The following is a 227,034-nucleotide window of genomic DNA, read 5'->3' on the forward strand; positions in this document are numbered from 1 at the left end:
GCGACTAAAAAATCAGGATTTGAAGTTTGAAAATTAGATCTAAAGAACAGCTTCAGGAATACGTAAATAAAGGCAAAAAAATTAAGTATGTATTCTTTTGGGGTCATCAAGAACAAGGCGGTACTGTATCCAAATCTTGCTTTAGTCAGTGGTATGAATCCACTTTTAGTGAGAACGGCATTGAGTACATGACTGCTGAACACTATATGATGGCAGAGAAAGCTAAACTGTTCGGTGATAATGAGACCTATCAAAAGATAATCAAAGCCACTAACCCAGGGGAAGCAAAGTCTCTTGGGCGTGACGTTCAAGGTTTTGATGAATCAAAGTGGGGTGAGAATCGGTTTCAAATTGTTGTATCTGGCAATGTATTGAAGTTTTCCCAAAATCAGAAGTTGCGTGAATTCCTTCTTAATACAAGTAATAGAGTTCTGGTAGAGGCTAGCCCAGTAGATAAAATATGGGGTATCGGGCTGGCAGTGGACAATCAGAAAGCTGAAAACCCCAACTTGTGGAAAGGACAAAACCTTTTGGGTTTTGCACTAATGGAGGTTAGAGATATCCTCCGAGAGTCAGTCGCATAACAAAGCGTTTAAGACGGACTCTCAACGCTTTGCACTTTTAGTTCAAATTGGGTTCGGTGTTTAGGGTGTAATTATTAGGCTAGGTGGTCGCGTTGTTCGCCACTTAACGCGGCGTTAGTACGGGATTGTTATCAAAGGTCAAAATTTAGGTGTTTATCGGTTTTGTTTCCCAGCTTTACACCTGAACGGACGTGCCTTTCACGTTCTTTCCGGTGGCACTATATGCGGAGTTTCCGCTTTGACCTTAACGTTTACGGCCTCTAACTTTTTGGCTATTTCGTGGGCGCGGCTTCTCTTGTGTGGTTGGTTTTTGCCTTAAATTCGGTTCTTTGGTGTGGTTGTCAAAGTTCGGTGACCGAATCCTTTGCTAATTTGAAACTGGTCAAAATAGGTTAGTTTGGCGTGTTTTTCTTCTAGCCAACTTGCGTTTTGAGGCTAAGTTCTAGTTTCGCAGTTGTCCCTTTAGCTTCAGCGTTTTAATCCACAATTTTCGTGTTATATTTCAATATCTTAGTTCAAACCCAAAGGTTTAGGAACAGCGTACTAACAAACAATTTAAGAGTGATTCGGCACGCTTGGCATTTTTGGTATGCGTTGGTTTTAGTGGTTAAGGTGGTATGCGGAAGCATCGGTATTGCGCGCCTCACACCTTAATTGGGCGTTAGCTTTTACGAGGATTTAAATGAAACCTAAATTAGGTGTCTACATTAAGAAGCAAGCCGACGATGGTTGCATAATTGAAGAATATTACGATCCCAAGAAAGGCAGGTACAACAAGTACTACTACGGTAAAAAGCGTGCACCACAGGTGAAACTAACGGATAAAATTAGTCAGCAATTTGCGGCTTACACGTTAATTGAAAAAGATCTTCGTAGTGTAATATTTTGGCTGGAACAAATTTCATTGATGAAGCCTAATGTGCTTGATCGAACGACTGACCCGATGAAGATGAATCTAATTAAGGGGTTATTTGTTGCAGCCTTAACATTTTATGCAAAGTGTTTTACTTCGTGCGAGGGACGAAAAGTCAAATTAGAAAGTAAGCATGTACCCGATGACCTTTTAAAAGTTCACGAAGATATTATGAAACTAAGGCATAACTTTGCAGCCCATAGTGGAGCTGAGAACTTTGAAGAAGTACAGGTTAGCCTTGTTCTACATCCGAATAAATCGAAAGATATTAAGCCTCAGTTGTTTACAGAACTCGCACAACCAGACTTCATTGGTGACAGTGAGCTCCCATTTTTAGAATTAGCCCACCAACTTCAAAAGGTGGTCTGGAATAAACGAAAACAGGTAGGAGACGTTGTTATGCAAAGGGTCGTGAGAGCTGAAAGCAAAAGTTATTGGTACAAGAAAGCGAAACAAAGCTAACAAAGCATTTAAGAGTGATTCGCAACGCTTGGCGCTTTCGCTTCGCTCAAGTATAGCCAAGCGTCGCTCACACCTTAATGCGGCGTTAGGGCTTTATTGGAGGTAAGATTTGCGTGAGTTTAAAGTTTCATCAGTGTCCGAGTATGTCTCCCACATAGAGAAGTTGGCAGGCTACGGTAACTTTTGGTTTCGTGGTGTAGCTCGAACAAAACAAACCCCACAACCAGGAATTGTATGGCGAGACATTTATGATGACGAAGGGAGTCTAGAGCACAATTTTTTAGTCGGGTATAAAGCCTATTCGGATAATAGTAACCTCAACTCGTGGGAGATATTTGCTCTGATGCAGCATCATGGTTTACCAACGAGGTTGTTGGATTGGTCAGAGTCTGCATTGGTTGCACTCTTTTTCGCACTGACTTCCGAACCAAGTTTTAATGGTTATCGTAGTGTTTGGGTCTTAGACCCATTTGCTCTAAACCACAAGACTTTAGGACACCGTAAAATTTACTGCCCTTCAGTTATGGAAGACAGAAATATCAGTGAAATAAACCTAGATAGCTATTTGCCTCCAAATCTTAGCCCCGCGAACTCTGGTGCGACTCCAAAGCAGGCAATCGCTATTCAGTCGAGCCAGCATATTAAACGAGTATCCTCTCAGAAAGGTTGTTTTACGGTCCATGGAACAAGCCCTGAGCATATTGGCACCTACTTTTCAGAACCTGAAGACTTTCACATGATTAAAATTGATGCTCGAACTAAAGAAAAGCGGAAAGAAATGTTAAGCGTTTTGGAAACTATGGGTATAGATGAAGAGTTTATATTTCAAGACTTGGATTCCTTATGTGACAAAATCAAAAGAGTTTGGGCGTAAGCAAGAGCCCTAACAAAGCGTTTAAGGCAGATTCGCAACACTCGGCATTTTTGGTTTGAATCAGCTTTAGTGGTTACGGCACAATGGATTAGGTTCGGTGGTAGCGTTGCTCACTACTTAACGCGGCGTTATGTACTTAGGGGTAATATGGAAACTTTTTTAGCATCAATATTGGGCTCTGTTTCGACGTTGACCATCTTTGGCATCGTCGGGTTCTTGTGTAAAAACTGGTTGTTGGAGCGCCTAAAAGCTTCGATTAAGCATGAGTATGATCTTAAGCTAGCAGAAGTCGAACATCAGCGAGAAATGCGTTTAAAAGGTGAAGTTGTTGCCGAATTGCTAGCTCAGTGGCTAAGAGCTGAAAAAGAGTTAGATTATTACCAGCTTAACAAGTTGGCTTTCCAAGCTTTTGTGTGGCTTCCGGAGGACTTAGCGAAAGATTTATCCGAATCTCTAGCACACAAGCTTGGCTCTGATGATGTTCGCGCGTTAGTTAAAAAAGTACGTAGTCATTTGCAAGGTTCAGTGGATGGATTTGAGCAAAGCAAGGTAATAGTATTTCAAGACCCGAAAGCACGTACATAACAATCTGTTTAAGAGTGATTCGCAACGCTTGGCATTTTAGCTATGCGTTGTGATTTGTGTTTAAGGTGGTATGCGGGAGCTTAGGTATTGCGTTGCTCACACCTTAACAGGGCGTTATGTTCTAGGAGGAATTTCATGATTAGGGAAATCACAAAAGCCGATTTTGAGTCGTTTTGGCCAACATTTTTGGCGGTAATTCAGGCACAAGAAACTTATGCCTTTGACCCAAATATGACGCTAGAACAAGCCTTCGCTTTATGGTGTGAATCTCCCCTGAAAGCTTTTGTTTTCGTAGAAAATGACGTTGTACTGGGCTCTTACTACATCAAGCCAAATGCAATGGGGCCAAGTAGCCATATATGTAATTGTGGATACATGGTTTCTAGCGAAGCTAGAGGTAAGGGCATTGCACGCCTTATGTGTGAACATTCTCAGGAAACAGCTCTAAGACTTGGCTTTGATGCGATGCAATTTAACAGCGTGGTCTCTACCAATGAAGTTGCGGTGAAGCTTTGGGAGAAGCTAGGGTTTCAAATCATAGGTACAATTCCCAAGGCATATAAGCATGCTCATCTAGGGTTAGTTGATAGCCACGTCATGTACAAATGGCTACGAACATAACAAGCAATTTAAGAGGGATTCCCAACGCTTGGCATTTTTGTTTCTACTTCAATTTTAGTGATTACGGTACAATGCGTTAGGTTGGGTGGTAGCGTTGCTCACCCCTTAATTGGGCGTTAGTACGGGATTGGCATCAAAGGTCAAAATTTAGGTGTTTATCGGTTTCGTTTCCAAGCTTTATACCTGAACTGGCGTGCCTTTCACGTTCTTTCCGGTGGCACTATATGCGGAGTTTCCGCTTTGACTTCACCGTTTACGGCTTCTAACTTTTGGGCTATTTCGTGAGCGCGGCTTCTCATGTGTGGTTGGTTTTTGCCTTAAATTCGGTTCTTTGGTGTGGTTGTCAAAGCTCGGTGTCCGGATCCTTTGCTAACTTGAAACTGGTTAAAATAGGGTAGTTTGGCGTGCTTTTCTTCTAGCTAACTTGCGTTTTGAGGTTGAGTTCTAGTTTCGCAGTTGTCCCTTTAGCTTCAGCGTTTTCAGCCAACAGTTTCGTGCTATATTTCAATATCTTGGTGCAAACCAAAAGGTTTAGGAACAGCGTACTAACAAACAATTTAAGAGTGATTCGGCACGCGTGGCATTTTTGGTATGCGTTGGTTTTAGTGGTTAAGGTGGTATGCGGAAGCATTGGTATTGCGTGCCTCACACCTTAATTGGGCGTTAGGGAATAATAGATATAGGTAGTATGGATAATCAAGAAATCAGAAAAAAAGTAAAAGATTACTTTCTCAAGGCATGTAGTCGACTAAATAGGACTAGATACGCACAAGAAAGTGCATATGTTGATGCACTAATTGGTCGATTAGATGGTGTGCTAGATTTTGGCGATGGTAATGGCTTTATAGAATTTACATCCACCATTGTTGCAGACAGGGGAGCTGGTTGCGCCGAGAGTTTATACGGTGCAGATTTTTCAATTGTGTTTCAGAGTGAAAATGTAAGCGAACCAATCCACAAAGCTATTTTATCCCAAGCGAAAAATGGAACTGTGGAAGGGTTACCGAAGAATGAGGTAACCAGACTCGGTGATCAATGTAAAAAGATGGCGCGCTTTACGAATCACTATATCGTGCTAGAAGCACCTGATGAAGACGGTGCTATACCAACGATAAGGATTGGTACTCCATTCTCTAAATCGTGGGGGAAAAATAGAATAGGGCTTGATGACTATTTTCTTGATTTGGTTTTGTCTTGTAAGCATGGAGATAAACGAAAGGATTTTGTTGGAGCAGTGACTAACAGTAAATTAGCTGGGCTTACTGTTGATGTTAACGGTATTGAGTATACTCCAACACCTAAGCCTAGAAAGAAAAATAAGAGAAATCCGGGGAACTCTTTGGGGTAAAGCCCTAACAATCTGTTTAAGAGTGATTCGCAACGCTTGGCATTTTTGCTATGCGTTGCGTTTTGTGTTTAAGGTGGTATTCGGGAACTTTGGTATTGCGTTGCTCACACCTTAACAGGGCGTTATAAGAATAGGCACTATGAGTGAATTTGAAAAAATAATATATACAGCGGCAGCAACCATAATCGGTGGGCTTTTAATACATGCGATGTCTCAATTGGTTCAAAAACTGTTTATAGAACCTTGTCATCAATATAGGCAATTAAATTCAAGGGCTATCTCTTCGCTAAGTTTTCATTCAAATATGTTGAACGCGAAGCTAAGAGTTGATGACAATGAAGAGTACCGTCAACGATACTATGATGGACAAGATGAACTTCGTAAGCTAATGGCGGACATGAAGGCTCAATATATAACGATTTCCCCTTTATGGCTTGCAGTTGCCCTCAGACTAGTACCATCAAGGTCAACTCATAGAAAAGTAGTTAGGAATTTGCTGACGTTGTCGTTCTTTGGCTCTCTTTCTAGTCCTAGTGATGAGCGAACTCCTTACGAATTAGCAAAGGAAACTGTCAAGCTAATGGGCTCTGAGTTCTAATTCTTATAACAATAAATTTAAGAGTGATTCACAACGCTTGGCGCTCTCACTTCAGGTCAGTTTAGTGTTTATGGCACAATGCTTTAGCTAAGGTGTCAGAGTTGTTCACACCTTAAGTTGGCGTTATGCGATACGACTTACAAAAAGGAATTGAAGTGAAGTTTATAGAATTAGATGTTAAGAATGCTTTGATATTTCATGGCTATGATTCTGAGAACAAACCAATCGAAGAGCGTACCATGGAAGAATCATTTATGCGGAAACTGATTTGTATTGTTCGGATTCGTTCAGTTACTGAACAATATTTATTGGTCACTGGCCCTGATGGGCGGGAAATGTATTGGGAATATAAAGGGATACTTGATGAGGTTAAGGTAAAACTTCAAAGTGTCGATGTTTCAATCGCATAACAAACTGTTTAAGAGGGATTCGCAACGCGTGGCATTTTTACTATGCGTTGGCTTTAGTGCTTAAGGTGGTATGCGGCGACTTCGGTATTGCGTTGCTCACCCCTTAACAGGGCGTTATAAACAAGGAGAAATAAGTGATCCACCCTGACGAAGAAGAGCATTTAGCAGAAGCTTACTTTACATATGTAAACGATGTGATTGGACTATTTGCAATCGCTTTAGCCGCTACATCATTACAATTTGAACAACCAGCCCCATTTGCAAGATTGTTTTTGATAATAATTACATTACACATTGTGTCAAAGCAAAAAATGTTCAGGATATACGCAGCTCGTTACTTCTCTAGGCACAAAGGATTATGGGGCAGTCTTTACCTAATGTGGAAGCAAAAAATTTATGTATTTGCTTTCGTCAGCTTAGCATTAATTGCGTTAGGAGAAATAACAAAGCACGACATATACCGCTGGCTAAGTTTATAACAAAGCGTTTAAGAGCGATTCCGCAACGCGTGCCAGTTTCGCTTCGCTCACAGTATGGCACGCATTACGTCACGCCTTAACGCGGCGTTAGTACGGGTTTGACATCAAAGGTCATAAGTTTTGGTGTTTATCTGTAATTGTGCCCAGGTTTACACCTGAACATTCGTGCCTTTCACGTTCTTTCCGGTGGCACCTTGCTATATCAGGTTTTGCTGTAGTTGTCTACCAAACCGCTGAAGACCAAACTAGAAACCGTGAAAAGTACATAGAAGTTGAAGAAAGAGCTAAAAGCAATCCCAATGAAACGCAGGCTAGCTGGGATCTTGCTCGAATCAAACTTGAGTCATACATTGATCGAAATTTAACGCAGGTTCGATCAATTTATATTCTTACCCTAATTGTAATGTTAGCGGGTTTCTCTCTTATTGGTTTCGGTGTTTATACGGTATTAGTGGAACCCAATGATTTGTATGCAGGTGTAATATCATCCGTATCGGGTGTATTGGTTAATTTCTTAGGCGCAACATTTCTGGTTATCTATAAATCCACTATGGAACAAGCATCAAGTTATGTAGCTATGCTTGAGAGAATTAATGCAGTGGGTATGAGTGTGCAAGTGTTGGATAAGCTAGAGACTACAGATCAGTCGCTAAAAGATAAGTCTATAGCTGACTTATCGCAACAATTATTGAAACTTTATCAAAAGGCATAACAAACAATTTAAGAGGGATTCCCCACGCTTGGCATTTTTGGTTTGGGTCAAGTTCAGTGTTTACGGCGCTGAAATTGAGTACTGTGGTAGCGTGGCTCCCCCCTTAATTGGGCGTTATACCGTTTTTGGGGTTAGGAGGGCATTTGGGTATTTTTAATAATCGAGAGTTAGCTACAGCTACTCTTGTCATTGTTGTCTTCATTTGGGCTTCCATAAAAAGTAAGGAGGTTCTACCGGCTATAGAGTTAGTCCTAAAATCCTTTTGCCAAAAAGCCATACTGATAACAACTGGCACTCTGCTTTTATATATTTTAATTGTCGTATATTTACTTTATAGCATTGATGTTTGGAATGCAGGGCAACTTAAAAATACGATACTGTGGTTTGTGTTTATTGGCTTTGTTCAGCTTATGAATACGACTAAGATCACCGAACCCAAAGAGTACTTGAAAGCATCGTTAAATTCTCAGGTTAGGCTGATTGTACTAATTGAGTTCCTAGTAGCGTTTCATTCTTACGGCTTTATAACTGAATTATTTCTAGTAACGACAGCTACACTATTTGCATGTTGTAGTGCTTTTTCCAAAGGTAAACCCGAGTATAAGCAAGCACAAAAAATATCGGACTATATTTTAGCGATAATGGGAACTTTGATTTTCATCGACTCAATCTTAAATATATATAACGAGCCAGGGAAGTTCATCAGTGTTGATACATTCCGAGATTTCTTGGTTCCGATGTTGCTGTCGGTATCTTTACTACCATATGTGTATGTATTTTATTATCTTTTGGCTTACGAGAGAGCGTTTGTTATAACTCATATCTATACTGACTCTAAACAACTTCAACGGTACGCAAAAATACGCTCATTTGTTGCCTTCAAAGGGAAGCCTAGCCTTATCCATAAGTGGCTGATCTACTCTTGCATTCCAGAGTTTGAGTCAAAAAAAACGATCCGAACTTCAATAGATAAATTTAAAGAGAAGCAGCGTGAATCAACGGTATAACAAACTGTTTAAGAGTGATTCGCAACGCGTGGCATTTTCACTATGCGTTGCGTTTAATGTTTAAGGTGGTATGCGGAAGCTTCAGCATTGCGTTGCTCACCCCTTAACTGGGCGTTATAACACAGAATCAACTCCTTGCCTAAAACGGTTAGTTGAACTATTATTTGTACGTTATTTTGTACTAATTGGAGTTTAATATGAGTCGTATTCATTTCGATCAAGATATTCAGCCGTTATCTGAATTTCGTGCAGGTGTAGCTTCTTACATCAAACAAATCAATGAGACTCGCCGTCCATTGGTCATCACACAGCGTGGTAAAGGTGTTGCTGTTGTTCTCGATGTTGCAGAGTATGAAGCAATGCAAGAGAAGATCGAGTTACTGGAAGAGATGCGCACAGCTGAAGCTCAATTAGCTTCAGGCCTTGGTGTTTCAAATGATGATGCTCGTGCTCAAGTATTGGGGCGCATTAAGAAATGAAAGTAGTTTGGTCTCCATTAGCGCTTCAGAAGCTAGGCGATGCAGCGGAATTTATTTCTTTGGATAATCCACCTGCAGCAGAAAAGTGGGTAAACGAAGTTTTTGACAAAACTGAACTACTTGGAAGTATGCCTGAAATGGGGCGCTTTGTTCCTGAAATGCCCAATACTAACTATCGTGAAATCATTTTTGGTCACTATCGTATTATCTATAGCTTAAGCCATGAGATCCGCGTATTGACAGTTCGTAATTGTCGTCAAATGTTGTCGGAAGACGACGTGTAAAACTGTGTTATAACAAAGCGTTCAAGACGGATTCACAACGCTTGGCATTTTCGGTTTAATCCAGCTTAAGTGTTTACGGCACAATAGTTTAGGTAGGGTGGCAGGCGTTGTTCACCACTTAACGCAGCGTTATGTGAATAGGAGGTTCCAGTGAACAAGGTAGTCAAAGAACGCTTCGATGAATATCCGGAAAATGCTCGTGTTAGGCTAGAGGAGCTACGAAATCTAGTCTTTCAAATCGCATCTGATTTGGAGCTGGGTGAAGTCGATGAAACTCTAAAGTGGGGTGAACCTAGCTATAGTGTAAAAACAGGCAGCCCGCTAAGAATGGACTGGAAGCTAAAATCTCCTAACAACTATTATCTGTTCTTTAATTGCCAAACTAAGTTAGTCGATACATTTCGAGAATTGTATGGTGAAGAACTGGCGTTTCAGGGAAACAGAGCAATCGTTCTGTCCATATCGCAAGTGTTGCCAGAAACAGCAATCAAGTCCTGTTTAGAGTTGGCTTTAACCTATCAGCAGCGTAAAAATTTGCCTCTTTTGGGCGCGTGAAAAAATTCACATAACAAAGCGTTCAAGAGGGATTCCCAACGCTCGGCATTTTGGGTTTGATTCAGCTTGAGTGATTACGGCACAATGGTTTAGGTTGGGTGGCATCGCGTTGTTCACCCCTTAACGCGGCGTTATACAAATGGAGTCAATTTTGAAATTAGAGAATAGAAGTCAACTCATGGAATATTTGGGTGCAGAGCAAAGAAATACAGTATGGAGTTGGTGTGCGATAAATGAAGCTGAAAAGAAAGTATATCTAAGCGTCTGGACAGACTTCAAAATCAAAGTTAACGGCAGAATGGCATATATACTGCAAGAGCCAGATTGGGGTGTAAATGAAGCTGGCCACTTTTCGGCTGCACGAAATGATCATGATGAAAAATTTAAGAAAATATTCTTAGACGAGTATGAGCCATACGGCTATTTTGTGGAGGTCAAAGACAAAAATGCGGTCCCTAGAGAGATATTATATACGAAAACATCGTTTATATTTTCTCTAGAGTTGGAGTTGCTAGAATCCGGTGTGATAATTGGCTATCCAAAGCAGCGAATCGAAATAAAATAATATTTGTATAACAAAGCATTTAAGAGTGATTCGCAACGCTTGGCAGTTTCGCTTCGCTCAAGTATAGCCAAGCATCGCTCACACCTTAATGCGGCTTTATGTTTCACTTTGATTTACAAGAAATAAAAGGTTTTCTGGCGCTTATTTCTTTGGCCTATTTGGCAATTCGTTCGAGTTGTCTCAGCAATTCAATATTGTCTGCCCAAGTTCATGAACCCATCAAAATAATCACGCTTCAAAGTTCGTGGGTTGCTTCAATTCGAAGTCGCGTCTGAGCGTTGAAAATTGGGTTGGCTTAAAATCGCTTCGGTTATGTTTCCCAATTAGCATATCGGCAGCGGGGCTTTCGGCAATTCGAGTTTTGTTTTTCGCTGTTTTGAAAGGGATGCCGTCATTCGCTGAAAATCATCAAAGTTGCCTCAATCAAATTTCTGGGAATTACGCGATTTGTATTTATCGCTTTTGTCGGATTATTCCACAACGTCGTGTGACGCAAGTTAAACAATTCTTTATGCAATAGAGTTCTTTGCCATGTGAGAGAGTCAGTTGTGGTAAAACATAACAAAGTGTTTAAGAGGGATTCGTCAACGCGTGGCGCTTTCACTTCAAATCGATTTAAGTGATTAAGGTGGTCATATCCGCTATGGCGGCAGCGTTGCCTCACCCCTTAACACGGCGTTAGCCGTCATGAAGCTTGCTATACTCAAAGTGATAGAATAGTATCACTTTAGTATTCCTTTGGAGCAGCTCTCATGAAAGTAGAACTAGTTACATCACTCAAACGTCAAGCAACAAAGATCCTTGCTGATCTCCACGACACTAAAGAACCAGTGTTAATTACTGAACATGGTAAGCCATCGGCATATCTGGTTGATGTTGATGATTACGAGTTTATGCAAAATCGTTTGGCGATTCTGGAGGGGATTGCACGAGGTGAACGTGCATTAGCTGACGGTAAAGTGGTGAGTCACGATGAAGCCAAGGACAAAATGTCAAAATGGCTGAAATAATCTGGACTGAGCCAGCGCTATCCGACCTCAATGATATCGCTGAATACATCGCACTTGAAAATATCGTAGCTGCAAAACAATTGGTTCAAACGATCTTTTCTAAAGTCGAGCGCTTAGAGGCTTTCCCTGAATCGGGTCGCATTCCGCCTGAACTAGAACATCTAAGTTATCGTGAAGTTGTAGTTAATCCGTGCCGTGTTTTCTATAAACGAGACGGCGACAAAGTATTTATTCTGTTTGTTATGCGTGCTGAGAGAGACTTGCGTAAGTTCCTATTGAGCAAGCAATAACCTTTGGGAGTGAGCGGCTAACAAACTGTTTAAGAGTGATTCGCAACGCGTGGCATTTTTACTATGCGTTGCGTTTAGTGTTTAAGGTGGTATGCGGCAGTATCTGTATTGCGTTGCTCACCCCTTAACAGGGCGTTATGTGCAAGGAGGCAAAATGAGCAAAGTGTACTTATCCGATTGGGGCGATACACTAATGATCGATTTCTCAGATCAAACAGGGAAAATGTGTGATTGGGAAAATATCCAAGCTGTAAACGGTGCGCGTCAAACCTTAGAAGCACTGTCTAAACAACATCAAATCTATGTCGCTATTAATGCCGCTGACTCAACAGAAAGTGATATAAAATTGGCTTTCGAGCAAGTGGGTTTATCTCCTTTTATCTCAGGCTACTTTTGCAAAGCTAACCTTGGTATCGACAAAGGTGCTCCGGAATTCTTCAATCGAATTATCGACACTTTAAACGTAGAGCCTAAATCGGTGGTTATGGTCGGTGACTCATACGACAAAGATATTGACCCAGCAGTCACAGCCGGCATCCAAGCTATTTGGTTTAATCCTATGGGTAAGGTTGCTCAGGGAAGTCATGAAGTAAAAGAAATCAGGAAGTTGTCGGAACTTTGCACATAACAAAGCGTTTAAGGCAGATTCGCAACGCGTGGCATTTTTTGTTTTGGTTGAGTTTTGTGTTTACGTGCCATGGATTAGGTTAGGGTGGTAGTGTTGCTCACTACTTAACGCGGCGTTAGCTGCACAGAGAGATATGATGCAAATTGAAGAGTTAGCTGAAATTCTATACGAAGACCTAAATGGCCAAATAACATCTATCGAACAAGGTGAAGTTCTTAAAATTCAATTTGAATGTGACGATTGGGTTGAAAATGATTTTATCCGAAGGTTCGAGATAAACTGTATTGATGTTGAGGAATCGGAAATCAATGTATCTGAGTCAGGAAATTTAGACTTTTATAATGTGCATCCACTACTACTGAAATATAACGAACCTCAAGGTCAGCTTTACTATTCATCTGTAGCAGTAAACAAGTATGAAGTGTTGGGAAGGATTTATGAGGCTCACGAATCTGTTTTAAATGGCTGGAGGCCTTTAAGCGAATACCTACATACTTCCTACGCAGGTGAACGTATAGCATTTTGTGAAGGTTCTTACGGCTTGTTAGCGTTCGGGCCTAAATCGTTGCTTAATGCTTATGCAGAGTCAATAAAAGACCTTATTACAACCAATTACGTGTTTTCTTTCAATCCAAAGAGCTCCTTCAAAGTCTTGGTTCTTGAACATGGTTATGTCATTTGCAAGTCTGTAGAAGTGGTAGAAATGTACAGCTAACAAAGCGTTTAAGAGGGGCTCCCAACGCTTAGCGGTTTTGATTTCAAGTTTGGCTTAGGTGTTAATGGCACAATGCTCAAGTTGGGTGGCATAGCGTTGTCGCCCCTTAACGCGGCGTTATGTGACAGCGAGTTGTGAATCAATATTTGTTATTCAGTTCCGGAATTGGCGAGTTCTATCATATGTCAATTGCTAGCATCGGTCTGAAATTATTAGTTCCAAATCTATATAGGAGTTTCAGACATGTTTAAGAGTATGCATAGAGCGGAAGAACCACTAGTTATTTGTAATGTTTGGGATGTGCCTAGTGCGAAGGTCGCAGAGAAAGTAGGTTTTTTAGCTATCGGTACTTCTAGTGCTGCAATTGCGAGTAATCTTGGAAAAGATGATGGAGAGAACATTGAGTTCAATGATTTATTGTCAATTGTAAAAGCAATTGGTAGCTCAACTAATCTGCCTTTGACAGTTGATATTGAATCAGGTTTTGGAGATACACCAGAACTCATAGTGAAGAATATTATCGAATTGGTGAAAGTCGGTGTCGTTGGCATAAACATAGAAGATAGTATTGTAATAGAAGGTCAAAGACAGCTATGTGATGTTGCACTATTTGAGAAAACGCTAAAGCAAGTTAGGGGCTTACTCGCGGAAGCTGATATTGAAGTATTCATTAATGTCCGGAGCGATGCATTCTTGCTAAATGTTAGGGAACCTCTAGCTGAGAGTATTGAGAGAATTAATAGGTACCAACAATCTGGCGCTGATGGAATTTTTCTACCATGTATTAGAGAAGTTAATGATATTGAAATTGTTGTAGCAAGCACGTCGCTACCAATAAATGTAATGTGTATTCCTGAATTACCTAGTTTTCCAGAACTTAAAGCTCTGGGCGTCAAACGTATAAGCATGGGGAATTTCGTGCATGAGGCAATGCTTGCCTCACTGTCCTCTAGCTTGATGTCTATTAAACGAGAACAGTCGTTTCAAACTTTGTTTTTATAGTATCGTAGGTGTTATAGCTGTCACCTAACAATCTGTTTAAGAGTGATTCGAAACGCTTGGCATTTTTGCTATGCGTTGCGTTTAGTGTTTAAGGTGGTATGCGGTGGCTTAGGTATTGCGTTGCTCACACCTTAACAGGGCGTTATGTGCTCGGAGGAAATATGGAAATTCAGAAAGTCCAAAAAGCGGACTTGGACGCAGTAAAAAGGCTTGTTTCAGAGGTTTCGGCCAAGGATGTGCTTCCACTGCTTAATGCACAAGGAAAGAAAGAGTATAAGGACAGAGTTCTACCTGACCTAGCGACTACTTTCGATGATGAGAAGTTTTCAGCAATTAAGGCTGTATCGAGTGGGGAAATACTTGGTTTTGCTGCTTTGCGTGATGGGAACTATTTAACCCACTTGTTTATTGCTAATTCTCAACAGGGTTCAGGTTTAGGTCGTATGCTATTGAATCATTTGCTTAATCAGACAGACGCTTGTGAGGTTAGTCTACGCTCATCGGTGAATGCTGTTGGGTTCTACAATCGCCATGGTTTCGTCGCAACAGGCGAAGAAGCAGAGTTCAACGGAATTCGTTTCGTGCCAATGTCTTTAGTACGCACATAACAAACAATTTAAGCAGATTCGCAACGCTTGGCATTTTTGGTCCGAATCGGCTTAAGTGTATACGACACAATGGTTTAAGTGTGATGGCAGCGTTGCTCACTACTTAATTGGGCGTTAGGCAACTAAGGAAGGGATATCCATTTATGGCGAAAGCAGTTTACCCAGAAGAGCATATTGGGAAAGCTCTTTATGAGCTTGTGAATCATGAGCAACTTATTGAACAGGCTAAAATAGCGGAAGAAATATTATCAAATATTCCGGAAGTTTTTGTCCCGAGAATTCAATATAAGAGTAATGGTTATAAAAACACGTGTTGGTATGTCGCTTTTAAATCACACCCTGATGTGTGGGTAGCAAACTTTACCATTATCCCTAGTAGTCTGAATATCGAGTTACGCTACCCTCGTTTTTTTGATCTGACAGATAAGCACAAACAGCAATACCGTGTTGGATTTCAGAATAACCTCCCTATGTTTAAGTTCAAAAATATGGGGATGTCCAATACTTTAAAATTATTGAAGGAATATCTAGGCGCTATTCGTAGTGCAGTTTCGAAAGGTGAGCATATGACGCCAAGCCGTTCTTCCGCTGAATATACTATCTGCTCAGACCTCAGAAAGATTTTCCCAAAATACAAAATTAGGCACGGAGAAAGGCCAATTAAGCACACTAGCGGATCGTGGCTGGAGCTTGATATACAGATTCTAGAGTTGAAATTAGCAATAGAGGTTCAAGGACCGACGCATTTCCGTGAAACAGATATCTATGGTAACTATGAGGAAGTAAGGGAAAGAGATAACTTTAAGAAACAGTGGTGTGCTGACAACGGAATTTTGCTAATTCACCTTAACTGGGATGCGTACATGAGGACACTTCATCGTATGGCTGCGAACCAAAGGAGGAAGGCTCTTAAAGAACTAGTGTATGACGCTACTGCATCTCAGCAAAGTTGCTACGATATAGCACATGAAATGTTGAAAAAGTATGCCTAACAAAGCGTTTAAGGCGGATTCGCAACGCTTGGCAATTTTGGTTTGAATCAGCTTTAGTGTTTACGGCACAATGGTTTAGGTTAGGTGGTTTGCGTCGCTCACTACTTAACGCGGCGTTATGTTGCCCCGATAAATTGACAATCTAGAGTTCTAAAATGATAAGAAAGTACAATTCAAATGACTTAGATTCAGTCCTTAAAATCTGGCTTGAAGCATCTGTTAAAGCTCATGATTTTGTCTCGGCTGACTTTTGGGAGTCTCAAGTTGAGAGCATGCGTAATGTTTATATCCCAGCGTCAGAAGTTTTCGTATACGAAATCGAGTCGAAAATAGTCGGCTTTTATGCGTTGTATGAAAACAACTTGGCAGCTATATTCGTGTTTCCTGCATTTCAGGGGCAAGGTATCGGTAAGCAATTGTAAAGTCATGCTAAAGCACAAAGAGCGATATTGAGCCTTTCCGTATATAAGGAAAATCAGGCTAGTTATCAGTTCTATCTGTCTCAAGGCTTTACAGTCGTCAGTGAGCAATGTGACGAGCATACGGGACACCCAGAGTACACAATGAGTTCGGGCACATAACAAGGCGTTTAAGAGGGATTCTCAACGCTTGGCAGTTTTGGTTCAAAGTTCAGCTTTTATGTTTATGGCACAATGGTTTAAGTTGGGCGGCATCGCGTTGTTCACCCCTTAACGCGGCGTTAGGCGCCAACGAATAATCGAGGACTAATGATTGATTAAGCAACATGAAAGTATGATCCATCCAGATAGCAATACTAAGCTATGGAGATATATGGATTTTACAAAGTTATTGTACTTGTTGAAAAGCGAACTCTTGTATTTCCAAATGCAAACTCTTTTGAAGACCCTTACGAGGGAACTTGGCCACAAGCTAGCTTTGACATTTTAACCAAAGAAGGGCGCTTTCCTGAAGATACGGTGGGGCAACTAATTTCCGGGCTCCAAAACCTGAAGAAAGAAATGTTCATTAGCTGTTGGTATATGAGCGAACATGAATCAGCTGCTATGTGGGATTTATATTTAAGTAGTAAAGAAGGTGTCGCGATTCAAACTAATACCGATACACTTTGTAGTGAATTAAATAATTCAGATATTGACATTTATGTAAGCAAAGTTAGTTATTTAGACTACGATAAACAACCTGTACCTTGAGACTGTCCTGATTTCTGTGTAATTGTCTAAGCTTAAGCCTTAAAAAGGCTAAGGATAGACAACATGGATAAGAAAGCACTTGAAGCGTTTGCTCGTGAAGCTGCCAAATCCATCAAGACAGAGTCCGATCTTGATGACTTCCGCAAAATGTTAACCAAGGTGACCGTCGAAACCGCGCTCAATGCTGAGCTTGATGAGCACCTTGGCTACGAAAAGCACGCGACTAAACCCAGCTCAAACTCCCGTAATGGCTACTCATCTAAGTCGATTATCACTGATGATGGCGAGGTTCCTATTGATGTGCCGCGCGACCGAGATGCGAGCTTTGAACCCAAGTTGGTTCGTAAGCACCAGACTCGATTCCAGTCCATGGATGACAAGATCTTAAGCCTGTACGCTAAAGGAATGACAACCAGGGAAATCGTCGCCACGTTCAAAGAAATGTACGACGCCGATGTCTCGCCCACGTTGATATCTAAAGTCACGGACGCTGTTCTGGAGCAAGTTATCGAGTGGCAGTCTCGTCCTCTGGACGCCAAGTACCCTCAAATTAGCCGCTCTTGGACAGCCCATTGGGATAACCTCAATACCTTGTTTAATTACCCTGAGGACATCAGGAGAGCGATCTACACGACCAACGCCATCGAGTCTTTGAACAGTGTGATTAGAAAAGCCATCAAAAAACGTAAGCTGTTCCCAACGGATGAATCGGCAAGGAAAGTGATCTTCTTAGCGATCCAGGATGCTTCCAAGAAGTGGACGATGCCCATCAGAAACTGGCGACAAGCCCTGAACCGCTTTATGATTATGTTCGAAGGTAGACTTACAGATTATATGTAACCAAGACAGTTACACAGAATTATTTATAGGCTCATTCGCAACGCGTGGCATTTTCACTATGCGTTGGTTTAAGCGTTTAAGAGGGATTCTTAATGCTTGGTGGTTTTGGTCCAAAGTTTAGTTTTTTGTTTATGGAACAAGGATTTAAGTTGGGTTCTGTAGCGTTGTTACCCCTTAACGCAGCGTTATGTGCTAATGGATTAACATGCAGTTTCGATTCAAATCTGAAGATATTTTTTGTACCTGTTGTTGCGTATGACGTTGAGGGGAAACCTTGGTGGCGTTTCTGGTAAAACGTACATAACAACGCGTTTAAGATAGATCCCCAACGCCTGGCATTTTTGCGTTGGCTTTTGTGTTTACGGCACAATCGTTGAGGTTCAGTGACAGCGTTGCTCACCTCTTAATACGCGTTATATGTCCTTTTTTGAATAACTAATAAAATTATAATAAATGTAACTTTCGATGCATATGTTCATACTTTCGTTCACTAAACTTTCAGTGTCTGTATGAGTACAGGTCTGAGTTTACTAGGTTTAACAAACCAGAAGGAACACATAGATGAGAGTATTGATTATATTGCTGGCTACATTTTTATTTGTGTGTCTCCCCCTGTTGGCTGTATTCACTAGAGCTGATGGGGAAGCGCGACCTAAACTTCAACATGCCAACATATTCAAGAGAGAGTTATAGAACTTGGTATTTTCGTCAGATGTTGTAATCACAGCGCATTGGTCTGGGTTTGCTGGTATTGAATGAACGACGCCTGAATAGTTAGGGGAATTACATGAAAAAGCTTATCGTTGCTGTTGTTTTTATCATTTCGATTAAAGCATTGGCGGGCGTAAAGGCTCCAGAAATGAGTGATGAAAATGGATATGTTGAGCCTTTCAAAATGTTTGACAATGTGTACTACGTTGGCGATCGGTGGGTTTCGTCGTATGTTGTCGAGACATCATCTGGCTTGGTCATCATAGACTCGCTCGATTTTCCATACAGCAAGTGGATACCCATCAACCTCAAAAAAATGGGGTTAGAGGGAAAGCCAGTCACTCACATCTTAGTCACTCACGGGCATTCCGATCATGTAGGAGGCGCGGAGTATCTCCAGTCTCTATATGGCGCCAGTGTGATTATGACTAAAAAAGCACTTGAGTTGGCTATAGAGCAAGCTGATAAAAGTCGCGGCGAGCACAAGTTCCTGCCCCCTGAAGTACAATGGTTTGCCCAAGACCGATCCAGTATTGTGCTCGGAGATACTCAGTTTACCGTCTATATTACGCCAGGCCATACAGAGGGCGATTTGTCCATAGACTTCATGGTGAAAGATAATGGCCAATTGTATCGTGCGTTTGTCGTGGGGGGGCATGGAGTCAATTTTCAAGACCCTCACCTCATGAAGACGTTTTTTTGCGAGTATGGCCCGAATCAGGAAGTTGGCCGCTGAAGAGCCGTCAGTCGTAGTTAATCTGGCAAATCATCCGCACAAAAATAACTTGTTTGCCAATCGAGACAGGAAAACTACGACCAGCGCATTGAACCCGTTTATTGATGAAGACAGTTTTTTTCGGTTTATACAGCAGCAAGTCAAGCTCGCAACGGAAAAACTGAATGAGGCATCTGATATGATCGCTTCAGAAAATTAACAAGTCGACAAAACCAAACGCGGACTAAGGTATACCCGATATCTATCCGCTAAATCGTTGGAACCCAGTTTTTGAATATCATGAAACTTGGAAGCTGTATCGTAATACCGAAGAGCAGAGGGAACATAGATGGAGTTTACAATCACTCGAATAACCACACACATAGGTATCTTCAAGTTGGCTGGTGTCCTTTCTGGTCACAATGATGAGGTTACTATTCACTATTCTAGTGTTGAGTTTATGGGGACGGATGGTTGGGTTGCCATTAATAGTGAGTCAACCGCAGGTTTATCCATCTTGAAAGCCATCGAAGGGGATGTGATTCGACATTTAACCCATTAGCACCTGCACTTATCGATGCTGGATACTATTTTAGTGCGATGCGGCAGATTGCGTGCAGATCAAAAACGGCCCGTTAAAAGTAGTGGGCCGTGTCAGTGATAGCAAGCGAATCAATATTCAGGAGTTTCCAACAGTTTAATCGCACTATCCACGGCATTGTTAATACTTTGGCTACTTTCCAGCTTACCCGAACTTGCCGGTCCGAGAGCACAGGCGTATAAGGCCAATTGTTTATCGAAAGGCAAATCCAACTGCTCGTAAAGATTTTGTCGGATTTGTGCGTGCTGTTCTGGTTCTTGGCTTGTCAGGCGAATCAAAGTTTCGTAAATCAAAGTTTTCATGTTATTTCCTTTTTATTGTACTTAATGCATATCGATTGTATCTGTTTTAGATTGGCAGATCGCGAGCAACAATCACATAACAAAACCTTGATACTTGGCTTTCTATCCAAAGTGTCATGGCATGATGAGATTTGCTCTCTTGTCTGCGTATGTTGGGAAAATAACGTTGGATGAGTAAGGCGAGCGCTGGTGGAGGTTTTCCGTTATTGCTATAGAGCGTAAATTTGGAAGCGTTTTGAGAAGGCTAATGATGATAGTGCAGCGGAGGTGCATTCGTGAGCGAAATGTATTTATCATTGGTGACGTTGGACACTGAAGGAAGCGTTGCGCCACGCCTGTTAGTATGACACCGTGTGGGGATGAAGAACCGGAACTTGTGAACAATATGAAGATGAAATACGGGGCCGTGTTGCTGTCGTCATTGCTGACTACATCAGTATTGGCTACCTCAGGTGAGATCGACTGTGCCAAGGCGGCAACAAATTATGAGGTGAACCATTGTGCATCGATTGAGCTTGAACAGGCACAGGAAGAGTTACAACGTTATCTCAAAACCAGCTTGGACCTCAATCAAGATGACAGAGAGTTGTCTCAGGCTATCTTAAATGCGCAGCAGAGTTGGGAGCAATATTACGAGGCTCATTGCCAGGCAATCCTCACCAAATGGCGAGAGGGTACGATTCGAACAACCATGGTATTGACGTGTAAAACACAGCTGACCAAACTGCGTACCCATGAACTCTGGGCGAGTTTTCTGACTTATGTCGACAACACATCGCCAGAACTGCCTGAACCACAAATGTGATGCGGCCAACTTTTTAGACCTTGGAATATATAGAATGAAACAATCAATTGTTCATATCGCACTAGTTGTTCGGGACTATGATGAGGCGTTAGATTTTTACATCAACAAACTTAAGTTTGAGCTGATAGAAGATACGTATCAACCAGAGCAAGATAAGCGTTGGGTGGTGGTGTCACCGCCAGGCTCTCAAGGTGCGACGCTGTTGCTGGCTAAAGCATCCAAACCAGAGCAGCTTTCATATATCGGTAACCAGTCCGGCGGACGGGTATTTCTGTTTCTCAATACCGATGACTTCTGGCGCGATTATAATCGCATGGTGGCAGACGGTATCGAATTTGTTCGCGATCCTCAGCAGCAAGAGTACGGCATGGTCGCCGTGTTTCGCGATCTGTATGGCAACTTATGGGATTTGTTGCAGTTAAACGATAGTCATCCTATTTTGGCCAGAACACAATAAAATCAAGTCATCTACATTAAGTTGGCCTCCATGCGGAGGCCTTTCTTTTATTATTTCGGCGTCTTAAGGGAATATTAAGTTTTGTTCATTAGCATCAGGTTGAATAATTCAACGACAAGGAACGATCTAATGAAGCGAATCACTCTTGGCTTGGCTTTCTGTATTTTATTTGGCAGTTCATCGGTAGCGTTGGCTGACCCAACCTGTACAGCGCAGCCAGAGGTACAGTGGCTCTCCATCGAAGATGCTAAATTGAAAGTAGAAGAAATGGGGTACCGAATTAAAGAGTTTAAGAAGACCGGTACGGGTTGCTACGAGTTGTATGGTTACACTGCCAAAGACAAGCGGATAGAGATTTATTTCGACCCGACCAATATGAACAAAGTAAAGGTCGAGATGGATGACTGAGCCGTTTAAATGGGATTGGGTCGTGAAAGCGACCCATTGGACTTCTGCAATACTTTTTATGGCGAATTTCTTTGTTCTTGAAAAGGGTGGTCAGTGGCACGAATGGGCGGGTTATCTCATCTTGATCAGTGTGATCGTCCGTTTGATATGGGGGATGCTCACGGCATCGCCGGCGCGTTTAAGCCACTTTGCTCCCAATCCAGCAAAGGCTGTCCGTCATTTGATGGATGTATATCTGTTTCGTCAAGACAAACATAATGGACATAATCCCGCTGGCGCCATCATGGTCTGGGTATTGTGGAGCTTGCTGATCGCGACCGCTAGCTCGGGGTGGGGGATGGAAACGGACTATTTTTGGGGTTCTGACTGGTTAGAAGAGGTACATGAAACCTTAGCGAATCTGACGATGGTTGCTGTTGCCATTCATGTGGCTGCTGTCATTCTCATGACCAAGCTGACCAGAAAAGCGTACCTAAGGTCAATGTTACCTTGATGACAGGCAACATTGACTCCTCTACTGAGCCCAACTGAAATCAATGCTTGGACGGAGTATCGGCCAAACGGCTGACTCAGATGAAATAGCCAGCAATGATCAGCGTACTGACCAAAGTCGACCCGACGATAATGGCGATCAGGGCATCCACAGCCATATGTTGATCACCGCGAGAGCGGTAGAGCCATAAGCCAAGCCCCACAAAAAGCAGGATGTCCAATAAGCCATGTGTCACCCAGTGGTGACCTGTGATGACTGCCAGAACATGATGCACACTCTCGCTGCTTTCCTTAATCACCACAAGCAGCGCACTAAATACGCTGGTTAACGCGTAGGAAAGACCGAATGCAGCGGAAAACGCACCGACGTGATCGGCTTTCGATGTTTTTTCTTGATTTGCGTGTTCGTCAGACATGATTGCGATCCTTCTGTTAGGTGGCGAGTAAGGCGGCTTTGACACCCATGGTGATCACCGCGCCCGAGCCTTCCATCGCCAGCGTGAGGATGATGATGAGAGCCGATGTCCAAAGGGTTAACTTCCTTTTAGACGAGTGGCTGGACGTGTCACAAAGCGACATCATAGGCAGGAAGGTAGAGAGCAATAACAACATCAGAAACAGATGCTCTTTGGTTTCCATGACAAAGGAGTGCGCAAACGACCAGGGGCCTGCTTTGATCAGTGCTTTGTCACCGCCGTAGTGAACCACATACCAATATCCACCCGCGACATAGGCTAGCCACATGAATACCGCGACCAGTGAACTTGACGTTTTGATTCGCGATGAGCTTGCATCTGAAGAGTTCAATGTATCGACGAAAACCCACACCGCAGCAATCAGTGCGAGAATCCCGAACATCGGATGCAACATAAGTATGAGTTCTTTGGACATATCACGCTCCTTTGTGACTATCCGGTGTGGTAGCCATACACAACTTGATTACCAACTTAATACCCTTAAAATTTAGCAGGGTATTGGCGGTGTTCAACGATTTGAGCGTATATAAATCAGAATATCAGTTGGACTTATTTGACATGGTAGTCATTTTATTGATTTTAATCAGAAGCTTACCTTGATATTTTTCTGTATTTTGGCAGGGTATGACTAACGGGTCAGGGGCGGAGCAGGCAAGGTGATAGCAAACGCTTTACCTCGATGCGTTGCATCACCTTGAACGGTACCTGTACTACCTATTGCGGGTATTAAGCGGATTCTGCTGCGGTAGGGTCTATTACGGACTTGACTTCGTTGACCTGATTTACCGGGAACTCACCCATTTCTGCGTGTTTTCGAATCAGAGATTCATCTTCAGAAATGAAAATGCAGTAAATCTTATTGGGCGTGACGAAGGTTTCCAGCCACTGAATCTTCGGCCCTAACGTTTCGAGTACACTGCATGATTTTTGCGAAATACCTTTCAGTTCTTCGGCTGAGAGATCTCCCGCTCCTTCAACTTCTCTTTCAATCACGAATTTAGGCATAACGGCCTCCTTAGGTTCACGTAAAGTTTAGTTCAAAAGTCTTGGTTGACTGCTGTAAGGTTGGATTCACGGGTAGCGAAAATGAGACAGCGGCGATGAAGAATGAGGAACGCGGCACATTATGACGGCGTTTGATGATTGCGGCGGTTATGCTGTGTGCCGCTTTATAAATTGCTTTAGTTCAGACACGGACCGGATCACATGCAAGGACTTGTCGACTGACAATTTCTCGAGGTTGAACATAAATTCATGATTCCAGAATGCCGGGCAACGCTTCAGTGTTTTGTAACTTTGCCATGTGCCTTTCACGACAGAACTTCCCTCTGGCCAACCTTCGGGTTTGACGAATAGCCCTTTCAGTAGTCGCTTTGTGACCAGCCAGTAACTGGTTAGATAGGGCAGATCAATGTAAACCAGCGTATCTGCAGACTCCAGCCGTTGATGAAAGGATGCCAAGGGTCCGAAGCCATCAATGATCCAGTAGTCAGATGTGAGTATGGCGTCGTGGACTTGGTCGAACGTTTGTCGATCGATCTGCTCCCCATTTTTCTGATAGACGATGGAGTCCAACTGGTGCAATGGAATGCCGGTTGAGTGTGCGAGCGCTTTGCTCAACGTCGATTTTCCACTCCCTGGTTTTCCGAAAACTGCAATTCTCTTCATATTACCTCCTTTTGATCTCGTATACCCAGAGGCAGAAACAACAAACCCACCTCTTTAGGTGGGTTTGCGAACTTTACCGCGCGTCAGAACTCCCACCATTCCTACGGAATGATGATAATTCGAACGGTTGGCTGAGTAAGATTTGTTTTCATATATCCATCGTCGTTTGTTGGCGCTGGGTTGTCAAACCCTTAACATTCAGTGGTCTGAAGGAGTGTCTGGCTTGCGTTGACTGTATTGAACAAGCTTATCACTGATTGTGTACCAACTCGCTTTCGAGTCGACAAAAATATGATACTGAGGGGTGATCCCAGGATCGCCTTCAACGGTACCCAGAGTGATGCTGGTGATCTGGCCATTGTCCATGCCAGCTAAAGTGGCGCCACACACTCGACAGAAACACCACCCGCCACCATTGGCTGTTTCATAGCACTCTACCAGTTCACTCCCGCTTAACCAGGTAAAATTACTGGGTGTGACACTCGCGTATGTCGCGAAGGCTGAACCGTGTTGGCGTCGGCACATCGAACAATGGCAATGACTGGCATTGTGTAACGGGCCATTGATCTGATAACGCACCTGTTCACACAAACATTTGCCTGTGACTTTCATGTCGATACCCTCTGCTTATGGCGCCGCTGAAGCCACGAGGTTGTTACCGTTAGAACTCTGGGTGTTGGCAAAACTGCTTCGCTGAATCGCCGATTGTTAACCAACTTGGCTTTTCAGCTACAAACTCGTGGAACGAGTTCTCAAGCGCAATCTCATCATCAATGCAGTTGGCCACAATCGGGAATGAGTCACTTGTCGATAGTACTTCACCCAAAGCGGACCCGCACACTGAACAAAAACATCGATCGTACTGATAGGGCGGTTCGGCCTTGTAGGTTGTAATCTTGTCCAGACCCCGCGTGATGTGAAAGGATTCTGACTTTACAAACACCAAGGTGCTTGCACCAACTTTCCGACATCGTGTGCAATGGCATGTTCCCATCATCGTTGGGGTATCGCTCAGCTCAAATTGAACAGCGCCACAGCAGCAACTTCCTTTTATCATTTTAATTCTCCCAGCCTTGAAATCATATTAAGCGCGGATTGATCTGCGTCGTTGCTACAAATACTAGAACTAATTACTGTATAAATCAACAGTAAGTCATGACGAGGAAATGCGCTTGTCAGTCGAGAGGGATGCGGTAGAGTTCACTGACGGGCTGATGCACAAAGTAAGCCCAAATATGTTCAAACACCTGATGTTGACTTGGAAATGGAGCTAGTGCTTTCGCTTCTGCTAACGTACACCACCTGAACTCTGTGTGTTCATCATTGAGCTTAACGGCTTGGTTCGCTTCACATAACACGACAAAAACAGGAATAAGCTCGATTACATTGGCATCCGATTCATAGAACTGTTCGATGTATTGAGCGTTGTAAAGGGACGATACGTTTATCTGGGTTTCTTCCCGAAACTCGCGGACAATCGCTTGCCATCCGGTCTCGCCTTCTTCAATTGAGCCTGCGACGTGACACCAATAGTCACCTTTAACTCTTTTCATCAGTAGCAGCTTCGTGACACCATCCACTTCGGATAATGCTACGCCTGAGACAACGGAGGTCTTAATTGGGCTCATGGTCGGTACCTGTACGAATGGATTGTTTAATAATCTGGACAGTATTGTATATAAAGATAACCATATTCACTCAAACAAGTCTCTCTGCTCTCCCTTAGTACAAAAAACCAGTCATTTAAGAGATGGTTTTGAAGGGGTATGGCTAAGCAGATCCTGTTAAAAAGACAAAAGATCCAAGTACTGTATAACTACACCCTAACTACACCCATAGATTGGTGGGTTATTTTAAGTGGTTGTTTTAGGTGGATATATTGGGTTCTTTTAGGCTTTAGAAAGGCGACAGCCCGATGTTGGTAGCATCGGGCTGTCTAATTTTTAGATCTCTCGGTTGGTAAGGCCGATAATCTGATATATGCAAAAGGCTGGATTAAATCCGATAAATTCTCTGGTAAGGAGACTTAGATGCGGATGAAGTCCATGTGCTCAACTTTTGGCTTGAAAGCGTGACGTTGAACGTCTTGTGGCTTAACTTTCACTTCTGCGCCATCGATAAGCAGAACGATGCCTTCGTAGAACTCAGGCTTGTCCATTTGGTTCATGATGTCGTCGTGGTTCAGAGCGATAGATACTGGCGCAGCCTCACCACCGTAAACGATAGCAGGGAATTGACCAGCGTGACGTAGGCGGCGGCTCGCACCTTTACCTAGCTCAGTACGTACTACTGCTTCAAATTTCATAGTAATTACTCTCAAAAAAGTATTAAAAAACGTGTCATTGCTGCAATGCGACCTTGCTGCAATGGTTAGGCTCCAAAACATAACGAAACGTTACTGTCAGAACGAGCGCGGATACTACCATTGTATCCATTTCTGAGCAATAGATTTAGGGGCTATTCGACCGGGGTTCAGTGAATTAATCAGCGTTTGCTGCTTAATGCATCAAGTCACGCGGAGGTCACCTGAAGATAGCCTCTGATTATACCGTGTATTGTGTGAAATATCGCATCGTGAAGGCTAACAGGCATGCCAAAGTGATGGGTTGTATTGAAGCTGAATCGAATCTGAATGATATCCTCACGCGGGATTAAGCCTGCGATGAGTAAGCTGATTATACACTCACAGCAACTAAGGAGAGATGATGCAACCGATAAGTATAGTCGTCATCACTTTGAATGAAGAGAAACGTATTGGCCGCTTATTGGAGGATCTGAGCAAGCAGTCCTATCGTCAGTTTGAAGTGATTCTGGTGGACTCCAACAGCGATGACGCCACCTGCGATATGGCTCGAGCATATGGGCAGAGCTTGCCTTCATTGACCGTGCACCGCATGGACGATCGTGGTGTGAGCCTGGGGCGCAATACCGGCGCGGAATTAGCACGGCATGAGCGGTTGTTGTTTCTGGATGCAGATGTGCGTCTGCCGGTTAACTTTCTCGCCAATGCGCTCAGTGAGCTGGAATCGCGTAAGCTAGAGGTGGCGGGCGTCTACATGGGGGCGAATGGCCTGCCACTGATGCACAAAGTCGGCTATGGCCTGTTCAATGCCGGCCTGTTTATTACCCAATTTGCATTTCCGACAGCGGTGGGGGCGTGTATTTTTTCAACCCGCCGAGCGCATCAGGAAGTAGGAGGATTTGATGAACGCATTACGCTGTGTGAGGACTGTGATTACGCTCGCCGAGCGGGAAGAACCTGGCGTTTTCGCTTTATCAAAATGACGTTTGGGTTTGATCCTCGACGTCTTGACCAGGAAGGCCTTTTCCGGATGGGGTGGTTTTATCTGAAAGCCAATGTGCGTCGGTTATTTTTCGGAGAAATGCGTAACAATGAGATGGAGTATCGCTTTGGTCATTACCGAGAACAAAACTAACGCCGTAGGTGCAGATGTTTAGCGCTGTTGGGTTGTTCTTCGGTGCGTTTCTTGATGCGTTGATTGGACCGAACCTGTTTGTACCCGGTGAGCCGTTTTTGCTGGCCGCCGGGTATCAATGGTATCAAGGCACACCGCTTGCAGTGATTTGGGTATTGCTTGGCGGCTTCTTTGGTGATCAACTCAGCTATTGGATAGGGCGTATCTCTGGTCGGCGAGTTCAGTCTAAGCTGATCCGTTGGCAGCCTGGAGTGAGGCGGCCTATCGCACGTTGCCGAAAGCTGATGAGAGATAAAGGCCATGCGGTGCTGATGGTGGCCCGTTTGCTGGGGCCTGTCGCTTGGGTGGTGCCCTTTATCGCCGGCACACAGCAAATGCGCTGGCGGCGTTTTTCTTTATTTGCCACGGTTGGGTTGATACTCGGAGTGGGGCAATTTGTCTTGTGGGGATACGCATTAGCAGCCGGGTTACCTTTGTTGCCGTACTCCGATTCGGTGATTCGTTACCTACAGACGCACAGCGGTTGGTTTTCAGGAGCAGCCGGACTCAGCCTGGTAATAGGGTACGGCACTTATGTTTGGTGGCGTGCTCAACCTCAGGCTGAGACAAGACGATAAAACCAGAGCGCAGGCTCCGGTTTAATCAGTGGGCTTTTTTGATGGTCAGAACCGTTTTCAGGCCGCCCATGCTGCTGCGTTCGAGCTCCAGTTTGCCACGATAACTGTGAGCCATTTCGCTGACAATGTTCAGTCCAAGACCGGTGCCTGGTGTCTTCTCGTCCAGACGCACGCCACGTTCAATCGCTTTGTGCAGGTCGCATTCTGCAATCCCCGGACCATCGTCTTCAAGGCAGAGGCGAACATCGCCTTTGTCGGCTGAGGGCTCAGCATGCACCCGGACCAGAGAATTGGCCCATTTGTAGCTGTTTTCCAGTACGTTGCCGATCATTTCATCCAGATCGGCAGAATCTACAGCCACTTCGAGATCGGAGTCGAGTTCGTTGACCACGACGATACCTCGATGCGCGTACACCTTGTCGAATGCGAGCGAAATAAAGTCGACGCGCTCCGCCGGCTTGGTTTTAACCGACAGAATGTTCATCGAACCAGCCATCCGAGCCCGACCAAGATGGTAATCGATTTGGTTCTGAATCTGTTCGACGGGCGCCAGCAGGCGACTTTTTTCGTCACTTTGCATAATACCAATTTCATTACGCAGCACTGACAACGGCGTTTTCAGTGCATGGGATAAGTTACCGGCGTGATTACGGGCGCGAGCAAGCAAGTCCTGATAGTGAAACAGCAGCGCATTAAGATCCGAGACCAGAGGTGATACCTCGCGCGGATAGTTGTAGCTTAGTGCGTCTTTATTGCCATCTTTCAGTTCCGCGAGCTCCTTCTGCATCTTGGTTAATGGCCGCAATGACCAGCTGACCTGCACGCCGATCAAAATCAAAACCCCGGTAAACAGCATGCCGAGGATGATCCATAGCTGCCCGGTAATACGCTTCACTGCGCTACCGATAGGTGCTTCATCGACGCCAACCATCACCCGGATGGGTTCGGAAAACTCAGGTAAATACAGGGTTTGAGTGATGGTAATCAAAGGCTCTTCGCGTGCGCCTTTGATCACCAGAACCGGCCCCCGTTTTTCAGCGGTGATGTTTTTGTCCCACAGTGAGCGAGAGCGCAGCGTTTGTTTGTCACTCTGAATGGTCCAGTACAAGCCGCTGTATGGCTGGCTAAAACGAGGGTCAGACAAGCGTGCCGACAGATCAAGCCGGTTGTTGCGGTCGGTTTCAATATTGGCCGCGATTTCATCCATTGACAGATGGAGCTGAGATTTTGCGTCACTGACGAGGTAGTCTTTTACCAGTAGCGGAATACCGATACCGGCGGCCAGTATCATGGCCGACAGCCACAACGCCGCCGCGAGTAGCAGACGGCTTTTGAGACTGAGGCGTTTAATGTAACTGGCTTTATCCGGCATTGAGCTGATATCCCAGGCCTCTGACGGTCTTTATGATGTTCGGTGCTATTTTTTTGCGGATCCGCCCGATAAAAACTTCAATGGTATTAGAGTCACGGTCAAAATCTTGTTTGTAGATGTGCTCAACCAGCTCGGTGCGCGAGATGACTTTGTCTGGGTTGTGCATGAAGTAGGCGACCACTTTGTACTCGAGTGCGGTAAGACTGATGGCCTGTCCCTGCCACATGACTTTCGAAGTGCGGGTATCCAGGCTGAGGTCCCCCATTTGCATGATGGGGGAGGCGTTACCGGATGCCCGGCGTAATTGCGCTCGCAGGCGGGCCACCAACTCGACCATTTCAAACGGCTTGGTCAGATAATCATCGGCGCCGGCGTTCAGACCTTCCACCCGTTGCGACAGTGTGTCCCGGGCACTGAGAATGATCACCGGAGTGTTGATGTTTTCATCGCGAATGCCTTTCAGTACCGTCAGGCCATCCAGTTTAGGCAGGCCAAGATCGAGTACGATGCCATCCCAGTCCTCAGAGGTTGCCCGGTAGAGTGCATCAATCCCATCCTGGGACAGCTCCGGAACCCAGCCGTTTTGTTCAAGTAATTCAATAATCTGCTCGCCAAGACGTGGCTCATCTTCCACTACCAGTATTTTCATTGTTGTTCTTCTCTATTTTTTGATGACATCGTGCAGGTTGCGTCCTTTGATCTCAATCATTTCGAGCGTGGTGGCGTTGTATTCCACTTTAATAATGTTGTTATCATGCACCAGTTTGAGTTCATAAATCCATTGATCGTCGTCTTCTTCCAACTCAACCTTGATCAAGCGGCCATTGAGTTGCTGATCGACGGTTTTGTACAGAGCAGAAAACGGCTGGATCAGCCCTTGTTGTACCGCATCGAAGACTTCATCCTGATCTTCGTCGAACTCGATCCGAGCCCCTTCTTTATAGGCGTCTTGAACCAGGGCATGACCGTTTTGTGTGTCGTCCGCCGCTATTGCCAACTGCAGCGTGCTGCCGGCAAGCATGATAAGTAACAATGTTTTCAATCGTTTATTCAACATATTCGGACCTGTTGTTTGACTCTTTCCTCAGTATAAGTGAGCTGAGATGAATGGAAAGTGAATCACAGCACTCAGCGATTTTGCAGCTCATCTTCAAAAATCTTGTCTCTCAGTTTCCAGAAACGGCCAACTTTGCGCGCAATGACAAATTGCGGAGGACGAAAACGGTGTTGATGGGCCACCACTTTTGTTGGTGAGGCTTCATCAAACGGCCGGTGTTTGTCGGCCAGATGCGGGCGGACAAACTGATCTTTAAACGTTTGTTTCTGCTTTTTCGTGCTCAGCGACCAGAACTCGTGTACCTGAGCCTGATTGTCTCCGTGATAAGTGATGCGCAGTTGCGATTTGCCATTGGCGTCTTTATGAACTGACATGTCCATCTCCGCACACTCAAACACCAGTGCATCTTTGAGATTCAGTGCTTCTTTCAGTTTTTTGTCCGGGTCCACTAATGTCGCGTCACATTCGTGACAAATTCGGGCGGCAATGTCGTTGTCTGCGCCACACTGGCCGCAGTATTTGGCGCGGAAGCGATAATCACAATGTTCACGTTCTCCGGTTTCGTCATCAGTAAAAAAGCCTTGACATTTGCGGCCGAAGTGTTCAATCAGGAATCCGTTGCTGTCGAGCTTGCCCCAGAAATTGTTATTGAAGCCGCAGGCGGGGCACGGAATGGTGATGATTTCGCTGTCGGAATCTGGCTTCGGATTGCCCACTTCCGGTTGATACAAATCGTAGCTGTTGCCCGCGTAATCCAATACCAGGCACTCTTTTTTTCCCGGGGAAAGACGCAGGCCACGGCCGACGATCTGCTGATAAAGGCTGACCGACTCGGTTGGACGCAGGATGGCAATCAGGTCGACGTGCGGGGCATCAAAGCCGGTGGTCAAGACCGAGACGTTGACCAGATATTTAATTTCGCGCTGTTTAAATCGCTGGATGATATCGTCCCGCTCCGGGGTGGGCGTGTCGCCTATCACAATAGCCGCTTCACCGTCTGGTAATAGAGTGTAGATCTCCTGCGCATGTCGCACGGTGGCTGCGAAAATCATAATGCCCTGACGATCGGCAGCCATGTGAATGATCTGATCAACGATTTGTGGCGTGGCACGTTTTGACTGCTCGATCACCATATCCAGCTCCGATTCTTTATAACGTCCGGTACTGGCGGGTTTCAATTTCGAGAAATCGTAGCTCAGTACTGGCGCATCGATCATGCGGGCCGGGGTCAGGAAACCTTCGTCCAGCAAGTAGCGAATGGGAAGTTCAAAGACACAGTCGCGGAAGAAACGTGCTTCGTCGCTGCGTACCTGGCCTCGGGTGTGGTACTGATATATCCAGCCGATACCAAGGCGATAGGGGGTGGCGGTCAGACCGAGCACCTTGATGCCGGGGTTCAGTTCGCTTAAATGGGCGATCACCTTCTGATAGCTGCTGTTTTTGTCTTCTGGCACTCGGTGGCATTCATCGATCACTAGTAGCGAAAACTGGTTTTTGAATTCATCCAGGTTACGCACGACGGACTGTACGGAGGCGAAGACCACTTGTTGGTCGGTTTCCTTACGGCCAAGCCCGGCGGAAAAGACTGCCCCTTTAAGGCCGTAACCTTCGTATTTGGCGTGGTTTTGTTCAACCAGTTCCTTGACGTGTGCCAGCACCAGAACCCGGCCTTTGGCTAGGCGGGCTAATTCGGCAATGACCAGGCTTTTGCCGGCACCAGTCGGCAGTACAATGACCGCAGGTGTAGTGTGTTGACGGAAATAGTGGACAACGGCCTTGACGGAGTCGGCCTGATAGGGGCGTAAGGTATACATCTGAATTGTGAAATCGATCAACTAATCTGGCAATGAAGTAGGTTGGGTATATAATACCTGACCCTGACTAGATGAGGTATTCATGCGTTTAGATAAATTTCTGTGTGAGGCATTAGGTGCAACACGCAACGAAGCGACCAAAATCCTGAAAAGCGGCGAAGTGACAGTGAACGAGGTGGTGCAAAAGAGCGGTTCTGTCAAAGTTACTGAATCGTGCGTGGTCGAGTGGCAGGACAGAGAGTTGCGAGTCCATGGGCCGCGCTACATCATGTTGTTTAAACCGGATGGCTATGTCTGTTCGCATGAAGACGGATTCAACCACACAGCGTTTGTTCTGCTCGATGAAGTGAAGATGGATACCTTGCACTTTGCTGGCCGTCTGGATGTGGATACGACGGGGCTGGTGTTGATCACCGACGACGGGAAATGGTCTCACCGTATTACGTCCCCCAAGCATAAATGTGAAAAAACATACCGCGTGTGGCTCGCAGATCCGATTGGTGCTGATTACGCGGCGCAGTTTGTTGAGGGAATTCAACTACGTAATGAACGTGAGCTGACTTTGCCGGCACAGATGGAGATTGTGGACGCGGATGAAAAAGAAGTGCTGCTGACCATCACTGAAGGGAAATACCATCAGGTGAAACGCATGTTCGCGGCGCTGGGCAATAAAGTTGAGCACCTACATCGTGAACGTATTGGTGCCATTGAACTTGACGACACTCTCGAACCGGGTGAGTACCGCTATCTGACCGAGGAAGAAGTGGCGTCTGTGTGGAAATAGTATTCCATCTTGGAAATAGTTTATTTCCTATTTGGAACTAGTATTTCCCTTGCAATTCCCGGAACATACGATATCCAGATCACAAATATACCACTACTTATGGATTGAGTTGTTGGTATTGCTGTCCTTTCATCCGCCATGCCTTTCCTCTGTTTCTGGCGGATGAACGACAATCCGAGTCTAATTTACCGTTTAAATTCACAACTTCAGCAGAAGTGGTGAATTGAGTACACCTTTTTATCTGCTCTGGGTTGTCATCATTCACTGTATTCTGTTTGGTTGCGGTTGGGAAAACTGCAGCAAAATTGGCCACCGAGTGGGAGATTTATGTCAGAAAAAACCGCACAAACACAAAGTACACCGCACATCAGTTTTCTCTTGTTTGTTGTTTTGGGCGCTATCGGAGCGTTAACACCGCTAGCGATCGATATGTACTTACCGGCCATGCCGGAAATTGCTCGCGATCTCGGTGTGACAGCGGGTGAGGTGCAAATCACCTTAACCGCTTACACTGCAGGTTTTGCGATTGGTCAGTTGATCCACGGGCCACTGGCCGACAGTTATGGTCGCAAGCCGGTGTTGTTTCTCGGAGTGCTGTTCTTTGGTATTGCAGCGTTTGTCAGTGCAGCGACCAACGATATTGATGCGTTGACCTACGTGCGGACTGCACAGGGTTTTGCTGGCGCGGCGGCGGCCGTTATTATTCAGGCGGTGGTGCGTGACATGTTTGACCGCGAGGATTTTGCCCGCGCCATGTCGTTCGTCACTCTGGTGATCACAATTGCGCCGCTGGTGGCACCGATGATTGGTGGACATCTGGCGGTTTGGTTTGGCTGGCGTTCTATTTTCTGGGTACTGGTCGCGTTCGCGGTTGTTGTCATGGCGCTGGTACTGTGGATGATTCCGGAGACGTTACCGGTGGAGAAGCGCCAACCATTGCGTCTTGGCAGTACACTGCGCAACTATGCCCGTCTGCTGCGAAACCCGGTGGCAATGGGACTGATGCTCTCCGGTGGTTTCTCCTTTGCTGGCATGTTTGCGTTCCTCACTGCCGGATCGTTTGTCTATATTGATATCTATGGTGTGACACCGAACCAGTTTGGTTACCTGTTTGGCCTTAATATTGTGGCGATGATTGTCATGACCAGCATCAACGGCCGGTTGGTGAAACGAGTGGGGTCACACAACATGCTACGTTTTGGCTTGACGGTGCAGTTGATCGCCGGGATTGGGCTGTTTACCGGTTGGGTACTGGATCTCGGATTGTGGGGCACCGTGCCGTTCGTGGTGATGTTCATCGGGACACTGTCGACCATCGGCAGTAATTCAATGGGCCTGCTTCTGAGTGGTTATCCATACATGGCGGGCACGGCTTCCTCATTGGCGGGGACGTTACGTTTTGGCACTGGTTCACTGATTGGTGCCGTGGTGGCGGCGATGCCAAGTGGTTATGTTTGGCCAATGATCTTGATGATGAGCGTATGTTCAGTATTATCTGCGGGTTTCTACTGGACTTTGGGAAGAAAAGCATAGTGTCGAATTACTCAACAGAAATCCAAAACCTGGTCAACAGTGCGCTGGCTGACATGGCGGCAGAGCACAAAGCCGGCAAGCTGGCGGATGCGCCGGTCGCCAATAATCATTATCTGGTGCGCTGGGTGACGCGAGCGCTGAAAACCCAGCGTTTTCCGCGTTGTGTCGGTAATGACCTGACGCGTTGGCAAAAGGCCGGACGTTCAAAAGGGAACGAGGCTGGGCTTCTTTTCTTGTTTAAACGCATCTCGGCGTTCTACGCCCGCTGTTTTGCGCAGGGGGGAAAAAAGATCCTCGACAGCGATGTGGAGGCGTTTCTCGATCGGATGGAAACCGCCGGTTGGGAAGTGTCGACCTCAGAGCCGTTGATAAACAAAGGTAAAGTACAGATATTTACCGAAGGCCAGAATTCTTTGGCCCTGTGCGCGGATCAATGTGACAGCTGTTTTGATGGTGACACGCTGGTGAAACCGATGAGCTGGTTTGTGCGCGGTAATCACGCTGATTTTATCGAGCAGGCGACCGATGCGGGGTTCATGGTGCATAAAGTCACGGACTATAAATCCAACGTGAAGTATCACGGGGAATACCTGATTTACCCGGGGAACCAGGGCGAACAACTGGCGGAAATCCCGCTGTCGTTCCAAGCCGACACGTAATACAAGCGCCCGCTCACAGATGAGCGGGCTTTTTTATGTCACGCCTGGCGTGTTTTTCGCACAATGGCATTAACCATGCCTTTAAAAATAAACAGATGTGCGGGTAACATGGCGAACCAGTAGAGCAAACCGGGAAAGCCTTGTGGGTGCCACCAGGCCGTAATGTTCAGTTCGCGTGTCGTGCCGTGATCGATGATCGTGCACTCCAATCGGCCAAGTCCCGGACCTTTCATACCAAACAACAACGACAGGAAATGCTGCTCTTCACAACGGATGACTTTCCAGGAGTCGATGTAATCGCCAACCTTTAACCCAGGGCCTGGCGGAGAACGTCTGACTGGCGTACCGCCACCAAAGAAGATATCCAGCCATTCCCGTGTGCGCCATAGTGGATTGGCAAAAAAGTAACCTTCTTCGCGGCTGCCGATTTTCTGGATCACCTGCCACAGTTGCGCTGGGGTGGCGGTCGTGGTGATGGTGTCGCCTGCTTGTTTGGGGTAGTAGCCAAACCCGGGCTGCCAGCGTTGCAATGCGGCAGGGTCAAACCCCCACACGTTGCTGCGAACGAATTTACCTTCGGTGGCGAGAGTGTTCTCCACCATGGTTCGGTAATCGATCAGCGTTTGCGGGTACTTTTCACGGATGGCACGGCCATCCGTGACGTAATCGTGTTCAATACCCGCCAGCAGTGCTTTACCAATGTTCGATGGTACCGAAGTGATCATCGCCAGCCAGTAGGAAGCAACGTTTGGTGTCAGCAAGCGGGTTGACCACAGACGAAGTGGTTTGTGAATCGCCTGACAAATGATTCGAAACTGCTCGCGGTAGGTCAGGGTATCCGGGCCCCCCGCTTCATAAATGATGTTGCCCGTTGGCGCTTCTTTCGCCAGTTCGAGTAAATAATGATTGAGATTGCTCAGAGCGATAGGGTTGGCCTGAGAGTCCACCCATTTGGGGGCGATCATGAGTGGCAGGTTGTAGGCAAAGTCACGCATGATTTCAAACGCCGCAGAGCCTGGCCCGACGATCACGCCAGCCCGAAGTTCGGTTACTGGAATCTGGCTCTGGCGTAGGATCTCTCCGGTTTTCAGCCGGGCTTGAAGGTGCTGGGAGTGGCCGTGTTTCGGTTGTAATGCACTCAAATAAATCAGGTGTGTGACCTGACTGCCGCGCAGGGCGTCGCGCACGTGTTCGGCGAGTGACATTTCGTATTCTACAAAATCGTGCCCTTCAGCCATCCCGTGCACCAGAAAATAGACCAGATCAAACTGTGGCACGAGAGCTTGGGTGGCGCTGGCGTCTTCTAAGTCGAGAAATTGAAGGTGCAGATTCGGATGCGGTTGTGTTCTGCCCCGCAAATAGTCGATATGGCGCGCCGATGCCGTGACGTTGTAACCTTGCTCAAGCAGGTAGGGCAAAAGCTGAGAGCCGACGTATCCAGATGCTCCAAGTACCAATACGTTTTTCATCCGCCTCGTCCCTATTTTATGTGGTTAAAACAAACTCAATAATCGTATAATAGCCGCTCAACTTTTTCTCAGCTATCAATAGTTTGTACTGGAGTCATATGGTGGCGTTGCTTTCTCAGGTTTTGTCTCATACCCGTGGGGACTTTATTCGCCGTCTGATGGCGATCGCGCTGCCGATCACCTTGCAGAGTATTATGTTCTCAAGCCGAGGGCTGGTGGACGTACTGATGTTGGGTCAATTAGGAGAGTCTGAGATTGCGGCGGTGGGCGTGGCAGCCCGGGCAACTTTTGTCACCACGATCATGTTGGTGGGTGTGACCACGGGAGGGGCGCTGTTGACGGCGCAATACTGGGGCGCGTCTAACCGTCAGGGCGTGCGGGAGAGTACCGCCCTGACGTGGTTGGTGAGTATGTTGTTTGCATTGCTGACAGTGGTGCTTTTCGTGGCTTTTCCAAATCAGATCATGGCCTTAACGACTGACTCAATACAGGTCAACGCGCTGGGCAGTCAGTATCTGGTGATCACTTCGGTCAGTATGTGTTCGGTCGCCTGCGTCGCCAGTATGGCGGTGGGGTTGCGCGCCATGCATAAGCCCGGGATCAGTACTTTCTTTAGCGGCATCGGGATAGTGTCGAACGTATTTTTCAACTGGGTGCTGATATTCGGCAATCTTGGCGCGCCGGCCATGGGCATTCAGGGAGCGGCGATCGCGACCGTACTCAGTGGCGCAATCGAAGTCGCGACATTGTACGGATACCTCTATGCCAAACAACACTTGCTGGCTTTTTATGCTGAGGACATTAAAGCGATCCTCACCTGGGACAAGGTTGTGCGCTTTCTTAAACTGTCGATGCCGACAACCTTCAACTTTCTGGCGTGGGCGGGTGGGTTGTTTGCTTATCATGCCATCATGGGCCAGTCTGGTGTTCAGGGTTTGGCGGCGCTGTCTGTGATGACGCCAGTAGAGTCAATTTCTCTGAGTCTGTTGATTGGCATGTCGAATGCCGCAGCAGTATTAACCGGAAACCAAATTGGTGCGAAGCGCTATGAGGAAGTCTATTACCAAGTGCTGGGCCTGACGCTGTTGAGTGTCCTGGTTGGTCTGAGTGTGGCGTTGCTGCTGTATATTGCCCAAGGGGCGATTCTGGATGCGTTCAGTGCACTGACACCAGAGACGCGCGCATTGTCGGAGCAGTTTATCGTCATTTTATGTGTTGGCATCGTCTTACGCTCGGTGCCCATGACGGTCATTGTTGGGGTACTCAGAGCTGGGGGCGATGTGAAGTTTTGTCTCGGACAGGATCTGATTGCTCAATGGCTGATTGGTATTCCTTTGGCTGCGTTTGCGGCGATATCGCTGGGCTGGCCGCCGGAGACCATCTATATCCTGTTTCTCACCGAAGAAGTGGTGAAATGGGGCGGATCACTGTATCGCATGAAAAGCCGTAAGTGGATTCGCAATCTGATTGAGAATTAATCATAAATTTGTGACATTGAGCAAATAAATGCATATTCTGTGATCCAGTATCCAAAACGCTTCCTACCTGCGATGAATTAGTGTAGATTCTCAATCCAGTTTCCATATCCGTTGAGAGAATAATGTTACAGCTAACAGACCTGTGTAAAGGCTACGTCGATGGCGGGGAGTTTCACCCGGTATTACAAGGTGCGGATCTGTTACTGAAACAAGGTGATCAAGTGGCGTTGATGGGCGAAAGCGGCTCAGGAAAAAGTACGTTACTGAATCTGATCGCGGGCTTGGATACGGTCGATTCCGGTGCAATCAGTTTCCCGGATTTTGCTATGCATCAAGTCAAAGAAAGCCTGCGTACTGCTTACCGTCGTAATAATATTGGCCTTATTTTTCAACAGTTTAATTTGCTACCTACGCTGAACGTGGCCGACAATATTCGTTTCTGCCGTCAGTTAAAAGGTCTGCCTGATGATCAGGGGTTGTGGCGTCAAATTTTATCGGCACTGGATTTGATGCCGTTGCTCGGACGCTATCCGGAAGAAGTTTCCGGAGGGCAGCAGCAACGAGCGGCGATTGCCAGAGCGCTGTATATGGAACCCAAAATTCTGTTGGCCGATGAACCCACAGGTAGCCTGGATGAGCGTAACGCAGAAGCGGTGATGCGCTTACTGACGTCATTGACTCGCCAGTTGGAATGCACACTGCTGTTGGTGACGCACAGTGAAAAAGTGGCCGAACACATGGAAGGCTGTATTCGTCTCCAGGGAGGACAGTTGCATGTTGTGGCCCGTAGTTAAAGCGCTACTTGGTCATTACCGACGTTATCCGTTTCAAATCCTGCTGGTCTGGCTTGGTCTGACCTTAGGGGTATCTCTTCTGGTTGGTGTTACTTCTATTAATCATCATGCCCGTGAAGCTTACGAGCATGGTGAACGTCTTTTTGCCAATCCTCTTCCTTACCGAATCCGGCCTAAACACCTAACCAACAAAATTCCGCAAGGCTTTTATATTCAACTGCGGCGCGAAGGGTTCAATCAGTGTGTGCCATTTGAAAACACCAAAGTCACTTTGGCCAACGGCAATGATCTGACCCTGGTTGGGCTCGACCCAGTCGCGATGCTGCAATTTCAGTCGGGTGTGCAACTCAAAGATCTGGACGCGCTCAAATTAATGCGTCCCCCGTATCCGTTGATGGTCAGTGATGAACTCGCCAGCCATATGCGTTGGAAGAGTGGGGACATGATCCCGCTCCAAGACGGGAGTCGTTTGGGGCCAGTAGTGATCGATCATGATGATATCATCAATGGTACGCGGGTCGTGGCCGATATTTCTCTGCTGCGTATGTTGGAGAAAAGCTCAGGATTTTCGGTGATTGCATGTGGCAATATGCCGGATGAAAAATTACAGCAGCTAAAACAAGGGCTACCCAATGGCATGGTGTTGGCTCGTAACTCCCGCGCAGAGCTGGAGTCGCTGACCAAAGCGTTCCATTCCAACCTCAGTGCTATGGGAATGTTGTCGTTTGTAGTGGGGCTATTCATTTTCTACCAGGCTATGTCGCTGTCGTTCACTCAGCGCCAGCCTTTGGTCGGTATATTGCGCCAGACCGGTGTTTCCGGCTGGCAACTGGCGAAAGCGTTGCTGATTGAACTGTTTGCATTGGTGCTGATCAGCTGGCTGTGCGGAAACTTATTTGGTATGGTGCTGGCTAATCAGTTGATTCCATCGGTGTCGTCCAGTTTGGGCGATCTGTATGACGCGAATGTCGGCCTGGATGTGGAGTGGAGTTGGCAAGCGAGCGGTTATAGTCTGCTGATGGCGGTATTGGGTGCCTTACTGGCATGCGCGTGGCCTTTAGTTCGTCTGCTGCGCGCCCAACCGATTCGGTTAACGACTCGGTTGTCGCTGGTGCGTTTTGCTGGTGTGGAATTCACGGTTCAAGCGTTGATTGCCTGCGCTTTGTGCGTTGCTGCTGTCGCTGTGTATCAAGCGCCTCAGACCCAATCTTCCGGTTTTGCGATCATCATTTTCATGTTGCTCAGTGTGGCGCTGTTCACTCCGTTTTTGATCTGGCGAGCTTTTGTCAGTTTCTCTTATACGATGCGTTGGGTGAAAGTGCGCTGGTTCTTTGCCGATGCGGCGGCCAGCATGAGTTATCGCGGCGTGGCCACCATGGGGTTCATGTTGGCTATGGCCGCCAATATCGGTGTAGAAACTATGGTCGGCAGCTTTCGCGATACCACCGATCGCTGGCTGACTCAGCGACTCGCAGCCGACATCTACATTTACCCAAACTCCAACGGTGCACCGCGAATGAGCAACTGGCTCAGTAAGCAACCGGAAGTGCAGGATGTGTGGTGGCGCTGGGAGAAAGAAGTTCCTACCAGCAGCGGCCCACTTCAGGTTGTGAGCACAGGCGCGTCAGAAGGCGAACTGGCGTCCCTGACGGTAAAGCTGGGTATTCCGAATTACTGGTATCATCTGCATCGTTCAAAAGGAGTGATGGTCAGTGAATCCATGGCGCTGAAAATGAATATTCGTCCAGGAGATACGATTAACCTTTATGGTCCGCTTGGCAAAGGCTGGCAGGTTGTGGGGGTCTATTACGACTATGGTAACCCATACAATCAAGTGCTGATCTCCCATCGCAACTGGCTAGCTGCGTTTGCCGGTGGTGGAAATGTGGCGCTCGGGGTGGTGATCAAAGATGGTGTGCCGCACGCTGACTTAAAACGCCGTCTGGAGTCTGTCTTCCGGTTGAACCCAGAGCGGATATTCGATAATGGCAATATTCACAGTCAGGCGATGAAGGTGTTTGACCGGACTTTCGCCATCGCTGATACGCTCGGTAACATCACGTTGGTGATTGCTGTGTTCGGTATTTTCTTTGCCACCTTGGCAGGGGAAACATCTCGGCAGCGTCACGTGTCTTTGCTGCGCTGTCTGGGGATGTCGGGCAAAGAACTGATTCTGATGGGGTGTTTGCAGTTGTTTGTTTTTGGCGCCATCTCGATACTGATTGCCATGCCGCTTGGATTAGCACTGGCGAGTTTGGTGGTGGATATCATCATTAAGCAGTCTTTTGGCTGGACGCTGGAACTGCAGTTTATTCCAGAGGCGTATCTTCAGTCGATCAGTCTGGCGATGCTGGCGCTGATGGTGGCTGGCGCAGTGCCGGTTCTGAGAATGGTGCGTAACACACCGATGAAGTCGTTAAGGGATGCCCTGTAAATGACGAAACGAATCTTTGTGTCCAAAATTTTGGTACTGCTGGTGGTGATGGCGTTGGTAGGTTCGTGCGGTTATCTCGCGTATCGTCAGTGGGCGCCTGAATGGCAAAAGGCGATTCAGCAACAAGCCGAACAACCGAATCCGTTTTTGACCCAACCCAAGGATGTTTTTGATCCTGTACTGCCGGGTAATCCGGTTAAGCTGCCACAGGATTTCGCTTTTCATGAAGGCTATCAACATGAATGGTGGCACTATTTTGCCAATGTCGAAGATCGTAAAGGCAACCCGTATGGGATCCAGTGGACGGTCATTCGTGTCGCCAGTGATGACAGTGAACGTTCGGGCTGGCAAAGCCCGCAATTATACATTGTGCAGACTGTGATTACGGGGCAGGGGAAAATCTGGCGCGAGCAACGCTTCGCCCGTGGTGGCATCGGTCAGGCGGGAATGTTGAGTCAGCCTTTCAGATTATGGATCGACAATTGGTCTTGGCGCTCTCTTGGCACCACACCATTTCCTGGCAGTCTTGCCATTGATACCGATACATTTTCAATCAGTCTGGCCAACGTCGCCAAAGGGCCATTTGTATTGCCCGGTGAGAGAGGCTACCAGGTTAAACATGAGTTAATGCCTTTGGCGTCTTACGCGATCATGGCACCATTTGTACAAGTTAAAGGCACGTTGACTCTGGGCAATGGCTCACCATTCAACGTCAAAGGCACCGCTTGGCTGAGTAAAGAGTGGGGCAATAACCTGCTCAATACGGACCGATCCGGTTGGGATTGGTTTGTCGTTAATCTGGACGAGGAAAGCACCTTGTCGGTCAACCGTTTCCGACATCAGAATCAGGCACCTCAGCTTTCGGCCACTCTGATGCGAAATGATGGGAAAGTGGTGGTATTGGAGGAGAATCAGATCAAGATGCGTGCGTTGCAGCCTCTTGATTCCATAGATGGGAAGAGTTTGCCGCTGCAATGGCAGATTACCATACCCAGCCAGCACATTAATCTCACTACCAGTGCGCTGAATATCGGAGACTGGCAACCTTTTGCAGTGTCGTACTGGCAAGGGCCAATCAGAGCGATTGGCAGCCACAAAGCGAAGGGCTTCATGCAGCTTTCTGGTTATTGATTTATGCATCTTGGTGAAAAAAACGCTGGTTTGGCTTTGACGGCTGACCAGCGTTTTTTTAACCTTGTCTTAAGCGTTTAGCAATCAAATGCATATTATCTATACTGACCATATTACTATTACGGAAAATACGCTGTTAATTGAACTTTGTATCGGAAATTCCGAAGTTAAAGCTCCAAACAAGCGATTTTTCGATCATTCCGTCAGTCGATACACTCAGTATATTGTTTGTTAATCATTTATTAACATAATAAGAATAAGGGCTTTTTTCATGAGTGATGTAATTCGCGATTTTTTCAAAATGGAGTCTGCAGGAGGCATTCTGTTGGTTATCGCTGCAGCAATTGCGATGACTATTGCGAACTCACCTTTGAATGATGTTTATCAAGGGTTTTTGCACAGTTATGTGTTTGGTATGTCAGTTTCGCACTGGATTAATGATGGTCTGATGGCTGTCTTCTTCCTGCTGATTGGTCTGGAAGTAAAACGCGAGCTGTTAGAGGGCGCGTTGAAATCGAAAGAAACCGCTATCTTTCCGGCGATCGCGGCAGTGGGGGGAATGCTGGCACCGGCACTGATTTACGTTTTGTTTAATGCCAGTGATGCGGCAGCTATTCAGGGCTGGGCTATTCCGGCGGCGACAGACATTGCTTTCGCACTGGGTATCATGGCGCTGCTGGGTAAGCGTGTACCCGTGAGTCTGAAGGTGTTCCTGTTGGCGCTGGCGATCATTGATGACCTGGGTGTCGTGGTGATTATTGCCCTGTTTTACACCGGTGATCTGTCGACATTGGCGTTGGTTGTTGGCTTTATTATGACGGGTGCACTGTTTATGCTCAATGCAAAACACGTGACTAAATTGACCCCGTACATGATCGTGGGTGCTATTTTGTGGGTGGCGGTACTCAAGTCTGGAGTCCACGCGACACTCGCTGGGGTTGTGATCGGCTTTGCAATTCCGTTGAAGGGCAATGAAGGAGAACGTTCTCCGCTGAAACACATGGAGCATGCGCTGCACCCTTACGTTGCGTTTGGTATTCTGCCGCTGTTTGCCTTTGCCAACGCAGGTATCTCACTGGAAGGCGTTTCGATGGCCGGGCTGACGTCGATGCTGCCACTGGGCGTAGCATTGGGTCTGCTTATTGGTAAGCCACTGGGTATCTTCAGCTTCAGTTGGGCTGCCGTCAAAATGGGCGTGGCCAAATTGCCAGAAGGCATCAACATGAAACACATTTTTGCGGTGTCCGTGTTGTGTGGTATTGGTTTCACTATGTCGATCTTTATCTCATCGTTGGCATTTGGCGCTGCGAATGCCGATTACGACACATACGCCAGACTCGGGATCCTAATGGGCTCGACGACAGCAGCTGTGGTGGGTTATATCCTGTTGCACCTGTCATTACCTAAGAAAGCGTAAGCTAAAAAACGCCCCGATATCGGGGCGTTTTTTGTTATAGGCTTCGGGTTGAGAAGATGGTCCATTCCTTGATGACTTCTTCGTCCAATCCAACTACGGTGGCGGTCACCCGTCGGTTGGCTGCATGCGCCTGAGAAGTGTCTTGATTGACTTCAGGCCTTGTATCGCCATAGCCCACGACGGCTACCCGTTGTGGTTCAACCTGGTAGCCGATTAGTCGGCTACGTACTGCTTCTGCCCGTTGTTGGGACAATGCCTGGTTATGACTGGCGGAGCCGACTTTACTCGCATAGCCGCGTACCTCAATTGAGGCACCAGGGTATTTTTGCAGAAACTGCGCCATGTTGGCAATTTGTGCGTTGAAACTCGGCTCAATGACCGATGAATTATTAGCGAACAGGATGTGCAGCTGGCGAGACTCTTCCATCAGGATTTTTTCACCACAGCCGTCGTTGTCGATCAGGGCGCCAGGTGGGGTATCCGCGCACAAGTCACGCGCATTGATGACGCCATCGGCATCATCGTCGATGAGATCAGAGACCTGAAATGCGACTGGTGTGTCCATGTATGGATACTCTTCTTCTTCCGCCATGACCGCCTGACTTACAACGCTACTGGCTATCATGGCCATTACTAAGGTTTTTTTATCCATCTTAATACTCCACTTTTTCGGTCCATTCAGGTGGAATATCAACCAGCAGTGCGTCCAGTAGGGCACCGGTAGCATTCATTACCCGATACTTAGCGTATTGCTCTGAGTAGTGGGCGTCGAGGTAATCTTTGCGTGCCTCAAACAATTCGTTTTCGGTGTTGAGTAAATCAAGCAAGGTTCGCTGACCAATCCGGTATTGCTTTTCATAAGCAATCACGGTTTCTGACGCTGAATCCACATGATCGGCCAAAAACTCTTTTTGTTGCAGGGTCAAGTCCAACGCGCTCCAGGAGAGGCGCAGTCCTTCTTCAACCTGGCGGTAAGCGCTATCGCGTAAGTCTTTGGCTTTGTTGAGCTGTGAGGCCGCTTTTTCGGACAGTGCCTGATCCGAGCCGCCGTTATACAGGTTGTAGCGCATGCGTAGCATGGCCAGTGTTTCATCACTGCGTCCTTCATCCCCACCTGCATCATCACGCCAGGTTTGGCTGGCTTCTATCGACAGCGTTGGGTAGAAAGGGCCCTTGGACTGCTTGTATTGGTAACGGGCGGAGTCGATATCGGCTTTAGCGATCTGAATGACCGGGTGTTTTTCATACGCCACGTCCATCGCACGGGTCATGGTTGGCGGTAGCTTAAAAATGTCGGCTCGGGGATAGGTCAGGCCCAGGGGCTCCTGACCGACGATACGGCGAAACTGCGTGTGCGTGTCGTACAGGTTGTTTTGCGCAGCCAGCAGGTTACCGTGTGCTTTGGCTATCCGCGCTTCGACTTGGGAGACGTCAGCAGTGGAGCCGATGCCAGACTCAGCACGACGACTGATGTCTTTGTAAATCTCTTTATGAACGCGGAGGTTATTTTCTGACAATTTCAGCACTTCTTCGGCTTTGATGGCATCCAGATAAACCTGCGCGACCTTTAGTGCCATGTCTTGTGCATCAGCGATCAATTGTAATCGGGTGGATTCGGCGTCCGCCGCCGTCCGATCCATATCATTCAGTGTCGCAGAACCATCCCATAATAGCTGTGTGAGTGAGACCGTGGCTTCTTTTCGTGTCAGGTCGGTATCGTCCTGGCCAGTGGAATCAGCAGGGCGAATCCCTTCGTAACCAATCCCAGCATCCAAATCGATACTGGGCAAGTAGGCACCATTTGACGCGTCATGCTGTTTGAGCGCACTCTGATATTCGTTGAAAATACTTTTTATATCTGGATTAGTCGCGAGTGCTATGGCAACGGCCTGCTCTAGGGTTTGAGCCTGAGCGGAAAAGCAGTATCCCAATAGGCAACTCACAATCATCTGTTTTTTCCAGTTCACTGCGAATCTCCTGTTCACAAGTGGAAGGGCCTGACGATGCACCCTGCGCAACTTGGTTGGTGGCGGTTAACAGACAAAGCTTAGTAAAGAAACGAGGGTTAGGGGAAATAGATGGTTGAATTTATTGTTGATTCTGCTAATGCATAGGACTCAGTTTGTGCATTGGGCCTATCATACTTAAGTTTGAACTGACTTAGGTAATTTGTTGATTTTAAGTTGCTTTTTTTGATGCGATTTCGAGTGTGATCTTTATCAAATTTATATGATTTTTGAGAATCGATACTCTATGCTTAGTCTATGAAAATTAAGAACAAAACACTATGTTAATGAATTTATTAATAGAGAGGGTGTTAAAAGATATTGCAAGCTAGTTTCAATTTATGCTACTTTCCCGCGCAATCTCGGACGTTGTATAAAGCAGACGATTTCTGGGGGATACGCGTAGTGACATTCAGCTGATTGCGACACTACGTAGGGTAGGTATCGACAAAGCCTTTTGTCGATAGACGGGATACTTAATGTCGCGGGAGCGGCAGCGAATGGGAAACCCAACATTGAACTCACTTAACGTTTACTGCACTTTAATCAGCCTCATTCCTCGTAAATGCCCTGTTTTACAAAACAGTAGCATAACCGAACCTTGATCTACTGATTCTCACATTGTCATCGGTTTGATGGCCGCTATTCCGTATCCACTTTTCGTGAAATCGGAAGGCATTTTTACACCTCATTTCTGGATGGTGATGGCAGAAGTGAGTTGGGTTTCTCTATTTCAAGGTAACATATAAATGAGCACAGCCTTTGAAGTCGAAAACAGCATTGTATCGACATTTTCCACTCAAGTGCCGGTTGTTGAAGGCACATACGATCTCACGCCTGACCAGATTTTACAGGATCAGGCAGAGCATGAGTCTGAAGTACGTTCTTACCCACGTCGTCTTCCTATTGCGATTAAACGGGCTTATGGTGCTCTGGTAGAAGACACCCGTGGTCAAATCTTTCTGGACTGTCTGGCGGGGGCTGGCACGTTGGCGCTAGGGTACAACCACCCAGAAATTAACCAAGCGCTGAAAGAGCAACTGGATTCGGGTCTGCCGTATCAAACACTTGATATTACAACGAAAGCTAAAGACAATTTTATCAAGCGCGTGAAGGCGTTTCTGCCGCAGCAGTTTGCCAAAAATTCAGCCATTCAGTTCTGTGGCCCATCGGGTGCCGATGCCGTTGAGGCGGCAATCAAGCTGGCTAAGCAAACCACAGGGCGCAACACCATGTTTGCGTTCCGTGGCGCTTACCATGGCATGACCAACGGTACGATGGGTATGATGGGGAATCTGGGCACTAAAGCGCGTCGTACTGGCCTGATGTCAGATGTGCACTTTATGCCATTCCCATACAACCTGCGTTGCCCGTTTGGACTGGGTGGAGATGAAGGTGCCAAAGCAAGCATCCGTTACATCGAGCGTCTGCTCAGGGATGATGAAGCCGGCATCATGAAGCCAGCGGCAATCATCGTTGAACCTGTTCAGGGTGAAGGTGGCGTAATTCCGGCGCCTGCGTTCTGGCTACGTGAGCTGCGTCGTATCTGCGATGAGCACGGCATCCTGTTGATTTTCGATGAAATTCAATGTGGTGTTGGTAAATCTGGCTACCGTTTCGCGTTTGAAGAGTCTGGCATTAATCCGGATATCCTGTGTCTGTCCAAAGCGATTGGTGGTGGTCTGCCAATGTCGATTCTGGTATTCAACAAATCGATTGATACCTGGAAGGCGGGCGAGCATACCGGAACATTCCGCGGCAACCAGTTGGCGATGGTGTCCGGTGCGAAAGCGCTGGAAATCATGGAACGTGACAACCTGGTAGAGCACGCGAATATCGCTGGTCAATATTTGCGTCACGGTCTGGAGAAGATCCAGAGCCGAGTGAACTGCATCGCCGAAGTGCGCGGTAAAGGCCTGATGTTGGGTGTTGAAATTCAGGACCCATCAGGCGCTCGCAATAAATTTGGTGAACCGCAGGCTGACGGCGAACTGACGCTGAGGATCCAGCGTGCTGTACTCGAACGTGGTCTGATGGTCGAAAAAGGTGGCCGCGAAGGTTCGGTTATCCGCTTCCTGCCACCACTTATCATCAGCTTTGAACAAATTGACTTTGCCCTGCGAGTACTGGAAGACGCTATTCTGGCCGCTGGTGGTGGCCTGGCAGAGGGGTCTCAGGACAGAGGGTGGAGCAAACACTTTGTTCATACGGGTGAGTACGGCGCGGATGAGTTTGCGTCGGTAATGAATCACACCACGGCGGCAATGAAACAGCTTTTCGAACAGGTTGATAAGCCGTATTCCGGCCTGGATCCGAAACTGCTGGAAGCACAGATCAATGCAGTGAACCTGGACGCCACTCAAACCAGTTTGAAAGCCGTTATTGACAGCACCACTGAGCTGGTGGCAAAAAACGCCATTTTCACGCAGCACCCGGGGTGCATTGCGCACCTGCACACACCGCCACTGATGCCTGCCATTGCGGCCGAAGCCATGATTGCAGCACTCAACCAGTCTATGGATTCGTGGGACCAGGCGTCATCTGCCACTTATGTCGAGCAGAAAGTGATCAACTGGCTGTGCGACAAATACGAAATGAGCGATAGCGCGGACGGTATTTTCACCAGCGGCGGTACGCAGAGTAATCAGATGGGGCTGATGTTGGCCCGTGACTGGATCGCCGATACGCTGAGTGGTCATTCTATCCAGAAATTGGGTTTGCCGGATTATGCCGACAAACTGCGCATCGTTTGTTCGGCAAAAGCACACTTTACGGTACAAAAGTCGGCATCCTGGATGGGGCTGGGTGAAAAAGCCGTGTTGACCGTTGATGCGTTGCCTGATGGCACTATGGACGCCAGCCAATTGGAGCGCGTGATTGAGCAAGCGAAAGCGGATGGCCTGATCCCATTTGCTGTGGTCGGTACCGCGGGTACCACTGATCACGGTGCGATTGATGATCTGCAGGTTATTGCCGATGTCGCGGCCAAGCATCAGATCTGGATGCATGTCGACGGCGCTTACGGTGGTGCATTGATTCTGAGCAGCCATAAGGCTCGTCTGAAGGGGATCGAGCGTGCCAACTCCGTGTCGGTCGACTTCCACAAATTGTTTTATCAAACCATCAGTTGCGGCGCGCTGTTGGTGAATGACAAAGCCAACTTCAAGTTCCTGTTGCATCACGCGGATTACCTGAACCGTGAGCACGACGAGTTACCCAACCTGGTAGACAAGTCGGTTGCGACCACAAAACGTTTTGACGCGTTGAAAGTCTTCATGACGATGCAAAGCGTAGGTCCGCAAGCGTTAGGTGAGATGTACGATCACCTGTTGGCGCAGACTCAACAGGTCGCAGAGATGGTTCGTGAACATGCGGGCTTTGAGCTGCTGGCTGAGCCTTCTTTGTCGACGGTATTGTTCCGCTCAACTCAGGAAGCGTCTCAGGGAGTGGATAAACTGAACCAGAAAGTTCGTATCGAAGCGCTGGTTCGCGGTGTCGCTGTTTTGGGTGAGACGACAGTAAATGGTCAGTCAGCGCTGAAATTTACTATCTTAAATCCATGTCTGACGTTGTCAGACTTCGAAAAACTTTTAACTGAAATAAACCAGCTGGCAGTTGAGCTGGCGAAATAAGGGTAAGGAATAATGGCAATTCTACAAATAGGTGCAGGTGGTGTTGGTTGGGTTGTTGCGCATAAAGCAGCGCAGAACAACGATGTACTGGGCGATATCACAATCGCATCTCGTACCGTTGGTAAGTGCGAAAAGATCATTGAATCGATTCAGAACAAAAACAACCTGAAAGACTCATCGAAAAAACTCGAAGCGCGTGCTGTGAACGCCGACGACGTAGATGCACTGGTTGCTCTTATTCAGGAAGTTCAACCGGATCTGGTGATCAACGCGGGTCCTCCATGGGTAAACATGCCTATCATGGAAGCGTGCTACCGCGCCAAAGTCTCTTATCTGGACACTTCTGTCGCGGTAGACCTGTGCAGTGAAGGCCAACAGGTACCTCAGGCTTATGACTGGCAGTGGGGTTACCGTGAGAAGTTCGCAGAAGCGGGTATCACAGGTATTCTAGGTGCGGGTTTCGATCCGGGCGTGGTGTCTGTGTTTGCCGCGTACGCGGTCAAACATCTGTTTGATGAGATCGACACCATCGACGTGATGGATGTAAACGCGGGTGATCACGGTAAGAAGTTTGCGACCAACTTTGACCCGGAAACCAACATGTTGGAAATCCAGGGTGACTCTTTCTACTGGGAAAATGGCGATTGGAAACAAGTGCCATGTCACTCACGTATGTTTGAGTTCGACTTCCCGCTGGTGGGTAAACACAAAGTGTACTCCATGGCGCACGATGAAGTTCGTTCGATGAAAGAGTTCATCCCGGCGAAGCGTATTGAGTTCTGGATGGGATTCGGTGATAAATACCTGAACTACTTCAACTGCATGCGTGATATTGGCCTGCTAAGTCCGGAACCACTGACACTGCATGACGGCACCGTGGTTCAGCCATTGCACGTATTGAAAGCGTTGCTGCCAGATCCAACATCGCTGGCACCAGGTTACACAGGGAAAACCTGCATTGGTACCTGGGTGCAAGGTAAGAAAGACGGCAAAGAACGCAGCGTGTTTATCTACAATAACGCGGATCATGAAGTGGCGTATGACGACGTTGAACATCAGGCGATTTCGTACACGACGGGTGTTCCGGCGATCACTGCCGCATTGCAGTTCTTCCGTGGTAAATGGGCAGAGAAAGGCGTGTTTAACATGGAGCAGTTGGATCCGGATCCGTTCCTGGAAACTATGCCTGGCATTGGCCTTGACTGGCATGTGCAGGAGCTGGAGCCTCAGCAGCCTGATATCCAGATCTTGAAGTAATTTGCTTCAAGTAACAGCCTGTAAATTGAGCCGACGCGCAAGCGTCGGCTTTGTTCGATTTTAGAGTGACCGTAGAAATGCAAAAAAGCGACCTGAAAACCCCTTACTTCATGATCAATGAAGACAAGTTGATCGCGAATCTGGAAAAAGCCAAACAACTGAAAGACATTTCGGGCGTGAAACTGGTCTTGGCACTGAAGTGTTTTTCGACCTGGGGCGTGTTTGACATCATTAAGCCTTACCTGGACGGCACCACCAGTTCTGGCCCGTTTGAAGTCAAACTGGGCCACGAAACTTTTGGTGGTGAAACACATGCTTACAGCGTGGGCTACAGTGAAGACGACGTTCGTGAGGTGGCGGACATCTGTGACAAGATGATCTTTAACTCTCAGTCTCAGTTAGCCGCGTATCGTTACATTGTGGAAGGCAAAGCGTCTTTGGGGCTGAGACTGAATCCGGGAGTCAGTTATGCTGGTCAGGATCTGGCAAACCCAGCGCGTCAGTTCTCCCGACTGGGTGTTCAGATGGACCATATCAAGCCTGAAGTGTTTGATAGTATCCATGGTGTGATGTTCCACATGAACTGTGAAAACAAAGATGTGGATGCATTTGTGGCTTTGTTGGATGCAATCTCAGAGCAGTTTGGTGAGTATCTCAATCGACTGGACTGGGTGAGCCTGGGCGGTGGGGTATTCTTTACCTGGCCGGGTTACGATATTGAAAAGCTTGGCCTGGCGTTGAAAGCGTTCGCTGACAAACACAAGGTACAATTGTATCTGGAGCCGGGAGAAGCGATCATCACTAAGACCACCGATCTGGTGGTAACGGTCGTGGACATTGTTGAGAACGTGAAGAAAACCGCGATTGTGGATTCTGCCACTGAAGCGCACCGTCTGGACACGTTGATCTACAACGAACCTGCGTCGGTGCTGGAAGCGTCTGAACAGGGCGAACATGAATACGTTATTGGCTCTTGTTCGTGTCTGGCAGGCGATCAGTTCTGTGTTGCGAATTTTGAACAGCCCCTGACAATCGGTCAGAAGCTGCACATTCTTGACAGTGCCGGTTACACCATGGTGAAACTGAATTGGTTCAACGGGCTGCGTATGCCATCGGTGTATTGTGAGCGCTCAACGGGTGAGATTCAGAAGCTGAACGAGTTTGACTACGCCGATTTTAAACGTTCTCTGTCGAAATGGTCGGTGAAGTAAGCGGTTGAATCGCGGTGTAAGAAAAAGAGCAGCCATTGGCTGCTCTTTTTATATCAGGGACGGGTATCAGGATTCCACCATCACTTTGATGTCTTCACTGAGTGATTCGAGTTCATTCGCGACATCTTCGATCTGTACTTCGGCGGGTAACCGGATTGCGACGTTAGCGGTAAACAAGCTGGAGCTGACACCACCACCGCCAGCAATGAAGACCCGTTGGCAATCCATATCCAGAATGTGAGCCCCCTGGTTATCCAGAATGTGGGTAATGTCATTCACAATACCGGCACGATCATTGGAGTCCAGACGAAGGTGGTAGATGGTGTCTTCCCGGTGTGCCTGACTGCCTGAATCCACAATCTGCACCAACAGATCCGGATGGGACTGAAACGCTTGTTTCACCACTTGTTCGTTTGAGGTGGGCAGCTCAACCTTAATCACAGCAGCGACTTGGTCTTCAATAAAGTTCACTTTACTGATCAACCATTTACCGCCATTTTCGTGGGTGATAGCAGCCAATTCTTTGATCGTTGCTGGAGTCGCTTTGCCGACGAAATTGACAATGAATGTGCTGGTCATACTAAGCCTCCTACTGAGTAAAACATAACTCTCTGTTTTATTGTCCTTATGTTCTTAAGTGTAGAAGCAACCCGTGTTGGGAGCTTGATTTCAGTCAAGTTTTTACTCTATCGGCAGCGTAATTTCTGGTTTCTTTTAGCGCGGGCACAGAAAAGTAATCGCGGTTGTTATTATGAGGGGGAGAGTTCGTGAGCACAGAACGGCAGTGGATTAAGAGGCGCGAACTGTGCCTGCGAGTATAAACAACCAACAGGTGAAATGTTTGTTACAAAACGGGTTTTTTCTTGCGCAAATTGTGTGATGATAGGCGACGTAACGAATGAATTCGCAGAGGAATGAACAGATGTTAAAAATTGCAATGCTGAGCACAGGTGAAGAGGTGCTTCACGGCGATATTGTCGACACCAACGCCGCCTGGCTTTCGGAACAATTTTTTGAGGCGGGATTTCCTCTGTCAAAACGCGCGACTGTTGGGGACGAGCTATCATCGCTGGTAGAAGAACTAATGATGCTGAGCTTCAACAACCAAGTGGTGGTGGTGAATGGTGGACTCGGACCAACCAGTGATGACTTGAGCAGTGAGGCGGCAGCAAAAGCGGGTGAGCAGTCTCTGAAGCTGTTTCCTGAGTGGCAGGCGCGTCTGGAGGGTTTTTTCGCACAGCGCAAGATGGTGATGCCAGAGAGCAACATCAAACAAGCCATGCTGCCCGAGAAGGCCACCTTAGTCGACAACCCGATTGGTACTGCTTGTGGCTTTTCGATGCTGATCAATGACTGTCTGTTCTATTTCACACCAGGTGTCCCATCTGAGTTTAAGATGATGGTGGAGCAGCAGATCCTACCCGATCTAAAACAGCGTTACCCTCAGCAGGCTGGTTTGGAATGCAGTCGGTTTTATACATTTGGGACATCGGAATCGGCGCTATCGGACAAACTCGATCGGGTCCAGTTACCGGCGGGCTACATGCTTGGATATCGCTCTTATTTGCCGTTTATTGAGGTGAAGCTGTTCGGACCGAAAGGGGATCTCAGTAACAAGCTGGGGATCATGAAGATCATTAATCAGTTAATTGACACTCACGTGGTCAGTATCGATGAGCCGATGATTCAGCATATTGCCAGTTTGCTCGATGATGCTCAGCTATCGCTTTCGACCAGCGAACAGTCAACGGGTGGCTGGTTGTCGAATTGGTTGCAGTCGGAAGCAGCGGCCGAAAAATGGTGTGGTCACGGCTGGATTCTCGGCGGCGCCGTGTCGGTGGGCGATGACGAGCAGGATCCGTTGGCTGCAACACTGGCACTCGCCGGTGCAACGCGTCAGAAGTGCTCGACAGAGCTGTCGTTGGTGACCGGTAAAGTCACAGATAATCAATTTTCTGTGGCGTTGGCGACGCCTCAGGGAGAGTGGGGACAGGTGCTAACGTTCAGTCGGCAGTATAACCGCGAAAATCAGCGCTTATTGATCAGTACGGTGGCACTGGATATGTTGCGTCGCTATTTGACGAAAAAGCCCATGTTTGTTAACTACAGCTCGGTTGGCCGGGTCAAAGACATTTTTGTCCCAGCGGAGCAACTGCAATACTGAATCAGGTCGCGGCGGCTGATGGGGCGCCGCTTATAACCCGATGAATATAAAACTTATTACAGGCACTCAAGTTCACATTATTTGATATAAGGAATCTTTCTAACTCCTAAGCGATTGATTTAATAATGACTCCCTTAATCGGGTCAAATTTCAGCCTTTAGTTATAGGAAATTGATTGTAAACTGAATGCTCCGGCTAGTGATTCGCAAGGAGGCAATCATGTTCCATCAGTCAAAAATTATTGTCTGGTATAAAGTCGCAAGTCAGAAAGTGGTACTGGGTGAGACATTCAGCAACGACAGCTTTGATGTTGTGTCGCTGTGGCGCAAAACTCCCCAGATGGAAGAGCACAGCGCGTATCAGGGTTTCCAACTTTCACTGTTTGACGATGATGGAAGAGAGATTGCCCATAAGGCCGTATCAATGGATATCGCAGATGAAATTCTGATGGGAAGCTCCGCCCAGTATGTTTGACCTCTGAACAGAAAAAAGAGCATAAAAAAACGCGCCGTCAAGCGCGTTTTTCTTTGAGTCGGTAAACGACATTGTCGACCTCAAGGTCTGTCTTCGCTCGGCAGATACAAGGTAATATCTCATCACCTTGCGTGTACGCCATGGCAAAACCAACGTATTCGACTTCACCAGAAACCAGGTTGCAACGACATGCTCCGCAATGCCCGTCACGGCAGTTGTATTCTGGTTCCAATCCGGCTTGCTCCATCGTTTCCAGCAGAGTATTGGACGGATTGGATTCAACGGAAGTGATTTTGTTGATTTTTATATTGGCCATTACAGCTCGAAGCCCTCGAAGTCATCCGCGTTTACTTCGTTGTCAATCTGACCAACCAGGTAAGAGCTGATTTCCGCTTCCTGAGGCGCTACCTGAACGTTGTCCGACGACAACCAGGCGTTGATCCAAGGAATCGGATTCGATGTGGCTTCTGGGTAAGCAGCAGGCAAACCAACAGCGTGCATGCGCACGTTGGTGATGTATTCAACGTACTGGCTCAGGATGTCTTTGTTCAGGCCGATCATTGAACCGTCTTTGAACAGGTATTCCGCCCATTCTTTCTCTTGCTCTGCAGCTTCCTTAAACAGATCAAAACACTCTTGTTTGCACTCTTCAGCAATCTGAATGAATGAGAAGTCATCCTGACCATTACGGAGCAGGTTGATCATATGTTGAGTGCCAGTCAGGTGTAGCGCTTCGTCACGAGCAATCAGCTTGATGATCTTCGCGTTACCTTCCATCAGCTCACGTTCCGCAAACGCAAAAGAACAGGCAAAACTGACGTAGAAACGGATCGCTTCCAGTGCGTTGACCGACATCAGACATACGTATAGCTTTTTCTTCAGTTCGTACAAACTGACAGATACGGTTTCACCGTTGATTTGATGCTGGCCTTCGCCGTAACGGTGATAGTCATTGCTCAGTTTGATCAGATCATCGTAGTAGTGCGCAATGTCTTTTGCACGCTTGAGGATGTGTTCGTTTTCAACGATGTCATCAAACACAACACCCGGGTTGTTGACGATATTACGGATAATGTGCGTGTACGAACGAGAATGGATGGTTTCTGAGAAAGACCAGGTTTCGATCCAGGTTTCCAGCTCTGGCAGAGACACCAACGGCAGTAAGGCGACGTTCGGGCTGCGGCCCTGGATAGAATCCAGCAGAGTCTGATACTTCAGGTTCGAGATAAAGATGTGCTTTTCATGCTCTGGCAACTTGTTGTAGTCGATGCGGTCGCTGGACACGTCAACTTCTTCCGGACGCCAGAAGAACGACAGTTGCTTCTCGATCAGTTTTTCAAAAATCTCGTATTTCTGTTGGTCGTAACGTGCAACGTTGACCGACTGACCCAAGAACATCGGTTCTTTCAGTTGGTCATTTTTGGTCTGGTTAAAAGTACTGTAAGCCATAATGCCTCAATTCCTTTTAAGCCCTCCATCCTGTCAGCAGGCGAGGAGGGCGTTCGGTAGTCTGTTAATGTGATTCTATGTCGGTCGGATTAAATCTTACAACCGCCGCCGGCACAATCGTCATCTTGTGGTTGAACTGCGTCTTTCTGGTCGTCTTTCGCACCGTCACGCGTGTTGTGGTAGTAAAGGGTCTTCACACCAAATTTGTACGCGGTCAGCAGGTCTTGCAGCAGTTTCTTCATCGGTACCTTACCGCTTTCGTAGCGTGCAGGGTCGTAGTTCGTGTTGGCTGAGATAGCCTGGTCAACAAACTTTTGCATAATACCAACCAGGTACAGATAACCGTCGTTAGAACCGATGTTCCACAGCAGTTCGTAGTTATTCTTGAGTTCCGTGAAGTCCGGCACCACCTGTTTCAGGATGCCGTCTTTCGACGCTTTTACAGAGACGAAACCACGCGGTGGCTCAATACCGTTTGTCGCGTTGGAAATCTGAGAAGAGGTCTCAGAAGGCATCAGCGCAGTCAGTGTTGAGTTACGCAGGCCGTGCTCCATGATCTCCTGACGCAGGCCATCCCAGTCATAGTGCAGTGGCTCATCACAGATAGTATCGATATCTTTCTTGTACGTATCGATTGGCAACAGGCCTTTCGCGTAGTTCGTTTCGTTAAATGAAGGACACTTGCCTTGCTCTTTTGCCAGCTCGACCGAAGCTTTCAGCAGGTAGTACTGCATCGCTTCGAAGGTACGGTGAGTCAGGCCATTTGCACTGCCGTCGGAGTACTTCACGCCGTGTTTCGCCAGGTAGTAAGCGAAGTTAATCACGCCCACACCCAGAGTACGACGGTTCATGGTTGAACGGTACGCAGCTGGCAGCGGGTAATCTTGGTAATCAAGTAGGGCATCCAGAGCACGAACAACCAGCTCAGAAAGCTCTTTAAAGTCGTCCAGGCTTTGAATCGCGCCCAGGTTGAATGCAGACAGAGTACACAGCGCAATTTCACCGGAATCGTCTTCCACGTTGCTTAGCGGCTTGGTCGGCAGAGCAATTTCCAGACACAGGTTAGACTGACGAACGGGGGCAACTTCAGCGTCAAACGGGCTGTGGGTGTTGCAGTGGTCAACGTTCTGGATGTAGATACGTCCGGTTGAAGCTCGCTCTTGCATAAGCAAAGAGAACAGCTCGACCGCTTTCACACGCTCTTGTTTCACGGACGGATCGTTTTCGTATTTCACGTACAGACGTTCGAACTCGTCCTGATCCTGGAAGAAGGCGTCATAAAGACCCGGGACATCCGATGGTGAGAACAGCGTAATGTAGCCGCCTTCAACCAGACGCTGGTACATCAACTTGTTCAGTTGTACCCCATAGTCCATGTGACGAACACGGTTTTCTTCTACACCACGGTTGTTTTTCAGAACCAACAGGGACTGAACTTCTCCGTGCCACATTGGGTAAAATACCGTTGCCGCACCGCCGCGAACACCACCCTGAGAACAGCACTTCACCGCTGTTTGGAAGTATTTGTAGAATGGGATACAACCGGTGTGGAAAGCTTCACCGCCACGGATTTCAGAACCCAGAGCACGGATCCGGCCCGCATTAATACCAATACCAGCACGCTGTGACACATAACGAACGATTGAGCTAGCCGTTGCGTTAATTGAATCCAGGCTGTCACCACATTCGATCAGTACGCATGAGCTGAACTGACGAGTTGGTGTGCGAACACCAGACATAATCGGTGTTGGCAGAGAGATCTTAAACGTTGACGTCGCATCGTAGAAGCGCTTGATGTAGTCAAGACGCGTTGCCTTCGGATACTTAGCGAACAGACACGCCGCAACCAGAATGTAGAGGAACTGAGCACTCTCATAGATCTGACCGGTCACACGGTTTTGAACGAAGTATTTACCTTCAAGCTGTTTAACGGCTGCATAAGAGAAATTCAGATCACGACGGTGATCGATATAGGCGTCCAGCTCATCCAGTTCAGCTTTGGTGTAATCTACCAGCAGGTGCTTGTCGTACTTACCCATCTCTACCAGTTTAGAGATGTGATCGTACAGCGTTGGTGGCTCATATTGACCATACGCTTTTTTGCGCAGGTGGAATACGGCCAGACGAGCAGCCAGATACTGATAATCCGGCGTCTCTTCCGAAATCAGGTCAGCGGCTGATTTGATGATCGTTTCGTGAATATCTGATGTCGTAATGCCATCGTAAAACTGAATGTGAGCACGCAATTCTACCTGAGAGACCGAAACGTTGTTCAGCCCTTCAGCTGCCCATGTGATGACTCTGTGGATCTTATCCAGATCAATATTTTCTTTGCGGCCATCACGCTTGGTGACGGTAAGTTGTTGGTTCATTCTGCTTCATTTCCCTAACAAAACTGATTAAAGCCGCTTTTTTATGTAATTTTTGTAAATTTGATTACGGCTTTGTGATCATGGTCTACCTACATATTGTAGCTCAAACACAATATGTAGGGGTACGTTAGCTTTCGGGTTACAAGATAGTGCTATCGGATGGTTATTTCAAGGCACCAGATCTTGGATGACTTGTGGATAACTAACAAAATTAAAAAAAACGGTAAGTAACCACTAACCGATGAAATAAGGGCAGGTTTGAATGCAGAAAACTGACGTTTGAGGATCGGTTTATAAGTAACCAGAGATAAAAAAAAATTCCTTGATCTTTACCCAAAAATACAGTCAAAAATCGCCTTGGTTAAAATTGAATCTAGAGCACGTAATTCTCGAAAATTTAACTAAAAAAGGCGGTCGCTTTGTGCTACCGCCTTTGCATTTTTGTTACAGTTTTGAGACTACTCTTTAATGGTATGTACGATGTAGTTGACATCGACATTTCGGCCCAGTTTGTAGCTATCTGTCAGTGGATTGTAGTGCAAACCGGTGATGCCTTTTTCCTGCAGCGCAGTACTGTCTATCATCTTCATCATTTCAGACGGACGGATGAATTTTTCGTGGTCATGCGTGCCCTCTGGCACAATCTTGAGCAGCTTCTCCGCACCAACGATGGCGAACAGGTAAGACTTGATATTACGGTTGAGGGTTGAAAAGAATACGTGCCCTCCCGGCTTGACCAGCGCAGAACAAGAACGAATCACGGAGAGCGGGTCGGGGACGTGCTCCAGCATTTCCATGCAGGTGACAACATCGTACATGCCGGCATTGTCCTGAGCATGCTGTTCTATGGTGCTCTGGATGTACGTCAGTTGGGTGCCTGTCTCTAATGCATGCAGGCGGGCGACTTCGAGCGGCTCTTTTCCCATGTCCAGGCCCGTCACATCAGCGCCTTCACGCGCCATACTCTCGGCCAGAATACCGCCACCGCACCCGACATCGAGCACTTTCTTGCCAAACAGTCCGTCGGCGTTTTTGAGCACATACCCAAGACGTAACGGGTTGATCTGGTGCAGCGGTTTGAACTCGCCATTCAGGTCCCACCAGCGCGAGGCCATCTCTTCAAATTTTTTGATTTCGTTTGGGTCTACGTTTTGAGTATCAGTCATAGCGGTACTTCTTCTAAATGAGCGTGCTTCCGTGAATGAAGAGCATTATAGCGGTAACTGCGTCGCTGGCTACCACTTGACGAACATTCCCGTAGCGCTGAACAAAAATTAGTCTCTTTTCAGCGGGATATGTAAACAATGTGCAATTTCTCGGCATTTAATCCACAACAAAGCTCACAACCTGATAAAAGGGGAGGGAAAGTAATGCCGAACCGTTGAATTGTGTGTTATATTTTTGCACCTTAAACGTATTGTACATACGATCTATAAATAGAGGGATAATGGCTCTATGAGCGATCTAGCTAAAGAGATCACGCCCGTAAACATCGAAGATGAGCTGAGAGGCTCGTACCTCGACTATGCGATGTCTGTAATCGTTGGTCGTGCTCTTCCGGATGTGCGTGATGGCCTTAAACCAGTACACCGCCGCGTGCTTTTCGCGATGAACGTACTAGGCAACGATTGGAACAAACCATATAAAAAATCCGCCCGTGTTGTCGGTGACGTAATCGGTAAATATCACCCTCACGGTGATAGTGCTGTATACGACACAATTGTCCGTATGGCTCAGCCGTTCTCACTGCGCTACATGCTGGTCGACGGCCAAGGAAACTTTGGTTCGATCGATGGTGACTCAGCAGCAGCAATGCGTTATACCGAAGTTCGTATGGCAAAAATTGCCCACGAGCTGCTGGCTGACCTAGACAAAGAAACGGTTGACTACGTACCAAACTACGACGGTACAGAGCAGATTCCAGCCGTATTACCTACGAAAATTCCTAACCTGCTAGTGAACGGTGCATCCGGTATCGCAGTGGGTATGGCGACGAATATCCCGCCGCATAACCTGGGTGAAGTTATTGATGGCTGTCTGGCATACATCAATAACGAAGAAATCACCATCGATGAACTGATGGACTACATTCCTGGTCCCGATTTTCCAACGGCAGCATTGATCAGTGGCCGTAAGGGAATCATCGACGCATACAAGACTGGCCGCGGCAAGATCTACATGCGTTCGAAAGCGGAAGTGGAAGCCGACAAGAATGGCAAAGAGACCATTATTGTCACCGAAATTCCTTACCAAGTGAACAAAGCGCGTCTGATTGAAAAGATCGCAGAGCTGGTAAAAGACAAAAAAGTTGAAGGCATCAGTGCCCTGCGCGATGAGTCGGACAAAGACGGTATGCGCATTGTTATCGAATGTAAGCGTGATGCGGTCGGCGAAGTGGTTCTGAACAACCTCTACGCCAACACTCAGCTTCAAACAACGTTCGGTATCAACATGGTTGCGCTGGACAATGGCCAGCCTAAGCTGTTCAACCTGAAAGAAATGCTGAAGTGTTTCGTTGATCACCGCCGTGAAGTGGTGACTCGTCGTACGATCTTCGAACTGCGCAAAGCCCGCGAACGTGCTCATATCCTTGAAGGTTTGGCACTGGCACTAGCCAATATTGACGACATCATCGACCTGATTCGTAAAGCGCCAACACCAGCAGAAGCAAAAGCGGGCCTGATTGCTCGTGGTTGGGATCTGGGTAACGTTGCAGCTATGTTGGAACGTGCCGGTACTGACGCGGCTCGCCCTGAATGGTTGGAACCGGAATACGGTATCCGCGATGGCCAATACTACCTGACTGAGCAACAGGCTCAGGCGATCCTGGATCTGCGTCTGCACAAACTGACCGGTCTGGAACACGAAAAAATTCTGGATGAATACAAAGCTCTGCTAGATGAGATTGCAGAACTGATGCATATCCTGGCCAGCACTGAGCGTCTGATGGAAGTGATTCGTGAAGAGCTGGAAACCGTTCGTGATGCGTTTGGTGATGCTCGCCGCACTGAAATCACGGCAGCCAGCCATGACATCGATCTGGAAGAGTTAATTGCTCGCGAAGACGTGGTTGTGACGCTGTCGCACGAAGGTTACGTGAAGTACCAGTTGTTGAGTGATTACGAAGCTCAGCGTCGTGGTGGTAAAGGTAAGAGTGCCACTCGAATGAAAGATGAGGATTACATCGAGCGTCTGCTGGTGGCGAATACTCATGACAACATTCTGTGTTTCTCTACTCGCGGTAAGACTTACCGTCTGAAAGTGTATCAACTGCCGCTTGCTAGCCGCACTGCACGTGGTAAACCGATTGTGAATATCCTTCCGTTGGAAGAGGGTGAGCGCATCACCGCGATCTTGCGTGTGGATGAGTTCTCTCAAGACAAGTTCATCTTTATGGCGACGGGTGACGGTACAGTGAAGAAGACGTCACTGGATCAGTTTGCTAACGTACGTTCTAACGGCTTGATTGCCGTGAATCTGCGTGACGATGACTCCCTCATCGGTGTCGATATCACGAACGGTGACAGCGACATTATGCTGTTCTCGAAAGCCGGTAAAGTGGTACGCTTTAGCGAAGATAAAGTGCGTGCCATGGGCCGTACTGCGGCAGGTGTTCGTGGTATGAAGCTTGCTGATGACGATCAGGTTGTATCATTGATTGTTCCGGCAAACGAAGGCGATATTCTGACAGTGACACAGAACGGCTACGGCAAACGGACTGAACTGGCGGAATACCCAACCAAAGGCCGTGCGACTCAAGGCGTTGTGTCTATCAAAGTCTCTGAGCGTAATGGACCAGTCGTGGGTGCAGTACAGGTGGAAGAAGGCGACGAGATGATGATGATCACCGACGCTGGTACTCTGGTACGTACTCGTGTGGCTGAAGTCAGCCAGGTGGGTCGGAATACTCAGGGTGTCACCTTGATCCGTACTGCTGAAGATGAGTCTGTGGTTGGTTTGCAGCGCATTGATGAAGTTGAAGAAATCGAACTGGATGAGGAAGGCGAAGTGGTTGAATCAGTTGAGGCTGATGAAGCGACGGAAACACCGGCATCCGATGTGAGCGATGACGTAGAGTCTGACGACGCGTAACTTGAGACTTCTGATTCAAAAAACCGAGCGATGAGCTCGGTTTTTTTATACCTGAAGAAAATAACTATTTACTTTCTATGCATATTTTGATGAATTAACCGTTCGTTTTATCGATATCAAGGAGCGATATCATGTCTTTAGATACCTGGTTGCTGTATCTGGTTGCCGTATTGATACTGACGGCGTCTCCCGGGCCAAGTTCGTTATTGTGTCTGACCCGCGGTGCGTTATACGGTTGGCGAATCGGTGTATACACGGCTTTGGGAAGCTTGTCGGCGATCACCATGATTCTCACCTTGTCATTTACTGGGTTGGGCGTTCTGATTACGTCGTCAGAATTGGCTTTCAACCTGATTAAGTGGTGCGGTGCGGCTTATTTGATCTACCTCGGTTACCAGTCACTAACCTCAACGCAGCGCGACTACACGGCAGGAGAGTCACAATATTCGGATGGCGGGAGTCGTGGATTCGTCAAACATTATGTCGCTGGCTTCATCGTTGGGGCAAGTAATCCCAAAGCGATCTTGTTTTTCACGGCCTTATTTCCCCAGTTTATCAATCCAGACGCCCCGTTAATCAGCCAATACGCAATTTTTGCCGCGACGTTTATGGTGTTGGAGCTGAGCTGGTTGGCTGGATACGCTTATGCAGGCGCTAAATCGTCTGGTTGGTTGTTTGTCGGCGGGCGTGCCAGGTTATTTAACCGATTGACTGGTAGCGTATTTATTGGCGCAGGGACGTTATTATCGATGAGCAGCAGAGCATAAAACAAAGCGCCTCTTGAGGCGCTTTGTTGTCATTGGCTTAGTCTTTAGAAGGTTAGACTTCCTGGCTGATGCTGCCATAGTGCAGCATCGGCGTGGCTTCAATGTCTTCTGCATTCATCATCGACGAGATGCGTTGAACAGAGGAAAGTAGCAAACTCTGTTCCCACTCTTCCAGTTGTTGGAATTTGTTGATAAAGCTCTGCTGCAGAGGCAAAGGCGCTTTGTCCAGCAACGCTTCACCCGCTTCAGTCAGGTGAGCATGTACCTTACGCTTATCGGTCACACTGCGAATACGCTGAACATAGCCGTTTCGCTCCAGACGATCGAGAATCGTCGTCGCAGTCGCCTGGCTCATGTTGGTGTGACTGGACAGCTGTTTGATGGTCACATCACCCAGCTCTTTGATTGAACGCATCAGAATAAGCTGCGGGGCAGTGAGACCCGATTCTTTGCTCAGTTTCTTCGAATGCAGATCAATGGCGCGAATGATTTGACGTAGCGATACCAGAACTTCTTCGTGTTTTTCCAACTTGTTTAACCTGAATGTTTGAGTGTATTTAATGATGAAGATTTCAGGCGAAAATACCTGAACTTTCCTAGTATTTAAAGCAGAAAATGCTCAATAGTTTGATTCGATCTCTGAGAAAGATTTTTAAGAAGAGTAAGAAATATTAGTACACAAAGTAATTCTTATGTTGCGCGCCTGATGTTCTGATGGTTTTCTGTTCGCTTGAATTTCATATTATTGAATTTTTGCTTTCTTTTTAAACGATAAGTGGAAAGTGAGTAGAATTTCAGTAGAATGTCAGGGCTTGTTGAAACGAGCTTTATTGTTATGAGTACAAACTAAATGCTTCGGCTGGATACGAAGATGGTTCGGAGTTTATAGGAATAGAGCTCGAAGGAAAGAGAAAGAGGGGACAATGACGAAAGGTATTGATAAGTACAGTATCGACAGTACCGACTATACAGTTGGTCAGGATAATGTACAGAAGTGGGGTTTTGACGTCCATAACCCGGTATTTGGTGTAAGTGCTGGCCTGATCGCTCTCTTTATTGTGGCAGCTTTGGTGCTTGATGCTCACACAGCGAAAACCGCATTGGATGGCTTGAAATGGAGCATCATTGGTGCGTTCGACTGGCTGTTTATTTGGTCGGGAAACATTTTCGTGATTTTTTGTTTGGCGCTGGTGGTATCGCCATTTGGTAAAATTCGTTTGGGTGGTAAAGATGCCACGGCAGACTTTTCCTTTATCTCCTGGCTGTCAATGTTATTTGCCGCGGGGATGGGGATTGGCCTGATGTTCTGGAGTGTCGCTGAACCGGTTGCTTATTACACGGGCTGGTATGAAACACCGTTGAATGTGGCACCGAACACACCGGAAGCTGCCAAAATGGCGTTGGGTGCGACGATGTTCCACTGGGGATTGCACCCTTGGGCCATTTACGGTGTTGTGGCACTGTCACTGGCATTTTTTGCCTACAACAAAGGTTTGCCGCTGTCGATTCGCTCGATCTTCTATCCGTTGCTGGGCGATCGCGCCTGGGGATGGGCTGGTCACGTTGTGGACATTCTGGCGGTATTAGCGACGCTGTTTGGTCTGGCGACATCGCTGGGTCTGGGGGCGCAGCAAGCCGCCAGCGGTATCCACCATGTGTTTGGTGTGGAATCGGGGCTGGGCCTTCAGATTATCGTGATCATCGCTGTCACGGCGCTTGCTACGTATTCCGTTATTCGTGGCCTGGAAGGCGGGGTGAAGCTGATCAGTAACATCAATATGATCGTGGCATTTTTGCTGCTGATTATGGTGGCGCTGATTGGTTACGCCATCACGTTTGGCTCGATCCCAACCACTTTTATGGCCTACGTAGAAAACATCATTCCGCTGAGTAACCCTCATGGCCGGACGGATGAAGCCTGGTTCCAGGGTTGGACAGTATTCTACTGGGCTTGGTGGATTTCTTGGTCACCATTTGTCGGCATGTTCATTGCGCGCGTCTCTAAAGGTCGTACAGTACGTGAATTCATCACTGCGGTTTTGATCGTACCAACCTTGGTGACGCTGGTATGGATGTCTGTATTTGGCGGTATGGCAATTGAACAGGTGGTGGACAAAGTTGGCCAGCTAGGCTCGGAAGGTCTGACGGACGTATCACTGGCGATGTTTGAAATGTTCGACGTTCTGCCTATGGGTAAAGTGCTGTCGACCATCGCTGTGGTTCTGGTGCTGGTGTTCTTCATCACCTCGTCTGACTCTGGTTCTCTGGTGATTGATAGCATCACGGCTGGCGGTAAGGTGGATGCGCCTGTTCTGCAACGTATTTTCTGGGCTGTGATGGAAGGTGCAGTGGCCGCAGTTCTGCTGTGGATTGGTGGTACGGAAGCCATTCAGGCATTACAGGCCGGCGCGATTTCAACCGCGTTGCCGTTTACCATTGTGTTACTGCTCATGTGTGTCAGCCTGGTTATGGGTATGCGCACGGAGCGACAGCAATAAACACTGTGTTGCGTTCAGGAAAGGGGCCATTGGCCCCTTTTTTTATTGCTTACGTTTTTGAATCGCTTGATTAGAGCAGGAAATCTTTGAGCGGTTGCTCTTTACTGTAATGGTGTGCAATTTGCGCCTGCAGTAACTCTGCGGTGGCAATCGCGTCGATCAGCGCGTGATGGGGAGTATACAGCGGCAGTCCATAACGGGATCGGCTTTGACCCAGGCGTACCGACTGAGGTTTTTTGCCTTTTAGCCGGTTCAGCAAACCACCGAACTGTTTCTTTTGAATTGTGCTTTCCAGTTCCATCGTGTCTACAACTGGAAATTCAATCCCTTCGCCGATGCGCGCCCGCAGGGCCGAGTCAAAAAACATCCGTTCAATCGGGTTGTAATGCACCACCGTGATTTTGCCGGCCATCTGCTCCAGCACTTCTTGGTATATTTCACTCAAATCGGGTGCATCGAGAATATCACTGTGAGTGATGCCGTGGATCACAATCGACTCTTCAGGCAACTGTTTGCTGGGGCGGACGGTCCAGTGCCTGGCTTTATTGACGAAGATCCGGTTCAGGGTAAACGGCACCGTCCCAATGGTAATGATGTCATCTTCTTTGGCATTTAAGCCGGTTGTTTCGAAATCCATCGCCAGAAATACCACATCTTCCATTGGGGTGGATGCTGGAGGCAGTGCCTGACCATAGAACGCCAGTAGTGCAGGCTCCTGAATCAGTTGTTGCTTCTGACGAAACTTGTTTTCCCAGTCAATCAGCGGGCTGGATACACTTCTTGTCAACATGGCGTTACCTTATTTAAAGCTCTTGCCGGCCTGATAACGGAACTTGAGGAAGTTCTGTGCGTTACTCAGGATCTGGAAGGCGTCTTTGAGGTTACGGCGCTCGAAATCGGACAGGTGCTCTGGCTCAATATTGTTGTCGGGCTCAATGTTGTTTTCGACATCGTAGGCTTGGTGACGAATTCGCACCATAGAGATGAACTCCAGTGCGTCTCGCAAATCTTCTGCTTTGCCTTTTGGCAGAATACCTGCGTCGATGATGTCATCCAGACGTTCAAAGGAGTTTTGTGAACGGGATCCAACCGCCAGAGCGTGCACCCGGATCAAATCTGCCAGTGGCGCTGTACCGCGACGTTTAAGGTTGATCGAGTTATTGTGACGACCGTCTTTTTCCATCACAAAGTCTTTAAAGAAACCCAGAGGCGGCGTGCGGTTCAGCGCGTTGCGTGCCAGACAGGCCAGGAAGCGGTTATTTCTTCGCGCTCGGCGCACAATAAAGCCGTTGAGTTGTTCTGCCCATTTCAAGCGGCCATAGACGCCATCCAGGTCAAAGAAAATAGAAGCGTTGAGCAGCGCTTTCGGATTCGGGTTATCAATCCAGTCAGCAAAACACTCTTCCCACTCGCGGCGGGTCATCCGCCACGTTGGGTTAGTCGCCATGATGTCCCCGGTACAGTAGCTGTAGCCACATTTCGCCAGTCCGTCGCACACGAATGTCGCCAGCTCAGCAAAATAGGCGTCATGTTTGTCTTTGTCGAAACTGTCATCAAGGATAATGGCGTTATCCTGGTCGGTGACTATCAGTTGTTCGTCGCGACCCATAGAGCCCAGGGCGAGAAAACAGTATGGCACCGGAGGCTGACCAAACTGCTCTTCCGCCAACTCAAGAATACGCTGTTTGAAGCTGCGACCAATCACTGACATGGCACTGCCGACCATGTGAGAGTTGGCATCTTCGTTGACTAATCTGACAAAGCTGTCTTTGACCTGTTCTGACAGCGAAGCGAGGTCGTCTATTGTCTGCTGTTGGAAGATACTGCTGACCAGCAGCAGTGAGTTCTGTGATTCATAGCGGACGATGTCTGTGGCTTCGATGACACCAATCGGCTTTTTATCTTTGAGTACCGGCAGGTGATGCACGTTGTAACGCAGCATGGTTAGCATGGCTTCATAGACATAGGCGTTGTGATCAAGCGAAATGACTTCGGTGGTCATCACAGAAGCTACCTCATCCTGCGGATCCAGACCCGCTGCCAGAACTCGAGTACACAAGTCTCGGTCGGTAATGATACCGAGCAGGGAAGAGCTGTCATCTTCATCATCGTCTAACACTTCGGTGTCGATGATCAGCAATGACGACACATTCTCTTCAGCCATTTTGATCGCGGCGTTCTGTATGGTTTCGTTTTTCTGTACGAATGGCGCTTCACCGCTGAGCAAGGTACGCACTTTGGACGTGGTTAAGTCGTTTTGTTCGTTGCTGCTAGAGATCGCCTGACGCAAACGGGCGTTATCCTGCACCTCGACAAAATCCGCGAAGCTGTCGTGATTTTCATACAGGTCCTGGAAGATGTCTTCGGGGATGCAGTAGAGCAGAGTATCTTCGGTGGCTTTGGCGGGAAAACGCACTTTGTTATTGGTCAGCAGACCCATTTGACCGAACAGCGCCCCTTGATCCAGGCGGTTATACAGTTCGCCCTTACGTCGGTAAACTTCCACGACGCCACTACGCACCACATACAAGTCATGAATTTGATCACCGAAGTGGATGATGGGCGTATCTTCACGGAAGTAAGAGATTTCAACGTGTCGCGCGACATGTTGCAGAACCTCTTCCGGCAGTTCGTTAAAAGGAGGGTGTTGCGAAAGAAAATTTTGAATTTCAAGCAGTTCTGCTTCCATCATGCACTCCATTAGGGTGTTTTCATAGATACTACATGAAGAGGGTAAATATCTCTAATTGCGACGGTATTTTGTCGGAAATTAAATGACAGAGTAGTGTTAATTTATTGTCATGTGACAATAAAATGTCAAAATAAAATTGTTTAAAAACATGTGGTTATAAATTTTAAAAAAACTATCAATACTGCGTGCACATAATATAAAATCTGGTTAATATTCGCACTTCTATCTGTTCCTAAAAATAACGTAATGCCAATGAAAATTTCACTGAAACAAAAGCTGATTGGCGCCAGCCTGTCAGCGGTCGTTGCTATGGCAACGGCACTAACCTGGCTGTCGGCGGACCAACTTTTTGAACAAACCCGTAATGGCGTGTATGCCCGTGCCGAAAGTCTTGCCACCGCAGCTTCTTCCGGTATCTCTGACTGGGTTAACATCCGTAAGAGTATTTCCACTGCTTTCAACGATTACTCGCAAGAAATGGATGTTGTTCCTTATCTGCAACAGGCGCGGAAAGCGGGTGGCTTCGATGACATCTTTTTTGGGACGCCGGCTGGCGAGATGTACCGCTCTCATCCTGAGCGTAATCGTGCCGATTACGATCCTCGTACGCGTCTTTGGTACAAAGACGCGCAAGCGGCAGGCAAGCAAATCATTACTACGGCCTACCAGGATGCGATCACCAATGCATTGTTGGTGACCATCGCTGAGCCAGTACGTAAAAACGGCCAGTTTGTCGGTGTTGTTGGTGCGGATGTACTGATTGATCAGTTGATCAATGATGTGATCAGCCTGGATGCCGGCGACAATGCATTCGCTATGTTGATTGACAAGCAGAACGGCACTTTCCTGGCCCACCCGGATAAATCCCTGATCCTTAAGCCCGTGAACACCATTGCCAAATCACTTACGATGAGTTCGATTGAAGATGCTGCGAATGCAAAGCGCATCGATGACATCACAGTGAGAGGTCAGGATAAACTGCTGTACTTCAAGAATATTCCGGGTACGGACTGGGTATTCGCGATCCAAATGGACAAATCCACAGAAGAAGCGGCGCACGCACAGCTCCTTCGTGGCCTGATCATTACCGCCGTGATCATCACTATCATCGTGATTGCTCTTGTTTCTTGGTTGGTGAGCTTCCTGTTCCGTGATCTGGGCCGGGTGTCTGTTGCGTTGGAAGAGATTGCATCTGGTGAAGGTGACCTGACTCAACGTTTGGAACCACGCAGTGATGATGAAGTTGGCCAATTGGCGCAAAACTTCAACGTGTTTGTGGGTAACATGCACACCATGGTCTCGAAGCTGAGCCACGTTTCAGCGGCTCTGTCTGAACAAGCGAAACAAACCGCATCGCACGCCGAAGAGCGTAGCACCCGCATTCGCACGCAGCAGGATGAAATCAATATGGTCGCCACCGCGATCAATGAGATGGCTGCTGCGACACAAGAAATCGCAGGCAACGCGGACAACACAGCGCAAAGCTCAACTGAAGCCGTTACCGCTTCTAAGCATGGCGCCGAGCAAGTGAATCAGACTCAAGGTTCTATCCAGAATCTGGCAGAAGAAGTTCAGGTTGCAACGGAAGTGATTAAAGAGCTGGAAGTGCACGGCAACAGCATCAATACTATTTTGTCGACCATTCAGGACATCGCGGAGCAAACCAACCTGTTGGCACTGAATGCGGCGATCGAAGCGGCACGTGCGGGTGAGCAGGGGCGGGGTTTTGCTGTGGTAGCTGACGAGGTTCGTGTTCTGAGCCAACGTACGCATGCCTCAACGCAAGAGATCCAGCAGATGATTGAAACGCTGCAGGGCACAACGGCGAAAGCGGTCGGCATTATGGACGACAGTCGTATGCTGGCGACCACCAGTGTTGATGATGCGAATCTGGCAGCAGCAAGTCTGACTCAGATTCAATCCGCTGTGGAGAGCATCAGCGATATGGCCACTCAGATTGCATCGGCTGCTGAAGAGCAAGCGTCGGTCACGTCGGAGATTACTCGTAACACAGTCGGTATCCGTGACGTGTCGAATGAGCTGGCAGACGAAGCGCATGAAGCTGCTTCTCAGGCTGCGCAGCTTTCTGAACTGTCTTACGAGCTGGAACAAGAAATCAGCCGCTTCAAGCTGTAACTCCTCTCGACCAAAACAAAAACGCCAGTCTCAGACTGGCGTTTTTTTATCAGTGTCCGTTAGAATAACGAACGTCATTCATGCACGGGCGTTCTCAGTCGATCAGGCCATAAGACTGGCTCAGAACATCAATGATTTCCTGTTTCGGATTTGCGCTGAGGTGAACCGGTTGCCCAGTGATTTTCTCTGCAATGCCTGTGTAGGTGCGTGAGACCGCCATCAGAGCGTCTTGCGGCAGTTCATTGTCGTGCGCCAATGCTTCACGCTCTGGCATGCGATCTTTATTCAACAGGATATCCGGGTCAGGGAAGTAGTTGAGCAGAAACTGACGGAAGTCTTCTTTTGAGTTTTCGACTATCTCGCCATTCTGATACGCTTTCGCATCCCAAATTCGGGAGGAATCTGGTGTGCCAACTTCGTCCATGTAAATCAGCTTCTCCTGACCGGAAGCATCAGTTACATAGCCGAATTCAAATTTGGTATCAACAAAGATCTGACCCACGTGAGCCAGTGCTTCACTGATCACACCGAAACCGTCTTTAAGCAAGGTTTCATACTGAGTGATATCCGCCGCCGAGGTGAAGTTAAACGCAGCGAAATTGTCTTCGATATTCTGACGAGTGATGTTGACATCATCCGCTTCTGGAACGCCCGGAATGCCGCTCAGAATACCTTTAGTCGATGGTGTGATCAGCAATTCAGGCAATGGTTTGTCTTTCTCGAGCCCCTCCGGTAGTTGAATACCACAGAACTCGCGTTCGCCTTTGGCGTACGCACGCCACATGGAGCCAGTGATGTACTTGCGGCAAATGGCTTCAATTTTGATCGGTTTCGCTTTTTGAACGATCCAAACAAAAGGGTGAGGGATATCCAAAATATGGCTGTCGGCCAATCCATGCTGTTGGAAAAGTTTAAACCAGTGATTGGAGATCGCATTTAATGCGGCGCCTTTACCCGGTACTCCTTTCAAACCACCTTCGCCTTTCCAGATACAGTCAAAAGCGGAAATCCGGTCGCTGATCACCATGATCGCCAGCGGCGCATCCGGGGCGACATTATAGCCTTTTTCTTGAATTAGACGTTTGCTGTCCTCTTCGGTCAGCCAGTAGACGGAGCGGACTTTACCGCTATGAACCGGTAGGTGGGTACGAATGGGAAGATCGTCGTTTACGGCGAGAACTTGATCGGCAAGGCTCATTGAGACATTCCTATCTAGAGTTAAGAAGCATACAGTCGATGATTTGAGCTTCGATGCTCTGGCTCAAAACACCAGTTCGACAGGCATCATACCAGAACTATTTCTGGCTTCCAGACAAAAAGCAAACGTTTGCCTTAAAATGTCATGCCACCGACTGAGATCAAAAATAGGCATAATAGATAGAAAAAAGCCTCCTTACAGGCGGAGGCGCAAAGACAGTCAAAAGCATGGCAGTGGGTATCACACATCGCTGTCGATTCGTTGAACTTGTTAATGGTACTGTTTGGTTCTGCCTTCAACGAAAAACACTTCACAGTGATGCACACGACCAAAGTCTTTCAACAGGTGCTGATTGACCACATCAATTTGATTCGATGCCACAACGGCACTAGCATTGCCTGATTTGATCGCTTTTATCACGATCTCCAGTTCAGACTGAGATCGGGAAGGCTTCATCTGAATGATTTTGTTGCAGCTGACGTTAGACGCTGCAAATTGCTTGTAATCCGGACGAGGACACTCGGCGGTAAACAAAATCCATTGACCCTGAGACGATAAACCTGCCAGACGTTGCAGGGCTTCCCGAGGGATCTTCATCGGTTCAGTCGGTTGCGCCAATACATTGTATTTAGAAAATGAAGTTGAGTGTGTATGTGCCTGAAACATAACTTAACTGTCCTTATATACATGCTGTATGTGTATACAGTAGTTTTAAATAAGGAACTGATCAAGTGGTTTTTGTGTGGGGGATAGGGATAGTCGACTGGATAAATGAGAGTTTTCTTATCCAACTATATGTAAAATAAAGATTATTTATTGGTTTCGGTGCGGGGTTTAACATTGGAAAATGTATGATGATTTGTGACCGGATATACAGTTTTGTCTTGTGCCGATGTCAGAAAAGTACTGTATACAGTAGTGAGTGTGACCTTGGGGAAGAAGGATGAGACGAAGGAAAAGTCAATAAGCGCCAACGGGCGCTTATTATCGGGTTGTTAACGTGGCTGAATTTGCTGACGTTCTCTGTGCTGAAGCTCTGCGAGGTTAAACTGGCGTACATCCAGTGAAGCTAGGTCATTGCAATTTTTGCATGAGTGGTGTGCTTTGCCGTCAATGTACTCATGCTTTGTCAGCAAGTTTGGCTTTTTGCACCAGTCGCAGATTCCTTCAATAGTAAACATAGTCTCTCCCACCTGTGTTGAGTTAGGTGTCATTTTCGGCGGCGATTATGACATAGTTGCCTAACACGAGTTAACTATTTGTTACTCAGAGTGCGAGAGTGATCGTTTGCGTCAGTCCTTCTGATTTCGGGCTGTGTGAAACTTAATCACTCGGCTTTTTTTAGATGTGTAACTATTTATTAACAATCTTAAGTACCGTTTTCAACGCACTGTTGAGGCGCTTCATCTCTTCCTCACTGCCTTTTGAGTCGGGATGATATAGCCGGGACAACTGCTTATAACGTAGCTTGATTTTTCTATTGTCGAGTTTGTCGTCAACGGTGAATCCAAGCATCGCAAATGCAGTGGCCGTTTTGGCGTCTTCTAGTCTCGAAGGGGGGACGTTAGCCTGAGGTGGGTTTTGTGCAAGCTTAAGTTGCCTGAACAAGATTTGCAGCTGTTTTTTGAGTTTCAGTAACTCGGCGTCTTTGTCCTCAACCTGACGCATTAACGTTTCACCTTCCACTACGTCATACTCATTTTCCGCTCGCTGTTTGCCTAGTCGGAAAGCGGCGTAGAGCAATACAGTCAACAGCAGCATGCCAGCGGGAATGAGATAAATCTTAGATAACCACGTGAAAGGAGAGGAAAGGGGCTGATCGTCAGAAAGTTGGTTGAGTGCCTTGAATTGATCAAGTTGCTTGGCGCGCTGTCGGTTAAACCTGATTTCCAGTAATCGGGAGTAGGCACTTTCTGCATCGGCATTGCGTTGTGCGGCAAGTTGATACCAGCCCAGTGCGATGTCCGTTGCGTGCTTGCTTTCGAACCACTGGCCAAGCTCATATTGGGCGTCAACGTCTCCCTGGGTGGCCGCACGATTCAGCCAAAACATGCCTTCGGCAACGTCTTGATCGACACCGTGACCATCCAGATAAGCGTGTCCCAATCTGGCCTGCGCGGTCAGGTTACCGTTGTCTGCACTGCGTTGTAACCAATAGAAGGCATCACTGGCTTTTTCGCCAGGCGTGGTTTGGTAGTAGTGAGCCAGTTCTAACTGAGCGGCAGGGTCGTTGCGTTTTGCCTGATCCAGCAAACTGGGTGCCGGCCCGGCAACGGAAAATGCAGAAAAAAGAACTAGGAAAGGGAGTAACGGCTTCACCATCGGATTGCTTCCATCAATAACAAAGGACTCAGTATTGCTACTGAGTCCTGAATGTTACTATTTTAGCGGAAGAATTTGAATTTCCACTCGGCGGTTGCATGCGCGACCTTCAGATGTGCCGTTGGTACAGATAGGATTACGTTCGCCGTAACCACGTGCGATGGCACGGCCAGACGCTACACCCTGAGACAAGAGGTAAGAACGCACAGATTCAGCGCGACGTTCAGACAGTGACTGGTTGTAGGTGTCACTACCCGTGTTGTCCGTGTAACCGCTGATCACCAGGCTGGTATCCGGATATTCGACCAGGATTCGGGCTACGCCGGTCAAAGTGTTATGGATGCTGCTGTTCAGTTGGTATGAGTTGGTATCAAAACCAATGCCGTTTTGCATACGCAGCACCAATTGGTTTTCACCGACACGCTGAACCTGAACACCCGAGTTTAAAAGTTGTTTACGCAGCGCCGCTTCCTGTTGGTCGAAGTAGTAACCTACGCCACCACCAACCGCAGCGCCACCAGCCGCACCCCACAGGGCATGCTGACGACGTTCTTTGGCATCGTCACCTGTAGCCAGACCTACTGCCGCACCTGCCAGCGCTCCCCAAAGAGCCCCTTTTGTTGCAGAGTTGGTTTCAGTTTCGCCAGTTGTGGCATCCTGACGCTGAGTAGCCTGACAGCCGGACAGGATGACTGCAACGGCAAGAGCAAGCGTTAATTTTTTCACCGTAATCTCTCCGTGTGTTTTTTTCAGATTAACACCCAAAGAATAAACGCTTTACTAATACTTATGTCAAACCGGATAAGTATAAATTGACCTAATGCTAAAAATGCTGACGTTTATTTAAGCATTTTGGGCGCTTGCGCACCATCTATCGGTCTGTTAACAGATACCGTGCGGCCTTTTTTTAACCCTTTTTCGTAATCGTCTGTGAGGTTTTTCATTGCCTCGCGTAGCTGCTGTTTGAACGTTTCCCGATCGATATTCTTAAATTCTTTATCGATGTAGTTGTTGATTTTATTGGCCGACTCTTCATCAGGCGTAATGATGGGTAACTTTTCTAAAGCCCCCTCAACCCAACCGGAAACGAACGAGTTTACCCGACGGGTGACCTCCCCGTTTGAGGTGCCGCTGCCAGCAAAGCTGTTACGGAACTGGCCTGTCTGTTCATTCATTTCGCGATAGATGATATCGAAGGCAAACGCGGCAAAGATGGCACGATCTGCTTCACCGATAAATTCACACCGCTTTAGGCCTTTGTGATTGACCAGCACGGCTTCCACACCAAATTTTGTGTTGATGCCACGGATGATACGCAGAAGAGTGGAACTGATATTGGCAGGCAACAAATGAGTCGATTTCGTCTTGCCCATTTTGATGAATTCAATATCATCTTTGTCCAGACCGTATTTCAGCATTAACCGGTGTGCCATCTTGATGGCATTCGCGGCTTCATTAACGTTGGCTGAATTGCCAAGTTCCAGGCACTTAGCGATCTTTTTAAGGGCTTTCTGTTTATCCATTGACGAAAAAACGGCTCTCTGTTGAATCAAAAGTCCAACATTTTACCGTTTTTGGCTTGCGAGGGGAAGAAAGGAAAAAACCGCCCTCAATATTGAAAGCGGCGTTTGTGACAAGAGAAGGTTACAGCCCGAGTTCGTCCAGCAGATCGTCGGCGGAGTTATCGGCTTCCGATTGCGAGCTTTTGTTGCTCATTCTTTGTTGAGTCTGTTCCAAGATGTCGTCCGGGCTTTCATCTTCTGCGATTTCAAACTCTTCAAGCTGGATGAATTCCGTTTTATCCATTGCCAGTTCCAGGTAGAAGATGTTGTTGTTCGCGGTGGAGAAAGTGACCCGGCGCGCTTGTGGGCGATCAAGATTGGTATCCACCTGCAGAATAACCTGTTTGTTGATAGACAGCATCTTAGGCTGGTTTTGCGTGATGTTGGTTTGCAGCTCTTTGCGCACTTTATTGGTAAAATCACCCACCAGTTGGTTCATCAGCTCACCCAGCACATCGCCGACTTCATCTGAGGTATGCAGCACAGCCAGTTCCTCTTCTGGCATGCCCATATTGCGCATGTAATTGGTGTAAATTTCCAGTGCGGCTTTCGCCGTAAAGTTGATGACAACTAGGCCAGAGAATCCGCCGTCGAACAACACAAAACAGCCAAAGTCCGGCTTAAGGCTGGTTTTGCTGATTTTCTGCACCATGGCGGAGTAAGAGACGTGGGAGTTAGTGGCGGAAGAAAGTACGCCTGAAACCGATTGGCAAAGCTTTAATAAAATGTCTTCGGTGGTGACCACTTTGTTTTTTTTCATTATGGATTCGCTCTGATAAGAATGATGATGTGAATGCGTGCGTCTCGATATTTATAGAACATTTCCATTTTGGCACCGAGATTCTGTTTTGATCACCTTTTTAAATGTTGTAAAGTGACGAAACTCAAAGATTAAAATTAAATTAACCCAGTGCTGAGAGGATCAGCACCATAGGGGCAGGAAGCAAATGTTACCAAGACTTGATACTCAGTCCGATGTCGATGCCGTTGTTTTACGTTATCTTGAGGAGCTGAGAGCCGCTGGTTTCAGCGGTGATATTGAAACTCAGTATGCCAGTCGTCTGGCTGTTTCAACCGACAACAGCGTTTACCAACAACTTCCCCAAGCGGTGGTACACCCCAAATCCACCGATGATGTCTCACTTCTCGGCAAAATCGCCAGTCAATCTGATTATGAGCGAGTGACTTTCTCACCTCGTGGAGGCGGCACTGGGACCAACGGTCAATCGTTGACCAAAGGCATCATCGTCGACTTGTCCCGTCACATGAATCAAGTGTTGGAAGTGAACTCCGAAGAAGGCTGGGTCCGTGTCCAGACTGGTGTGGTGAAAGATCAGCTTAATGATGTGGTACGTCCGTTTGGCTATTTCTTCTCGCCGGACCTGTCGACCAGTAACCGCGCTACACTGGGTGGAATGATCAATACCGATGCATCGGGACAGGGGTCACTGAAGTACGGTAAAACGTCGGATCATGTCCTGTCGTTGCAGGCCGTTTTCGCTGATGGTTCGATACTGGAATCAGACTTGTCTCATGGGGAGGCGAACCCTGAGACGTTAGCGGCTCAGGCTGTCGATGTCGCTGAGCAGGTATGCCGTAACAAGCGCGGCCAAATTTTGGATAAGTTCCCGCCGCTCAACCGTTTTTTGACGGGTTATGATCTGAAAAATGCCTTGAATGAACAGGGCGAATTCGATTTTACTCGCATTTTGTGTGGTTCAGAAGGGTCGTTGGCCTTCATTACCGAAGCCAAGCTCAACCTGACCCCGATCCCGAAAGCGCGCACACTGGTCAATGTGAAGTACAACAGCTTCGATTCCGCATTGCGTCATGCAGCTTTTATGGTGGAAGCAAAAGCCCTTTCTGTAGAAACCGTTGACTCAAAAGTGCTCAATCTCGCCAAGCAGGATATTGTCTGGCATACCGTCAGTGATTTGCTGACCGATGTGCCAGGTAAGGACATGCAGGGCATTAATATGGTTGAGTATGCCGGTCAGGACGAACAGGAAGTCGCCGAACAGGTACGCCAACTGACCTTGCAGCTCGATAACATGCTGGAAAGTGAGCAGGCGGGCATCATCGGTTATCAGGTGTGCAGCGATTTAGCCAGCATCGGTCGCATATACAACATGCGTAAAAAAGCGGTCGGTCTGCTTGGCGCCACCAAAGGTGCGGCTAAGCCCGTGGCGTTTGCAGAAGATACGTGTGTGCCACCAGAGCATCTGGCTGACTTTATCGTCGAGTTTCGAGAGTTGCTCGACAGTAAGCAGCTTCATTACGGGATGTTTGGTCACGTGGATGCCGGAGTACTGCATGTACGCCCGGCTCTAGACATGTGTGACCCGTCGCAAGAAGCGTTAATGCACGAGATTTCCGATGACGTGGTCAAGCTGGTGGCCAAATATGGTGGTCTGATGTGGGGTGAACACGGTAAGGGGTATCGCTCTGAGTACGGTCCGGCGTTTTTTGGTGAAGAACTGTTTACTGAGTTGCGTCGCGTCAAAGCCGCGTTTGACCCTCACAACAAGATGAACCCGGGTAAGATCTGTACACCGCTGAACAGTGATGCAGAGCTGGTCAAAGTAACGGGCACCAAGCGGGGGTATTTCGACCGTCAGATTGACGTTCAGGTACGTGATAGCTTTAAACAGGCGATGGAGTGTAACGGAAACGGACTGTGTTTTAACTACGATACAGCGTCTCCGATGTGTCCGTCGATGAAAGTGACCGCTGACCGTCGGCACTCTCCGAAGGGGCGCGCGGGTTTGGTCCGTGAATGGTTACGCCAACTGACGGAGCATGGGGTAGATATTCTCGATCTCGAAAAGCAGACTCTATTTGCTTCGCCAAGCGTGAAAACCATGATTGATCGGGTGCGCAATACGTTGAACAAACGGCATGAGTACGATTTTTCTCACGAAGTGCTGGAAGCCATGAATGGTTGCCTGGCCTGTAAGGCGTGCGCCAGTCAGTGTCCAATTAAAGTGGATGTACCAAGCTTCCGCTCCCGGTTCCTGAATATCTACTATTCACGTTACCAACGCCCTGCGAAAGATTATCTGGTGGCTAATATTGAATCTGTGCTGCCTGTGATGGCCAAAGCGCCCAAAGTAGTGAATGCGGCCTTAAAGCAACCTTGGCTGAAACGCCTGACCGCATCGACGGTCGGGTATGTTGATGCGCCGCTGCTGTCGGTCCCCGTTTTGTCAAAACGATTGAGTGGTTTACCGGTCTTTGATATGCAAAAGCTGGCGTTGCTGTCCAAAGAGGAACGCAGTCAACACGTGTTGATCGTGCAGGACCCGTTTACCAGTTACTATGACGCCGGTGTGGTGGAAGACTTTGCTCATTTGGTCAAAAAGCTTGGGATGACTCCGGTGTTATTGCCGTTTAAGCCGAATGGTAAAGCGCAGCACATCAAAGGCTTCCTTCGCCAGTTTGCTGACAGTGCGCACTCAACAGCGGCGTTTCTTGAACAGGTCGCCGATTTGGGGATTGCTATGGTTGGCGTCGATCCGGCGCTGGTGCTCTGTTACCGCGATGAGTACGCGGAAGTCCTGGGTGACAAGCGGGGCGACTTTGACGTTCTGAATGTCCACGAGTGGTTGCATCCTCGTTTGCCGTCTTTCCCCGCGGCGGAGGCTGCAGAGAGCGAAGCCTGGTATCTGCTTTCTCATTGTACTGAGAAAACAAAGATGCCGAATGCAGAGAAGGAGTGGGGCGCTATTTTTGCTCACTTTGGTGCTAAGCTCAATGCGATCGCTGTCGGATGTTGTGGCATGGCGGGTACATTTGGCCACGAAGTCGATAAGTTGCAGATGTCGAAAGATATTTATGGCTTAAGCTGGAAACCCAGTCTGGAATCGCTACCGAAAGACCGCTGCCTGATTACGGGGTATTCGTGCCGAAGTCAGGTGAAAAGGTTTGAACAGGTGCCGACACAGCATCCATTGCAGGCACTGCTGAAAGTTCTCGCTTAATCCTATAGCCCGGCTGAACATGCCGGGCTTAACGTTTACCGTTATGGAAGGAAAAGGATGTCTATTCATAAACTCGAGTTACGCATTCCCCCGGTCGCGCTGTTCATCGTTTGGTTGATTCTGATGGAGCGGTTTGCCTCCGTCATGACGTTTGCGTCGGTGTCGTTACCGTTTACCTGGCTGGTGGCGACGATTTGCGTGGTTTTAGCCGGTTATGTTGGCCTTGCCGGGATTCATGAATTTCGCAAAATGCAGACCACAGTCAACCCGGTTAAGCCGGAGTCTGCCTCCCGGGTTGTCGATAGCGGTATCTTTGCCTATTCTCGCAATCCCATGTATCTGGGCTTGGTGATTTTGTTGTTCGGCGCGGGTTATTGGCTGGAGAACACTGTTGCGCTGGTGATGCCTTACTTTTTTATTCTATATATGAATCGCTTTCAGATTGAACCTGAAGAGCGCGTGTTAGGTCGGCTGTTCGGAGAGGAGTATAAGTCGTACTTGTCTCGCGTAAGGCGTTGGATTTAATAATATTTGTATTATTAGCGCTTTTGCTCTTTATCTCTCATTATCAACGATAAGTTATTGATATTTTATATCCCAACCGATAACTATTCGCTATGATCTTGCTTCCAAAAAATAACGGATAATAAGGAACAAGATATGAGTCTTTCTGGCAAGGTTGTTCTGGCTTTAGGCGCCACGACGCTTGGGTTGGCCAGTGCCCAAGCGACTGAATTCACGCCATACATCATTGATGGCTCTCCTTCCAATGCGTCACAGTGGCCGTACATGACGGCGATCGTACACAAGAATCAGGAAGCGATGAGTGGTCAGTTCTGTGGTGGCACGTTATACAAAGGCCGGTATGTCATTACGGCTGCGCACTGCGTTGATAATCTGAGCGAAGATGACATTGACTTGGTGGTGGGGATTAATGATCTGACCAAAGAGTCGTCTCAGGGGATCCGCGTTGGTGCATCGAAGATTACCGTGCACTCAAGCTACCGCGCTGGCGGTTGGAATTACGACATTGCCGTGATAGAGCTGGAGCGAACGATTCCAGCGTCACAGGCGCAAAGCGTGACACTTGCTGAGGACGGGTTTAATGCCACATTACCGTTGAATACCGTACTGACCGTAATGGGATGGGGCGATCAAGACCCGGATCCTGAAACGGCGACATACCCCGCCCAGTTGCATCAGGTCGATGTCTTTATGCAATCTGATGAAATTTGCCATGCGTCGAGTCCGAACTTTGCGAGTGTGGGAGAAGATAACTTTTGTGCTGGCCGTGCCAATGTTGAAGGTTACGACTCCTGTGGCGGTGACAGTGGCGGTCCTATTGTTTTTAATGATGGCTCGGAAATCAAACAAGTTGGTATTGTGAGCTGGGGCAGCAGTCAATGCGGCCAGCAGGGTACCTATGGCGTGTATGCGGACATTTCCTATTTCAATGACTGGATTCAAGAAAACGCATCAGGCTTTTATGTCGAACGCAATGTTGATCTTGGCTACATCGAGCCGGGTACCGTGACGCAAACTTTTACGTTTGTAAACGACTCGACCCAGGTTGTGGACATGAATACCATCTCGACTTACGAAGACGGTAAAGCATCCTCCTCAGTATTTGATGATCAGTGTTCAGCCAAGACGCTGAACCCCGGTGAGTTGTGTATTGTCAGTCTGAAGACTGAGGTGAGTGCCATTGGCAGCTATGTTTATCAACTGTCTTACGACTACAATTTTGGCGGTATGCACAATGCTGACAACGCCTGGCTGGCGTTTGAAGTCAGAAACAAGGCCAGTGATGCTGTTACCCAAGCCTTGGCCGCCATGAAAGGCGATGCGGTATTTGTAAATGATGTTCCTTGGACAACCATGAAAAATGGTGTTCGTTCGGCGCCCGCGCTGGGCTTTTTCGAAGAATCTGAAGTGGTGATTACTGGAATCCCTTCCGGCGTTGTAACCTTTGATCTAAGTACTCAATCGGACTATGACACGTTAGATGTGTACATCAACGGGAGCCTTTCTAAAAGTATTGTAGGGTCGATTGACGTGCCGGTGACACTGAAATTTGTCACCTTCGATAACACATTGAGGCTGGTCTACACTCGAGGCTTGGAGTACACCGAAGGGGATGGCGCATCCATTACCAACGTGAAGTACAGCGTGCTTGGTTCGGAAACGTCCGTCAGTTCATCCAGCTCGTCAGGAGGTGGCTCGCTGGGATTCGGAGCGTTGATGGCTTTGTTGGTGACGTTACGTCGTCGATACGCATAAATTAAAACACCCGCCATCTGGCGGGTGTTTTATATTCAAAAGCTAGGCAGCCTGTGCGAGCTGCTTAAGAAACATATCTTTTCGCTCGTTGAAACGTGTAACCAGGCTATCGATGTCAGCTTGGTTATAAGGCTTCAATCCGCTGGCAACCATACGTTTCAAACCTTTACCGACGATTTCGCCCGCTTCTTTGAATGCGAAGTTAAGTGTGACGACGCCGCGTTTTCCTTCCACATCAAAGGTTGCGCCAGTGAACTCGACCTCTGGGTGCGTCAAATCGAGGCGTTCAAACTCCACTTCCATGCTTTCGTATATCACCAGTGGACGCTGGCAATTGATCATCATCTGCTGCTCTTCCATCAGAGGAACCATGATGTGTGGAAAATTCATGCCTGAGAACTGGACATAATTTGTCACTACGTGCTCGATGAATGCCTGATCGTGGCTGACGTTACCCTGGCGATTCATGTGCAGGTATTCTTTGCCATTGGCGTCAACTACCGCGGCCTCTTTGTCACACTTGTTTTCGATGTGCAGCGCAATTCCGTCGTTCACCATGCCGGAGAAATCAAAACGCATCTTCTGGCTGATGCCTTGTTGTTGCAGCAGAACAGCAAACAACAGGTCGCCCGGAACACAGAAGCGTTTATTGTCTTCATCATGGATAGGGTTGTAATCACCCGCGACTTTTTTAGCGAAGTGGCTCGCCTGTTCACGAGTGAACTGGAATTGGTTGTCTTGTGTCGAAAAGTAAGGTGTCAGAAACATAATGTACGCTTGTAGCCAAAACTGTCCGGCATTATATCCAACTCTATGCGTTTAATGGTCCATCCAGTGTAAGGTTTTCGCCTGCAAATGACTGCAACATAAAAAAGCCCGGCAAAATTGCCGGGCTCAAAAGGCCTGAGTGCTTGATATTACAGGCTTGGTAACAGCTGTTCTGGCATCAGATGATTGTGTACTGACAGTTTCAACAACGCGTTGGCTTGTTCAATATCAGGCGCGAAATAACGGTCTTTATCGTAGAACGGTACTTTTTCGCGCAGGATCTGTTTGGCTTCCTCGACACGTGCTGATGATTTGTTGGGTGCACGGAAATCCAGTCCCTGAGCTGACGCCAGATACTCGACAGCCAGAATGCCACGGGTGTTTTCACCCATCTCGCGCAGCCGGCGAGCGGCGAATGTTGCCATTGACACATGGTCTTCCTGGTTGGCAGACGTTGGCAGGCTATCGACGGAAGCCGGGTGAGCCAGGGTTTTGTTTTCACTGGCCAGTGCGGCAGAGGTCACCTGGGCAATCATAAACCCGGAATTGACACCGCCGTTGTCCACCAGGAAAGGCGGCAGTTTGCTCAGTGCACTGTCGATCAGCAGTGCCATGCGTCGCTCGGACAGGCTGCCGATCTCGGCGATAGCCAGTGCCAGGTTGTCCGCGGCCATCGCCACGGGTTCGGCGTGGAAGTTTCCGCCAGAAATGATGTCACCATCATCGGCAAAAACCAGTGGATTATCCGACACAGAGTTGGCTTCGACTTCCAGAGTCTCCGCTGCATTGCGGATCTGTTGCAAACATGCTCCCATAACCTGTGGCTGGCAACGCAAAGAGTACGGATCCTGAACTTTTTCACAGCCAACATGGGAGTCGCCAATGTCGCTGCTGCTGTCGAGCATGTGGCGGTAAGCCAGCGCTGCATCCATTTGGGTACGGTGACCGCGAACGCGATGGATGCGTGGATCGAATGGACGACGGCTGCCCAGAGCGGCCTCAACCGACATGGCGCCGCATACCGTCCCAGAAGCATACAAGTCTTCGGCGATGAACAGCCCTTCCAGAGCAAACGCCGTGGAAGCCTGCGTGCCGTTCAGTAATGCCAGACCTTCTTTCGGAGCCAGTGTGATAGGTTTAAGACCTGCCACTTTGAGCGCTTCGTGGCCAGAGAGGATTTCTCCCTTGTGGCGTGCCTGTCCTTCTCCCAGTAAGACGGTACTCATGTGTGCCAGTGGGGCGAGGTCCCCGGAAGCGCCGACGGAACCTTTTTGAGGGACGCAAGGGTAGACCTCAGCGTTGACCAGGGCGATCAGCGCATTGATGACCTCCAGGCGGATACCGGAGAAGCCGCGTGCCAGACTGTTAATTTTGAGCACCATCATCATACGTACGGTTTCATCGCTCATTAACTCACCGATGCCTGCCGCATGGGATAAGACGATACTGCGCTGTAGCGTTTCAAGGTCCTCTGGGGCAATTCGGGTGTTGGCCAACAGACCAAAACCGGTGTTAATACCGTATACAGTGCGATTTTCTGCGATTACCTGATCCACCACACGAGTGCTCTCTTCGATGGCGGGGATGGCACTCGGGTCGAGTGCCAGTTGGACAGGTGAGCGGCTCACCTTACGCAAATCTTTTAAGCTAATCAGACCTGGCTTTAGCGTTAAATTCAGCATGTTCATTTCCTTACTTCAGTTTGCGCAGTTCTTCGTTGAGCATAGGCAGATCAAGGCCTTGATCTGCAGCACATTGTTTCGCGATGTCATAACCGGCATCCGCATGACGCATAACACCAGTGGCCGGATCATTGTGCAGCACGCGGGCGATGCGTGCAGAGGCGTCATCGCTGCCATCACAACAAATCACCATACCGGAGTGTTGCGAGAAGCCCATGCCCACACCGCCACCGTGGTGCAGGGATACCCAGGTTGCGCCGCCAGCCGTGTTCAGCAGGGCGTTCAACAATGGCCAGTCTGATACGGCGTCTGAACCGTCCATCATGCCTTCAGTTTCACGGTTTGGGCTGGCAACAGAACCGGAGTCAAGGTGGTCACGGCCAATCACAACCGGCGCTTTCAGCTCGCCGTTTTTCACCATTTCATTGAAGGCCTGGCCGAGACGTTCACGATCCTTCAGCCCGACCCAGCAGATACGAGCAGGCAGACCCTGGAAGTGAATGCGTTCGCGTGCCATGTCCAACCAGTTATGCAGGTGTGGATTGTCCGGGATCAGCTCTTTGACTTTCTGATCGGTTTTGTAAATGTCTTCCGGATCACCAGACAGTGCTGCCCAACGGAACGGACCGATCCCTTCACAGAATAGAGGTCGAATGTATGCTGGCACAAACCCAGGGAAGTCAAACGCGTTTTCCACGCCTTCTTCAAGCGCCATCTGGCGGATGTTGTTCCCATAATCCAGTGTGGCCGCACCGCGATCTTGTAGCTCCAGCATGGCACGGACCTGAATGGCCATCGATTCTTTGGCGGCTTTCACCACTTTGGCTTCGTCGGTTTTGCGCATTTCAGCCGCGTAATCCATGGACCAGCCAATCGGCAGATAACCGTTGAGCGGGTCGTGGGCAGAAGTCTGGTCAGTGACGACATCTGGCGTAATGTTGCGCTCCACCAGCTCAGGGAACACATCTGCTGCATTGGCCAGCAGGCCGACCGAAACAGGCGTATCTGATTCATGAACGATTGCCAACGCTTCATCCAGGCTGGTGGCTTTTTTGTCCACATAACCGGTGCGCAAGCGGTAGTCGATACGTGACTCATCACATTCAACAGCGATCATCGAAAAACCAGCCATGGTTGCGGCCAGTGGCTGTGCGCCCCCCATACCGCCCAAACCACCGGTAAGAATCCAACGACCTTTCGCCTGACCACCAAAGTGTTTTTTCGCAACCGCGACAAACGTCTCGTAAGTGCCCTGAACGATGCCTTGCGAGCCGATGTAGATCCAACTACCGGCGGTCATCTGGCCATACATCATCAGGCCTTGCTTATCCAACTCGTTAAAATGTTCCCAGTTTGCCCAGTGTGGTACCAGGTTCGAGTTCGCAATCAGTACGCGCGGGGCGTTCTTGTGAGTCGGGAAGACACCCACAGGCTTTCCTGACTGAACCACTAAGGTCTGATCGTCTTCCAGGCGCTCAAGCACTTCGACGATTTTGTCGTAACATTCCCAATTGCGCGCGGCGCGTCCGATACCACCGTAAACCACCAGTGAATGAGGGTGCTCCGCCACATCTGGATCAAGGTTGTTCATCAGCATGCGCAGTGGGGCTTCCGTAAGCCAGGATTTTGCGCGTAGCGTCGTACCGTGTGGGGCACGAATAGTGCGTGAAGTATCGAGACGCTTATCTTCGTTGTGGCGTTCCGTCATGTTGAGACTCCTTCAGTTTCACGTAATGTTATTGTGGTGTTGACTGGTCGGTCATCGCATTGGCGATGTCCCAGCACAAACGTGCCGCAAGGCGGGCTGTCTGGCTGTCGACGTCATACGTAGGGTTATATTCGGCGATATCCGCCAGTACGAGTTTGTCTTTTGCTTCCAGAATTCGCTCCATATAGGGAGACAGGTCACTGAAATGGACACCGCGCGCGGCTGGCGCACTCACGCCGGGAGCGGTCGCGGCAGGGAAAACATCCAGATCGATGCTGAGATAGAGATAGTCGCAGCTGTCGATAAAGTGTTGCAGTTGAGTCAGGTGGTACACGTGATTTAACGGGCACAATTGGGTGTCTTCGACATACCAGACATTCAGCTCTTCCGCGCGCTGGAACAGTGCGGCGGTGTTGCTGGCTTTGCTGACACCGAGGCAAGCGTAATGAAACTCCCAGTCCTGTTGCTGACAGAAGTGAGCAATCTGGTTGAACGGGGTCCCTGAGCTCGGTTTGATGTCCGTTTTGCGGCTCTCAAAAGCTCGCAGGTCGAAGTGAGCGTCCAGATTAATGATGCCAATCTTTGGCCGCTGTTGGCCTTGTTTTATCAGGTAACGAGCCAGCCCCTGAAAAGATGCCCAGGCGGTTTCATGTCCTCCACCCAGTGTGATGACCGGAACATGGGGCAGCGCTGTCGCAATAATATTGGCACAATCGGATTGCGCTTTTTCCAGTTGGTCATCATCACACAATATATTGCCAAGGTCATACCAGCGTGCCGGGGTGTGCCAGGCCATATTGGCCAAAGCCCGGCGAATCAAATCCGGCGCCTTACGTGCTCCGGTTCGTCCTTTATTGCGCGCGACACCGGCATCACAGCAGAATCCGACCAATGCGATGCTGTCCGGGTGATCTGATAATTCACTAGCCTGTACTTTTTCGACGACGTGATGAATTCGCTTACCCAGTTCACCGTCCTCAGCGTCGTGGCGGCCTTGCCAGTGAAAATCCTGATTGGTGAGTGGCAGTAAGTCAGTCATGGCTCACTTCTCCATTTACGATGCGTTGATGAAGACGCGGCAGGCCAACCTGATAGCTCAAGTCCGCCGGATGCTGGACATTCCAAATACACAAATCCGCATCATACCCGGCTTGAATCTGGCCTCGCTCAGAGCCGTACCCCAAAGCGTTCGCCGCGTGACAAGTAACACCACGTAACGCTTCTTCGGGTGTTAGTCCAAATAAAGTACACGCCATGTTCATCATCAAGCCCAAATCGGCAAACGGTGAGGTGCCCGGGTTAAAGTCGGTGGCAATCGCCATTGGGATTTGTTTGTCTCTCAGTTTGGCAATCGGAGGCTGCTGGGTCTCACGTAAGAAATAAAACGCGCCTGGTAATAAGGTCGCTACTGTGCCAGAGGCTGCCAAAGCGTCTACACCAGAGTCATCCAGGTATTCGATATGATCTGCCGACAGCCCTTGGTATTTTGCCGTCAATGCGGTTCCACCGAGATTCGACAACTGTTCGGTATGGCCTTTGACGGACAGTCCGTGTTCAGTGGCACAGCGAAAGATTTTTTCGGTTTGTTCAAGATTAAAACCAATCGATTCACAGAATACGTCAACACTGGTGGCGAGTTTCTCTTGGGCAACCACTGGGATCAGGTGTTCACAGATGAGGTCAATATATTCATCGGCGCGGTCACGATATTCCGGTGGCACAGCATGCGCAGCAAGCAGAGTAGTAGTGACTTTGATGCGGCGCTGGGATTCCAGCGCTTTCGCTGCGCGCAACATTTTTAGTTCGTCAGCAACAGTCAGTCCGTAGCCGGATTTGATTTCAACCGACGTAACGCCAGAGCGGATCAGTCCATCCAAACGGGGGAGGGCCAGCTCAACCAGTTCTTGTTCGCTGGCCTGGCGAGTCGCGCTGACCGTTGCCAGTATGCCACCGCCCTGTTGGCTGATTTCGGTGTATGGTACGCCGTTTAAACGCAATTCAAATTCATTGGCACGGTTACCGGCGAAAATCAAATGGGTGTGGCAGTCAATCAGTCCGGGAGTGACCAAACGACCCTCGCAGTCAATCACTTGCTTAGCCTGTTGCTGCGACGTCTGTGTTCCGATCGCCACGATCTTTCCGTGGTCGATAGCGATGCATTGATTGTCCTGAGTCTGATAACCGCTGTTGCCAGGTTGCAAGGTAACCAGACGAGCGTTTTTTAACACCAAGTCCATATTGCCGTCTCAATGAGGTTTAAATGTATATACAAATTAAAGTGCAATTTGGAAAGATGAGCAAGAAAGATGTTGCGGAAATGTGATCAGATCTTGGTTGAAAATATTTTAATCGAGAAGGATCTTAGAGCTTAATTTGTATTTGGAGCCTGGGTGATACAGCAGGGCTGAGCTGATCAGTTTGTCGCCGCTCCAGGTTCGGCGGTTAAGCAATAAACAAGGTTCACTGTCAGACATCTTCAAAGTATGACGAATGGCCGTCTCAGCGACGATGGCCTCAACAGTGTGTTCAATAGCACTCAGTGGGCAGTTTTCCGACAAGTACTGGTTGGGTGTAATGTGGGTAAAATCTTGGTTCAGGTAGTCCGGTGCGTAATCCGGATTGACCCAGCGAACTTCCAGTTGTAGCGGTAAACTATCTGCAAAGTGAATGATTTCACTGTAGAAAACTTGAGTTCCTAACATCACACCAAGTTTAGTGGCGACGTTTTCATCGGCGTAAATTAACTGGTGTTTTACCACTTGGCTTCGGTACTGTTTGCCCCGTTGCTGTACTTCTTCAGCAATGTTTCGGATATCCAGAAGGGGAGATTCGGCCTTTTCTTCAGGCGCACAAACAAAAGTGCCCAGGCGTGGCGTCCTTTGCAATTTACCTTCTGCGACCAAATCCCGAATCGCTTTATTGACCGTCATCCGGCTGACGTCAAACTGTTCGGTCAGTTCCAGCTCCGTCGTGATCCGATGACCCACGGGCCACTGACCGGAGTCGATTTTGTCGGAGATGTATTGCTTGATTTGGATATAAAGCGGAGCGGACATTTGAATACCATTTTAATTGAATATACAAATATTTAATCAATTAGTAGACAAAAGCAAGTAAAGTGCACCGATTTCCGGCAAAACTGCGTGATAGATAGAAAAAAAGCGGAAGGCGACCCTTCCGCGAAAAGGCAATGGAAAACGCTTAAATCAATTCGGCCAGCATAGTGTCGGAATATTCGGTTAGCTCGCTGCCGGATTTTACTTTGCTGATGTAGTCTGGGTTTGCAATCAGTGGACGACCGATGGCGAGCAGATCGAACTTGCCTTCTGCCACCGCTTGACGTCCGCTTTCTGGCGTAAAGCCACCCACACCAACCAGAGTTTTGCTGTAGTTGGCGCGCATGTATTGAGACGCGCTGCCCCCCAGAGAGTCAAACTCCATACTGTCATCAAAAATGCCGACGTGCAGGTACGCCAGTTGACGTTTATCCAGCTCTGCGAGCAGATAATCAAAGACACTGCGGTCGCGATTATCGGCGTCAATATTGAAGTAGGCGCCCGGAGATAAGCGCAAAGCAGTACGATCTTCGCCAACCGCGGCGACCACTGCGTCTACGACGGCGAGTGGGAAGCGCGCCATGTTCTCTGCGTTGCCACCGAATTCATCATCACGGATGTTACTGCTGTAGTGCAGGAACTGATCCAAAAGATAGCCGTTTGCTCCATGGATCTCGACACCGTCAAAACCCGCTTCCAACGCATTGATGGCTGCCTGGGCGAAATCTTCAACCAGCTCTTCGATTTCTTCTTTGCTGGCGGCTTTCGGTGTGGTGTAAGTCAGTTCACGCATGCGTGGTACGGTGCCTTCTACTCTCAGTGCGGAGGGAGCAAGAACAAAGTCACCATCAAAGAAATGCGGGTGAGCGACACGACCGGTGTGCCATAACTGAGCAAAAATTTTGCCGCCATGCTCATGCACTTTGTCAGTGACTTTGCGCCAGCCAGCAATCTGCTGTGCGGTAAATAATCCCGGCGTGTTCGGATAACCTTGCCCGTCCGGACGAATGATGGTGGCTTCTGAAATGATCAGCCCGGTATCTGCTCGGCGAGCGTAGTAGTCCACCATTGCCTGCGTTGGCACCAGGTTGTCGTCAGCCATGCAGCGCGTTAGCGGCGCCATCAAAATACGGTTATCGAGTGTGATTGTGTCGTTAAGTTTAAAAGGTTGAAACAAGTCATTCATGTGAGTAAACCCTGTCAATAATTCTTGAACGCCCATTCAAAATAATCCATCTTGAACGCTCATTCAAGAATTTTTTGAATGATTGTTCAAATTCAAGTAAAATCCACACAAGTTTAGTTGTTTAAGAGAATTACGATGCGCAGTGCCGAATTTGACCGTGATGCGGTGTTACGTTCAGCGATGGAAGCCTTTCTTGTTAAGGGATACAGCAAAACCAGTATGCAGGATCTCAAGCAGGCGACGGGATTACACCCGGGGTCGATTTATTGTGCGTTTACCAATAAGCGTGGCTTGCTAATTGCTGCACTGCAGCATTACCGAGAAGAGCGCAACGCTGAGCAACAGACACTGTTTGCGGCGCATCCCACGGTGATGGCGGGCATTGAAGCTTACCTTGACCAGGTCGTGGCAGAGTGTGAGCAGGAAAATATCAAAGATTGCCTGCTGCAAAAGGCGTTGAACGAATTGGCTCAGCAAGATGAAGAAGTTGAAAGCATCATCAGTAAAATGTTGACAGAGTGGCAGGAGTCTTTTACAGCTTTGATACAAAAAGCGCTGTTGAATCAAGAACTCCAGTCATCTCGAAGCCCTGAGCAACTGGCTCAGTTTCTGGTAATGGGAATATACGGTCTGAGAACGTTTTCGCACACCAAACCAGCAGCGGGCGTATTGCGTCAATTGAGCGCGGAATTGTTGCGAGCAATCCGACACTAACACCGTTATGTAAACTTAATCAAAACGTCACCCGATATGCGTCTTGACTGCTAATGTTTATATGCAAATTTAAACATAAGGAGGCAGGGATGTTCATACGATGTGGAACGTTTAACCTATATCAGTTTGCGGCGCCGCCGTTCAGTTGGTACGAAAAAGAAAACTTTTATACAGCGGATGAGTGGCAGGCCAAAAAAGCCTGGATAATCAGCCGACTCAAGGAAATGGATTGCGATGTGATCGGCTTCCAAGAAGTTTTTAGCATTGATGAGTTGAAGGCGTTAGTCAATGCGGCTGGATATGCATATTTTGACGTGGTGGAACAACCAGAGCACGATTTGCATGATACCTTGATTTTTACCTCTCCGGTGGTCGCTGTTGCCGCCCGTTTTCCGCTTTCTTCCGTTCAGGCCGTCCGGTTCAGCCAACAATCTGAAGAGCAGTTGCCTGTTGAGGCTGACTTTAAATACAGTCGCACGCCAGTGCGCGCCGAGGTGGAGCTACCAGGATTTGGCAACATACTGGTGTATGTGTCTCATCTAAAGTCCAAACGAGCCATTGAACTTCAACCGGATTATGACGACGCTGATCCTTGGAAGAAAAAAGTGCTTGCCACCATGCAAGCACGTTCGGCAGGCCACGTCGCAGCGTTGTTGCAACGCGGAGCGGAAGCGTACGATTTGTACATGGCCGTATCCACACAGATCGAAGCACAGCCGGATAAACCGATACTGGTGTTAGGTGATATGAACGATGACCCAGATTCGATCCCGGTAGAAGCGTTATCAAACCGGGCTTGGCTCTTTGAAGTGGATGGCGTTAAGTACCAGAACTTACCTATGGAAGCTAAAGTCAGCGCTTACCAATACAAGCTGTATGATGCCTTTAATCTGGCACCCAATCAGGATGGGCTAAAGCGCACACCGACGCATTATTATCGCGGTGAAGGCAACACGCTGGATTACATTTTTGTATCCAATGCTTTGAATGAACAAAACAACCGGGCAGTGGGGAAAGTCGTCTATTTTGTCGTGTACGATGAGCATCTTCATTCAGATGGGGTGGGCAATAAAAAGCAATCAGACCATGCTCAACCAGTGGTTCGAATTCAGCTCAATACTAATCATGAGTTGAATTTGTGATGGTTGTTTCTTTGCTTCCGCGTGAACTCGTGTCGATAAAAAGCGAATAAAAAAACGCCGCTGTTCACAGCGGCGTTCTGGTTGAAGGCGTTTAATCGCGCTTCCACAAAATATGACAGAACTTTTTGTCAGGATCGCGACTGACGAGCATTCGTGCGAATACATCGTCCAGCACGTCATTCTCTTCGTTGACCAAACCGATACGAACTTCAGCGAAGTCTTCTTTGTCTACCTCAAATCCAACATGCTGAACCCAGTCATCCCCGGTTTCTACCAGTTCTGCGGCTCCACGGTCTTCAAATTGAGCGGTAAACAGAATCACGTCGGCAGGTTCTAAATTATCCGGCGCCATTTCGAGGAAGATGTCGTATGCGGCATCAATAACGTCATCGTAAGAGATAAGATCAGACATAATATTAAGCTCGGTTCATGTATTTACGTTCGGTCGTATTCACAACGACGCGGTCACCCGTTGCAATATACTCAGGCACCTGAACAGTCAGGCCAGTCGCAAAGCGGGCTGGTTTTGTACGGGCAGAAGCTGACGCCCCTTTGATTGATGGGTCCGTTTCTTCGATCACCAGTTCAACGGACGCCGGTAGTTCCAGTGCAACAGCGGCACCGTTGACCAGAACCACGCTCAAACCCTGAATATCTTCAGTGATGAACAGCAGTTCGTCGGCGATATCGGCCTGTTTAAAAGTGAACTGAGAGTAATCATCGTTATCCATGAAGATGTACTCGTCGCCATCGACGTAAGAGAAAGAGACCGCCCGCTTGTTCATTTCAACGGTGTCCAGCACGTCGTCTGACTTAAAGCGCTCATCCACACGAGCCCCGGTCGTCAGGTCGGTGCAGCGCAGCTTGTAGATTTTCGCTCCGCCACGGCCGCCTGGGGTTGTTACTTCGATGTCTTTAATCAGCAGAGTTTTGCCATTTGACTCAATCGCAAAACCTTTCTTAAGTTCACTTGCCTTTGGCATGGAAGATTTCCTTTGTGTTTGATTTCGGCGCATTATACCAAGAGTGAGCCGGGAAGGAATATCTTGATTCAATCTCCGCTCTGAGCGAACATGATCGGGTTTAACAATAGTCAAAATGATCATATTTGTCAGATGGTTCTACCAGTAATCGATCCCAAACAAGCATTCCAGTCTGAATATCAGCCTGCGATTGATGATTTGCTTAAATGCCTCAAAGGTGGGTTAGGGGCAAATCTTCACAGTGTCTATCTGTATGGCAGCGTTGCAAACAAAATGGCGCAGCCGGGGCGCTCTAATCTGGATGTGGTCGTTGTGACCCACCGCAGCTTCAGTGATCAGCGCACCACACTGTTCAACACCATTCGCTGGCGTTTTCAAAAAGCGTTCCCATTTATTACCGCGGTGGATTTTAAAGTGGGGCTGGCACAAGACATCGCCAGCATCGAAGGGATTCTCTCTTGGGGTTTTCTGCTGCGTCATCGCGCGGTGTGTGTGTATGGGGACGATCTTTCAGAATGCTTTGGTGATTATGAACCTAGCTGGGAGATTGCCAAACAGTGGAATATGGATGTCGAGGACTGGCTGGCGGTGTATCGCCACCGGATAGCGAAAGCGCAAACGTCAGAACAGCAGGTTAAAGCGCAGGTCATTATTGCTAAAAAGCTTTTACGGGCCAGCTACTCTCTGGTGATGCACCGGGATAAGAATTGGTTTGATGATCCGGTTGAATGTGGCCGCCACTTCCTGCGTTATTATCCGGAGCGGCAGGTGGAAATCGATCGTCTTGGCATCTTGTTGTCCGGCCGCCCGATACCAAAACGTTCGGTGATCGGCATTCTGGACGGCTTTGGTGAATGGCTGGTGAAGCAATATAAGAAAACCGAGTTCAAGATCGGTTAAGGTTAAAACAGACCAAGCTGGGGCAAACTCAGGTTGGTGAAGTCTAAGCCGATAAACGGCAGTATGGCATCGCCCACGGGCTTCAACTGTTTATCAATGTAGTGTTGATAGTCTATTGGGCTTTTCAGGTATTCTTTCGGCTCAGGTCCGTTGACCGTGATGACGTATTCAATGACCCCTTTACTCTGGTATTGCAATGGTCGTCCCAGTTGCGCGTTGATGTCATCAGCCATACGAGCGGCCCGTACCTGCGGTGGTACGTTCTTTTGGTATTCGTGTAATTTACGTCGCAAGCGCTTTTGATACACCAGTTCATCATCAAATCGGCCAGCGAGCGTGTCTTCGACAAACTGCCGTACAAAGTCTTGTGGATCCTGTTCGTGAAACACCATCTGATAAAGTTGTTGTTGGAAGCGTTGGGCGAGCGGGGTCCAGTCGGTTCGCGCACTTTCCAACCCTTTAAATACGATTCTTTCTTGTTCGCCTTCTCCAATGAGCCCGGCGTAACGCTTTTTGGACCCCGTCTCAGCGCCACGAATCGTTGGCATCAAAAACTTGCGATAATGAGTTTCGTACTCCAGTTCCAATATTGACGTCAGGTCGTATTCTGTCTGCAGATGTTCGGTCCACCACTCATTAATGTAACGCACCAGTGTCTGACCTGTTTCATCGGCTTGCTGCTGAGTGTAGGCACCGTTGAGTGAGACAAACGTTGAGTCGGTATCGCCGTAAATCACCTGATAGCCTTTGGCCTCGATCAGCTTTTTGGTTTGCTTCATGATTTCGTGCCCACGCATGGTAATGCTTGATGCCAGGCGCGTATCAAAGAAGCGACAACCGGATGAGCCCAGAACACCGTAAAACGAGTTCATGATGATCTTAATAGCTTGTGAAAATGCCTGCTCCTGATTCTTTTTAGCCACATCCCGAGCCGCCCAGAGGTCTTCGATCATCTTTGGCAGAAAGTGCTTTTCACGGTGAAATTGACCGCCACGAAAGCCAGGGACCGCTTGATCCGGCTGGTTACCTATTTCAAGCCTCAGACCTTCAATCAGCCCCATTGGGTCAATCAAAAACGAGCGGATAATCGATGGATACAGGCTTTTGAAATCCAGTACCAGCACCGAATCATACAAATTGGGAATCGAGTCCATGACATAGCCGCCCGGACTGGCGATCCAGTTTTCCGGGTGCAGGTTTGGTGCAACGTAGCCTGCGCGGTGAATTTGCGGCAGGTAGAGATTTGTAAAAGACGCGACCGAACCGCCCACCCGGTCCAGTTCGACGCCCGTCAATCGAGAGCGTTCGATCGCAAAATCGAGCAGGTGAGTGTGACGAAAGATTTTATTGACCAGCACGCAATCTTGCAGGTTGTACTTCGCCAATGATGGCTTGTCATGGCGGAACATATGGTTAATTTCGGCCATGCGGTCGTGCACATTGTGAATCTGCTTGCCTTCGCCAAGCAACTCTTGGGACACCGATTCCAATGACCAGGAGCGGAAATGGTAAGTGGCCGTTTTGAGCGTATCAATGCCGTCCATAACCACGCGACCGGGAATGGTCACAAAGCCTTGCTGCGTTTGAGTCGATGAGCGGAACGAACTGTATTGGCCGGCCCGGCCAATACGCAGTTTCAGGTTATGCCATTCGGCACGTTTATGCAGCAGACGGAAGTCAAAATCAATCACGTTCCAGCCGACGATCACATCGGGATCGTAGCGACTGAACCATTCGATCATCGCTTCCAGCAGCGCATATTCGTCTTTGACCCACTGGATCGAAGTGTCGGCTGCTTCGGGATCGCCAATCATGATGACTCGACTGTCCATCTCGCTATCCAGACCGATGGAATACAGAATGCCTTTTTCTGAGCACTCCAGGTCGAGTGAAACGACTTTCAAATGAGGGATGTAATTACCCTGACGACACTTTGTCTGACGGACTTGGTGATAACCATTATGCGGTTGTGCGCTGCCAGCAAATTCGATACTGCCTTTTATAAAACGTTCCATCAGGTAACGGTCTGCCAATTTAATGTCGGCTTCCAGCATGAATATATCTGACTTGCTCAAGATATCGGAGAGGGTAAAACTGTCGCGAATAGTGTTGCAGTAACAGGCGGCGAGAGGATGGTGTTCGAAGCTTTTCAAGCCCAGCGGATTGATAACGACAGTGAGACTGTGTTGATTCGCCAAAAGAGTTGCTTGCTCAATGTCATTCTGTTCAATAAAGAAGACCGGTTGTTCACCGCGGACAATCAAATTCACCGGACCTTGCTCGGTGGCAACCCACAAGTCAATTTGGGTCTGGCCTGCAATGTCCCGGGCTTGCCGGGTCAGAAGAAAACCTTGTTGAATAGTCAAAAATGGGTCCTTGTTGAACAAAAAAACGTCGTAATAGCCGGATAGAAAGGATTTTATCAAAAAATGCTGACATACACAGATTCAATCTCGGTTAGCGTTTGTTCCGCCTTGCTCAAATTCCCCTGAGTCGTGGATAAAATCAGCTACACTTAACGGAGTTGCTACTATGCGTTTTGTTGTTTATTTGTCGTTGAGAAGGCACGTTCAACAGATACAAGCGCAGAGTACGACCAACGATGAATAAAGATTTTGTTGATAGCGTGTTCTTATTCAAATTTATGCGCGTGTAGAAGATTTCAATCTAGCGGCAGTAATCAAGTCAGGATATGATAAAATATTCATTATCCTTTTAACTTATTGATTTAAAGGTTAAATGTGTACTAGTCGTCAGTTCTGAAAATAAGTACTTGCTAAAGTTTGCTTTTGCGCACATATTCAGAGTAAGTAAATTCGGCGAATTAAGTTAAAATAGGCAGCCATGCTGCTATCCACTGCCTCAAGTGGGTGCAGAGCCAATTTAAGAGTGTGGAGATACAAGTTTGATAAGTGTTTTCCTTGTAGATGATCACGAGCTGGTTCGCACAGGGATACGACGTATTATTGAAGACGTCCGTGGAATGAACGTAGCAGGGGAAGCTGACAGCGGTGAAGAAGCAGTCAAATGGTGTCGCACTAATCATGCCGATGTCATTTTGATGGATATGAACATGCCGGGAATCGGTGGTCTGGAAGCCACGAAGAAGATCCTGCGTTTCAATCCGGATGTGAAAATCATCGTTTTAACTGTTCATACGGAAAATCCGTTTCCAACTAAAGTGATGCAGGCAGGTGCCGCAGGGTATCTGACGAAAGGTGCTGGCCCGGACGAAATGGTCAACGCGATTCGCGTTGTTCACAGCGGGCAGCGTTATATCTCACCTGAGATTGCTCAACAAATGGCGCTCAGCCAGTTTTCACCAGCGTCTGAAAACCCATTTGCGGACTTGTCCGAGCGTGAGTTGCAGATCATGTTGATGATAACTAAAGGGCAGAAAGTGACCGATATATCTGAGCAGTTGAATCTCAGCCCCAAAACGGTGAACAGTTACCGTTACCGATTGTTCAGTAAACTGGACATCAGCGGTGACGTTGAACTCACCCATCTGGCGATCCGACACGGAATTTTAGATACCGAGACACTATAGTGACCACCACCTTTGACTCGGTTTCCTTTCTTAAGACAGTAACCAATCAGCCCGGCGTTTACCGTATGTACAACGCCGACGCTGTGGTTATTTATGTCGGTAAAGCCAAAGATCTCAAAAAGCGCCTGTCCAGTTACTTTCGTCAGCGTGTAGACAGCGAAAAAACCAGAGCACTGGTCAGCAACATCGCAAAAATTGATGTCACGGTTACCCATACTGAGACAGAAGCGCTGATCCTCGAACACAACTACATCAAGCAGTATCTTCCCAAATACAACGTATTGCTGCGGGACGATAAGTCGTACCCTTATATTTTTATCAGTGGGCATAAACATCCTCGCTTGTCGATGCATCGTGGTGCGAAAAAGCGCAAAGGGGAATATTTTGGCCCGTATCCCGACTCTGGCGCTGTCCGTGAATCTTTGCATCTGATCCAGAAAATCTTTCCGGTACGTCAGTGTGAAGACACGGTATACAGCAATCGTACCAGGCCTTGCCTGATGTATCAGATTGGACGTTGTGCGGGGCCTTGCGTTAGCAGCATTATCTCTGATGAAGAATACGCGGAGCTGGTCAACTACGTGCGTTTATTCTTGCAGGGAAAAGACAAGCAGGTGCTGGAAATTCTGATTGCGAAAATGGAAGAAGCCAGCCGTACACTTAAATTTGAAGATGCGGCCAAATATCGCGATCAGATTCAAGCCATCCGCCGGGTACAGGAACAACAATTCGTTTCTGAAGACAGTATGGATGATATGGATGTATTGGGCTTTGCGCAGGAAAACGGCATTGCCTGCATCCATATTCTGATGATACGGCAAGGTAAAGTGCTGGGGAGCCGGAGTCATTTTCCCAAAGTACCGTCGAACACATCGCAGGAAGAGGTGTTTTATAGTTTTCTCAGTCAGTACTACCTCAGTCACAATGAAGCGAGAACGATCCCAACGCGGATCATCCTTAATCAAGGGCTGGTGGATGACATTAAGCCACTTCAGGATGCGCTCAGCGAAGTGGCGGGTAGGAGGGTGACGTACCATGTCAATCCGGCTGGGACACGAGGCCGCTACCTCAAGTTGGCGAATACCAATGCGCTGACCGCGATTACCACCAAGATCAATCATAAAATGACGATTTCTCAGCGTTTCAAAGCACTGCGCGAAGTGCTGGATATGGATGGCATCAACCGGATGGAGTGTTTTGATATCTCCCATACCATGGGGGAAAGTACCATTGCGTCATGCGTGGTATTCAATCCCGAAGGGCCGGTTAAGCAGGAGTACCGTCGTTATAACATTACCGGAATCACCGGAGGCGATGATTACGCTGCAATGGGACAGGCTCTGGAGCGACGCTACTCAAAACAACTGGATATTGAGAAAATCCCGGACATTATTTTTATTGATGGTGGTAAAGGTCAGCTTAACCGTGCGCATGATATCATCAGAGAATACTGGGATGACTGGCCTAAGCGCCCTAGAATGATAGGCATTGCGAAAGGTGTTACGCGTAAGCCAGGGTTGGAAACTCTGATCACCACGGACGGAGAAGAATTTAATTTACCCAGTGATGATCCCGCCTTGCATCTCATTCAGCATATTCGCGATGAAAGCCACAATCACGCGATTGCAGGTCATCGGGCGAAGCGCGGTAAAACCCGCCGTACCAGTGCACTTGAAGGTATCGAAGGTATTGGACCAAAACGTCGTCAGGCATTGCTCAAATACGTGGGTGGATTACAAGAATTAAAGCGGGCGAGTGTTGAAGAAATAGCCAAAGTGCCGGGGATTAGCCATTCTTTGGCAGAAAACATTTATCAAGCATTGAAACAATAAGAAAAATCCCGCAACATTAACGCGCAAACGATAAGAGCCTAATAATATGCGTTTTAACATTCCTAATATTTTATCTCTCCTGCGACTTTTCCTGATCCCGGTATTTGTCGTCGTGTTTTATCTCCCGTACAGCTGGGCGCCTTTTGCGGCCGCTATGGTATTCTGGGTGGCTGGCTTTACTGACTGGCTGGATGGTATGTTGGCACGAAAACTGGGGCAAACCTCCCGTTTTGGCGCTTTTATTGATCCCGTGGCAGATAAAGTATTAGTGGCAACGGCTCTTATTCTTATCACGGAACATTACCACTCAATCTGGATTACGATTCCGGCATTAACCATGATAGCGCGTGAAATCATTATCTCGGCATTGCGTGAATGGATGGCCGAAATTGGTAAACGTGCCAGCGTCGCGGTTTCTTGGATCGGTAAAGTGAAAACGCTGACACAGATGTTTGCGCTGTGGGTTCTTATCTGGCGGTATGATGACTGGATGATCTGGGTTGGTTATATATCCATCTATGTCGCAACAGTATTAACCTACTGGTCGATGGCACAATATCTGGTTGCAGCGAAAGACGATTTACTTAACGAAGAACATCATTAAAAGAGCGGGCGTGAAGCCCGCTTTTTTTATGTAGGATGTTGCCTGGACAACGAGGTTAAATCACAAAAAACTACTCAACAAGATTTTAATAAATGTTCATATTAATCTAAGGTTTGTCGGTGGTTTTCGCTAAGAAATTGACCAATTTAAGCGTTTTTGAATGCAATTTAGACAAACGATTTAAAAATTGAAAAATAATGTTGACTCGGATGATCGAATCCGTAGAATGCATCCCGTACCCAAGAGGAACGCAATGCAGTGAATCTTGGAATTACAGAGGCGCGTTGGCAGAGTGGCTATGCAGCGGATTGCAAATCCGTGGACCTCGGTTCGACTCCGGGACGCGCCTCCATTTGCGACACTAGCTCAGTTGGTAGAGCGCAACCTTGCCAAGGTTGAGGTCACGAGTTCGAACCTCGTGTGTCGCTCCAAATTTATAGGTATGGCTAAGGCGATATCTTGATGGTGTCTCCATCACACATTTAGTGTGCCCTGGTGGTGGAATTGGTAGACACAAGGGATTTAAAATCCCTCGGCGTTCGCGCTGTGCCGGTTCAAGTCCGGCCCGGGGCACCATCTTAATGCTCATTTGAGCGCTATGCGACACTAGCTCAGTTGGTAGAGCGCAACCTTGCCAAGGTTGAGGTCACGAGTTCGAACCTCGTGTGTCGCTCCAAATTTTAAACCCAGCCTGATGGCTGGGTTTTTTGTTATTTGGGCTTTGTTCTGGGGCTAAGGTTTAAGTTGGTACACATTTCCACGATCGGTGGAAAAGTATATCCATCCTTGCGGGCTGACCTCGATATCGCGGATTCGCTCACCCAGCTCTTGCAGAATTCTCTCTTCACCCACTGCTTCAAAGTTATCATTCAGGCTGACGATGTTAATATGAGTCAGTTTAAGCGAGCCTGAAAGAAGTTTTCCGTTTAGCGCGGGATACTTATCACCTCGGTACAGTATAAGGCTACCGGGAGCGATAGAGGGCACGTACACTTTGACCGGTGGTTCTATTCCCGGTTTTTCTTTGGCGTCACCAACGTCTAATGGGCCCCAATACTCCTTACCGTGGGAAGTGACAGGCCAGCCGTAGTTTTTTCCCTTTTGGATGCGATTAATCTCATCGCCCCCCCTTGGTCCGTGTTCAATTTCCCAAAGCTGTTGGGTTTGAATGTCGTAAGTAAGCCCCTGGGGATTGCGGTGACCATAAGTCCAGATTTCATCAAGTATCGTTGGATCTTTCACAAATGGGTTGTCTTGCGGGATCGAACCGTTGGGATTAAGACGCAATATGGCAGCAGCGTGTGTCCGTGTGTTTTGCCCGTTGTCTCTATTGCCACGATCGCCGATGGAAAAATAGACGTGCGATTGGTCAAACGCAATCCGGCTACCAAAGTGACGTCCAGTGTCAGACGTCGAACGACTCACTAACACATCTCGCCAGTTAGTGAGGTTACCGTCGCGATAATCCGCAACTGCTAGCGTAGTGGCACCTTGGCCACTCACGTCCTTGCTGTAGGTAACGTACACTTTACCAGGATCAAACGGGGAGACGGCAATATCCAGCAGGCCACCTTGTCCGCGAGCCCATACGTCTTCTACCTCAAACAGGTTGCGAATAGCGCCAGTCGACAGCGTCAGTTGTTTTATCCCACCATTACGCTCTGTGACAAGGAGAGTGTCGTTGTCGACAAAGCTCATGCCCCAGGGGACCGCAAAGCCGCCCGCCACTTTCTCAACTTGCCAGCCCCAGGCTGGAAAACACAATGTAGCCCCGAGTAGAGGAAGAGTCAGTCGACGCATGTTTGTTCCTTTTGTTGTTTTTTAAACAGCGTAGCGGCTTAAGGAAACTATTGCCCGAATGAATATTTAACAAAAAGTAACTTGATATGATCGATTTATCGGCTATTATGACGATGTGTCAAAAATGACGAATCGTCATAATTTGGCAGGCTACACAGATAATGCTTTCGTGTTAAACTTAGTGCGTCAGGAAATCAGGACCAGAGACGGAAGACATGTTTGGCTTTAGCTGTATAAAGAGTGAGAAGAATGAACCCGGCCGAGGCTCAGGTTTGAGCAAGAAGCAGCAGGCGATAGCAAATCGTGAACTCGAATTGATCGAGCTCGCTATTGGCATTATTCGTGAGCAAGGGTTTGGTGCGTTGACTATGGATAAGCTGACTGCAGCCAGTCCCTATTCAAAAGGCACGATCTACAATCATTTTTGCAGCAAAGAAGACGCCATTCTTGCCGTATGCGTCAATTCTTTACGCCGGGAGTCACAATTGTTCGAACGTGCCGCAGGCTTTGAAGGAAGCTCGCGCGAAAGAATCATTGCGATGCACGTGGCGTTTCGCATTTATGCGCGAATGGAGCCGGTGCTGTCAACGTGTGCCATCATGGCAAAAAGTCCATGGGTCATTGAGAAAGCCTCTCCAGAGCGGATAAATTACCTGAATCAACTGGAAGAGCTGGTGATTCAGGGGGCAGATGATCTGGTCAGTGCAGCGGTGCAGGAAGGGGATCTTCGATTTACGCCCGGCATCAGCTCAGATGCGATTGTATTCGCTAACTGGTCGATTGCTTTTGGATCAAATGCCTTAACACAAAACGCATCCAACAGCCGCTGTATCAGCCGCTTGCAGGATCCGTTTACGGTGTTGCACAATGCGAATATGCTGCTGGATGGTCTGGGCTGGAAACCGCTCTCGTCTGAGTGGGATTACAGAAAGACCTGGCAGAAAGTTGAACAGACTCTGTTTAAAGATGAACTGACTTATCTGGAATCGGTGGGCCGTTAACGCTCCACCAGCCTGTGACAGGATTAAAACCCATGCAAATGGGTTTTTAAATATCCATTAATGACGATTCGTCAAAAAATGAGAGAGCATGGCTGTCCCATTTTGACGCTTACTGAGAGCAAAACGTTCACTTTGCTCTGTCGTGTAAAAAATCACGTCACAAATGGAGAATGTGATGAAACAGGTTACCCTTCCAGACAACCGCGCTCAGTTCTGGCTGACCGCACCCACACGCTACGCCTGGCTGGTGTGTATGGCGGTTTTAACCGCAATACTCGTCGCTGCTTTAGGTGCGAAAAATCTCTACTTTCGTGGGGATTACAACATCTTTTTCGATGGCAGCAATCCTCAACTTCAGGCGTTTGATGAAATTCAGACGACGTTCGCTAAATCGGACAGTGTCGCTATTGTCATTGCACCAGAAAACGGCAATGTGTTTAATCGGCGAACCCTCACTTTATTACAGAAATTGACCAAAGATGCCTGGCAAACACCGTATTCCAGTCGGGTTGACTCTTTGGCTAACTACCAGCACACAGAGGCGATTGATGATGATCTGCTGGTTGAAGACTTGCTTTACGACGAGTATCCGCTTACGCCTGAGCGAATCGAAAAAGTCAAACAGATTGCGCTAAATGAACCTCTGCTTAAAAACTTACTGATTTCAGCAGACGGTGCCGTGTCGGTGGTCAACATCACAGTGCAGTTGCCGCAGGACGACGAGACTGCGGAGGTCACGGAAGTGGTGACCTATATCAATCAGTTGCTGGAACAGTATCGTCAACTCTATCCGGATGTCGAATTCCATAAAGCGGGCATCATCGCGATGAACGAGGCATTTATGGTATCTGCTCAGCAGGACACCGCGACGCTCGTACCCACCATGTTGCTGGTCATTCTGGTTTTTCTGACCTTGATGCTGCGTTCTTTGTTGAGTGTGATGGCGACGTTACTGGTGATCATCGGCTCGGTTGTGGCGACGTTGGGGCTGGCCGGTTGGGGCGGGGTGTTTATGTCCACGGCGACGGTGAATGTGCCGACCTTAATCATGACACTAGCCGTTGCCGATTGTGTGCATGTGATTGCGACCATGCGTTACAACCTGCAAAAAGGCCACTCTAAAACCTATGCCATTGATCACAGTGTCACTATCAATGTGGTTCCGATCCTGATCACTTCCGTGACAACGGCGATTGGTTTTCTGATGATGAATATGTCTGACTCACCAGTTCTGCGCGACTTCGGTAACCTATCGGCAGTGGGGGTGATGATCGCTTGCGGCCTGTCGATCAGCCTGCTGCCAGCGCTACTTAAGATTTTACCGATTCGTGTTGCGCCAGCATCGCAGCAGCAGCCGACAACACGCATGGATCGCCTGGCCGATTTTGTGGTCACACAGCGTAAATTGTTGTTGCCCTTGTCCGTGATTGTGATTGTGGCTTTTGGTGCGTTGATCCCGCTGAACAAAGTGAACGATGATGCCGTGAAGTATTTTGACACGCGCAGTGATTTTCGTCGTGCGGCGGATTTTATGGAATCCCACATCAGCGGAATGACCAACATCAGTATTGCCGTCAAAACACATGAGTCACAGGGGATTGCCGATCCGAAGTTTATTGAGACCATTGGCGCATTCTCTGAATGGATGAGAGCCCAACCTGAAACGGACCACGTTGCCACTTTGTCGGATGTCTACAAACGGCTCAATAAAAACATGCACGCCGATGATGAGCAATATTTCCGTCTCCCTCAGGACAGAGAGCTGGCTGCGCAATATTTGCTGTTGTATGAAATGTCGTTGCCTTACGGGTTGGATCTCAACAACCAGATCAATGTCGACAAATCGTCACTGAAGTTGGTGGTTACAACCGATAACCTCGGCAGTAAAGAGCTGGTCGCGCTCGAAAATCGTATTTACGCCTGGTTTAATACCAACGCGCCGCAATACGAGGTCGTGGCATCCAGTCCATCAATGATGTTTGCCCATATTGGTGAAACCAATATGCAAAGTATGTTATCGACGTTGCCACTCACTATGGTTTTGATCTCCGCACTGATGATTTTTGCTTTGCGTTCGCTGCGGCTGGGGATCATCAGCCTTATTCCTAATATGGCTCCGGCGATCATCGGTTTTGGTGTCTGGGCACTGCTATCAGGCGACATCAACCTCGGATTATCCGTCGTCGTGACACTGACGTTGGGGATTGTGGTCGATGATGCCGTCCATTTTCTCTCCAAATATCAGCGGGCTCGTCAAGAAGGACAAAGTGCCGAACAGGCGGTGCGTTACGCCTTCCACACTGTTGGCCGTGCGTTGTGGATCACGACGGTAGTGTTGGTCGCCGGGTTTATGGTTTTGGCGATGTCGAGCTTCAGACTCAATTCCGACATGGGGCAACTCAGTGCGCTGGTAATTTTACTCGCTCTGATCGTCGACTTTCTGTTTCTCCCGACACTGCTGATGCGTTTTGATACCAAAACTTATCCCGCAGATGCGCCGTTATCTCAACCTCAGTCTCAACCGGGACATCCGGCTACGAACTCGACTCACTAGAAGGAACATATCAATGAATATTGCTAAGCCAACATACTTTACCCGCGTGTTATCTCTTGCCTGTGTCTTGATGGTTACAGCCGGAGTGACGTCACCTGTCTGGGCGGACCCGGCCCGGGGGCTGGAAATTGCTCAGGAACGCAAAGTCCGTGGTGAGGGGTGGGGGGATACGATCGCGACCATGGAAATGGTACTGAAAAACGCGCAGGGAGAGAGCAGTACTCGTCTGATGCGCCTCAAATCACTGGAAGTGAACGGTGATGGCGATAAGGGACTGACGATTTTTGACCAGCCACGAGATGTCTCAGGCACCGCCTTTCTGAATCATTCACACACTTTAGATGCGGATGACCAGTGGCTGTATTTGCCCGCACTGAAACGGGTGAAGCGGATATCTTCACGCAACAAATCGGGCCCATTTATGGGCAGTGAGTTTGCATACGAGGATCTCAGTTCGTTTGAAATTGAAAAATACACCTTCAATTACGTCAAAGATGAAGAGATCGATGGCCAGCCTGCGTTTGTGCTGGAACAAGTACCGACTGATAAAAACTCTGGTTACACACGTCAGATTGTGTGGATTGATCAGATTCATTTTCGTCCGTTGCAGATCGAATTCTATGACCGAAAAGGTGCGCTTCTCAAGACGCTTCAGTTCAGCCAGTACCAACAGTATCAAGGGAAATACTGGCGAGCACACGCGATGAATATGCAAAATCACCAGACCGGTAAGAGCACACTGTTAACCACCAGTGAGATCACTTTCAATAACGGGCTGGATGCCAAGGATTTCCAGAAAACCGTGCTGAAACGCGTGAAGTAAGAGGTCGCGATGAGTCGAACAAATAATCGTATCTCTGTGATTGCTTCTCTGGCGCTAGCACTCGTTCCGTTACAATGTCACGCGTGGGAGTTGTCCGGCCAGGTCAACCTTGAGCATCGGCAGTTTTTTGAACGCGGTCTGGACAGGCAGGGCCGGGTGCAGAGCTCGTTAGTCTTGCAACCGGAAATCTACCAGTCATGGGGTGATGGCAATGCAAGCTTTACTTTTGTGCCGTTTTATCGTCTTGATAGTATGGATGATGAACGTACACATGGTGATATTCGTGAAGCACTTTATCTGACGTACTGGAGTGACTATGAGCTACGGCTTGGCATTGGCAAAGTGTTTTGGGGGGTAACGGAGTCGGAGCATCTGGTGGACGTGGTTAACCAGACCGATGCGATTGAAGCGGTCGATGGCGAAGATAAATTGGGGCAACCCATGATTCATTTCACCAGCATTAAAGAGTGGGGGGTCGTGGATGCACTGCTGTTGCCCTATTTTCGTGAACGGACATTCGCAGGTGAAGATGGTCGCTTGAGACCGACGATCCCGGTTTCTGATGACGCTCTGTATGAATCCTCGCGTAAAGAAAAGCACGTGGATGTGGCCTTGCGTTACGCGAAAATGTTGGGTGATTGGGATGTCGGGCTTAGTTATTTCCAGGGCACCAATCGTGATCCTTACTATCGTCTGCAATCGCAACAACTGAAACCTTACTATGCGCAGATGTCTCAGGTCGGACTCGATGTTCAGGGGATCGTCGGTGACTGGTTATGGAAGCTCGAGAGTATCTATCGAGATAGTGAAGATAACCACACTGGTGTGGTCTCGGGGTTTGAGTACACCTGGGTAGGGGCGTTAGGGTCCGTATGGGATGTCGGGTGGATAGCGGAGTATCTGTACGACAGCCGGGGTAACAATGCCCAGACAACCGGACAGAATGACCTTTTTCTCGGAACGCGTTTTGCGCTGAATGATGAAGACGGAACGGAAGTTTTGATCGGGGTATCACAAGATCTGGATCATTCAGATGTGTACAGCGCCAAGCTAGAGGCATCGAGTCGCATCAATAATCACTTTAAATGGCGCATCGATGGTTGGTTGTTCGAAAACAACACGCCGGATGATTTGCTTTATTTTGCGCGAAGGGATGATTTTATTGAGTTCTCTCTGGAGTACTATTTTTAATTTCTTTCTGGTCTCACTTTATTTTCTCGAGTGACAAATAAAAAGGACGCAGAAGCTGCGTCCTTTTGTTATCAGATAAAAGAAAAATCATTAATTTTCAGTCACATTTAAGGTCACGCCTGAAAAGCTGTTGTAAGCGCGCAGCATAATATACAGATCTTCTCCAGCCAACGCTGCGGAGCACGACTCGTTATTGCCGGACAGATAAGGTCGGCAGTCATAGGCGCTGGTGGTTGGCTGAGCGCCTGAGCGAACATACAAATCGGCATCGCCGCTGCCTGAGTTGATGGTGACGTTAAGCGGTGCGGTTCTGTTTTGCGCTTTCACTACCCACATCTGTTGTTCGCCTTTGCTGAGCGCTAAACCAGTGACGGGGGTACCCGGAACCAACTCCTGGATGCCGTTATTCGGTTGTCCGACCGAACCATCGGGCAGCGTGTTATTGAAGAATGTGGCGACCTGAGGCCAAATTTTGCTGATTTTAACCCCTTGGTTTTCACAGCCACCAAAGTGGTGCAGAGCGATCGCTTTGTTGTTGGCCGTGTTCAGCACTGGCGAACCTGACGAGCCGCCGATGGTGTCACAAAAGTAACCGGTATCGGTATTGGTGCCTCGTCCATTCGCCGATGCAACATCAATCTGGCAATAGCCGGAGCCGTTTTGATCACTTTCAATCGCCAACTCTTTTGGATTGCCCGAGCCATGCTGAGGAATGTAGATTCCGTTACCATACACTGGTTCGCTGTTATCCAGCCCCAGATAACCAAAGGATTCAATTTTACTGAAATCATCCACGGAAAATAGAGTGTAGTCTAAGGTATAATCGGTGCTGAAAAGTTGGTCACCCATGACTTTCACTGTGGTTGATAACGTGCCGTTACAAGTGCTGCGTTGGTAGTTGAACCACACCTCGGTATTTTTGAGTTCTGCTTCGGTGCTGACACAGTGGTTGTTGGTAAACAGTTTATTGTCAGGACCAACACGCCAGGCCGTGCACAGGCTGCGTCCATCGATCAGTAATCGGGCGACTGGGCTCGACCAGGCGACTTTTTCGGCGTGTGAGTCCTGCCAGCACGCTACGTCTTTCCGCTCATTCACGCCGCAGGTCGACAGTGTTGTGTTGCTGCTTTCAAAGCTGGTGGCGGTTTCTTTGCCTGCCATGTAGTAATCGATATCAAACTGACCGGTTTCTCCCTGCGCATTCGGGATCAGCTCAATGGTGATCTGGTCGCCAAAAATAGACTGCGCATACCAGTCGGTTTGACTGGTGGAATACTCAACCACCTCTGATCCGTCACGTGATGTTAGGCGAATCACACTGCCTTTAGGCAAGGTTAGGCTCTTGAAGTGAAGTTTGATGAATTCAGCATCGGTATGCTCGACAGTCATCGAAGTGGATGTCTCTCCGATAGAGGATAGGGTGAACGGGATTTCATCTGCGATCACAGGCAACGCGGTTTGCGCGTAAGCCACTGAGGAGACAATACAAGATGAAGCTAAGATGACGTTGCGTATTATGTTTATCATTGGAGTTCCTTTCTATGTGAGGTCCAATAAAAACATAAGCAATAAACACAAATAAGCAATCTGTTGCTTATTTGTGTTTAGGTGAAATTTCGTTGACAGAGTGAGCCAGAGACCGAAATAACAGGTCTGAGCGTATCAAGGTAAAAGGCAAGAAATGCTTTCCCGCAGTCAATGGGATTCATTTTTTGCGAACCAGATCAAACCAACCAATCATCACCAGTAGACGTTACTCGCGCTTTATCACGGTGCTCTTTGGGGTGGGAAAGAACGTTGATATTTCTGTAATTTACAGCGCCTTTAACATCCATACATCGCACCCACTATGCTCTGTTCCTTCCAGAGGACTATTCAAATGAATAAACCCGAGCTTTTCATACAGCTGGATTGCAGATTTCATCGACGTCAGTGTATCAAGGTAACACTGCTTAAACCCTTGCTGGCAAGCAAAATCCAGACAACGTTCGGCCAACGCTTTACCCAGACCCAGCCCGCGACTTTCCGGTAACAGAAAAAGTTTTTTCAGTTCACAAGTCTGTGCCGACCCCTGAAACGGGGCCAGACCACAGCCTCCGACGATTTTTCCGTCAACCGTAGCCACCAGGTACAAACTTTGTTTGTCGGCAGTGTAGTATTCGCTCATCGCCAGCACTTCAGGATCAGATGGCCCAAAACCTTCACCGACGGCACCGAACTCTGCACCTACGGCTTTGATGATGGCGCAGATATCAGCGTCTTGATCGGCGCGGATAGGTTCAATTACAGCAGTCATTTTTAATCCTTTTTTTCTTTTAATTACCAATTAGCTTGGTGTTAAAAGCACTTTTATCAAGTGTTGAGGTGAAATTTTACCCAAAGGCGGTAAATAAACGGATTTCAGTTTGGATTTGACCTTGTCATTCGTTACTATGTACAGCTATCTATAGACCCAAGATTCCTGTCGGGTACTGGCTGTTGAGCAGCCTACCCAGAATGGACACTACCACTTATATCTATTGCCTTGCAGGTAGGTATAGGTAGATGAGGAAACGATGCAACATCTAGAAGAGATCATTGCTAACGCGAACGCAGCCATTGAATCTGCAGATTCGTTAGTCGCACTTGATGAAGTGCGTGTTCAGTATCTGGGCAAAAAAGGTGAGCTAACCGCTCAGCTTCAAAGCCTGGGTAAACTACCACCAGAAGAACGCCGCGAAGCTGGTCAAGAGATCAACAAAGCGAAAGGCGTGGTTCAACAAGCAATTGCAGCTCGTAAAGACGCACTGCAGACTGCGGAACTGGAAGCCAAACTGGCAGCAGAAACGATCGACGTAACGCTACCGGGTCGCCGTATTGAAAACGGTGGTCTACATCCAGTCACTCGTACCGTTGAGCGTATTGAACAGTTCTTTGGTGAGTTGGGCTTTAATACAGAAGCCGGTCCTGAAATCGAAGACGCATTTCACAACTTTGATGCGCTGAACATTGCTGAAGATCACCCAGCTCGTACTGACCACGACACCTTCTTCTTTAATCCAGATCTGATGTTGCGTACTCATACCTCTGGCGTACAGATCCGTACGATGGAAAATGGCAAACCGCCGTTCCGTTTCATCGCTCCGGGCCGTGTATACCGTAACGACTACGACCAAACACACACGCCAATGTTCCACCAAGTGGAAGGTATGCTGGTTGATGAAAATGTCAACTTTGCCCAGTTGAAGGGCATTCTGCACGACTTCCTGTGTAACTTCTTTGAAGAAGAAGTTGAGGTTCGTTTCCGTCCTTCATACTTCCCGTTTACCGAGCCTTCAGCAGAAGTTGATGTGAAAGGTAAAAACGGCAAATGGCTAGAGGTTCTGGGCTGTGGCATGGTTCACCCGAACGTTCTGCGTGCAGTAGGTATCGACCCTGAGAAATACTCTGGTTTCGCATTCGGTATGGGCGTTGAGCGTCTGACGATGCTGCGTTACGGCGTAAACGACCTACGTGCGTTCTTCGAGAACGATCTTCGTTTCCTAAAACAGTTCAAGTAATCCAGGGGATTTATCACTATGAAATTCAGCGAATCATGGCTTCGTGAGTGGGTAAACCCTGCGGTATCGACTGACGAGCTTACTCACCAAATTACAATGGCGGGTCTGGAAGTAGACGACGTACTACCTGTAGCCGGTTCATTCACTGGCGTTAAAGTGGGTCACGTTGTTGAATGTGGTCAGCACCCTGACGCAGACAAACTGCGCGTAACGAAAATCGATGTTGGTGAAGACGAACTGCTCGACATTGTTTGTGGCGCGTCAAACTGTCGCCAAGGCCTCAAAGTTGCAGTTGCAACCGTAGGCGCGGTGCTTCCGGGCGATTTCAAAATCAAGAAAGCGAAACTGCGCGGCCAACCTTCTCACGGTATGCTGTGTTCCTTCACTGAACTGGGTATCGACGTAGAATCAGATGGCATCATGGAACTGGCTGAAGATGCCGTGATCGGTACTGACTTCCGTGAATTCCTGGGTCTGAACGATGTCACGGTCGACGTAGATCTGACAGCAAACCGTGCAGACTGTTTCAGCATTCGTGGTCTGGCGCGTGAAGTGGGCGTACTCAACCGTGCCGATGTGACTGAGCCAGCGGTTAACCCAGTGGCGCCAGCGATCGATGACAACATCTCAATTGAAGTGAAAGCCTCAGCAGCATGCCCGCGTTATCTTGGGCGTATCGTTAAGAACGTTAACGTTCAAGCAGAAACACCGCTGTGGATGCAAGAGAAACTGCGCCGTTGTGGCATTCGCTCAATCGACCCAGTGGTTGATATCACAAACTACGTTCTGCTAGAGCAAGGCCAACCAATGCACGCATTTGATCTGGCTAAGATCGACATCGGCATCGTGGTACGTATGGCAGAGCAGGGCGAAAAACTGACTCTTCTAGACGGTACCGAAGCAGAACTAAACGCGGACACACTAGTGGTTGCAGACCACGGTAAAGCGCTAGCAATCGCGGGTATCTTCGGTGGTGAAGAATCTGGTGTAACATCAGAAACTAAAGACGTGCTACTAGAGTGTGCATTCTTTGCACCTGACCACATTCGTGGCCGCGCTCGTAGCTATGGTCTGCACACTGATTCTTCCATGCGTTTTGAACGTGGTGTCGATTTCGCACTACAAGCAAGCGCAATGGAGCGTGCAACTGAGCTGCTCGTTGAAATCTGTGGCGGTGAAGTGGCGCCGGTTGTCGCGGTAGAATCTGAATCAGACCTACCAGCAGCGAACACAGTAGCACTGCGTCGTACTAAGCTAGACAACCTACTTGGTCATCACATCCCTGATGCCGACGTAGTAGAAATTCTAGAGCGTCTTGGCCTGACTGTTGAAGCAACAGAATCGGGTTGGATCGCGACAGCACCAACATGGCGCTTTGACATCGCGATTGAGCAAGACTTGATCGAAGAAGTGGGCCGTATCTACGGTTACGACAACATTCCTAACCAGCACCCAGTTGCTGCGCTTAAGATGCACAACCACGTAGAAGCGGACCTTCCTCTTAAACGTGTACGTAACCTGTTGGTTGACCGTGGTTACCAAGAAGCGATTACCTACAGCTTTGTTGAACCAGAGCAACAAAAACTGATCGTGCCAGACGTAGAGCCGTTGATTCTGCCATTCCCAATTTCTGCGGAAATGTCAGCAATGCGCCTGGGTCTTATCCAGGGTCTGTTGAATACTGTGGTTCACAACCAAAAACGTCAGCAACCACGCGTTCGTCTGTTCGAATACGGTCTGCGTTTCATTCCTTGTGAATCGGCAGAAAACGGCATGCGTCAAGAGCCAATGCTCGCGGGCGTGATTGCCGGTACTCGCGGTGAAGAACACTGGGATATGGCAACGCAAACTGTGGATTTCTTTGACCTGAAAGGCGATCTGGAAGCGATTCTTGAGCTTTCTGCGAACGAAAAAGCCTACTCGTTTGCGGCAGCGAAGCATCCAGCACTTCACCCAGGTCAATCTGCGGCAATCATCGTAGATGGCAAAGAAGTGGGCGTGATCGGTACAGTTCACCCAGAGCTAGAACGAAAGTTTGGTCTGAATGGCCGTACTATCGTATTCGAAATCGAATGGTCTGCGATCAACACGAAAGTGATCCCAGAAGCGGTACAACTGTCTAAGTTCCCATCAAACCGTCGTGACATCGCAGTCGTTGTTGACGAAACCGTTGCTTCTGGTGACATCGTTGCAGCATGTCTGGAGCAAGGTGGCGAGTTCCTGAAAGACGCGAAACTGTTCGACGTTTACGTAGGTAAAGGTGTTGAAGACGGCAAGAAGAGCCTGGCGATTGCACTGACGCTACAATCGGTTGAGCGTACGCTTGAAGATGCCGATATCGCAGGCGCGGTAGACGCGATCGTTGCACACGTATCCGATAAGTTCGGTGCTGCTCTGCGCGACTAAGTGCCATAATGAACTCTGATTAACGAGTGTTCAAACCCTGCCTGTTCGGCAGGGTTTTTTATTCTTTCCTGTCTCCTTTCTACGTATTGATATTTTCTAATCAATAGAAATAACAATGAGTTATTCATAAAACCTTAACTTAGCTCCCAGAGTCCGGTGATAAAACACGTTATAACAAAGTGTTCAATTCACACTGTTAGGATGTCAGTGTGGAACTGGAGACGTACGCCGGAGCTGAATTCGGCCGATAGGTGACTGGCTCTCTGCCCGTTAACCATTTAAGTATAAGGAAATCAGATGCAAAAATTTACCCGAACACTGCTGGCAAGTAGCTTGGCAGTGCTTGTTTCATCTCCTGCGTGGGCGGCGGAAGTGCCAGCAGGCGTCATGCTGGCAGATACCCAAACCATCACTCGAGGTAACGGTGATGAAGTGCCAACGCTGGATCCGTCGATGTCGTCAGACACCTCGAGTTCCCGTGTTATCAGCGATATGTTTGAAGGTTTGGTGAGTGAGGACTTAGACGGTAATATCATCCCAGCCTTAGCCACCACGTGGGACGTTTCAGAAGACGCAACGCAGTACACTTTCCACTTGCGTGACGCAAACTGGTCGGATGGTTCGCCGATCAAAGCCAGCGACTTTGTGTTTGCATTCCAGCGCATTGTTGATCCGAAAACTGGCGCGCCTTACTCCTGGTATCTGGAGCTGGCCGGTATCGTCAATGCGTCAGAAATCACGAAAAGTGAGAAATCACCGGATACACTGGGTGTGAAAGCGTTAGACGATAAAACCGTTCAGATCACGCTGACCAAGCCTGTACCTTATTTTACCAAGATGCTAGCGCATGAGAGTACTTTTGCTCTGCCGGAAGCGACCGTGAAAAAATATGGTGAGAACTGGACCAAACCGGAAAACATCGTGACCAGCAGTGCTTATACGCTGGATACTTGGGTCATCAATGAGCGTGTGGTACTCAAGCGCAACCCAGCGTATTGGAACAACGACAAAACTGTGATCGAGACAGTCACGTATCTGCCGATTCAGGACGAAAACGCGGAATACAACCGCTTCCGTACCGGAGAAGTGGACATCACTTCAACGGTGCCGCTGGAGTTGTACAAAACCATCAAGAAAGAGCGTCCGAATGAACTGCTCACCATGCCATCGCTGGGCACATATTACTACTTGTTCAACACCAGTAGAAAGCCGTTTGATGATCCGCGAGTACGAAAAGCACTGGCGTACTCGATTGATCGCGATATCGTCGTAAATGGCATTTTGGGGATGGGGCAACTGCCTGCGTACTCAAACACGCCTCCTGCCGTGGCCGGGTTTGATGTGCCGACACTGGAATGGGCCGAAATGACGCAAGCTGAACGAAATAAACAGGCAAAACAATTGCTGGTGGAAGCGGGCTATGGCAAAGATAAACCTTTGTCGTTCGAGCTGGAGTATAACACCAGCGAATCACACAAAAAGCTGGCGATTGCGATGGCATCGATGTGGAAAAAGAACCTTGGTGCCAATGTTCAGATAGCAAATCAGGAATGGAAAACGTTCCTGCAGGAACTATCGTCAAAGAACTTTGAGGTAGCCCGTTATGCCTGGATCGGAGACTACAACGAAGCATCGACTTTCTTGTCTTACTTCGATTCTTCGGGCATGAACTACGGCGGTTGGCATGACGAGCGTTACGATAAAATGTTGCAAGACGCCACTTATGCGGCCAATGATGCGGAGCGTAAAGCCCTATACCAGAAAGCCGAGCAGATTTTCTCTGATCAGATGCCCGCAATTCCGGTGTATTTCTATACCCGTTCAGTGTTAAAACAGACACGTGTCGGTGGCTACAGCGACCACAACGCATCTGAGCGGCGCTATACGCGTGATTTGTACATCACTAAATAGTCGCTAGTAAAAAGCCAGTGCTCAACGACACTGGCTTTTTCATTGGAGTGGTGCGACTTATCAGGCGACACTTTGAAATTTGTGCTGGTTTATTTTCATTGACTTCAGTGTGCCTATGGCTTTGTCGAGATCGACAGGCAAGCCAAAACGCTGTTTGAGATTCATTAGGAAAAACAAATCCTCACACATGGCTTTCTCGGGTTCGTCACTGATTTTCGCGACGGGTGATCCATTACACTCCGCCATTTTTACGACCATGGAAAGCGGTTCATAGATTTTACCTTGACGGTTTTGCCATTCCCCCATGTCATTGGCCAAGAACGTGCCGATACCAAAGCTGATCTGTGTTCGGCCAGCAAAATATTCGCAAATCTCCAGCGCGCGGTCGAAATTAAGACCATCAGTGAAGATCAGCATCTTACTCATTGGATCGATTCCCAGCTTCTGGTAATGAGCGATCATTTTGTCACCCCAGTCAAACGGAGATCCTGAGTCATGTCGTACACCTGCGTATGCCTGAGCCCGGCGTAAATTGAAATCCTGCAAAAACGCATCGATACCGATGGTGTCGGTTAAGGCGATGCCGAGCGCGCCATCAAACGTGTGATGCCAGTTGTCGAGGGCAACGCGCTGAGAATCTCGTACGTTGACCATCGCTTGGTGTGCCATAAACCATTCGTGGGCAACCGTCCCAATTGGGGTCAGATCAAACTCACGGGCCAGATGATAGTTGCTGGTTCCGCTCAGGAGTTCAGGGATTTCCTGGCGCAGGTAGTCCAGCATGTCGTGTTGTGTCTGGTAGCTGAATCGGCGGCGGCTGCCCATTTCTGAAAAGCGGAAGTTGGTGATCTGACGTGCTGACAATTCTGCTTTGAGTCGCTGCACTTTGTCTTTGAGTACCGACATAAACTGTTTATAAGGAATGTCGTCCCAGCGACGACGGTTGCGCACCTCAGAGATGATGCTCATCACCAGTGTTTCGTAAAGAATGGTGTCTTTCCAGCTACCGGCAATGGATACGCGTAACTGTTTTTTACCTTTCAGTGTGCGAATGGTATCAACGCAGATTTGCTGCTGGGGCATAAAACGGAAATAACGCAGGTAATCGAGAAATGCCTCACTTAAGTGCGGTGCCTTCATCGTTAAATACTGGATATCCGTCTCAGAGAATGTGCAATTGGCCAGCTGAGCGATTTCCGCGCGCACTTCATTGATGAGATCAGACAAATCTTCATCGGAGCGAACGATGAGCTCATACCGGACATGTGCTTCTGGATACAGTCGGTGTGCGGCTTGCATCATATTGATCTTGTATACATCGAGATCGAGCGCACTTTGAATGATCCGGTGATGAAAAAGTTGGGCGTTCATAAGGCATCCTTAAACCATCAGGAGCAATGTTAATAACATTATGTTTGTTACCTAATGGGGGAACTGTAATTAACTCTGCCAAGTTTGTCAATTTGTGTTATTAACCACGAATATTGTGCTACTTTCTATAAGGTGGGATTTGTCAGCTATTCTCGTAAGTTAGCATCCACCTTGCTGGTTAAACGTTAATTTTTAAGTTAATAACAAATCGTTACTTTCCTGTTGACCTCGTGATAATGGCTGGGTAAGGTAGCGAACAAGTAGAGACATATAAGAGGCCACCATGATAGTAACCATTGACATGATATGTCTGAAATTGGGTGACAACGGGTTAGAAGTGCTTTTGATTAAGCGCAGTAACCCCAATCGTCCCCAATGTGGTATGTGGTCGATCCCTGGTGGTTTCGTGTTTGAACAGGACATGAGTGAGCAGGGCGGGTTGCCCGCCGATGAGGATTTTGACGCTGCGCGCAGGCGTATCTGTCGACAGAAGATCCACACTTACCCAAATTACATCAGTCAGCCTATGGTGGACGGCAACCCAAAACGTGATCCAGATGGGTGGAGTGTGTCCATTGCGCACTACGCACTGCTAAACCATACCAATGTCGAGCAGATCAACAACTGCGGCTTGTGCCGGGAACAACTTCGTTGGTTTCGTCTGGATAGTATACTTAATAATGAATTGGCTTTGGCATTTGACCATGCCGACCTGATTAAGCTGGCGTGGAATAAGCTGCGTGCAGCGGTGGAGTATACTTCCGTAGCGCTGTTTGCGCTTGATAAAGAGTTTTTAGTCTCTGACATCATTTCGGCTTACGCTAAGTTCGGTGTTGAGGTTAACCGGATGACAGTGAAGCGGCGCCTGATTGAAACAGGAGTCATCACCAGTGCAAACAAGATGGCTTCGAGTAATAAGGGGAAAGGCGGCAAGCCTGCTCAGGTGTACAGCCTTGGCCAGAAAAGTGTGACTTATTTTCAGACATGTCTGCGGTAACACCGCAAAGGATATCTCATGAGTACAGATGTAACGTTGGATAGAGCGACTACTGCCGCATTGGATGTGGATCCGCAGAAAGGCTTCAGCGAACTGTGTCCGAATGAATTGCCGGTGGCGGGCGCGCTCGATATTGTTGATGAGCTAAAGCGCAATCACAGTAAAGCGGCTTTAACGCTCGTGTCCAGAGACATGCATCCACCTGGCGCTGCCTGGGAAGCGGACACACCAGATCAGATGTTGCAGCCGGTAGGTTTGCCTGAGGTGGATATCAAATGGAACCCTCATTGTGTGGTTGGTACGCCAGGCGTGGAGCTGCTACCAGGTCTGCCGGCGGTGCGTGAGTATGATTTTCAAATCAATAAAGGCATCGACCCGGATGCACATCCTTATGGGGCTTTCTATCATGATCAGGCCGATACATTGTCAACGGGGGGGCTTGAGTTCTTACGTGCCAACCGCATTCACACTGTCATCGTGGGTGGTCTGGCGTTAGATTTTTGTGTCAAAAAATCGATAGAGCAGTTGCTGGAGGCTGGTTTTAACGTCGTATTGAATCTGGCTGCAACACGAGCGGTGTTTGCGGAAAATACCGCACAGGTGGCGGCTGAATTGAGTGCAAAAGGTGTCACTGTGGTCGACACTGCGGCATCTATTTCGGTGAGTGCATAACAGGTGCGGCCAATATTGGTTGAAATGCCAACGATGTTTACTACAGTGATATGAGATCGGGTGACTAGTTATATCCACACGGTAAGTGATTGATTTCACTAAATATAAAGAAATGACAAAAATTTTAAATTTGTCATTTAACTGGTCTTTTATTCTGATATTGACGCCTTAGTTGGTTTTAAATGTGGTAAATGGTTGATTTTGTATTGATATATCAGAATAAAACTAGATGTTGCCAGTTCTTTATGTCTTTGATTTGAATGGCTATTGTCTATTCGCTTAAGAAAAAAGTTGGCGAAAATCAGAAGCTTGGCATACACTTTCCAAGGTAAAGCCGATATGTTGTTGATTGGCTAGGCGAATTGCTTTGGCGCTGTCAATTGGCAGCAATGTTTAACACAGCTTTGAGGGAAGTTTTATGGCGCTCACAAAGGCCGATTTGGCTGAGAACCTGTTTGAAAAGCTTGGATACAGTAAACGGGATGCCAAGGAAACGGTTGAAGTGTTTTTCGAAGAAATTCGTAGAGCTCTGGAAAGTGGCGAACAGGTAAAACTGTCCGGTTTTGGGAATTTCGATCTGCGAGACAAGAATGAACGTCCGGGTCGTAATCCGAAAACGGGTGAAGACATTCCTATTTCTGCTCGACGTGTCGTAACATTCCGCCCGGGTCAAAAACTGAAGGCTCGCGTCGAGAATATTAAAGTCGAAAAGTAAAGACGCATAAGACCACACTCCCGTATGTGGTCTTTTGTTTTTTCGTCAGCCACACAACGGTTTCAGAGCGAACAAGCGACCAAATGGTCGCTTGTTGTTTTTGGAGCAGAGTATTTTAAGCCGCCTGAATGTGAGTGGTAATGTAAGGTTGCCATGCGGCCTGATACAGTGCCTTTGACTGGCTACGAATATTCTTGATTCGAGCCATTTCTATATCGTTCAATGCTCGGTTCTCGCTCGCCGCCTGTCGCTCAATTGATTGAACCACTTCATACAAATCATGCTCTGGTCCGCTTTTCACGTCTGCAATGGCTTTCAGATGCAATTGCACTTCAGCGATTACGCCGGTTTTTGGCAGACGAACTAACAAGTTCAGATCTCGGTAGCCGGATGCCGCCGGTTTTTTAAAGCGGTTTTTCACTTTTACGATCGTTGCTTCACGGTCGAGTGCTTCGTAAACATCCACCAGGCTGGCTACATCGTTGGCAACGATGGTCGCTCGAGCCAAATCGGTAATGCGTTCGCTTTTCCCATTCAGTTCGTGGGCGATTTTTTCCTTGGCACGTTGCTCTGATTTTACCCCAGCGAAATATGCGTCGGTTGATGTCAGCAGTGCTGTGCTTTTACAAATGGTTTCCAGTTCACGCTGTGCTTGATGGGCTTTACTGTAGAGAACATCGAAATCTGTATAAGGCTGGAGGGGCGTGACGTCGATGGCTTGAATGCCATACAGGCCACTCAGGCTGTGTTTGAAGCGTTTAGAACAAACCTCGTTCTGGCTGGTTGAACGCGTTTCTTCGTTGCCAGGCACGGTAGGCATTGCTGCAAAGGCAGGTGCACGGCTTAGTACCAGAAGCATCAGTGCTGTAGTACGCAGAAATAAGCTCATTCGCTCTCCTTAACTTGCATCGGCTTATAAAGTGGGAACTTAAAAGGTTAAGCGCAAAGCAATTCGGTCTCTAACTTGTTATTGGGTCGTCCATGCTGAAAACAACGCATCCAGAATGCTGGTTTTTTAAACTATGCGACAAGTCACAAAATTATTGACTTTAAATTAGAGGTTTCTCAGAGCAGAAGGTTCATCTAAAACCTGTAACAAAGTGTTATCTGTCAAACAAGTGGAATCAGTATAGGCAGAGGAAGATTAATCGAAGATGAACACCGTCGTTCATTTTGGTTTATTTTCGAATTGGGGTAGGCTATGCCTCATGTAAAGTCAGTCACGAGATAAGAATGAGAGATCCAGAGTTCTGGCACAGCAAATGGGCGGCCAATCAGATAGGTTTTCACCTTGACGATGTGAACCCATTGTTGATTAAATTTTGGCACCATACCAATCCTACACGAGAAGACAGTGTTTTTGTTCCATTGTGTGGTAAATCGGAAGATCTGGTCTGGCTGGCCAGCAAGCATGAGAGCGTTCAGGGTGTTGAATTGAGTACCATTGCGGTACGAGCATTTTTTGCCGAGCACTTTTATACCCCCTTGGTCATTCCGATCAGCGCTGAACATGAGTTGTATCAGTTTGATGAGCTTTCCGTGTACATCGGGGACTTTTTTACCGCGCCGATCGAGCCGGTCGACATTGTTTATGATCGCGCTTCACTGGTGGCGTTACCTCAGGAAATGCGGGGCCAATATGTTGAATATCTCAAAACCCGGATAAAACCGGGTGGGCGCATTTTATTGGTGACGCTTGATTACCAACAAAATGAAATGGCGGGGCCGCCATTCAGTGTGAGTGAAGAAGAAGTTCGTCAGCTGTATGATGGCTACCAGGTGACGCGCTTGCATCGGGATGTTGCCGATGAATCACACCCCAAACGCGCAAAAAAAGGTTTGAGCCGATTTGCCGAAGAAGTGTTCCTGATTGAAGGATTTTGAAAAAGCGCCCGTGAATGGGCGCTTTTTTATATTTGTTCCCCGTCAGGAGATTTATTCGTAGGTCACTGTAACTTTAGAGGCGCAGTCGATGGCGTCAGTCAGTGCTTGCTCAAGGCTAGGTCGGCGGGTAATCACTACTCCTAAACGGCGGCGTCCTGCGATGTCTGGTTTAGCAAACAGACGTACTTGAGTCCGGGGTTGCAGCAGCGCCTGATCCAGGCCCTCGTAACCGATGTTGTCTGATGTTCCCTGTCCGAGCAGCACAGCAGAGGCGCATGGGCCGTATTGAGTAATGCCTGCGACAGGCAGTCCGGTAAACGCTCTAACGTGGAGCGCGAATTCTGACATGTCTTGAGACATCAGAGTCACCAGGCCAGTATCGTGCGGACGAGGAGATACTTCGTTGAAGATCACCTGATCGCCTTTTACAAACAACTCTACGCCGAAAATGCCGTATCCCCCCAATGCATTGACGATTTGTTCCGCTGTGTATTCCGCGGCCTTGCGTGCGTTGTCGGACATCACCTGAGGTTGCCAGGACTCGCGATAGTCGCCATCTTCCTGGCGGTGGCCGATGGGCGCGCAGAAATGCACACCATCGCAGGCACGTACCGTCAGCAGAGTGATTTCATAATCAAAATCAATGAAGCCTTCGACGATGACACGTCCGGCCCCAGTCCGTCCGCCTTCCTGAGCATAATGCCAGGCTGAGTCAATGTCTTCCTGTGTTTTCAGCACGCTCTGACCTTTGCCGGACGAACTCATCACTGGCTTGCAGACGCATGGCAAACCAACGTCTTGCACGGCTTGCTGAAACTCTTCGAAGGAATCAGCAAAACGGTACGGTGACGTATTCAGTTTCAAGGTCTCTGCCGCCAGGCGGCGAATCCCTTCGCGGTTCATGGTTAGTTGAGTGGCTTTTGCCGTCGGAACGACTTTCAACCCTTGCGTTTCAAGCTCAACCAGTTTGTCTGTTGCAATGGCTTCTATCTCTGGTACCACATAGTCAGGTCGCTCCTGCTCAATGATGGATTGCAACGCATCACCGTCGAGCATATCCAGCACGTGACTGCGATGAGCCACCTGCATGGCTGGCGCATCAGCGTAGCGATCGCAAGCAATCACTTCCAGCCCGAGGCGCTGGCACTCGATGGCCACTTCTTTCCCCAGTTCTCCAGATCCCAGCAACAACACCCGGGTAGCATTTTTTCGTGTAGCAGTACCAAACATGACGCATCCTTTTTCGACACAGAACAAAATTTTCCGCGATCATACGCATTATTTTTTCAAAAGCAAACGTTTGCGTGTGGCGATTTGTCGGTATCAGGTGAATGAATACGGCATGAAATCCGACTTACAGCACATTTACAAAACAAATTTCATAGAGTGGTGTAATTCATTGATCTGACGCTAAACAAAGAGAGCACGACACGGCCGATAATGCTTCAGACAGGTTGTCGAGTTATTACTCCACACCCGAGTTAAATCTGCCTCAGGAAGAGTGATTTTGCCATGCGTCCGTATCTAAAATACCTAATTCCGACTGTCATTCCGCTGCTTGTTCTGCTGCTGCCTTCATCCGCATTCCCGTTTGTCGGCATGACCATCATCCAGCAGCGGGTCATCGCTGTATTTCTCTTAGCTGCTTTGTGTTGGGTGTTTGAGCCGATCCCGATATACGCCACTTCGGTGGTGATCATTGTGCTGGAGTTGCTGCTATTGTCAGACAAAAGCATCATCCTATTTCGCTTGGCAGAAGGACAGCCACACTTTGGTGAACTGCTCAAATATCAGGATATTATGGCAACATTTGCCAGCCCCATTATCATGCTGTTTCTGGGCGGTTTTTTTCTTGCCATGGCGGCGACCAAGTATCGACTGGACGTGAACTTAGCGAGGGTGCTTTTAAAGCCGTTCGGTCACGATCCCAAATACGTCATGTTGGGACTGATGTTGATCACGGCGGTGTTTTCCATGTTTATGTCTAACACAGCAACGACCGCAATGATGTTATCGATACTGGCACCAGTGATTGCCGTATTCGGTCCTAACGATCCGGGTCGCATTGCTTTTGCGTTGTGCATCCCAGTGGCGGCGAATATTGGCGGGATAGGTACTCCCATCGGCACGCCCCCCAATGCGATTGCTTTGAAATACCTGGTGGGGGACAACCTGATTACATTTGGGGAGTGGATGGTCTTTGGCGTGCCGTTTGTGGTTATCATGATGACGCTCGCCTGGTTTTTGATCGGCTTTCTGTATAAAGCGGAACAACAGACCATCGAATTGAGTATCAAAGGCAAGTTTCTAAAAACACCTAAAGCGATCACGGTTTACATCACCTTTGCTTTGACAATTATCCTTTGGTTGATGGGCTCTTCACACGGCATGAACTCCTACACCGTCGCGCTGATCCCGGTCGCGGTGTTTTCTCTCACAGGGATCATCAACAAAGAAGACCTGAAAAGAATTTCCTGGGATGTCTTATGGCTGGTCTCCGGGGGGATTGCGCTCGGCTTGGCACTGGACAAAACCGGGCTTGCCCGTCTGGTGGTTCACAGTATTCCGTTTGATCAATTTTCTCCCTATGTGGTGCTGTTTGGTGCAGCGTTCCTGTGTTTAGCGATGGCCAATTTTATGTCACACACTGCCACGGCGAACCTGTTGATGCCCATTATGGCGGCATTGGGTACTTCGATGGCTTCACTGATGCCGCTTGGTGGCGAAATTACCTTAATTTTGGTCGTGACCTTTGCCGCGTCCTTGGGAATGTCGTTACCGATCAGTACACCACCGAACGCGTTGGCACACGCTACTGGGTACGTTCAAAGCAACCAGATGGCTCGGATCGGTGTGGTTCTGGGCGTCATTGGGGTATTGCTGAGTTTTGTCATGGTGTGGATTCTTCACGCTGTAGGTCATATCGGATAAGCGCATGAACGACTCAGGCTTGCAAGCGCTGATTGCGCGTTATTTTAGTCAGCCGGAACGGCGCCTTCAGGTTTCAGCAGGGCATCAGTTGATCGAGCAAGATAGCCAGAATGACCGTTTGTACTATGTGATTGCCGGTGAACTGGACGGGTATTTTACCGAGCAGGGTGCGTCAGCCATCAAAGTTTTTTCGGCCATGCCAGGCGCATTTCTGGGCGTGCACAGTTTTTTCTCCGGGAATGGCGCAGCCAGTTCGACGGTGATAGCAAAAACAGCGGCGGAGCTAGCATGGATAGATCGCCACACCGCAGCGATTGACGCCGAACAATATGGGGTGCTGACCACGCAGTTTATGCCAGTGATTGTCAACGAGCTGTCACAACGTCAGCGCAGAGCGACACAGGAAGCACTTGCCAAAGAACGGGCACTGCAAAAGTTACATCTCGCAGAACAGATGACCACACTAGGCCAACTGGCAGCAGGGTTGGCACATGAACTGAATAACGCGATTGGTGTCGTAAGCAGTAAGTCTCAGCGTCTGGAGAGCGTCTTATTGCAACTGCTCGAAGAGCAGCACCCAGGCGCCAGTCTGTATTATGAACTGGGATTGCAACACGGCCAGAAAGCGTCCTCTGTTCAGGTGAGAAATAAAGGCCGGGAACTGGAGCGCGACTATCATTTGCCCAAAGAGCTGGCGCGAAATCTGGCTCGTGCTGTACCGGATGATGTACTGGAGCAGCATTGGTTAGCCGACCCGGTTGCCGCGATTCGATATTGGGAAATTGGACGCGATCTGCACGATCTTCGTTTGGCGACCCGGCACACAGTTGGCATTGTCAAATCTGTAAAACAGTTGGGCCGTACCGATATTTCGCAAGATGAAGCCGTGGACATTAATGAAACGCTGCATCGTGCGGTTGCGTTATTGCAGAGCGATCTCAGACGAGTGGCAGTGCGGATACGACCTGCAGAGCTGCCACTGTTTACTGCGTCATCGACAGAGCTGGTGCAGGTTTGGGTCAACATTCTCAAAAATGCCTGTGATGCGATGCGGCAGACGGAGGCTCCGGAAATTGATATCCAAACTCGGCTGAGTAAGCAGCGCATTCTGATCACGTTGTCCAACAACGGTCCTGAAATCGACGAAACCACTCGTCGTAAGATTTTCCAGCCCAGTTTTACGACGAAGAAAGGCGGGCTGTCGTTTGGTCTTGGTTTAGGTCTGTCGATTGCGCGCCGGATCATTACCGGTTATGGCGGAACGATCGCGGTAAAAAGCGACAAACAGCGCACCGTTTTCAGGATAAAACTACCAATTGAGGGTAAGTAACCATGGAAAAGTTAAATGTCATTTGTGTCGATGATCAGCGGGAGGTATTGAGCGCGGTGTTGCAGGATCTGTCTCCTCTGAGCGGCTGGCTGAATATTGAAGATTGTGAATCGGCAGAAGAAGTACTCGAATTGATGGATGAACTGGATGCAGAGGGAGAGTGGATCGCGGTTTTGATCTCTGATCACGTAATGCCGGGGAAAACCGGCGTGGAGTTGCTTGAGGAAGTCAGCCGAGATAGCCGTTTCAGTCATACCAAAAAAGTATTGCTGACGGGTCAGGCGACCCACGCAGATACCATTCATGCCATCAACCACGCCGGTATCCAGCGCTACTTTGAGAAGCCCTGGCAGCCAACGGAGCTGGTGGAGTGTGTCCGGACGTTGGTGACTGAATTTATTTTCGAACAGGGGCTCGATTATGTCGAACTGCAGCAACACCTTGATCAGACGGTGGTTCTCAGTAGACTGAGGTAATTGTTTATCGTTTATTCAGGGAGGTGCGATGCAAACAATTATTCTGTTCGATTGGGGGAATACACTGATGGTCGATTTTCCTCAGTATCGTGGCAAGATGTGTGACTGGCCAGAGATTGAGGTGATGCCGCACGCTGCGGAGACCTTATCGAGTTTGTCCCAACATTGTGCATTATACATTGCGACCAGTGCTAAGGATTCGGCGGTTCGCGACATCGAGCTTGCGTTTGAACGGGTTGGGCTGGCCAGATATCTCAGCGGCTATTTCTGTTTCGCGAACCTTGGCCTGGAGAAAGACTCAGCACAATTTTATCGTAAGGTTAGCCAACAATTGGGGGAAGAACCGGAAGCGATAGTGATGGTCGGAGATAACTGGGATAAGGATATTCTCCCGGCACGTCAGGCTGGGTTACGAGCGATTTGGTTAACGGAATGCCTATCCGATGAGGTCGAAACCATCGTTTCACTTAAACAGTTACCCGAGGTGCTAAAATGATGAACGTGTCGCATTTGGATCATCTGGTGTTAACGGTCAGCAATGTTAACGTGACTATCGATTTCTACCATCGGGTGCTGGGCATGGAAGTGGTGGAGTTTGGAGAGGGGCGAAAGGCACTCAGATTTGGCGAGCAGAAGATCAACCTCCATCAACATGGCGCGGAATTCGAACCCAAAGCCCAGCATGTACAACCCGGCAGTGCAGATTTGTGCTTTATTACCCCTGTGCCCGTCAGTGAAATACTGGCTCATATTGAGCGCCAAGGAGTGACCATCACCGACGGTCCGGTGAAACGCACCGGTGCGGTGGGCCCCATCTGTTCGGTCTATTTTCGTGACCCGGATGGCAACCTGATCGAAGTGGCCAACCGCCTGACGCCATCGAATTAACGGGCTTGATATGCTAATGTGTGCGTATTTTACATATTGATGGGGAATAGCATGACGACTCTGCAAGGATCTTGTCTGTGTGGCAACGTGACACTTACGATGCCAGATGAATTCGCATACATGGGGAACTGCCACTGTTCTGAGTGTCGTAAGTTCACAGGCTCAGATTATTCTTCTGCCGGTGGTATCGAGGCTGCCAAAGTTCGGGTTGTCACTGGAGAGGAAGACATTTCGGTTTACACTAAGAGTGAGAATACCCAACTGGTGTTCTGCCGCCACTGTGGTTCCAGCCTGTATTCGCTAAAACCAAAGACTGGGATGATGAATATTCGACTGGGTGTATTGGATTCAATACCGTCAAACAAACCTAGCTTTCATATCTTTGTTGCGGACAAAGCGCCTTGGTTTGATATTTATGATGAATTAACTCAATTCGCACAATATCCGGCAAAGTAATTTTTCAAAGCCTGGTAATATCGGGCTTTTTTATATAACGATAACTAAATATAAGAATGATGCATAATAACTTTTTATGAGTATTATATCGTTTATTTATGATTTATGTGCTCATCAAGTTGCATTTTCAATTTTGCGAAAATATAATTTCTTCGCAATAAGAATGGTCTGAATATTAAAAATATATTATTGACTTACATATTTTGTTTTTATGTCTCAACCTCAGTTCAAACCTATGCTAGCCAATCTTTGGCCTGAATATATTATTGTTTATCGTAATATAGAAAAATCTTATATATTAATTAATTGTAAGTTATGGATTGTATTCATTTTGTGTATGTCATGATTCTATTATTTGAGAATTAGCACAAAAATCACATTTTTATCGATAGGTTGTTTTTAATTAAATAAGTGGTATTGGCTGGCGAAAAAGTGATTTTTTTACTGGTCTTATTTTTAATCACTATCTAACTTCATTATCTTAAGATCAAAGCGATATATTGGGTTGTTATTTCGAGTTGTTGTTCTTTTTATTAGCCAAAATATAATTTGGTAAATTTTTATACAACGTCGAAATCATGTTGAGATTCAATAATAAAAACAAGCTTGCTTGCGCCATACTTTCAATATTAGCGATCAGTTCTTGTGGGGGCGGTGGAGGAGGAAAAGACACCTCGCCGCCGTCGCGCGTCAAAGGAGTGATTTCAGGAAACGTTTTTGATGCGCCAGTATCGGGGGCAACGGTTTCCGTCTATGAGTATCAGAATGGCAAAGTTGGGCGCCTTTTAGGGCAGACCTCAACCAACCCGGTGGGTGACTACTTGGTCAAAATTGACGCGTCGACCATGCCTTTAATGATCAAAGCCGAAGGTGGTGCGTACCGGGATCCGCTGACGAAAAATATCGTGTCATTGAGCGAAGGCAAAATTATTTCGATGTCGAGCGTCATCAACTACACCGAAGGGACAGACCAAACGGTGATGGTGACTCCCTTAACCTATCAGGTTGCGGGTCTGGCAGAATACAATATCGGCCAGGGTCTGGATGCCTCCGCGTCAGTAGACAATGCCATTTCAACGTTCATCAGTATGTACGGCTTTAATGTCAATACCACCAAGCCAATTGATATTACCACGGGTGGGCAAAGCAGCTTCGCGTCTGCGGGTCATCAGTATGGCGCGCTTTTGACGGCATACTCCTCATATTCCTATGATTTCATCAAGCAATATCCTGGTAGCGACAGTGAGTTGACGTATACGTCGATGAACTTGTCTGATATTGGTTATCGCGATATTTCCGCCGATGGTAAGCTCGATGGGCGAGAATTAGACAGTTCCGGCTTGCTGAAAGACATGGCTTTTGGTCAGTCTTACGTGACCAGTGATCTGTATACCCAAAGCATGGCGCAGCATGTGCTGATCGTAGTCAGTGACCCGGATCTGAATATTTCCGGGACGCCGGTTTCTGATTACAAAAATTTCAGCCAACATATCAATGATCTCGGTACCAATGGCTCTGGTAGCTCGGTCATTCCGCCGCGATCAGAAACGGACATCGATCTGGATCCGCCAGTGGTTACCCGTCTGGATAGTGACACCCTGAAAGGCGACGACAGTGTCGACATTGGCCTCAGTGATGCTATTGGTGTCGACAACGTGCAGGTGATGTTGCAATGGAAGATGAAAAGCGACAGCAGTTGGAGCACAGAATTTGAGTGTCCAGTCAGTCCTGCGGGAGAGTATTGCCAACTGGATACGTCCGACTTTAAGTCTGGTCCTCGGGATACGCAGGTCAAAGTGAACGTGTTTACTCTGGCATTGGATGCACTGGATACTGATCCGCAGGACGACGACCCGGTACAAGCACGCTTAGTGGTGTATGCATCGGACGTATTGGGCAATGGTTACGAAGCGCAAAATGGGGTGACGATTGATTTTGACTGGGACAACATTGCGCCCGTCATTGTGGTCAATTCGGCCGACGCGATCAGCTCATCCAAAACGGATTATACCCTTGAAGGGATCGTCAAAGAAAATCCGGCTAAGCTCAGCTATGTTCAAGTGAGATTGGGTGCTCAAAACCCAACAAATCTGGAGTGTTCGGAGATCAATGAAGGCTCGAATGTCTGGTGTAAGTTCAGCCAGATTTATACGACCTCTTCATTCGGTGACAGTACCTTGTTCAATCTCACCGCGGAAGACATACTCGGCAACAAAGGTCAGGAGCAGTTTACCGTCTACAAAGACGACACGCCGCCAGTGCGTATTCTGGAATATCCGGACGGTGTCGAGATGAACTTTATTGTCGATGACAACCCGGTTTCTCAGATATATCGAGATACCACCTATGATGCGGTTACCGTGGACGAGTCCAACCAATACCTGAAGATCGATTACGCCTATGCTGTTGACGGTATTAAGGCTACGTTGGGAAACATCAATTTTGCAGACTTTGAGGCGTCGACACTCAACGATAACAAAATTCCCTATGTCAAAGTCACGGTGTACGATCCAACCAATGGTGACATCTACGGAACGTCTGCAGACAAGTTGACTCTGTCGGTAGAGTATTATCGGAAAAAGAACATTGCAGGCAGTGACTATCAATGGATATCCAGTAAAGAAACTCAGGCGTCAACTGACAGTAAAGAAGCGGGTATTCCTCATGAGCAATTGATTCGTGAAGAAGATGGCAGAGTGTCAGAGGTGATCTATTACATTCCATACGTGAAAGAAATTCTCGGCACGACATTCGCCAGTACGACCGAAGAGTATTCACAGAAACTGGTGATTAAAGTCCGAGATTCTTCCGGCAACGTGAGTGACAAGTCGGAAGTGTATTTCAAGTCTACCTTTGACCTGCCGAGCCTTAAGGTGGTTACGCCTTTTATTAATGCCACAGCAAGGATTGAGGGTTTGAAGTCAATCAACAGTGATTTCAGCTTTCTTGCCAGTTGTAACACCGAACAGGTGGACAGTGTCTCTGGAGAGAAAGCCCTTGATGTGGCAGAGTGTGAAACCCAGTTTAATCCGTTTAAGTATGAGTTTTTCCGCGTCGTTTTACAGAGCAACGCGGGAACGCACTATTATCAATGGCAAGACAGTCTCGATGCGAAAAAATCGGTCACATTTCGCTATGGTGAGCAGGATGAAAACAGCCAGGGCCAACAGATGGCCAATATTGGCGCGTATTTTTCAGGCGCGGAGTCCGGTATGCTATACCTGACGGAACTTTCGGTGTACCAGACGGGGTTGTTTGACAATGCCTGGAATGCGCTCGAAGCCGACGACAAAACGCCGCAAAACGCGGCGTCTATTTTAACCGACGTCAACACCGCTCTGGAAAGTCAGGATGCGTCTTTTTTTGGGTTTAATCCTGCCCTGACTCAATACGCGACCACCGACATGCTCAACGCGACCATCCCGAATCCGCCTACCAAACCGTATCAACACCGATTTCTACTTGAAGCACTGGCAGACATGGCTGCATCCAATAGTGCAGAGACAGATACGACCGACTATGCCAAAGGGTTTTACGACGACTTTCTCTACGACGGAAAAGCCAACGGGCAAGGCACTCAAGGCCAAATCACAATTGGAAACCGGGATCTGAGTGCAGACACTTACCGTAGCGAGCTAGCCCAGAGCTACTTCAACGTTGCGACAACGCAATACCAGGTTGATGCCTCGACAGCGCTGAAACAGGCCGACTTGTTCGCTATGGCTAACCCCAGCATTGGCAGTGACACCGTGTTTGATTCTCCTGGCGAAAGTATCGATAAGTTTCCGCCTGAGATGCGTGTGCTACCGGATGCCTTGCAAAGTGATGGCCGTTTTATCAGCGGCCCCGGGCAAGATTATACGATCACGGGGAAAATCGCTTCGACATTGAGTCTTGAGGATATTTCAGGTATTGAGACCAGCAACCAGCCACCACAGCAAGCGGTGTACTGGTACAGTCACGCCGAGCCTTCTCTGCGCCATCAGGCGACGGATGTGGAGTTTACTCTCGATCCCAGCAGTGATGCTTACCATCATGGGTATCACTTCACCTTAGATTCTGAGAGTTCTGAGTACCCTGATGTGGCGCGGTTTGAAATTGTCGGCTCGGCGCAAGATAGCCGAGGCAACGCAACTGGCAATACGCTGATCATGACCTACTATGTCGACAATCAGCCGCCAACGATGACGTTAGCCACGACAATGCCGGAACATCCGGGGAACGGGGAAAGCGTACAAGTTACACTGACGTTTGATGAGCCTGTCTCCGGGGTCGAAGCGACTCTCGCGGGGGGCAATATCACCTTTACAGAAAACGGTGCCAGTGAAGAGTGGGTAGGAAACACTGAATCGCCGATTGTATTGAGTGTGGGCGATACGACCATTCCACTGCTGCTGAAGGCAACTTATTCTGATGGGATCGGCCATACAGGCGAGCGGGTAGAGCGGGCGGTGTCGGTGACACCCATGGTGACGGTCAATAATGTAACGGACGATAACGTGATCACAGAAGCTGAAGCGACCAACGTGGTCATTTCAGGTTCCGCTAAAGGCTTTGCCGTGAATGACAAACTTAAGGTGGAAGTCACTTCTCGGGATAGACCAGAGATAGATCGTTTTGAACAAAGCGATGTGGTGGTTCAGGCCGACGGCAACTGGGCAACGGCCGCGCATAATCTGACGAGTTGGGAGCAAAGTGACATCGACATTCGTGTCTCGGGGACAAACTCTGATGGGATTGAATCTGGTGTGGCAAGCCATGTCACTCGTTATGAAGATTCGATTGCCCCGCAAGTGAACAGTGTCGATGTTTCCCCCGAACATCCGGAAGATCAAAAGCCCGTGACGCTCTCTCTTACATTCAGCGAGCGGGTGAAAGAGGTGCAAGCAAGCGTAGCGGGCGTGCCAGTGGCGTTCAGTGTAGTGGGAGACGTCAGCCAGGAGTGGGAAGGTACAACCAACAGCAGCATTGCTCTGGTGGCTGGGCAAACTCAGGTTGAGGTGCAAGTCAGTCGCTATCTGGATACCGCCAACAACCCGGGAAACCCGACGCCGTATGTTCAAATGGTCAACGTGAAACCTGTGATCGAACTGGACCCTATTGCAGGCGGAAACGGCATCGACCAATCGGAAGCTGAAAGCCTGATCATTTCAGGTCAGGCAAGAGGTTTCGCCGGTGGTGAACTATTGACGGTTAAAGCGCAGGCCAGCAACTCTTCTGACCATTTCAGCGTGACCGCATTGGTACAGGCAGATGGCGTATGGGCCACCGCTGCGCAGAATATTCGCGCTTGGCCAAGTGGCGATATTGAGGTGTCTGTCTCGGGGAGCAACAGTGAGTCGGTTGCTGCCAGCTCTGTGACCGAGAGTGTTCGTTATGAAGATACCGTGGTACCGGACATCACCGGTGATATCCAGATATCGCCACAAAACCCAGTTAACGGCAGTAAAGCCACCATCACGGTGACTTTCAGTGAACTGGTTAACAACGTGAGTGCCAGCCTCGACGGAGTGGATGTCATTTTCCCGAACAATGAGCTTGCGACAACATGGACGGGCGAAACGGCGAGTCCTCTGATTCTGAGTGCAGGCTCTTCAGCCGTGATTGCTGAGGTAAAGGCGGGTTACACCGATGTTTCTGGAAACAGCGGAGCGGCGAAATCCACCAATGTGGCGGTGAAACCGCAGCTATCGTTATCACCAGTGGCTGGAAATGATGAGATAGACTCTGCGGAAGCAAGCTCAGTTGTGATTGAAGGCACGGGCGTGGGGTTTGCATCTGGTGACAGTGTCACCGTTGCAGTGGTGTCTACTGTCGACCCTACTTACTCCTTCGAAGATCATGCGGAGATGACGGCCGATGGGCACTGGCAAACGGCTGCACATAATCTGACGGCGTGGCCGGTGGGAGACGTGTCGGTGAATCTTTCAGCCAGTAACTCGCCGGGCATTGACGCCGACTCGGTCAGCCGGTTGGTTACGCGGGTGGACACCCAACCGCCGTCGGCCATCTCTGCGGAGTCGCAACCGCTGAATCCACAGTTCAATCAGGCCGTGACTCTGACGGTGAAGTTTGATGAACCAGTCACTGGTATTACGGCTAAGGTTGGCGACGTGAATGTGGATTTTGGTGACACCAGCAGTGCATCGGACTCCTGGAGTGGGACGACCAATGCTCCGGTCAGCTTTGGCGCGGATGAAACCAGTATTGATGCGGTGATCCGTGACTTTGTCGACGCATCTGGAAATCTGGGCGCAGCCTTTAGTCACTCCATTCAGGTTACGCCTTTGATCCAACTGAACGCTATCGCCGGAGACGATGTAATCGACTCCGATGAGAGTCATTCCGTGACCATCACTGGCAGCAGCAAAGGTTTCAAAGCGGGGGATGAGTTGTCGGTGCGCGTGATGCGCGACACCACTGAAGAGTATGCTACGCAGGTCAGTGTTGCTTCTGATGGTAACTGGAATATCGGGAGCCCACTTGACTGGTCGTCCTGGGAGGTGGGACAACTGACGGTATTGATTGATGGAACTAACCTGTCCGGTTCTGGGGTAGCGGCAACGCAAGTCAGTCGTGCGATCGAAATCCGCGATACGCTTGCTCCGGGTATGACGACACTCAATGCCACGCCCGAAAATCCAACAGAAAACGATAAGGTGAGTTTAGCGCTGACGTTTGATGAGCCTGTTGCCCACCTTAGCGCCACGGTGGCTGGTAAGGTTGTCGATTTCGGCGATACCACCGAGTTGGCAACCAACTGGAATGGTGTGTCCGCTGAGATTGCATTGCCGGTGAATGCAACGTCGGTCACTGTGTTGATTGATGGTTATCAGGACAGCGCTGGCAATTCGGGCCAGCCACAAACGCACGCCTTGGAAGTGATACCGCTATTGACTCGTCACCCGGTAACCGGAGATGACATTATTGATGCCACGGAATCGGCGTCGGTGATTCTGTCCGGTGAGGCGAAAGGATTTTTGGCCGGAGATGCGGTTGAAGTGACGGTCATCTCACAACTCGAACCAGACACGGATCATGCAACGGTTGCCGCGACGCTGAACAGTTCTGGCGAGTGGATCACGGATACACCCGTTGATATGTCTGGCTGGCAAAACGGGAGTTTGGATGTCACGGTGATAGGCACCAATGCGGCCGGGCATGCTGCGCCATCGCAAACGGAGACTATTGAACTTGCTCAATAGCATGACAAATAAAACAACCGCCTGGATGGCGGTTGTTTTGTGTTGGTCACTGGTGTGGTTTGAAGAGGAATCGACGACCGTGCCTGTGAAGGTCTGTTCGTAGCGCTGGTATACGTCTAATACCAATAAACCAACTAGGCCAGAGATAACGCCAGCGCCAGAAGCAGTGGCAAGGTCAAAATACTAAAAAAGTTGCCAAACAGCACCATAGACGCCACTTTTTCAGGCTCCACGTGAAAGCGCTCAGCAAACAGGTAGTTCATGACAGCAGGCGGCAACATGGTAAACAGGACCATCATTTGCAAATGCAGTGAGGGCAGCGGTACCAACAGGTAAATAACCGTAAATGCGATGGCGCCCGTCAGTAGCGATTGTCCGGTACAAAGTAAACCGATTTTCAAACCGCTCATACGCATATTGCACATCTGTGCCCCGAGTGACAGAAGCATCACGGGTACGGCTGCTTGTCCGAGCAAGGCGGTTGCTTCGTAGAGGGGGGCCCAGACCGAAAGACCACTCAGGTTGAGTAATAAAGCGGCGGCGGCGGCCAGAAAAATCGGCATACGAACAACCTGTTTGATTGGGTTGCTGTGACTGAGCAACATGATGCCGAGGCTGATGTGAAGACAGGCCGATACCACAAACAGCATCACCGCAGGCGCAAGAGCAGTGTCACCAAATGTGTAAGTAAACAACGGAATAGCCAGGTTTCCACTGTTACGAAACATATGTGGAGGTGTCCAGGTCTTATAGTTCAGGCTGGACAGCCGGCACAGTGGCAGCATAATTACAGCGGGCAGCAGAATGGCGATAAGAGACGCACTCAATAAAGGTAATTGGCTGGTGTCAAGCGGCATCGCGACCAGCGAGGAGAACACCAGTGCGGGTGTAAAAGCGTCCATATTGATGCGGTTTATAGGGCGAAAATCCGGTTTTAACCAGCGTCCGACACAGAACCCAACCAGAACCAGTGCGAACACCGGGAACAGAATACTGATGACCTGATTAAACATACTATCCCTGTTGAAATCGCCAAAACCATTAAGCTATCAGTATTTCATCGTTTCGTCAGCAACTATTACGCCTCAGTCTGTTTGACAAGAGCGATAAATATTGTTTGTAGGTTGATAAAAATTTTTTATTAATACTTTCTCTTGAAGTTTTCATGAATGAACATATATAAAAATCGACGCGCAGGACTGCGCAATAATACGATAACATCGATGTATTTTATAATGGGTATAAATATATAGGAGGCAACCCAAAATGAATATTCGTCCTTTGCATGACAAACTGATTGTTGAACGGTTTGACGTTGAGCATCAATCTGAAGGGGGAATTGTTCTGACCTCAAAGTCGGTTAAAAAATCCAACCGTGGCAAAGTGGTCGCCGTTGGCCAGGGCGTGTGCCTGGAGAATGGCGAACGGGCAGCGATGGAAGTCCGAGTCGGCGATATCGTCATTTTTAACGAGAGCTATGGCGTTAAAGAAGAAAACATCGACGGTAAGGACTATCTGATCCTGTCTGAGTCTGATGTATTGGCGGTTTCTGAATAAGTCATTGTTGTAATGCTAAGAGGAGAAGAGCATGGCTGGTAAAGATGTATTGTTTGAAAATGATGCCCGTCAGAAAATGCTGAAAGGGGTCAACCTGCTAGCGAATGCCGTGAAAGTGACTTTGGGGCCCAAAGGACGCAATGTGGTGCTGGACAAGGCTTACGGTGCTCCGGTGATCACCAAAGATGGTGTTTCTGTTGCCAAAGAAATTGAGCTGCAAGACAAGTTCGAAAACATGGGCGCTCAGATGGTAAAACAGGTCGCGTCCAAAGCGAATGAAGAAGCCGGTGATGGTACGACGACTGCAACGGTACTGGCTCAGTCATTGATCAATGAAGGCCTGAAAGCTGTGGCATCGGGCATGAATCCCATGGATTTGAAACGCGGTATTGATAAAGCCGTTACGGCAGCAGTCGAAAAGCTGCGTGATATGGCACATCCTTGTGACGATAAACAGTCCATTACCCAAGTTGGCAGTATCTCAGCCAACAGTGATCTGGCGATTGGTGAAATCATCGCTCAAGCGATGGACAAAGTTGGTCGTAATGGTGTGATCACTGTAGAGGAAGGCCAGGGCCTGGATAATGAGCTGTCCATTGTTGAAGGCATGCAGTTTGACCGTGGGTACCTTTCGCCGTATTTCATTACCGATCAGGAAGCTGGCGCGGTGGAATTAGAAAACCCGTATATCCTGATGGTTGACAAGAAAGTCAGTAATATCCGCGAGTTGCTACCGGTTCTGGAGTCGGTTGCCAAAGCTTCCCGTTCACTTCTGATCATTGCCGAAGACATCGAAGGTGAGGCGTTGGCAACACTGGTGGTGAACAACCTGCGTGGTATCGTGAAAGCAACAGCGGTGAAAGCGCCAGGCTTTGGTGATAACCGTAAAGCTTTGTTAGAAGACATCGCTGTACTGACAGCAGGAACTGTGATCACCGAGCAGCTTGGTCTTGAGCTGGAAAAAGTGACACTGGAGCAACTGGGCAGTGCGAAGAAAGTGACGATTAGTAAGGATACCACTACCATCATAGGCGGTGCAGCGGATGAAAATGCTATTCGGGAGCGCGTTGCCACGATAGAACATCAAATGGGCAATACTACTTCCCAATATGACAAGGATAAGCTGCAGCAGCGTATCGCTAAACTGTCCGGTGGGGTTGCGGTCATCCGGATTGGCGCAGCGACTGAAGTGGAAATGAAAGAGAAAAAAGACCGTGTGGATGATGCGCTTCACGCTACCCGCGCGGCGGTTGAGGAAGGCATTGTTGCCGGTGGTGGCGTAGCCTTAGCAAAAATTGCCAATGAGCTGAGCTCGCTGACAGGTGACAACGACGATCAAAACGTGGGGATTCGGGTTGCGCTGCGTGCAATGGAAGAACCTCTGCGCCAGATTGCCATCAACGCCGGTGACGAAGGCTCTGTGGTAGCCAATGCGGTGAAACAAGGTAATACGCATTATGGCTACAATGCGGCTACGGGCAGTTATGGCAATATGCTTGAGATGGGGATCCTTGATCCAGCCAAAGTTACTCGCTCTGCTCTGCAATTTGCAGCCTCCGTGGCAGGTTTAATGATCACCACTGAAGCGATGGTGACTGAGCATCAATCTCAGGAAGGTTAATCCTGACGAGCGGGCCAGGCGCCCGCTCAACTTGGAGTGGAAAGTGAGCGTAGTAGAATAAGTGAGGTGAGATGGAAACAAACAAAACTTATCCGTCGTTACACTGTTGCGTTGAGGAATCTGGTTTGCACCAGAATCAGGGTATTTGGCCGGTTGCCCAAGTGTTTCCGCGATACACTGGAAATACATGTTTTACGGTATATCCAAATTGTCGTACTGTGCCAACAAAGGTCAATATTATTTTGGTTACCATGAATATGTCTGATCTTATTCAGCCAGGAAACATAACGATTCACTAATGGCATATATTACTTAACGTTATATTTTTTATTTATTTGTTATTTAAAAATATAAATAGTCTCTTGATTTTTATTTCAAGTACTCATATTTAAATAGTAGGTATTAAGTCTCAGAGAGATTAATACCGGATTCGTTGGATATTAATATTGCTTCTTTAGGAGGATATTATGAACTCAATTGATCTGACTCCACTTTATCGTAATACTATTGGTTTTGATCGGCTGGCGTCGATGATCGACAGCGCACTGAATGCTGATCCAGTTTCAGCGGGATACCCTCCGTACAATATTGAAATGGTGGGCGAAAACCAATATACCATCACACTGGCCGTTGCCGGGTTTGACGAAAGCGAACTCGATATTCAGGTTGAACGTGGTGTCCTGATGATAAAAGGGCACAAATCCAGCAAAGCGGAAAGTAAGTTCCTTTATCAGGGGATAGCGAATCGTTCATTTGAGCGTAAGTTTGACCTGGCTGAGTACGTCGAAGTCAAAGATGCAGAATTGGCCAGTGGGTTGTTGACCATTCACCTGATAAAAGAGGTACCGGAGGCGATGAAACCAAGGCGCATTGCCATCACCCAGGCCGATAAAAGTCAGGTTATCGAGCACAAAAAAGACGAATCACTTGCCTGAGCAATCAATCAGAGAATTAAGGCTGCACGTGGTGCAGCCTTGCTTTTATTTGCGTGGTATGCGGGTATAAAGCCGGCGAGTCGTTTTGGTGGAAGGTTTTTTCACTTGTTTAATCACCCCTTTTTGCAGCATCAGGCTATTGGGGTAGGCGATAATGTTGCCGTTATCATGTCTGATTAACACGTGGAACATCCGAATGTCATGGATTTCACCGCTGATGTCTTCATCTTTATCCACGACTTTGATGCGATCACCAATCCGGTATGGAAAGACGAAGAAGATCAGAAAACTGGCAGTGATATTGCTCAGGATCGACCACTGAGCAAATAAAGCGACTCCCAGGACGGCGAACACCGATGAAAGGAACAGTGAGACATCGCCATAGCCGATCCCGGTGGCAATCGCGAAAATTGACGCAAACAGGAACAGATACACGGTATTGAAGCAGCGAGTTACGAATGTTAACCGAGCTTTGTTTACGCCTTTGGCTCGTGCCAGGCTGGCTATGGTACGGTTGGCGACTTTCTTGATTACCAGATACGAAAGAATAATGATCAGGCCGATCAGTACCTTATATCCAATCGTCCCAGCAGTGAAGTAGTGTGTTAGTGGCTCCATAAGCTACCAGATTAGGTCATGATGAGCTTGAGCTCATCCGAGTTGAACAGTCTGATTGTGATGATAAAGGCAAATGAAAGGAACGCCAAACACTACATTTTATTGTGTAATACGCTTATTTTTATTGTGTTTATTAAATGCGAATGTGCGGTGTGTTTCGCAAAAATGTGGGCTGTCTCTTATAGTTTTGTCGATTAAAAGGTGATCTTTTCCGACGTCTCTCCTTATAATCATGTTGTTGTGTATCTGAGAGACATAGATTGAGCGATTGAGATGCAGTTTAATCCAGAAGAATCGGTCAAAATTTCCATTGAACATCTGCTGCCAGGCATGTTTGTGACGGCGATTCAGCAGAGCGAAAAGGTGAACCTTTCTCATGCCGGGCGAGTCAATTCCCAAGCCTCCATTCAGCAGTTGGTCAGTAATGGGGTGAAGTTTGTCTGGGTGGACCAGAAGTTATCCCGAAGTGGTGTAGTGATTAATGCCTATGTGGAGCCAGACGTCGAACCTGCTCCCCCAGTCGGAGAGTCGCCCGAGCCCCAAACCAATCGGCGGGGACGAAAACAACTCAGTCGTGACGCGGCACAAAAAAAAGCGGCGCGTATCATTGAAGAAGCCAAAACGCTGGCTCAGAAACTGCTCAATAAATCTCTGAATAATCAGGATATTCACGTCAGTGAAATAGAATCTTGGGCGGGGGAGATGATTGATACGGCGTTAGTAGACAACAATGCTCTGCAATGTGTCTCCGCACTTCGAAATAAAGACGCCTATTTACTAGAGCACTCGGTCAATGTGGCTTGCCTGATGGTGACGTTTGGTAGACACCTCGGGTTTGAGGCGGAAACACTCAAAGAGATGGCGATTGGCGGCATTATTCATGATGTGGGCAAAGTAAAGGTTGACGATCAGATTCTGCATAAGCCAGGTAAGTTAACGCCGGAAGAATTTGAGCATATGAAGCTGCATCAGGTGTTTGCTGATGAGATCATTGCCAACGTTCACGGGCTCAGTCAGATCAGCCGCGACGTTTGCCTGATGCATCACGAGAAACTTGACGGCAACGGCTATCCGAAAGGGCTCAAAGGCGAGCAACTGCCCGTACATGGCCGCATGAGCGGTATCGTGGACATTTATGATGCACTGACGGCAGACCGTTGTTACAAGCAGGGGATGAGCTCGGCAGAAGCTTTCAAGATCATGCTGTCGTTGACGCCATTTCATCTCGACAAAGAGTTGGTGTACAAGTTCATCAATTGTATTGGTGTGTATCCGGTTGGCTCGATCGTTGAACTCAGTGATGGCCGGGTCGCTATCGTCTGGACAGCGAATCCAAGTCAGCCTCTGAAACCTGAAGTGAAGAGTTTCTATTCCAATAAGTACCACCGTTTTACGGATGTGGCGTTTATCGATTTGAAAAGCAGTGCGTTGAAAATCGAGCGGGCACTGGCTCCTTCACAATTCGATTTTGACGTCAAACCTTTCTACGACCAATAATAAAAAGCCCCGAGTCATGTCGGGGCTAATCATGATTGAGTTTACATTGCCAGATACGAGACCGGAATGTCAGGGTTGATGGCTTCCAGTGTTGCCTGAGTATCGGCCAGATGGCTGATGGTTCCTTCCGCCATTTCAACTAACGCAGCCGAAACAATATCACCGAACTCACGACCATCCAGCAGTATCTGAATCAGAGCGACCTGAAGAGGCGGCAGGCTAGGGTTAAACGCCGCGTTTTCCGCATACGCGCCTTTAAAGACTTTTCCATCATTCAATTGTAAAGCGACGCCACTCAGGTTGTGAGTGTAAGGTGCATGGCTTGCGTTCAATGCGCTTAATGCCGATCGTACCAGCGGATCACTGTCCTGAGTGGTCTTGCCATGATCGACTTTCGACATCAATGCCGATTCAATACCAAGATCGGACGGGCCGAACGAATCTGGCAGGTATTGCTGCAACGTCATTTCATCGCGCTCTGGAAGTTGAACGACCAGTTTGTCTGCCGAGCTCAGTTCATTCATAAACTGACGACAGTGACCGCAAGGGCTGAAATTGACCGTAATGTCTGAGATGCCGGTTTCACCTTTCATCCATGCGTGACTGATCGCACATTGTTCAGCATGAACCGTTTGACCTAGCTGGCAACCGGCAATTTCGACATTAGCACCGAAGTAGATACGACCGGACAGGCCGCGAGCAAGAGCACCAACATTGAATTTAGAAATGGGCGTGTAGGAGTAGCAGGCGGCAAACGGAAGAAGCGCCACACGAAGTTCCGCGTCGTTCAAACCAGAAACGATTTGCAGTTGTTTAAACTGCTCCGGAGACAAAGTCGCGTCAAAATCGTCCGCCAGCAGAATAGGACCAAGGTAATCTGCGATGGACGCCGGCACATCTGAGAGTGCTTGTTCAATACGGCTTTTCATAATGAATCCTTATTTGAATGCTGGATTACATTTTATGATAACGCTAAAACATTACTGAGATTTAGATCACGCTAAATAGTGTAATGATGTTGATGTTTTCATAATTAGAGTGATGTCACACATGATATCGATTGCACTTTATGTTTCAGTGAACTCCGTCGTATATCAACCTTAGTATACGACGGAGAACGCGGAGCGTGTGTTAGTGAGACAACCAGACGGACAGAGCAAAGACGCTGGGCGCCAGAATGGAAGTAATGATGCCGCACAAGACCAGCGCAAGTGAGCTGAATGCTGCATCACGGGGATCTTTTTCTGCACAGGTTGCCGTCCCAAGGGCATGCGAGACGGTACCCATGGTCAGCCCTTTGGCGATCGGGTGCGAAATATTCAACATGTTATAAATCGGGTAGGCAAGAATGGCGCCAAACAGCCCCACCAATACCACTAAAACGGCAGCAATCGCTGGTTCTCCGCCGAGATGGCTGGCGACTTCCATTGCAATCGGAGTGGTGACGGATTTTCCCATCAAACTGGCAATCAGTGCCACATCGGCTTTCATTGCGACGGCTATCAGACCTGCGGTCATCATCGACATCACACTGCCGACACTGCACGCCAGCATAATAATGCGCCAGTTCGCTCGTATTTGTGGGATCTGTTCGTACAGAGGAAACGCCAGTGCGACGACGGCCGGCTGCAGTAACATGCTGATCCACTGGTTGTCCTGATAGTAAGTCTCAAACGGAACCTTGAGGTAAGTCAGAATCGGGATAATGATCGCGATACTGATCAGCAGAGGGTTCATCAGAGGTGTTTTAAATTTCTGGCATAACCAGCGGGCGAAAAAAAACACCACGAGCGTCGCGATTAACCACATGTTTTGTTCCCCTTCTTCAACAGACGATCCAGCATCAGTCCAAGAAGGACCAGGACGATCAGCGTGCCACCGATGGCGCTGGCCAGAATGGGCAGAGCATTGTTGATCAGCAGATCAAAATGCTCCATCAATCCCACACTGATGGGAACAAACAACAGGATCATATAGCGAATAAACAGGCTGGCGCCTGGCTTAACCCAGTCGGAAGGAACCAGGCCACTGGCCAGTAATCCGAACAGAATAAGCATGCCAATGATACTGCCCGGAATCGAAATACCGAGGAGGGACTGAAGATTTACGCCTGCCATCAGGCAAAGGAAAATAAGCCCGATGGAGACGATGTATTGCAGAATGGTTTTCGCCATTTTTAAGTGCCGTAAAGATAAAGGAAAAGAGCAGAAGTCGCGTGTGGCGCCCTAAGATGTGAGCTCCATCACGTATTGGTAGACGGATTTTAAAATAGCTATTTTCTTTTCGTCAGTTTCATATTCGTGAACTAAGTTTTCCAGATTGAGCATATAGTCCTCAAGACGACTTTCGAAGTATTCACGACAATGATTTGCCCAGCGTTGCTGCTCAGCTTCGTCCAGCGTCCATGGATAATGGCGTGCACGGTAGCGGAATAATAATGGCTCGATGCGCGCGTCATTAAATGTAATGTCTAGCGCGGCCAGGTTATTCGGATCGGTGGAGCGAATAATGTCCATCGACGCTTTGTCTGCCGGGGAAAAGAAGTTGGCGTATAACTGTGTATCAACGTTGTCGCTCTTTTCGTACTCGCGTTCAACGCTGTAGATCGCGATGAGTTTTTCGCGCACTTCCGGATGTTGACGCAATACGGCGAGATTTTTCAAGCACTGCTCGCGGTCGATCCCGATTGAAGCCGCGTTTTCTGCGGTCAGGGTCTTGGCCGGTGCCAGAATTGGACATTTGTTTAAATGAACCAGCTTGATCGGCACCGGTGCTTGATCCGGACCCAACTCGCTGCGTTTGGTGTATAGACGTTCACGCAGCTCATCCGCACTCAGATCCAGCAATGACTGAGGATCTTTCGCCAGATCGACCACGACTACGGCGTTTTGATTGGTCGGGTGCCAGGCCAACGGCACTATCCAACTTGTGTACTGGCATTCACGTCCGAGCATGCCGGAAACGTGCATCAGCGGTGTCATGTTGACGATATCAATCAACTCATTAAGTTTACGCTTATGGCGCATGTCAAAGAAGTAGCCGAAGAGCTTAGGCTGCGCGGCTTTGAGCTTTTTGGCCATTTCAATGGTAGCGATAACATCTGCCATCGCATCGTGTGCGTTCGCGTGTTCTATACCATTGGCGACAGACAAGTGCTCCAGTTTAAAGCTGGTGAAGCCTTCCTCGTTTTCTGGCCAAACCACGCCTTCTGGTCTCAGTGCATGGCAGGCGCGCATTACATCGAGTAAATCCCAACGAGAATTGCCGTTTTGCCAGCTCCATGCATAAGGGTCAAGGAAGTTTCGATAGCAGGTGTAACGAGTGACTTCGTCATCAAAGCGGATACTGTTGTAGCCAAGGCTGGTGGTTTTAGGCTTGGACAGCTCGGCGTGGATACGAGCAATAAACTCGGGCTCAGGTAACCCTTGTGCTTTGGCTTTTTGAGGCGTGATGCCAGTAATCAATGCGGCTTCCGGAGACGGCAGGTAGTCGGACGGAGGCTGGCAGTATATGACCAGGGGGTCACCGATAATGTTGAAATCCATATCGGTACGTACGCCAGCAAATTGTGAAGGACGGTCTAGCGATGGACTGGTTCCCCAGGTTTCATAGTCAAAAAAGAAGAAAGTGGGTTGCTCTGAGGTACCTGTGGTCGCATTTGTTTGATTCGAAGTAGACAAAATAGCCCTTATAAATCAGTTTGATAGTACATTCGGGTGTGAATGCGCTCAATGTATGGTTGTTTTCCCCACTAAGCTTATCTGGCTGAGGGAGCGTTAAAGGCTCGCAGAAAGCTCGGAAAAACAAGCGAATTCATAGGACTAAGTATCCGATAAGCGACGGCATGAAAGCAAGGCATATCACCCGACAAATCTACCGCAACGGCTGAGAAAACAACGCAGGCACGTGTGATTCACGGTATTTGGCCTTCATATTTTCGCCATCAAACAATCATCACTTTGTTGTCTCGGCTTCACAGGCGTCAGTCATACTAGCTAAACGACAGAACAGGATCGGTTACTGACGTTGATATACGGCAGATTTTGTTACCCAGGCACGCATTGCCAGTGCCACCTCAGTGTTGAATGACGCGCTTACCCCTAAAGTCTTCGATGAAGTGCGGGGAGGCCATTTGATTTAAGCCCACTCAGGAAAGGAAGAGCCATGAACAACAGCCAAAAAACCGCGCTCGTGACTGGTGCCGCCCGAGGCATTGGCAGAGCCATCTGTGAACAGCTTCTGAATGATGGTTATCAGGTGATTGGTTTAGATATCACACCGATAGTCTGGAGCGATTCGCCGGCATTGGTTGCATGCGAAGTAAATTTGTGTGATGCCGAGCAGGTGAGAGATGTTGTACAAGAAATTCGTGAACAGTGCGAATGTGTCGATGTGTTGGTCAATAATGCGGGTATTACTCGTGACGCAATGTTACCGGATATGCAGGAAAGTGATTGGAATGCAGTATTGGATGTCAATCTTAAAGCCGTATTTTTGCTCACGCAGCAGGTCGCGCCACTGATGTTGGAGCAAGGAAGTGGCAGCATCATTAATATTTCATCCATTGTCGGGACGGATGGGAATGTCGGCCAAAGCAATTACGCTGCCAGCAAGGGCGGGGTGATCGCCATGAGTAAAGGCTGGGCGAAAGAGCTGGCAAGAAAAGGCGCCCAAATCCGAGTGAATTGCATTGCGCCTGGATTTATTGAAACAGACATGACTAAGGCACTTCCGGAAAAAGTCATTCACTACATGACCTCAAAAACACCACTTGGTCGAATGGGCAGCGCGCAGGATATTGCTGACGGCGTTGCGTTTCTGGCGTCAGACAAAAGCCGTTTTATTACCGGGCAAGTGCTAAAAATAGATGGTGGATTGGTGTTGTAGAGGCCTTGTCTCTACAACACATAAATGTCGAGATACTGCGAAATGCGCTAACCTATCTAACAGGAATCGGATCAGTCGACGATACTGTGTGCATGGGAAAGACCTGAACACGTGTTTTAAATATTTAAAGGTATGCCTCACCAGGCGCACCAAGGAGGACTCATGAAAGGAAAGTGTTTGTGTGGCAGTGTAGAAGTTGAAGCAGTAGATCACGCTGATGTTGGATTGTGTCATTGCTCTATGTGTCGACGCTGGTCCGGTGGGCCGATGTTTGCGGTACATTGTGGCAAGGCCGTGAAATTCACTGGAGAAAGGCCGTCAGTTTATCGCTCCTCTGATTGGGCTGAACGGGGATTTTGCTCCAATTGTGGGACACACTTGTTTTATCATTTGTTACCTGGTGATGAGTACATTTTGCCTGCGGGACTATTTGCCGACCAATCATTCCATCTGGCGAGCGAAATCTTCATTGATGAAAAGCCCGAATTTTATGAGTTTAAAAACGACACTCACAAAATGACGGGCCTGGAAGTCTTCGAACAATTTGCACCGAAAGAATAATATCAAGTGCTTTCCCTAGTGCCGGCTCTGATGGATATCAGAGCTTTTTTGTGCCTTAGATCTGACAATCAGAAGCTGAGAATCGCTAGCACATCAGGATTTGTATAATCTGATTTTTCTCAACATAATCAAGGACGATATATGATCAAGCAAGTTGGCGCGACAGTCATTCAACCGGTACATAAGTTGAGTTGTCATTGCGGGGCGGTGGAGCTGGTATTGACGTTGCCAAACGGAATCGAAAAACCTCGTCGGTGCGATTGCTCTATCTGTCGCCGTAAAGGCGCGATCGTAGGATCGGTGAAACTGGCCAATCTTCAATTGGTGAAAGGCGAGGAGAGCCTGACACGCTATCAGTTCAATACGCATACGGCGCAGCACTTCTTTTGCAGTGTATGTGGGATTTATACGCATCATCAGCGCCGCTCAGATCCCAGTGAATACGGCTACAACATCGGCTGTCTGGAAGGGGTGAATCCTTATCAACTTGGCGAGGTTGTGGTCAACGATGGTGTGAATCATCCCGCTGACCAATAAAAAAACCGATGCGTTCGCATCGGCTTTTTTTAAGACGGTGTTCAGGCTTCCTGAGCCTGATTCGGTTCAGTCTGTTTATTACCTAACAATCGACTGGTGATAGTACCGGCCGTCATGGAGCCTGATACGTTGAGCGCGGTACGCGCCATATCAATCAAAGGTTCGATGGAGATCAGCAATGCTGCAATCGTAACAGGCAGGCCCATCGCAGGCAGAACAATCAGCGCCGCAAAGGTGGCGCCGCCGCCCACACCAGCAATACCGAATGAGCTGATGGTGATGATAGCCACCAATGACAGAATGAAATTGATGTCCATTGGATTGATGCCGACGCTCGGTGCCACCATTACCGCCAGCATAGCAGGATAAATACCGGCACAACCGTTTTGACCTATGGTGGCACCAAATGACGCTGACAGGTTAGCAATAGCCGGTGGTACATTCAGTTTGGTGATCTGAGCTTCCACGTTCAACGGAATGGTCGCGGCAGAGCTGCGAGACGTAAATGCGAACGTCAGAACAGGCCAGATTTTCTGGAAGTACTCTTTCGGGTTCACGCCAAAAAAGGCAACCAGCACGCCATGCACGACGAACATTAGAGCAATAGCGACGTAAGACGCCACAATAAAACCAATCAGGTTGAGGATATCTGCTGCGCTGGACGTTGCGACCACTTTCGCCATTAATGCGGCGATACCGTAAGGGGTAAGCGCGATGATCATTTTAACCAGACGCATCACGATAGACTGAATGGCTTCAATGAACGTGCGAATCGGGGTTTCCAGTTCTTGTTTTTCGCCCATCACTTTGCGTGCAGCAATACCAGTGAGTACGCCGAAAATCACCATTGCAATGATTGAGGTTGAGCGTGCGCCGGTTAAGTCCGCAAACGGGTTGGTTGGAATAAAGCTCAGCAGCATCTGAGGAATCGTCAGATCACTAACGCTGTCGGCTCGGCTTTCCAGTACCGCAATACGGGCTGTTTCACGTGCACCTTCGGTAAGACCTTCCGCCGTTAACCCGAATGTGTGCGTGATCGCGATACCGATCAAGGCGGAAATCGCGGTTGTGATCAGCAGTACGGAAATCGTCAGAGCAGAAATCTTACCCAGCGAACCGCCTTTTTCCAGCTTAACCACGGCCGCAATCATAGACACCAGTACCAGTGGCATGATGATCATTTTCAATAGGCCGACGTAACCGCTGCCTACAATGCCCACCCATTGCAATGTTTGTGCGATGACCACACTGCCTTCGCCAAAAAGCAACTGCAGCGCCAGACCAAATAAACTACCGAAAATAAGACCCAGCAGCACTAGTCGGGAAAGTGTAGTGTGTTCTTTCTGTTGTTGACCAAACAGGAAGAAAAGGATACCGACAAATACTGCCAATGAAGCGATAACCGCAACTGACATAAAGAACCCTTAATTTGATGGATGTGTTGGAAGTGAATTGACACGAAATTGAGGGTAAAGATAACGATTTGCTTATAAAGAGAAAAAGACCAAATCCCTATGAGTTAGAACGGATAGTTATCAATGCTAACAATTGGGTGGATTTTAGTCATAAACCCTGTAAATAAGGCCACTTATTGGTATTTATTGAGCAAATGTCGTATGGCATTAGAATCTAGAATCGTGATACCTCGCCCCATAGGCTCGTAGATGGCGTACAGCATCGCTTTGGCCACTTTCTCTGCGTCGATGGGAACAAAGTTAGCCAAACGTCCTCTCATTACGGGTTTGAGGGCAGACAAAACGGTCTGAACAACTGTTTCGTCGGTTCTTGGTTGATCGCGCAGTCCGCGTAAAGGGCCGGGGCGGGCGATCACCAGTTGATCGAAGCCCATTTCTGAGAGGACCGCTTCCATTCGGCCTTTGCATTTTAGGTAGTGGGAGGGAGAGCGGGCATTGGCCCCGTAACTGGATATCACGGCAAGTCGTTTGACTCCCAGTGTTTTCATCGACTTCGCCACTTCGCGCACTAACTCGAAATCGACAGAGGCGAGCGCTTTCTTTGAACCGGCTTGTTTGCGAGTACTGCCTAGGCAGATAAAGCCCAGAGTTGGAGAAGCCTTATCGGCTTCCCATTCGGTGATTCTCAGATAAGGATCCTGAATAAGTTCCAGCTTGTTGTGATAATACGGCAAGGGTTTACGGCTGAGCGCGTAAAGCTTCGCGATCGGTGCATGGTCGAGCAACAGTTTAGTCAGTTCTCCCCCGACTAAACCCGTGCCACCGGCAATGATTGCAACCTGATTGTCTCCATTTATCGCCATAACGCTCATCTCATCAGTACTGATGCAAATATGGTATACGTGAAGTGAACAATACGCTATGACTCAACGCAAAAGGCCTCATTATTGAGGCCTTTTTTGCATCGTTTGTGAATTAGGTAATGGATAGTGGGACGGTCTTTTGTTTCTTTTTATTGCTGTGTTGATTCGCCGGTTTGGTCTTTTGAGGGCGTTGATTGGCAAACATACAAACCTCCTCGATTCTGAATGCAATACCACCGAGTGTTGGGTGATTCCTAGAGCATTTATGGTGCCACGGTTATGACGGTTGAGTATTTAGATGGGTTGAGGTTTTCCCAAACCAGAACCTGTATCTGAAAAATCTGGAGTTCTTTGAGTATCTTTACTAATAGTTGATAGGACAATGATTCGTCAATGCAATCTAAGTTTGCAACATGCTTCAAAATACACTGCTAGTCCTGAGTGTCAGGAAAGGCCACATGCAGATGTAAACCTCTCAGGATGTGATATGAATATCGATGTAACCACACTTGCTCCAACACAAATCTACCATCTGATGACCCAAACGGTGATCCCACGACCGATTGCATGGGTGCTGACAGACTCCGGGCAGCAGTCGTTAAACTTGGCGCCGTTTTCGTACTTCACCGCGATATCCAGTCAGCCTCCCTTGCTGATGATTTCGGTCGGAAAGAAGTCCACGGGTGTTGTGAAAGACACCACACGCAATGCACTGGAAACAGGAAAACTGGTCATCCACATTGCCGATGTCGACTTGGCTCAACAAGTGACGGCGTCATCCGCACCGCTGGCGCATGGCGAGTCTGAAATAGCGCTCACCGGGGTGCGCCTGACTGAATTCGAGGGGTTTGAATTACCCCGGGTGGCGTCTTGCCCGGTTGCATTTGGATGCGCTTTGTATGAAGTCAAAGAAATCGGGGATACGCCACAGAGCCTGATATTTGCTCAGATTGAGCAAATATACATACGTCAGGAGGTGATTGATGAGCGCACTGACCGTCTCAAAGTCGATGCGCTAAAGGTTAACCCATTGTCCAGGTTGGGTGGAAGTGAGTATGCGACCCTAGAGCGAACCTTTTCGATTAAACGGCCAGAATAGCAAAGCGGGGGGCCATCCTGTGGAGTTTGACGCAAATCTAATTATGGGATTTGATTCAAGTGATATTTCTACTATTTACCGAGTGGTAACTGAGTAATTAAACGTTTATATTGGCTGCTACTCTTTTTATCTCAGTGACTTAACCCATGCTTGATCGTTCCTATTCTGCATTTATTCAACATCGTATCGACCAAAAAACGAAACCACCAGGGGCGTTAGGTGCGCTCGAGCGACTGGCTCATCAACTGGCGTTGATTCAGAGTCAGGGTAAAGCCAATGCAGTCACCGAGATTCAGGTCCATAACCCTATTGTACTTGTGTTTGCCGGTGATCATGGTGTGGCGGACGAGGGCGTCAGTATCGCGCCCAGCGCAGTCACATCGCAGATGGTAGCGAACTTTCTCGCGGGTGGCGCGGCGATTAACTGCTTCTGCCGGGTGAACCAGGTTGCGATGAAAGTTATTGACTGCGGTATTCTGATCCCGGTTGACCGCTCATCTGAAGCATTGGTCTCGCAGCGTTTGGGCGATCGTACGCACAATTTTGCTCACCAGTCGGCTATGTCTGTCCAGCAAGTGGAAGAAGGGTTGAAGTTAGGCGCCAGCGTGGTTCAGAAAGTGATCGACAAAGGCTCGAATTTAGTCATGTTTGGCGAAATGGGGATTGGTAACACCAGTAGCGCTGCCGCAATTTTGGCCGCGTTATCGGGACGGGACGTGGAGTTCTGCGTTGGCCGCGGGACCGGGATAGATGACGCGCAGTTTCATAAGAAGCTGTCCGTCGTCGGACAAGGGGTCGCTCGCTGCGATGATCTCTCGGTAAAGAAGGTATTGTCTGAAGTCGGTGGATACGAAATCGTGCAGATGGTAGGCGCGTTTCTCGGTGCGTACAAGCGTCGTGTGCCTGTGATTGTCGACGGGTTTATTGTCACAGCGGCAGCCTACGTTGCGTCTTTGGTCGAACCTGCGTGTCGTGAATATATGATTTTTGCTCACAAATCCCACGAATCTGGCCACAAGTATTTGCTAGAAGAGCTTAACGCTCAGCCACTACTGGACTTGGAGCTTCGCCTGGGTGAGGGTACCGGGGCGGTGTTGGCGGTACCATTAGTGCAAGCAGCGGCCGAGTTTTATAACACCATGGCCAGCTTTGAAGACGCGGGAGTGACTGTGCCATGATCTCTCGTATACGCGAGCAGTATCAGCTGTTCTGTCTGGCTCTGAGCTTTTTCTCGCGCTTACCGATCCCGTCATCCACACCGTATTCTGAAGAGCGGATGAATCGCGCTGGCCGTTACTTCGCGTTGGTTGGGGCGTTGCTGGGGCTACTCTGCGCATTGGTGTTTGGATGGCTGTCGCTATTCCTGCCGGGTAATATCGCAGTCCTGCTGACCATGGCGTTTAGTTTGTTCCTCACAGGCGCGTTTCATGAAGACGGGTTGACCGACATGGCAGATGGTATCGGAGGCGGTATGATTCACGAACGCCGTTTGGCGATCATGAAAGACAGTCGTATCGGGACCTACGGTGCGGTGACATTGGCCATGGCTTTACTGGCGAAGTATGCGCTGTTGACTGCGTTGGTTGCACACACCTCACTGCTGATGGTGTGGGTACTGGCTTACACGCTCAGTCGCACGGTGGCGGCCAGTCTGATTTACGATATGGATTACGTCAGTGACCGTGAGACCAGTAAATCCAAGCCTCTGGCCAGCAAACAGACGAAAGGCGAGTTGCGGTTTCTGATTCTGTGCGGCGTATTGCCTTGCCTGTGGTTTTCCCCGGTTGTAGCGCTGAGCCTCATTTTGTCTGTTGTGGCGCTTCGTTTTAGTTTTAAGTCCTGGCTTATCAAACGAATCGGTGGTTTTACGGGGGATTGTCTGGGTGCAGCTCAGCAATTGACTGAGCTGTGGATCTATTTGCTGTTGGTCGCGTTTGCGCACAATGGCTGGCTTATCGAAGCTGGATTGGTATGAGTGTACATCTGATTTTAGGCGGCGCGCGATCGGGCAAATCGTCGCATGCAGAGCAGTGGGTCAGGCAGGTTTCCACTCAGTTCCAGCGGGGAGAGGTGTCCCGACCATTGCATTACGTTGCGACAGCGATTGCGTTTGATGATGAGATGAAGACGCGAATCGAACATCATCGACACTCTCGTGGTGTGGGATGGGTGGAACATGAAGCGCCCTTGGCGTTGGCCGAGCTGCTGAAACGATTTCAGGCCGACGATGTGGTGTTGGTCGATTGCCTGACGTTGTGGCTGAACAATGTGATTTTTAATCATGGCGATACGGCTAGGGCAGACGACATTCATGATGCAGTGAACACTCTGGTTGACGTATTAAGCGCGTCTTCGGCGTATCTCTGTTTAGTCTCGAACGAAGTCGGTCTTGGTGTCGTACCGATGGGGCAAGTGTCTCGCCTGTTTGTCGATCACGCTGGCTGGATGAATCAGCGTATTGCCGCGATCGCTGATCGGGTTGATTTTGTCGCAGCGGGTTTACCAATGAGATTGAAAGGATAAACGATGAAAGTGCTGAATTTCTATTTACTTCGTCATGGTAAAACACTCGGGCAATCGGCTCTGAACGGCAGAACCGACGTCGGGGTCGATTTGGCCGTTCAGCACCGAATTCGTGACCGAATGGTGGAAAAGGAACTACCGATAATCCACATTGTGAGCTCTCCATTACAGCGCTGTGCACAAGTGGCGACTTTACTTCATGAACGGCTGGATAATGTACTGCTAAACCTGGATGCCGCGTTTCAGGAAATGGACTTCGGTGACTACGACGGTGTCGCTTTTGAAAAGCTGGACGATAAATGGCAGGAGCTCGAAGCATTCTGGTACGACCCGGCAGACCGCCCGCTTCCCAATGGAGAAAGCCTAGCCGAGTTTCATCAACGCGTTACTCAGGCGTGGGATAAACTGGTCGATACGGCGCACGGGGATACACTTCTTATTTGCCACGGCGGGACGATACGTATCATACTGGCTCATATACTTAACTTGGACTGGAAAAACCCGGCGTGGTATTCACAATTGAATATTGCCAACCAGTCGCTCTCTCACGTACAAATTTCAGTAACGGACTCGCGCTTTGCCAGCGTAAAAACGATTGGTGAAGTGCTTTAAGCATGACATTAGGACAACCTATGACAACGCCAAGTTGGAACCTCACAATTGCCTATCAAGGCTTGGACGATCCCAAAATCACGCAAGACATTCAACTTATCGAGCAGTGCATTACCGTGCTCAAACAACACAGCGACCAGCGTGACTCTGTGTCCGTCGTACAAAACGCCATTCAAACCTCCGAAGCCGCCGGGAAACTGCTGGCCACGATCAATACGTTTGCAACCTGCCATTCTTCCGTCGATGCCACCAACGCGCAGGCCAAGTCTCTGACCGGAAAAATGGCGAAACTGAGCTCGGATCTTTCGCAAGCTTACAGCCCGTATGAAAATACGCTGACTTACGCCGACGATGAGTTCATTCGTCAGGTTCTGGACCACGATAGCGGTGATATTTATGGTCAGGCCTTTGGCATAGAAAGCCTGCGTAAGTTGGCAGATGTGATGTTGCCAGTAGAACAAGAGCAGCTGATTTCAGCACTGGAAGTGGATGGCCGAGATGCGTGGGGAAGACTCTACGATAACCTGACTGGCTCGCTACAGGTCACGCTTGAATTGCCTGACGGACAGAATGAAATCATGGGGTTCTCTCAGGCAGCGAGCATACTCTACGGTGGTGAATTTGATAAGCAGGAACCGGCGTGGCGTGGTATTCAAAAAGCCATGGCAACGCATCAGGAAAGTTTCGCATCGATTCTCAATGCGTTGTCGGGCTGGAGACTAACGGAATACGCGAAACGTTCTTATCAGCGTGAGATGCATTTTCTTGAGCCTGCGCTACATGAGAGTTGTATTGAACCTGAAACGCTGGATGCCATGATGTCAGTGGCGCACCAGCAACGCAATATTGGCCAGAAAGCCGGGCAACTGATGGCTCAGGTTTATGGGCTGGACTCGATGAAACCGTGGAATCACATGGCGGCGATGCCGTCACTGACCGGTTCTGAGCCTAAAGTGTACTCTTTTGATGAAGCTATTGAGGTTATCAAAACCGCGTTTGCGCAAGTGCATCCGGAAATGTCAGACTTCGTACAGATGATGGTTGATAATGGTTGGATTGACGCTTCACCGAGTGACAACCGTCGTTTGGGCGCGTACTGCACCAAATTCGCCGCAACCCGATCGCCTTTGGTTTTCATGACATGGGGAGGAAGCCGCTCCGACCTTCTGACGCTGGCTCATGAACTTGGGCACGCTTTCCACAATTGGGTCATGCGGGATATGCCACTGTGCCAGACACGGTATCCGATGACGTTGGCTGAGACCGCCTCGATCTTTGCTGAGAATATCGTCCGTGATACTTTGCTCAGTCAGGCCGAAACGCGTGAAGAGCAGTTGGAAATGTTGTGGGAAGAGCTCTCCTCCTGTTATGCGCTCACGATCAATATTCCGGTGCGGTTTGAGTTTGAGAAAGCTCTGTACGAGCAACGTCAGTCTGGAGAATTTAGCGCCAGCCAGTTGTGCGAACTGATGCGCCAATCCTGGAAAGTGTGGTACGGGGAATCGATGGACGAAACGGATCCTTATTTCTGGGCCAGCAAACTGCATTTCAGTATTTCGGAAATCAGCTTTTACAACTACCCGTACCTGTTTGGCTATCTCTTCAGTGGCGGCGTTTACGCGCAACGCGAGGCAAAAGGCGACCAGTTTTATGCCGATTACGTTGCGTTGCTCCGCGACACCGGCAGTATGATGGCAGAAGAGGTAGTGCAAAAGCACCTGGGCATGGGCCTGACCAAGCCCGATTTCTGGCAACAGAGTTTTGCGCGCGTCAAAGAAAAAATTGATCGCTTTGAACAACTGCTAGCGCAATGATTTAGTGGTAGAATATGCGGAATATGAGCCGAGCGGTGATGCTCGGCTTAATTTTGTGCAGAGTGTGAATGGATTTACAGGCAGAGACAGGTTTTCTGTCGATAAGTGAGATCATTTCAACATAAATCGTCCGTACAATTCATTAACATACCGCTGTGCAATAAAGGAGTAGCGCATGACGAAATCCCTCTTTCGCCAATCTTTTCTTTTTGACAGCCTCGACTTAGAACACGAAATGCTCCCGGGCGAGCAAACGTCAGCTTCCGGAGTGACACTGAAACTGCACCAACGTGGTGTGTTGGAAGTGATTCCTCAGCATGTCGGGTCTGAGACCAAAAACATTATTATCTCGTGTGGTGTTCATGGCGATGAAACCGCACCCATGGAGCTGGCCGATAAAATTATCGAAGATATTCAAACCGGTTTTCAGCCTGTCACTGAACGTTGTCTATTTATTGTTGCGCACCCGGAAGCCACCAATAATCACACGCGTTTTATCGAGCAAAACCTCAACCGCTTGTTTGACGACAAAGAGCATGAGCCATCAAAAGAGACCACAATTGCAGACAATCTGAAATCGGTGGTGTCTGACTTCTATGCCGGAACAGAGCCAGAAACCCGTTGGCATCTGGACTTACACTGCGCCATTCGTTTGTCCAAGCATTACACTTTTGCGGTGAGCCCGAAAACCCGCCATCCGGTGCGCAGCAAAGCCTTGTTTGATTTCGTTGAAAGCGGCCATGTGGAAGCGGTGTTGTTGTCCAATGCACCATCCAGTACCTTCAGTTGGTACAGCGCTGAAAACTTCGGCGCACAAGCATTGACGATGGAACTGGGGCGTGTGGCTCGCATCGGGGAAAATGATCTCGAGAAATTGGTGGCCTTTGATCTGGCGTTACGTGATTTGGTGGCCTCTGCCAAAGCGGAACACTTGTCTAAACGAACCATTATGTATCGTGTCAGCCGTACGTTGGTGCGCCTGCATGACGATTTCGACTTTATGTTCGATGATCAGGTTGAAAACTTTACCGCATTTAAGCACGGAGAAGTGTTTGGTCATGATGGCGATAAGCCGCTGATGGCGAAAAATGAGGGTGAGGCGATCGTGTTCCCGAACCGTCATGTCGCAATCGGTCAGCGTGCAGCACTGATGGTGTGTGAAGTCGCGACACGTTACGAAGACGATCAACTGGTCTACGATTAACCTGAGACCGACTTAGATTCGCTTTCTATTTGAATGGCTTAACGGTATCGTTAAGCCATTCTTTTTGTTTATACACAAATACCGATGCTTTGATGGATTTCAATCAGCTTCTTCGAGTTAAACGCCAGCGTTGGCAGCGCAGCGCCACTTTTTTCATTGCCGGATTGATCTTGTTCAGTTTTGGCTATTTGATGGTGGGGGAAGTGTTCATCTCGCCCTTCGCCGAATGGTCAGCACTGGACCAACAATTAGTCATGCAACTGCGCTTGCCTCGTTTGCTGGCTGCCGTTGCAATTGGGGCTTCACTGGCGGTTTCCGGCGCGGTGCTACAGGTGCTGCTGGGCAATGTGCTGGCTGAGCCGGGCGTACTTGGAATATCCGGTGGCGCCAGCCTTGCCATGGTTCTGGTGTTGTTTTTTCTGCCGTGGGCAGCAACGCCAGTTGGATTCATGCTGGCGGCAGTGATGGGATCTCTGGTTTTTACCCTTCTGCTTGTGTCGATGGCCAAAGCGATGAAACTGACCACCACCCGTTTGCTGCTGGTGGGGGTGGCACTGGGGATTTTGTCCGGCGCGGTGGTCACCTGGGCATTCTATTTCAGTGACAACCTGAGCTTACGTCAGTTGATGTACTGGCTGATGGGCAGTATCGGTGGTGCAACCTGGTATCAACATACGTTAACTATAATGCTGGTTCCTTTTGTGCTGTGGCTGTGTTGCCAAGGCAACGTGCTAGACAAACTCATGTTGGGTGAATTGCATGCTAAGCAGTTAGGGGTAGACGTGAATGCCATTCGCTGGAAGCTTATTCTTGCTGTGTCGGTACTGGTGGGTGGCGCTGTGGCCCTTGGCGGCGTGATCGGCTTTGTGGGGTTGGTCGTGCCGCACTTATTGCGTTTGGCCCTGGGGACAGAGAACCGCTATCTGATCCCACTTTCGGCTCTCTTTGGTGCATTGCTGCTGGTGATTGCAGACTTAGTCGCCAGAACCGCGCTCAATGCCGCAGAACTGCCGCTCGGTGTCGTAACCACGACCATAGGCGCGCCGGTATTTATCTGGATGTTGGTGCGAAATGATGATGCCTAACGACGACTTACGCTAAGTGTGCGGGCAAGCGCTAAAAAGGTTACCTTGAGGTAACCTTTGTGCGTTTTAGTTGGCGAAAATGGTTTCCATGTCGTTGACCATTTTAGTCAGCGTACATTTTTCCAGCGCGATTTGACGTGCTTTTTCTGCGAAACGGGTACGCAGCGTACGGTCATCCAACAGACGCTCAATGGCTTTTGCCAGATCATCGCTGTCTCGAATGTTAACGATCAGGCCATTTTGCTCATGCTGAATCAACTCCGTCACGCTGCCAACGTCGGTAGCGATGACCGGAAGTTGGCACAGCATGGCTTGCATCATTGCCTGAGGAAGCCCTTCAAAACCGTACGAGGGAAGGCAGAAAACGTCCATTGCCTGTAAATAAGGTACCACGTTGTCCAACTCACCAGTAAAGGTGACAGGATAGTGAAGGGACGGAACGCGGGGTTCAATCTCAGCGCGTTTAGGGCCATCACCGACAATGACAAGATGAAAATCATCCCGCTTGAGTTTTTGCAGTGCATCGACCAAGGTCTCATGACCTTTCCAGGAGCGCATTTTAGCAACAATACCGATCACCATCTTATCAGTAGGCAAATTGACTGCTTGCTTACTTTTTAGAATATCCTGAGTAGGAAGGAAATGCAGTTCATCACTTCCGGTTGGTACGGATTGAATTTTCTCCAGAGGAATCTTGTTTTCACGATTCAACTGTTCTCTCAGTCTTTCACCGGCTGTGACAATAAAATCACACCCCTGATTGTAGAGCCAAAGTGTCGATTTATTATTTTTAACTGAAGTGGAAATATGTCGCGTACGAACAACTTTCGGTTTATTTCGACAAAATATCAAGCTCACTGCAACGAGCCAACTGTCCGTTGAGCTGTGCGTATTAATAACATCGAAGTGGTGTGATGAAAGATACTTATACATGCTAAAAAGGCCGGAAAACGATTTTCTCCGGATGGGAAGAGCGACGGCGGGAACTCCGCGCTTTTGAGCATTTTCAAATAGCGCGGAGTCTTGCGGGCAGGCGATCACCACTTCATGACCTCTCTCTATCATGCCTAACGATTCGTTGAGCACTCGGATACCCTGGCCACCCCAGCCGTTTACGGATTCTGTATGAAGTATTTTCATATAACTTATCTAGCGTAATGGATTAAACAAACGTCGTTAGCAAAAATAACCTTCAAATGTGAAGGAAAGGAGACTTAATTAAGTAGTGCGATGTTATGTCACTTTTATTGCTGTAATTTTGAGTCTCAATTAAATTTCTATGGCTGTTTAGGGTCACTATTTGCCAAGCTTTAATTGCAAATTAAGTCTTACGTCGAAGATATTAACGTTGTTCTTATTTACGAGCAAGGTTGGCTCAGGAAAAATTGTGAATTCAAAGACTTGTGCGTGCTATTAATTTCTATCATGGTCAGTCAGATTCTCTTTCAAAAGAAAAAATAAAAGAATCAATAACCTGGTATTGAGTGCTTTGTAGCGATTGGTTGAAATTCTTTCACAAGTTCGTCATCCTACGCTGCGGAGAGACTTTCAGGTTGAATTACTGCGCATGATAAAGATTAAGAGCTTGTGTGTTGGGTCACGGTTGCTGCCGATGTCCTTTCAGTGTGAACGAGGCGAAGTCGTTCATGTTGTTGGGCCGAACGGAAGTGGCAAAAGCACTTTACTGTCGGCCATCGCTGGCGTCCTGGATTATCAGGGGCAAGCCTTAGTTGATGGAGTTGATGTCAAAAACGTCACGCTTAAAGAACTTGCCCTGAAACGGGCTTATTTGAGTCAGAGTGAACGACCTGCGTTTAATATTGAGGTGTTTCAGTATTTGGCTTTGTCGGTTCCTGAACATACCTGTGCAACACAAGAAACCATTGGTGAGGTCATCGCGCATTTAACCCAGTTGGTCGACATCAGGGATAAACTGCATCGCTCAATAAATCAGTTGTCAGGCGGAGAATGGCAGAGAGTCAGGTTGGCCGCGATTTGCCTGCAAGTGTGGCCTTCATTGAACCCTAATGCTAAGGCTTTGTTTCTTGATGAGCCAGCGGCACCGCTCGACATTGGTCAGGAAGCATTATTGTATCAGTTGATTCGTGAAGTGGCGCAACAGGGCATTTGTGTAGTAATGGCGAATCATGATCTTAACCGGACGTTAAGGTTGGCTGATAAAGCGATTTTGCTCGACAAGGGCGTTTTGCAAAGTGTCGGTACGGCAAAAGAGGTGCTTAACCCGCAACGCCTTTCGGATGTGTTTAAAACCCGGGTAAAAATGCTGAACCTGGAAGGGCAGCCGTATCTGATCTTCGACTGAATCGTTAACAAGATTTGTGCAAAGAGCACCAGATTAGAGCAATCGCACGATAAGATTCATTGTGGTGAAAAATAAAATCATTATAAATCAATTGGTTATGTTTTTGTAAAAGTTGGCACGCGCTTGGCATTAGTGAAAGGGATACATTCTCGTTCTTGTTAGGCTTGTGTCTCACAGACACGTATTGCTAGCCGCCTTGGTCTCCCTGAGGTGGCTTTTTTTTTGCTTTTAAAACGTAACATGCCAACCATTGGGTCGGCATGTTATTGACAGGCTGATTGCCGTATTTAGCGAGTGAGTGGCGCCAGATCAGCAGGGCGGTAGTACACCGATTTCAGCACTTTTCCCTGACGAATGGTTTTGGCGTCGGAAACAAAGTCTTCCGCACACTTCGCGATGATGTAGTCGCCTTTTTGGACCGCCATCAGTTTAATGCCTTGCTCAGCGTAGTGAACTTCTGTGTCGGTGTATTCTTGTTCATTGTGGCACACTTTACTCATGTTGCTTGAGTGAACTTCATCCCAACATGGAAGGAACTCGATACCACGATTAACAGCCACGTTCAGTAACAAATCAATCAGGTAGCTGATTGCCAGGTTATCCTCAACTTTATCGTGCCCAAGGTGCACCAGACGTCCCATCAGCACGTAGACACTGTCGATGATCGCGTCTGCTTGCTCTGTTTTATTGTCAGCCTCAGCCAGTTCCGTCAGCTCTTCAATTGCTAAAGAGGTATGCAGCGTATCCGCCTTCTCATCCAGGCTGTCAGGTGCTGCCACCGGAAGATCAAAAGTACTTCTGAATTCGGTGATGTCACGGTAGAGGTGATCAAAAATGTCTTGGGTCAGTTTAGATAAGTGCATTATCCCGGTCCATTGTGGTCAAAATGATGGGCCAATCTTACCAGACCCCCTGTCTTGCGGCTATCTCAGAGAGCCAAATAGGTACGGGAAGAGCCGTTTGCGTTCCGCGTCGGTTAAGTTTTGTACCCGGGCGATATTGGTCTCCGGAATGGCTTCCGGGTTGGGGTAGTGTTTCAGAACTCGTTCCATGCTCTCCTCGCGAATCAGGTGAAAGATTGGATAAGGGGAACGGTTAGTCAGGTTTTCGGCATCGTCTGGTGCTGTTCCGGCGAAGCAGTAGTCAGGATGGAAGGTCGCGACCTGGTAAACGCCTTCGCGGTCATGTTGGCGAATCAGTGCCTCGACCCAATCAATAAATAAGTTGTACTCAAAGAAGTCTGCAAGCATGTGTGGCGCGACGACCAAGGTTGTTTCCAGCGCGTCGGGTTCGGTTTCGTCCAGTTCAATGATTTGGTCAAGGATATCCTGTAGCAGGTCTTCATCCTGGCTTGCTGAGCTGACGAAGATCTTAATTTGCTTGTTGCGTTGAGGTTTGGCGGCAAACGGACATAAGTTTAACCCGATCACCACCTCTGTTAACCACTGCTCGACCTGCTGAGCTATTGCATTGCTGTCGGCTGATTGGAGTTCTGACATGACTACACGTATTTGAGTTGAACAAGCGGCTGAGTGTACCAGATTACGCCGTCACTTGGTGTTGGTTTTGTTCACCAGCCGATTGGCGCTTGGATAACGCATAACAGAGCGAAAAAATACAGACGTACAGCAGCATTCCTCCCAGAGACACGCTCAACCAGCCACCATGCTGCCAGCAATAAATCAGGAAGAACCCGCCCAAACTGCCACCAACATAATAGTGCACCAGATACAGGGCCGTTGCGGTCGCTTTTGCTTGAATGGCTTTCTGGCTCACCCAGGCGTAAGCCAGCGTATGGGTGAAGAACGCGCCAAAGCTGATTAGGATTAGACCTAACAACATAAAGGGCAGTTGATCGACCAGCGCCAGCCACATGCCAATCATGCTGAGAATACTGCCTGTCACCATCCCGGGAATGGGCTGGCGGCGCTTAGTCCATTGCCCGGTCAGTTTAGAGCTGATGGTTCCGGATAGATAACAGATAAATATCAACGAGGCCAAGCCAATAGGCAGATTATGTGGTTCACTGACCAGGCGAAAGCCCATCACAGAGTACAGGTTGACAAACAACGCGAAATTGGCACCGCCAATCAACATGGCAAGCCAGATGGTACGGTTAGAGAGATGTTTAACCAAGGCACGGTTATGATGAAAAAACAGACCATGAGTGGGCGTGAAATGTTGCTGAGTGGGTAACAATGACCAGACTGCAACGGCGCCGACAAAACTGAAGGCTGCCATGGCCAACACCGCTTCATGCCAGCCAAATGCTTCTGTGATCATTCCGCCTGCGATCCGTCCACATATACCACCCAGAGAGTTAGCCGCAATATAGCCACCAATCGCCTGACTGAACGCGGCCGGTGACAACTCTTCGACCATATAGGCCACCGCGACGGACGCAAAAGCTGCCAGCGCAACTCCCATCAGCGCACGAGTCATGGCCAGTAACCATAGGCTGTCTGTGAACACCATCAGAACGCCAATTAACGGCATGGCAAACAGCCCGAGTAGCATTATACGCCGGCGCCCGAACGATTCGGAACTGATAGCCCAGGGAACCAGAAACAGCGACAGTGCCAACGTTGAGGCAGCAAATATCCAGTTGACTTGCGTTTCGCTGACGCCAAACTCGACCGCCATGTAGGGCAGCATTGGCTGAAAAACATATAAGTTACAAAAAACCAGAAACGAACCCAGAGCCAGGCTCAAGACAACATGGCGGTATTCACGGCTGCCTAATTCGATCATAAAATGACTCATCACCTCACGTAGAAAACGTGATTAAGTTATCATTTACTTCTGGATTAATTAAATATATTAAAAATATCACAATGATATATTTTTTATATTCACTATGGACAGTCGCCAACTGAAACATTTTGTCGCTGTCGCTGACCACGGACATTTCACCATGGCGGCGAAAGCCCTGCACATAGCTCAGCCTGCACTGAGTATCTCCATTCGCAAGTTTGAAGCTCAATTAGGCGTGGAGCTGTTTCGTCGGCAAGACCGTAAGGTTGAGTTGACCTACGAAGGGAAGGTGCTCTATGAACATGCCAAGCGCATCCTGCAACAATTCGATGACGCTAAACTGGCCATGGATGAACTGATCGGTCTGGAAAAAGGAGAGGTCAGGTTGGGGGCGCCAAGTATGATGGGGTCGTACTTTTTTCCTGAGATTGTTATGGCGTTCAAAAGTCATTACCCGAACCTGAAACTGACCTTGATCGATGCCGGAACACAATCAATACGTCAGATGCTTCTGGACGGTGAGCTGGATATCGGCGTGATCAATAATGCGGATGTGCCGGACGATCTGGAAACGGACCATCTGCTGACGTCGGAAATGGTCGCAGTGGTGGGTCGAGATCATCCATTGGCGGAGCGAGCATCGCTTACCTTTGACGAATTTTTTGAGCACGAGTTAGTGATGTTCAAACCGGGCTACTTTCACCGGGACTTCATTGACGCTGTGTGTGAGAAATATGGGCTGAGCATGAAATTTTCGTTTGAAACCAATTTGTTGCCGATGATACTCAGTATTGTAAAGCACGAATTCGCGATTACGGCATTGCTGGAGCTGGTGACTCAGCACGAAAAGGACGTGGTTGGTATTTCCTTTCAACAGCCCGTTATGCTCGATTTAGCTCTGGCCTGGCGTAAAGACGGATATTTGTCGAAAGCGGACCGTACTTTCATCGAATTCATCAAGCGCTATGTGTGATTCTTGGGTACAGAGTCGGCAGACAGCCAAAAATCAAGAAAGTTCTCATTATTTTTCGAGTTTTTTGGAATGGTACACAATTTGTTTCATTAATTTTAATAAATTCAATTTGTTTCCGCTTTGTCTGGTTTGACTTTTGTTTGTTCCAATCTATGTTCATAAGGTTGCGCAGTGGTAAAAGTGCGTAGCTGGAATGTAATTAGAAAAACAGACTAAGGAATGACAATGAAAAAGCTCGCTGCACTAATTTCAGCGTCAATGTTATTGGCGTCAACGTCTGCAATGGCTGAGTTTTATCTCGGTGCTAAAGCAGGTAAATCTTGGCTGGATGACGCATGTACTTCTACATCCGCATGTGATGACGAAGATGTGACTCTGGGTGTCTTTGGTGGTTACCAGTTCTGGGATTTTCTGTCACTTGAAGCTGGCTACGATCACTTAGGTAAGTTTGATGCTGCTGGTCTTGACGACGATTCCGTTCAGGCGTTCACTCTGGCACCGAAACTCAACCTCTATTTAACCGACTCGTTCTCTGTCTACGGCAAGTTTGGTGGTGCGTACGTCGACTATGGTGACGAAAACGACGCCTCTTATCTGGGTGCGGTCGGTCTGCAACTTGACCCACACAAGAAAGTTGCGGTCCGTCTGGAGTACCAGGTACTGACAGACATCAACAATGATATCGTTCGCGCAGAAGCCAATTCTGCAACACTGGGTGTGGCATTCAAGTTTGGTGCCGAAGAAGAGCCGGTGATGATGGTGGAAGAGGAGATGGTTGTCGAAGAGCCTGTGGTTATGACCAAAACTTACGAAGCGTCGCTACTGGGTTCTGGCCTGTTCGCGCTCAACAGCACCGAGCTAAAACCTGAAAGTGAACAGCACTTGGGTGAGCTGGTGGATTTCCTCAACAAGTATCCTCAAGCCAATGTCGAACTCGTGGGGCATACCGACTCTTCCGGTACGGAAAAGTATAACCAGATGATCTCAGAGAAACGCGCGCAATCTGTTAAAAATGATCTGATGAAGCGTGGTATCTCGGCTAATCGCATCTCTGCCCGCGGTGAAGGGGAGAGCAATCCGGTTGCAGATAACTCGACCAGAGAAGGCCGTGCTAAGAACCGCCGTGTTGATGTGTACGTACCAGAATTTGAGTACACGGTTGAACAGTAAGTCTTTCTTTACTGACATGTAAAATACAGAAGCCCCGATATTCTCGGGGCTTTTGTCGTTTTAACCGTTCGCTATTTGGAGCGGTACATTTTTTCGAAGTTGGCAGGATTCCAACCAATCATAATACGATCGCCAATTTTAAGTACCGGCAGAGAACGGGCGCCGATGGCATCCAGCTCTTTGCGGCCACGCTGCATTTTTGCATTGCAAAGACGATACGGAATGTTTTTTGATTCCAGATAACGTTGAGCATCTTTGCAGTGTGGGCATTTGTCTTTGACGTACAGAACAACACGTTTCATAGCTATACGGGTTTTCGAAAATTTAGCAGGCTAGTGTAGCGAAAACCGACCCGAGACAAAAGCGCTCGCTGGCCATTTCAGTTGTCAACACGGCCGTGCATATCTGATACACTTGCCGCCTTTCATTTCAGGACATGATGGCAGAGTTGGTGAGTCATGCATTCTTCACTTCGTTACGTGCACGGGTACCCGCAGCACATTGTTGAGCAAGTAGAGTCTTTGGTGACATCCGGTAAGTTAGTGCGCTGGTTCGAGCATCGCTACCCAGAAAAACACACTATCAAGAGTGAGAAAGCCCTGCTTGATTACACGATGGCGCTCAAAAATCGTTTTATGAAGAAAGCGGCCCCATTGAGCAAAGTCATTTACGACAGCAAAATTCATCTCATTAACAATGCTCTGGGACTTCATACCTATGCTTCACGAGTGCATGGTGGAAAAATTCGTTCGAAGAATGAAATACGTATTGCCAGTATCTTTAAAGATGCACCAGAACCTCTGTTGAAGATGTTGGTGGTTCATGAGCTGGCCCATCTTAAAGAAAAAGAGCACAACAAAGCATTTTATCAACTTTGTTGTCATATGGAGCCGGATTACCACCAACTCGAACTTGATGCCCGCTTGTTCATGATTTATCAGGAACTGAAAAACCAGTAAACCAATATGACTAAAAAAAATAACCGATCGTTACAGCGTGCAGTCGCCCAAGGAAAGACACAGGCCGAATCCCAAAGCAGCATGGTATTTAAAACGATAAAAGGAAAAGCGGGCTTACACGCCAACAACCCGCACCGGGGACGTTATCCATTTCTGGAACTGGTTAGAGCGCTGCCGGAGCTGAAAGCTCACGTGGTCAAAAATCCAAAAGGTGAGCAAAGTATCGATTTTTCGGATCCGACGGCCGTGAAATGTCTGAACAAGGCACTTTTGGCACACTATTATGGTGTTCAGGCGTGGGATATTCCTCAAGGCTATTTGTGTCCACCGATTCCCGGGCGGGCTGATTACATTCATCGCGCTGCCGAACTGCTGAGCAACGAATGCCCAGGATTAAAGCACAACCAGATTCAGGCGTTGGATATCGGTGTGGGGGCGAACTGCATATATCCGATTGTGGCTTCTGTTGCGTATGGATGGCGTTATGTAGGCAGTGACGTTGATCCGGTATCGGTCAAAAATGCCAATCAGATCGTAGCTAACAATCGTTCTCTTGCTGGCTTAGTGACATGTCGGCTTCAGGAACAGAGTCGTTTTACGTTTCAAGGTATCATCCAACCGGGTGAATATTACGACATTACCACCTGCAATCCGCCGTTTCACAAATCATTGGCGGAAGCGGAGCAAGGGACACAGCGGAAATTACGTAATCTGAATGAAAACCGGGCAAAGCGAGGCCAGTCCTATCAATCTGCAAAACCGGCCAAGGATGCCAACACCGTATTGAATTTTGGTGGTCAGAAAGCTGAACTCTGGTGTCCGGGTGGCGAAGCGTCGTTTATTAAGAACATGGCGTTTGAGAGCCGTGACTTTGGCGCTCAGGTATTGTGGTTTACCAGTTTGCTCTCAAAAAAAGAGAACGTTCGCTGGATGAGAAAAAATCTGGAGAAAGCTGGCGCGGCAGAAGCACGGGTTTATGAAATGAGTCAGGGACAGAAAATCAGTCGCTTTATCGCCTGGACGTTTCAAACGCCGGAGCAAAGAGCGCGTTGGTTTAAAGCCAAGCAAAGATAATGCAAGCGAGCTGCGGCTCGCTTTTTTAATGGCTTAGAGCCAGCAGTTGATTTTGGTAGCTGTTCTTCATTTGGGTGTTGCCCGCTTTTTCTTCGACTTTTATCAGCATTTCCAATGAGGCGCGATGCACGCCCCATTTTTCCTGAAACTGCAACAGGCGTTGTCTGGCATTGGTATAGTCTTTTTGATCGATATCCAACTGGGTTAACTGGAATAGCGCACGAATCCGGTTTGGGTTGTGATCGACGGCCTGCTGGAAATAGTTTTTGGCTTGTGCTTTATCGCCTGACTTTAAGGCGCAAAACGCGGCATTTTCATAAGAAGACGCGACCTGGTAATAGTCCGGCTGGTGGATGGCTTTATTGAAGTAAATATCTGCCAGGTTGTATTTACCATGCTTACACAAAAACGTGCCGTAATTATTCAAAACGTTGCCATTGTGAGGGTGCTGTTTGAGAGCCTGACGATACTGCGCTGCAGCCGATTCTGCTTCACCTACGGCTTCGTAGTAGTAGGCCATGGACAGTTGGGCGCGATAGTAGTCGGGAGCGTGCTTGAGAGCCTGTTCCAGATTCTCACGGGCACGGGGCATGTTGCCCTGATCCAGATAACCCAGCCCTAGGGCTATTCTTGATTCTGACATATCAACAGGGTTAGGTTTAAATTCTGTCTGTTGGTTGTCCGATACCGATATGCACCCCGTGAGGGTCAGCAACAGACAGGCCACAAAACAAAGCCGCATGGTTCACTCCTTTGAAATCACGCTCGTATGATAAGTCAGAGTGACGGATTTCAGTATTCCGGAGCATGACAATGCGATCTGTCTGGCAATATACATGAGATTGCACCGCCAGTTGCTGGCGGTGTAACCAATCCCAACCGTCAGTTCTCGTCCCGAGTAAACTTGTCTTCGCTGAAATGTTCAAGATCGTACGGTGTTTGTTGATAAACGCAGTAGTTCAGCCAGTTAGAGAACAACAAATGCCCGTGACTGCGCCAACTGGCAATTGGCTTATTGTCCGGGTTGTTGTTTGGGTAGTAGTTGATTGGGATCGCCGGTTCCATGCCTTCACCTAAATCGCGGATGTACTCGTTGTGCAGTGTCATGGCATCGTATTCAGGGTGCCCGGTGACAAACACATTGCGCTTGTCTTTCGTGGAGGCGAGATAAACACCGGCAATATCGGACGTGGCCAGAATGTCCAGATCGGTATGTTCATTGAGAAATTCCGGTGAGAAATCAGCGTAGCGGGAGTGTGGTGCTAAAAATGTATCATCAAAGCCGCGCAGAACCGGATGGTGTGGATCGTGAATCTCATGATGGTAAACACCAGACAACTTCTCTTTACGCGTACGTTTGGGCAAGTCGTACAGAAGTTTTAGCCCTGCCTGAGCCGCCCAGCAGACATAAAGGGTTGATGTCACATGCGCTTTAGCCCATGCCATAATGGTCTGAAGGTGCTCCCAGTAGAGAACATCTTCAAACTGAACCAAACCTAGCGGGGCGCCTGTAATGATAAGACCATCGAAATTGCGATTCTTAATGGTTTCAAACTGACGATAGAAGGTGTCCAGATGTTCCGTTGGTGTGTTTTTACTTGGACGATCATCGATTCTCAGCAACTCAACATCCACCTGAAGTGGGGAGTTGGACAACAGACGCAGGAATTGGGTTTCGGTCTCAATCTTCTTTGGCATCAAGTTCAGGATCAGCACCTTAAGTGGACGAATCTCCTGAGTGGATGCACGTGATTCCGCCATAATAAAGATATTCTCGTTGCGCAAAATATCCGTAGCAGGTAATTGATCGGGGATCTTGATCGGCACAGCTTTCTCCCTAAGCTTGTCTTTCTGGACGTCTATACTTCCAAAGTTAACCTAATCAATTTGAGATGTCGATAGCCAATTGACGCATTTTTCCTTAATATCGCCTCTTGATCTTAAGTCTGGACAGCAAATGGCACCAACACTGACATTAATTCGTGGGCTTCCAGGGTCGGGGAAATCGACCTTAGCAAAAACCATGAATGCCCATCATTTCGAAGCCGACATGTATTTCCTCAATGACGAAGGGGAGTATCACTATGATGCTGATCATATTGCGCGAGCTCACCATTGGTGCCAGGCCCAAACCAAACGTTGTCTAGCTGCCGGTCAGGATGTTGTGGTCGCCAATACATTTATCCGGCGCTGGGAAATGCGGGTCTATCAGAAAATGGCGCAAGTTTATGGTGCGCGTCTGGAAGTGATCGAGTGTGATGGCGAATATCAGAATATCCACGGTGTTGATGAACACACTATTAAAGAAATGCGAAAAAGGTGGCAGGCGTGGCAAAGCGATCCCCGATAATTGAAATGACGTCTTACGGAATTTATTCCACATGGGATTCAAAATCTAAGCACCTTCCTAAAATTCAAGAGTTTACGACGCACGTACCAGCAGACATTGATGTCGAGTTCGGGTTTATCGTCAACATCAAAAAAGCCAAAGGGGCCGTCATTCATTACTGTATTGACCACCCGGGTATTTTGAGTAAGAAAGGGGATCCGCTGGCGCCTTTTGAGGGTGAAGAGCATGTCGGCAGCAACGACTGGGACTTCTATCTTGGCGATACTATTTGGGCTCCAGTGAATGACAAACTGGGCCAATGGCAAATGCGTATTGAACTTAACGGTAGAACCATCGCTGAGAAAACGTTCCATCTGGTAGCGAGAGACGAAGGCCAGTTCTGGAAAAAACGCGGCTTTTGATCGGACAGCTCGGATTCACGTGCGTTGATCGATATCCGTAATACAGGCCGATAGTTCGGGCGCCGCTATTGGTTTGGCAAAGTAAAAGCCCTGTAGGAAGTGCACCTTCTGCGCTTTGAGGTAATCGGCCTGCGCTTGCGTTTCTATTCCTTCGGCAATCAGCCGTACCCCCAGTTTGTGCCCCAAATCAATGATGGTGGTCAGCACCATGGCGTTGACGGTATCAATGCCAATTGTGTCAATAAAACACTTGTCGATTTTCAGAAAACTGAAACGTATGTCTTTCAGCACTGACAGGGAGGTGTGCCCGGTACCAAAGTCATCAATTGCAATGGACAAACCTTGGTGGTGAAGGTTATTTACTTCGTTCCGGCTGAGCTCATCGAGCATCTGACGTTCGGTAATTTCAACACAAAGCTCGTATCCCTGCTGCTTGAACTCGCTGTTGTAATAAATCAGAGCATCAATATTATCCGGGTTATGCAGGTAAGACGGCGGAATATTGATCGCCACCTGAATGCCTTTGCTCAGCGGTAACTCGGTCAATTCAGTTAACGCACGTTCAAGAGCGAAATCAGTGATCTCATCCACCAGGTTATGGTATTCAGCAATGGAGATAAAGGTGTCCGGGCCGATCAACCCGAGAGTAGGATGTTTCCAGCGGACGAGGGCTTCCAGCTTGGTCACTTTATTCTGGCTGGCGTCGATGATCGGTTGATACACCAGAAACAACTCGCTACGTTTTAATCCCTTTTTCAAATCATCCAGCAGAGATTCACGATTACGCAGATAGCGTGTGGTGACGAGAAACAGAGCAGAGATCATCAGAGAAACCGGGATACCACTGGCGATAAAGTAGAGGAGCTCCCGGAGAATGAATTCGCGCTTGGCTTCAACCAGCAATGAGTAATCATATTGCTTTGAAGGATATATCAGGTGCAGTGACTCTGAATGAAACGACTGTCCGGCGGGGTAGGTACGTTCCCCAAAACGCGCCCGAATATAACTGAGTTTGTCATTTTCTACCCGACCGATGCGATCGACTAAGTAGCCGCGCTCAACGATGGAAAAAGCGCCGGAGAACTTATCGCCGGGCAGTGTATCAACCACGATCAAAGTACGCTGCGCCGGGTCTTTACTCAGGTCAATTAGATACTCGCCAGAGGTGACGCCGTCACGATGAATGAAGTCGGTGAGGTTATGATCGATTTCTCCCCGTTTTGATGAGCAGACTGCCACCCCGTTTTTTACGATGATCAACTCACGCAGTATGCTCTCAAACAACAGTTCTTCCCGAATCGCTTCGCAGCGGTCAGCGTGCTGTATGGCCCGACGGTTTTCATCTCTCAGTTCAGTAATGACTTCGTCAATCCTGTGAGTGTATGCGTCAGCAATTGTACGCAAATCACGTTGCACGCCAGAGACCGCCAGATAGACCGCTGTTGGGATAACAATCAGCAGAGGGACTAAGATGATCGCCAGAAACGAACGTATCTTAATTTCAGGCTTTCTGTGGGTGTTAGGTTGCATATAGGCGCGCGTGTTGGATTGGATGTTGATATCTTATAGGTTCATCTGCCATCTTAAACCACAATCGGGCCTCAATAGAGACCCGATTCTCAGATATGACTCAAAACTCACCGAACGATGAGTAGGGTCTGACATTGTTGTGTCAACAGACCCATTGTTTTTGACTCTTTCGATAACTGATCAGCGCAATGGCGCCCCACGCAAGTGTCAGCGCCCACAGTTGTGTGTATTCACTGGCAACCTGATGCCAACTCGCGCCCATCTGGTTAAGTTTGAGGTAACCCTGAATCGCGACGGTACTTGGAAACAGGTGCGATACCCAGACAATCGGAGCCGGAATCGCTTCAACCGGCCAGATAAACCCAGCGGCAAACACCAGTGGCATTGAACTGATCAGGACGACCACAGTCACCAGTTCGCGCCGAGGTGTCACTGCGCCGAGCCAGATACCGATAAAGATGGTCGATAACAAGAAGGGCAGCAGCAGAGCCAGCAGTTGGCTGGCTTGAGCAAGTTGGCTGATACCGTGCATCGTAAAGCTGGCACCAAAATAATACATGCTCATGACGTAGTAGATGATGGTCAGCACTAAGGTTCTGGCGGTGATCAACATGGGGGCAGACACCCGGTTCCAGTATCCGTGACCGTATTTCTGTGTTCCCCCCATCAGGCCAGAAGCCATGGCCAGAGTTTGTTGTAGGATCAGGACAAACACCGCGGGCACCACGTAATCCACATAACCGCCGCGTGGGTTAAAAGTCGGCTTCATGTTGAGCTTGACCGGTGCATACTGTTGACTGGCCAGCGACAACGGCTCGCCCTCTAATACCAGCCTCGACACCTTCGCCTGTGCAGACAGGGTGCCGCCAGCTTCGGCCAGACCCTCGACGATGGTGCCATACACCAGAAAGTAGGACGCATCACCGGCGTAGGCGAGCGTTGGGCTGATTCCAAGCAGCAGATCGCGATAAAAATGTTCCGGTATCACCAATATGCCGCTGACCTTGCCCTCTAGAAACGCTTGTTCGGCACTGGCGATGGAGTCATCACGCTGGACAACCTCAACTTGTGATGTGGCGTCTACCATGCGTTCTAGTTGGTAGCTGGTCTGACTCTTATCCAGGTTAACGATACTGATCCGTTGTTGCTGAGGTACCTGTTTGGCATAGGGAAGTGGATAGAGAAACGAATAAAAGACCAGCCCGCCAAATATCGTCAGAACGACGGCAGGGTTCGTAAACAAAGCTTTGCATTCGGCTTTCACCAGTTCAAAGAAACTCATACAGACACTTCCTCCTGGCGCGCTTTCGCGAGATGTTTGCGAACGAACAGCAAAGTCAGCCCGAGCGGTACGACGTATCCCGCCATAGGCAATAGATGGTACAGAGACGTAAGTACGTCGGCGCCATAACTCACCTGTGCTACTTGAACTTCAATATAGTGACTGATGGGCAGCAGACTACGCCAGAACTGAGCGAGGCTGTTCATGTCGGTTGCCGGAAAGGTAATACCCATAAATGCCAGGCTGGGAGCGGTAAACGCGCCGCCAAGACTCAGTGCCCGGGCAGCGTCCAGCGTCATGAAGAAAAAGAAGCTTCCCATGATCATACAAGCTATCACGGTCACAAGCTGCGCCAGAATCAAGGCACTCAGGCTGCCATGCATCGGCCATTCAATCAGTTGATAGAACCAGATGAGAAAAGCCACGCCTTGAGCCAGAAAGAGCGGGACATAGCCAGCCAGAGTTCTGGCGATAGTCGCAAGCGGCCGCTCACTCAGCCACGTGGTCAGGGCGACCGCACGCTGGTTGGCAGCAAGGATCAGTATGGTGCTGGCCACCATACTAATTTGCCACAACGCGGGCACAATGGCGCCGATCAGAAACTGGGCATAGTTTGAGTTTTTATTGAACAGGGCAGTGATCTGAGTACGCACCGGCAATGCCTGACCCATTGCACTGAGCGTGGTGGTGTTGCCTTTAGCCAGATTGCGCATCACATCAACTTTGGCGTTGAATGTGCCCTGAGCGGCAGCAACCGAGGATTTGATCAGCTTACCGACTAAGATGAACTGGCTGTTATAAAAAACAGAAACCTGGGGTGGCATGCTGCGGTATATGTCTTTGTCAAAATTGGCCGGGATAATGACGTAAGCGTACACATCGCCCTGAATTAAGGCCTGACGTGCCTGAGCGACATCCTGAAACTGATAATCAACGCTCATGGCAGACGTTGCGTCATAGTCTCGACTGAGTGTACGGGACAGTGAGCTGTGTGAAAGGTCAACCACACCAATCGGCAAATCTCGGGCAATGCCATGAGAGAAAATCCACCATAGCATGATTGCCAGCATGACCGGCACCCAGGTCAGGCAAGAGAGTAGCCATTTATCCCGTCTAAGCAGTTGCCGTTGGGAGGGAATGTGTAGATTCATCTTACAGACTTACCACGACACTCATGCCCATGCGCAGATTTTTCACTGGCGTGATCGGCCGGGCTTCTACTTCAAAAGTACGTAGGTCAAAACCCTGGGAAGCGTCGGTGGAACGCCAGGTTGCAAAGTCGCCCATCGCGGCAATGTGGCTGACCTTAAAGGTGAGTTCTTTATCCAGCGCCGGCAAATAAGCGGTGAATTCAGTGCCTTTTTCAAAATGCTTCAGTTGATCTTCTCGCACATTCAACACGGCCCATGAGTCTTGTGTATCAATAACCGTCACTACAGGGAATCCCTGTGGTGCAAGTTCGCCACTACGCAGCAAAACTTGCGATACCTCACCATCAAACCAACTGGCAATTTTGGTGTCTTCAGCAATGGCCTGTACTTCAGCCACGGCGCCAGCAGCGGCTTTGGCTTTTTCGGCGGCAGCAGTTTTGATCTCTTCTCGCGCGCCTTCTTTAGCAAGATTGTACATTTGCAGCGCAGCACTCTCTGTGTATTTGGCTGCTTGCCACTGCGTGAGGGCCTCATCGCGTTTTTGTTCCGCCACGACGCCTTCGTTATACAAGTTGTTGATTCGCAGGTAGGTCTTCTCAGCCAGCAGCGCCGCGGCTTTGGCTTTTTGCCACTGATCCTGCGCGGCACGAATCTGTTGTTCGCGCGTGCCGTTTTCTGCTTCTTCCGCCAGAGCGCCAGCGGCTCTCTGGCCCGCCACGGCTTGTTCGAGCTTGGCTTCAATCTCTGGGCTGTGGATGGTGAAGATCAACTGACCTTGTTTAATCTCATCTCCTTTGCGAACCAAAACCTGATCAATACGGCCAGCAACTTTGGAGGAAATGCTGTACTGCTGCGATTCAATTTGCCCCTGAAGGCGTACAGGCTCGGGTTGGTACGCCTGATAAAAACTGTAGCCAATCCACGCAGTCAGAGCGATGGCGGAGACGGCAATAATAGTCGGTTTTACGAGTTTCATTTTCCACCTATTGATTCATTTGACTTGGCTGAATTGCGGATTGTTGGTACTGGTCGAACGCGTTCATTTCGCTTGATAACGCCAGCAACCGGGTAAGGGATAACAAATAATTGAAGCTGGCGGCAGATTGCTGGGTTCGTACACTCGCAAGGTATAGCTCGGCGTCGACCACATCGAGTGAGGTCGACAGCCCTTGTGAGAAAGCTTTCTGGCGCAGTTTGAGGTTTTCCTGAGCCAGTTGGATACTGGAGTTCAGACCTTTGACTTCTTCTTGAGCTTGTTCAGCCTCCAGGTACGTTTTTTTCACCAACACTTTAAGATCCTGCTGAGCCTGAGCTTTAAGGTAGCGAACCTGAGAGACCGCATTATTAGCCGCTTTTACTTGTTCACTCCGGCCAGACGATTCAATCAGAGGAATACTGACACCAACACCGACCAGCCAATCCGGTTTTAATTGACTGGCAAGCGAGTCATCTTCATACAAGTTGTAATCACCGTACAGGTAGACCTCAGGGTAGTACTTCCCTTTTTCCGCTTTGATCAGGCTGCTGGCTTGCTTCTCTTTGGCATCCAGTAAGGAAAGCCCCGGGTAGGTATTTAAGGTTTGATCCACAAATGCGTTCAGTGGCGGTAAGTTGTCGTTGATAAACAATGCGCCACTTGGCTCGACGGTATCGTCCTGATTGAGGATTTGAGTTAGCGCTGCCTGGGCGATATCGAGGTTTTTTTGTGCCTTTTTACGCTCTACCGTCGCTTTGTCTAACGAGGCTTCAGCTTGAAGTCTTTCAACGTGAGCGATTTGGCCTTGTTGTTCTAGTTTAAGCGCATTGTCTCTGTGTCGCGTCAGCCCTTTCTCTACAGCTAAGCGTGTGTCGAGCACATCTTTGGCCAGCAGAACGCTAAAATAGTATTTGCTCAGGTCTTCATAGCGGGCCTGAGTTTCCATCTTCAGTTCACTTTGTGCTTCTTCTTTCCGACCTTCTGCAGCAGATTGCGCGGCTGAGATGCGTCCACCCGTAAAAATTGGCCAGATCGCCCGGATAGAAGAGGTGAAAATCTCTCGTTCAGTGATCGTCGATGTGACGGACCCTAAGTCCGATAGGATAGGGCCTAATATGGGGGCCAGCGTCGGCGGCACATTAATGCTCTCACCTGTGCTGTCAAACAACTGTTTGCCAGAGACTTTAATGTCATCATCAAGTACCGTGTAGTTCGCACCCAACGTGATTTGAGGTAGATTCAGGTTTCCGGTTGCGTTTTGTAGATTCTGGTAGCGCTCAACATTGGAGCGCTGCGCGGCAAGCGAATTGTTTTCCTGCTGAAGAAGTTGCCAGGCCTGATCAAAGCTGATGGCTGCGGCAAACGCAGACGAACTGGCCAGCCACAAGCCTCCGGCGAGCACTGCTAATGGACGAATTTTCATAAAAACCGTTCTGACTCAATATGATTTTTTAGAGTCTATACTCTAAGGTTTTATTCAACAACGATTTTATAATTTAATCCTTAGGTAAGTCTAGGGTTGATTTTAGGATGTAAATTTAATTTAAAATCAATGTGTTATGTTGATATAGGCCAGGTTTGGCTAGGTAGGCCTAATCATTATGTTTTTGGATCCGCTTTATTATTGCCCCTATATACATAAACTTCTTTATCAAGCACCCACTGGAATGTTGTTTTTATATCGACCGTACGTTCAAGTACATATCCGTGGCTCAGTAAGTTTTCGACGATCAATGGTTTGCCAATTATGGCTATCACGACTCCGAATAGAGCCGTGTAGATAGGGATGTAGGTGCCTATGATTTTTTTAGTTTTACTAGATAAGTTGATTTTCTTCCTAATTGGAAGGCTAATTAATCCCAATAGTGCAAGTAGCCATATTGAGGTGAGCAAGGGAAGCACGCCGAAAATATAGCTAACTTCGACTTCATTTTTTGTCAAAAAGACACTCGCGTATAGACTTTCAGCCATTTCATACATTCCAAAAGGAATGATGGTCACTATGACTGCAGATCCAATAACAAACAGTATTTTGTCAACCATTAATTAACCATGGCTTCGTGTACTTTTACTCGTTGTGTTTTTGCTTGAGCTTCGCCAATTCTTGGCATTCATCTGCTGTTGTTGCGTAGGTTGCACTAGAGTAGCGGCGTGATGAGCGGGAAAGGTCTTCACACTGTACATAACCATGTGCTTTACTTTCCAATTGGTACTTCAAAACGCCAGCTAATGCTGGTGATAATACAGCTGCATTAATTAGTATCGAACTTACATAAATACGGTTGAAATGAGATTGACGCCAACTGCCTTTCGTCACTATCGACATGGACAATGCTGAGATGCCAAGAAAAAACACACCAAACATAGCCCACAGTGAGATGAATCCGCGTATCACTACATAGTTTGCATCTTCGTCAAACAACGTACTAAAGTTCTTAACAAGAAAAATAGTGGAGATAACGATGATGCCTACAGAGAGAAAAAATCGGAGTATGCGAATAAAACTGGTCATTGAGCTAACCTTTCAAATTGCTTAATTGCTTAATTGCTTAATTGCTTAATTGCTTAATTGCTTTAGTGAGCTGTGGCAATTTGTCAAAGGCCTGTATTTTTCTTTTCAAGCACGTAGATATCAGTATCTGGTCGCCAAGGAGCAGAAGCTCTAATTGTCTCTTTCAACTGATATCCGTGGTCAATTAAATAATTAACCATCGCTGGTTTTAAGTAGTACCCCATGAGTACGGAGATGATTAAAGCTCCCAATGGCATATACACACCCAACGTTTTTTTTCCTAGGTCAGAAAGGCTTATTTTCCTTTTAGAAAGCAAAGAAAAATTCCCTATGATAACGATGGATATAAGCCAAATAATAATAGGAGATATGGCAAAAAAGTAGCTCACTTCGATGATACTGCTGTTAAGTGAGTACACATTGTAGATATCCTCAAAACTTAGGTACAATCCAAAAGGCAGTCCAAATATACATAATAATGCGCCACATAAATAAGACAGTTTGTTAACCATTGGTTGCACTCTTCAATCCGTTTACAATTTGATCCTCTACTTTAAAGGACTCCCAAAGTTCACCAATTACCCAATCTACACCTACCCATAAAAGAACACCTGCTAAAATGGGCATCGTAATACCAAGCGCAACAGTGAGGCTTAGTAGGTAGGTACTTGAAACTAGAACGGCCATAGCCTTAAATAGGTCACTGCCTACGTTTCCAAACCAATCCACTAAGTGATAATCGTCATTAAACACAAGCTCGTTGGTGTTAATGGCTGCCGATACTATGAGCGTAATAACAGCACCTTGCCTAAAGCCCTTGACGGTATCTTGTGCAAGCGTACCGAGCTGTTTGATTGTTGGGTTCGAGATTAAGTATGGGTGATTTTTCTTAATGTTGAGTCCATTTACCACGGCGTAATGCATTTTCCCGTCATTCCAAAGACTAGAAATAATGATTCGCTCTTTGCCTTTAGTGTCAACATATTGCTTTACAGTGACTCCCAAGCTACCTAACGCTTTTGAAACCTTGGCCGCGGCTACTAGCCCAACACCAATATCAACTTTAGAGTGTATATCCTCTAAGAGCTTCAATGTCTCAGTTCCGACAGTTTCACCTTCTTCATTTTTTTGCTTCCAAAGGTTTAATGCACATCGTGCTGCATCATCGACTGTCAGTATGCAAGTTTGAACGTGTCGTTCCTCCAAATATTTTTTCAAATCTTCTTTGAGGTTTTTATTCCATTCCTGCTCTGTGAAATCGTAGGCGCTTTGACCTGCACTGGTGGAATTCGATGAACTGTTTGAGAGCTTAGAGTATTGAGTTTCACGCTCTTGTCTTAGTTGCTCTATGCGTGCTCGTTGTTCTTGACGCTTTGCTTCCTGTTGCTTTTGTAATGGTGACCTAAGAGGGTTGACATTCATGGCCTGCTTTTCTGGTGACTGAGCATGAAATTGAGAAACTGCCTCATCGTAAGACATTCCCTTATACCCTTCGTCGTTTTCCCAGAAAACAGAATGTGGTGGGGGAAATGGATAACCCATTTCATCATGTTTAGCTGCTCTATCTTTGGTCATTGCTACACTCTACGTATTACAAACTGCAATGGCGTTATTTTAACTCTAAGTCACTTCTTGGTGGGGTAGTAAAAAAGAGCAATTTGCTAGTTATTTTGCCATAAAAAATAATGATGGGATTAATATCACATTTTTCTCAATACTTAGGGATTTTGTACTGATAAACATAATTGCATCTTAGTAGCTTAGGCCTGAATTGAATCTGGCTTTTTATATATAGCTGATCCAGGGAATGAACGTTTGTAGAAGCTGTCCCGCTTCATGCCCAAATTACAGGGTTCTTTACAACCGATACTTAGGATATCTGATCACCTAAAACAGAGTGTTCCATGGTGGTAAAGGGCAACAAGGGTAAAATAATGTGTCCAGATATTTAGACAGTTCCTTTAAGTTCTATCGAAACACGTGACAACGTCCGTATTTGTTTGAGTGTCCTTGAGCGAGGTGAGCTGACAACAAGACTAAAAATTTACCAAAGAAAAAGAGAAAAGGCCCCGGAGGGCCTGAGTTTATTGAGTTACTTTTGTGGGGTTTGACTTTAATTTGCTGATTAGTTTTACCAGTAATGGGCTACTTAAAACCAAGACGGCCAGCACGGTAAACGCCAGTGTGATAGGGCGTTCCCACAGGAAGCTCAGCTCTCCGTCGCTGATCATCAGGGCTCGGCGCAGGTTCTCTTCCATCAGGCCGCCGAGAATGAAGCCGAGTAGCAAAGGTGCGAGCGGGAAATTCGCCAGCCTCAAAGCAATGGCTCCCATGGCAATCAGCAGCATCACGAACACGTCCATAGTATTGAAAGACACCAGATACACGCCTGTGATGGAGAAGAACAGGATCATCGGTAACAGCACTGTTCTGGGGACGGCTAACAGCTTCGAAATATACGGAATCAGTGGCAAGTTGAGGATAACCAGCACGATGTTGCCAAAGTACATGGAGATAATCACAGACCAGAACACATCTGGGTGCTCTACAAACAGGCGGGGACCTGGCTGAATACCATAAGCAATCAGTGCTCCCAACATGATAGCCGTGGTGCCTGAACCCGGAATACCCAGAGTCAGCAATGGGACAAAAGAACCACTGGACGCAGCGTTATTGGCCGATTCCGGAGCCACCAGGCCGCGAATACTGCCTTTACCAAACTCTTCTCGTTTGTCTTTTGGTGCCAGGTTACGCTCCATACCGTAGCTGAGGAAAGCCGCAATGGTGGCACCAGCGCCCGGCAATACACCAGTGAAAAAGCCTAGGATGGAAGAGCGAATCGACACCGGTGCGACTTCTTTGACTTCTTCTTTTGTGACTTTCATGCTGCCGAGGTTACGCATTCTCTCTTGTTCGTCGTCACTGGTATCGGCAGAAGGTTTCAGGATGCCCATGAGCGTCTCGCCCAAAGCGAAGGTCGCCATGGCCAGCAACAGGAAGCTGAAACCGTCCATCAGATCGGTGAGGCCGAAGGTAAAGCGCTCAACGCCAACGCCTTTGTCGATGCCAACGGTTGACAGCATCAGGCCTAAAATGGTCATCATCCACGCTTTGAGCACTTGTCCTTTGCCAGCAAACGCTGCGACAGCCGACAGGCCAAGCAACATCAGAGCGAAGTAGTCTGAGGACTGAAAGCTGAGTGATACACTTGCCAGCGCCGGAGCGGCGACCAACAGCATGATTGCAGACAGCGTACCGCCGGTAAATGAAGAGTAAGCTGCCAGCGCGAGTGCCTTACCGGCCTGACCTTTTTGGGCCATTGGGTAACCATCAAACGCGGTAACAACGGTCGAAGAGCAACCCGGTGCGTTGATCAAAATGGAGGAGGTTGAACCACCAAACACGGCGCCATAGTAGACACCTGCCATCAGGATCAGGCCGGATGACGGGTCGAGTCCGTAGGTCACGGGTATCATCAGAGCAATCGCTGAAATCGGGCCCAGACCTGGCAACATACCAATAAATGTACCGACAAAACAACCGACTATCACCATCAGGATGTTCATCGGCATTACAGCGGTCGAAAGACCTTGCAAAATTCCATCTAACATAATCTTTATCCTTGAGTGAGGTTACCAGGCTGTGAAAATCAGGCCGGGCTCCAGATAAATATCTAACCCCTGAGTCAGTAACAGGTAGAACGCAATTACAAACGGAAATGACGCGCCAAACAGTATTTTCTTGTTGCGTTCGCCGAGCAGGTAAAAGCCTGCCATCAGAAACAGTCCGGTAGCGATAACAAATCCGAGGTACGTCAGGCCCACACCATACGCAGCCATTAGCACCAGAAAGGCGATCAGCAGTTTCCAGTTGAAATCGAGCACCGCGCCGCTTTGTTTGTCAGGCTGGCCAGTGATGAGTAACAAAAGCGATAAACCGATCCCGACAAATGTCAGAATAGTAGGCAGTGTGCGCGCGGTGAAGGGTTCATACTCATCGCCCGGAAAGAGGGGAATCTGATAAGTCTGATAGCCATAACACAGGCATACCAGCAAGAAGATAAGCGCTCCAACACGATCACGGCACAGCAAATACTCCTTGCTGAACTTATTTTGGTTGAGAGAGTTCGTTGGCAGATCCGACATATCCAACTCCAGTTCATTTTACAGGGGAAGAAAAAGGCCGTACGAAGAGGGCTAACCAGTGATGTTCATGGCACGGGTTAACCAAGGTAAGTCATTGCTGCTAGTCAATTGGCTTACTTGTCTATCTTCAATAAACAAAGGAGTGTGTAATGTCTCTTGTACGGCAAAACAGGATAGGGCTGGTGCAAGTCAGCCCTGTTTAGGATTACTGAATAAAGCCGAGCTCGCGCATCAGGTCGCCCATTTGTTTCTCCTGATCTTCCAGGAAGGCGTAGAAGTCTTTATCCGCTTTGTAGTTGTCAATCCAACCGTTGCGGTCACGGACGACTTTCCACTCGTCGGTTTTGTACATCTTGGTCAGTGCAGCGTTCCACTCGTTAATTTTCTCCTGGCTGGCACCCGGAGCGGCAAAGAATCCGCGCCAGTTTGCAAACACGGTTGGGTTGCCATATTCCGCCAGAGTTGGGATGTTTGGCGCGGCCTCAATACGCTTTGGTGCCGTTATCGCCAGCACTTTCACCTGACCGGATTTCGACATTTCCAAAACCTCGCCGAGGCCAGTAGAGAGCAGTTGTGTCTCGCCAGATAGCAGGGCTGCCATCGCTTTACCGCCTGCATCGTAGGCAATGTAACGCACGCTTTTCGGCTCAAAACCTTCGCCTTTGAACGCAGCCGCAACAACCAGATGATCCATGCTGCCTCGGGCTGAGCCACCGGCAACCTTCACTTTACGAGGGTTGTCTTTGAATGCTTTGACAACATCTTCCCATGTCGCGTAAGGGGAGTCTGGAGTTGTGACAATCGCGCCATAATCGGCAACCGTCGCCGCGACAGGCGTTAAATCACGAAAAGATTGTGGGAAAATACCGCTGAGCGAGCGTACGACGATCGGAGTCGAGTTCACCATTAGGGTGTCTTCCTGACGTTGGGCGGTTTCGATTAGGTGTGCAATGGCTTTACCGCCGCCGCCGCCAGATAAGTTCTGGAAGGAGACATTTTCAACGATGTCTTCTTTCACCAACACATCACCAGTACCGCGGGCAGTCATATCCCAACCACCACCAGCGCCCCCAGGGATCAGAAAGTGGATTTTTTCGAGATCAGCAGCAAAAGTGTTTACCGAAAAGGAGGCTGCAATGATCGAAGCGGCCAGAGTAGGTTTGAAGAATTTAAACATGTTCACGTTCCTTATGTAGGCACATCAAATTCATGATCTGATGTTTATAGTTATCTATTTCTCTTAGAGCGCAGGAGTGTGTGCAAAAAGATAGATTAAGGTTACGAACGTGTTAACACTTTGTCTCTAAAGCGAAGATAAAAAGAATATTGGTCATATTGATGCATTTTGTTCATTCTGTTCACGGCGGGTTGTTCGACCATGTTCAGCTTCCTGCTGGATATTTCTCAACTGGTTGACCAAGAGTTGATGGTAGCGGCTTGGGAGAAGAGGGGGATCTGGTTTCCATCCCTCAGCCGCCGCTTGATAAATCGTGCGGCCGCGGAAGGGATGCTGATGCATCAAGGTGGCAAAGGTCAATGCGAGTGCGACCCAGTCACTTGTCGGTGTCAGTGGCATGCCTCTGAGTTGCTCGGCGCTGGCATAAAGCGGCGTTAGTTCGCGCACAGAATTCATGGATATTGGGTGAGATACCTCAATGACACAACCGAAATCGATGAGGCTGGCACGCTGGGTATGAGGATCGAAGAGAAGGTTAGCGGGTTTGATGTCGGCATGGATAAATCCAGACAGATGTAGTTGATGCAAGATGGATTCGAAAGCCCCGAGCATACTCAGCCAGTCGTCAGAACGGTTGGGTTGATACCGGTTGAGCGTCACACCGGGCAAACGTGTACACAAAAGGTAGTCCATTTCTCGAAAACGAGCGTACTCGAGATACTCTGGCCAGTGGTTTGCTGCGTGATTTTTTAGAAACCTCGCCTCATTCATCAGCGCCTGACGTTGATGCGTAAAGCGGGCCGTTTTGAGTATCGCGTTGCCCCCGCTACTCCTGCGGACATGGGCGACGTGTGGGTTAATTGGTTTAATCAGAGTACAGCCGAGGTGGCGCAACAGAGGCCGAATCTCTTCATTTGTTATCCACGCTGCAGCGCAGGGTTTCGCTGTCGTCATAAACTACCGGGCAACGAAAATGCGGAGAAAAAGCCGGGGACAAACGGGTTGTTTTGACCTTGCGTTTTGATGGTCAGTTTCACGCTGCTGTCGCCGTAATCGAACTCAATTTGTGTGTTTTGCGCGCTGGTGTTGGTGACTCTGGGCTCAATCAGCCGGAACCAGTTCCAGTTGCCAGCGTAATTCGCTTTCGCTACGTACGCACTCTGAGCTTTGAGTGCGACGTCCAGTTTATCTTCTGTCTGGGCATCGCCCAGCCAATTGTACTGAGTCCACAATGCTGGGCCATGACGGTAGGTGAACAGCGGTTTTTCTGAGGAAATAGAGAACTCGGTTAAATCGGATGACATGGCGACCGCTTTCACTTGGAATTGCACTGAAACCTTGGTGGGGTCATTGATGAACAGCGCCTGGCGAATGTCCTTAGCTTTGCTCAGCATTTGCCATACCTGAGGGTCGAGTGCCAGTCCGCTGTCGGGCAGTAAACCCGGTAAGTATGGGCTGCTATCGGGAGTCGAAGCAGTGAAGGTTTTGAGCATAGCGTTGTGATAAGTGTCCAAGGTGCCGTTGGTCATAAAAAAGGCTTTAACGTCAGCGATACTGGCATCGCGGTCGGATTGCGTATCAAAGGGATAAAATGCGGCCAGTGTCTGTTGATAAGGCTGAAACACTTGTTCGCGCCACGTCGTATTGAGGTAGTCATGGGCCAATGACATCACCATGTCATTGCTCTGTTTCGTTATCCGGCTCAACAGGCTTTGCAACAGAGTGTCTGAGCTTGGTGACGCAGAGGCTAATGTCGTGATTGGATTGTCGGCTTTCAGTGAGGCTGCAAGTGTTTGGAACGCCAGCTTTTGTGGCTCTTTACTCTGATAAAACTGTTTCAACCAGGTTTGGGCTGAGGCTAAATCGGCCATCACCATGTCGAGTGGTTTCTGGTTTTGCTCGTTGGTGGTCAGCAAATCATGGTAAGCCTGAAAACTCAAGGTGATCTGGCGAGCTGACTCTTTTTTATCCGCATCAATATTCAGCTCTGGTTGCACGTTGTCTTTGCCGTCTTTGGGGGCCGAAACACTCAGCTCGACGGAGGTGTATTTGTTGAGCAGTGTGTACAGGTTGCTGAGTGGGTTGTCTGACGCATCGGACAGTAAAGTCAGTGTGCGATTGAGCTCTTCAGCGTTGGTGATCGGCACCAGCTCTATCTGACGGGTAAAGTTGCGCCAGTAATTGATGTAATCGTTTTGATACTTGAGCTTGAGATCCCGACTGATGCGATAAAGTTCGGCGGCACTGGGCGTATTGCCTGCAACTCCTTCGTACGCCTGCAACGCATCTTTGATGATTGGTGATGTTACCGACAAGTCCAATTCATTAAATCCAGCAGGCGTATACAGGTAGGGCACCATGTAGCCTACATAGTCCGGTGCAAAGTTGAACAGGCTGGAAAAACGGCTACCTAACTCTTTACGCACGTCGATGCGTTTGTCGTGATGTGCGTTGAGAATATGTTGATACAGCAGATTTTCAATGCCGCTCTGACTGATCACTTTTTTGGCCAGTGTTTCCAGCTCGTAGTTCACTTTGACCGGCACCATCTGTTGAGCGAAGACATCATCAAGCAGGCGGTCAAGTTGGGCGATATTAATGCTGTCGGCTTCGCCCTGATCCTGCAGTGTCCGGACAAAATAGGTTTTCAGCTCTTCGATATTGGAGCGCTGCTTATCAAACAGCATCCGGTAGTTGTTCAGCAAGGCCAGTGTCTGAGATTGATCTTCCAGATTTACGTAGACAAACAAGTCTTTTTCCAGTGTGTTTTCCATGGATGGTATTAACACTTGACGTAACTCATTAAAGTAAGCCTGCTCGACGGCAGGTTTGATGGTCGCACTGGGTAAAAACGGTAAGTTGAACCATGGCTCAGGCTGTTTATACAGCGCATAAATGCTGTGCAGCGCGTAAAGGTTGGGGATATTGTCTGCCATGTTTTCAACGTTATAAGGTGAGGCTGCGATCGCTTCCTTATAGCTCTCCAACATATTGTCTGCCCGCGCTTCCCGTTGACTTTGATAATCAAAATCCAGTTTGATCACCAACAGAATAAAGCCAAATAGCGCGAGCCAAAACACGGTATACGCAGATTGGCTAAGCCAGAGCATGTTTTCTTTGCGGCGGTTGACACCCACCAGTTGCTGCTCATTTAAAATCACGTGTGACATCAGGTTTTGTGCGAACAAGCTCTGCGTGACTGGTAACTGAACTTGTCGGAGATAGGCATCGCTGCCGAGAGACTGGTTAACTGTCGCTGCAAGTAAATCTGACTGCATGCCTTCTTTGCCATGATGGGTAAAGTAGAAGCCGCGGAACTGAAGCGCGTCGGTCAGTTGCTCGCCCCGGTACAAACGTTGCAGAAACAGCCACAGCTTTTGTTTGAGCAGACCAAGTTGGAAAGGGGCGCTACCAATGGCATTTCGGTAATCCTGATTTAACTGGTTGGCCATGGCACTGCTGCTGTGCGCGATAAGCTGGCTGATCAGATGATCGAACTCGTCATTGAACCAATTGGCGTCAATACCGCCGTGTTTTCTGTATGGCATCGTGGCGCCAAAAACGTCGTCACGCCGAGCTTCTTCAAATCCGGAGAAAAACTGACAGAAATCGGCGATGCCTCCCATGGCGGTGATCAGATTATAAACCGGCAGGCTGAGACCAAATTGCTGGTTATACGCTTTGATTAGACCGGCGACTTCGTCAGCTTGTTGTTCTATTTGCTCATTGCTATTAATCAACTGAGTGACGTCCGTTGTGACCAACAGACCGTTGACAGCTTGTCGCGGCCGCCATTTCATCAGTTGTTTACAAAGTGTTCGGATATAGTCCGGGTGTTGGTCATCTGCCCGGCTGATTGAGATCAGAATCGAGTGTTCGCTCTGCCAGAAAAGAATCGGAAACTCGATATCATTACCAAAATCATCCACTTTGTAAGCGTCGTAACCCATCTGGGTAATGATTGGCTTATCAGATTCCATGTCGGCACTGAGCAACAGATAGACAGGTAAATCATATCGGCTGCTGAGACGTTTTTTGCTTCTCTGGCTTTTCAACATTCGTTGGAAATGTTCGGCAAGTCGTCGCTGACGCTGACGAATAACCGCCAGTGCTTCCTTATCCGCGTCTTCCTGACCAGACTGGCGACGCTGCAACCCCCAGTAAACGAGCCCTGCAATGAGCAACGCCAGAGTAAGGCTGACAGCCGCGGATATTCTCCAGTCTGCGTACATGCGGGTGAACCAGGTCAGAGTCAGACCGAGGATGACAACGATCAGCGCCGTCAGTATGGCGAACAGGATGTTTCGGCGTTGCTTTGAAGCGGTGGATTCCACGGATGTCATTATTGGCTTCCTTGCTTACGTGCTGTCTCACCGAGACCTTGCACAATGATGGCGTTAATGTTGTCTTTATCTTTAAACCAGGCCTGAATCGTTTGCGCTTGCTGGGATGATGTAGTGCGGATAATCACTCGGAAATACGCCTTGTATTTGTCGACAACAGGCTCGTAAGAATTGGGCGATAGAGTGCTGATAAAACGAGTTGCGTTCTTTTCAGTGCTGAAGGTGGCCAGTTGAACCAACCAGTCAGAGTGGCTGGTGGCGATTGATAAGGGAGGCGTTGTGTTGACCAACTCCACTTTACTGGCTTTGGCAGGAGGCTGCGCCAGATCACTGTCTGAACTGATGAAAACGATGTCGTTGACTTCTCCGGACAGAACATACCGCTGGCTATAGTCTGGTAGGTTCTGGAAGTCCCGGGCACGATGAGGCAAGGTCTTGTTATACCAAAAGTAGGTAAAACCGACGCTAGTGGCGATCAAGCAGACAAAGAAAATGGTGGTGACAAGGTAACGTTTTCTTCGTGTTGGTTTACGGCATTTCGGCAGATTCGTCTTGGTGTGGCAGTAGAGCGCACCAGACTGACGGTACTGACTGATGAGTTGCTCCAACTGATGAATAACGCGCTTTAACTGATCTGAACCAGCTTCACGGTACTGCCCCCTAAAGCCGATATTGAGAAACAGATAGATGACCTCCAATAAGTCGATCAGTTTGTGGGGTTGGCGCATGGCTTTTTCTGTCACGGTAAAAAACAGCTCACCGCCATTTCGCATGCCGAACAGTTCACTGAGCAGGGTTTTGTTCTCCCAACTACGTTGCTCTCCCCACTCAGTGTAAATAATGAACTCATCCAAAACGACGGCATATAAAAAGCACAACTTGTCGATCACCGCTATCGGGTAGGTGAGCTCGGCACCTTTCGCTTTTAGCTCATTAATTTGGCTTACCAATTCCTCGCGCAGTACATGGATATCATCCGGCTCGGGCATGGTGCTGACTTTCAGAGCGATAGTAAGCAGTTCAGCGCTGATATTAATGAGCTGATTTTCTGCTTTGTCAAAATGGCGCAGGAACTCAAGCTGACTGGTTGAGGTTTTGATTCTGACCATCTCTGGTCCAGCCGCCTCATTGTTGAGGTCGACGACGCTTTGTTGTTTGGTGTCCCAAACCAGAGTTTCTTCATCCAGATAATTCATTGCACTACCTCAACGCGTACAGCACCACATCCAGGTCTGGAATTCGTGCATCGACATGAAGCGCCAGCGCGTCTCGTGTCTCCAGCATGTCCAGCCAGCTTCTGTCCGTGGTGTCGATTTCAAAATACGCCGTTCCCTGCATGGGTTTTAGTTCACTCGGGGCCAAAGGCAGTGGGGTCATTTTGATTCCAGACAGGGCATTGCGCACCAGTTCAACAATACGGGTATTGCTGCTTAACTTTGCTGCAATCGGAAACAGATCATTGAGTTCACTGGTGTTAAGTGCAGATTTAACGCTGAGCACAAAACGGCGATTGGTGACGCTGGCAGGATCCCGAACCACGGTTCTCAGTAAACGACGTTTTTCGAACAGGGAATGATCCCAGTGATACTCCAGGACGGAATCTTGTTGTACCAGCGTGAGCATATTTCTTAAGCTGGAAAACAGCGGGTTAAAGTTCTCGTAGAGTGCCGCGTAGTTCAGTTCTGGACAGCTTGGTGGCACCGCTGGCGTCAATGCAAGAATTTGCGCCTCGTAGCGGCGCAACTGAGTGTAAATGTTGTGCGTCTGTACTTTGGGGTTGATGATGGTGAGATCAAACCAGGGCAGCCAGGTATTGAGTGTCTGCAACCAGAGATAATCTTGCATCAGCGACTGGGTGCTTTTTTGTCCTTGCCCGGCCTCTATGCGTTTGAGCAAAGTCTGGGCACGGTTGTAAGACAGAGCGTGGATCTCCTTGAGGCGCTCTGTCAGAAATTGTGAGGCGCCGTAATGAAGGCAAGCCGGAATAAACGCGCGATCGAGAATCACGTCGCCGTTATCACCACATTCAAGAACTTTAGCCACAGGAATCAGAGTAAAGCCAGAGCTGTCACTGCTGGCTAATCTCAGGCTGATATTGAGCTGGGCAATATCCACCTCGACGCTGGCATTGTCTGTTGTTGAGGTGTCGAAGACATTAATACCGCGAGTTTGATAGCGGCTCTGTGTTTCGGTGTCACTGCTGAAATCATTATTTCCTTGCAATGAAAGTGGCAACGCGAGATACACCACGCTCTCTACCGTACCTTCTGGAATATCGACCGTGATTTCATGGTTCAAATCGAAATGCGTACCATCGGGGAACAATCCGGCACACGAGGTGACCGAGAGTTTGCCGATCTTTAGTAAATCATGATTAATGCTGAGTGCGGTAATACCAAAGAACGGAGAGTATCCCGCCAGTGTTTCAACATTTTGACGGATGTAATTTTGTACATACCGGTCTTGTTGCTGAAAATGTTGCGGCGCGATGAACATCCCTTCCTGCCATACAACTTTTTTAAATGCGTCCACGTAATATCCCTATAGTCATCGTCTCAGAAAATCTGCCACCAACTGGATTCAGGTGTGATCACTTCGATGGTCACCGCATCATCGTTGAGAGATATTTGCAGGTACTGATCATCTTCGGTCGGCAGGGTTGAGACCGCTTTCGCTTCGCCATCCTGATAATTGGAAAACTCTGCCAGTACGGCCAAATACTGGGTGTCTTTGTTGATATCGATAGTTTGTGAGGTTTTGCTGTCTGGCATGACAACGGGCAACACCTGTTTGGAGATAAGGTTGGCGGCCAGCAACTGAACATCGTTATTGTAAAGGTCGATGAAAGCCAACTGTTTGAACATCTGCTGATCCTTGAGTTGATACAACCTGACGACCACCGGGTTGGCTTTACTGGTTGCACTGGGGTTGACGGAAGCGTCCGCCGTCACGGTCAGTGAACGTTGCGTGATAGTTGGCGTTGGATCTGACGAGCAAGCCGTAAGGATCATCAGACACATCAGAGATACCCCGAACTTCATCAGCTTTCCTCCCTCTGTTTCTGCATGTTCTCGAGAAACAACGCTTTGAACTGGCGACGAAAATCACCGTTCTCATGACGGTGAGTAAAGTGCTTACGATAGATTCGCCAATACTTTTTCTCTTTGCTGGCAAACAGGCTACCGTGGAGGTATTCACTGAATTGTGTCTCTAATTGTTCTGGGGCCAGTTCATCAAGAAATTGGTCCACAGTGGCTTCCAGCGCGGAAAACAACGCGTCGTGTTGCAACATAGGATTGTGCAGATACTGTTGGTTTTTTTCAGTAAGCGTGATCAATTTGTCAATGGCACTTTCCAGTTGAGATGTCTGTCGTGTTTCCACCGGAAGGAATTCGAGTTGATGTGCCTGATGTGAGAGGTTGTCTTGTCTATCTTCGACGTGAGGCGCCACTTGTTCTTCATCAAGATCTTCAAACGGATCTGAGGCAAAGGGGTCGTCACTCATGACATTGTGTGTAGAGAACCCAGATGCAGCCCGTTCCGCTGCTGCCGTTTCAATGTCTTCCAGAAAGTCCGTTTCATCATCCAGATTGAGGTTGAATCCCCGTTCAAGTCTAGGGCCGGTATCTTGCTGAATGCGCTCATCAATATTGTTGGAGCTGACCAGTGTGCTGATGAGCATGGTATAACCTTCTACTTTGAGAATATCGCCGTCATTGAGTGGATAGTCTTTTTCGGCCATCAGCGGTTTATCGTTGAGGATAGCGCTGTTTTTCCCACGGCTACGAATGCGATAGCCATGCTCGCTGAGATGAATGTCACCATGTACGCGAGAAATGCGCTTCCCCTGATCGGGTAAGGCAACGTCACAGTTTGTGTCTCTTCCGAATGTGCCGCCGCTTTTAGGCAGATAAATGACGCGGGAGGCGACAACTTCATCGTCGGGTATGGCGATTAAATGAATGCTTATGGTCACAGGCTATCCCTTACACTGAGTTACGGCGGAATTGAAGCTTTTTAAAAAGCCTGAGTACTGACTGAGGAAACGCTTGGAGAAATAAACTCCCATGGGTTTGGTTTCCAGTAATTGATGCGTAAAGTAGTCGACCGGAAGGGCGGCGCTGTTCAGTTCGGCTCGAAATACCAGTTCATCTTCCAGAGCGACGTCAATTTCCCTTTGTTTTAAAAGCGTTAATAAAACTTTAGCATCTCTGGGCTGCTTTACGACGTTGTAGCCGTTACGTTTGAGCCAAAACCATTTGCTTGAGCCAAACTTGGCTGAAAACTTGAGATTCACTTTAGACAATTCAGTGATCTTTGGCTCAACTCCAGGGCCAAAATACCACTGCAATGTTTGTTGGGCGACCGGCGTCGATAGGGTGGCGTATTCATCGCGTTCCTGCGTTTGGGTTGCGACGAAAAAGCCATGCTGCGCGCCGCTGTGGACACGCAATTGCGCTTCGGACCAGTCCGTCATGGTAATTTGATAGGGCTGGCTGAGTTTTCCGAGCGCGCACTTAATCTTGTTCAGTGCCAATCCTTGCATTTCTCCGTTCTGATAAACCTGGTAGGGTGGCCAGTCTTGTGTGGTCAGCATCAGTCGTGCAGGGCCTACTGCTTGTTGAGCCAACGCAGGTGCTGGGCTTAACGTTGTCAGGAGTAAGCAGGCCAACAGGTACATCAATTTGGGTGTTCTTCCAGGCGTCATTGCTCTGTCCCTATTAATTCAGAAATTTTTAATATCGAAACCGGTGGAAAATAGTTCAACTGTTTAGCCGCCCTGATATTGACAATATAGGAATACTGACTGAGTGCTTCTATCGGGATTTGTTCCGCGGTTTGCTGGCCATGCAAGATTAATTCGGCTTTATGGGCCGCAAACTGACCTACGTTGTAATAGCGGCTGACAATTCCCATTAGGGCATCGTGGTTCCGAATTGGTGATTCAGTGGCTGAGAATGTCAGCAGCCCGGCATGGTGGAGGGCATCTACAATCGGCTTACCATTTGAAATGACATACGAGTCCGGAGGCAGATACGCCAGGTCGACGTGATCGTGCTGCATGGTTTTAATGATGCTATTGAGTGAGTTCAGGTCGACCTTATTTTGCACCAACGCAAATGGATACAAGTGCACATCGAGTCCGAACTTGTGCGCCAGCAGATGAATTTTATTGGCGGTGATGACCGAATTATTTTCTTGGGGGTTGAACACCACTCCTAAGGATTTAACGTGACTCAGTCGTGATATGGCGTTGAGCTGTACCTTGTGCGGCACGATATGACTGACGCCGGTGAAAGGACGTGCTTCGTCTGGATCGGAAGAGATTAGGCCAGAGCCAAGGGGATCTGAGACCACACTGAACACCACTGGCGCCAGGTGACGACTGCGAAACTCGGTGGGTTGCAAAGAGGTGCCCAATAACTCACGGGTGACGGTGGTACCGAACGTATAAACCAGATCGGGCCTGAGTGTTTCAAGATGAGCGATATGGTGACGCAGACGCTGAATGTCTTTATCGGCATTGAGATAAGTGAATTCGACGTTGACACGTTCCGAAAGGTAGTCGACGAAGCCACGCTCAGCGTCTGTCACACCTCGCCAAAGCAGCAAAACCACTTGTTTGTGGGTTTGTGTCGCCCAGCTCGGTGTGACGACCATCAGCGTCAGAAGCAACAGGATTCGGTTTCTCATCCGGTCACCTCCAGTTTATTTTTGTCGACGCGGATAAACCATGCATACCCTAGAGCCAGCACCATGGTGCTGAGCAGTAAGGCGACGCCAAACAACATAATGGTTTGATTGTAGCTAAACAGCGTTAACAGCATTCCGGTCAGCAGTGGCCCGGATATGTTGCCCACCCGTTCGGTAAGGCGAAAAATGCCGATCACTTTGCCTCGCTCTATGCCCTGATTGCCCAGCAGTTCAATCACCAGCGGGAGTTGCGGCGAAATACTGATGCCATGGGCGATGCCGATTAGTACCACAATCAGAAGTAACCCCAGTGTGCCGGGAAGTAACTGGACATTTATCATGGCTGTTGCTGCCATCAGGCCACCCGCAACAATGAACGCGATTTTATTGTTTTGTCTGTCTATCATTGCTGCACAAAGCGGTGATATGAGGATGATGGCCAATCCATAGGTCATCATGATCCGGCCAGACACTGAACTGCTTTCCCCCAGAAACTGTAAATATATGGGGCATAGAAAGTAGAGGAATCCGGTTAGTATGATTTTGGCCGGAATCGCGCTGCATAAGGTGATCAGGGCGAAATATTTATTATTGAGCAACAAGCGAAAATCACTCAGTTTAACTGGATTGGCTTGTAGGCCGCGCTCTTGGCTGGTGAAGATAGCCCCTACCAAAATCGCACTGCACAACGCCTGAAACGCTGCGAAAAGGAACGTTTCGGGATACCCAAGCTTGTCTGCCAGAATGCCACCTATCGCGGCACCACATAATGAGCCGGAGAAAAAGGCAGAGAGAAACGTGGCCATGCCTTTGGTGCGGCTGGTGTCTGTCGTGGTGTCGGTGACATAACCTTGTGCGGAAATAAAAACGATACCGTAACCAACGGCAGTAAACGCGCGTGTCAGCAGGAGCATTTCCAGGCTATTGACGGCGGCTGTAGCGGCTAACCCGATACAGGTGACCAGACATCCCGTTACGAGTGATCGGCGGCGTCCCACTCGATCTGACCAGGCGCCGGCAAAGGGCAGAGACAACGCCCAGCAGAGCATGAAGAGTGAAATTGGCACGCTGGTTGTCAAGTGGTCGGGAATCCAGCCGGAGCTGTTGTCCAGTGTCAGCACATAATTAGGGAAAAAGGCCAGTGACGAAGCTTCAGCAAACACCAGCAAAAACAGAGGCAAACGAATAAAACGATAATCGGCGCTGCGGATAAGTTGGCGATCTTGCGCTGGGTTTATCTCTAGGACGGTTTTGTTAAGTTGGTCTATCAGTAAACGCAGTTCGTCACGAGTGGTTCTGCGCGCCAGACAGAGAGCACCACGTTGCCGGGTTGTCGCGAATACCTGCTTAATTTGTTGCCACGGTGAGAGAATCATAAAGTGGCACAGAAAGAGAATAATTTCACTGACGAAAAGACACGAGGTGATCAGGACCGTTAACATGTCCATCACGCTCTCTTCGATCAATTTGCCAATGATGTTGTTGTCGGTGGTCAGCGTTAGCGCAATTTGAGAGTCCGGTTTTAGAGTGATCAGGCTGGTATTGAGCTGCTGGCTACCGGTCAGTTGCTCTGCCGAGGTATACACCGGCTGATTTTTCGCGTTGAGGCTGATGGAAACTAACTCTTCGTGACGCTGAATATAAAATGCAAACTCTTCTTCCAAACCATTTAACTGGTTGAGTGGGATACCGCTTTGCAATAAACGATCAATCATGGAGCGCAGCGCGTCACCAATTAATTGTGATTTTTGAATCAGGGTGGGTTCATAAATATCGGAGAATACGTGCAAGGAGTGATAGGAAGCACCAAGGTTCGCCACTATGGTGAGCAGAATTGCAAGTAGAATCAATAACAAGGGGTAATTTCGAGAGCGCAGGCGCCGCCACCAGGAGGAGTGGTGTGACGAGCCCATTCTCTGCTGTGCGAGAGCGAGTCTTTGGCGTGCATCGTGTTGTGACGTACTGGCCAGAATCGTCGTGGTATCGCTGATCTTAAGCAGTACATTATGCAGCACGACTTTGAGAGCAAGGTAGCCCACAATAACGCATGAACTCAGCCAGAATATGGCCGCAAGAATCTGGCTCTTGAGCAACTCTTTTTGCAACAGATTCAAATGCGTGACGGAATAGCGCAATTGCAGAATACCTTCTTCCATTCCGAAGGTATTGCTCAACGGCACGCGAATCTGGCGCTCCAGCCCCTTTGAATGGTGGCCAGTTGAGAAAATGGTGTGACCTGCCGTATTTGTCACGCTCAGCTCGGTAATGCCTTCCACCAGTTCGGCGCGTCGCTCCAGCAATGCCTGAACATTCGTGATGGCTGCCAGCGGTAAACCCAGACTCAGTGCCTGTTGAATGTCGTTTTTGGTCTCTTCTACCACTATCTGATATAAGGAATCGCTGGTTTCAGTCAGGCGCTTTTCAAAGTTCAGGTAATTCAGGACTGTGTTGAGTGATAACGAAAACAACAGCACAGCAATGATCGCCAGAACCAGTTTGGTTCTGAGCGACCAGGTGACTTTGGTTGGCTGAAGCCTAGTTTCCATATGCAGGCTCAACTGATCAGCAACTCAAAACCTTGAGCCGAGTTGTCGGCCCGGACCACCACGTGAGAGATCGGTTTGCGCTCACTCAAACAGGCGATGCACTCTTCCGCCAGTCTGGGCATCAGTGAGCGATTAATGATCTGCTCAACGGCACGCCCGCCTGTCGTTGGGTCGGTATTCCGGCTGACAACCTGATCGACAAATCCCTGATCCCAGGTAAAGCTCGCTTGATATTGCTCGGCCAGTTTCCTTTTGATTCGATTGAGCGCAATTTCGGTGATTTGACTTAATTCTGCGTCATTAAGTGGGTAGTAGGGCACAATTGTCGTTCGCCCGAGGAAAGCCGGTTTGAAGTAACGCTGCAAATCCGGACGGATGGCATCAAGAAGTTGGCTGCTATCCAATCGTTCAGTGTTCTCACTGCATACGTCGCATATGGCCTGATCGGCAGCGTTGGAGGTCATGATGATGATGGTATTTTTGAAATCAACGGTACGGCCTTCGCTGTCTTTGATGTGGCCTTTATCGAATATCTGATAAAAAAGGTCATGCACACCCGGATGGGCTTTCTCCATCTCATCGAGCAAGAGCACTGAGTAGGGGTTACGTCGAATGGCTTCGGTCAGCACACCTCCTTCACCGAACCCAACGTAACCAGCAGGAGAACCGAGCAACATGGAAATTTTGTGCTCCTCTTTGAACTCGGTCATGTTGATGACGGTCAGATCATTGCTCCCTCCATAAAGCTGCTCTGCCAGCGCCATCGCGGTTTCTGTTTTCCCGACACCGCTCGGTCCACACATCAGAAATACGCCAATGGGTTTGCGGCTGTCGGTTAAACCGGCTCTGGAAATGCGAATCGCTTTAGCCAATTCCTGTTTGGCGACGTCTTGTCCGATGACGCGTTTGTCCAGTTCATTTTCGAGATTGAGCAGCTTGGCAATTTCGTTACTCATCATGTTACCGACAGGGATACCGGTCCAGTTGGCAATGACCTGTGCAATGGTATTGGCATCGACCATGGCGTTAACCAAAGGTGTCTCGCCCTGGAGTTCGGCAAGCTCATCAAGCAACGCGTTCATTTGTTGTTGGCGAGGCTCTGCGTGTTCGCTCTGCTCATCAGCATTGAAGATGCTCTCCTGAAGCTGCTTGATTTTGTCGACGAGCTGAATTTCCTGTTGCCATTGATCCTGATAATCAGCCAACTGACTTTGATGTTGTAGGATGCTTTCGTCGAGCAACTGAATCGCGTCGTCACGCTGACCAAACAGAGCCTGTTCTTTTTCCAGTGCAGCTCTCTCATTTTGTTCATAACGCAGTTTTTGTTCCAAAGACTCAATAACCTCAGGTTTTGCGCCCTGAGTCAGTGCGATACGGGCACTGGAGGTATCAAGTAAACTGATGGCTTTATCCGGTAGCTGCCGACTGGGCAGATATCGAATAGAAAGGTGTACCGCAGCCTCGATGGCTGCGTCGGTAATGAAGACGCCGTGATGTTGTTGTAGGGATTGCGCAATCCCTCGCAACATTTGCATCGCGTCATCAGCGTTGGGTTCGTCAATCGAAACCGTCTGGAATCGACGAGTCAGAGCCGGATCTTTTTCAAAATACTTTTTGTACTCTGCCCACGTGGTAGCCGCAATGGTTTTGAATTCACCTCTTGCCAGCGCCGGTTTGAGCAGATTCGCCGCGTCGTTTTGTCCGGCGGCACCGCCAGCACCGATCAAGGTATGGGCTTCATCAATAAACACGATGATGGGCTGTTCGGCGTTTTTGACCTCGTTAATGACATCTTTCAATCGGTTTTCAAATTCACCTTTAACACTTGCTCCAGCCTGAAGCAGTCCCAGATCGAGAGAGTGAATTTGGACGCCTTGCAGCGCGCCAGGGACTTCATCAGCGGCGATACGCAGCGCTAACCCCTCAACGACGGCCGTTTTACCAACGCCGGGCTCTCCGACCAGAATTGGGTTGTTCTGGCGTTTTCGACACAAAATATCGATGGCTTTACGCACTTCCGCATTGCGTCCCGAGATAGGATCTATGTGGCCGTCGAGTGCTTGCTGAGTAAGGTTGATGGTGTATTTGCTCAGCGCATCGGCTCCTTCTTGCGTCGATGCCTTTACTTCGCCTGGCACGGAAACTGAGTGTCCGACTTTTGCCTGGCGAATTTGCCCTTGTAACGCTTCGAGAGAGAGTGGCTTCAAGCATGTGAAAGAGTGCGTCGTCATGCCAAGAACACTCTGTTGGAGTAACGCCTGAATCAAGTGAAGGCTGATCACCTGATTGTGTCCGTAGTTCACCGAAGCAAGCATCCAGGCATCTTTGATCAGCTCCGTTAAAGGTTGACTGAGTGTGGGTTGGCCTTCGCTACCTTTGGGTAAGCGACTGAGCTTGTCACTCAGTTCATTCACCCACTCGTCCTGAGACAGGTTCTGTTTGCTAAGCAGGTCCAAGAGATGCGCATCCTGTTGAGACAACAACTGCAACAACCAATGTTCCACTTCAATGGCGGCCACTCCCTGATTCATCGCAGCTCCAGCCGAGACTTCCAGTGCCTGTTTTAATTCCGTAGAAAGCTTGCTGACCAGATTGGTTAAAGTTACTTGAGCCATACTGAATTCCTTGTATCTCAATCACGTGTTGGTTATCTACCTGAGCAGAATTTTGACCAACTCATTGGGTTTGTATTGAGGAGCGAGACAATCGACTTCGCCCAATCGGAGCGCCGAGGCAGACTTTGCCGAAATGCTGGGCTGCTGAAGATACGAACGTCTGACGTTGAGGTACACCGAAATTACGGTGTTGTCGCGTAGGTAGTGTTTACTGAGCGAAACCATTTCGTCCGCCAATCGAGTGTCAGACTGTATGCGGAGAAACTCTGCACGATTCGACGGCTCAAGCGTCAGCGTAAGACGGTTGAAATGAACTAACCCTGTATTACCCAGCAGAAAACCCTGACCAACACGGCTGTTGTAGTCTTCTTGGCAACCCAACCGGGTCAAGGAGTCTGTGGGGAGCTGGCGCCGTTCGGCCTGGCTGCACTGAACCGTTATTTTGTAGGGAAAGTAGTCATTTAATATCTGACTCAGAGCCACTGGATTACGACTTCTCTGTCCCAGCAACAAACTGTACTGAAAGTAAGGTTTGTGCTGATACTCCAGTGTCGCCAGATGTTTAAGCAACTGAGTCTTTGCTGGTTGCTGCTCACGTTCCAGTAATAGCCACGCTTGGCTTTCAAGGCGGTAGCTGATTTCAAAGTGGCGTTGATTGAACACATCCAAGAAGTCTTTCAAGGCATGATCATCCCGGTGCAGAGCGGTCAGCATTTCTTCATAAATGTAATCGGGTATCACACCTTTAACGCCGGACAAGGCTTGTTTGGCAAGTCTCAGTTTGGCGCCGCCATTGGCAGAGGAAAAGTAACTGACCTCTGACGACGTTCCGCTTGGCATGGCCTCTGCTTTCAAGGTGAGATTCAAACGCTTTCCGCCTTGTGCGGACAGTTGTTCGAGCAGCCGCATGGCTTGAACGAAGTCATATCGCTGTGGGTTTTTGGCCAGATCGTGCAGACGTGTCAGAGACATAACTGGCTCCCATGAACTTTGGGGTAAGTTTTAACAACGCCGTCATGCCCATAAAGGCGGATTTTGAGTTGAATATAACGATCGAAGCTGCAGAACTGTTGGAAAAAGTGATTCAAGACATCGCAGAATGCATGAAAAGGCTTGTCTGTATCCAGTGTGATTTCAATTTCGGTGCCTGGAGCAAAGACATTGCTCCCCATGGTTCTGATTGCTGAAACCTGAGTATGAAAGACAACGTGTCGGATAGTCTGTATTTCGCTGGCACTGACTTGAGGCCGGCTGCAAAGCGTCAGCATTTGCTTGAGATCATCGGCGGGCCTGGTTGATTGTAGCAATGATGAGAAGTTGCCGTTGAGCAGCCCAATAAACTGCCAGTGACTGTTTGGATCCCTTTCGCGAGCTAGAGGCGCCGAAGGCGGGTATATGGGGGCAAATTCGACTTGCAAATCAATGCTCTCCATGCACTCCAGGCTAGAGTGGATACTGCACGCATATTTACCGTTGGTACACAGCAGGTGTGTACCGTAGGTCTTATTAAATTCGCCGTTGTGCGGTTCAGGCAAAGAAATGGCTAAATGGAAATCACCGTTGATATCACGTTTACTTTGCCAGCTGTCGGTATGGTTCAGCTGGCCATACTTACTGCGAAAAAGTGGCACCAAAGGACGTTCGCCAGATGGAGTGATTTCAAATACGTCGAGTACGTCAACAACCTGAATTCCGCTTTGCTGATGGGCGTCAGCATTGACGGGAATGGTCAGCTTTCTATGATCATAAATCGCCGGTTCGCCCATTTGATAAAACAAATTGGCAGCCGGGATGACATTCAGTTTGAAAACGCCCGGCTCAAATAAACGGACGAACTCAGACGGGAGCGAATGGAGGAATAGGTTGATCTTGATGTCAGAGCTAGCCAATTGCGTGGCATACAAACCAAACTGTTTTAGGCGGAAAAACTGACGCTTTTCCTTAAAAAAGAAAAATTCACTCATTAACTGGTAACCAGAGAACTGATTGCCATGTTGGGGAAGAAAAGAAAAAGTAGGATCGCTTATCCGGTTTACCAGATTGTCTCGGTCCACAGCGATATGCGTTTCGCACTGCGAGTCAGACACCGATATCGCAGCCACGTCACTCAACAAAATGTCGACCAGGGAATCCGCACTACTTTCAAAGCCTTGCACAAAAAAATCCAGGTCTTTGAGATCCAGATGACGAAAGTGTACATCGGGATCTCCTGTACTCAGAGTTAATTGTATGACGGCGGTAGTCTGTGCTGCATGATTCGGACGATTGAAGCCAAACGGTGCGCTCAAAGCTTGAACATCGGTCAACTGATACGGTTCAATCGTGATTGGCGCTACTGTCGTAAACTGGCACTCTTTTCCGTTGGCGCTGCCCGAAAACCGACTGTTCTCAGGTAAAGTTACTGACTCCTGAGGAATGTCTGACGTTGTGGGTTGCAGATAGGCAATACTTGGCACCAGTTGGGTATAGGAAGGATAAAGAACCCCCAGTAAACCTTCGACCACATCGGGCAATTGCTCGCTCAGTTGTTTCTCTATGGTGGCATTTAACAGGGCGACACCGTCAAGCAGGCGGGCGATGCTAGGGTCTTCTATTTTTCCCTGATTCAGATTGAGGCTGCGGGCATGCTCGGGATACTCGCTACTGAACAGACCCAGTGAGCGGCGCACGAACGCCAGCTCTTGTTCGTAATATCTCAACAGAGGATCAGTCATAATTTTCTTCCTCCAGTGATGAGGTCAGGTCACACAGTGCAATTTTCGAATCGAACACCAGTTCTTGCTCGCCATACTCCTTGCCAAGCCTGGCGATGATGGTGAAGGTCAGGGCATTTTCTCCTGCTTTTCTGCCAGTCATCTCCACAGAAACTTTGTGAAGCCTTGGTTCGAAATTCCGTATCCAGGTTTCAAGGCGCAGTGCCAGTTGGGCATGATCCAGGCTGGCACTGAGTAGTTGGACGTCTTCAATACCAAACCTGAGGTTGGAGCGATTGATCTCTGTGAGTCGGTCATCAAAGTCGACCAGCGCTGCTTCAGACTCAAGCAGCTTGGTCAGATGGTAGCGGACGTCATCAATAATTTGGCCGGTTTGACTTGGCTCTTCACTGCCAAAGGCGTTCCAGAAGCTCATCGGCTTACCTCCTCTAGCTCCGTGGTCAGCACCACCTCACCGCTAAAGTGATCAAATTGATATTGCGGCACCATACGTAGAGTGCAGTGAAACGTTCCGGTTTGAGAGGCGGATGTGCCGACAGAAACTTTGGCAAAACTGAGTGGATATCGTGCCAGCGTATCTTCGTTGGCGTATGACACATTGCTGGTGTACTTCTCAATCCACAGCGAGAGAAACTGCTCGCATTCGGCCGCAGTGTTAAAGCTGCCAATCATTTCCCGTACCTGAACTTTTAAGTAGTGGGCGATTCGACAGGACATCAAGGTGGTTTGAATTTGCGTCAATACCCGTTCATTGTCGTTTTCACCCGCCTGCCAGACAGAGTTGTTACCGCTAAAGTAATACTTGTCGGTCATTGGGCTGCGGGTTAGGGGGATAAATCCACTTGACGCATAAAACGTTGCTAACTTGCCGAACAGGTGAATGTCGGGTTGGGGAATTTGAAGATACTGCGCGCTGTCATCCCCTTGGGAGATATTGACCACAGCACCTTGTAGTTTGTCATTCCAGCGGGATTTGAGAAATCCAAACCAGTTGACCCGGTGGTGTTCGCGCATGATCACAGAGATGAAGGCAAAGGCGCTATTGCCCCAGACGCCGTCGGAGTTCTCGTTGTACACGAAGCCAACCTGAGCGTTCAGATACGGGGGACGCAACTGGATATTTGGCATAACCAGCCCCAGAAAACGTGCACTGGGTTTGTTTCGCAGCGACTGCCATGCGGTGTAATCCGGTCCGTTCAGGATTTTGTCGATCCGGTTGATGTCAGAAAGCCAGTCTGCCCCGTTGTTTGCAAAGAAGCGGGAGTCGGGCGACAGGATCATTGGACAAAGTGTTGATTCCCCCAGTTTGCTGAGCAACTCTAATGTAAACAGATCGTCGTAATCCGTTAGCATGCTGATGTCGAGTGACACTGAATGCGCAAACACCACACAGCCAAATGGATGTCCACCTAAGGTGTTCAGCTCTTTGTTGCCGATCTTGTTATACAGTTCGCTGCTGCGAATACTGTACGCCTGATTAAGATCCGCGGAAACGTCCTGCCAACCCATGTCGAGCAGCTTGAGTCGGGTTCGCTGATGATTGATCGACAGGACCGCCAACTGATTGAGGTGTCGCCAGTTTTTGTAGAGCGCGGAGAAAGCAGGGTGATGAAGAATCCTATCCATTTGCGTGGACAATTGCTGATCGAGAGACACGATCAAAGTCTGAATCGCGCACTTCAACTCTGATGGTGAGTGAAGTATCTGTACATCGATTTCATACAACAAAGAGAGTGCATCTTGCAAAAATGCACTCTTTTTGCTGTCTAGCTGATTAAAACGGGTTTGCCATTCGGAATTTAACGTCATCGTCAATCGTGGCCGGATTGCTCCGGCCACGCCATTAGTTAACCGGGAATTTTCGCGACCATACGCACGGAAGTGGTCAGTTCTTCCAACTGTAGCCATGGACGCAAATGTGCAACCGCAGAGTAGGAACCCGGACGGCCCGGCTGTTCCACGACTTCAATGCGAGATTCGGCCAAAGGTGTCTTAGCCCGCTGCTCGTTGCCAATGGCACCTGCGTTGGTGTATTGATCGATCCAAAGTTGCAGATCCCGCTGGATATCAGGTGCTTCCAGGTTAGACCCCAGCTTGTCGCGTCCCATCACTTTGAGGTAGTGTGCGATACGACTACTGGCCATGATGTAGGGCAGTCGAGCGGAAATCGCCGCATTTGCCGTTGCATCCGGGTCAGTGTAAGTTTTGGGTTTTTGTGTCGTCTGGCCACCAATAAAGACCCCGTAATTGGAATTCTTATAGTGGACCAGAGGCAAAAAGCCCAAGTCACTCAGCTCTTTCTCGCGTTCGTCGGTGAGATTGACCTCTATCGGACATTGCTGGATCAGATCACCGGCTTCTGTTTTGAACGTTAGGTTAGGTAAACTTTCCACTTTACCGCCATTGTCCAAACCTCGGATAGAAGTGCACCAGCCAGACATGGTATAAGCCTGAGTCATTTTAAGACCGAGCTCATACGCAGCATTAGACCACACCAGTTGCTGGTTGCTGCTTGGCTTCGGATTACCATCCATGTCTGTGCCCAGCTCTTCATAGTTGAATAGCTTAGTATCCAGCCCTTTTGAGCCGTAAGGCAGTCGGGCCAGCGTACGAGGCATGGTGAGAGTGACGTACCGGGCATCATCACTTTCACGGAACGAATTCCATGCAGCGTAGGCTGGAGAATCAAAGCCTGCCGCAACGGGTTTACCTTCGTCAAAGGTGGTGAAGTCATTGAACTCAAACATTTGTGCGTTGGCTGCAGCGATGAATGGCGAGTGACAAGCGGCGGCCACTTCGCCCATATAGCGCAGCAGCGCGACGTCTTCATCTTTGGCGCTGAACTCGTAGTCACCGATGAACACACCATAAGGTTCACCGCCAGCTGTGCCGTACTCTCCTTGATAAACGGCATTGAAGAGCGGGCTGCGATCAATAGCAGGAGCATCTTCAAATTGTTCAAGCAATTCTTGTTGAGAGAAGTCGACCATTTTGATCTTTAAATCCCGGCCTAATTCGCTCTCTTTAACCAGCTTTTGTAACCCTCGCCAAGAGCCTTCCAGCTTCTGGAACTCGTCTTGCTGCATGACTTCGGACAACTGTTTTGACAATTGTTTGTCGATTTCACCAATGGCGTTTTCGATGGTTTTGGTCAGGTTTTTATCCCAGGTGACGGTTCCGGAAAGGGCTTGTTCTGCCAGAACAGAGAACAGCTCTTTGGTCGTGTCTGCCGGCGTTTGAGTGGTGGCGGCAATCGCACGGTCAAGAAAGCTCACTTCGCCTTCGGTGGTTCCTGCCTGAGCCTGGTTTTCGGTTTCTGTACTCATGATTCAGCTCCTTCCTGACTGATCCCCAGTTCTGAAGACAGAGCATTGATGGTATCTGCGCTTTGCAACACTTCTTTCAGCAGCTTTTCCAGATCTCTCGAACGATCGGCTTTAGAAAGAAGCACTTTGAGCTGATTACGGGTTTCGACCAGTTTTTTCAGTGGCTCAACCTGTTCAACAATCGCTTCTGGTTCAAAATCTTTCATTGAGGAGAAGGTCAGGTTTGCCTCAAACTGACTGTCATCGTCAGCCAGGACGTTATCGACTTTCAGGTTGAGTTTGGGGCCGACGCGTTTCATGACGGTATCGAAGTTGTCTTTGTCTACGCTGTAAAACGTGCGCTCTTCGATCGCTTCTTTGTCTTCGCGATGGCCGGAGTAATCGCCAATGACGCCGACCACAAAAGGCAATTCTTTTGTTTCTACGGCACCGTTTGTTTCCACGTCATATGTAATGCTGACGCGGTTTTTACTGACGCGTTTGTGTTGGGAATTCAATGGCACGGGAACTCTCCTTTATACATTAGGATGCGGTCGAGGTGACTTTCGCGGTGGTTGCATCAAAGCCGACTTCCGGGCCTTTCTCGATTTTTCCACCTTCAGCTTCGATGTAGTACGCCTTCGAGATCTTGGTATAGGTCAGGCTGAAGGCTTCATTTGGCAAAGCACCATCGCTGCCGGTCATGTTGTAACTCGCCATTCGCGCAGCGGTCAGTGTCAGAATCAGGTATGGATCCGCGCCTGAGCCTTCACGATTAGGTTTTGTCATGACGATTTCGACCGTTTTCCCTTCCGCACCAGGCGCATACAGAAATGTTGTCAGGTAAGGGGAAGCACCATCACAAGCACGGCTGATGTTGATTTCTCCTAATGCAACCATGCCTTGGTCGGCGTTGTTGGCATTCCCAACATCAATTCCCACACCGCGAACGGCGCCCCAGCTCACGTTGCCGATTGCAAAGAAACCATCTTTACCACCAATTTTTTCAACGGTCGCTGCGCCTTTGGGTGTCGTGCCATCAATACGCATAAAAATAGAAGCCATTCTGTTCTCCTTTGCTTAGTAGCATGATTTACCACTCAAAATCCGTAATACCACGGTCGGAATGAGTGTTAGTTGCTTCAGTTTGGGTTTGTTTTTCGCTTGATGATTGAATGTCGGTATCCGGGCCATTGACTGACGTCGTAACTGCATCAACATTCGTTTGAACTTGTTGAGTCGGCGCGTTGGTTACAGAGACGCGCGTCGTATCGATGGATACCTGATCAAGATTATCCATCCCGGAGAGTTGGTTAAGTTGGTTCATCGCGTCGGGATAGTTACGCAACATTTCCTGCATCAATTCAGGCAGATTCATCTGACCCCAACGGATAGCTCGCTCCAACAAGAAGGATATCGGACTGTGAGGCTCGAACTCTCGAAAGTATTCCGCAACCTTTCTCAGCTCTACGAATGCGGATTCCCGCTGTGTAATGGGAGACTGATTGAAAGTGGGGGGCGTCGGCGCTGGTGTTGTTTGCGATGTGATTGACTGACTGTTTTCTGTATTTGGTGTATCAGTGCGCGCGTTGGAAGGGCGTTGCGCAGTCTGAATCTCGGTCGTTGGACTCTGAATCAAACCATATTCCTGATCGAGTGGCCAGGGAGAGAACTTATCTCCCGCAAGATACTGAATGGCTTTGAGCAGCTCTTCAATATTGTGCTTGATAAAGCGAAAGCTCGGGCTTGCCAGATTGGCGTCCTGACACTTTTGCTGAAGCAGAAGGTCTGTACGGGTCAGTGTGTGATAGCTTTCTGCCAGCGCCATTACCGTATCAATCACGTCGGGGTTAAACAGGCGATGTGCTCGCGTTTTTAACTCCGCAAGAGAACCGTGTTTTTCAGCGGTCAGGTAATCCGCCAAAGTGATTGAGTCGATTAAGGGCACCATCTGCAGAGGCATGTAAAGTGCTGTTGTTTCATTCGACTCGCCAAGCAGTTGCTGTAAAGGACGGAGACGAAACTCTACGTGCTCGGTTTGTTGCTCACCGGCGTTCTCTGAAGAGAGTTTGTCCTCAGGCAGCATGGGATTTAAATGGTCCCAAAAACGCTCGACGTATTCGGGCAGCAAGGTTAAAGACGCTGAAAGGTTGAGTAGGGGCTGTGAGGTAAATAGCTGAGAAGAGATTAGCCAGCCAGTCAGCTCTAGGTCTTTAGTTTGAGTCTGAAGTGTGTCGCTGGTCATTTCCCGCAGCGTTTTCCAGGCGTCTTGGTTGGCGTTTTGTAATGCTGGATCTACCGACGCCTCGGGTGTTTCGATCAGCTGACGAAAAGTTGACTGTGCTGAATTAAACGCATTTCTCAAACCACGATACACGCTGCGGTCAAGTTTCAAGTATGCGCCAGCGGGCCGATCTTGGGAGATCGGCGACAGTAGACCCTCTACATCCATAATTTGCAATCCGTTGCTTATTGTAATTATTTTTAATATTGAGATTTAAAACATCTCTTATTACAAACATTTATTTAATTAATGTTTGTTAACAAATTGCAGTCTAGAAGTTATTTGCAGAAAGTCTCAAAGAATTTCATCCTTTAGTTTAATTTTTGACCTGCATCTATAAAATTGGACCGATGACTTGGATTGTCATAAATCTCTGATACCTCGGAACTTTAACCACCGACCAGTACCGTTGGCATGCCTGAAACAATACTGCCGCCGTGACTGGTTGTATCCCCCATACGTACGAGAGGTTTGTTGTTCACCAAGACAGTCGTGCTGCCGAGAATGGCGCTGTCTGGTGTTCCTACACATACACATGAGTCGCCTAACGTAGAAGCTGGCAAACTGCCAATTAGGACGGTTGCTGCACCCGGGCCTGTGACCGGGCCTCCTACGTGAGGCACTGGGACGGCCGCAGGCGTTTGCATGGGGCATACGTGCATGTCACCAACTCTGGCTGCGGGTAAGCTCATCGTACTACTCCTCTGGGTTGTATCCTTGTGCGATCTTTAAAGCGGTATCCAGCGCATATTGATAATAGAGTTCGCTGTTGTCCCAGACCGGCAAAGCGGCGGCGTGGTTTACAGCGCCAGCGGCGGCTTTTGCGTACAGATTTGGGTCGGGTAAAACGACGGGTAAATCAGGCGTAACGATACTGCCGGCGCCATTCCAGAACACAGCCTGCGCCAGCCAGGACGGGCCACAGTTGAGCTGTAACCGGGTGGCAAACAATTCAGCTTTGCGCCTGAGTTCTTCAGAGGGGGCTTGTACCCATTGCTTTGCCAGACTGATGCATTGAAGCTGGCTGGCATTCCAATCATCGTGCCGTTTGTGTAAACACAGACTGGCCCACCATATGCACTCGCGTACAGGCAAGGCATGGGCGAGAAACTGGATCAGGTCGAAGTTCAGTTCATGCTCGGATAAAGTCTGAATGCTGTTGGTGACCGACATTTCGTCGTTGATCAGTGCCTTGGCTTCGTCACTGGCATTGAAACGATTGAGAACCTGAATGCCTGCCGCAAACGGGATTTTTTTATATTCCATTAATTCACCTTAACGATTGCGCCTTTGACTTCGCCCATAACGCCACCATCGAATGTGGCTTTGAGATCCGATTTAAATTCCGCGCTCAATTGTCCCTGCGCAGTCAGACTGGTGTCTGCGTCCATTGAAATACTCAAACCGCTGATGGAGTTCGAGCCGCTGGCCTCCAGTGATGTTGTTGCGCCACTGATTGTGTTCGATGAGGTTGCGCTACTTGAGACGTTTGTGCCCTCAAGAGACAAATCGCTACTGGCTTTGATATCGATGCTTTCTGACTCAATTGTGACCGAAGACGATGACATGGTGATTTTGCTCGATCCGACGATTAATTCGAGTTTATCATCGGCTTCTATGGTGATGGTTTTCGCGTTTTCCGACAGGGTTTTGCTGGACGTTAACGAGTAGTTGTCTTCTGTTGTGATCGTCATGGCCTTAGTGACGGTCTGCTTGACCTCGCCCTGAACGGTTTCAGTCAGATCATTTTCTACTTCACGGGTCAGATCTTTAGCCGCGTGCAGATAGATGAGTTCGTTGTCTTGTTTATCATCGAAATAGAGTTCATTGCTCTCTCCGGATAACTGAGTTTTCCAGCCACTTTTGGTGGTGTTTTCTTCGTTGTAGGGCGGCGTATTTTTGCTGTTGTAAACACAACCTGTGATGATGGGCTGATCCGGATCTCCATCGATAAAGGAGACCAGAACTTCATGGCCGGCTCTGGGGACAAACTGACTGCCGTAGCTGCTGCCCGCCATCATTTGAGCGACTCGGACATAACAACTGGTCTTGTCACCGCTGGCGTCTGTATCCCAGTGAAACTGGATGCGAACCCGGCCCTGATCATCCTGATTAATATCGCCCGCAGTCGAACCTGCAACCAAAGCGCTTTGCAAACCTTGTATTACCGGCTTGGGCTGTGGGGTTGGGTAATAAGGCACTGCTTTAGGAATGACAGTGACTCGGGCCTCGCATTCGACGGATTCGGAATAATAAAACCGGGTTTCAACCACTGCGTAATCGCCCAATTGGGCAGTGTCTAAGTGGCTGGCCAGCGAGAACCAAGATCCGATGGTGAACTCATCCTGGCTAGCGCTGAGCAAAACACGTTCATAGTTTTGCTCCAGTTGTTCCAGGCGGCGTTTGACCAGATTATCTGCCAGATCGGTATAGTCTCCCACAATGCCGAGCGGAGGGTAGTGCACGGCTGACAGTTTACTGTTGTTGGCTATTGAATGTGAGGACGTCTTGGCTTTACTGGACACCAGCTTGGATTGCGTGTAATCGTAGGCTTCCAGTTCAATACTGGTGCCATGAAACGAGCATTCGGGCTGCCAGTGAGTAATCAACGGATTGTCTCTAGAAGGCGTTTCCGACATATCAAATTTACTGGTTGAAGCCTGATCAAAGGGTGTCTGTGCATCCTGCAGTACCAGCTTATGGCTGCCGTCGCTATGGGTAAAAAAGTAGTTGATGCCTTCTTCTGCCAGCAACCGAGTGACGAAATCAAAATCTGATTCGTTGTATTGCAAACAATACTCCCGTTTGGTGGAGGGTAAACTGTTGGTGCTATACCAGCCACTGAATCCGGCTTGGGTAAAAATATCCGTCACTATGTCTTGCGTTGATTGGTTTTGATAGACACGAAAGGCTTGTGTGTGTTTAAGCAGCCACAGCCAAGGGCGAAGAGTCAGTTGATAGGACGCATATTGCAAGCTGCTGTCGAGCCCAAGTTGCTGGGCTCTGATGATCATGCCATGAAACACTCGGCTCGCAGTCAAAGTGCCGGATTCATTGGTGTAGCGAGTAATGGTCAGCCCTTGTCCGAGCTGCTCTTTAACGTCAAACGATTTTGCAACAATCGTCACCTGAATTTCAAATGGAGCAGAGACTCCTTCGGTGACGCGCAGTTCGGTCGCTTTATGTTCCTCTCCGCTGTAATCCTTAGCGGAGAGGGCACTTGCGGCCGCCGAAAATTGATCAGCCATACATCATCCCTGATTGCGATCTTTGTCTATTGGTAGTGTATCTACCCGTTGGTCTTGTTATTAAACAGTAGTATCGGGAGCGCTGAGTGAGCGTGAGCACATCGATATCACTGCAAAGCAGTCTAGGACATTTGATCAGTTTGAGCCTGCTGTTGAGCCAATCTTTGAGACCTGCCAGGAAAATATGCATACGTACAAAGCCAAAGCGGTTTCCTTTCACTAATCACGCGCAATGTGCTGTGGACTAAGCAGCTTATGTATGAACTGTTGACAATCTTGTCTTTTGAACAGTTTTTGGTTCTATCAACTCAATTTCGTTTTTCCTGTCGTTAAACCACGTATTCCTTTATTACTTGTCTATAAATCCATACTTCTTATTGAAATTAGTAAGACGGACGAAGCAAGGGTTAAATTCGACCTTAGTCTAAATTGTCGACAATATTCTTGATTGTCGACAATGTGATCGTCTATTTTATAAGCAGAGTAAGTTGTTGCCACAGTCTCGCACATGTAAATAAAGCGAAGTGAAGCTGCGGAAGAAACGGGTAGACCATGAATGTAGAGAGTAGGTTACCTTTGGTGACCAAAGAGAATACGAAGTCAGAACACTTAACTGGCTATCTTATTGAGGCGATTGTTAATGGGGAGATTTTGCCGGGAAGCAAAATCTCTGAGCCAGAACTGGCACGGCGTTTCGAGGTCAGCCGCGGTCCACTGCGTGAGGCCATCATGAGAGTGGAGGGGCTCGGGCTGATTGAGCGAGTACCGCATGTTGGTGCTCGGGTCATTACCTTCTCGTTTGAAAAATTACTTGAACTGTACGCAGTGCGAGAAGCGCTTGAGGGAATGGCCGCTCGGTTGGCTGCACGCTACATCAGCGATGAAGAAATTCATGCGTTGGAACAGCTATTGTCGACACATTCCGAACATATTGATCAGGTGGAAGGGTCATCATACTTTCACCAACATGGCGATTTTGATTTCCACTATCGCATCATTAAAGCCAGTCGAAATAGCAAGCTGGTTGCCTTGTTGTGTGATGAGCTTTATCACTTATTGCGCATGTATCGCTACCAGTCTCCACGATCACATTCAAGGCCCAATGAGGCGTTGAACGAACACAAATTTATTTTGCAGGCCATTAAGAACCGGGATGAAGAATTAGCAGAAATGCTAATGCGCAGACACATTTCCGGCAGTCGAACGCTGATTGAACAGCAGATCCTGCAAACCGACTCAGACGACTAGGAGAATTACCATGTCATTAAGCCCGGGAGCAAAATTCAGAGCGGCAGTCGCCGATAATGATCCGCTGCAAATTGTCGGCACCATCAACCCGTATTGCGCCATGATGGCGAAAAATATTGGTCATCAAGCGATCTATTTATCCGGCGGTGGTATTGCTAATGCGTCTTATGGTTTGCCGGATTTAGGCATCACTACGCTTAATGACGTGCTGGTGGATGTAGACCGAATTACGAACGCTTGTGATCTGCCGTTGCTGGTGGACATTGATACTGGTTTTGGAGGTGCGTTCAATATCGCGCGGACCATCAAATCGATGGAAAAAGCGGGCGCTGCCGCGGTGCACATGGAAGATCAAGTTGCGCAAAAGCGCTGTGGTCACCGGCCGAATAAAGCCATTGTCAGCCAGGAAGAGATGGTCGACAGAATCAAAGCTGCTGCTGATGCCAGACGGGACGACAACTTTGTGATCATGGCCAGAACAGACGCGCTGGCTGTTGAGGGGATCGACAAAGCGATAGATCGTGCGATTGCTTGTGTCGAAGCAGGTGCTGACATGATTTTTCCTGAGGCGATGAACAAACTGGATCAGTACGTACAGTTTGCCAACTCACTTGAATCTGCGGTTGGTCGACCTATACCTATCCTGGCAAACATCACGGAATTTGGCCAAACCCCATTGTACACCTGTGCGCAACTGGCGCAGGCAAAAGTTGACATGGTGTTGTATCCACTCAGTGCATTCCGGGCGATGAACCGGGCCGCAGAAATGGTCTACGCTCATTTACTGGAATATGGCAATCAGGAAGCATTGCTCGATTCCATGCAAACGCGGAAAGAGTTGTATGAACATCTCAATTACCACGATTATGAAGACAAGCTAGACAAACTGTTTTCTAGTCAGTAGCCAGATTCGGGTATCGCAACAAACAGGAAGCTCAAGAAATATCGCCTTAAATCCATAACGTGAAACCGTCCGAGCACCAATAACACCCCGAAAGAGGGTAAGAGCCGGACAGAAAAGGAGTTCAACATGCCTAACAAAGAATTAGGCGGCGCTGGCCTGCGTGGTCAGAGTGCCGGAAGCACATCATTATGTACTGTCGGAAAAACCGGAACGGGGCTGACCTACCGGGGCTATGATATTACCGATCTGGCAAACAATGCTCAGTTCGAAGAAGTGGCCCATCTTCTGCTAATTGGTCATTTGCCAACGCAACAGGAACTGGATATCTACAAAACCCGTTTGATGGGGATGCGTGGTTTGCCGCAAGAGCTGAAGCAGGCGTTGGAACTGATCCCAGCCGATGCTCATCCCATGGATGTAATGCGCACTGGGTGCTCGGTACTCGGTAATCTCGAGCAGGAAATGGATTTCTCTGAACAACAAGCGGCCACCGAGCGTATGCTGGCGCTATTTCCTGCCATCATCTGTTACTGGTATCGATATAGTCACGACGGTGTGCGGATCGACACTGAAGACAAATCGGAAGAATGTATCGGTGGATATTTCCTGAAAATGCTCACTGACAAAGTGCCGAGTGACCTCCATAAGAAAGTCATGCATTGCTCGCTGATCCTGTACGCCGAGCATGAATTTAATGCATCCACTTTTGCTGCGCGCGTATGTGCGTCGACCTTATCTGATATCCACTCCTGCGTTACGGCGGCGATTGGTACATTACGTGGCCCTTTGCATGGCGGTGCCAATGAAGCCGCTATGGAAATGATTCAGGATTGGAATACGCCAGAAGAGGCTGAAACCAATATTCTGCATATGCTCGAGCACAAAGAAAAGATCATGGGCTTTGGTCACGCGATTTATCGCGAAAGCGACCCTCGCAACGCCCTTATCAAACGTTGGTCGAAGGAACTGTCTGAAGCGGTCGGTGATACACAGCTGTATGCGGTCTCTGAACGGGTTGAAGCGGTTATGAAGCGTGAGAAGGGCTTATTTTGTAATGCCGATTTCTTCCATGCGTCGGCTTACCATTTCATGGACATACCCACCAAACTTTTCACGCCTATTTTTGTGATGAGCCGATTAACCGGCTGGGCGGCGCACGTTTACGAGCAACGTGCCAATAACCGCATTATTCGGCCGAGCGCTGACTACGAAGGCCCGGATGCACAAGTATGGGTTCCCATCGAACAGCGCGGTTAATCAGCGAGCGGCCTCTCGTAAAAGAGAGGTCGATGCGAAGTCTATAAGAGCAAGTTGTTATGAATAGCCAATATCGCAAGTTACTGCCGGGCACCAGCGTTGAGTACTTTGATACTCGCGCCGCGGTAAATGACATTTCTGATGGTGCCTACGAGACACTTCCGTATACCTCAAGAGTACTGGCAGAAAACCTGGTACGTCGCTGCGAGCCGGAAAAACTGGAGGCAGCACTACGCCAGATCATCGAGCGTAAGCGCGACCTGGACTTTCCGTGGTACCCCGCAAGGGTGGTATGTCACGACATTCTTGGCCAGACGGCATTGGTCGATCTCGCAGGTTTACGTGATGCCATTGCTGACCAGGGGGGCGATCCGGCGAAAGTGAACCCTGTCGTGGAAACACAGCTCATCGTGGATCACTCTCTGGCGGTTGAACATGCCGGCTATGAACAGGATGCGTTTGAAAAAAACCGGGAAATAGAAGAGCGACGTAACGAAGATCGCTTTCATTTTATTGAGTGGTGTAAAACGGCATTTCAAAATGTCAGTGTCATCCCCGCAGGTAACGGCATTATGCACCAAATCAATCTGGAGAAAATGTCCCCAGTCATTCAGGTTAAAGGTGGGGTTGCATTTCCAGATACGTGCGTTGGTACCGACAGTCATACACCGCATGTGGATTGTCTGGGTGTGATCGCGATAGGTGTAGGTGGTCTGGAGGCGGAAACCGTGATGCTCGGACGTCCATCAATGATGCGATTACCAGACATTATCGGCGTTAAACTGACTGGCAGCCGGCAGCCGGGGATTACCGCAACCGATATTGTACTCGCGATCACCGAATTTTTGCGCAATGAACGCGTGGTGTCTTCTTACCTGGAATTTTTCGGAGAAGGTGCAAAAGATCTTACCATTGGTGATCGGGCAACCATTTCCAATATGACACCGGAATATGGTGCGTCAGCGGGGATGTTTTACATCGATGAACAGACGATCCAATACCTGAAGTTGACCGGTCGCGATGAGCAACAGGTCGACCTGGTAGAAAAATACGCCAAAACAGCCGGACTCTGGGCTGATGACTTAACCACGGCAAAATATGAGCGTGTATTGGAGTTTGATCTGTCCGCGGTTGGTCGCAACATGGCTGGCCCATCAAACCCGCATCGCCGATTACCAACATCTGAGCTGACAGAGCGTGGCATTTCCGGTGAATGGCAGCAGAAAGACGGGCAACTGCCTGATGGTGCGGTGATCATTGCGGCCATTACCTCGTGCACTAACACCAGTAATCCGCGCAATGTCGTTGCCGCTGGCTTAGTGGCGAAAAAGGCCAACCAATTAGGTTTGGTTCGTAAACCCTGGGTGAAAACGTCGTTTGCGCCAGGGTCCAAAGTGGCAAGGTTGTATCTGGAGGAATCCGGTCTATTGCCTGAACTGGAAAAGCTGGGCTTTGGTATTGTGGCGTATGCCTGTACGACGTGTAACGGAATGAGCGGTGCGCTGGCACCAGACATTCAACAGGAAATTATCGACCGCGACCTCTACGCCACTGCGGTGTTGTCGGGCAATCGAAATTTTGATGGCCGGATCCATCCTTATGCCAAACAGGCTTTTCTTGCCTCTCCGCCTCTGGTGGTGGCCTATGCGCTGGCGGGGACGGTTCGGTTTGATATTGAGCGGGATGCGTTGGGCGTTGACAGTCAGGGCAAGCCCATTTATCTCAACGATCTCTGGCCGAGCGATCAGGAGATTGATGACGTTGTTCAGCGCTACGTTAAGCCTGAGCAGTTTCAACAAGTGTATATCCAGATGTTCAAACCGGATGAAGGTTTGTTAAACACCAACCCACTTTACGACTGGCGTCCGATGAGCACTTATATCCGTCGCCCGCCATACTGGGAGGGGGCGCTGGCAGGAGAGCGGACGTTGTCGGCGATGCGCCCTTTGGCCGTCCTTGGTGACAACATCACTACCGACCATTTGTCTCCTTCCAACGCCATTCTGGCATCCAGCGCCGCGGGGGAATATCTCACTCGGATGGGCGTGCCGGAAGAAGACTTCAACTCGTATGCGACTCACCGCGGTGATCATCTGACCGCACAGCGGGCAACGTTCGCTAATCCGAAGCTGTTCAATGAAATGGTGCAGGAAAATGGCGATGTCGTGCAGGGCTCGTTGGCGCGTATCGAGCCAGAAGGCAAAGTGACCCGCATGTGGGAAGCGATCGAAACATACATGGAACGCAAGCAGCCGCTGATCATCATTGCCGGCGCTGATTATGGCCAGGGGTCGTCCCGAGATTGGGCGGCAAAAGGTGTGCGTCTCGCCGGGGTTGAAGCCATTGCTGCAGAAGGGTTTGAGCGCATTCATCGAACGAATTTGGTTGGGATGGGCGTATTACCATTGCAGTTCATGTCAGGAGTAAACCGCCATACCTTGCAAATAGACGGAACGGAGCTATTTGACGTGAAAGGCACCATAGCTCCGCAAGCGAAACTGACGTTGGTGATCACTCGACGTAATGGCGAGATTATTGAGGTGCCTGTGCTTTGCCGTCTAGATACGGCTGATGAAGTTGACGTTTATAGTGCCGGTGGGGTGTTGCAACGCTTCGCACAGGACTTTTTGGCCGGATAAGGGGCTCGAAGAGAATGCAAGCTAAAGAATATACCAACGGTCAAATGCGTATACCGGCGATGTACATGCGTGGCGGTACCAGTAAAGGCGTTTTTTTTAGTCTGGATGATTTACCCCCTGACGCGCAACAGGCCGGCCCGGCACGGGATAAATTGTTGCTGCGTGTTGTTGGCAGCCCAGATCCGTACGGGAAGCAAATTGATGGGATGGGGGGCGCGACATCAAGTACCAGCAAAACCGTTATTGTGTCCAAAAGCCAGCGGGCAGATCACGATATTGATTATCTGTTCGGACAGGTATCCATTGATCAACCCTTTGTCGACTGGAGTGGAAATTGCGGAAATTTATCAGCGGCAGTCGGACCATTTGCACTCCACGCCGGGCTGATAGAGCAAGAGCGGATACCGCAAAATGGTGTGGTCTCTGTCCGGGTCTGGCAGGCCAACATCGGTAAAACCATTATCGTTCATGTGCCAGTCCGTCATGGCAAAGTTCAGGAAACGGGCGAGTTTGAGCTCGATGGCGTGACTTTCCCTGCGGCAGAAGTGCAGGTGGATTTTATGGACCCGGCTGCGGGAGAAGGAGCCATGTTTCCCACTGGAAATCTGGTGGACGATCTGGAGGTGCCTGGATTGGGCACCATAAATGCCACGTTAATCAATGCCGGAATACCAATCATTTTTGTAGATGCAGCTGCCATCGGATATCGCGGGACGGAACTGCAAGATGACATTAATAACGATGCTCAGGCATTGACGATGTTTGAAGCGATACGGGCACACGGCGCGTTGGAAATGGGTTTGATTAAGACGCTACAAGAAGCCGGGTCTCGCCAACACACGCCAAAAGTTGCGTTTGTGGCGACGCCGCAGGATTACACGTCATCCAGTGGTGAGTTGGTGACGGTGTCACAAGTGGATGTATTGGTGCGGGCGCTGTCAATGGGGAAACTGCATCATGCCATGATGGGGACGGCGGCAGTGGCGATCGCGGCAGCAGCCTGTGTACCAGGTACATTGGTTAATCTGGCGTCGGGAGGGGGACGCCGCCAGTCAGTGACATTTGGTCACCCATCAGGAACGTTGAAAGTAGGGGCTACGGCAACAGACACTCAGGACGGTTGGGTTGTAGAGAAAGCCAGTATGAGTAGAAGCGCCAGAGTATTAATGGAAGGCTGGGTCAGAGTCCCGGCTGATATTCTGGCTTAGCAAGGAAAACTCAAGGAGGAGACGGATGTCTACTTATCTGAATGAATATCAACACGCTACCAACCATCCGGAACAATTCTGGAAAGAGCAGTCCGAATACATTGACTGGTTTGAAAAGCCCCGCACAATTCTGGGTGCTGATGAGAATGGCATTGAACGCTGGTTTTCCGATGGTTTGCTTAATACATCCTGGCTGGCGCTCGATTATCATTGTGAACAGGGGCGAGGCGATCGGATCGCTCTGATTTATGACTCGCCAGTTACCGGAGTAAAGCGTCACTACACCTATACCGAGCTGCGTGATGAGGTTGCCCGTGTTGCTGGTATGTTGGCGAAACAAGGTGTCAGCAAAGGCGACCGGGTTGTAGTTTATATGCCTATGATCCCGGAAGCCGCAATGACAATGCTGGCGTGTGCACGCCTTGGAGCGATTCATTCGGTGGTGTTTGGCGGTTTTGCGGCGAATGAATTGGCGGTACGCATTGAAGATGCAGAACCCAAAGTGCTTGTCACTGCGTCATGTGGTATTGAAATCAACAAAGTGATTGAGTACAAGCCGCTGGTCGACAAAGCCATCATGGACAGCCGTTGGAAACCCGATACCGTGGTTGTTTTGCAACGTGAGCAACTTAAAGCCGATCTGAATCAGGAACGTGATGTTGATTGGTGTGAAGAGCTGAGCCAGGCGACACCGCATGCGTGTGTGCCTGTGCTTTCGACAGACCCGCTTTACATCCTCTACACCTCTGGAACGACAGGTAAACCTAAAGGGGTGGTTCGTGATAATGGCGGTCATGCGGTGGCGATGAAGTACTCCATGGCAACCGTGTATAATATGCCACAGGATGGCGTATTCTGGGCGGCGTCAGATGTTGGCTGGGTAGTCGGGCACTCCTACATTGTTTATGCCCCGTTGATTCACGGCTGTACAACGATTTTATTCGAAGGTAAGCCAGTGCGTACCCCAGACCCGGGGGCATTCTGGCGTGTGTGTGAAGAGTATCGTGTTAACGCGCTCTTCTCCGCACCGACGGCGTTTCGGGCGATCAAAAAAGAAGATCCGCAGGGTGAACATATTCGTCGGTACAACTTGTCTTCGTTACAGACCATTTTTATGGCCGGTGAACGCTTAGACCCACCCACTCTGGATTGGGTCGCGCAGCATACGGGTAAATCGGTCATTGACCATTGGTGGCAAACGGAAACTGGCTGGGCCATTGCCGGTAATCCCATCGGTTTGGAAATGATGCCGATCAAAGCCGGATCGGCGACAAAGCCGATTCCGGGGTATCAGGTCGATGTACTTAACGAAGTCGGGGAAGTGGTTGGTCCGAATGAACAAGGTTATGTGGCGTTAAAACGCCCGTTACCGCCCAGTTGTCTGCCGACTGTCTGGCGTAATCATGATCGTTTCGAGAGTGGGTATTTGAGCCAGTTCCCTGGCTATTATGTCTCTGGCGATGGGGGCTATCTGGATGAAGATGGCTATCTGTTTATCATGGGACGAATCGATGATGTGATTAATGTAGCAGGTCATCGTTTGTCGACCGGTGAAATGGAAGAGGTCGTGGGTGGTCATCCTGCGGTTGCGGAATGTGCGGTCGTCGGTATCCACGATGAGTTAAAAGGGCAGCTGCCGCTTGGACTGGTGGTACTGAAAGATGGCGTGAAGATGGACGAGCATCAACTTGAAGATGAGCTGGTCGGGAAAGTGCGCAATGAAATTGGCGCTGTGGCGTGTTTCAAGCATGCACTGGTTGTGGAGCGTCTGCCGAAAACCCGTTCAGGTAAAATCTTGCGGCGAGTCATTCGTCAGATCGCCGATGGCGAGCAGTATACGATACCGTCCACGATTGATGACCCAGCAAGCCTGAGTGAAATCGAACGAGTGTTGCATGACTAATGACCATGTCTCACATTTAACACCGAGGAGCCCCGATTTATTGGGGCTTTTTTATTTTTGATCCCTTAGAATCACATCAATTGACACTGAACTTGCTATAAATACGCGTTATGTTGCCTATCCGGCTATCGGCTGCGAACAGCCACGACCTTAACCAGCTCAATGAACTGATGTTTCAGTTACACCACGAGCATCATCAACAATCCCCTGAGCATTTCAAAACGGCGGAAGAGATCGAGCAGGAGAAGAGCATTGCTCGCTATCTGGATGATCCGGAGTGCTTCGTTTTTGTGGCCCGGTTTGAAGAAACTCTGGTCGGTTTTGTCAGTGGCCACTTTTGTGAGCTGGTGTCTTCAGTGAGCAAACCTGTGCCGATGGGGAGTATTGATGAATTGTATGTATTGCCTGCGTATCGTAAGCAGGGGATCGCGATACAGTTATGCCAGCGCATCGAACGCAGTTTTAAAGAGTGTGGCGTTGAGCAGATGTTTGTTGAAGTATGGCATTTTAATGATTCAGCGGTAGAGCTTTATAAGAATTTAGGATTTGAGCACCATATACACTGGCTGCGCAAATCCATCCGAACCTAAAAAGGTGTTGTGTGAATAAACAATCTTTGTGGTGTCTGTTTGGCACCGTATTGTTGCTGTGTTCTACGCTGTTTTCATCAACAGCGGCTGCCGTTCAGAAGCACCCGAACGAAGTACGTGGTGCTCTGTGTTTGGTGCGAGCTAATAACCAGCTCGTCATGGTCAATGAGATTCTGACCAAAAAATTGTCGTTACCTGGTGGTCTGATATCAAAAGGTGAAACCCCCAAGCAAGCCGCGCAAAGGGAAACTTGGGAGGAAACAGGGCTGGCGGTTACCGTAGGTGATCTATTGGGGTATACGGAAAAAGCGGCCGTTTTTGACTGCGTATCGGATTCGGACATTATCGCGTTCGGCTTCAATAACCGGTTTGACGGTTATGAGCTACCGGTTTGGTTTGCACCTCATTATGGCGTCGAAGTGTCGGGCGCGATGCTGTTGTCTCCGGAAAGCTTGTTGCCTGAACTGTACCGTTATCCACAACAGTGGACCGTGATTCAATCCATGTTTGACGCAGCAACAGAACAGTCGGTGACCTATGTAAACCAGTTGGCAGACGCTGCTCCGGCATGGCATCAGGTTGAGCTTAACTGGATTGCAACGCTTCAGGGCCTGGTTGCCGAGTTCTCGCCACACATTGCTTCCGGTGTTAATGCACTGATGATGCTGGGAAATCAACTGGCTCAGCCGTGGATTTTCATTGTTATTTTTCCGGCGCTGTATTGGCGATTTGGTAAGGCAATGTGCTACCGGACTATGTTTGCCATTACGTTGACCTCACTGTTGTGTCTTGTCGCTCAGCAAGGGTTTGCGTTACCGCGACCTCATGTGTATGTGCCTGAATTGCAGATGAGCTCAAGTTTTGGCAATGGTTTTCCAAGCTTACCGGTAGCGGTGTGGTTTTGCGTGGTGACGCTGGTTTTAAACGGGCTGGATAAATTAACGTTCAATCGTTATACCGCGTTGAGTCTCGCCAGTTTGTTTTGGCTGGTATTGGCGAAGTTTTACCTTGGTGCTGCGTTTTTAAGTGATATGCTGGCTGGAATCCTACTCGGTGTTCTGACGGCGTGGCATGTCATCCGTTTGGAAAAGAAGCCGGATATCAACGTGGACGCCTTACTTTGCTCTAATGGTTTATGGATCGCATTGACGATAGCTGCGGCGACCCTGACGGCAATCTGGCCGTTGCCAGTGTTTACGGCCTGGCTGGCAATTTTGGTGACGATGACAGGATTGGTGGTGACAGTGAATCAATCCGAGGGGCAGGTTGGTGGGCGAAGTCTTATCTCTATGGTCTTGTTGTTGCTATTGCTCAATGAGGTGATTTTGTACATGGCTGGGTTTGTTGCTTACAGCAGTATTTATTCTTTGGTGATGGAAGCGATTCGTTTCCCGTTACTGATTTTGGTTTTTGCATTGAGCGTCAGGCGTCTCAGCGTACAATCAGCATAATGAAAAGCCTCGCCGAAGCGAGGCTTTTTGCTATCAGATATTCAGGACGAACTTTTCAATCACATAGGCGACGCCATCGTCATCGTTACTGAGCGTAATGTAGTCAGCAATCGCTTTGGTTTCTTCCATTGCATTGGCCATCGCAACGCCCAATCCCGCATACCGCAGCATATGGTGATCGTTCTCAGCGTCGCCCATACAAATCACTTCTTCTGAACGGATACCTAAGTGTTCCGCGATTGCCTGAATACCGACACCTTTGTTGCTGCCAGTGTTGAGGAATTCGAGAAAGAACGGTGCGCTTTGCACGATGGTGAAATCTTGGTGCAGTTCTTGTGGCAGTGTTTTGATCGCGGCGGTAAGTTTATCTGGCGCAGCGACAATCATGGCTTTAACGATCGGGTGATCATCTTCCAAAGTGTCAAAGTCTATTTCGGTAACTGGCAGGCCATTGATACTGGCTTCCACTTGGGTGTATTCACTGGTCTTTGGCGTAATTAAACCGTGAATCTGGCTAAACGCATGTGTATTGAGACCAAGCTCTTGAGCCAGTTTGGCAACTTGCTTAGCGGCACGCCCATCAATGATTTTCTGGTGGATAATGGCACCACTGCCGAGTTCTTTTACCATGGAGCCGTTATAGAACAAAACAAACTCGTTATCACCGGAAATACCCAGTTCATCCAGTTTGTCCTGCATGCCCTCTAATGGGCGACCTGATGCCAGTACGACTTTGACCCCGGCCGCTCGTGCTTTGGCAATAGCGTCTTTAGTGCGGGGAGAGATGGCTTTTTGGCTGTTCAGCAAGGTGCCATCCATATCCAGAGCGATGAGTTTAAACATGACTTACCCGAAAAATGAAAAAGAACTTGCAGCTTAATTTAGAGTGAGATTTGGATCAAATAATGAAATACTCACTGGTTTAATTTGACCTGGTGCGGAGAGTCATTTAAGGTCTCCGTCCTGCTAATTTGAATCACTGATTAGGCTGAGTGTAAGTTGTACAAAGTTAACGAAATGTTCGAGACCATTCAGGGGGAAGGTATTTTTACCGGTGTGCCTTCTGTATTCGTTCGTCTGCAAATTTGCCCTGTTGGATGTGCGTGGTGTGATACTAAGCAAACCTGGACAGCGGAAGCAGAGGATGAGCGCACAATCGGGGATATTCTTTTGAAAACGGAAGATTCGCCCACTTGGTGTCGACAAACGGCCGAACAGATTGTTGCTACGTATAAACAGCAAGGCTATCGTGCAAAGCATATTGTTATCACTGGCGGTGAGCCATGTATTTATGATTTGAGGCCTTTGTCTGAAGCTTTCGAGGCGATCGGTTGTCAATGTCAAATTGAAACCAGTGGTACTTCTGAAGTGTTAACGTCAGAGAAAACTTGGGTGACAGTGTCACCAAAGGTGGCCATGAAAGGAAAACTGCCAGTACTCGACAGCGCGTTGTTGCGTGCGAATGAAGTGAAACATCCCGTGGCGACGCAAAAGGACATCGATCAGCTTGACGTGCTCTTACAGCGTGCCGGAGTGCCCGAATCGACACCCATAGCTTTACAGCCAATCAGTCAAAAACCACGCGCGACGCAGCTGTGTATCGATACTTGTATTGAACGCAACTGGCGACTGTCGATTCAGACACACAAATATTTAAGCATCGCATAAAGGAATTCGTCATGAAAAAAGTAGTCGTTGTATTTAGCGGTGGACAGGACTCGACAACCTGTCTGGTGCAGGCGCTCAAAGAGTTTGATGAAGTGCATGCCATCACTTTTGATTATGGTCAGCGTCACAAGTTAGAGATTGAAGTGGCACAAAAGCTGGCAAGTGAGTTGGGGGTGAAGGCTCACAAAGTGATGGATGTTGGCCTGCTCAATGAACTGGCGATCAGTTCGTTAACACGTGATGATATTCCGGTATCGCATGAGTTACAGGAGAATGGCCTGCCGAATTCGTTCGTACCTGGTCGCAATATTCTGTTTCTGACGTTAGCTGGTATCTATGCGTATCAGATTGGCGCGGATTGTGTGATCACCGGCGTTTGTGAAACAGATTTTTCTGGCTATCCGGATTGCCGCGATGAATTCGTGAAGTCTATGAACGATGCTCTTGTTAAGGGCATGGATCGTCAACTGATGATCCGCACACCGTTAATGTGGCTGAATAAAGCAGAGACCTGGGCGCTGGCCGATCAATATGACGCGTTATCTCTGATTCGTGAGAAAACGCTCACATGCTATAACGGCATCATCGGCGATGGCTGTGGTGATTGTCCATCGTGTGATCTGCGCAGGGTAGGTCTGAACGATTATCTGGACAATCGCGAAACCGTGATGACTGAGCTGGTGAGAAAACAACAAGCGAATTAAAAAAAGCCTCTCAATTGAGAGGCTTTTTATCACAAATGCGCGTTTCGTTAGTCAGCCAGATACAGTTTTGCCAGCTCTGCTGGCTCCATCTCTTTGCCTTCCAGGTTTGCATTCCAGTTGGTTCCAACCAGAACACCGTCTTCGTCCAGTGTGATCAACCAGTCTTCAACAAAAATATCCAGTGGAATTTCCAGGACTTCGAAGTCTGCCCACTCTTCAACATTGTGGGTTACTGCATCTTCTTTCGATGACCAGAAAGGCATCACTTCACTGTTTTCAAATTCAGTAGAGTCACAAGCCAGCCAACCGTCTTCATTTCTCAGGCCCCAAACCAGTTTACTTTGTTTGGTCTCTTCGATGAAAAGTTTCAGGTTTGCTTCGATATCTGCAGTCAGTTTGCTCATTTTGAAATTCTCGATGTGAAAAACGCCGTAAGAGTAACACTTTCAAGCTCGGAACACATTACCAAATAAAAAGAAAGGAGCGACTCGCGCTCCTTTTCTTGTCCGGGCTTATTGGCCACGTTTGGTAAAGATTGTCCACTCTTTTTTGTATGTGCCTTTATGGCCGACAACCCGGGCCACGACCTTACGGTTCATTGCATGGCTGGTTTCATCGGTGCCAATTTCAGACAAATGGGTATCGCCATAGCCGACGATTTTTACACGATTGGGTTCTACACCTTCACGCAACAGAACCTGCTCAACTGCCGTCGCGCGACGTTTTGACAGTGCCAGGTTATGGTTGGCTGAGCCGACTTTACTCGCGTAACCCTGAATTTCGATTTTCGTCTCAGGGTATTCCTTCATAAAGTCTGCCATTTCATCGATCTGACGATAGAACAAAGGTTCGATAACGGAAGAATCGTTAGCAAACAGAATATGCAGCTGTAGCTGTTCGGACTGATTGATATAAAGTTCACATCCATTGTTATCGATTTCTGCTCCTTCCGGAGTCTCTGGGCAAAGGTCACGCGCGTTGACGACACCATCGTTGTCGTCGTCTTGCAGATCAGATACCTGAGTTGCTTCCGGGGTCGGCGTATATTCGTATTCATCTTCCGCGTTGGCGTTACTTGCGACAACCAAAGATGCAATCAGTGCAGGCAATAGTAGTTTATTCATATTAATACTCCACCGGCTTATTCCATTTTTCTGGTGTGTCAACCAGTAGGGCATCCAGCAAGCCACCGGTCGCGTTCAACACTCGATACTTGGCGTACTGCTCATCGTATTTTGCGTCCAAGTAACCTTTGCGTGCGTCAAACAATTCATTCTCAGTGTTGAGCACATCTAACAGTGTACGTTTGCCAAGTTTATATTGTTTCTCGTACGCAATTACGGTGTCCGAGGCGGAGTCCACGTGATTCGCCAGAAACTGTTTTTGTTTCGAGGTGAAGGTCAATGCACTCCAGGATAAACGCAGGCCTTCTTCCACACTACGATAGGTACGATCGCGGAAATCTTTGGCTTTATTCATTTGGTATGCCGCACTTTGTGTACGGTCTGCGTCTGAACCACCATTATAGAGATTGTAACGCATACGCAGCATTGCAGAGAACTCTTTGCTTTCTCCCTCAATCCCCGCGGCATCATCGCGCCAGCTTTGTGCCGCTTCAACAGAAAGGGTCGGATAATTAACACCTTTCGATTGCTCATACTGGAAACGAGCCGAGTCAACATCAGCCTGCGCAACTTTGATAACTGGGTGATGTTTGTATGCGTTGGAAAGGGCATCATCAACCGTAAATGGTAATTTTGCATGATCCGCACGAGGGAAGGTTAACCCTTGTGGCGTCTCGCCGACCAATGTTTTAAATTGGGTATGCGTATCATAAAGGTTGTTCTGGGCGGCCAGAAGATTACCATGCGCCTTCGCCAGACGAGCTTCTACCTGAGAAAGATCCGCGGTTGAACCAATCCCTGAATCCACGCGTTTTTTAATATCTTCGTAGATATCTTCATGCACGCGAAGATTGCTTTCAGACAATTGTAATACTTCAAACGCTTTGGTCGCGTCTAAATACGTTTTGGCGATTTGTAAAGCGATATCCTGAGCATCTGCGATCAACTGAAATCTAACAGATTCTGCATCGGCAGACGTTCTGTCTATATCATTTAGAGTCGCATTACCATCCCACAGTAATTGGGTCAGGGTTAAAGACGCTTCTTTTCGGGTTAATTCGTTTTCTGTACCTGAAGCCAGATCAACGTTCTCGTAGCCAATTCCCGCATCTAAATCTAATTTAGGCAGGTAGGCTCCCGTTGCAGCATCTGCGTCGTATTTTTTACTAACAAACTCGTTATAAGAAGCTTTTATGTTTGGGTTTGTAGCTAGCGCATTGGCTACGGCTTGTTCTAATGTTTGACTTTGCGCCGGAAAACTCAGAGCTATCAACCAGCTTAGAGTTTTCATTTTATTCCAGTTCACTCTCGATCTCCTTAAAAGGAACCACGGATCAGTGGGCAGATCTATACCAGATGTCTGAATATTCACGGTAAGACATCGAAAACGTCAATAAAATAACACCAATAAAACTAAAAGCATAATAAGTTTGTAAAAAACAATGAGACAAAAATGAGACTGAGCAAAAAGTGACCAGTCGGTGGATTGATCTGATGAATATTATTGATAATTTTGTATTACAAATAAAAAATGTGATGTTAATTCACAAAAAGTGTGGGCCTTTTCAGATTTTTGATCTTGAATTGTTAATGAATACTGCGTTCTGACTTTCTATTGACCGTATACAATGATAATTTATAGGGATAATGAATGTTACTTGAGTGTCGGTTTTTTGTCGTGCAAACCGAGCGCCATAATAATAAAGAGCACAGAGGCTGATCATGGGAATTGGTATATTTTTGTCGAACAATAATCTTGCTGCCGGCCAGATTGTTGTCATTGACGCAAATGGTGTTGTTAGTGTCCGTGAACAGGGCGCTCCGCTGGCTCCCGGCGAATTAGTGATATCGCCGGATTCTGACCATTCTCAATCAGCAGGTGCAAACATCCAGCTTGTAAACCCTGATACAACATCGACAGATATCACTGCTGATGTTGACGCTATTTTGGCGGCGATTGAGGCTGGGCAAGACCCGACTCAACTTGGAGAGGATTTTGCGACCGCTGCAGGTCAGGCAAACGGATCCAGCCCAACCACGGCAGACGCAATACAGCGTGATGGTGCCGAAACTCTAGCAACAACAAACTTCGAAACTACTGGCTTCGAGGCTTTGGGGTTGTCTGCAACGCAAAGCCTAACCCTTCTGGACCAATTCCTCTTATTGCAGAACGCGCCGATATTTACTGACGCCAATGACGCTCCTTTGGGAGAATCTGTAACTTTTACGACTCCGGAAGATACACCTGTTTCAGGTCAGCTCACTGCAACGGACGAAGACGGTGATCCACTGACGTTCACTCAGATCAGCGAACCCGCAAATGGTAGTGTGATTGTGAACACTGATGGTTCGTGGACGTATACTCCCGATGATAATTACAACGGCTCAGACAGTTTTCAAGTCGAGGTCAGTGACGGCAATGGTGGTACAGACCTGATCACTGTCGATATTGGCGTGACACCAGTAAACGATGCGCCTGTGGCAAATGATGATGCCATCACGACAGACGAAGACACACCGATTACGATCAGCGTGCTCTCGAACGACAGTGATGTGGATGGAGATGAACTAACCATTACATCAGCGTCTGTACCCGCGGAACAAGGGACTGTCGATATTGTTAATGGCGAGCTTGTCTTTACTCCGGCGGAGAACTTTACCGGTGACGCGACCATCACATATGAAATATCGGATGGTGAACTGTCAGACTCTGCTCAGGTAGGCGTCACGGTGAATCCGGTGAATGATGCGCCTGTCGCAGTGGATGACGTAGCGCAAACTGATGAAGACACCTCTGTGATCATCGATGTGCTGGCAAACGACTCTGATGTTGATGGCGATGAAATCTCGTTGGTCAGTGCTTCAGTGCCTCAAGCTCAAGGTAGTGTTGAAATTGTTGATGGAAAATTAATTTTTACGCCGGCACCTGATTTTAACGGTGAGGCAACGATTTCTTATCAAATTACGGATGGCAGTCTGACTGACAGTGCTGAAGTGATTGTGTCTGTTGAACCACAAAATGATGCACCAGTTGTCGAGAGTAATATCGAAGATCGTACGCTGCAGGAAGATTTTGCGCCGATTACCATCGATCTTAATGCTGCATTTCACGATGTGGACAATGATGACAACGAATTGAGCTTCAGCATCAGTGGTAACGTTAACCTGCATGTTTCGATTGTCGATGGTATAGCGACCATCTCGCCAACGTCAGACTGGAACGGCAGTGAAACGCTGACGTTCACCGCCACCG

208 protein-coding genes, 4 tRNA genes and 1 pseudogene are annotated in these 227,034 nt (G+C 48.4%); 114 read left to right on the top strand and 99 right to left on the bottom strand.

Annotation, left to right across the window (positions count from 1 at the left end; all coding sequences use genetic code 11):
- Positions 1-26: 26 nt before the first annotated feature.
- The 27 genes and pseudogenes from ybiA to VPR01S_RS11050 all read left to right on the top strand — a co-directional run bounded on the left by ybiA (position 27) and on the right by VPR01S_RS11050 (position 19,721).
- Positions 27-584 (top strand): riboflavin biosynthesis intermediates N-glycosidase, encoded by a 558-nt coding sequence (gene ybiA / locus VPR01S_RS10910; protein WP_021705392.1) that lies wholly within the window; start codon positions 27-29, stop codon positions 582-584.
- 682 nt (positions 585-1,266) lie between these two features.
- Positions 1,267-1,959 (top strand): hypothetical protein, encoded by a 693-nt coding sequence (locus VPR01S_RS10915; protein ID WP_021705393.1) that lies wholly within the window; start codon positions 1,267-1,269, stop codon positions 1,957-1,959.
- 109 nt (positions 1,960-2,068) lie between these two features.
- Positions 2,069-2,833 carry an FRG domain-containing protein gene (locus VPR01S_RS10920; protein WP_021705394.1) on the top strand — a complete coding sequence of 255 codons (765 nt, stop codon included), beginning with the start codon at positions 2,069-2,071 and terminating at the stop codon, positions 2,831-2,833.
- Between the two features lie 147 nt (positions 2,834-2,980).
- On the top strand, positions 2,981-3,418 hold the full coding sequence (locus VPR01S_RS10925) for a hypothetical protein (RefSeq protein ID WP_021705395.1): 438 nt from the start codon (positions 2,981-2,983) through the stop codon (positions 3,416-3,418).
- A 135-nt stretch (positions 3,419-3,553) separates the two neighbouring features.
- A complete protein-coding gene (locus VPR01S_RS10930; RefSeq protein ID WP_021705396.1) occupies positions 3,554-4,039 on the top strand; it encodes a GNAT family N-acetyltransferase in 486 nt (161 codons plus the stop codon).
- A 688-nt stretch (positions 4,040-4,727) separates the two neighbouring features.
- On the top strand, positions 4,728-5,387 hold the full coding sequence (locus VPR01S_RS22660) for a hypothetical protein (protein ID WP_021705397.1): 660 nt from the start codon (positions 4,728-4,730) through the stop codon (positions 5,385-5,387).
- Between the two features lie 139 nt (positions 5,388-5,526).
- Positions 5,527-5,985 (top strand): hypothetical protein, encoded by a 459-nt coding sequence (locus VPR01S_RS10945; protein WP_021705398.1) that lies wholly within the window; start codon positions 5,527-5,529, stop codon positions 5,983-5,985.
- Positions 5,986-6,140: 155 nt separating this feature from the next.
- Complete coding sequence (locus tag VPR01S_RS10950) at positions 6,141-6,395, top strand: hypothetical protein (RefSeq protein WP_021705399.1); 255 nt, start codon at positions 6,141-6,143, stop codon at positions 6,393-6,395.
- Positions 6,396-6,529: 134 nt separating this feature from the next.
- Positions 6,530-6,874 (top strand): hypothetical protein, encoded by a 345-nt coding sequence (locus VPR01S_RS10955; RefSeq protein ID WP_021705400.1) that lies wholly within the window; start codon positions 6,530-6,532, stop codon positions 6,872-6,874.
- Positions 6,875-7,013: 139 nt separating this feature from the next.
- Positions 7,014-7,586: a TRADD-N-associated membrane domain-containing protein gene (locus tag VPR01S_RS10960; RefSeq protein WP_021705401.1), complete on the top strand. Its 573-nt coding sequence runs from the start codon at positions 7,014-7,016 to the stop codon at positions 7,584-7,586.
- A gap of 143 nt (positions 7,587-7,729) precedes the next feature.
- Positions 7,730-8,593: a hypothetical protein gene (locus VPR01S_RS10965; RefSeq protein ID WP_040902594.1), complete on the top strand. Its 864-nt coding sequence runs from the start codon at positions 7,730-7,732 to the stop codon at positions 8,591-8,593.
- Positions 8,594-8,790: 197 nt separating this feature from the next.
- Positions 8,791-9,072: a type II toxin-antitoxin system Phd/YefM family antitoxin gene (locus VPR01S_RS10970; RefSeq protein ID WP_000086647.1), complete on the top strand. Its 282-nt coding sequence runs from the start codon at positions 8,791-8,793 to the stop codon at positions 9,070-9,072.
- On the top strand, positions 9,069-9,356 hold the full coding sequence (locus VPR01S_RS10975; protein WP_010377835.1) for a type II toxin-antitoxin system RelE/ParE family toxin: 288 nt from the start codon (positions 9,069-9,071) through the stop codon (positions 9,354-9,356). The genes VPR01S_RS10970 and VPR01S_RS10975 overlap by 4 nt, the downstream gene beginning before the upstream one ends.
- Positions 9,357-9,506: 150 nt before the next feature.
- Complete coding sequence (locus VPR01S_RS10980; protein WP_021705403.1) at positions 9,507-9,911, top strand: DUF1801 domain-containing protein; 405 nt, start codon at positions 9,507-9,509, stop codon at positions 9,909-9,911.
- Positions 9,912-10,062: 151 nt separating this feature from the next.
- A complete protein-coding gene (locus VPR01S_RS10985) occupies positions 10,063-10,476 on the top strand; it encodes a hypothetical protein (protein ID WP_021705404.1) in 414 nt (137 codons plus the stop codon).
- Between the two features lie 752 nt (positions 10,477-11,228).
- Positions 11,229-11,486 carry a type II toxin-antitoxin system Phd/YefM family antitoxin gene (locus VPR01S_RS10990; protein ID WP_005448240.1) on the top strand — a complete coding sequence of 86 codons (258 nt, stop codon included), beginning with the start codon at positions 11,229-11,231 and terminating at the stop codon, positions 11,484-11,486.
- Entirely contained in the window at positions 11,474-11,776 is a 303-nt protein-coding gene (locus VPR01S_RS10995) for a type II toxin-antitoxin system RelE/ParE family toxin (RefSeq protein ID WP_021705405.1), read from the top strand. The genes VPR01S_RS10990 and VPR01S_RS10995 overlap by 13 nt, the downstream gene beginning before the upstream one ends.
- Before the next feature lie 154 nt (positions 11,777-11,930).
- Entirely contained in the window at positions 11,931-12,404 is a 474-nt protein-coding gene (locus VPR01S_RS11000) for an HAD family hydrolase (RefSeq protein WP_021705406.1), read from the top strand.
- 133 nt (positions 12,405-12,537) lie between these two features.
- Complete coding sequence (locus VPR01S_RS11005) at positions 12,538-13,119, top strand: hypothetical protein (protein WP_156008726.1); 582 nt, start codon at positions 12,538-12,540, stop codon at positions 13,117-13,119.
- 243 nt (positions 13,120-13,362) lie between these two features.
- Positions 13,363-14,121, top strand: coding sequence for an isocitrate lyase/PEP mutase family protein (locus VPR01S_RS11010; protein WP_021705408.1), 759 nt, complete (start codon positions 13,363-13,365; stop codon positions 14,119-14,121).
- 161 nt (positions 14,122-14,282) lie between these two features.
- A complete protein-coding gene (locus VPR01S_RS11015) occupies positions 14,283-14,729 on the top strand; it encodes a GNAT family N-acetyltransferase (RefSeq protein WP_021705409.1) in 447 nt (148 codons plus the stop codon).
- Between the two features lie 143 nt (positions 14,730-14,872).
- Entirely contained in the window at positions 14,873-15,721 is an 849-nt protein-coding gene (locus tag VPR01S_RS11020; protein ID WP_021705410.1) for a PDDEXK family nuclease, read from the top strand.
- A gap of 155 nt (positions 15,722-15,876) precedes the next feature.
- Positions 15,877-16,302 (top strand): annotated as a pseudogene (locus tag VPR01S_RS11025) (N-acetyltransferase).
- Positions 16,303-16,503: 201 nt separating this feature from the next.
- Positions 16,504-16,893, top strand: coding sequence for a hypothetical protein (locus VPR01S_RS11030; protein ID WP_021705411.1), 390 nt, complete (start codon positions 16,504-16,506; stop codon positions 16,891-16,893).
- Positions 16,894-16,956: 63 nt separating this feature from the next.
- Entirely contained in the window at positions 16,957-17,733 is a 777-nt protein-coding gene (locus tag VPR01S_RS11035; RefSeq protein WP_021705412.1) for an IS256 family transposase, read from the top strand.
- 787 nt (positions 17,734-18,520) lie between these two features.
- Complete coding sequence (locus VPR01S_RS11045) at positions 18,521-19,180, top strand: MBL fold metallo-hydrolase (RefSeq protein ID WP_021705414.1); 660 nt, start codon at positions 18,521-18,523, stop codon at positions 19,178-19,180.
- 328 nt (positions 19,181-19,508) lie between these two features.
- Positions 19,509-19,721: a hypothetical protein gene (locus VPR01S_RS11050; protein WP_021705415.1), complete on the top strand. Its 213-nt coding sequence runs from the start codon at positions 19,509-19,511 to the stop codon at positions 19,719-19,721.
- 110 nt (positions 19,722-19,831) lie between these two features.
- Here VPR01S_RS11050 and VPR01S_RS11055 read toward each other — a convergent pair whose 3' ends face one another.
- Positions 19,832-20,062 (bottom strand): PAS factor family protein, encoded by a 231-nt coding sequence (locus VPR01S_RS11055; RefSeq protein ID WP_021705416.1) that lies wholly within the window; start codon positions 20,060-20,062, stop codon positions 19,832-19,834.
- Positions 20,063-20,447: 385 nt separating this feature from the next.
- On the opposite strand from VPR01S_RS11055, the gene VPR01S_RS11060 reads away from it, so the two are divergent.
- From VPR01S_RS11060 to VPR01S_RS11075, 4 genes are all read left to right on the top strand, one after another.
- Complete coding sequence (locus VPR01S_RS11060; protein WP_040902647.1) at positions 20,448-20,867, top strand: lysozyme inhibitor LprI family protein; 420 nt, start codon at positions 20,448-20,450, stop codon at positions 20,865-20,867.
- Positions 20,868-20,901: 34 nt separating this feature from the next.
- Positions 20,902-21,324, top strand: coding sequence for a VOC family protein (locus tag VPR01S_RS11065; RefSeq protein ID WP_021705418.1), 423 nt, complete (start codon positions 20,902-20,904; stop codon positions 21,322-21,324).
- 129 nt (positions 21,325-21,453) lie between these two features.
- Positions 21,454-21,732 carry a PepSY domain-containing protein gene (locus tag VPR01S_RS11070; protein ID WP_021705419.1) on the top strand — a complete coding sequence of 93 codons (279 nt, stop codon included), beginning with the start codon at positions 21,454-21,456 and terminating at the stop codon, positions 21,730-21,732.
- Positions 21,725-22,225 (top strand): cytochrome b/b6 domain-containing protein, encoded by a 501-nt coding sequence (locus VPR01S_RS11075; protein ID WP_021705420.1) that lies wholly within the window; start codon positions 21,725-21,727, stop codon positions 22,223-22,225. Before VPR01S_RS11070 ends, VPR01S_RS11075 begins: the two co-directional genes overlap by 8 nt.
- 76 nt (positions 22,226-22,301) lie before the next feature.
- On the opposite strand, the gene VPR01S_RS11080 is transcribed toward VPR01S_RS11075, so the two are convergent.
- The 8 genes from VPR01S_RS11080 to rplY form a co-directional block, all read right to left on the bottom strand.
- On the bottom strand, positions 22,302-22,640 hold the full coding sequence (locus VPR01S_RS11080; protein WP_021705421.1) for a hypothetical protein: 339 nt from the start codon (positions 22,638-22,640) through the stop codon (positions 22,302-22,304).
- A gap of 16 nt (positions 22,641-22,656) precedes the next feature.
- Positions 22,657-23,115, bottom strand: a complete 459-nt coding sequence (locus tag VPR01S_RS11085; RefSeq protein ID WP_021705422.1) for a hypothetical protein — start codon at positions 23,113-23,115, stop codon at positions 22,657-22,659.
- Between the two features lie 311 nt (positions 23,116-23,426).
- A complete protein-coding gene (locus VPR01S_RS11090) occupies positions 23,427-23,705 on the bottom strand; it encodes a DUF4242 domain-containing protein (RefSeq protein ID WP_021705423.1) in 279 nt (92 codons plus the stop codon).
- 147 nt (positions 23,706-23,852) lie between these two features.
- Complete coding sequence (locus VPR01S_RS11095) at positions 23,853-24,368, bottom strand: P-loop NTPase family protein (protein ID WP_021705424.1); 516 nt, start codon at positions 24,366-24,368, stop codon at positions 23,853-23,855.
- 198 nt (positions 24,369-24,566) lie between these two features.
- Positions 24,567-24,980: a GFA family protein gene (locus tag VPR01S_RS11100; protein ID WP_021705425.1), complete on the bottom strand. Its 414-nt coding sequence runs from the start codon at positions 24,978-24,980 to the stop codon at positions 24,567-24,569.
- 49 nt (positions 24,981-25,029) lie between these two features.
- On the bottom strand, positions 25,030-25,425 hold the full coding sequence (locus VPR01S_RS22325) for a GFA family protein (RefSeq protein ID WP_021705426.1): 396 nt from the start codon (positions 25,423-25,425) through the stop codon (positions 25,030-25,032).
- Between the two features lie 118 nt (positions 25,426-25,543).
- Positions 25,544-25,996 (bottom strand): NUDIX hydrolase, encoded by a 453-nt coding sequence (locus VPR01S_RS11105; RefSeq protein WP_021705427.1) that lies wholly within the window; start codon positions 25,994-25,996, stop codon positions 25,544-25,546.
- Positions 25,997-26,394: 398 nt separating this feature from the next.
- Complete coding sequence (gene rplY, locus VPR01S_RS11110; RefSeq protein ID WP_021705428.1) at positions 26,395-26,673, bottom strand: 50S ribosomal protein L25; 279 nt, start codon at positions 26,671-26,673, stop codon at positions 26,395-26,397.
- Positions 26,674-27,073: 400 nt separating this feature from the next.
- Here rplY and VPR01S_RS11115 point away from each other — a divergent pair, with 400 nt between their 5' ends.
- Positions 27,074-27,805 carry a glycosyltransferase family 2 protein gene (locus VPR01S_RS11115; RefSeq protein WP_021705429.1) on the top strand — a complete coding sequence of 244 codons (732 nt, stop codon included), beginning with the start codon at positions 27,074-27,076 and terminating at the stop codon, positions 27,803-27,805.
- Positions 27,806-27,819: 14 nt separating this feature from the next.
- Positions 27,820-28,422, top strand: a complete 603-nt coding sequence (locus VPR01S_RS11120; RefSeq protein ID WP_021705430.1) for a DedA family protein — start codon at positions 27,820-27,822, stop codon at positions 28,420-28,422.
- A gap of 25 nt (positions 28,423-28,447) precedes the next feature.
- Here the strand turns inward: VPR01S_RS11120 and VPR01S_RS11125 are convergent, their stop codons facing one another.
- The 4 genes from VPR01S_RS11125 to radD all read right to left on the bottom strand — a co-directional run bounded on the left by VPR01S_RS11125 (position 28,448) and on the right by radD (position 32,665).
- Complete coding sequence (locus VPR01S_RS11125) at positions 28,448-29,794, bottom strand: ATP-binding protein (protein WP_021705431.1); 1,347 nt, start codon at positions 29,792-29,794, stop codon at positions 28,448-28,450.
- Complete coding sequence (locus VPR01S_RS11130) at positions 29,784-30,443, bottom strand: response regulator transcription factor (RefSeq protein ID WP_021705432.1); 660 nt, start codon at positions 30,441-30,443, stop codon at positions 29,784-29,786. Before VPR01S_RS11130 ends, VPR01S_RS11125 begins: the two co-directional genes overlap by 11 nt.
- 12 nt (positions 30,444-30,455) lie before the next feature.
- Positions 30,456-30,815 carry a PepSY domain-containing protein gene (locus tag VPR01S_RS11135; RefSeq protein ID WP_425585317.1) on the bottom strand — a complete coding sequence of 120 codons (360 nt, stop codon included), beginning with the start codon at positions 30,813-30,815 and terminating at the stop codon, positions 30,456-30,458.
- A gap of 107 nt (positions 30,816-30,922) precedes the next feature.
- Positions 30,923-32,665 (bottom strand): DNA repair helicase RadD, encoded by a 1,743-nt coding sequence (gene radD / locus VPR01S_RS11140; protein ID WP_021705434.1) that lies wholly within the window; start codon positions 32,663-32,665, stop codon positions 30,923-30,925.
- A gap of 82 nt (positions 32,666-32,747) precedes the next feature.
- On the opposite strand from radD, the gene rsuA reads away from it, so the two are divergent.
- From rsuA to VPR01S_RS11155, 3 genes are all read left to right on the top strand, one after another.
- Complete coding sequence (rsuA, locus tag VPR01S_RS11145; protein WP_021705435.1) at positions 32,748-33,449, top strand: 16S rRNA pseudouridine(516) synthase RsuA; 702 nt, start codon at positions 32,748-32,750, stop codon at positions 33,447-33,449.
- Between the two features lie 327 nt (positions 33,450-33,776).
- Positions 33,777-34,982, top strand: coding sequence for a Bcr/CflA family multidrug efflux MFS transporter (locus VPR01S_RS11150; RefSeq protein WP_021705436.1), 1,206 nt, complete (start codon positions 33,777-33,779; stop codon positions 34,980-34,982).
- Positions 34,982-35,641: a DUF2913 family protein gene (locus VPR01S_RS11155; RefSeq protein WP_021705437.1), complete on the top strand. Its 660-nt coding sequence runs from the start codon at positions 34,982-34,984 to the stop codon at positions 35,639-35,641. The genes VPR01S_RS11150 and VPR01S_RS11155 overlap by 1 nt, the downstream gene beginning before the upstream one ends.
- A 38-nt stretch (positions 35,642-35,679) precedes the next feature.
- On the opposite strand, the gene VPR01S_RS11160 is transcribed toward VPR01S_RS11155, so the two are convergent.
- Positions 35,680-37,110, bottom strand: a complete 1,431-nt coding sequence (locus VPR01S_RS11160; RefSeq protein WP_021705438.1) for a DUF2867 domain-containing protein — start codon at positions 37,108-37,110, stop codon at positions 35,680-35,682.
- Positions 37,111-37,208: 98 nt separating this feature from the next.
- On the opposite strand from VPR01S_RS11160, the gene VPR01S_RS11165 reads away from it, so the two are divergent.
- The 5 genes from VPR01S_RS11165 to nhaA all read left to right on the top strand — a co-directional run bounded on the left by VPR01S_RS11165 (position 37,209) and on the right by nhaA (position 44,364).
- A complete protein-coding gene (locus VPR01S_RS11165; RefSeq protein ID WP_021705439.1) occupies positions 37,209-38,588 on the top strand; it encodes an MATE family efflux transporter in 1,380 nt (459 codons plus the stop codon).
- A 122-nt stretch (positions 38,589-38,710) separates the two neighbouring features.
- A complete protein-coding gene (locus tag VPR01S_RS11170) occupies positions 38,711-39,382 on the top strand; it encodes an ABC transporter ATP-binding protein (protein ID WP_021705440.1) in 672 nt (223 codons plus the stop codon).
- Complete coding sequence (locus VPR01S_RS11175; protein ID WP_021705441.1) at positions 39,363-41,816, top strand: ABC transporter permease; 2,454 nt, start codon at positions 39,363-39,365, stop codon at positions 41,814-41,816. The genes VPR01S_RS11170 and VPR01S_RS11175 overlap by 20 nt, the downstream gene beginning before the upstream one ends.
- Entirely contained in the window at positions 41,817-42,947 is a 1,131-nt protein-coding gene (locus tag VPR01S_RS11180) for a lipocalin-like domain-containing protein (RefSeq protein ID WP_021705442.1), read from the top strand. It begins immediately after the preceding gene.
- A gap of 271 nt (positions 42,948-43,218) precedes the next feature.
- Entirely contained in the window at positions 43,219-44,364 is a 1,146-nt protein-coding gene (gene nhaA / locus VPR01S_RS11185) for a Na+/H+ antiporter NhaA (protein ID WP_021705443.1), read from the top strand.
- Between the two features lie 34 nt (positions 44,365-44,398).
- On the opposite strand, the gene VPR01S_RS11190 is transcribed toward nhaA, so the two are convergent.
- Both VPR01S_RS11190 and VPR01S_RS11195 read right to left on the bottom strand, forming a co-directional pair.
- The gene (locus VPR01S_RS11190) at positions 44,399-45,016 is read right to left on the bottom strand and encodes an OmpA family protein (protein ID WP_021705444.1); all 618 of its coding nucleotides are present in this window, start codon (positions 45,014-45,016) and stop codon (positions 44,399-44,401) included.
- A gap of 1 nt (position 45,017) precedes the next feature.
- A complete protein-coding gene (locus VPR01S_RS11195) occupies positions 45,018-46,313 on the bottom strand; it encodes a TolC family outer membrane protein (protein ID WP_040902655.1) in 1,296 nt (431 codons plus the stop codon).
- A gap of 806 nt (positions 46,314-47,119) precedes the next feature.
- Here VPR01S_RS11195 and VPR01S_RS11200 point away from each other — a divergent pair.
- The 3 genes from VPR01S_RS11200 to nspC all read left to right on the top strand — a co-directional run bounded on the left by VPR01S_RS11200 (position 47,120) and on the right by nspC (position 52,470).
- Positions 47,120-50,002, top strand: coding sequence for a pyridoxal phosphate-dependent class III aminotransferase (locus tag VPR01S_RS11200; RefSeq protein ID WP_021705446.1), 2,883 nt, complete (start codon positions 47,120-47,122; stop codon positions 50,000-50,002).
- Positions 50,003-50,014: 12 nt separating this feature from the next.
- A complete protein-coding gene (locus VPR01S_RS11205) occupies positions 50,015-51,259 on the top strand; it encodes a carboxynorspermidine synthase (protein ID WP_021705447.1) in 1,245 nt (414 codons plus the stop codon).
- A 77-nt stretch (positions 51,260-51,336) separates the two neighbouring features.
- Entirely contained in the window at positions 51,337-52,470 is a 1,134-nt protein-coding gene (gene nspC / locus VPR01S_RS11210; RefSeq protein ID WP_021705448.1) for a carboxynorspermidine decarboxylase, read from the top strand.
- A 66-nt stretch (positions 52,471-52,536) separates the two neighbouring features.
- Here the strand turns inward: nspC and VPR01S_RS11215 are convergent, their stop codons facing one another.
- A complete protein-coding gene (locus tag VPR01S_RS11215; RefSeq protein ID WP_021705449.1) occupies positions 52,537-53,049 on the bottom strand; it encodes a glycine cleavage system transcriptional repressor in 513 nt (170 codons plus the stop codon).
- A 343-nt stretch (positions 53,050-53,392) separates the two neighbouring features.
- Between VPR01S_RS11215 and VPR01S_RS11220 the strand changes: the two genes are divergently transcribed.
- Positions 53,393-54,634: a CinA family nicotinamide mononucleotide deamidase-related protein gene (locus VPR01S_RS11220; RefSeq protein ID WP_021705450.1), complete on the top strand. Its 1,242-nt coding sequence runs from the start codon at positions 53,393-53,395 to the stop codon at positions 54,632-54,634.
- A gap of 219 nt (positions 54,635-54,853) precedes the next feature.
- Positions 54,854-55,108: a hypothetical protein gene (locus tag VPR01S_RS11225; protein WP_021705451.1), complete on the top strand. Its 255-nt coding sequence runs from the start codon at positions 54,854-54,856 to the stop codon at positions 55,106-55,108.
- Positions 55,109-55,145: 37 nt separating this feature from the next.
- Here the strand turns inward: VPR01S_RS11225 and yfaE are convergent, their stop codons facing one another.
- The 4 genes from yfaE to ubiG all read right to left on the bottom strand — a co-directional run bounded on the left by yfaE (position 55,146) and on the right by ubiG (position 60,095).
- Positions 55,146-55,424, bottom strand: a complete 279-nt coding sequence (gene yfaE, locus VPR01S_RS11230; protein ID WP_021705452.1) for a class I ribonucleotide reductase maintenance protein YfaE — start codon at positions 55,422-55,424, stop codon at positions 55,146-55,148.
- The gene (gene nrdB, locus VPR01S_RS11235; protein ID WP_021705453.1) at positions 55,424-56,557 is read right to left on the bottom strand and encodes a class Ia ribonucleoside-diphosphate reductase subunit beta; all 1,134 of its coding nucleotides are present in this window, start codon (positions 56,555-56,557) and stop codon (positions 55,424-55,426) included. Before nrdB ends, yfaE begins: the two co-directional genes overlap by 1 nt.
- A gap of 89 nt (positions 56,558-56,646) precedes the next feature.
- Entirely contained in the window at positions 56,647-58,929 is a 2,283-nt protein-coding gene (gene nrdA / locus VPR01S_RS11240) for a class 1a ribonucleoside-diphosphate reductase subunit alpha (protein ID WP_021705454.1), read from the bottom strand.
- 458 nt (positions 58,930-59,387) lie between these two features.
- Positions 59,388-60,095 (bottom strand): bifunctional 2-polyprenyl-6-hydroxyphenol methylase/3-demethylubiquinol 3-O-methyltransferase UbiG, encoded by a 708-nt coding sequence (gene ubiG, locus VPR01S_RS11245; protein ID WP_021705455.1) that lies wholly within the window; start codon positions 60,093-60,095, stop codon positions 59,388-59,390.
- Between the two features lie 289 nt (positions 60,096-60,384).
- On the opposite strand from ubiG, the gene gyrA reads away from it, so the two are divergent.
- Both gyrA and VPR01S_RS11255 read left to right on the top strand, forming a co-directional pair.
- A complete protein-coding gene (gene gyrA / locus VPR01S_RS11250; protein ID WP_021705456.1) occupies positions 60,385-63,021 on the top strand; it encodes a DNA topoisomerase (ATP-hydrolyzing) subunit A in 2,637 nt (878 codons plus the stop codon).
- Positions 63,022-63,152: 131 nt separating this feature from the next.
- Entirely contained in the window at positions 63,153-63,788 is a 636-nt protein-coding gene (locus tag VPR01S_RS11255; RefSeq protein ID WP_021705457.1) for a LysE family translocator, read from the top strand.
- Between the two features lie 52 nt (positions 63,789-63,840).
- Here the strand turns inward: VPR01S_RS11255 and VPR01S_RS11260 are convergent, their stop codons facing one another.
- A complete protein-coding gene (locus VPR01S_RS11260; protein ID WP_021705458.1) occupies positions 63,841-64,317 on the bottom strand; it encodes a MarR family winged helix-turn-helix transcriptional regulator in 477 nt (158 codons plus the stop codon).
- A 394-nt stretch (positions 64,318-64,711) separates the two neighbouring features.
- On the opposite strand from VPR01S_RS11260, the gene VPR01S_RS11265 reads away from it, so the two are divergent.
- Positions 64,712-66,286, top strand: a complete 1,575-nt coding sequence (locus tag VPR01S_RS11265) for a BCCT family transporter (RefSeq protein WP_021705459.1) — start codon at positions 64,712-64,714, stop codon at positions 66,284-66,286.
- A gap of 70 nt (positions 66,287-66,356) precedes the next feature.
- On the opposite strand, the gene VPR01S_RS11270 is transcribed toward VPR01S_RS11265, so the two are convergent.
- Both VPR01S_RS11270 and VPR01S_RS11275 read right to left on the bottom strand, forming a co-directional pair.
- Complete coding sequence (locus tag VPR01S_RS11270; RefSeq protein ID WP_021705460.1) at positions 66,357-67,076, bottom strand: 3'-5' exonuclease; 720 nt, start codon at positions 67,074-67,076, stop codon at positions 66,357-66,359.
- A 9-nt stretch (positions 67,077-67,085) separates the two neighbouring features.
- Positions 67,086-68,975: a DUF294 nucleotidyltransferase-like domain-containing protein gene (locus VPR01S_RS11275; RefSeq protein ID WP_021705461.1), complete on the bottom strand. Its 1,890-nt coding sequence runs from the start codon at positions 68,973-68,975 to the stop codon at positions 67,086-67,088.
- A gap of 255 nt (positions 68,976-69,230) precedes the next feature.
- Between VPR01S_RS11275 and VPR01S_RS11280 the strand changes: the two genes are divergently transcribed.
- Positions 69,231-71,114, top strand: a complete 1,884-nt coding sequence (locus VPR01S_RS11280) for a methyl-accepting chemotaxis protein (protein ID WP_040902621.1) — start codon at positions 69,231-69,233, stop codon at positions 71,112-71,114.
- Positions 71,115-71,208: 94 nt separating this feature from the next.
- On the opposite strand, the gene VPR01S_RS11285 is transcribed toward VPR01S_RS11280, so the two are convergent.
- The 7 genes from VPR01S_RS11285 to VPR01S_RS11315 form a co-directional block, all read right to left on the bottom strand.
- The gene (locus VPR01S_RS11285) at positions 71,209-72,312 is read right to left on the bottom strand and encodes a phosphoribosylaminoimidazolesuccinocarboxamide synthase (protein WP_021705463.1); all 1,104 of its coding nucleotides are present in this window, start codon (positions 72,310-72,312) and stop codon (positions 71,209-71,211) included.
- Positions 72,313-72,582: 270 nt separating this feature from the next.
- The gene (locus VPR01S_RS11290) at positions 72,583-72,978 is read right to left on the bottom strand and encodes a SulA-like leucine-rich domain-containing protein (RefSeq protein ID WP_021705464.1); all 396 of its coding nucleotides are present in this window, start codon (positions 72,976-72,978) and stop codon (positions 72,583-72,585) included.
- A 329-nt stretch (positions 72,979-73,307) separates the two neighbouring features.
- Entirely contained in the window at positions 73,308-73,493 is a 186-nt protein-coding gene (locus VPR01S_RS11295) for a hypothetical protein (protein ID WP_021705465.1), read from the bottom strand.
- A gap of 172 nt (positions 73,494-73,665) precedes the next feature.
- Positions 73,666-74,634: a tetratricopeptide repeat protein gene (locus VPR01S_RS21970; RefSeq protein WP_021705466.1), complete on the bottom strand. Its 969-nt coding sequence runs from the start codon at positions 74,632-74,634 to the stop codon at positions 73,666-73,668.
- A gap of 57 nt (positions 74,635-74,691) precedes the next feature.
- Positions 74,692-75,360, bottom strand: coding sequence for a YiaD family glycine zipper/OmpA-like lipoprotein (locus VPR01S_RS11305; RefSeq protein WP_021705467.1), 669 nt, complete (start codon positions 75,358-75,360; stop codon positions 74,692-74,694).
- Between the two features lie 113 nt (positions 75,361-75,473).
- On the bottom strand, positions 75,474-76,157 hold the full coding sequence (locus VPR01S_RS11310; protein WP_021705468.1) for a DUF2786 domain-containing protein: 684 nt from the start codon (positions 76,155-76,157) through the stop codon (positions 75,474-75,476).
- Positions 76,158-76,278: 121 nt separating this feature from the next.
- Positions 76,279-76,956 (bottom strand): DUF3334 family protein, encoded by a 678-nt coding sequence (locus tag VPR01S_RS11315; RefSeq protein ID WP_021705469.1) that lies wholly within the window; start codon positions 76,954-76,956, stop codon positions 76,279-76,281.
- Positions 76,957-77,143: 187 nt separating this feature from the next.
- Here VPR01S_RS11315 and ydiJ point away from each other — a divergent pair, with 187 nt between their 5' ends.
- From ydiJ to VPR01S_RS11330, 3 genes are all read left to right on the top strand, one after another.
- Positions 77,144-80,176, top strand: a complete 3,033-nt coding sequence (ydiJ, locus tag VPR01S_RS11320; RefSeq protein WP_021705470.1) for a D-2-hydroxyglutarate dehydrogenase YdiJ — start codon at positions 77,144-77,146, stop codon at positions 80,174-80,176.
- A 57-nt stretch (positions 80,177-80,233) separates the two neighbouring features.
- Entirely contained in the window at positions 80,234-80,701 is a 468-nt protein-coding gene (locus VPR01S_RS11325) for a methyltransferase family protein (RefSeq protein ID WP_021705471.1), read from the top strand.
- 135 nt (positions 80,702-80,836) lie between these two features.
- Entirely contained in the window at positions 80,837-82,456 is a 1,620-nt protein-coding gene (locus VPR01S_RS11330) for a S1 family peptidase (RefSeq protein WP_021705472.1), read from the top strand.
- Between the two features lie 42 nt (positions 82,457-82,498).
- Here the strand turns inward: VPR01S_RS11330 and VPR01S_RS11335 are convergent, their stop codons facing one another.
- The 7 genes from VPR01S_RS11335 to VPR01S_RS11365 all read right to left on the bottom strand — a co-directional run bounded on the left by VPR01S_RS11335 (position 82,499) and on the right by VPR01S_RS11365 (position 90,856).
- On the bottom strand, positions 82,499-83,224 hold the full coding sequence (locus VPR01S_RS11335; RefSeq protein ID WP_021705473.1) for a DUF3581 domain-containing protein: 726 nt from the start codon (positions 83,222-83,224) through the stop codon (positions 82,499-82,501).
- Positions 83,225-83,373: 149 nt separating this feature from the next.
- The gene (hutH, locus tag VPR01S_RS11340; protein WP_021705474.1) at positions 83,374-84,906 is read right to left on the bottom strand and encodes a histidine ammonia-lyase; all 1,533 of its coding nucleotides are present in this window, start codon (positions 84,904-84,906) and stop codon (positions 83,374-83,376) included.
- 10 nt (positions 84,907-84,916) lie between these two features.
- Positions 84,917-86,614 carry a urocanate hydratase gene (gene hutU / locus VPR01S_RS11345; RefSeq protein ID WP_021705475.1) on the bottom strand — a complete coding sequence of 566 codons (1,698 nt, stop codon included), beginning with the start codon at positions 86,612-86,614 and terminating at the stop codon, positions 84,917-84,919.
- A gap of 28 nt (positions 86,615-86,642) precedes the next feature.
- On the bottom strand, positions 86,643-87,653 hold the full coding sequence (hutG, locus tag VPR01S_RS11350) for a formimidoylglutamase (RefSeq protein ID WP_021705476.1): 1,011 nt from the start codon (positions 87,651-87,653) through the stop codon (positions 86,643-86,645).
- Positions 87,646-88,851, bottom strand: a complete 1,206-nt coding sequence (hutI, locus tag VPR01S_RS11355; RefSeq protein WP_021705477.1) for an imidazolonepropionase — start codon at positions 88,849-88,851, stop codon at positions 87,646-87,648. The genes hutG and hutI overlap by 8 nt, the downstream gene beginning before the upstream one ends.
- 108 nt (positions 88,852-88,959) lie before the next feature.
- Positions 88,960-89,670: a histidine utilization transcriptional repressor HutC gene (gene hutC, locus VPR01S_RS11360; protein ID WP_021705478.1), complete on the bottom strand. Its 711-nt coding sequence runs from the start codon at positions 89,668-89,670 to the stop codon at positions 88,960-88,962.
- A 145-nt stretch (positions 89,671-89,815) separates the two neighbouring features.
- Complete coding sequence (locus VPR01S_RS11365; RefSeq protein ID WP_040902658.1) at positions 89,816-90,856, bottom strand: alkene reductase; 1,041 nt, start codon at positions 90,854-90,856, stop codon at positions 89,816-89,818.
- Between the two features lie 135 nt (positions 90,857-90,991).
- Between VPR01S_RS11365 and VPR01S_RS11370 the strand changes: the two genes are divergently transcribed.
- Both VPR01S_RS11370 and VPR01S_RS11375 read left to right on the top strand, forming a co-directional pair.
- Entirely contained in the window at positions 90,992-91,570 is a 579-nt protein-coding gene (locus VPR01S_RS11370) for a TetR/AcrR family transcriptional regulator (RefSeq protein WP_021705480.1), read from the top strand.
- Positions 91,571-91,659: 89 nt separating this feature from the next.
- Positions 91,660-92,712, top strand: coding sequence for an endonuclease/exonuclease/phosphatase family protein (locus tag VPR01S_RS11375; protein ID WP_021705481.1), 1,053 nt, complete (start codon positions 91,660-91,662; stop codon positions 92,710-92,712).
- A 91-nt stretch (positions 92,713-92,803) separates the two neighbouring features.
- Here VPR01S_RS11375 and VPR01S_RS11380 read toward each other — a convergent pair whose 3' ends face one another.
- Both VPR01S_RS11380 and yeiP read right to left on the bottom strand, forming a co-directional pair.
- Entirely contained in the window at positions 92,804-93,124 is a 321-nt protein-coding gene (locus tag VPR01S_RS11380; protein WP_021705482.1) for an HI1450 family dsDNA-mimic protein, read from the bottom strand.
- A gap of 4 nt (positions 93,125-93,128) precedes the next feature.
- The gene (yeiP, locus tag VPR01S_RS11385; RefSeq protein ID WP_021705483.1) at positions 93,129-93,695 is read right to left on the bottom strand and encodes an elongation factor P-like protein YeiP; all 567 of its coding nucleotides are present in this window, start codon (positions 93,693-93,695) and stop codon (positions 93,129-93,131) included.
- A gap of 132 nt (positions 93,696-93,827) precedes the next feature.
- Between yeiP and VPR01S_RS11390 the strand changes: the two genes are divergently transcribed.
- On the top strand, positions 93,828-94,595 hold the full coding sequence (locus tag VPR01S_RS11390) for a nucleotidyltransferase (RefSeq protein WP_040902660.1): 768 nt from the start codon (positions 93,828-93,830) through the stop codon (positions 94,593-94,595).
- 2 nt (positions 94,596-94,597) lie between these two features.
- On the opposite strand, the gene VPR01S_RS11395 is transcribed toward VPR01S_RS11390, so the two are convergent.
- Entirely contained in the window at positions 94,598-96,961 is a 2,364-nt protein-coding gene (locus VPR01S_RS11395; protein WP_021705485.1) for a DNA polymerase II, read from the bottom strand.
- A 539-nt stretch (positions 96,962-97,500) separates the two neighbouring features.
- On the opposite strand from VPR01S_RS11395, the gene uvrY reads away from it, so the two are divergent.
- The 7 genes from uvrY to VPR01S_RS11430 all read left to right on the top strand — a co-directional run bounded on the left by uvrY (position 97,501) and on the right by VPR01S_RS11430 (position 101,257).
- Positions 97,501-98,145: a UvrY/SirA/GacA family response regulator transcription factor gene (uvrY, locus tag VPR01S_RS11400; protein ID WP_021705486.1), complete on the top strand. Its 645-nt coding sequence runs from the start codon at positions 97,501-97,503 to the stop codon at positions 98,143-98,145.
- Positions 98,145-99,977 (top strand): excinuclease ABC subunit UvrC, encoded by a 1,833-nt coding sequence (gene uvrC / locus VPR01S_RS11405; protein WP_021705487.1) that lies wholly within the window; start codon positions 98,145-98,147, stop codon positions 99,975-99,977. Before uvrY ends, uvrC begins: the two co-directional genes overlap by 1 nt.
- Positions 99,978-100,023: 46 nt before the next feature.
- Positions 100,024-100,581, top strand: a complete 558-nt coding sequence (gene pgsA / locus VPR01S_RS11410; RefSeq protein ID WP_021705488.1) for a CDP-diacylglycerol--glycerol-3-phosphate 3-phosphatidyltransferase — start codon at positions 100,024-100,026, stop codon at positions 100,579-100,581.
- Between the two features lie 278 nt (positions 100,582-100,859).
- Positions 100,860-100,933, top strand: a tRNA-Cys gene (locus tag VPR01S_RS11415).
- 3 nt (positions 100,934-100,936) lie between these two features.
- Positions 100,937-101,012, top strand: a tRNA-Gly gene (locus VPR01S_RS11420).
- Between the two features lie 58 nt (positions 101,013-101,070).
- Positions 101,071-101,157 (top strand) — tRNA-Leu (locus VPR01S_RS11425).
- Positions 101,158-101,181: 24 nt separating this feature from the next.
- A tRNA-Gly gene (locus tag VPR01S_RS11430) sits at positions 101,182-101,257 on the top strand.
- Between the two features lie 56 nt (positions 101,258-101,313).
- Here the strand turns inward: VPR01S_RS11430 and VPR01S_RS11435 are convergent.
- Positions 101,314-102,381: a PQQ-dependent sugar dehydrogenase gene (locus VPR01S_RS11435; protein WP_021705489.1), complete on the bottom strand. Its 1,068-nt coding sequence runs from the start codon at positions 102,379-102,381 to the stop codon at positions 101,314-101,316.
- A 215-nt stretch (positions 102,382-102,596) separates the two neighbouring features.
- Between VPR01S_RS11435 and VPR01S_RS11440 the strand changes: the two genes are divergently transcribed.
- The 4 genes from VPR01S_RS11440 (at position 102,597) to VPR01S_RS11455 (ending at position 107,950) form a co-directional block, all read left to right on the top strand.
- Complete coding sequence (locus tag VPR01S_RS11440; protein WP_021705490.1) at positions 102,597-103,382, top strand: TetR/AcrR family transcriptional regulator; 786 nt, start codon at positions 102,597-102,599, stop codon at positions 103,380-103,382.
- A 175-nt stretch (positions 103,383-103,557) separates the two neighbouring features.
- Positions 103,558-105,936, top strand: coding sequence for an efflux RND transporter permease subunit (locus tag VPR01S_RS11445; protein ID WP_021705491.1), 2,379 nt, complete (start codon positions 103,558-103,560; stop codon positions 105,934-105,936).
- Between the two features lie 70 nt (positions 105,937-106,006).
- On the top strand, positions 106,007-106,759 hold the full coding sequence (locus VPR01S_RS11450; RefSeq protein WP_052035752.1) for an outer membrane lipoprotein-sorting protein: 753 nt from the start codon (positions 106,007-106,009) through the stop codon (positions 106,757-106,759).
- A 9-nt stretch (positions 106,760-106,768) separates the two neighbouring features.
- Complete coding sequence (locus VPR01S_RS11455) at positions 106,769-107,950, top strand: hypothetical protein (protein WP_021705493.1); 1,182 nt, start codon at positions 106,769-106,771, stop codon at positions 107,948-107,950.
- A gap of 90 nt (positions 107,951-108,040) precedes the next feature.
- Here VPR01S_RS11455 and VPR01S_RS11460 read toward each other — a convergent pair whose 3' ends face one another.
- Entirely contained in the window at positions 108,041-109,477 is a 1,437-nt protein-coding gene (locus VPR01S_RS11460; RefSeq protein WP_021705494.1) for a serine protease, read from the bottom strand.
- Positions 109,478-109,763: 286 nt separating this feature from the next.
- Positions 109,764-110,246, bottom strand: coding sequence for a GNAT family N-acetyltransferase (locus VPR01S_RS11465; protein WP_021705495.1), 483 nt, complete (start codon positions 110,244-110,246; stop codon positions 109,764-109,766).
- 259 nt (positions 110,247-110,505) lie between these two features.
- On the opposite strand from VPR01S_RS11465, the gene pheS reads away from it, so the two are divergent.
- The 3 genes from pheS (at position 110,506) to VPR01S_RS11480 (ending at position 115,806) form a co-directional block, all read left to right on the top strand.
- Positions 110,506-111,489, top strand: a complete 984-nt coding sequence (pheS, locus tag VPR01S_RS11470; RefSeq protein WP_021705496.1) for a phenylalanine--tRNA ligase subunit alpha — start codon at positions 110,506-110,508, stop codon at positions 111,487-111,489.
- Between the two features lie 18 nt (positions 111,490-111,507).
- Positions 111,508-113,895: a phenylalanine--tRNA ligase subunit beta gene (gene pheT / locus VPR01S_RS11475; protein ID WP_021705497.1), complete on the top strand. Its 2,388-nt coding sequence runs from the start codon at positions 111,508-111,510 to the stop codon at positions 113,893-113,895.
- Positions 113,896-114,192: 297 nt separating this feature from the next.
- Positions 114,193-115,806: a peptide ABC transporter substrate-binding protein gene (locus VPR01S_RS11480; protein WP_021705498.1), complete on the top strand. Its 1,614-nt coding sequence runs from the start codon at positions 114,193-114,195 to the stop codon at positions 115,804-115,806.
- 60 nt (positions 115,807-115,866) lie between these two features.
- On the opposite strand, the gene pncB is transcribed toward VPR01S_RS11480, so the two are convergent.
- Positions 115,867-117,177, bottom strand: a complete 1,311-nt coding sequence (gene pncB, locus VPR01S_RS11485) for a nicotinate phosphoribosyltransferase (RefSeq protein WP_021705499.1) — start codon at positions 117,175-117,177, stop codon at positions 115,867-115,869.
- A gap of 283 nt (positions 117,178-117,460) precedes the next feature.
- Here pncB and VPR01S_RS11490 point away from each other — a divergent pair, with 283 nt between their 5' ends.
- The 3 genes from VPR01S_RS11490 (at position 117,461) to ihfA (ending at position 119,561) form a co-directional block, all read left to right on the top strand.
- On the top strand, positions 117,461-118,174 hold the full coding sequence (locus VPR01S_RS11490) for an NUDIX domain-containing protein (protein ID WP_021705500.1): 714 nt from the start codon (positions 117,461-117,463) through the stop codon (positions 118,172-118,174).
- A gap of 18 nt (positions 118,175-118,192) precedes the next feature.
- On the top strand, positions 118,193-118,846 hold the full coding sequence (locus VPR01S_RS11495; protein ID WP_021705501.1) for an isochorismatase family protein: 654 nt from the start codon (positions 118,193-118,195) through the stop codon (positions 118,844-118,846).
- A gap of 418 nt (positions 118,847-119,264) precedes the next feature.
- The gene (ihfA, locus tag VPR01S_RS11500; RefSeq protein ID WP_021705502.1) at positions 119,265-119,561 is read left to right on the top strand and encodes an integration host factor subunit alpha; all 297 of its coding nucleotides are present in this window, start codon (positions 119,265-119,267) and stop codon (positions 119,559-119,561) included.
- Between the two features lie 115 nt (positions 119,562-119,676).
- Here ihfA and VPR01S_RS11505 read toward each other — a convergent pair whose 3' ends face one another.
- Positions 119,677-120,450, bottom strand: a complete 774-nt coding sequence (locus tag VPR01S_RS11505; RefSeq protein ID WP_021705503.1) for a RelA/SpoT domain-containing protein — start codon at positions 120,448-120,450, stop codon at positions 119,677-119,679.
- 344 nt (positions 120,451-120,794) lie between these two features.
- On the opposite strand from VPR01S_RS11505, the gene VPR01S_RS11510 reads away from it, so the two are divergent.
- On the top strand, positions 120,795-121,445 hold the full coding sequence (locus tag VPR01S_RS11510; RefSeq protein WP_021705504.1) for a thiopurine S-methyltransferase: 651 nt from the start codon (positions 120,795-120,797) through the stop codon (positions 121,443-121,445).
- Between the two features lie 51 nt (positions 121,446-121,496).
- Here VPR01S_RS11510 and purT read toward each other — a convergent pair whose 3' ends face one another.
- Positions 121,497-122,675, bottom strand: coding sequence for a formate-dependent phosphoribosylglycinamide formyltransferase (gene purT, locus VPR01S_RS11515; protein ID WP_021705505.1), 1,179 nt, complete (start codon positions 122,673-122,675; stop codon positions 121,497-121,499).
- Positions 122,676-122,957: 282 nt separating this feature from the next.
- Here purT and VPR01S_RS11525 point away from each other — a divergent pair, with 282 nt between their 5' ends.
- The 7 genes from VPR01S_RS11525 (at position 122,958) to VPR01S_RS21975 (ending at position 134,731) form a co-directional block, all read left to right on the top strand.
- Entirely contained in the window at positions 122,958-124,376 is a 1,419-nt protein-coding gene (locus VPR01S_RS11525) for an SLC13 family permease (RefSeq protein ID WP_021705506.1), read from the top strand.
- Between the two features lie 4 nt (positions 124,377-124,380).
- A complete protein-coding gene (locus VPR01S_RS11530) occupies positions 124,381-125,706 on the top strand; it encodes a sensor histidine kinase (protein ID WP_021705507.1) in 1,326 nt (441 codons plus the stop codon).
- A 2-nt stretch (positions 125,707-125,708) separates the two neighbouring features.
- Positions 125,709-126,182 (top strand): response regulator, encoded by a 474-nt coding sequence (locus VPR01S_RS11535; RefSeq protein WP_021705508.1) that lies wholly within the window; start codon positions 125,709-125,711, stop codon positions 126,180-126,182.
- 28 nt (positions 126,183-126,210) lie between these two features.
- Positions 126,211-126,678 (top strand): HAD family hydrolase, encoded by a 468-nt coding sequence (locus VPR01S_RS11540; RefSeq protein WP_021705509.1) that lies wholly within the window; start codon positions 126,211-126,213, stop codon positions 126,676-126,678.
- Positions 126,678-127,070 (top strand): VOC family protein, encoded by a 393-nt coding sequence (locus tag VPR01S_RS11545; protein WP_040902666.1) that lies wholly within the window; start codon positions 126,678-126,680, stop codon positions 127,068-127,070. The genes VPR01S_RS11540 and VPR01S_RS11545 overlap by 1 nt, the downstream gene beginning before the upstream one ends.
- A gap of 51 nt (positions 127,071-127,121) precedes the next feature.
- The gene (locus VPR01S_RS11550; protein WP_021705511.1) at positions 127,122-127,526 is read left to right on the top strand and encodes a GFA family protein; all 405 of its coding nucleotides are present in this window, start codon (positions 127,122-127,124) and stop codon (positions 127,524-127,526) included.
- Between the two features lie 578 nt (positions 127,527-128,104).
- Positions 128,105-134,731, top strand: a complete 6,627-nt coding sequence (locus VPR01S_RS21975) for a tandem large repeat (RefSeq protein WP_081693163.1) — start codon at positions 128,105-128,107, stop codon at positions 134,729-134,731.
- Between the two features lie 134 nt (positions 134,732-134,865).
- On the opposite strand, the gene VPR01S_RS11560 is transcribed toward VPR01S_RS21975, so the two are convergent.
- A complete protein-coding gene (locus VPR01S_RS11560) occupies positions 134,866-135,744 on the bottom strand; it encodes an AEC family transporter (RefSeq protein ID WP_021705513.1) in 879 nt (292 codons plus the stop codon).
- Positions 135,745-135,997: 253 nt separating this feature from the next.
- Here VPR01S_RS11560 and VPR01S_RS11565 point away from each other — a divergent pair, with 253 nt between their 5' ends.
- From VPR01S_RS11565 to VPR01S_RS11575, 3 genes are all read left to right on the top strand, one after another.
- Complete coding sequence (locus tag VPR01S_RS11565) at positions 135,998-136,288, top strand: co-chaperone GroES (RefSeq protein WP_021705514.1); 291 nt, start codon at positions 135,998-136,000, stop codon at positions 136,286-136,288.
- Positions 136,289-136,319: 31 nt separating this feature from the next.
- Positions 136,320-137,909, top strand: coding sequence for a chaperonin GroEL (gene groL / locus VPR01S_RS11570; RefSeq protein ID WP_021705515.1), 1,590 nt, complete (start codon positions 136,320-136,322; stop codon positions 137,907-137,909).
- A 467-nt stretch (positions 137,910-138,376) separates the two neighbouring features.
- A complete protein-coding gene (locus VPR01S_RS11575) occupies positions 138,377-138,844 on the top strand; it encodes an Hsp20 family protein (RefSeq protein WP_021705516.1) in 468 nt (155 codons plus the stop codon).
- A 45-nt stretch (positions 138,845-138,889) separates the two neighbouring features.
- Here VPR01S_RS11575 and VPR01S_RS11580 read toward each other — a convergent pair whose 3' ends face one another.
- The gene (locus VPR01S_RS11580; RefSeq protein ID WP_021705517.1) at positions 138,890-139,462 is read right to left on the bottom strand and encodes a mechanosensitive ion channel family protein; all 573 of its coding nucleotides are present in this window, start codon (positions 139,460-139,462) and stop codon (positions 138,890-138,892) included.
- A gap of 273 nt (positions 139,463-139,735) precedes the next feature.
- Between VPR01S_RS11580 and VPR01S_RS11585 the strand changes: the two genes are divergently transcribed.
- Positions 139,736-140,959 carry a cyclic di-GMP phosphodiesterase gene (locus tag VPR01S_RS11585; protein ID WP_021705518.1) on the top strand — a complete coding sequence of 408 codons (1,224 nt, stop codon included), beginning with the start codon at positions 139,736-139,738 and terminating at the stop codon, positions 140,957-140,959.
- A 41-nt stretch (positions 140,960-141,000) separates the two neighbouring features.
- Here VPR01S_RS11585 and cdd read toward each other — a convergent pair whose 3' ends face one another.
- The 4 genes from cdd to sbcB form a co-directional block, all read right to left on the bottom strand.
- Positions 141,001-141,888 (bottom strand): cytidine deaminase, encoded by an 888-nt coding sequence (gene cdd, locus VPR01S_RS11590; protein ID WP_021705519.1) that lies wholly within the window; start codon positions 141,886-141,888, stop codon positions 141,001-141,003.
- 202 nt (positions 141,889-142,090) lie between these two features.
- Positions 142,091-142,768: a CidB/LrgB family autolysis modulator gene (locus tag VPR01S_RS11595; protein ID WP_021705520.1), complete on the bottom strand. Its 678-nt coding sequence runs from the start codon at positions 142,766-142,768 to the stop codon at positions 142,091-142,093.
- On the bottom strand, positions 142,759-143,133 hold the full coding sequence (locus VPR01S_RS11600; RefSeq protein WP_021705521.1) for a CidA/LrgA family protein: 375 nt from the start codon (positions 143,131-143,133) through the stop codon (positions 142,759-142,761). The genes VPR01S_RS11595 and VPR01S_RS11600 overlap by 10 nt, the downstream gene beginning before the upstream one ends.
- Positions 143,134-143,184: 51 nt before the next feature.
- Positions 143,185-144,639 (bottom strand): exodeoxyribonuclease I, encoded by a 1,455-nt coding sequence (gene sbcB / locus VPR01S_RS11605; RefSeq protein ID WP_021705522.1) that lies wholly within the window; start codon positions 144,637-144,639, stop codon positions 143,185-143,187.
- Positions 144,640-145,123: 484 nt separating this feature from the next.
- On the opposite strand from sbcB, the gene fabG reads away from it, so the two are divergent.
- From fabG to VPR01S_RS11620, 3 genes are all read left to right on the top strand, one after another.
- A complete protein-coding gene (fabG, locus tag VPR01S_RS11610) occupies positions 145,124-145,846 on the top strand; it encodes a 3-oxoacyl-ACP reductase FabG (RefSeq protein ID WP_021705523.1) in 723 nt (240 codons plus the stop codon).
- A gap of 162 nt (positions 145,847-146,008) precedes the next feature.
- Positions 146,009-146,407 (top strand): GFA family protein, encoded by a 399-nt coding sequence (locus VPR01S_RS11615; protein ID WP_021705524.1) that lies wholly within the window; start codon positions 146,009-146,011, stop codon positions 146,405-146,407.
- 141 nt (positions 146,408-146,548) lie between these two features.
- A complete protein-coding gene (locus VPR01S_RS11620) occupies positions 146,549-146,944 on the top strand; it encodes a GFA family protein (protein WP_021705525.1) in 396 nt (131 codons plus the stop codon).
- A gap of 41 nt (positions 146,945-146,985) precedes the next feature.
- On the opposite strand, the gene VPR01S_RS11625 is transcribed toward VPR01S_RS11620, so the two are convergent.
- Together VPR01S_RS11625 and VPR01S_RS11630 are read right to left on the bottom strand one after the other, a co-directional pair.
- The gene (locus VPR01S_RS11625; RefSeq protein ID WP_021705526.1) at positions 146,986-148,359 is read right to left on the bottom strand and encodes an L-cystine transporter; all 1,374 of its coding nucleotides are present in this window, start codon (positions 148,357-148,359) and stop codon (positions 146,986-146,988) included.
- 173 nt (positions 148,360-148,532) lie between these two features.
- A complete protein-coding gene (locus VPR01S_RS11630; RefSeq protein ID WP_021705527.1) occupies positions 148,533-149,222 on the bottom strand; it encodes an NAD(P)H-binding protein in 690 nt (229 codons plus the stop codon).
- Between the two features lie 487 nt (positions 149,223-149,709).
- On the opposite strand from VPR01S_RS11630, the gene VPR01S_RS11635 reads away from it, so the two are divergent.
- The 8 genes from VPR01S_RS11635 (at position 149,710) to btuC (ending at position 157,559) form a co-directional block, all read left to right on the top strand.
- The gene (locus tag VPR01S_RS11635) at positions 149,710-150,321 is read left to right on the top strand and encodes a flavin reductase family protein (protein WP_021705528.1); all 612 of its coding nucleotides are present in this window, start codon (positions 149,710-149,712) and stop codon (positions 150,319-150,321) included.
- Positions 150,322-150,467: 146 nt separating this feature from the next.
- Complete coding sequence (gene cobT, locus VPR01S_RS11640) at positions 150,468-151,499, top strand: nicotinate-nucleotide--dimethylbenzimidazole phosphoribosyltransferase (protein ID WP_021705529.1); 1,032 nt, start codon at positions 150,468-150,470, stop codon at positions 151,497-151,499.
- Positions 151,496-152,296: an adenosylcobinamide-GDP ribazoletransferase gene (locus tag VPR01S_RS11645; protein ID WP_021705530.1), complete on the top strand. Its 801-nt coding sequence runs from the start codon at positions 151,496-151,498 to the stop codon at positions 152,294-152,296. The genes cobT and VPR01S_RS11645 overlap by 4 nt, the downstream gene beginning before the upstream one ends.
- Positions 152,293-152,844 carry a bifunctional adenosylcobinamide kinase/adenosylcobinamide-phosphate guanylyltransferase gene (gene cobU, locus VPR01S_RS11650; RefSeq protein ID WP_021705531.1) on the top strand — a complete coding sequence of 184 codons (552 nt, stop codon included), beginning with the start codon at positions 152,293-152,295 and terminating at the stop codon, positions 152,842-152,844. Before VPR01S_RS11645 ends, cobU begins: the two co-directional genes overlap by 4 nt.
- Before the next feature lie 3 nt (positions 152,845-152,847).
- Positions 152,848-153,456, top strand: coding sequence for a histidine phosphatase family protein (locus VPR01S_RS11655; protein WP_021705532.1), 609 nt, complete (start codon positions 152,848-152,850; stop codon positions 153,454-153,456).
- 20 nt (positions 153,457-153,476) lie between these two features.
- Complete coding sequence (locus tag VPR01S_RS11660; RefSeq protein ID WP_021705533.1) at positions 153,477-155,270, top strand: M3 family oligoendopeptidase; 1,794 nt, start codon at positions 153,477-153,479, stop codon at positions 155,268-155,270.
- 175 nt (positions 155,271-155,445) lie between these two features.
- Complete coding sequence (locus tag VPR01S_RS11665) at positions 155,446-156,474, top strand: succinylglutamate desuccinylase (RefSeq protein WP_021705534.1); 1,029 nt, start codon at positions 155,446-155,448, stop codon at positions 156,472-156,474.
- 92 nt (positions 156,475-156,566) lie between these two features.
- Entirely contained in the window at positions 156,567-157,559 is a 993-nt protein-coding gene (btuC, locus tag VPR01S_RS11670) for a vitamin B12 ABC transporter permease BtuC (RefSeq protein ID WP_021705535.1), read from the top strand.
- 66 nt (positions 157,560-157,625) lie between these two features.
- Here the strand turns inward: btuC and VPR01S_RS11675 are convergent, their stop codons facing one another.
- Positions 157,626-158,699 (bottom strand): glycosyltransferase family 4 protein, encoded by a 1,074-nt coding sequence (locus VPR01S_RS11675; protein WP_021705536.1) that lies wholly within the window; start codon positions 158,697-158,699, stop codon positions 157,626-157,628.
- 427 nt (positions 158,700-159,126) lie between these two features.
- Between VPR01S_RS11675 and btuD the strand changes: the two genes are divergently transcribed.
- Positions 159,127-159,882: a vitamin B12 ABC transporter ATP-binding protein BtuD gene (gene btuD, locus VPR01S_RS11680; protein ID WP_040902626.1), complete on the top strand. Its 756-nt coding sequence runs from the start codon at positions 159,127-159,129 to the stop codon at positions 159,880-159,882.
- Between the two features lie 287 nt (positions 159,883-160,169).
- Here the strand turns inward: btuD and VPR01S_RS11685 are convergent, their stop codons facing one another.
- Genes VPR01S_RS11685 through VPR01S_RS11695 form a run of 3 tightly spaced genes read right to left on the bottom strand, consistent with a single transcriptional unit; the run spans position 160,170 to position 162,633 of the window.
- The gene (locus VPR01S_RS11685) at positions 160,170-160,745 is read right to left on the bottom strand and encodes a nucleoside triphosphate pyrophosphohydrolase family protein (protein WP_021705538.1); all 576 of its coding nucleotides are present in this window, start codon (positions 160,743-160,745) and stop codon (positions 160,170-160,172) included.
- A gap of 60 nt (positions 160,746-160,805) precedes the next feature.
- A complete protein-coding gene (locus VPR01S_RS11690) occupies positions 160,806-161,381 on the bottom strand; it encodes a DUF1415 domain-containing protein (protein ID WP_021705539.1) in 576 nt (191 codons plus the stop codon).
- 43 nt (positions 161,382-161,424) lie between these two features.
- Positions 161,425-162,633, bottom strand: coding sequence for an MFS transporter (locus VPR01S_RS11695; RefSeq protein WP_021705540.1), 1,209 nt, complete (start codon positions 162,631-162,633; stop codon positions 161,425-161,427).
- Between the two features lie 106 nt (positions 162,634-162,739).
- Between VPR01S_RS11695 and VPR01S_RS11700 the strand changes: the two genes are divergently transcribed.
- Positions 162,740-163,609 (top strand): LysR family transcriptional regulator, encoded by an 870-nt coding sequence (locus VPR01S_RS11700; RefSeq protein ID WP_021705541.1) that lies wholly within the window; start codon positions 162,740-162,742, stop codon positions 163,607-163,609.
- A 225-nt stretch (positions 163,610-163,834) separates the two neighbouring features.
- A complete protein-coding gene (locus tag VPR01S_RS11705) occupies positions 163,835-164,779 on the top strand; it encodes an OmpA family protein (RefSeq protein ID WP_021705542.1) in 945 nt (314 codons plus the stop codon).
- Positions 164,780-164,850: 71 nt separating this feature from the next.
- Here the strand turns inward: VPR01S_RS11705 and VPR01S_RS11710 are convergent, their stop codons facing one another.
- Positions 164,851-165,081, bottom strand: coding sequence for a glutaredoxin family protein (locus tag VPR01S_RS11710; protein WP_021705543.1), 231 nt, complete (start codon positions 165,079-165,081; stop codon positions 164,851-164,853).
- Between the two features lie 156 nt (positions 165,082-165,237).
- On the opposite strand from VPR01S_RS11710, the gene VPR01S_RS11715 reads away from it, so the two are divergent.
- Positions 165,238-165,738: a M48 metallopeptidase family protein gene (locus tag VPR01S_RS11715; protein WP_021705544.1), complete on the top strand. Its 501-nt coding sequence runs from the start codon at positions 165,238-165,240 to the stop codon at positions 165,736-165,738.
- Positions 165,739-165,744: 6 nt separating this feature from the next.
- Positions 165,745-166,812, top strand: a complete 1,068-nt coding sequence (gene rlmF, locus VPR01S_RS11720) for a 23S rRNA (adenine(1618)-N(6))-methyltransferase RlmF (protein WP_021705545.1) — start codon at positions 165,745-165,747, stop codon at positions 166,810-166,812.
- 25 nt (positions 166,813-166,837) lie between these two features.
- Here rlmF and pilW read toward each other — a convergent pair whose 3' ends face one another.
- Both pilW and metA read right to left on the bottom strand, forming a co-directional pair.
- Positions 166,838-167,554 (bottom strand): type IV pilus biogenesis/stability protein PilW, encoded by a 717-nt coding sequence (gene pilW / locus VPR01S_RS11725; RefSeq protein ID WP_021705546.1) that lies wholly within the window; start codon positions 167,552-167,554, stop codon positions 166,838-166,840.
- Between the two features lie 140 nt (positions 167,555-167,694).
- Positions 167,695-168,639: a homoserine O-acetyltransferase MetA gene (gene metA, locus VPR01S_RS11730; protein WP_021705547.1), complete on the bottom strand. Its 945-nt coding sequence runs from the start codon at positions 168,637-168,639 to the stop codon at positions 167,695-167,697.
- A gap of 130 nt (positions 168,640-168,769) precedes the next feature.
- On the opposite strand from metA, the gene VPR01S_RS11735 reads away from it, so the two are divergent.
- Both VPR01S_RS11735 and VPR01S_RS11740 read left to right on the top strand, forming a co-directional pair.
- Positions 168,770-169,162: an AAA family ATPase gene (locus tag VPR01S_RS11735; protein WP_021705548.1), complete on the top strand. Its 393-nt coding sequence runs from the start codon at positions 168,770-168,772 to the stop codon at positions 169,160-169,162.
- Entirely contained in the window at positions 169,141-169,563 is a 423-nt protein-coding gene (locus tag VPR01S_RS11740) for a DUF3859 domain-containing protein (RefSeq protein ID WP_040902628.1), read from the top strand. The genes VPR01S_RS11735 and VPR01S_RS11740 overlap by 22 nt, the downstream gene beginning before the upstream one ends.
- A 15-nt stretch (positions 169,564-169,578) precedes the next feature.
- Here the strand turns inward: VPR01S_RS11740 and VPR01S_RS11745 are convergent, their stop codons facing one another.
- From VPR01S_RS11745 to VPR01S_RS11900, 33 genes are all read right to left on the bottom strand, one after another.
- Complete coding sequence (locus tag VPR01S_RS11745; protein ID WP_021705550.1) at positions 169,579-171,093, bottom strand: EAL domain-containing protein; 1,515 nt, start codon at positions 171,091-171,093, stop codon at positions 169,579-169,581.
- A 142-nt stretch (positions 171,094-171,235) separates the two neighbouring features.
- Positions 171,236-172,375: an ABC transporter permease gene (locus VPR01S_RS11750; RefSeq protein ID WP_021705551.1), complete on the bottom strand. Its 1,140-nt coding sequence runs from the start codon at positions 172,373-172,375 to the stop codon at positions 171,236-171,238.
- Entirely contained in the window at positions 172,372-173,526 is a 1,155-nt protein-coding gene (locus VPR01S_RS11755) for an ABC transporter permease (RefSeq protein WP_021705552.1), read from the bottom strand. The genes VPR01S_RS11750 and VPR01S_RS11755 overlap by 4 nt, the downstream gene beginning before the upstream one ends.
- Before the next feature lies 1 nt (position 173,527).
- The gene (locus VPR01S_RS11760) at positions 173,528-174,502 is read right to left on the bottom strand and encodes an HlyD family secretion protein (protein ID WP_021705553.1); all 975 of its coding nucleotides are present in this window, start codon (positions 174,500-174,502) and stop codon (positions 173,528-173,530) included.
- Between the two features lie 7 nt (positions 174,503-174,509).
- The gene (locus tag VPR01S_RS11765) at positions 174,510-175,925 is read right to left on the bottom strand and encodes a TolC family protein (protein WP_021705554.1); all 1,416 of its coding nucleotides are present in this window, start codon (positions 175,923-175,925) and stop codon (positions 174,510-174,512) included.
- A gap of 176 nt (positions 175,926-176,101) precedes the next feature.
- Positions 176,102-176,545: a hypothetical protein gene (locus tag VPR01S_RS11770; protein WP_021705555.1), complete on the bottom strand. Its 444-nt coding sequence runs from the start codon at positions 176,543-176,545 to the stop codon at positions 176,102-176,104.
- 25 nt (positions 176,546-176,570) lie between these two features.
- Entirely contained in the window at positions 176,571-177,014 is a 444-nt protein-coding gene (locus VPR01S_RS11775; protein WP_021705556.1) for a hypothetical protein, read from the bottom strand.
- A gap of 83 nt (positions 177,015-177,097) precedes the next feature.
- Entirely contained in the window at positions 177,098-177,526 is a 429-nt protein-coding gene (locus tag VPR01S_RS11780) for a hypothetical protein (protein ID WP_021705557.1), read from the bottom strand.
- Complete coding sequence (locus tag VPR01S_RS11785; RefSeq protein ID WP_021705558.1) at positions 177,519-178,589, bottom strand: hypothetical protein; 1,071 nt, start codon at positions 178,587-178,589, stop codon at positions 177,519-177,521. Before VPR01S_RS11785 ends, VPR01S_RS11780 begins: the two co-directional genes overlap by 8 nt.
- Positions 178,590-179,098: 509 nt before the next feature.
- Positions 179,099-180,625, bottom strand: coding sequence for a tripartite tricarboxylate transporter permease (locus VPR01S_RS11790; protein ID WP_021705559.1), 1,527 nt, complete (start codon positions 180,623-180,625; stop codon positions 179,099-179,101).
- 21 nt (positions 180,626-180,646) lie between these two features.
- Positions 180,647-181,159 (bottom strand): tripartite tricarboxylate transporter TctB family protein, encoded by a 513-nt coding sequence (locus tag VPR01S_RS11795; protein WP_040902629.1) that lies wholly within the window; start codon positions 181,157-181,159, stop codon positions 180,647-180,649.
- Between the two features lie 205 nt (positions 181,160-181,364).
- Positions 181,365-182,336: a tripartite tricarboxylate transporter substrate binding protein gene (locus tag VPR01S_RS11800; protein WP_021705561.1), complete on the bottom strand. Its 972-nt coding sequence runs from the start codon at positions 182,334-182,336 to the stop codon at positions 181,365-181,367.
- 153 nt (positions 182,337-182,489) lie between these two features.
- Positions 182,490-183,290 (bottom strand): protein kinase domain-containing protein, encoded by an 801-nt coding sequence (locus VPR01S_RS11805; RefSeq protein ID WP_040902631.1) that lies wholly within the window; start codon positions 183,288-183,290, stop codon positions 182,490-182,492.
- Entirely contained in the window at positions 183,287-186,679 is a 3,393-nt protein-coding gene (tssM, locus tag VPR01S_RS11810) for a type VI secretion system membrane subunit TssM (protein WP_021705563.1), read from the bottom strand. Before tssM ends, VPR01S_RS11805 begins: the two co-directional genes overlap by 4 nt.
- On the bottom strand, positions 186,679-187,875 hold the full coding sequence (gene icmH, locus VPR01S_RS11815) for a type IVB secretion system protein IcmH/DotU (RefSeq protein WP_021705564.1): 1,197 nt from the start codon (positions 187,873-187,875) through the stop codon (positions 186,679-186,681). Before icmH ends, tssM begins: the two co-directional genes overlap by 1 nt.
- A gap of 4 nt (positions 187,876-187,879) precedes the next feature.
- Positions 187,880-189,211 carry a type VI secretion system baseplate subunit TssK gene (tssK, locus tag VPR01S_RS11820; protein WP_021705565.1) on the bottom strand — a complete coding sequence of 444 codons (1,332 nt, stop codon included), beginning with the start codon at positions 189,209-189,211 and terminating at the stop codon, positions 187,880-187,882.
- 23 nt (positions 189,212-189,234) lie between these two features.
- On the bottom strand, positions 189,235-189,720 hold the full coding sequence (gene tssJ / locus VPR01S_RS11825; RefSeq protein ID WP_021705566.1) for a type VI secretion system lipoprotein TssJ: 486 nt from the start codon (positions 189,718-189,720) through the stop codon (positions 189,235-189,237).
- Complete coding sequence (locus VPR01S_RS11830; protein WP_021705567.1) at positions 189,720-190,655, bottom strand: FHA domain-containing protein; 936 nt, start codon at positions 190,653-190,655, stop codon at positions 189,720-189,722. Before VPR01S_RS11830 ends, tssJ begins: the two co-directional genes overlap by 1 nt.
- Before the next feature lie 3 nt (positions 190,656-190,658).
- Positions 190,659-191,360 carry a type 2 periplasmic-binding domain-containing protein gene (locus VPR01S_RS11835; protein ID WP_040902633.1) on the bottom strand — a complete coding sequence of 234 codons (702 nt, stop codon included), beginning with the start codon at positions 191,358-191,360 and terminating at the stop codon, positions 190,659-190,661.
- A gap of 23 nt (positions 191,361-191,383) precedes the next feature.
- Positions 191,384-192,373 (bottom strand): ABC transporter substrate-binding protein, encoded by a 990-nt coding sequence (locus VPR01S_RS11840; RefSeq protein ID WP_021705569.1) that lies wholly within the window; start codon positions 192,371-192,373, stop codon positions 191,384-191,386.
- Positions 192,370-194,919 carry an MFS transporter gene (locus VPR01S_RS11845; RefSeq protein WP_021705570.1) on the bottom strand — a complete coding sequence of 850 codons (2,550 nt, stop codon included), beginning with the start codon at positions 194,917-194,919 and terminating at the stop codon, positions 192,370-192,372. The genes VPR01S_RS11840 and VPR01S_RS11845 overlap by 4 nt, the downstream gene beginning before the upstream one ends.
- A gap of 8 nt (positions 194,920-194,927) precedes the next feature.
- Positions 194,928-197,534, bottom strand: a complete 2,607-nt coding sequence (gene tssH / locus VPR01S_RS11850) for a type VI secretion system ATPase TssH (protein WP_021705571.1) — start codon at positions 197,532-197,534, stop codon at positions 194,928-194,930.
- Positions 197,535-197,570: 36 nt separating this feature from the next.
- Positions 197,571-198,506 carry a type VI secretion system baseplate subunit TssG gene (locus VPR01S_RS11855; protein ID WP_021705572.1) on the bottom strand — a complete coding sequence of 312 codons (936 nt, stop codon included), beginning with the start codon at positions 198,504-198,506 and terminating at the stop codon, positions 197,571-197,573.
- Positions 198,497-200,248, bottom strand: coding sequence for a type VI secretion system baseplate subunit TssF (tssF, locus tag VPR01S_RS11860; protein ID WP_021705573.1), 1,752 nt, complete (start codon positions 200,246-200,248; stop codon positions 198,497-198,499). The genes VPR01S_RS11855 and tssF overlap by 10 nt, the downstream gene beginning before the upstream one ends.
- The gene (gene tssE / locus VPR01S_RS11865) at positions 200,241-200,663 is read right to left on the bottom strand and encodes a type VI secretion system baseplate subunit TssE (RefSeq protein WP_021705574.1); all 423 of its coding nucleotides are present in this window, start codon (positions 200,661-200,663) and stop codon (positions 200,241-200,243) included. The genes tssF and tssE overlap by 8 nt, the downstream gene beginning before the upstream one ends.
- Positions 200,660-202,063, bottom strand: a complete 1,404-nt coding sequence (locus VPR01S_RS11870) for a type VI secretion system contractile sheath domain-containing protein (RefSeq protein WP_040902634.1) — start codon at positions 202,061-202,063, stop codon at positions 200,660-200,662. The genes tssE and VPR01S_RS11870 overlap by 4 nt, the downstream gene beginning before the upstream one ends.
- Positions 202,064-202,095: 32 nt before the next feature.
- On the bottom strand, positions 202,096-203,574 hold the full coding sequence (tssC, locus tag VPR01S_RS11875) for a type VI secretion system contractile sheath large subunit (protein WP_021705576.1): 1,479 nt from the start codon (positions 203,572-203,574) through the stop codon (positions 202,096-202,098).
- Positions 203,571-204,077: a type VI secretion system contractile sheath small subunit gene (gene tssB / locus VPR01S_RS11880; RefSeq protein ID WP_021705577.1), complete on the bottom strand. Its 507-nt coding sequence runs from the start codon at positions 204,075-204,077 to the stop codon at positions 203,571-203,573. Before tssB ends, tssC begins: the two co-directional genes overlap by 4 nt.
- Before the next feature lie 19 nt (positions 204,078-204,096).
- Entirely contained in the window at positions 204,097-204,618 is a 522-nt protein-coding gene (locus tag VPR01S_RS11885) for an Hcp family type VI secretion system effector (RefSeq protein WP_021705578.1), read from the bottom strand.
- A gap of 28 nt (positions 204,619-204,646) precedes the next feature.
- Positions 204,647-206,005: a type VI secretion system protein TssA gene (locus VPR01S_RS11890; protein ID WP_021705579.1), complete on the bottom strand. Its 1,359-nt coding sequence runs from the start codon at positions 206,003-206,005 to the stop codon at positions 204,647-204,649.
- A gap of 221 nt (positions 206,006-206,226) precedes the next feature.
- The gene (locus VPR01S_RS22330; protein WP_021705580.1) at positions 206,227-206,529 is read right to left on the bottom strand and encodes a PAAR domain-containing protein; all 303 of its coding nucleotides are present in this window, start codon (positions 206,527-206,529) and stop codon (positions 206,227-206,229) included.
- A gap of 4 nt (positions 206,530-206,533) precedes the next feature.
- Positions 206,534-207,103, bottom strand: coding sequence for a DUF6931 family protein (locus VPR01S_RS11895; RefSeq protein ID WP_021705581.1), 570 nt, complete (start codon positions 207,101-207,103; stop codon positions 206,534-206,536).
- Positions 207,103-209,085 (bottom strand): type VI secretion system Vgr family protein, encoded by a 1,983-nt coding sequence (locus VPR01S_RS11900; RefSeq protein ID WP_021705582.1) that lies wholly within the window; start codon positions 209,083-209,085, stop codon positions 207,103-207,105. The genes VPR01S_RS11895 and VPR01S_RS11900 overlap by 1 nt, the downstream gene beginning before the upstream one ends.
- Positions 209,086-209,637: 552 nt before the next feature.
- On the opposite strand from VPR01S_RS11900, the gene VPR01S_RS11905 reads away from it, so the two are divergent.
- From VPR01S_RS11905 to VPR01S_RS11940, 8 genes are all read left to right on the top strand, one after another.
- Complete coding sequence (locus VPR01S_RS11905) at positions 209,638-210,333, top strand: GntR family transcriptional regulator (RefSeq protein ID WP_021705583.1); 696 nt, start codon at positions 209,638-209,640, stop codon at positions 210,331-210,333.
- A gap of 10 nt (positions 210,334-210,343) precedes the next feature.
- Positions 210,344-211,237, top strand: coding sequence for a methylisocitrate lyase (gene prpB, locus VPR01S_RS11910; RefSeq protein ID WP_021705584.1), 894 nt, complete (start codon positions 210,344-210,346; stop codon positions 211,235-211,237).
- A gap of 126 nt (positions 211,238-211,363) precedes the next feature.
- On the top strand, positions 211,364-212,494 hold the full coding sequence (gene prpC, locus VPR01S_RS11915; RefSeq protein ID WP_021705585.1) for a bifunctional 2-methylcitrate synthase/citrate synthase: 1,131 nt from the start codon (positions 211,364-211,366) through the stop codon (positions 212,492-212,494).
- Positions 212,495-212,553: 59 nt separating this feature from the next.
- Complete coding sequence (gene acnD / locus VPR01S_RS11920; RefSeq protein WP_021705586.1) at positions 212,554-215,133, top strand: Fe/S-dependent 2-methylisocitrate dehydratase AcnD; 2,580 nt, start codon at positions 212,554-212,556, stop codon at positions 215,131-215,133.
- Positions 215,134-215,147: 14 nt separating this feature from the next.
- Complete coding sequence (gene prpF, locus VPR01S_RS11925) at positions 215,148-216,341, top strand: 2-methylaconitate cis-trans isomerase PrpF (RefSeq protein ID WP_021705587.1); 1,194 nt, start codon at positions 215,148-215,150, stop codon at positions 216,339-216,341.
- 25 nt (positions 216,342-216,366) lie between these two features.
- Positions 216,367-218,244, top strand: a complete 1,878-nt coding sequence (locus tag VPR01S_RS11930) for a propionyl-CoA synthetase (protein WP_021705588.1) — start codon at positions 216,367-216,369, stop codon at positions 218,242-218,244.
- 110 nt (positions 218,245-218,354) lie between these two features.
- Positions 218,355-218,834, top strand: a complete 480-nt coding sequence (locus VPR01S_RS11935; RefSeq protein ID WP_021705589.1) for a GNAT family N-acetyltransferase — start codon at positions 218,355-218,357, stop codon at positions 218,832-218,834.
- A gap of 11 nt (positions 218,835-218,845) precedes the next feature.
- Positions 218,846-220,285, top strand: a complete 1,440-nt coding sequence (locus VPR01S_RS11940; RefSeq protein ID WP_021705590.1) for an NUDIX domain-containing protein — start codon at positions 218,846-218,848, stop codon at positions 220,283-220,285.
- A 33-nt stretch (positions 220,286-220,318) separates the two neighbouring features.
- On the opposite strand, the gene VPR01S_RS11945 is transcribed toward VPR01S_RS11940, so the two are convergent.
- Positions 220,319-221,128 carry a Cof-type HAD-IIB family hydrolase gene (locus tag VPR01S_RS11945; RefSeq protein ID WP_021705591.1) on the bottom strand — a complete coding sequence of 270 codons (810 nt, stop codon included), beginning with the start codon at positions 221,126-221,128 and terminating at the stop codon, positions 220,319-220,321.
- Positions 221,129-221,302: 174 nt separating this feature from the next.
- Between VPR01S_RS11945 and queE the strand changes: the two genes are divergently transcribed.
- Together queE and queC are read left to right on the top strand one after the other, a co-directional pair.
- Positions 221,303-221,953, top strand: coding sequence for a 7-carboxy-7-deazaguanine synthase QueE (gene queE / locus VPR01S_RS11950; RefSeq protein ID WP_040902637.1), 651 nt, complete (start codon positions 221,303-221,305; stop codon positions 221,951-221,953).
- 11 nt (positions 221,954-221,964) lie between these two features.
- Positions 221,965-222,657, top strand: a complete 693-nt coding sequence (gene queC / locus VPR01S_RS11955) for a 7-cyano-7-deazaguanine synthase QueC (RefSeq protein ID WP_021705593.1) — start codon at positions 221,965-221,967, stop codon at positions 222,655-222,657.
- A gap of 47 nt (positions 222,658-222,704) precedes the next feature.
- On the opposite strand, the gene VPR01S_RS11960 is transcribed toward queC, so the two are convergent.
- From VPR01S_RS11960 to VPR01S_RS11970, 3 genes are all read right to left on the bottom strand, one after another.
- Positions 222,705-223,061 (bottom strand): DUF2750 domain-containing protein, encoded by a 357-nt coding sequence (locus tag VPR01S_RS11960; RefSeq protein WP_021705594.1) that lies wholly within the window; start codon positions 223,059-223,061, stop codon positions 222,705-222,707.
- 108 nt (positions 223,062-223,169) lie between these two features.
- Positions 223,170-223,781, bottom strand: coding sequence for an OmpA family protein (locus VPR01S_RS11965; RefSeq protein WP_021705595.1), 612 nt, complete (start codon positions 223,779-223,781; stop codon positions 223,170-223,172).
- A gap of 1 nt (position 223,782) precedes the next feature.
- The gene (locus VPR01S_RS11970; RefSeq protein ID WP_021705596.1) at positions 223,783-225,087 is read right to left on the bottom strand and encodes a TolC family outer membrane protein; all 1,305 of its coding nucleotides are present in this window, start codon (positions 225,085-225,087) and stop codon (positions 223,783-223,785) included.
- A gap of 416 nt (positions 225,088-225,503) precedes the next feature.
- On the opposite strand from VPR01S_RS11970, the gene VPR01S_RS11975 reads away from it, so the two are divergent.
- Positions 225,504-227,034, top strand: a 1,531-nt coding sequence (locus tag VPR01S_RS11975; protein ID WP_021705597.1) for an Ig-like domain-containing protein, incomplete at its 3' end; no start/stop codon positions are given.

The organism is Vibrio proteolyticus NBRC 13287, assembly GCF_000467125.1.
GTDB classification, from domain to species: Bacteria; Pseudomonadota; Gammaproteobacteria; order Enterobacterales; family Vibrionaceae; genus Vibrio; species Vibrio proteolyticus.

Excerpts from the sequence above, each read along its gene's own strand:
- VPR01S_RS10945 (WP_021705398.1), top strand. The coding sequence starts at position 5,527 with ATGAGTGAATTTGAAAAAATAATATATACAGCGGCAGCAACCATAATC.
- VPR01S_RS11600 (WP_021705521.1), bottom strand. The coding sequence starts at position 143,133 with ATGGCGAAAACCATTCTGCAATACATCGTCTCCATCGGGCTTATTTTC.
- VPR01S_RS11550 (WP_021705511.1), top strand. The coding sequence starts at position 127,122 with ATGACGACTCTGCAAGGATCTTGTCTGTGTGGCAACGTGACACTTACG.
- fabG (WP_021705523.1), top strand. The coding sequence starts at position 145,124 with ATGAACAACAGCCAAAAAACCGCGCTCGTGACTGGTGCCGCCCGAGGC.
- VPR01S_RS11960 (WP_021705594.1), bottom strand. The coding sequence starts at position 223,061 with ATGAGCAAACTGACTGCAGATATCGAAGCAAACCTGAAACTTTTCATC.
- VPR01S_RS11705 (WP_021705542.1), top strand. The coding sequence starts at position 163,835 with ATGAAAAAGCTCGCTGCACTAATTTCAGCGTCAATGTTATTGGCGTCA.
- VPR01S_RS11840 (WP_021705569.1), bottom strand. The coding sequence starts at position 192,373 with ATGAGAAACCGAATCCTGTTGCTTCTGACGCTGATGGTCGTCACACCG.
- VPR01S_RS11265 (WP_021705459.1), top strand. The coding sequence starts at position 64,712 with ATGACGAAAGGTATTGATAAGTACAGTATCGACAGTACCGACTATACA.
- VPR01S_RS11900 (WP_021705582.1), bottom strand. The coding sequence starts at position 209,085 with ATGGCTGATCAATTTTCGGCGGCCGCAAGTGCCCTCTCCGCTAAGGAT.
- prpC (WP_021705585.1), top strand. The coding sequence starts at position 211,364 with ATGCCTAACAAAGAATTAGGCGGCGCTGGCCTGCGTGGTCAGAGTGCC.
- VPR01S_RS11945 (WP_021705591.1), bottom strand. The coding sequence starts at position 221,128 with ATGTTTAAACTCATCGCTCTGGATATGGATGGCACCTTGCTGAACAGC.
- VPR01S_RS11930 (WP_021705588.1), top strand. The coding sequence starts at position 216,367 with ATGTCTACTTATCTGAATGAATATCAACACGCTACCAACCATCCGGAA.
- tssM (WP_021705563.1), bottom strand. The coding sequence starts at position 186,679 with ATGACATCCGTGGAATCCACCGCTTCAAAGCAACGCCGAAACATCCTG.
- VPR01S_RS11100 (WP_021705425.1), bottom strand. The coding sequence starts at position 24,980 with ATGAAAGTCACAGGCAAATGTTTGTGTGAACAGGTGCGTTATCAGATC.
- VPR01S_RS11365 (WP_040902658.1), bottom strand. The coding sequence starts at position 90,856 with ATGAATGACTTGTTTCAACCTTTTAAACTTAACGACACAATCACACTC.
- VPR01S_RS11170 (WP_021705440.1), top strand. The coding sequence starts at position 38,711 with ATGTTACAGCTAACAGACCTGTGTAAAGGCTACGTCGATGGCGGGGAG.
- VPR01S_RS11835 (WP_040902633.1), bottom strand. The coding sequence starts at position 191,360 with ATGTACCTGTTGGCCTGCTTACTCCTGACAACGTTAAGCCCAGCACCT.
- VPR01S_RS11675 (WP_021705536.1), bottom strand. The coding sequence starts at position 158,699 with ATGAAAATACTTCATACAGAATCCGTAAACGGCTGGGGTGGCCAGGGT.
- VPR01S_RS11535 (WP_021705508.1), top strand. The coding sequence starts at position 125,709 with ATGGAAAAGTTAAATGTCATTTGTGTCGATGATCAGCGGGAGGTATTG.
- VPR01S_RS11525 (WP_021705506.1), top strand. The coding sequence starts at position 122,958 with ATGCGTCCGTATCTAAAATACCTAATTCCGACTGTCATTCCGCTGCTT.
- VPR01S_RS11215 (WP_021705449.1), bottom strand. The coding sequence starts at position 53,049 with ATGACCAGCACATTCATTGTCAATTTCGTCGGCAAAGCGACTCCAGCA.
- VPR01S_RS11290 (WP_021705464.1), bottom strand. The coding sequence starts at position 72,978 with ATGTTTCAGGCACATACACACTCAACTTCATTTTCTAAATACAATGTA.
- VPR01S_RS11765 (WP_021705554.1), bottom strand. The coding sequence starts at position 175,925 with ATGAAAATTCGTCCATTAGCAGTGCTCGCCGGAGGCTTGTGGCTGGCC.
- tssJ (WP_021705566.1), bottom strand. The coding sequence starts at position 189,720 with ATGAAGTTCGGGGTATCTCTGATGTGTCTGATGATCCTTACGGCTTGC.
- ubiG (WP_021705455.1), bottom strand. The coding sequence starts at position 60,095 with ATGACTGATACTCAAAACGTAGACCCAAACGAAATCAAAAAATTTGAA.
- purT (WP_021705505.1), bottom strand. The coding sequence starts at position 122,675 with ATGTTTGGTACTGCTACACGAAAAAATGCTACCCGGGTGTTGTTGCTG.
- VPR01S_RS11450 (WP_052035752.1), top strand. The coding sequence starts at position 106,007 with ATGGTTACAGCCGGAGTGACGTCACCTGTCTGGGCGGACCCGGCCCGG.
- nrdA (WP_021705454.1), bottom strand. The coding sequence starts at position 58,929 with ATGAACCAACAACTTACCGTCACCAAGCGTGATGGCCGCAAAGAAAAT.
- VPR01S_RS10995 (WP_021705405.1), top strand. The coding sequence starts at position 11,474 with ATGGCTGAAATAATCTGGACTGAGCCAGCGCTATCCGACCTCAATGAT.
- VPR01S_RS11665 (WP_021705534.1), top strand. The coding sequence starts at position 155,446 with ATGACGAAATCCCTCTTTCGCCAATCTTTTCTTTTTGACAGCCTCGAC.
- cobU (WP_021705531.1), top strand. The coding sequence starts at position 152,293 with ATGAGTGTACATCTGATTTTAGGCGGCGCGCGATCGGGCAAATCGTCG.
- prpF (WP_021705587.1), top strand. The coding sequence starts at position 215,148 with ATGCAAGCTAAAGAATATACCAACGGTCAAATGCGTATACCGGCGATG.
- VPR01S_RS11445 (WP_021705491.1), top strand. The coding sequence starts at position 103,558 with ATGAAACAGGTTACCCTTCCAGACAACCGCGCTCAGTTCTGGCTGACC.
- VPR01S_RS11540 (WP_021705509.1), top strand. The coding sequence starts at position 126,211 with ATGCAAACAATTATTCTGTTCGATTGGGGGAATACACTGATGGTCGAT.
- VPR01S_RS11060 (WP_040902647.1), top strand. The coding sequence starts at position 20,448 with ATGAAGATGAAATACGGGGCCGTGTTGCTGTCGTCATTGCTGACTACA.
- VPR01S_RS11150 (WP_021705436.1), top strand. The coding sequence starts at position 33,777 with ATGTCAGAAAAAACCGCACAAACACAAAGTACACCGCACATCAGTTTT.
- VPR01S_RS11750 (WP_021705551.1), bottom strand. The coding sequence starts at position 172,375 with ATGAGTTTCTTTGAACTGGTGAAAGCCGAATGCAAAGCTTTGTTTACG.
- VPR01S_RS11115 (WP_021705429.1), top strand. The coding sequence starts at position 27,074 with ATGCAACCGATAAGTATAGTCGTCATCACTTTGAATGAAGAGAAACGT.
- VPR01S_RS11805 (WP_040902631.1), bottom strand. The coding sequence starts at position 183,290 with ATGACGACAGCGAAACCCTGCGCTGCAGCGTGGATAACAAATGAAGAG.
- VPR01S_RS11530 (WP_021705507.1), top strand. The coding sequence starts at position 124,381 with ATGAACGACTCAGGCTTGCAAGCGCTGATTGCGCGTTATTTTAGTCAG.
- tssH (WP_021705571.1), bottom strand. The coding sequence starts at position 197,534 with ATGGCTCAAGTAACTTTAACCAATCTGGTCAGCAAGCTTTCTACGGAA.
- VPR01S_RS11625 (WP_021705526.1), bottom strand. The coding sequence starts at position 148,359 with ATGTCAGTTGCGGTTATCGCTTCATTGGCAGTATTTGTCGGTATCCTT.
- VPR01S_RS11695 (WP_021705540.1), bottom strand. The coding sequence starts at position 162,633 with ATGATCGAATTAGGCAGCCGTGAATACCGCCATGTTGTCTTGAGCCTG.
- VPR01S_RS11575 (WP_021705516.1), top strand. The coding sequence starts at position 138,377 with ATGAACTCAATTGATCTGACTCCACTTTATCGTAATACTATTGGTTTT.
- VPR01S_RS10930 (WP_021705396.1), top strand. The coding sequence starts at position 3,554 with ATGATTAGGGAAATCACAAAAGCCGATTTTGAGTCGTTTTGGCCAACA.
- VPR01S_RS11280 (WP_040902621.1), top strand. The coding sequence starts at position 69,231 with ATGAAAATTTCACTGAAACAAAAGCTGATTGGCGCCAGCCTGTCAGCG.
- VPR01S_RS11685 (WP_021705538.1), bottom strand. The coding sequence starts at position 160,745 with ATGCACTTATCTAAACTGACCCAAGACATTTTTGATCACCTCTACCGT.
- VPR01S_RS11595 (WP_021705520.1), bottom strand. The coding sequence starts at position 142,768 with ATGTGGTTAATCGCGACGCTCGTGGTGTTTTTTTTCGCCCGCTGGTTA.
- VPR01S_RS22325 (WP_021705426.1), bottom strand. The coding sequence starts at position 25,425 with ATGATAAAAGGAAGTTGCTGCTGTGGCGCTGTTCAATTTGAGCTGAGC.
- VPR01S_RS10970 (WP_000086647.1), top strand. The coding sequence starts at position 8,791 with ATGAGTCGTATTCATTTCGATCAAGATATTCAGCCGTTATCTGAATTT.
- icmH (WP_021705564.1), bottom strand. The coding sequence starts at position 187,875 with ATGAATTATCTGGATGAAGAAACTCTGGTTTGGGACACCAAACAACAA.
- VPR01S_RS11195 (WP_040902655.1), bottom strand. The coding sequence starts at position 46,313 with ATGATTGTGAGTTGCCTATTGGGATACTGCTTTTCCGCTCAGGCTCAA.
- yfaE (WP_021705452.1), bottom strand. The coding sequence starts at position 55,424 with ATGGCCAATATAAAAATCAACAAAATCACTTCCGTTGAATCCAATCCG.
- tssC (WP_021705576.1), bottom strand. The coding sequence starts at position 203,574 with ATGAGTACAGAAACCGAAAACCAGGCTCAGGCAGGAACCACCGAAGGC.
- VPR01S_RS11105 (WP_021705427.1), bottom strand. The coding sequence starts at position 25,996 with ATGAGCCCAATTAAGACCTCCGTTGTCTCAGGCGTAGCATTATCCGAA.
- rlmF (WP_021705545.1), top strand. The coding sequence starts at position 165,745 with ATGACTAAAAAAAATAACCGATCGTTACAGCGTGCAGTCGCCCAAGGA.
- pheT (WP_021705497.1), top strand. The coding sequence starts at position 111,508 with ATGAAATTCAGCGAATCATGGCTTCGTGAGTGGGTAAACCCTGCGGTA.
- VPR01S_RS11205 (WP_021705447.1), top strand. The coding sequence starts at position 50,015 with ATGGCAATTCTACAAATAGGTGCAGGTGGTGTTGGTTGGGTTGTTGCG.
- VPR01S_RS11545 (WP_040902666.1), top strand. The coding sequence starts at position 126,678 with ATGAACGTGTCGCATTTGGATCATCTGGTGTTAACGGTCAGCAATGTT.
- VPR01S_RS11795 (WP_040902629.1), bottom strand. The coding sequence starts at position 181,159 with ATGTCGGATCTGCCAACGAACTCTCTCAACCAAAATAAGTTCAGCAAG.
- VPR01S_RS11935 (WP_021705589.1), top strand. The coding sequence starts at position 218,355 with ATGTTGCCTATCCGGCTATCGGCTGCGAACAGCCACGACCTTAACCAG.
- nhaA (WP_021705443.1), top strand. The coding sequence starts at position 43,219 with ATGAGTGATGTAATTCGCGATTTTTTCAAAATGGAGTCTGCAGGAGGC.
- VPR01S_RS11505 (WP_021705503.1), bottom strand. The coding sequence starts at position 120,450 with ATGAGCTTATTTCTGCGTACTACAGCACTGATGCTTCTGGTACTAAGC.
- VPR01S_RS11785 (WP_021705558.1), bottom strand. The coding sequence starts at position 178,589 with ATGACCAAAGATAGAGCAGCTAAACATGATGAAATGGGTTATCCATTT.
- prpB (WP_021705584.1), top strand. The coding sequence starts at position 210,344 with ATGTCATTAAGCCCGGGAGCAAAATTCAGAGCGGCAGTCGCCGATAAT.
- btuC (WP_021705535.1), top strand. The coding sequence starts at position 156,567 with ATGGATTTCAATCAGCTTCTTCGAGTTAAACGCCAGCGTTGGCAGCGC.
- VPR01S_RS11895 (WP_021705581.1), bottom strand. The coding sequence starts at position 207,103 with ATGGAATATAAAAAAATCCCGTTTGCGGCAGGCATTCAGGTTCTCAAT.
- VPR01S_RS11165 (WP_021705439.1), top strand. The coding sequence starts at position 37,209 with ATGGTGGCGTTGCTTTCTCAGGTTTTGTCTCATACCCGTGGGGACTTT.
- VPR01S_RS11055 (WP_021705416.1), bottom strand. The coding sequence starts at position 20,062 with ATGAAAACTTTGATTTACGAAACTTTGATTCGCCTGACAAGCCAAGAA.
- nspC (WP_021705448.1), top strand. The coding sequence starts at position 51,337 with ATGCAAAAAAGCGACCTGAAAACCCCTTACTTCATGATCAATGAAGAC.
- VPR01S_RS10915 (WP_021705393.1), top strand. The coding sequence starts at position 1,267 with ATGAAACCTAAATTAGGTGTCTACATTAAGAAGCAAGCCGACGATGGT.
- VPR01S_RS11065 (WP_021705418.1), top strand. The coding sequence starts at position 20,902 with ATGAAACAATCAATTGTTCATATCGCACTAGTTGTTCGGGACTATGAT.
- yeiP (WP_021705483.1), bottom strand. The coding sequence starts at position 93,695 with ATGCCAAAGGCAAGTGAACTTAAGAAAGGTTTTGCGATTGAGTCAAAT.
- VPR01S_RS11890 (WP_021705579.1), bottom strand. The coding sequence starts at position 206,005 with ATGGATGTAGAGGGTCTACTGTCGCCGATCTCCCAAGATCGGCCCGCT.
- VPR01S_RS11030 (WP_021705411.1), top strand. The coding sequence starts at position 16,504 with ATGGAGATATATGGATTTTACAAAGTTATTGTACTTGTTGAAAAGCGA.
- pheS (WP_021705496.1), top strand. The coding sequence starts at position 110,506 with ATGCAACATCTAGAAGAGATCATTGCTAACGCGAACGCAGCCATTGAA.
- pncB (WP_021705499.1), bottom strand. The coding sequence starts at position 117,177 with ATGAACGCCCAACTTTTTCATCACCGGATCATTCAAAGTGCGCTCGAT.
- VPR01S_RS11620 (WP_021705525.1), top strand. The coding sequence starts at position 146,549 with ATGATCAAGCAAGTTGGCGCGACAGTCATTCAACCGGTACATAAGTTG.
- hutI (WP_021705477.1), bottom strand. The coding sequence starts at position 88,851 with ATGGACTTGGTGTTAAAAAACGCTCGTCTGGTTACCTTGCAACCTGGC.
- VPR01S_RS11295 (WP_021705465.1), bottom strand. The coding sequence starts at position 73,493 with ATGTTTACTATTGAAGGAATCTGCGACTGGTGCAAAAAGCCAAACTTG.
- VPR01S_RS22660 (WP_021705397.1), top strand. The coding sequence starts at position 4,728 with ATGGATAATCAAGAAATCAGAAAAAAAGTAAAAGATTACTTTCTCAAG.
- VPR01S_RS11275 (WP_021705461.1), bottom strand. The coding sequence starts at position 68,975 with ATGGAAGCAGAACTGCTTGAAATTCAAAATTTTCTTTCGCAACACCCT.
- gyrA (WP_021705456.1), top strand. The coding sequence starts at position 60,385 with ATGAGCGATCTAGCTAAAGAGATCACGCCCGTAAACATCGAAGATGAG.
- VPR01S_RS11490 (WP_021705500.1), top strand. The coding sequence starts at position 117,461 with ATGATAGTAACCATTGACATGATATGTCTGAAATTGGGTGACAACGGG.
- VPR01S_RS11125 (WP_021705431.1), bottom strand. The coding sequence starts at position 29,794 with ATGCCGGATAAAGCCAGTTACATTAAACGCCTCAGTCTCAAAAGCCGT.
- VPR01S_RS11370 (WP_021705480.1), top strand. The coding sequence starts at position 90,992 with ATGCGCAGTGCCGAATTTGACCGTGATGCGGTGTTACGTTCAGCGATG.
- hutH (WP_021705474.1), bottom strand. The coding sequence starts at position 84,906 with ATGCTGAATTTAACGCTAAAGCCAGGTCTGATTAGCTTAAAAGATTTG.
- VPR01S_RS11435 (WP_021705489.1), bottom strand. The coding sequence starts at position 102,381 with ATGCGTCGACTGACTCTTCCTCTACTCGGGGCTACATTGTGTTTTCCA.
- VPR01S_RS11015 (WP_021705409.1), top strand. The coding sequence starts at position 14,283 with ATGGAAATTCAGAAAGTCCAAAAAGCGGACTTGGACGCAGTAAAAAGG.
- VPR01S_RS11745 (WP_021705550.1), bottom strand. The coding sequence starts at position 171,093 with ATGCAACCTAACACCCACAGAAAGCCTGAAATTAAGATACGTTCGTTT.
- VPR01S_RS11380 (WP_021705482.1), bottom strand. The coding sequence starts at position 93,124 with ATGTCTGATCTTATCTCTTACGATGACGTTATTGATGCCGCATACGAC.
- VPR01S_RS11005 (WP_156008726.1), top strand. The coding sequence starts at position 12,538 with ATGATGCAAATTGAAGAGTTAGCTGAAATTCTATACGAAGACCTAAAT.
- VPR01S_RS11655 (WP_021705532.1), top strand. The coding sequence starts at position 152,848 with ATGAAAGTGCTGAATTTCTATTTACTTCGTCATGGTAAAACACTCGGG.
- tssF (WP_021705573.1), bottom strand. The coding sequence starts at position 200,248 with ATGACTGATCCTCTGTTGAGATATTACGAACAAGAGCTGGCGTTCGTG.
- VPR01S_RS11200 (WP_021705446.1), top strand. The coding sequence starts at position 47,120 with ATGAGCACAGCCTTTGAAGTCGAAAACAGCATTGTATCGACATTTTCC.
- VPR01S_RS11330 (WP_021705472.1), top strand. The coding sequence starts at position 80,837 with ATGAGTCTTTCTGGCAAGGTTGTTCTGGCTTTAGGCGCCACGACGCTT.
- ydiJ (WP_021705470.1), top strand. The coding sequence starts at position 77,144 with ATGTTACCAAGACTTGATACTCAGTCCGATGTCGATGCCGTTGTTTTA.
- VPR01S_RS11160 (WP_021705438.1), bottom strand. The coding sequence starts at position 37,110 with ATGAAAAACGTATTGGTACTTGGAGCATCTGGATACGTCGGCTCTCAG.
- hutG (WP_021705476.1), bottom strand. The coding sequence starts at position 87,653 with ATGACTGACTTACTGCCACTCACCAATCAGGATTTTCACTGGCAAGGC.
- hutU (WP_021705475.1), bottom strand. The coding sequence starts at position 86,614 with ATGACGGAACGCCACAACGAAGATAAGCGTCTCGATACTTCACGCACT.
- VPR01S_RS11965 (WP_021705595.1), bottom strand. The coding sequence starts at position 223,781 with ATGAATAAACTACTATTGCCTGCACTGATTGCATCTTTGGTTGTCGCA.
- VPR01S_RS11270 (WP_021705460.1), bottom strand. The coding sequence starts at position 67,076 with ATGTTGACAAGAAGTGTATCCAGCCCGCTGATTGACTGGGAAAACAAG.
- VPR01S_RS11775 (WP_021705556.1), bottom strand. The coding sequence starts at position 177,014 with ATGACCAGTTTTATTCGCATACTCCGATTTTTTCTCTCTGTAGGCATC.
- VPR01S_RS11440 (WP_021705490.1), top strand. The coding sequence starts at position 102,597 with ATGTTTGGCTTTAGCTGTATAAAGAGTGAGAAGAATGAACCCGGCCGA.
- VPR01S_RS11760 (WP_021705553.1), bottom strand. The coding sequence starts at position 174,502 with ATGAAACTCGTAAAACCGACTATTATTGCCGTCTCCGCCATCGCTCTG.
- VPR01S_RS11225 (WP_021705451.1), top strand. The coding sequence starts at position 54,854 with ATGTTCCATCAGTCAAAAATTATTGTCTGGTATAAAGTCGCAAGTCAG.
- VPR01S_RS11460 (WP_021705494.1), bottom strand. The coding sequence starts at position 109,477 with ATGATAAACATAATACGCAACGTCATCTTAGCTTCATCTTGTATTGTC.
- VPR01S_RS11175 (WP_021705441.1), top strand. The coding sequence starts at position 39,363 with ATGTTGTGGCCCGTAGTTAAAGCGCTACTTGGTCATTACCGACGTTAT.
- VPR01S_RS11510 (WP_021705504.1), top strand. The coding sequence starts at position 120,795 with ATGAGAGATCCAGAGTTCTGGCACAGCAAATGGGCGGCCAATCAGATA.
- VPR01S_RS10925 (WP_021705395.1), top strand. The coding sequence starts at position 2,981 with ATGGAAACTTTTTTAGCATCAATATTGGGCTCTGTTTCGACGTTGACC.
- VPR01S_RS11310 (WP_021705468.1), bottom strand. The coding sequence starts at position 76,157 with ATGGATAAACAGAAAGCCCTTAAAAAGATCGCTAAGTGCCTGGAACTT.
- VPR01S_RS11325 (WP_021705471.1), top strand. The coding sequence starts at position 80,234 with ATGTCTATTCATAAACTCGAGTTACGCATTCCCCCGGTCGCGCTGTTC.
- VPR01S_RS10975 (WP_010377835.1), top strand. The coding sequence starts at position 9,069 with ATGAAAGTAGTTTGGTCTCCATTAGCGCTTCAGAAGCTAGGCGATGCA.
- VPR01S_RS21975 (WP_081693163.1), top strand. The coding sequence starts at position 128,105 with ATGTTGAGATTCAATAATAAAAACAAGCTTGCTTGCGCCATACTTTCA.
- VPR01S_RS11190 (WP_021705444.1), bottom strand. The coding sequence starts at position 45,016 with ATGGATAAAAAAACCTTAGTAATGGCCATGATAGCCAGTAGCGTTGTA.
- VPR01S_RS11715 (WP_021705544.1), top strand. The coding sequence starts at position 165,238 with ATGCATTCTTCACTTCGTTACGTGCACGGGTACCCGCAGCACATTGTT.
- VPR01S_RS11565 (WP_021705514.1), top strand. The coding sequence starts at position 135,998 with ATGAATATTCGTCCTTTGCATGACAAACTGATTGTTGAACGGTTTGAC.
- VPR01S_RS11495 (WP_021705501.1), top strand. The coding sequence starts at position 118,193 with ATGAGTACAGATGTAACGTTGGATAGAGCGACTACTGCCGCATTGGAT.
- VPR01S_RS11135 (WP_425585317.1), bottom strand. The coding sequence starts at position 30,815 with ATGCTTGCCGGCAGCACGCTGCAGTTGGCAATAGCGGCGGACGACACA.
- hutC (WP_021705478.1), bottom strand. The coding sequence starts at position 89,670 with ATGTCCGCTCCGCTTTATATCCAAATCAAGCAATACATCTCCGACAAA.
- VPR01S_RS11710 (WP_021705543.1), bottom strand. The coding sequence starts at position 165,081 with ATGAAACGTGTTGTTCTGTACGTCAAAGACAAATGCCCACACTGCAAA.
- VPR01S_RS11095 (WP_021705424.1), bottom strand. The coding sequence starts at position 24,368 with ATGAAGAGAATTGCAGTTTTCGGAAAACCAGGGAGTGGAAAATCGACG.
- VPR01S_RS11010 (WP_021705408.1), top strand. The coding sequence starts at position 13,363 with ATGTTTAAGAGTATGCATAGAGCGGAAGAACCACTAGTTATTTGTAAT.
- tssE (WP_021705574.1), bottom strand. The coding sequence starts at position 200,663 with ATGAGCTTCTGGAACGCCTTTGGCAGTGAAGAGCCAAGTCAAACCGGC.
- VPR01S_RS11630 (WP_021705527.1), bottom strand. The coding sequence starts at position 149,222 with ATGGCGATAAATGGAGACAATCAGGTTGCAATCATTGCCGGTGGCACG.
- VPR01S_RS11465 (WP_021705495.1), bottom strand. The coding sequence starts at position 110,246 with ATGACTGCTGTAATTGAACCTATCCGCGCCGATCAAGACGCTGATATC.
- VPR01S_RS11130 (WP_021705432.1), bottom strand. The coding sequence starts at position 30,443 with ATGAAAATACTGGTAGTGGAAGATGAGCCACGTCTTGGCGAGCAGATT.
- VPR01S_RS11615 (WP_021705524.1), top strand. The coding sequence starts at position 146,009 with ATGAAAGGAAAGTGTTTGTGTGGCAGTGTAGAAGTTGAAGCAGTAGAT.
- VPR01S_RS11790 (WP_021705559.1), bottom strand. The coding sequence starts at position 180,625 with ATGTTAGATGGAATTTTGCAAGGTCTTTCGACCGCTGTAATGCCGATG.
- VPR01S_RS11035 (WP_021705412.1), top strand. The coding sequence starts at position 16,957 with ATGGATAAGAAAGCACTTGAAGCGTTTGCTCGTGAAGCTGCCAAATCC.
- VPR01S_RS11645 (WP_021705530.1), top strand. The coding sequence starts at position 151,496 with ATGATCTCTCGTATACGCGAGCAGTATCAGCTGTTCTGTCTGGCTCTG.
- VPR01S_RS11390 (WP_040902660.1), top strand. The coding sequence starts at position 93,828 with ATGGTTCTACCAGTAATCGATCCCAAACAAGCATTCCAGTCTGAATAT.
- VPR01S_RS11755 (WP_021705552.1), bottom strand. The coding sequence starts at position 173,526 with ATGAATCTACACATTCCCTCCCAACGGCAACTGCTTAGACGGGATAAA.
- VPR01S_RS11885 (WP_021705578.1), bottom strand. The coding sequence starts at position 204,618 with ATGGCTTCTATTTTTATGCGTATTGATGGCACGACACCCAAAGGCGCA.
- pilW (WP_021705546.1), bottom strand. The coding sequence starts at position 167,554 with ATGCGGCTTTGTTTTGTGGCCTGTCTGTTGCTGACCCTCACGGGGTGC.
- groL (WP_021705515.1), top strand. The coding sequence starts at position 136,320 with ATGGCTGGTAAAGATGTATTGTTTGAAAATGATGCCCGTCAGAAAATG.
- VPR01S_RS11480 (WP_021705498.1), top strand. The coding sequence starts at position 114,193 with ATGCAAAAATTTACCCGAACACTGCTGGCAAGTAGCTTGGCAGTGCTT.
- VPR01S_RS11375 (WP_021705481.1), top strand. The coding sequence starts at position 91,660 with ATGTTCATACGATGTGGAACGTTTAACCTATATCAGTTTGCGGCGCCG.
- VPR01S_RS11000 (WP_021705406.1), top strand. The coding sequence starts at position 11,931 with ATGAGCAAAGTGTACTTATCCGATTGGGGCGATACACTAATGATCGAT.
- nrdB (WP_021705453.1), bottom strand. The coding sequence starts at position 56,557 with ATGGCTTACAGTACTTTTAACCAGACCAAAAATGACCAACTGAAAGAA.
- VPR01S_RS11770 (WP_021705555.1), bottom strand. The coding sequence starts at position 176,545 with ATGGTTGACAAAATACTGTTTGTTATTGGATCTGCAGTCATAGTGACC.
- radD (WP_021705434.1), bottom strand. The coding sequence starts at position 32,665 with ATGTATACCTTACGCCCCTATCAGGCCGACTCCGTCAAGGCCGTTGTC.
- VPR01S_RS11180 (WP_021705442.1), top strand. The coding sequence starts at position 41,817 with ATGACGAAACGAATCTTTGTGTCCAAAATTTTGGTACTGCTGGTGGTG.
- acnD (WP_021705586.1), top strand. The coding sequence starts at position 212,554 with ATGAATAGCCAATATCGCAAGTTACTGCCGGGCACCAGCGTTGAGTAC.
- pgsA (WP_021705488.1), top strand. The coding sequence starts at position 100,024 with ATGCGTTTTAACATTCCTAATATTTTATCTCTCCTGCGACTTTTCCTG.
- VPR01S_RS11220 (WP_021705450.1), top strand. The coding sequence starts at position 53,393 with ATGTTAAAAATTGCAATGCTGAGCACAGGTGAAGAGGTGCTTCACGGC.
- VPR01S_RS11560 (WP_021705513.1), bottom strand. The coding sequence starts at position 135,744 with ATGTTTAATCAGGTCATCAGTATTCTGTTCCCGGTGTTCGCACTGGTT.
- VPR01S_RS11735 (WP_021705548.1), top strand. The coding sequence starts at position 168,770 with ATGGCACCAACACTGACATTAATTCGTGGGCTTCCAGGGTCGGGGAAA.
- VPR01S_RS11315 (WP_021705469.1), bottom strand. The coding sequence starts at position 76,956 with ATGAAAAAAAACAAAGTGGTCACCACCGAAGACATTTTATTAAAGCTT.
- VPR01S_RS11800 (WP_021705561.1), bottom strand. The coding sequence starts at position 182,336 with ATGTTTAAATTCTTCAAACCTACTCTGGCCGCTTCGATCATTGCAGCC.
- cdd (WP_021705519.1), bottom strand. The coding sequence starts at position 141,888 with ATGAAAAGCCGTATTGAACAAGCACTCTCAGATGTGCCGGCGTCCATC.
- VPR01S_RS10990 (WP_005448240.1), top strand. The coding sequence starts at position 11,229 with ATGAAAGTAGAACTAGTTACATCACTCAAACGTCAAGCAACAAAGATC.
- VPR01S_RS11020 (WP_021705410.1), top strand. The coding sequence starts at position 14,873 with ATGGCGAAAGCAGTTTACCCAGAAGAGCATATTGGGAAAGCTCTTTAT.
- cobT (WP_021705529.1), top strand. The coding sequence starts at position 150,468 with ATGCTTGATCGTTCCTATTCTGCATTTATTCAACATCGTATCGACCAA.
- VPR01S_RS21970 (WP_021705466.1), bottom strand. The coding sequence starts at position 74,634 with ATGGTGAAGCCGTTACTCCCTTTCCTAGTTCTTTTTTCTGCATTTTCC.
- VPR01S_RS11070 (WP_021705419.1), top strand. The coding sequence starts at position 21,454 with ATGAAGCGAATCACTCTTGGCTTGGCTTTCTGTATTTTATTTGGCAGT.
- rplY (WP_021705428.1), bottom strand. The coding sequence starts at position 26,673 with ATGAAATTTGAAGCAGTAGTACGTACTGAGCTAGGTAAAGGTGCGAGC.
- VPR01S_RS11255 (WP_021705457.1), top strand. The coding sequence starts at position 63,153 with ATGTCTTTAGATACCTGGTTGCTGTATCTGGTTGCCGTATTGATACTG.
- VPR01S_RS11045 (WP_021705414.1), top strand. The coding sequence starts at position 18,521 with ATGAAAAAGCTTATCGTTGCTGTTGTTTTTATCATTTCGATTAAAGCA.
- queC (WP_021705593.1), top strand. The coding sequence starts at position 221,965 with ATGAAAAAAGTAGTCGTTGTATTTAGCGGTGGACAGGACTCGACAACC.
- VPR01S_RS11855 (WP_021705572.1), bottom strand. The coding sequence starts at position 198,506 with ATGTCTCTGACACGTCTGCACGATCTGGCCAAAAACCCACAGCGATAT.
- VPR01S_RS22330 (WP_021705580.1), bottom strand. The coding sequence starts at position 206,529 with ATGAGCTTACCCGCAGCCAGAGTTGGTGACATGCACGTATGCCCCATG.
- VPR01S_RS11700 (WP_021705541.1), top strand. The coding sequence starts at position 162,740 with ATGGACAGTCGCCAACTGAAACATTTTGTCGCTGTCGCTGACCACGGA.
- VPR01S_RS11585 (WP_021705518.1), top strand. The coding sequence starts at position 139,736 with ATGCAGTTTAATCCAGAAGAATCGGTCAAAATTTCCATTGAACATCTG.
- VPR01S_RS11845 (WP_021705570.1), bottom strand. The coding sequence starts at position 194,919 with ATGGAAACTAGGCTTCAGCCAACCAAAGTCACCTGGTCGCTCAGAACC.
- VPR01S_RS11455 (WP_021705493.1), top strand. The coding sequence starts at position 106,769 with ATGAGTCGAACAAATAATCGTATCTCTGTGATTGCTTCTCTGGCGCTA.
- VPR01S_RS11905 (WP_021705583.1), top strand. The coding sequence starts at position 209,638 with ATGAATGTAGAGAGTAGGTTACCTTTGGTGACCAAAGAGAATACGAAG.
- VPR01S_RS11580 (WP_021705517.1), bottom strand. The coding sequence starts at position 139,462 with ATGGAGCCACTAACACACTACTTCACTGCTGGGACGATTGGATATAAG.
- ihfA (WP_021705502.1), top strand. The coding sequence starts at position 119,265 with ATGGCGCTCACAAAGGCCGATTTGGCTGAGAACCTGTTTGAAAAGCTT.
- rsuA (WP_021705435.1), top strand. The coding sequence starts at position 32,748 with ATGCGTTTAGATAAATTTCTGTGTGAGGCATTAGGTGCAACACGCAAC.
- VPR01S_RS11080 (WP_021705421.1), bottom strand. The coding sequence starts at position 22,640 with ATGTCTGACGAACACGCAAATCAAGAAAAAACATCGAAAGCCGATCAC.
- btuD (WP_040902626.1), top strand. The coding sequence starts at position 159,127 with ATGATAAAGATTAAGAGCTTGTGTGTTGGGTCACGGTTGCTGCCGATG.
- VPR01S_RS11635 (WP_021705528.1), top strand. The coding sequence starts at position 149,710 with ATGAATATCGATGTAACCACACTTGCTCCAACACAAATCTACCATCTG.
- VPR01S_RS11335 (WP_021705473.1), bottom strand. The coding sequence starts at position 83,224 with ATGTTTCTGACACCTTACTTTTCGACACAAGACAACCAATTCCAGTTC.
- VPR01S_RS11050 (WP_021705415.1), top strand. The coding sequence starts at position 19,509 with ATGGAGTTTACAATCACTCGAATAACCACACACATAGGTATCTTCAAG.
- VPR01S_RS11090 (WP_021705423.1), bottom strand. The coding sequence starts at position 23,705 with ATGCCTAAATTCGTGATTGAAAGAGAAGTTGAAGGAGCGGGAGATCTC.
- VPR01S_RS11285 (WP_021705463.1), bottom strand. The coding sequence starts at position 72,312 with ATGAGCCTTGCCGATCAAGTTCTCGCCGTAAACGACGATCTTCCCATT.
- VPR01S_RS11075 (WP_021705420.1), top strand. The coding sequence starts at position 21,725 with ATGACTGAGCCGTTTAAATGGGATTGGGTCGTGAAAGCGACCCATTGG.
- VPR01S_RS11660 (WP_021705533.1), top strand. The coding sequence starts at position 153,477 with ATGACAACGCCAAGTTGGAACCTCACAATTGCCTATCAAGGCTTGGAC.
- queE (WP_040902637.1), top strand. The coding sequence starts at position 221,303 with ATGTTCGAGACCATTCAGGGGGAAGGTATTTTTACCGGTGTGCCTTCT.
- VPR01S_RS11120 (WP_021705430.1), top strand. The coding sequence starts at position 27,820 with ATGTTTAGCGCTGTTGGGTTGTTCTTCGGTGCGTTTCTTGATGCGTTG.
- VPR01S_RS11780 (WP_021705557.1), bottom strand. The coding sequence starts at position 177,526 with ATGGTTAACAAACTGTCTTATTTATGTGGCGCATTATTATGTATATTT.
- VPR01S_RS11690 (WP_021705539.1), bottom strand. The coding sequence starts at position 161,381 with ATGTCAGAACTCCAATCAGCCGACAGCAATGCAATAGCTCAGCAGGTC.
- VPR01S_RS11085 (WP_021705422.1), bottom strand. The coding sequence starts at position 23,115 with ATGTCCAAAGAACTCATACTTATGTTGCATCCGATGTTCGGGATTCTC.